Here is a 229,088-nt window from a genome sequence, read left to right as displayed (position 1 = left end):
GTAATCGCAGTGACGGCAATTAAAAAGCCGCCCCAAAAAAAAGCCCGGCGCGAGGCCGGGCTAACGGGGGTTCGGCGCATATCGGCAAAGGACCGGTTCACCATGCGCCAGAACGGAATTTAACAACCCGGTTTTACAAGCGCAATATATTAATTTCCAGGGTAATGTGATGCGACGCACGGATTTCGCACTATGTGAACCGAAAACATAGGCAATAACCGCCGGAGAAATTACACCCACCCGGCAGTCGGCAGCTTATTAGCCTCGCGATCAAAGCCTGTTAATACGCCAGCAAAGCCTTTCGCAGCAAGGCTCCGCCGCATTCTCCCGCAACAAGGCTGACGAAAAGGAGCCGTTGTTTTCAGCGCCAACGACTCACCTTATTCGCACGCCGCTGACGTCGAAAACGCTTGGTGCGCCACCGCACCAATTCAATTAAATAATCGAATTCTACGCGCCTTGCGCACGCCCAATATCCCTTGCGCGAGAATCCGCGAATGGCGAAACCGTAAAACGGCCTCAAATCCGCCGACAAATAAGCGGCTTAAAATCGATGTTCTCGCGCGTTGAATAAATCAGATGTTAGTCATTCGTGCGGTGCCGTACAAGTCGGCCGAAAGTCATAATCCGGCCGGCTTGCACGGCGGCGTTACATGACTCGCAATCCCAGCTCGGTGATGAGCACCGCAGCCTGCAGATGCGAAATCGTCGCGCCTTTGAAGAGTGCCGCGTCCACGAGCCTCACGCCGCTCAAGTCAGCCTCGCGCAGATCGGCGCCGTCGAACCGCGCGCCCTTCAGGTGTGCGTCTTTCAAACTGCCGCCGTCGAAAATCGCCTCGCGGAAATCGACGCCCGCAAGGTCGGCGTCGGAGAAATCGAGCTGATGCAGCGTGGCTTTGCGAAACGACAGGCCGCGCAAGTGCGCGCCGACCAGCAGGGTTTCGACGAAGCTCAGGCCCAGCGCCGTGCACGCCTCGAAGTTCGCGCCGGTCAGCTTGCAGCCGCGAAACGACGCGGACGCGAGCTTGGCGCGCCGCCAGGTCGTGTTGTTCAGGTCGCTCGACTGGAATGCCGCATCCACCAGATCCGCCGATGCAAAATCGGCCTGCCGGGCGCGGCAACGAACCCAGCGTGTCTGCGCGAGCGTTGCGCCGAAAAAAGAAGTCTCGGCAAGCGTGCAGCGGTGAAACTGCGCGCCACGCAAGTCGAGCCGCGACAGATCTGCGCCGTCGAAATCGCAATCGTTGAAGACGAGCGGCGCGCCGCTTGCGGGCTTGTTGGCGGTCGCGCTCGCCGCGATCAGGCGCTCGACGTCGGCGCGAGTGAGCGTGGCGCCGGCCACTTCGTAAGCTGGCGCGCCCGGAGCCGGCGCGGTTGAATCGAGTGACATGAAGGTTCAGAATCGGACGAATTGCGAAGGGCCTAAGCGTACCGGAATGCGTGCCGCGCCGGCTGCCTGACCGATGGTTTATAGTATCGACCCCCGCCAGAAACCGCTTACGATGACTTCCAACGACGCCGCCCATAGCCCCCTGTACGCCAAGCTCCTCGCCGAAACAGCGAAAATCGGCTGGCCGGAACTGGAACGCTTCTTCGCGCGGGGCATGCTGTTACGCGTCGCGAGCGACCTCGATCTCGTGAGCGTGGCCGAAGCCATTGCTAGCGACGACACCGCCCAGATCACCCAATGGCTGTCGGCGGGGCTCGTCGAGCGCGTGCAATCGGAAACCGCCGCGGACTTCGCCGCGCGCGATCCCGACCTGTGGGCCGTCGTCGTTTCTCCGTGGATTTGCGTGCAGGAACGCCATTGAGCAAAGCGGCGTCTGCGGCCGACCACACCGAGCACCCGGAGCACCCGGAGCCCGCGCTGCCGGTGCGCTGGCACCGCCGCGTGCTCGCGCTTGCATTTCCGATCGTTCTCGCCAATCTGACGCAGCCGATTCTCGGCGCCGTCGATACCGCCGTGGCCGGTCATCTGGATGGAGCGTCGTATCTCGGCGGCGTGGCGCTCGGCGGACTCTTCTTTAACTTCGTGTTCTGGGGCTTCGGCTTTTTGCGCATGGGCACGACGGGCCTCGTCGCGCAAGCGCACGGCGCCGGCGACCACGCGGCATTGCGCGATAACGTCGTGCGAGCACTATTGCTCGCGGCCGCGATCGGCGCCGCGGTACTCGCGCTGCAAGTACCGTTGATCGATTACGCCTTGCGCGCCATCGGCGGAAGCGACGCCGTGCAGCGCAACGCACGCCTCTACTGCCACGCGCGCATCTGGGCCGCGCCGCTCGCGCTCGGCAACTACGTGGTGCTCGGCTGGCTGCTCGGCACGCAGCGCGTGCGTCTGGCGCTGCTGTCGCAAGTGTTTATCAACGGCGTGAACATCGTCGCCGTGTTCCTGTATGTGTATGCATTCGATTGGGGCGTCGCGGGAATCGGCGCGGCCACTTCCACCGCCGACGCGCTCGGCTTCGTGCTCGGCGCGGCGCTGCTGTGGCACGGCAGGCCGCGCGGCCTGCCTGCCCTCGACCGCCGGGCGCTCTTCGACGCCGCGGCGCTGCGACGCCTGATCGTGCTCAATCGCGACATTTTCTTGCGCACGCTGTGCCTGCTGCTGTCGTTCGGCTGGTTTGCGCACCTCGGAGCGAAACAGGGCGACGCGACGCTCGCCGCGAACGCGCTGCTGCTGAACTTCCAGACCTTCATGGCTTACGGGCTCGACGGCTTTGCACACGCCGCGGAAGCGCTGGTCGGTGCGGCGATCGGCGCGCGAGACCGACACGCGTTCGTCCAGGCCATCAAGGTTACGGCGCTATGGTCGGCGCTCGGCGCGCTTGGCTTCGCGCTCGTGTACGCGGGCACGGGTTCGTGGATCGTCGAGCGCCTGACCGATCAGGCGGCCGTGCGTGCCACCGCCGAGCGCTATCTGCCCTGGGCGGCGCTTTCGCCGGTGGTATCTGTGGGCGGCTATGTACTCGACGGCGTGTTTATCGGCGCGACGCGCACGCGAGAATTGATGACGTCGATGGTCCTGTCGTTCGCGATCTTCGTCGGCGCCTCGTGGCCGCTGCTCATGCTGTACGGCAATCATGGTCTGTGGGCCGCGATGCTGGTCTTCATGGCCGTGCGCGGCTTGACGCTTGCGCGTCATCTGTCGAAAGTGGTCGGCAGCGTGGGGGCGTAGCGGCGTGGCGCGTCGGTTTTCCGCTCACACGCTCAACGTGCGGCCGGTGGGGGCACCATCGCGGGCGGGCGGGTGTCGGTGGGCACGCCGTGATAATCGGCGGGATCCTGCGGCGGGACCGCATGGTGGCCGGACGGTCCATTCGCACAGCCCGCGACACTGGCGGTCAGCAACAACGCAATCATCGAAACACGGAACATAGACGGTAGTCTCTTTAACGAAAAAGGAATGCAAGAAGGAGCAACGGAGCGCGGAAGTCTACCCGCAACGCTCGCTCCATGACGCGGCGCGCGCAGTCAGTCTGCGATTTCGCGATGCGTGACCTAATATAAAGGCACAGCAGAACGCCACAGGAGACTGCCATGGACGCTGAATCGGTCGCCGGTCTGGTCGGACTCGGAATAGGCCTCGCCGTGCTGCTCGCACTTTCGATTTTTGAATCGAAGACCTATCGACGGGAACATGGCGAAGGCATGCTGCATCACTGGCTGGCTCATCAGCACATGCACATGCCGCACTGGAAGCGCCGCCGGCACTGAAGGCTGTTGTCCCTGATTCATTGCAGGTTGTCCCGCGGTTGCGGGCCGGGCGCTGTTGTGTCGTTCGAAGCGCGGAGCCTGGTCGTGTCACGGCTGCCCTGCCGCGCCTGGCGCTGTCACGGCTGATCCTGTCACGCCCGATCGCGTCACGCCTGGTCTTGTCCCGTCCGCCTAGGCTCGTCTGGTCGTGTATCGCCTCCACCGGTCCTGCGTCGTCTATGCGCGCCCTCCTGCGCCTCGCCACGTCTGCCCACCTCCAACCGCAACGACTGCCTTTCTTACACCTCTAATGCGTCTGCGCCGACAGGCACGGCCTCCCACTAACCGCTCCGCGCAGGCAACAGGCACCACCCGCCCTTAGGCACGCGCATTGCTGCTTCCCTGGCTGCAATGAGCGCGCACGCTGCACGTCGCTAATCGCGGCAGGCAACCTGCGCCGGATCAACGAAATCATGCGGCCCAGCATCCTTCGGGGCCGGACAGGGAGAACTCAAATGACAATTGGAACCATCCTCCTCATCGTGCTTATCCTGCTGCTGATCGGTGCATTGCCGACCTGGCCGTACAGCAGCGGCTGGGGCTATCGCCCGACCGGCCTGCTCGGCGTCGTGCTGATCATCGTCATCGTTTTGCTTCTCATGGGACGCATATGACGCGGCTCTTTTCGCTTCGACGCAATTCGCGATTGACTCTGGCACCTAAAGCCACGTAGAATCTCGGATTCGTCGGAGCGTAGCGCAGCCTGGTAGCGCATCTGATTTGGGATCAGAGGGTCGAAGGTTCGAATCCTTTCGCTCCGACCACGAAAAAGCATGAACTGCATCATCAAAAACCCGCGTCGCCTCCGGCTTCGCGGGTTTTTGCTTTTTGCATGCAATGATCCGGGGATGAGCCCGAGACCAGGCTCGCGATCTGCTAAAACAATTGCAATGCGAAGCGCACTTCAGCCCGCCGTCAGGAATATGGGCGAAGCGACCGCCCGCTCGGCTATAAGTCCGCGCCCAAGCATTGCAACCGTGCAGCGGGAAGCACAAAGCACTGCAACGCCTCCCACCCGCACCCAGACTCGAGGAGCCACGCATGAATCTGATTCTCTGGCGTCACGCCGAAGCCGAGGACTACGCCGCCACGGATCTCGCCCGCGCGCTCACCACCCGCGGCCGCAAGCAGGCGCAAAACGTTGCCAAGTGGCTGCGCACGCGTCTGCCCGACGACGCCGTGATACTCGCCAGCCCCGCCGTGCGCACCATCCAGACCGCGGAGACGTTGAGCGACCAATACCGTGTCGTGCGCGAGCTCGCACCGAATGCAAGCGCTCATGACGTGCTCAATGCATCCGGCTGGCCGAAAGGCATTGCCGAAACGGTAGTGATCGTGGGTCATCAGCCGACGCTCGGGCACGTCGCCGCAAAGCTGCTTGCAAACAGCGACGCAAGCTGGCCGCTCAAGAAAGCGGGCCTATGGTGGATCGCCAGCCGCGAGCGCCACGGCGACGACCAGGCGGTCCTGCACGCAGCAATGACGCCCGAACTCGTCTAATCCGATCGGCGAACTGCGCGCGACCGACGTCCGCAAACCCCGGCGCGGCGCGTACCTCGCACACCGAGCGGCAGGAGAAGCGGCACACGCAGCTTTCATACAGTCATCCAATCGTCATGGCTTTGCCATGCGAGCGTCACCGGGCGTTACTACATTGGCGAAAAAAGACTCATCCTTTTTTCGACCAGGACGCCCCAATGCGAGAATTGCCGACGCCTACCCTGCCCCTCGCTTCGATCTTCGAGTCGCGTCGCCTGCCCCGCGCCGAAGAGACGGTCACCGCGCAGCACCGGCTGCGAGTCACATGGGCTCGCACCGACGAAGAGCTTCGCGAGGCGCAGCGTCTGCGTTACCGCGTGTTCGCCGACGAAATGGGCGCTCGCCTGAGCGGCCCTGCAGGCCTCGACGTCGATCCGTTCGATTCCTACTGCGATCACTTGCTGGTGCGTGACCTCGACACCCTGAAGGTGGTCGGCACCTATCGCGCGTTGCCGCCGCATCAGGCGGCCCGCATCGGGCGTCTGTACGCGGAAAGCGAGTTCGACGTCTCGCGTCTCACTCACCTGCGCGCGAAGATGGTCGAAGTCGGCCGCTCGTGTGTGCACGCCGACTATCGCAGCGGCTCGGTCATCATGTCGTTGTGGGCTGGACTCGCGGCTTATATGAAGCACAACGGCTACGAGACGATGCTCGGCTGCGCGAGCGTTGCGATGGTCGACGGCGGCCACTATGCAGCGAATCTCTATTGCTCGCTGCGCGATAGCGCGCTGACCGCGCCGGAGTATCGCGCGTTTCCGCACACGCCGCTGCCCGTCGACGAATTGCAGACCGGCGCGAATGTGGCGCCGCCGCCGCTCGTCAAAGGATATCTGCGCTTAGGTGCGAAAATTTGCGGCGCGCCCGCATGGGACCCCGACTTCAATACGGCCGATTTCCTGACGCTGTTCCGTCTGTCGGACATCAACGCACGCTATGCGCGCCACTTCCTCGGCGATGCATTACCGCGCTGACAACGCTTGTACAACCGCGCAAGCAGAAACGGAAAAGCCCGGTAAAAACCGGGCTTTTCTTCATGTGCCGCATGCTCTGCCGACGTGCTGACAGAACGAAACGTCGACACGTCACTCGTCCGTATAGACCACTCGATACGGAATGCCAACCTTTTCCCACTCCGCGGCTTCCTGGATCAGGCTGTAGTCAGTAAGCGGATTATTGGCGACCCACTCGTTAGGCAAACGCACCTCATAACCACCGTTGGCCTGCGCAACCGTGATGCCAGGCAGACCGACATCCGCACGCCGGCGACATAACAGTGCCGCGAGGCGCAAGCAGAACAGCAGCGGCCACTCCACTTCGCGCGTTTGCGACAGCTTGCCGAGCTTGCCCGCATGACCGAGCACCAGCGCCGCAAGCCGCGCCTGGTCGGTGCGCGAAAAGCCCGGCATGTCTGCGTTGCTCGCGATATAAGCCGAATGCTTGTGATAGGCGCTGTGCGAGATGGACAAGCCGATTTCATGCAGCGCCGCCGCCCAGCCTAGAAACATGCGGTTTTCCACGCGGCGCTCTTCGTCGGGCTCCACGAACTGATCGTAAAAGCGCACTGCAAGTTCGCCGATGCGTCCCGCCTGCGGACGATCCACGCCATAGCGGCGCATGAAGCCTTCCACTGTGACCGTGCGCATGTCTTCGTGCTGCGAACGGCCGAGCAGATCGTAGAGCACGCCGAGTCTCAATGCGCCATCTGTCGTATCGACATAATCGACGCCCAGTTCGTCGAACACCGCGATCATGATCGAGAGGCCGCCCGCCAGCACCGGAATCCGGTCGCTTTTCAACGCAACCAGCTTCAGACGATTGACGTTCTCTGCCTTGATCAACGCACGCTTCAAACGCTCCAGGCCTCCGCGCGAAATGCCGTGCGTGATGCCAGCATCGTTAAATCCGTTGGCCTCGACGAGTTCGGCAAGGGCACGCGCGGTGCCGGACGAACCGATTGCCTGCTCCCAGCCGGTCTTCTTGTATTCAGCCGAAATGATCTGGATTTCGCGGCCTGCAGCAAGCTCGGCCTGACGCATCGTGTATTCGTCGACGTTGCCTGACGGGAAAAACGTCCGGCTATGGCTCACGCAGCCGATATACAGGCTTTCCATCTTGATCGGCGTGTAATGCGAGCCGATGATGAACTCAGTCGAGCCTCCGCCGATGTCAACCACGAGCCTCTTGCCCGGGCTCGCGGGCACGGAGTGTGCTGCCCCGGCGTAAATGAGCCGCGCTTCCTCGCGACCGGCAATCACCTCGATTGGAAAGCCTAGCGCCGCTTGTGCTTCGCCGAGAAATTCGCCGGCATTCTTCGCGATACGCAATGTGTTGGTCGCGACCGCGCGAACGTGGTCGGGATGAAAGTCGCGCAGCCGCTCGCCAAAGCGCTTGAGCGCATCCCAACCGCGGACCTGCGACGCACGATCGAGCATCTTGTCGCGCGACAGACCGGCGGCGAGCCGCACCGGCTCACGCAACGCATCGACCTGATAAATCTGGCTGCCCGCGTCGGTTTCCTCGACCCGGCCGACGATCAGCCGGAAGCTGTTCGAACCAAGGTCGACGGCAGCAAGGAGTTGTGGGGTATTGACCATCGGGTATGCGGACTCCATGCGCGCGAGCGCGGCAGCGGTGGATGTGAGCAAAGCGGGACCTCCACGCGAGGTTCCTTGCGCCTTGCGACCGGCCGCGCTGTTCAAAGACGCCATTCTAAGCGTACCGGAGCTCACGATGTCACCTCGCGGAGATGGGGGTACCCCATGGTCCCATACGGACTGCGTCATATTGACGACAGGCGAGGAATACAGCGTAGAATTTAAAACATTGAGAATGTCATAACAACGTCATCATACTGTGAGAATTTCCGAGCGTCTTTGTGCCTCCATATCTGACATTCCATTCTCGCTGCCGATGTCCATCCGCTACCCCTTACTGAATCGCGAGCTGGGCATTCTGGGTTTCAACGAGCGTGTGTTGGCGCAAGCCGCCGACCCCGCCGTCCCTTTGCTCGAACGCCTGCGCTTCATCTGCATCACCAGTAGCAATCTCGACGAATTCTTCGAAGTCCGCATGGCGGGACTGCAGGAGCAGATGCGCGACAACCCCGGTGCGCTATCGCCCGACGGCATGTCGCTGCAGCATGTCTACGACCTCGTGGTCGAGCGTGCGCAAAAGCTCGTGCATCGGCAGTACACGATGCTGCACGACACCGTGTTCACCGCGCTCGAAGCAGAAGGCATCTACTTTCACGGCACCGAAGCCTGGAGCGAAGCGCAGACCGAATGGGCGCGCAACTACTTCTTCGACGAACTCCTGCCCGTGCTCACGCCGATCGGCCTCGATCCGGCGCATCCGTTTCCGCGCGTGCTGAACAAGAGCCTGAACTTCGTCGTCGAACTGGAGGGCAAGGACGCCTTCGGCCGTCAGGCGATGATGGGCATCGTGCAGGCGCCACGTGCGTTGCCGCGACTCGTGCGGATGCCGCAGGAACTGTCGGGCTATCCGCATGGTTTCGTGCTGTTGAGTTCGTTATTGCAGCGCTTTGTCGGCGAGCTGTTTCCGAACCTCGTCGTGCGCAGCTGCAATCAGTTTCGCATTACGCGCAACAGCGAACTGTTTGTCGACGAAGACGAAATCACCAATCTGCGCGTCGCGCTACAGGGTGAACTTCCAGCCCGGCATCTGGGCAACGCGGTGCGGCTCGAAGTATCCGCGGAGACACCCGCGCATGTCGTGCGGCGCCTGCTCGACGAAAGCGGCCTGTCGAACAAGGACTGCTATTACGCGAACGGCCCCGTCAATCTCGTGCGTCTGATGCAATTGCCGGAGATGGTCGATCGGCCCGATCTGAAGTTCGTGCCTCACATTCCCGCGATCCCTTCCACCATCGCCAACGCAGCGAGCATGTTCGACGTGATCGATCAGGGCGACGTGCTGCTGCATCACCCGTACGAAAGTTTTCAGCCGGTTCTCGAACTGCTGTTGCAGGCTGCGAAAGATCCAAACGTCGTCGCGATCAAGCAGACCATTTATCGCACCGGCACCGACTCGCCGCTGATGGACGCGCTCATGCAAGCCGCGCGCAACGGCAAGGAAGTGACGGTGGTGGTCGAACTGCTCGCGCGCTTCGACGAAGAGACGAACATCAACTGGGCCTCGCAGCTCGAAGCTGTCGGTGCGCATGTGGTGTACGGCGTGGTGGGCCACAAGTGCCACGCAAAGATGATGCTAATCGTGCGGCGCGCAACGGTGGGCGGCAAGATGACGCTCAAGCGTTATGTACACCTCGGCACCGGCAACTATCATCCGCGCACTGCACGCCTGTACACCGACTTCGGCCTGATGACCGCTGATCAGAAAATTTGCGAAGACGTGCACCATGTTTTTCAGCAACTGACCGGCATTGGCGGCGAACTGAAGCTGCACGAGTTATGGCAATCGCCGTTCACGCTGCATCCGAAACTGGTCGAGGCGATCCGCGCCGAAGCGGAGCATGCGCGCGCGGGCAAGAAAGCGCGCATCGTCGCGAAGATGAACGCGTTGCTCGAACCCACGGTGATAGCGGAGTTGTACGAAGCATCGCAGGCGGGCGTGAAGATCGACTTGATCGTGCGGGGTGTGTGTTCATTGCAGCCGGGCGTGCCGGGCCTGTCGGAAAACATCACGGTGCGCTCGATTGTCGGACGCTTTCTCGAACATCATCGCATCTACTATTTCTACGACGACGGCCGCGAGCAGGTGTATCTGTCGAGCGCGGACTGGATGGATCGCAACTTCTTCCGCCGCGTGGAAGTTGCGTTCCCCGTCAACAATCGGCGGCTCAAGCGGCGTGTGATTGCAGAGGGCCTGTCGGCGTTTCTCGGCGACAATCAGTCCGCGTGGCTGATGCAAAGCGATGGGCATTATCGTCGGCGGCGACCCGGCAAATCCTCGCGCAATGCGCAAATGAGTCTGTTGACGAAGTTCTGTCCGTGAGCGCCGGCGCTCTCTGCGCCGAGCGGGTCAAGGCTGTTACGTATATGAAAAAGCCCGCTTTCTAGCGGGCTTTTCTTTGCAGCAGTGCTTGTCACGCATGCGCCGGTTGCCGCCGCGCCGTGCGATACGGCGGAAATCTCACGGTGAAGGTGCTGCCGCGCCCTTCCTCGCTTTTCACGTCGAGTTGCGCATCGTGCCGTTGCAGCACATGCTTGACGATCGCGAGTCCGAGGCCGGTTCCGCCCGTGTCGCGCGAACGACTGCGGTCGACCCGATAAAAGCGCTCGGTCAGCCGCGGAATGTCGGCGGCCGGAATACCCAGGCCGCTATCCGTCACGGAGAAAACGGCAGTGCCGCCTTGCGCCTGCCAGCTGACTTTGATCGCGCCGCCGTCGGGTGTATAGCGAATGGCGTTGGTCACCAGATTGCCGAACGCGCTCAGAATCTCCGTTTCGACGCCTGTCACCGTCAAGCCTTCGTCGGCGTCGAACGTAATCTTATGGTGATCGCTCGACAGGCTTTGCGCGTCGTCGCGCAAATGCCGCAGTACCGCGCGCATGTCGATCATCTGATCGCTCGGCGGCTTGTTGTCGCCTTCGAGTTTGGCGAGCACGAGCAGATCGTTCACGATATGACGCATGCGAGACGCCTGCTGCTCCATCAGTTCCAGATAACGCGCGCGTTCGGTTTCGGCCAACGGCAACTCGCGCATCGTCTCGAGAAAACCGGAGAGCACAGTGAGCGGCGTCTTCAGTTCATGCGACACGTTGGCGACGAAGTCGCGCCGCATCGCGTCGGTGCGCTCCAGTTCGGTGATGTCTTGCGACAGCACGAGCTTGCGGTTCTCGCCATAAGGGAACACCTGCACGGAGAGCACGTTGTGCCGCTTTTCGCCCATGCCGCGCATGATCAGCATTTCTTCGTAGCGGTGCGAGTTCAGGTAACGCACGAAGTCCGGCTGACGCACCAGATGCGTGATGTGCTGACGCAAATCGCGCTTCGCGTCGAGCCCGAAATGCACTTCGGAAATGGCGTTGCACCACTCTATCTGATCGTGGTCGTCGAGCATCGCGACGCCGTTCGGCGAGGCCTGAATTGCCTGAATGAAGCGCGAATGCTGCTGCTCGACCTGGCGCACCTGTGCATGCCAGCGCTTCGCGAGCTTGTGCAAACGGTAATAGATTTCGCCCCAGATGCCAGGTGCGCTCGGCACTTCGCCGTACACCGGCGCGTCGAGCAAACGCCACAAGCGCTCTTTATGAAAGGTGCCGAAGAAGCTCTGCAGAAGCAGCATGACGACCGCGACGATCAATGCCGCCTTCACATTCACCAATGCGCCGACCACCACGCACAGTATGGCGAGCAGCACGATCGAAACGATGGAGCGCGCCCAGATGATGTTCATGGTCTAAACGTTCGAAGAGAGCGGCGTGCGCGCCGCTACCCAATGATCAAGCGCTTTTGGCCAGACGGTAGCCGCTGCCGCGGACCGTCTCGATCATAGCATCGCAGCCGGCCGGCTTGAGCGCCGCCCGCAGACGCTTGATGTGCACATCCACCGTGCGCTCTTCGACGAACACGTGGTCGCCCCACACCTGGTCGAGCAGTTGGGTGCGGCTGTGCACGCGCTCAGGATGTGTCATGAAGAAATGCAGCAAACGGAATTCGGTCGGGCCGAGATCGAGTTTGATCTCGCTGCCTTCGGCATGCGCCGCGACACGATGCGTTGCCGGGTCGAGCTTCAGCCCGTTGATCGCAACCACGTCTTCGGTCAACTGCGGCGCGCGGCGGCGCAGCACCGCCTTGATGCGCGCCATCAGTTCTTTCGGGGAAAACGGCTTCGTGACGTAGTCGTCGGCGCCGATTTCGAGGCCGAGCACCTTGTCCTGTTCATCGCCGCGCGCGGTCAGCATGATGATCGGAATGTGCTTCGTACGTTCGTTGTTGCGCAGGTCGCGTGCGAACGCAATACCCGACTTGCCAGGCAGCATCCAGTCGAGCAGGACGAGGTCGGGCAATACGTCGCTGATCAGGTTCTGCGCCTGCTCGGCGTTGTACGCGCGAATCGGGCAGTGTCCGGCGTGTTGAAGATTGACCGAAATCAGTTCGGAAATCGCGGGCTCATCTTCAATGACGAGAATGCTGCTGGGCATCGGCACCTCTGGTCCTTATCTCTGGATTAACTGAGTGCTTCGCGTTCGAGCGCGTCGCGCGACTTGTGCCGCACGTCCGTACCCTTCACGATGTAAATAATGAACTCGGCGATGTTCTTCGCATGGTCGCCGATCCGCTCGATGGCTTTCGCGATGAACAGAAAATCGAGGCCCACCGAAATGGAGCGCGGATCTTCGGTCATGTACGAAATCAGCTTACGCACGAACGCGCGGAATTCTTCGTCGATCGCTTTATCGTCGCGCACGATCTGCGCGGCGGCGACCGTGTCGAGACGCGCGAACGCGTCGAGCGCGCGGCGCAGAATCGACACCGCCATTTCGCCCGACAATTTGATCTCGGCGATATTGATGGTGCGCGATGCGCCGTCTTCCATCAGACGCTTGGTGCGTTTGGCGATCTTCTCGGCCTCGTCGCCGGCGCGCTCCAGATTCGTGATGGTCTTCGAGATTGCGATGAGCAAGCGCAAATCACGTGCGGCCGGCTGACGGCGCGCGATGATGTTGCTGCATTCCTCGTCGATCTCCACTTCCATCGTGTTCAGGCGGTCTTCCGCCGCGATCACTTCTTCGGCGACGTCGAGATCGAACTCGTTGAGCGCCTGCATCGCTTTGACGATCTGCGATTCGACGAGGCCGCCCATTTCGAGCACCTTCGAGGAAACCAGGTTCAGATCGGCGTCGAACTGGCTGGACAGATGTTTATCGGACATGTCGTACTCCGTTGTTTTTGCCCGGCGGATTAGCCGAAGCGGCCCGTAATGTAGTCTTCGGTTTCCTTGCGGACCGGCTTGATGAAGATCTTTTCGGTGTCGCCGAATTCGATCAGTTCGCCAAGGTACATATAGGCAGTGTAGTCCGAACAGCGGGCCGCCTGTTGCATGTTGTGCGTGACGATCACCACCGTGTAATCGCTCTTCAGTTCGGCGATCAGTTCTTCGATACGGCCCGTCGAAATCGGGTCCAGTGCCGAGCACGGTTCGTCGAGCAACAACACTTCCGGACGGATCGCGATGCCGCGCGCAATGCACAAACGCTGCTGCTGGCCGCCGGACAAACCGTAGCCGCTCTGGCCAAGCTTGTCCTTCACTTCGTTCCACAACGCGGCCTTCGTGAGCGCCCATTCGACGCGGTCGTCCATTTCCGAACGCGGCAGCGTTTCGAACATCTTCACGCCGAAGGCGATGTTGTCGTAGATCGACATGGGGAACGGCGTCGGCTTCTGGAACACCATGCCGATGCGCGCGCGCAGCAGCGAGATATCGCGCTTCGAGGTCAGCAGGTTTTCGCCGTCCATCAGGATCTCGCCTTCGGCGCGTTGCTCCGGATAGAGCGCGTACATCTTGTTGAAAGTGCGCAGCAACGTCGACTTGCCGCAACCCGACGGGCCGATGAACGCAGTCACCTTGCCTTCGGGAATTCGCAGGTTGATGTTCTTCAGCGCGTGATACTTGCCATAGAAGAAGTTCAGGTCGTTGACCTCGATCTTCGGACGCGACGACGACGGCTCCTGGCCGCCTTGTGCGGGATCGAAACCGGCGGGCGCAGTGGGACGCGAGATCGGATTGAGTTGAGTTTCTGCCATGTTCATCGGATTACACTCCGCCCTTACTTGTTCGTGAAGATCGCGCGCGCGAGGATGTTCAGTCCCAGCACCGCGAGCGTGATCAGGAAGACGCCGGCCCACGCGAGCGATTGCCACTGCGCGAACGGGCTCATCGCAAACTTGTAGATCGTGACCGGCAGGTTCGCGACCGGCTGGCTCATATCCGCCGAGAAGAACTGGTTCGACAACGCGGTGAAAAGCAGCGGTGCGGTTTCGCCTGCAATACGCGCGACGGCGAGCAGCACACCGGTGACAATGCCCGCGATGGACGCCTTCAGCGTAATGGACAACACCATCTTCCACTTCGGCGTGCCGAGTGCGAACGCCGCTTCACGCAGAGCGTTCGGCACGAGTTTGAGCATGTTTTCCGTGGTGCGGATCACGATCGGAATCTGCAGCAACGCGAGCGCGAATACGCCGGCCCAGCCGCTGAAGTGCCCCATCTTCGCGACGACGAGCGCGTAGACGAACAGACCGACGACGATCGACGGCGCCGACAACAGAATGTCGTTGATGAACCGCGTGACGCTCGCGAGCCAGCCCTTCTGCCCGTATTCGGCGAGATACACGCCTGCAAGAATGCCGATCGGCGTGCCGACGAACGTTGCGAGCGCAACCAGCATCAAGCTGCCGACGATCGCGTTGGCGAGACCGCCGCCATCGGTGTTCGGCGGCGGCGTGGACTGCGTGAACAGTTCGATCGACAACCCGCCGATACCGAGACGCAGCGTCGTGTACAGAATCCAGATCAGCCACAACAGACCGAAGGCCATCGCGGCGAGCGACAACGTCAGCGCCATCGCGTTCTTCATGCGGCGGCGTCCCTGCAGACGCACGCGCATTTTTTCGAGCGCGGCTGCGTCGTTCGAACCCGGCATGTTCAAGGTGGACTGGCTCATTTGGCGCCCTCCCCTTTCTCGAGACGAAGCAGCATGATCTTCGAAATGGCCAGCACGATGAATGTAATCACGAACAGAATGAGGCCGAGTTCCATCAGTGCCGACGTATGCAGGCCCGGATCCGCTTCGGCGAATTCATTGGCGAGCGCCGACGTGATGCTGTTGCCCGGCGAAAAGAGCGACACGTTATCGAGCAGATTCGTATTGCCGATCACGAAGGTCACGGCCATCGTCTCGCCGAGCGCGCGGCCGAGGCCGAGCATCACGCCGCCGATCACACCGCTCTTCGTGAAGGGCAGCACGATCTTCCACATCACTTCCCACGTCGTGCAGCCGATACCGTAAGCCGATTCCTTCAGCAGGACCGGCGTGACTTCGAACACGTCGCGCATCACCGAAGCGATGTACGGAATGATCATGATCGCGAGAATCACACCCGCGCACAGAATGCCAATGCCGATTGGCGCGCCCTGGAACAGCGCGCCGATCACCGGAATGCCGCCGAGCACCGCGCCGAGCGGCTTCTCGAACCACGTCGCGAAGATCGGCGCGAACACGAGCAGGCCCCACATGCCGTAGACGATCGACGGAATCGCGGCGAGCAGTTCGATCGCGATGCCGAGCGGCCGGCGCAGCCATGCGGGCGACAGCTCCGTCAGAAAAAGCGCGATGCCGAAGCTGACGGGCACCGCGATGATGAGTGCAATGATCGACGTGGCGATCGTGCCGTAGATCGGCACGAGTGCGCCGAACTGCTTGCTCGGCGGATCCCATTGCGCGCTCCACAGGAAGCCGAGGCCGAATTGCCTGATCGACGGCATGGACGCGACGATCAGCGAAACGATGATGCCGCCGAGCAGCAACAGCGTGACGATGGCGGCGAGGCGCGCGAGGCCGCCGAAGATCACGTCGCCGGCGCGGCTGGGCGCTTTCTGCTGCGACGCGCTGCCGGGCGGCGTCGCCCTCGGAGCGCCTGACGCGAGTTGGATATCGGACATAAGAGCCTGATGGACCTTTTCCAGTTGCCGTGCGACGTATGTCGCGCGGCCGGTAATGCGTGTGTACCAACTAATTAATGTTGCCTGGTGCCGGTACGTCGCCGGGACGTGCCGGTGAATGCCATTGGCCGTCCTCACACGAGGACGGCCAATGTGTTACCTACAGCCGTTGCCTGCTACCTCTTTCGAGGCAACGCTTACTCGGCGAGCGGCTTGCCCGCTGCGTCCTTGACCTTCGACTTCCACTGCGTGCGGATTTCCGACACGACCGATTCCGGCAGCGAGATGTAGTCGAGATCGTTCGCGGCTTGCGTGCCGTTCTTGAATGCCCAGTCGAAGAACTTCAGCGTCTCGGCGCCTTGCGGTGCCTTTTCCTGCGTCGTGTGCAACAGCACAAACGTCGCGCCGACGATCGGCCATGCGTTCTTGCCCGGCTCGTTCGTCAGGATCTGGTAGAACGACTTCGACCAGTCCGCGCCTGCTGCCGCTGCCTTGAACGTTTCCGTCTTCGGCTCGACCACCGTGCCCGTCGAATTCTTCAGCGCGACGTAGGTCATGTGGTTCTGCTTCGCGTATGCCCATTCAACGTAGCCGATTGCGCCCGGCAGACGTTGCACGAAAGCGGCGACGCCGTCGTTGCCCTTGCCGCCCGTACCCGTCGGCCAGTTGACCGTCGAACCTTCACCGACCTTCGACTTCCATTCCGTGTTGACCTTCGACAGATAGTTCGTCCAGATGAAGCTGGTGCCCGAACCGTCGGCGCGGCGAACCACGGCAATGTCCGTGTCCGGCAGCTTCGCCTTCGGGTTCAGTGCAACGATCGCGGGATCGTTCCACTTCTTGATCTTGCCCAGATAGATGTCGCCGAGCACTTCGCCCGACAGAACGAGCTCAGCCGGCTTCACGCCCGGCACATTCACAACCGGCACCACGCCGCCGACCACCGTCGGAAACTGGAACAGGCCGTCCTTGGCGAGTTCGTCGTCCTTCAGCGGAGCGTCCGAGCCCGCGAAATCGACGGTCTTCGCGACGATCTGCTTCACGCCGCCCGACGAACCGATGCCCTGGTAGTTAACCTTGCCGCCGCCGGACTTCTGATAGGCGTCGGCCCACTTCGTGTAGATCGGTGCTGCGAAGGTGCTGCCCGCGCCGGTGATGTCTGCGGCTTGCGCTGCGATCGCGAAGAGCGCGCCAGCGACGCCAGCGAACACGGTTTGCATCAATTTCATCGAAACCTCCAAGGTGTGAGCGGTGTGAGCGAGTAAGTCGAACACCGCGAAGCTTAGGGTCTCTTTGTGACAGTAACGTGACGTATCGTGAAACGTACGTGACAGTGCGATTACTAAGGTGAAAGGCGTCGTGGCGGCTGATCGCCTGTGGGGCGGCGTCGTTGCCGGTGCCTGTACAGATTAGGCGAAAAAGATGGGGGGTGAGGGTTTGCGTGGGGGGCGCTGGGGGCGCTGGGGGTGCCGGGGGTGCTGGGGGTGCTGGGGGTGCTGGGGGTGCTGGGGGTGCTGGGGGTGCTGGGGGTGCTGGGGGTGCTGGGGGGTGCTGGGGGTGCTGGGGGTGCTGGGGGTGCTGGGGGTGCTGGGGGTGCTGGGGGTGCTGGGGCTGGCGCGCGGGCGCGCGGCGTGGGGTATGAAGGGCCGGTTAGCTACGTGGGCGCGTCCGGCCAAGCTGGTCGGGCGGCTAGTTACACTGGGTTGGTACGCGCGGGTTAGGCGGTCGTTCGTCGCCGTCGCCGGATCGTCAGCGGAAAAACGCCGCGCCCCAATTCGAATGATGCGCGAGTGCAAATTCGCTCGCCGTAATCGAACTCAGCATGCGAAGGCGGGGCCCCTCGCTGGTCTGCCCCGCCCGCACATTTTTCAGATGCCCGCTTAAGCCGTCGCCTGCTTCACCGCAGCCGCAATCGATTCGGCGTGGCGAAGCGCATCGTCGGCATGTTCCGCCTCCACCATGACCCGCAGCACCGGCTCGGTGCCCGAAGCGCGAATCAGCACGCGTCCGCGGCCATTGAGCGCGTCTTCAGCGCTGGCGATAGCGCGCCGGATCGCGTCGCTGCTCTTCCAGTCGGCGTCCGGTTTCATCCGCACATTGATCAGCTTTTGCGGGAACAGCGTGACGCCGTCGAGCAGTTCGGCCAGCGTCTTGTCGCTGCGCTTCATGGCGGCGAGCACGAGTAGCGCCGACACGATGCCGTCGCCAGTGGAATGGCGGTCGAGCGACAGAATGTGGCCCGAACCCTCCGCGCCGAGCTGCCAGCCGTGCTCCCGCAATTGTTCGAGCACGTAGCGGTCGCCGACCGCGGCGCGCACGAACTTGACGCCGGCCGCCTGCAACGCGACTTCGACGGCCATATTGGTCATCAAGGTGCCGACCGCGCCTTCGACCTTGCCGTCGGTCGCGATACGATCCTTCACCAGCACGTACAGCAGTTCGTCACCGTTATACAGGCGCCCTGCCGCGTCGACGACCTGCAGACGGTCAGCGTCTCCGTCGAGCGCAATGCCCAGATCAGCGTGGTTGGCCCGTACCGCCCGCACGAGTGCATCCGGTGCGGTCGCCCCGACGCCGTCGTTGATGTTGAAACCGTTCGGCGCGACTCCGATCGGAATGATCTCTGCGCCGAGCTCGTGAAAGACGTGCGGCGCGACGTCATACGCGGCGCCATGCGCGCAATCGACCACCAGCTTGAGTCCCCGCAAATCGAACGCCGCAGGAAAGGTGCTTTTGCAGAATTCGATGTAGCGGCCGGCGGCGTCGTCGAGACGCCGCGCCTTGCCGAGCTGCTCGGACGCCGCACAGGCGAGCGGCAGCTCCAGGTGCTCTTCGATCTGCGACTCCACCTCGTCGGGCAACTTGTTGCCGTCGGCGGAGAAAAATTTGATGCCGTTGTCGTAATACGGATTGTGCGACGCGCTGATCACCACGCCGGCCGCGAGCCGCAACGCGCGCGTCAGATAGGCGATGCCCGGCGTGGGCATTGGACCGGCCAGCATGACGTCGACGCCCGCTGCGGAAAAACCCGCTTCGAGCGCAGCCTCGAGCATATAGCCCGACACCCGCGTGTCCTTACCGATCAGCACGGTTGGCCGCGTGCCCGTGCGTGCCCAACGGTCTGCACCGACCAGCACCTTGCCGGCCGCATAGCCGAGCCGCAATACAAATTCCGGCGTGATGGGCCCTTCACCGACCTTTCCCCGAATTCCGTCCGTGCCGAAATAACGACGTGCCATCTTTTATGTTCCTCCTTGGCTGTGGGTTCAACCGCGCGGGCCGGCGTGATTCGCCGCGTTGCGCAGGGCTACCCAGACTTTCAATGCGTCTACTGTTTGTGCGACGTCGTGCACGCGGAGAATCGCGGCGCCGCGCTCCGCCGCGCAAACGGCTGCAGCGATGCTGCCCGCGGCGCGCTCCGGCGCCGTCCGTCCGGTGACCGCGCCGATCATCGATTTGCGCGACATGCCCGCAAGAATCGGATACGGCGGGTCGGCGCGCGGCGCCGTATCCGGCAGACACGCGAGCAGCGCGTAATTGTGCTCGACCACAGCCTTGCCAAAGCCAAAACCGGGGTCAACGCTGATGCGATCACGTGCGATGCCCGCCTGTCTGAGCGCGCCCACCCGTTCTTCCAGAAACTGCCGGACTTCGCTCACGACGTCGCCGTAAGCCGGTTCGCCCAGTTGCATGCTCTGCGGCTCGCCGAGCATATGCATGACGCACAGACCGCAGTCGCTTTCGCGGACCGCATCGACGGCGCCGGGCATGCGAAAGCCCCAAATGTCGTTGATCAGGTCGGCGCCCGCGGCGAGCGCGTGCCGCATGACTTCGGGTTTATAGGTGTCGACGGAAAGCGGCACGTTGGCGCCGCGCAGTTGTTCGACGAGCGGGATGACACGCTCGAGCTCTTCGTCGAGCGGGACAGGCGGCGCGCCGGGGCGCGTCGATTCGCCGCCTATATCGATGATGTCCGCGCCTTCGAGCAGCATGCGTTCGGCCTGGCGCAACGCATCGCCGCGCATCGCAAATTGGCCGCCATCGGAAAAAGAATCCGGTGTGACGTTGAGGATTCCCATGATCAATGGGCGTTCAAAGCTCAGCTTGAACCGACCGCATTGCAACGGCTCCGGGATAGGGGCAAAAGGAAAAGCGACTGTGGCCACGTAGCGTTACATCACTTATGACAGATCAATGCAAAGCGGGCCGGTGTGAAACACACCGGCCCGCACTTTCAACTTATAGCCGATCAGGCCGGCGCGGTCGCGCTGCCCGGCTTGACTTCGGTGCCGGGGCTGCCGCCCGACGAGGCGTCGCTTGCCGATGGCGGCGAGCTCTTCGGCGAGCGCGGCGGACGGCCTGCCATGATGTCGTTGATCTGATCGGCGTCGATCGTTTCCCACTCCATCAGCGCGGCGGTCATTGCTTCGACCTTGTCGCGGTTTTCATCCAGCAGGCGCTTCGCGAGGTTGTACTGCTCGTCCAGCACGCGCCGGATTTCGGCGTCGACCTTTTGCTGCGTTGCTTCCGAAATGGTACGCGTGAAACCACGGCCAAACGGCGTTGCGTCGTTTTCGTCGTCTACGTAGACCATCGGTCCCAACGCGTCCGTCATGCCGAAACGAGCCACCATGGCGCGCGCGGTTTGCGTGGCCTTGTTGAAGTCGTCCGACGCGCCGGTGCTGATCAGGTTGAGGAACAACTCTTCCGCGACGCGGCCACCAAACAGGATCGCGAGACGATCCAGCAGGTAGTCTTTCGAGTACGTTTCGTTGTCATGCTCGGGCAACTGCCACGTGACGCCCAACGCACGGCCACGCGGAATGATCGTGACCTTGTGCACCGGATCGGCTTTCGGCAACAGCTTCGCAATGACTGCGTGGCCCGACTCGTGATACGCGGTGGCACGCTTCGATTCTTCGCGGATCACGGCCGACTTGCGCTCCGGACCCATGAAGATCTTGTCTTTCGCGTCTTCGAAGTCCGTCATTTCGACGATGCGCTTGCCGCGGCGCGCCGCGAACAGAGCCGCTTCGTTCACGAGGTTTGCCAGATCGGCGCCCGAGAAGCCCGGCGTGCCACGCGCGATGACCGCTGCGTCGACGTCGTTCGAAATCGGCACCTTGCGCAGGTGGACCTTCATGATGTGCTCGCGACCACGAATGTCCGGCAGACCGACATACACCTGGCGGTCGAAACGGCCCGGACGCAGCAGAGCCTTGTCGAGCACGTCCGAACGGTTGGTTGCGGCGATCACGATCACACCCGAATTCGCCTCGAAGCCGTCCATCTCGACCAGCATCTGGTTCAGCGTCTGCTCGCGCTCGTCGTTACCGCCGCCCATGCCCGCACCGCGATGACGGCCGACCGCGTCGATTTCGTCGATGAACACGATGCACGGTGCATGCTTCTTCGCCTGCTCGAACATGTCGCGCACACGCGCCGCGCCGACACCGACGAACATTTCGACGAAGTCCGAACCCGAGATGCTGAAGAACGGCACTTTCGCTTCGCCGGCAATGGCGCGCGCGAGCAGCGTCTTACCGGTTCCCGGCGGGCCCACCAGCAATACGCCACGCGGAATGCGGCCGCCCAGCTTCTGGAACTTCTGCGGGTCGCGCAGGAAATCGACCAGCTCGGAGACCTCTTCCTTCGCTTCGTCGCAACCGGCGACGTCGGTGAAATTGATTGCGTTGTTGTTTTCGTCGATCAGCCGCGCGCGCGACTTACCGAACGAGAAGGCGCCGCCTTTCCCGCCCCCCTGCATCTGTCGCATCATGTAGAACCAGAAACCGATGATCAGAATCGTCGGCCCGAGGTAATACAGCGCGGACACCAGCGCATTGGGTTCGTCGTCAGCCTTGCCGCTTACCTGAACGCCATACTTCATCAGATCGCCGACCATCCAGATGTCGCCGGGCGACACGATCTGGTACTTCTGGCCGTCTGCTGGAGTGACCGTGAGGTTCCGCCCCTGGACAATGACGTTCTTGACTTTGCCGTTCTTCGCGTCGTCCATGAACTGCGAATAGGAAACGCCTTCCTGGACACGGGGCTTGTCGAACTGCTTGAACACCGTAAATAGCACCAGTGCGATAACCAGCCACACTGCTGCTTTCGAAAACATATTGTTGTTCAAAGCACCACTCCTTCACTTAGACGGGCGCCTACATTTGCCTTGCGGCACCACGAAAGCATTCTAATCCAGTCCGCAGACCCCTGCCATAAGGTTTCGCTACCACAGAAATAGCATAGCGGGCTGTAACGGCGTCGATTTCCGCCGTCATCAGCGCATTTATAGACAAGACGCTGAACCAATCTGCACACCCTACGTGGGCCGCCCTACGCGGGCCGTTTCAATTGCTTACCCAAAATAAACGTCTCGGACGACTTGTCCCGCGAAGCCTTCGGCTTGCGGGCAGCCACCACCTTGAACTGGCGCTTGAACTTTTCGACAATCTGGCTGTAACCACTGCCGTGAAAGCATTTGACTAAAAGGGCTCCATCCGGTTTCAGGTGATTCTGCGAGAATTCCAGCGCGAGATCGCACAAATGCTCGATTCGCGCGGCATCCGCCAAGGCCACTCCCGACAGGTTGGGCGCCATATCCGAAATTACAAGGTCAACCTGGCGTTCTCCCACTAATTCTTCCAACTGGGCCAGCACCGAGTCTTCGCGAAAGTCGCCCTGAATGAAGTGGACGTCGGCGACCGGCTCCATCGGCAGCAAATCGAGCGCGATGATCGTGCCGTCTATCCCACCTTCACGCTCGGCGTCGCGCCGCGACCCTTTGGCGAGTTTGTTGCGCGCGTACTGGCTCCAGCTGCCCGGCGTCGAGCCCAGATCGACGATGACCTGACCCGGCCGGATCAGCTTGTCCTGCTCGTCGATTTCCTTCAGCTTGTAAGCGGCGCGGGCGCGATAGCCTTCCCGCTGTGCCATTTTTACGTAAGGATCGTTGATGTGGTCATGCAACCACGCCGTGTTGAACTTGTTTTTTGCCATTAAACGTTGAACTCTTGCTGCGTCATGTCACGCTTTAGCGGATAATACGCGGTTAATTCGCGCGGCGACCGCCAAAAACCGGCAGTTATCCGCGATTCTGTTGTTCTGACGCGCCGCCTGCCCTACTGTCCCATTCGTATCCCGATTGCGCCAAACCGAATCAATCGAAAGACGGGATAGGCCACGCAGGCGCTGCCATTTTAGTCGAGTCTCCCACTTCACATGCCCGCCCTCAAAGTCTCTTCCGACCAACGCGCCGAGTTGCGCTCCCAGGCACATGCGCTCAAACCGGTCGTGCTCGTCGGCGCCGAAGGTCTGACCGACGCCGTGCTCGCCGAGATCAAGGTTCACCTCGCCGCTCATCAGCTAATCAAGATTCGTGTGTTCGGCGACGAACGCGAAGAACGCATCGCCATTTACGAACAGATCTGCGACACGCTGAACGCCGCGCCGATCCAGCATATCGGCAAGCTGCTGGTTATCTGGAAGCCGGAGGCCGCGGCGCAGCCCGCGGTAAAGGGCATGCGCGGCGCATTGCCGAGCGCCCGTGAAGCCGCTGTCGAAGCCAAGCCCGGCAAGGGCCCCGCACCACGCGTGGTCAAAGTCGTGAAGCCTAGCGAAGTGCCCATGCGCAAACCCAAGGCGAAAGCCGTGCTGGTGCGCGGAAACGAACGCGTCACGCAAGGCGGCAACATCAAACGCGCGAAAAAGCGGCAAACCAGCGCCAAGCGCGCGCATCAATCGAAATAAGCAAACGTATGAAAGGTGCGGCGGGAGCCGCACCTCTTGCGCGCGGCCAGCTTTAACTTCACGGTTTGGCCGCGCTCGCTTCGCATGGCGCGCCGGCGGCGCAAGCGAGCACCACCAGCAACAGCCGCGACCCTCGGGGCTTTTAGCCAGTCACTTTCCCGGAAACATCGGGAGCGCCCTGCTGCACCGAGCCGGCTCCCGCGCCCACCGGCAACTTCCAGACGAGAAGCACGCCGAGCAGGCTTTCAATCAGATAGAACAGACTCGAAACACCGTGCAGCATGCCGAAGCGCGCCGCATACGCGGAATGCCCGACATCGGTACCCGCCTCGAGCGCGGCGATACGCATGGCATTCATGAACGGCTGCAGCGCGAAATAACCCACCAGCACGCACAGCAGCATTCCCGCGACAAGCCAGCGCAACCGTCGATACGCGTTGCCGCCGCGCCGGATCACCACGTTCGCCAGACCGAGCAGCAGAATGCCGCATACGGCGCCGAGCAGTCCTTCGATGCGAAACAGTTGTGCGGCCACCGCACCCGCCGTCGTCCGGTCGAGCGAAGTGAACAGCACAGGCGCGACGGCATAGCCGATAGTCAGCAGGCTACCGACCCAAACGACCGTCAGCAGACGGAAAATTCGATGCGGCATCAGGGACACCGTGGCCGCCCTCAAACGTAGCTAACCGCGATGATTTCGTACTCGCGCACGCCGCCGGGCGCCTGCACCGACGCCACGTCGCCTTCCGACTTGCCGATCAGCGCGCGCGCAATCGGCGAGCTGATGGAAATGAGGCCGTGGTCGATGTCCGCTTCGTCGTCGCCGACGATCTGATATTTGACCGATGCGCCCGAGCCCAGATCTTCGAGTTCGACCGTTGCGCCGAACACCACGCGGCCGTCCGCGTCCACCTTGGACGGATCGATCACCTGCGCGCCGGCCAGTTTCGATTCGATTTCCGCGATGCGGCCCTCGATAAAGCCCTGCTTTTCCTTCGCTGCGTCGTATTCTGCGTTTTCCGACAGGTCGCCCTGCGCGCGCGCTTCCGAGATCGAGTTGATCACGGCGGGACGTTCAACCGATTTCAGGCGCTGCAATTCGTCGCGCAACATGTCTGCGCCGCGCTTAGTCAATGGAATAGTGCTCATAAACAACTCTCGTGAAAACGCTGGGCCGCTTCAAATTCGCTCGACCCCGCGCGGCATCTGGCGCCAAAGAGACAGATGCGGGGGTGCTTTGGAACAAAAAACGGCCGTAAAAAAACACCGCGGTTAAGTGCATTCCGTGGGAGCCGGCGACCCGGGGAAAACCCGGATCACAGCACCTGCGGAACGCCGCTTAACCGCGGCACTTACATCTTGGACAGGTATTCGAAGCCTTAGTTTAGGCGAGCGTGCAAGCCTTGTAAATCATAGACTTCCAGGTCCTTCAGATAGCGCAAGCCTTCGACGGCCGCGCGCGCGCCCGACATGGTCGTGTAGTACGTGACCTTGTTCGCCTGCGCGCTCATGCGGATAGAGCGCGAATCGGCGATCGCGGCACGCGTTTCGTCGACGGTCGTGAAGACCAGCGCAATTTCGCCGTTCTTGATCATGTCGACGATGTGCGGACGACCGTCCTTCACCTTGTTCACGACCTTGACCGGCACGCCGGCCGCTTGGATCGCAGCAGCCGTGCCCTTGGTCGCGACAATCGGATAACCGAGTTCGTGCAGCATGCGCGCAACTTCGACGGCCTTCGGCTTGTCGGCGTCCATCACGGTCAACAGCACCGTGCCCGACTCCGGCAGACGCGAACCCGCTGCCAGCTGCGACTTGAAAAGCGCCTCGCCGAACGTTTGGCCGACGCCCATTACTTCGCCGGTCGAACGCATTTCCGGTCCGAGCACGGGGTCGACAGCCGGGAACTTGACGAACGGGAAGACAGCTTCCTTCACGCTGAAGTACGGCGGATCGATTTCCTTCGTCACGCCTTGCTCCGCGAGCTTCTGACCGACCATCGCGCGCGCTGCGATTTTCGCGAGCGGCAGGCTGGTCGCCTTCGACACGTACGGCACCGTGCGCGAAGCGCGCGGATTCACTTCCAGCACGTAAATGATGTCCTGCTTCGAGCCGTCGGCCTGCGGAACTTGCTGAATCGCGAACTGCACGTTCATCAGGCCGACCACGTTCAGCGCCTTTGCCATTGCGCCGGTTTGACGCTTGAGCTCAGCAACGGTTTCGCCCGACAGCGAGTACGGCGGCAGCGAGCAAGCCGAGTCGCCCGAATGCACGCCCGCCTGTTCGATATGCTCCATCACGCCGCCGATGAACACCGCTTCGCCGTCGGAGATGCAATCCACGTCGCATTCGATTGCGTCGTTCAGGAAGCGGTCGAGCAGCACCGGCGAGTCGTTTGACACCTTGACGGCCTCGCGCATGTAGCGCTCGAGGTCGCGCGGCTCGTGGACGATTTCCATTGCGCGGCCGCCCAGCACGTACGACGGACGCACCACCAGCGGGTAGCCGATTTCGTCGGCGAGCTTGAGCGCTTCGTCTTCAGCGCGCGCGGTACGGTTCGGCGGCTGGCGCAGGCCGAGGTCTTGCAGCAGCTTCTGGAAACGCTCGCGGTCTTCGGCCGCGTCGATCATGTCGGGCGACGTGCCGATGATCGGCACACCGTTCGCTTCGAGATCGAGCGCGAGCTTCAGCGGCGTCTGGCCGCCGTATTGCACGATCACGCCGACCGGCTTTTCCTTGTCGACGATTTCGAGCACGTCTTCGAGCGTCAGCGATTCGAAGTACAGACGATCGGACGTGTCGTAGTCGGTCGAAACGGTTTCAGGGTTGCAGTTGACCATGATCGTTTCGTAGCCGTCTTCGCGCATGGCGAGCGCGGCGTGCACGCAGCAGTAGTCGAACTCGATGCCCTGGCCGATCCGGTTCGGGCCGCCGCCCAGGACCATGATCTTCTTGTTGTTCGTCGGATTCGCCTCGCACTCGTCCTCGTAGGTCGAGTACATGTAGGCGGTTTTCGTGGCGAACTCGGCCGCGCACGTATCGACGCGCTTGTACACCGGGCGCACGTTCAGCTCGATGCGGCGAGCGCGCACTTCCGCGGGCTTCGCGCCGACGAGCTTCGCGAGACGCCGGTCCGAGAAACCGCTTTGTTTCAGATACTTCAGTTCTTCCTTCGAGAGGCTCGCGAGCGTACGGCCGGCCAGCGCCTTTTCCTTCAGGACGATCTGTTCGATCTGCGCGAGGAACCACGGGTCGATCGACGTCTCTTCGAAGATTTCCTGCGCCGTCATGCCGATACGGAACGCGTCGCCGACGTACCAGATACGGTCCGGACCGGCTTCGCCGATCTCGCGGATGATCTCGTCGCGGTTATCGGTCTTTTCGTCGAGACCGTCGACGCCGACTTCAAGACCGCGCAGCGCTTTCTGGAACGACTCCTGGAAAGTGCGGCCGATCGCCATGACTTCGCCGACCGACTTCATCTGCGTGGTCAGGCGCGAATCGGCTTCGCGGAATTTCTCGAACGCGAAACGCGGAATCTTGGTGACGACGTAGTCGATCGTCGGTTCGAACGATGCCGGCGTCTGGCCGCCGGTAATTTCGTTCTTCAGTTCGTCGAGCGTGTAGCCGACTGCGAGCTTGGCCGCGACCTTGGCGATCGGGAAGCCGGTCGCCTTCGACGCCAACGCCGACGAGCGCGACACGCGCGGGTTCATTTCGATCACGATCATCCGGCCGTCTTTCGGATTGATCGAGAACTGCACGTTCGAACCGCCGGTATCCACGCCGATCTCGCGCAGCACCGCGAGCGACGCGTTACGCAGAACCTGATATTCCTTGTCCGTGAGCGTTTGAGCCGGCGCGACGGTAATCGAGTCGCCGGTGTGGATGCCCATCGGGTCCAGGTTTTCAATCGAGCAAACGATGATGCAGTTGTCCTTCTTGTCGCGGACCACTTCCATCTCATACTCTTTCCAGCCGAGCAGCGATTCTTCGATCAGCAACTCGCGCGTGGGCGACAGGTCGAGACCGCGCTTGCAGATTTCCTCGAACTCTTCGCGGTTGTACGCGATGCCGCCGCCCGAGCCGCCGAGGGTGAACGAAGGACGGATCACGACCGGATAACCGCCGCTGCCGGTTTCCACGGCAATGCGTGCCTGGACCTGCAGCGCTTCTTCCATGGAATGCGCGGTGCCCGATTTGGCCGAACCGAGGCCGATCTTGGTCATCGCGTCTTTGAACTTCTGGCGGTCTTCCGCCTTGTCGATTGCTTCGGGCGACGCGCCGATCAACTCGACCTTGTACTTGTCCAGCACGCCGTGCGCGTGCAGATCGAGCGCGCAGTTCAGCGCGGTCTGGCCGCCCATCGTCGGCAGGATCGCGTCCGGGCGCTCCTTTGCGATGATGCGCTCGACCACTTCCCACGTGATCGGCTCGATGTAGGTCACGTCGGCCGTGTTCGGGTCGGTCATGATCGTCGCCGGATTGCTGTTGACGAGGATGACCTTGTAGCCTTCCTCACGCAGCGCCTTGCATGCCTGCGCGCCCGAGTAATCGAACTCGCACGCCTGGCCGATGATGATCGGACCCGCGCCGATAATGAGAATGCTCTTGATGTCTGTCCGCTTGGGCATAACGCTCTCGCTAATGTATTCCTGAATTCTTTCCGTCAGCGCGCGCCGCGTGGGCGTTGCGCGCGCTTTGCCTCTCGCCGCTTCTAGCCGTGCCTGTTATGCCGCCGCGGTCTTGCCGGCCTTCTTCGCGTCCATCAAGGCGGTGAAGCGGTCGAACAGATAGGCGATGTCGTGCGGGCCCGGCGACGCTTCCGGATGGCCCTGGAAGCAGAACGCCGGCTTGTCGCTCAAAGCGAAGCCTTGCAGCGTGCCGTCGAAGAGCGACACGTGCGTGACGCGCGCGTTGGCGGGCAGCGTGTCGGCGTCCACTGCGAAGCCGTGGTTTTGCGACGTAATGATCACGCGGCCGTCTTCCAGATCTTTCACCGGATGGTTGGCGCCGTGGTGGCCGGTTTTCATCTTCACGGTTTTGGCGCCGAGCGCGAGGCCCATGATCTGATGGCCAAGGCAGATGCCGAACGTAGGAATGCCACGCTCGATCAGTTCCTTCGTGGCCGCGATTGCGTAGTCGCACGGCTCAGGATCACCCGGGCCGTTCGACAGGAAGATGCCGTCCGGATTGAGCGCGAGCGCGTCGGCGGCGGAGGCTTCTGCCGGCAGCACAGTAACGTGACAGCCGCGCTCAGCGAGCATGCGCAGAATGTTGTACTTGACGCCGTAGTCGAACGCGACGACGCGATACTTCGGCGCATTCAGCTTGCCGTAGCCGCTTTCCAGACGCCATTCGGTCTGCGTCCATTCGTAAGTTTCTTTCGTCGACACGACTTTCGCGAGGTCCATGCCCGCGAGGCCGGGGAAAGAGCGTGCGAGTTCGATAGCGCGGGCTTCGTCGTCCGAACCGGCGAGGATCGCGCCGTTTTGCGCGCCCTTGTCACGCAGGACGCGGGTCAGCTTGCGGGTGTCGAGGCCGGCGATCGCGACCACGCCTTCGTCCTGCAGATATTGCGTGAGCGTGCGCTCCATGCGGAAGTTCGACGCGAGAACCGGCAGGTCGCGAATGATCAGCCCGGCGGCATGGACTTTCGTCGCTTCGACGTCTTCGGCGTTCACGCCGACGTTGCCGATATGCGGGTACGTGAGGGTCACGATCTGGCGCGCGTAGCTCGGGTCAGTCAGAATTTCCTGATAGCCGGTGATAGCGGTGTTGAACACCACTTCGCCGATGGTATGCCCGGGGGCGCCGATCGAATAACCACGAAAGACCGTGCCGTCGGCGAGCGCGAGCAGAGCGGGAGAAAATGACGGCAACACGGGAGACTCCTTGGGGGAACACCCTGTTGCCGACCTGCCTATCCGGTTTGCGAGCCGCAGCGGACGGCATCATGCGATGCGCGCGCAGACTCGCTCGCGTACTGCCGTTGACGTTGCAAGGCGCGCGAGGTGTCCGATGTGTCCATTTTGTGGACGGACCGGCTTGATGCGGGCTGCTTGCTACGCCAGTGGCGCGCGGCGGATGAACGGTATGGAAGAGGTAGGCGCTAGGGTGCGGGTTGATAAGCTCAAACCTCGGGATTATAGCCTGCGAGTGCCCTTCTCTCCAAATCCGAGATGGCGCGCCGATCCCTCGGCGACGCACGGAAAACGAGTCAAAGCCTTGCGGGGCGCGGCCCGCGCGGCAAGCCGGCAAGTTTTACGTCGCCGGATTCAGGATAGTGCGAGCGATAGTGCGTCCGCCCTGCGGTTCCCCGCAAATCGCTGGAGGAAGGCTCACGCATCCTGTTGAGCGTGGGCGGCGGCGTGCACCGGCTTCCGTCCCGGGAGCACGTACCAGACTGCGCTCAGCACCTGAAACGCGATGAGAACTCCCCACGCCGTCAGATGAGCGGCCGCCGGATAATGGCCGCCGCTCGCCGGCCAATGCGACAGGACTGCGCCCACGCCGATCTGAAAACCGAAGATCAGCAGAAAAATGATCAATGTCAGTGTGGTGTTCACACGGCCGATCATCTGCGCAGGAAAGCTGCGCGCCATTACCGCATACGTGAGAATGCCAGTACCGCCGAAGATGCCGTACGCCGCCCACAGCAAACTCGCCGGAAGCGGCGCATTGAACACGATTAGCAGCTGGGTCAGCACATACAGCGCCATGCCGATGCCGCAAAACGCATACAGCGATACGCCGCGCCGCTCGAGACTGCGGGCCGCTGCACCGAAGCCGACGCAACCAGCCATCATCGCGAAACCGAGAATCGACACTAGCGCAGCAGCTTCCCGCGGCTCGAAGCCCTGGACGTCGCGCAGCCATGCGCCGACCCATAACGATTGCATCGCATAGAAAACGCCCTGCGTGACGACCGAAAACGACGCGATTTTCCAGAACGCCGCGCTCCGTAGGATATGCAGCGTGCCCTGAAACTGCGCGCCGATACTCGCCTGATGACGGGTTTCATTCGTTTCTGGAACGAGCGCCCACTGGGCGAGCGCCACGACGACCGTCAACAGACCGAGCCCGACGCAGACCGAACGCCAGCTGCTAAAGGTGAGCACCCATGTGAGCGGAGAGCCGACCATGACTCCGCCGAAGCCGCCGAGCGCCATGACGAGGCCGTTCATCAGCGGCAGGCGCGCCGACGCGAAATGCTGCGCCAACGCCTTGAATGCGGCACCGAGGCACACGGATACGCCGACGCCGATGAGCAGCCGCCCCGCCATCATCATGCCGAGGCTGTGGGCCGCGCCGAACACCCAGATTCCCGCTGCGGCAAACAGCAAGGTGACAGCCGTCACGCGCCGGGGGCCGAAATAGTCGAGCAACACGCCGGCCGGAATCTGTGCGCCCGCGAAGCCGAGGAAGTACAAACTGGTCAGCACGCCGAGATCGGCCGCGGACAATCCGAGGTCGCGAGTGATAAACGGCGCAAAACCTAGATTGACGCCCCGGAACACATAGGACACGAAATAACCAGCAGAAAACAGCAGAAAGACGCGCAACTGGGTCGACGACATACGCTCTTATATTTGGTTGGCCGCAGGCTAGATGACGAACGATATCGGAATTCGGCGGTGTTCGCCGACGACCCCGCAAATGGAAAACGCCGTCACCACAGGATGACGGCGTCGAAAAAACGGGATGTGCGACTGCAGTGGGACAGTTGCGTGAGCCCCAAACGCAAGGGCCTCAATCGCCGTTGTCGTGCTTACTTGCTCTTCTTGGCCTTGCCCGACGTGGAAGCCGACACTTTGGTCACCTTGCCAGCAGGCGCGGCAGACGCTTTCGATTTGCCGGCCTTGGCGACCGGCTCGGACACCTTCACCACAGCCGAGTGGCCACGCCCCTTCTTCGTGTCGTTGTGCGATTCGCCTTTCGAACCGCCCACGTGCGTGCCAATCTTCTGGACCCCGCCACCCTGGACGTCGGTCGCGATGCGCTCAGGACCCGGTTCACTCGGGACAGCCCTGCCGACCGGCACATGCAGCACGATGACCTGGCCGCGCGACACGCTATCGCGATGTGTGCGGTTCCACGACTTCAACTGGCCGACGGACACACCATAACGCATTGCGATAGCCGCCATGGACTGATTGCGGCGCACGCGGATCAGCATCTTGCGGGTGTCGGGAACGTCGGGCTCCATAGCCAGCACAGCGCTTTCGGCGACGTCCGCACTGATGTCCTCGTCGTCATCCGAACCGCGCGGCACGACGATTGTGGAACCCGGCTTCAGACGCATGCCGACCGGAATCTTGTTCACTTCCATCAGCGTGTCGGCATCGACACCAATCTTTTGCGCGATTGCCGCCGGCGCCGAACGCTCGGTGACCGTGTATGTGGTCCAAGAAGACAGCGAACCCGAGTACGTTTTCAGATTGCGCTCGAACGCGCTCGCGTTGTCGAACGGCAGCAGGATTTGCGGCTGCGTCGCGCCAAGGATCACCGGCTTTCTGAACGACGGGTTCAACGAACGGAATTCGTCGAGCGAGAGGTTAGCCAGTTTAGCGGCCGTGTCCACGTCGATATCGTGCGACGTGGTGACGGTCACGAAATACGGGTGGTTCGGAATCGACGGCAACGCGAGCCCGTACATTTGCGGGTTCGTCACGATGTTCTTGACCGCCTGCAGCTTCGGCACGTAGTTGCGCGTTTCGTTGGGCATGCGCAGGCTCAGATAGTCTGTCGGCAAGCCCGCCGCTTCGTTGCGCGCAATCGCGCGCTGCACATTGCCCTCACCCCAGTTGTACGCAGCGAGTGCCAGTTGCCAGTCGCCGAACATGTCGTGCAGGCGTGACAGATAGTCGAGCGCGGCACTGGTCGACGCCAGCACGTCGCGGCGCTCGTCCTGCCACATGTTCTGCTTGAGGTTGTAGGTACGGCCGGTGCCCGGCATGAATTGCCACATGCCGGCCGCTTTCGCCACCGACAACGCCTGCGGGCTGTACGCCGATTCGATGAATGGCAGCAACGCGAGCTCGGTCGGCATATGGCGCGCCTCGAGCTCTTCGACGATGTGGTACAGGTATTTCTGCGAGCGCTCAGTCATGCGCTGCACGTAGTCCGGACGCTGCGCGTACCAGTTGACCTGCATGTCGACCAGGTCTGTTTGCAGATCCGGCATCTGGAAACCACGGCGAATGCGGCCCCACAAATCGGCGTCGGCGCTCGTCAACTGCGTGACTGAGCCCTTGTCGACGTTGATGGTTTCCTTGGCGGTGGCTGTCTTGCGAAGTGCGTCGGCTACGGCTTGCTGGCTGGCGGGATTTGTTGCGGTGGTGGCGCTGCTCGTCGTTGGTCCCTGGCTCGCGCAGGCGGCGAGCGTCAGGACCAGCAACGCACTAAAGATAAATCGCATGAACGTCTCGGCTTCCACAAGGGCTGGAATTTGCAGCCGATAGTACGAAACCGTAACGTCTACGTCAATCGGAAATTGACCAAATTATCAAGCAAATCTAGGGCTTGGCGAATTCTTCCGATTCTTCGCTTGAGGAAGCCCCCAGGACGAACCCGGTCACCGGAAGCGGTTTTTCCACTCGCGCATCAGTGTGAACGACGCCAGCCGGTCGGGTACGTCGGCATGCAATTGCTCCTGCAAGGTCGCCTGAATGGCAGGGTTGTCGGCGCGCAGGAACGGATTCACGGCGCGTTCGTGAGCGATCGTGGTCGGCAGCGTGGGCACGTTGCGAGCCCGCAAGTCGCTCGCCTTGTCGCGCCAGGCGAGCAGTTCGCCGTTGTTCGGATCACACGCGAGCGCGAAGCGGATGTTCGACAGCGTGTACTCGTGCGCGCAGTGGACCTCGGTCGCGCCGGGCAACGCAGCAAGCGAGTCGAGCGACGCGAGCATCTGGCTCGGGGTGCCTTCGAAGAGCCGCCCGCATCCGCAGGCGAACAGCGTGTCGCCGCAGAACACATGCGGCGTGCCGCCCGGGTCCGCCGCCTGAAAATAGGCGATGTGGCCACTCGTATGGCCCGGCACCTCGAGTACGCTCAAATCGAGCGCGGGAGCCGCGATCGTCACGCGATCGCCATGTTTCAGACGGTGTGTGAGATGCCCGATCGCTTCACCGGCGGGCCCGTAGACAGGAACGGCCTGGCCATTCAGCAGATCGGCTACTCCGCCGACATGGTCTTGATGATGGTGCGTGAGTAAAATAGCGCTCAGCCGCCACCCGCGCTTGGCCAGATAGGCGCGAACGGGAGCGGCTTCGCCCGGATCGACGACTACCGCATGGTGTCCGTCGGAAACGACCCAGATGTAATTGTCTTCAAACGCCGGGACCGGTACGTACTCGAGCGCATTCATAGGCGACGCATTCTTTGATATGACTGACCGAGCGATTATAGACTGGCCCGCCTGGACGGATTCGCCGCCCGGCCGCTACGTGCTGGAGTGGGAACAGACGCAACTCGACCGCGTGGTGTCGGACGTGTTCGGCTACCACGCGCTGCAGCTCGGCCTGCCGCAGCTCGACGCGTTGCGCGAAAACCGCATGCCCTGCCGCGGGCTCGTACTCGATGCCGCGAGCGGCGCGAGTGCGCCCTATGGTTACCCGCGCGCTCAGGCACTTGCCGGCAGTGGCTTGACAGGCGGCCCGGGCAACGGCCACGCGCGCGGCGGCCCAGCGCTGGCGCCGCTGCCCTCGCCCGCCGGACGCAGCGCGGTCTGGTGCGACCTGCTGGATTTGCCGTTCGAAGCCCAGAGCGTCGATCTGATCGTGATGCCGCACACGCTCGAATTCACGAGCGACCCGCACCGCCTGCTGCGGGAAGCGGAGCGCGTGCTGATGCCGGAGGGCCAGCTGATCATTCTCGGCTTCAACTCGCTTTCGTTATGGGGCGCGCGGCAATCGGTCGGCAAAATGACGGGCCGGCCGTTCGTGCCCGCCGCTGTCGATCTGATCGCGTTCACGCGTCTGAAAGACTGGATCAAGCTGCTCGGATTCGACCTTGAACGCGGGCGCTTCGGCTGCTATCGTCCGCCGCTCGACAGCGACCAGTGGCTCTCCCGCTACGGTTTCATGGAAGCCGCCGGCGACCGCTGGTGGCCGATCTTCGGCGCGACCTACATGATCAAGGCGATCAAGCGCGTGCGCGGCATGCGCCTCGTCGGGCCGCTCAAGGTGAAAAAGCCCGTCCTCGCCGCAGGCCTTGCGCCTGCCGCCACACCGAACACACGCAACCATACTCAATGACAGCAAACATCATCGACATATATACCGACGGCGCCTGCAAGGGCAACCCCGGCCCCGGTGGCTGGGGCGCGTTGCTGCGCTTCGGCGATCAGGAAAAAGAGTTGTTCGGCGGCGAAGCGAATACCACCAACAATCGCATGGAGCTGATGGGCGTGATATCCGCGCTCGAAGCGCTGAAGCGTCCGTGCAAAGCCGTCGTGCACACGGACTCGCAGTACGTGCAGAAAGGCATCAGCGAGTGGATTCACGGCTGGAAAAAGAAAGGCTGGGTCACTGCCGCAAAGCAGCCGGTGAAAAACGCCGATTTGTGGAAGCGGCTCGACGCGCTCGTCGCGCAACATGAGATCGAATGGCGCTGGGTGCGCGGGCATAACGGGCACCCCGAAAACGAACGCGCGGATCAGCTCGCAAATCGCGGCGTCGCATCGCTCGCGGAACTGTGACCGTTGGCCGCCCGCCGGCGCGCTTGGGCGCCTGCGTTTTTCCCGCTTGTTTTTCCGCTGCAATTTCTGAGGCAAAGCTAACTCAACATGCGTCAACTTATCCTCGATACTGAAACGACCGGCCTGAATGCCCGGACCGGCGACCGCATCCTCGAACTGGGTTGCGTCGAACTGGTGAACCGGCGCCTCACCGGCAACAATCTGCACTTCTATATCAACCCTGAGCGCGACAGCGATCCCGGCGCATTGGCGGTCCACGGGCTGACTACCGAGTTCCTCAGCGACAAGCCGAAGTTCGCCGAGATTGCCGACCAGTTTCGAGACTTCATTCAGGACGCGGACCTGATCATTCACAACGCGCCGTTCGACATCGGGTTCCTGGACGCCGAATTCGCGTTGCTCGGCCTGCCGCCCGTCAGCACCTATTGCGGCGAGATCATCGACACGCTTGCGCGCGCGAAGCAGATGTTCCCCGGCAAGCGCAATTCACTCGACGCTTTGTGCGACCGCTTCGGCATCAGCAATGCGCACCGTACGCTGCACGGCGCCCTGCTCGACTCGGAACTGCTCGCCGAGGTCTATCTGGCGATGACGCGCGGTCAGGAAAGCCTTGTTATTGACATGCTGGGCGAATCGCACGGCAGCGGCGAAGCGCATGCGCCGCGCGTGGCCATCGACTCGCTGGAACTCGTCGTGATTGCCGCGAGCGACGAAGAACTCGCCGCCCATCAGGCGGTTCTGGATGGCCTCGACAAGGCGATCAAAGGCACGAGCGTGTGGCGCCTTGAACCCGTGCCCATGTCGGATGAGCAAGCCGCTTAAAAAGTGCTGGACGAGCTCGCAAATCCCCGGCATAATTTCGATCTCTTCGGGTGGTTAGCTCAGCGGTAGAGCACTGCCTTCACACGGCAGGGGTCACTGGTTCGATCCCAGTACTACCCACCAGAATTTTGGTGTGTCGATCACCGAAGAAAAAAGGGCTTACGCAGCAATGCGTAAGCCCTTTTCCGTTTTGCCTTGTCGTTCTGTTTCGTTGATTGCATGTCGATATTCGTCGTCGGTATTCGTCGTCGCTACCGCGGTGTCCGAGCGAGTCAACAACGAAACCTCGTCGATTGCGGCGGCAAAACAGTGCTGATATAGTCGGTTCTCGGGCACTCGCCCCGTCTACTTTCTCCACCTCATTGACTACAGGGAGGCGTCACATGTTCGCAGTGCATATGGCCATCCCTGGCATGGTCCCACGACGTTGACTCGTCGACCGCGCGAGTCGGCCTGAAAAGGCACTCCGCGCAATCCCAGATAGTTCGCAGCCAACTCCGCAGGCTTATTGCCAGCAGTTTCATTGCCGTCACGCGGCGCGCTTCGACTGTCTCTCCATCTCGCTTTTGACTGGAACCCCGGTGCGCCGTGCGCGAACGGGTTGTCGCAAATGACCAGAAAAAAACTCGACTTTCGCGGGCAAGCTTTCAAGGATGTCCTCGGCTTCACCTTCCAGCACTGGGCGCAACAGCCGTGGCGCACCGTCGTCATCTCAGCGCTTGTCATGCTCTCCGCCGTGGCGGATGTGCTCACGCCAATGTTCGCCGGCCACCTCGTCGACGCCATTGCGTCCGGCCCGGCCGCGCGTGCGAGCGCGTGGCATGCAGCCATCACGGCCTTTTGCGTGCTGGCCGCGCTGGGACTGGGCGCGACTCTGCTTCGGCAAGCCATGTACTTCAACATCATCAAGCTGACGTTGAAGATGATGAGCGAGATCGCCGCCAACGCATTCCATCGCGTGCAACGCTTCTCGACCGACTGGCATGCCAACAGTTTCGCCGGCTCCACGGTGCGCAAGATCACGCGTGGCATGTGGGCGCTCGACTTGCTCAACGACACGCTGCTGATCGCGCTGTTCCCGTCGCTCGTCATGCTGGTGGGCGCGACGCTGCTGCTCGGCTGGCGTTGGCCGATGATGGGCGCGGTGGTCGGCATCGGCTCGGTGCTCTATATCGCGGTGACTGTCGCGCTGTCGCTCGGCTTCGTGGCGCCGGCCGCGCGCCTCGCCAACGCGTGGGACACGCGCATGGGCGGCGCGCTCGCGGACGCGGTCAGTTGCAACGGTGTGGTCAAGGCTTTCGGCGCCGAGGAGCGCGAGGAGTTGCTGCTTGCGCGCGTGATCGGCAAGTGGCGCAACCGCACGCGCCGCACGTGGATTCGCGGCACGATCAACGGCGGAGTACAAGGCGCGATGCTGGTGGCAATTCAGACCGCGATTCTCGGCGCCGCGCTGGTACTGTGGTTGCACGGTGAGGCGAGCGTCGGCGACATCACGTTCGCGTTGACGATGTTCTTCATGCTGCAAGGCTATCTGCGCGAAGTCGGCATGCACATCCGCAACTTGCAGCGCTCGGTCAACGACATGGAGGAACTCGTCTCGCTGGAGCGGCAGCCGCTCGGCATCGAAGATCGTCCCGGCGCCGGTCCTATTGCCATCGGCAAAGGCGAGATCCGCTTCGAGCATGTGACGTTTCATTATGGCGCGAACGCCACCCCGCTTTATCGCGACTTCTCCGTGCGCATTGCGCCCGGAGAACGCGTCGGGCTGGTCGGCCATTCGGGTTCCGGAAAGACGACTTTCATCAAGCTGATCCAGCGTCTTTACGACGTGTCGGAAGGACGCATCACGATCGATGGTCAGGACATCGCGCAAGTGAAGCAGGCGTCGTTGCGCAGTCAGATTGCTATCGTGCAACAGGAGCCGGTGCTGTTTCACCGTTCGCTAGCGGAGAACATCGCGTATGCGCGTCCGGGCGCGAGCCGCGCCGAGATCGAACACGCCGCCCGGCTCGCGAACGCGCACGACTTCATCAGCGCGCTGCCCAACGCTTACGACACGCTGGTCGGCGAGCGCGGCATCAAGCTCTCGGGAGGCGAACGTCAACGCGTTGCGATCGCGCGGGCCTTTTTGGCGGACGCACCCATCCTGATTCTTGACGAAGCCACTTCGAGCCTCGACAGCGAAAGCGAAGTGCTGATCCAGCAGGCAATGGAGCGGCTGATGCTAGGCCGCACGACGCTCGTCGTGGCGCACCGCCTTTCGACTGTGCGCGCGCTAGACCGCTTGCTCGTGCTCGACAAGGGCAAGGTAATCGAAGAAGGCAGTCACGAGACGCTGATCCGCCTCGAGAAGGGACTCTACCGGCGTCTGTTCGAACGTCAGGCGCTGGAGCTGATCAAGGGCTTGAATGAAGCGCCGGCATCGCATGAACGGCCCCGCGCGCGCAACCACGCGGTGGACGATTCGAGCCTGCTGATCGAGGACTGAAGAGGCAAAGACGCGGCGCGTCATGCGGAATATGCCTTCGTACAAGGCACTTTCCGCTGGCGCGCCGCTATCGTTACACCGCGCCCGAAGGCAAACCGATACCGCGCGCCATGCCGGTTGCCGCGAAGACCATCAATACGAGCAAGACGGTCTGAATCACACTCAAATGCGCATAGCGACGCGCATTTTGCAGCTCCGGCGCCGCGCCTTTTCGTATCGATGCGCGCCAACGCATCAATGCGAGCATCGACGGAACTTCCAGCACGATGATTATCACGAGCAGCGTCATCTTGACGTGAAAGAGCGGCTCGTGGAGATAGTAGTCGGCGCCCTTCTCATAGGTGCCGAAAACGCGCATCAAGCCGGTGACGATCAACACGAGTCCGGAGAGACCCCAGCGTGTATCCGCCCGGAACACGGAGCGGAGCGCCGCTGGCACCGCGGCACGGCGCAGCGCCCACGTGCGCCGCAGAATCGACGCAAGTGCGAAGCCATAAGCAAGCAGATGAAGAGCGGCAAGCAACCAGCGAACCAGCATAGCGACTCCTGCAAACGACACGGCACATCGATTGTTGTTTCACTCGCCGGCCGTCAGTACGGGCGGCATCGTTATTTCATTATCGACCACGGCTTACTTTACAACGCGCGCAACCGTCACGGCATGTGACCGACTGCACAAAACCTCTGACTCAGACTTGCCGCAACGTGCTGTCGAGCGCGCGCGCGGCGACGCGATCGCCTTCGGTCGTCAAGGCGGCGCGAAAGACGGTTTGCCGGTTGTGACCGGCCGCCGCGGGCGAATCCCACAGCAACTCGATTTTCGGACGTCGGCCGAACGCGGCCCGGGCAAGCGACGGAGCGCCGCTCGAGCCTGACGACGTAGCGCCAGGGCCAGTATCGCCGACGGCGTGGAGCGCGATGACCGGCGTGGGCGGCGTCGCAGAGCGCGTGCCCGCAACGTCCGCCCAACGCACGGAGAGTTCGCGCGCGTCGTACTGCCCCACCTTGCGACGCTCGGCCCACACACTGACCGTGCGTGTGAGCGGATCGAGCGAGACGGCATAGCGGCCAATCGCGAAGCGGCGCGCCGCAATGTTGGTCCGCCACAGTGCGCGCGGGCGGCAAATCCAGAGAACCACCGCATACAGCGCGGGCGCCGCCAACAGCCAGCCGTTGGTGGCCGCCACGGCTTGCGCGGCACGGCGCCAGCCGGCGCTGACCGCGAAGGCGCTGACCGACCAGACCGCGAATAGAAACCCCAGGAATGCGAAGAGTCGCAGCGCTTGCCGCAGCCATTGCGGCAGCGGATGAAAAGGACGCTCTGCGACCGCGCGTGCGCCAGGAAGAAAAATCAGCAGGAACAGGAAGACGAGGTTGATGCACGCCCACGGCGAGGACGCCATGGCCGACAGCGACGCGGTCAGGTCCATCTCCGACATGGAAAACAGCCAGCGGGCGAGAAGCACGAGACCGATGGCGCGTAACGCGAAAATCGTTCCGGCGCCGGGCGCGGCATTCGCACGCGTCTCTTTCGTTCTCGCCAAGGCATCCTCCTGTCGTCGGCGGCGCCGCGGCCAATTTCGCGGCACGGCCATTATAGGGATATTACGAAGACCGGCTCGTCGCGGCGTGCCTGAAACACTCACTTTGCATCGCGGAACGCGAAAAACGCGGCGCGCATGCAACAACGCCCCGCGAGCGGCTTGCGCGCGGGGCGTTGCCAGGACCCTCTGGCGAGGCGCCCAAAGGCGCTCCGCTCAGCAAGCCTGTTGTCTGGACCGGGACTATCCGGTCCGGCTCAATCAGTTCGCGTTGACTTCACGCAGCACGGTACGGTGCTTCCGACGCAGCAGCTCTTCGTACGTGGCGACGTAGTTCTGCGCCATCACCTTCGACGAGAAGCGCGCTTCGAACGCCTTGCGCACCGTTTCGCGCGGCAGCGTATGCAGACGCTTGACCGCCGCGACAGCGCTGATTTCGTCTTCGACGACGAAGCCCGACACGCCGTTTTCGATCACTTCCGGCACCGAACCGCGATTGAACGCGATCACCGGCGTACCGCAAGCCATTGCCTCGATCATCACCAGACCGAAGGGCTCCGGCCAGTCGATCGGGAACAGCAGCGCGTGCGCGTTGCCGAGGAACTCGGTCTTTTCCGCTTCGCTGATCTCGCCGATGTATTCGACGTGCGGCAGCGCCATGAGCGGCTTGATCACTTCGTCGTAGTAAGCGCGGTCAGCCTTATCGAGCTTGGCCGCGACCTTGATCGGCATGCCGACCTGTTCGGCGATGCGGATCGCACGGTCCAGACGCTTTTCCGGCGAGATGCGGCCGAGGAACGCGAGATAGCTCGGCTTCACGTCCTTGATCGGCGTGAGCAGGTTTTCCGGCAGGCCGTGATAAACGGTTTGCAGCCAGTGCGCCTGCGGCAGCGGAATGCGCTGGTTGTCCGAGATCGACACGACCGGCACGTCCTTGAACGTGTTGAAGATCGGCTGCAGTTCCGGCAGATCGAGACGGCCGTGCAGCGTGGTCACGAACGGCACCGGCTGGCGCGCGAACAGCGAAAACGGGTAATAGTCGATGTGAAAATGCAGCACGTCGAATTCGTCCGCGCGGCGGCGCACTTCTTCGAGCAGCAGCATGTGCGGCGCCATCACGTCGCGGATGGTGGGGTCGAGGCGCAGCGCTTGCGGCCAGAAGGCTTCCAGCTTTGCCGAGGTTTGCGAATCGCCGCTCGCAAAGAGCGTGACGTCGTGGCCCTGCTCGACCAGTGCTTCGGTCAGATAGGACACCACACGTTCCGTACCGCCGTACAGCTTGGGAGGAACCGCCTCGTGCAACGGAGCGATTTGTGCGATTCGCATAATGAAGAACTCCTCGTAAAAAACTGGCAAAAATACTGCGTTTGGTAAAAGCGACTCGCTTGCTCGCCAGGGCGGCCGGCTGGACATGCCGGCGCGGGCCTTATTCTTTCGAGAAATCGTGCGATAGATCGCTTCAGGTTAGAGAGCCCGAACGGTGATCGCCGTCCATGCCTGTGCGGTAAACGCACAAACAACACGGACGTTGACAATCTGTCAGAAAAATACCGTGGGGCACAGAACGCACGCATTATCGGTGCCGCGCTTCACGCTGCACCACAACATTTCAAAGTCTTTACGTTGTTACAAGGGAGATACACTTTGCAAGCCCTTGTTTTGCAAGACAGTTCTACAGTAACGACTGACCGGCACCTGCGGCTTGCCCCTGGCTTGCCCGGGCATCTTGTAAGTTCTCGCATCAACCTTGCCGGTACCCGTTGAAGAGAATGCCGCGTCCCGACTGAATGCAGTTTGTAATTATATCTCCAAAACATTCCGCGACCAGCGTGAACCACTGCCGCCGCAGTGAGTCGAGCAAGAGGTAGGTTGCGAACGTCATCGCGACATCTATCGCGCCAAAAGCCCGGTTACACAGGGCGCAATCGCTTTTGCATGTTTACAATGCGAAGCATTGGCTTCGCCGCGGATTCTTTTCGCGTGGCCCACGCTTTGCATGCACACCCCCGAACCACACGAACCTCACGATCAATTGGAACATTTGACCATCGCCCAGCGCAACGCCCAGAACGCCAAGCTCGCGAGCTATGCGCACCGGCCCCTTGCGTTCCTTTTCCGCTTTATCCGCCGCCACCCGCTCGCTCATGCGACCGTGCTGTGCAGCGTGATAGCGGCCGTGGGCTGTGCGCTCGCTTCGCAATACGCGATCAAGCATCTTATCGATGTGCTCGGCGCCGGCCGGCATCATCCGGGGCCGCTGTGGGGCGCTTTTGCGATCCTGGTCGGGCTGATCGCGGCAGATAACCTGCTCTGGCGCGTCGGCGGCTGGGTCGCCGCCCACACGTTCGTCGCCGTGACCGGCGACTTGCGGCGCGACCTCTTCCAGTATCTGAGCGGGCATTCGCCGACCTACTACTCCGAGAAGCAGCCCGGCATGCTGGCAAGCCGGATCACCGCCACGTCGAACGCGGTTTACACCGCCGAAAACACCACCGCCTGGAACGTGCTGCCGCCGTGCATCGCCGTGCTCGGCGCGATCTTCATGATCATCGCGGTGAACCCGCTGATGGCCGGCGGCCTGATGCTGTGCTCGGCCATTCTGTCGGTCGTGCTGTACAAGCTTGCCGGCCGCGGCTCCGCGCGCCACCACCATTTCGCGACCAGGGCGGCATCGGTGGACGGCGAACTCGTCGACGTCATCAGCAACATGGGTCTCGTGCGCGCCTTCGGCATGACGTTTCGCGAACAGCAGCGCTTCGGCGCGACGGTCAAGGCCGAGATGGACGCGCGTCAGCAAAGCCTGCTCTATCTGGAAAAGCTGCGTCTGCTGCACGCGGTGATCACCGCGCTGCTGTCGGCGGGCCTGCTTGGCTGGGCGCTCGTGCTGTGGGACCAAGGTAAAGCGACCTCGGGCGACATCGTGCTCGTCAGCTCGCTCGGCTTCACCATTCTGCACGGCACGCGCGATCTCGCAGTCGCGCTGGTGGATGTCACGCAGCACGTGGCCCGTCTTGCGGAAGCTGTGCGCACGTTGCTGGAGCCGCATGGCATGCCCGACCGCGACGGCGCGACCGAGCTCGTGCCGCAGGGCGGCCGCGTCGATTTCGAAAACGTGACGTTCGCGTATCCGCGCCGCCGGCCGATCCTCGATCATTTCGACCTGCATATCGAGCCGGGCCAACGGGTCGGTTTGATCGGCAAGTCGGGCGCGGGCAAGTCGACCGTGCTGGCCTTGCTGCAGCGTTTCTACGAAACGCAAGGCGGTTCGATCAAGATCGACGGTCAGGACATCGACACGATCACGCAGGACAGCCTCCGCCATGCGATCGCGCTCGTGCCGCAAGATATTTCGCTGTTCCATCGCACGGTGTACGAGAACATTGCGTATGGCCGCCCGGAAGCGAGCCGCGAAGAAGTGCTGGCCGCGGCGCGCGAGGCCCGCTGCACCGACTTCATCGAGGCCATGCCGGAAGGCTTCGACACGATCGTCGGCGACCGCGGCGTGAAGCTGTCAGGCGGACAGCGTCAGCGGATCGCCATTGCACGCGCGATCCTGAAGAACGCGCCGATCCTGTTGCTCGACGAAGCCACGTCGGCGCTCGACAGTGCATCGGAAGAAGCGATCCAGAAGGCACTCGACCGGCTGATGGTAGGCCGCACGGTGATCGCCATTGCGCACCGCCTGTCGACGTTGAACAACTTCGACCGCATCATCGTGATGAGCGCGGGCAAGGTGATCGACGACGGCAGTCCCGAAGAGTTGCGGCTGCGCCCCGGCCTGTATCGCGACCTGCTCTCGAAGCAATACGGCAAGGGCGCCACCCTGCATGTGGGCGGCAAGAAAGTCGACGAACAGCACGTGATCTGAGCCGCGCGCCCTAGACAGGAACGCGTTCAGTCAAAGGAAAAAAGCCGCTTTATCGAGCGGCTTTTTTTCGTTTTCCAGCTTGTCGCGATGAAGGCGAACGTCTACGCCAATTCAAACCCGGCTCACTGTGGCTACTAGCTAGCGAGAACCTCGCGCGCGGTTTTCTTCCCCGAAGCGGCACGTGCCCGCCCGCTCCTGGTGCGGGCTGCACCACCGGCGCTCTGCAGATCGCGCATGAAGTTGTCGCGCCAGACCGAAACATTGTTCTCCCGCAATTGCGCCATCATGTCCCGATGACGCGCCTGGCGCTCCGCGAGCGGCATGTCGAGCGCTCTGGCGAGCGCATCGGCCATGCCGTCGATATCCACCGGGTTGACGATCAGCGCGCCGTCCAGCTCCTGCGCCGCGCCCGCGAAACGCGATAACACGAGCACGCCCGGATTCTCAGGGTCCTGCGCCGACACGTATTCTTTGGCGACGAGGTTCATGCCGTCGCGCAGCGGCGTGACATAGCCGACATGCGCGGTACGAAAGAGCGCAGCGAGCACCGAGCGTTCGTATTGCTTGTGGATGTACAGAATCGGCGTCCAGTCCAGCTCCGCGAAGCGCCCGTTGATGCGGCCCGACTCCCCTTCCAGTTGCAGACGGATGTCCTGGTAGGCATGCATGTCGGCGCGGGTCGGCGGCGCGATCTGCAGGAACGACACCTTGTTGCGTTGCGCCGTGGCGTGTTCCAGCAGACGCTCGAACGCGCGAAAACGCTCGACCAGTCCCTTCGAATAATCGAGACGGTCCACGCTCATGATCAGCTTGCGCGAATGCAGCGTTGCTTTCATCGTGCGCACCGGCTTGCCGCGCTCACCCGCCTTGGCGAGTTCAGCGATCTCGTCCGGATAGACGCCGATCGGGTAAGCGCCTGCACGCAACGTGCGGCCAAACGCATGAACTGCGAGCGGCCCGGCGGGCGAGGCGTCGACTGTGCCGTTCGCCTCGTTGACGATGTAATCGCAGAAGGCGCGCAGATCAGGAGCCGTCTGGAAACCGAGCAGATCGAACGAACACAACGCTTGTACGAGATCGCGATGCGGCGGCACAGCCAGCAGCACCTGCGAAGCGGGAAACGGAATGTGCAGGAAAAAGCCGATGCGATTCTTCACGCCCGCCGCGCGCAGCGCCTCGGCGAACGGAATCAGGTGATAGTCGTGAACCCAGATCACATCGTCTTCACGTAGCAGCGGCACGAGTTGCTGCGCGAGCCACGCGTTCACGCGGCAATAACCCTCGAAGTCATGCCGGTCGTACTGCAGCAGGTCGGCGCGGTAGTGAAAAGCCGGCCATAGCGTCGCGTTCGAGAAGCCGCGGTAGTACTGGTCGTAATCGCGGCGCATCAGCGCGATGGTCGCGAAAGTCACGGGGCCGCGCTCTTCGACCTTGATCTGCGGCTGGCCGGAGCTCAGCACGTCGCCGCTCCAGCCGAACCACATGCCGCCGGTTTCCTTGAGCGCGTCGTACACACCCACCGCCAGACCGCCCGCCGCCGGACCGCCCTCCGAGATCGGCGCAACCCGGTTCGAAACGATAATCAGTCGGCTCATGAAACGCTGTCCCCGATGTAATGCCTTGTTGTCGCACTATCTTGTGTGCGTTGTGAACGTCGTGTGCCGGACACCGCGGCGGTCATCCCGCACGCGCCGCCGCAACCACTGTCTCGAGCCAGTCGAGCAGCGCGGTCACGGACTCGACGCGCGCGTGCGCTGTCGTCTCACCCGCGCCGACCTTGATCGACAGTCCGTCGCGCTCATTCACGACGGCGAAGCCCTTTTCGTCGGTCAGGTCGTCGCCGGCAAAAACCGGCTTGCGTCCGACGAACGGCGGCTCGTCGAGGAACGCGCGCATGGCGCGGCCTTTGTCGACGTCCTTCGGTTTGATTTCATAGACCATCTTGCCCGGCTGCAACACGTACGAGTTCGGATAATCGGCGACCAGTCGCTCGGTCGCCTCGCGCGCCACCGGCTCGCGATCCGGCGCATTGCGGTAGTGCAACGCGAGCGCAGCGCCCTTGATCTCGAGCAGCATGCCGGGGTTGGCGTTGACCACCTCGGCCAAAACCTGCTCCATGCGCAGAAGGCGTTCGTCGTGGAAGCCGATGCGTTGCGTGTCGCCGTTCGCGTCGCGCCGCTCGGCGCCATGCAGACCGGCAATCGGGAGATCGGGCATGCCGAGAAAAGCGTCGATGCTGTCGATGCCGCGCCCGGACACCACGGCGACCGCTCCATTGGTCAAGCGTCGCAGCTCGGCGAGTAGCTCGATGACGCGAGGTTGCACCTGCACGCCGTCCGGCGTGGGAGCGAGTTCGACGAGCGTGCCGTCGAAATCGAAGAAAAACGCGGTCTCGCCAGGAGACAGGAAAGCCGGAAGTGCTTGCATCGGGTAGTTTTGCCTTTCGGCCATTCGCAGCCGGAAAAGTGTGCGCATCTTACCGCGCATCCATCAATTTTTCGAGAAAGAGAGCTGGGCGCAAGCCGGATGGAGCAGCATGGCAGCGAGGTCGCGCCACGCTCACCGGGATTGCGTTCAAATCGGAAACGATCGGGCTTCAACCAGCTTTCAGTCATGTGCGTCATATTGCCTCGCAAACCGTGCGCCCGTGGGCCGTGAGCGACGCCTTCCGTCATTTTGCGATACAGTCGCAGCCAAACGAGACTTTGGCGTTACGACGATTTTTGTCCACTATCGCGAACCGCTCGCCGGCAGTTGGGGCGCGCGCACGCGAGAGCGGCGCAATGCCCCGCTCTTCAATCGAGTCATTGATACCTGCTTTGTTCCCGATCATCTCACTGCAACGCTTGCAAGCGGACCCGGGGTCGCCGCCTCGCGAGAGCCGCGCGCGCCGGTTCCGGTCGACGATCGCGGCCGGCGCGCTCTTTGCCATGATCGCGCTTGCCGGCTGCACGAATCGCGCTGAGCCGTGGCATCTGACGAACGTGACCGGCCATTTGCCTGACCTCGACTTCACGCTGACGGGCGACGACGGGCGTCCCGTCAGCGGCGATTCGTTCAAGGGGCGCGCCTCGCTCGTCTATTTCGGCTACACGCATTGCCCGGACGTCTGCCCCGAAACCATGGGACGGCTGATGCAGGTGCTGGAGAAGCTCGGCCCCGACGCGCAGAAGGTGCGCATCCTGTTCATCACGGTCGATCCGGCGCGCGACACGCCGAAGGCGTTGCACGATTACGTCGGCGCATTCGATTCGAAGCATGCCGAGGGACTGACCGGCACCGACTGGCAGATCGAATCGCTCGCAAAACGCTACCGGGTTGCGTATCAGATGGAAAAGCGCGACCCCAACGGCAATTACGAAGTCACCCATAGTTCCGCCGTCTACGTGTTCGACGCGCAAGGCCGCGCACGCCTGCTCGCCACCGACCACGACACGCCAGATGCGATCGCGCAGGACCTGCGCCGCATCGTCGATCAACGCTCCTGACCTCAAGCCATGACACAGATACCAATGTCCAGAACCCGTACGCTCTCCGCCGTGGCCGGCGCCCTTGCCCTTTCGTTTGCTTTCGCCGTGACTGCCCACGCCGCAGGCGCGCAGCCGATTACCGCGAAGAATGCATGGGTGCGCTGGCTGCCGAACAACCTGCCCGCGGCCGGTTACGTGACGCTCGTGAACTCAGGCGACAAACCCGTGGACCTCGTCGATATTTCGAGCCCCGACTACGGCGACGCGATGCTGCATCAGACAGTCTCGAATGGTTCGTCGCAGAAGATGGTGATGGTCGACAAGCTGACGGTGCCCGCGCACGGGCAGGTTGCAATCGCACCGGGGGGCTATCACGTGATGCTCGAAGACGCGAAACACAAGATCGCGCCGGGCGACACGGTACATCTGACGCTGAAGTTTTCGGACGGCGCAACGCTCGACACACCGTTCGCGGTGAAGTCGCCCGCGCAGACGAAGTAAGCACGGCAATTCACGGCAATCCGCGGCAATGAACCTGCTCTACTGGCTCGATCCCTGGGAATTCTCACCGACGGTCGTCATCGCCCTGCTGCTGCCCGCAATTCTGTTCGTGCGCGGCGCGCGCAAGGCAAAGGTGTCGGCGGCGCGGCGCGTTTCCTTCTGGTTCGGGCTGGTGGCGTTATACGTCGCGTTGCACACGCGGCTCGATTATTTCTTCGAGCACGAGTTTTTCATGCATCGCGCGCAGCACCTCGTGCTGCATCATCTCGGACCTTTCTTTATCGCGCTGTCGTATCCGGGCGCGGCATTGCGTGCGGGCATCCCGTTCGGTTGGCGCCAGCGCTTCGTGCGGCCCGCGCTCGCCCTGCCGTCGGTGCGCAAGCTGCTCGACGTCGTCATGCATCCGGTCGTCGCGGTGACATTGTTCGTTGGCCTGATTTACTTCTGGCTGATGTCGCCGGTCCATTTTGTCGCGATGCTCGACTGGCGGCTTTATCGCGTGATGAACTGGAGCATGGTGGTCGACGGCCTGCTGTTCTGGTGGCTCGTGCTCGACCCGCGTCCCGCGCCACCCGCGCGCTTGTCGCCAGGCAAGCGCGTGCTGGTGGTGATCGCCGCGATTCCGCCGCAGATCATCCTCGGGGCGTTCATCTTTTTTTCGCCGCGTGAGCTGTATCCGATCTATTCGATCTGCGGGCGCGCGTTCACCTGGCTGAGCCCTATGCGCGATCAACAGATCGGCGGCCTCCTTCTGTGGATCCCCGGTTCGATGATGAGCGTGATCGGCGCGCTCGTGGCGTTGCGTCACTGGATGCGCCTCTCCGCGCGCGGACGCGTGCGCGGCGAACGGCGCGCGATGGCGGCGAGCCCTGCGAAAGCTGATGTTGCGAATACGGCTTCGTCGACTGTCGGCATTCACCGCTGATGCGTCGCCGGTGTTCAGCTACCGTCTCGCTGGCCTTTGGCTGATCACCGGCTACACCCTTCAGGCACGCCCTTGCACGCTCAGGCCGAACGCATCCACACGTGCGGAATGCCGTCCTCTTCGTGAATCTCGGACACCGGCGCAAAACCAAACGCGCCGTAGAAGCGTTGCAGATGCGCCTGCGCGTGCAAGCGGATCGGCGTGCCCGGCCACTGCTTGCGGATATTCGCGATTGCCCGGTCAAGCATGGCATTGCCGAGACCGATGCCGCGAAATTCCGCGGTAGTCAGTACGCGGCCGATTCGAATATCGCCGTCGTCGGCGTCGGGTAGAAGCACACGTAAATAGCCGGCCAGCGGCGGCCGCGCTGCGCCCGTGATTGCATCTCCCGCTGCGCCCAATGCGAGCAGATGCCAGGCGTCGAGATCGAGACCGTCGATATCGCCATACAGACAGTTCTGCTCGATCACGAAGACAGCGCTACGCGCGGCGAGCATGGCGTAGACCTCGGCGCTCGTGAGCTCATCGAACGCCTTCCAGCGCCATTCGAGTTGCGCAAGCCTCGCGGCAGCGGTGTGTTGTGGTTCGGTCATGACAGGCTTTTAGAAAGAAGCGCGCCGTCACCGACGGCGGCGAATGCACGATTATGCCGCGCGTCGCGGCATCGGACCAATCAGCTTTATGCCTGCGGATAGGTTTCCCATCGCTACGCTGCTACTCGCCGGCAAACACCGGCTCGACGGATCGCGCGAGACATTCAACGAGGTCGCCCGGTCCGCACAGATGAAGTGCGCCGACCACGACAAGAGTTCGTTCAGGCCGCGCGAGCAACTCGCTTATGCGCACGGCCCACATGTGATTGCGCGCATCCAGGATCGCGCGTCGGATGTCGGGCAGATTGAACATCGGCGACTCGACGGCGATGCGGTGCACGGCTGACAGATCTCCGTCGAGCCACGCTGCATGCATGCGCTCGAGCGTGCGTTGCGGCTCGCCGATGTCGGCCATGAGCGCTGCGAGCGCGGCGGCGACTGTATCGAGCGGAATCGATTCGAGCGCGCGAGCGACTTCGTGCGCTGTCTCCAGATACTCATATGCTTTGCCCTCGCCTGTCGCCCACCGCAGCATGCGCGGCTCGACGCCTTCGACGAGCTGCTGGAACAACGTCGGCGCAACGATCAGCGCAGCCCACGGACGCAGGTCGGCGAGCGGCGCGAGCGGCCCCTCAGCGGGCCACGCCGCTTGCAGACGAGTCCAGGCGTCGACGGAAAGGAGAGGCGCGAGGCTTTGCGCACCGCACTGCGGATCGGCTTTGAGGAAAGGCAGAATCGTCGGCGGGTCGGATTCGAAGACCAGCGTCTCGGCCCAGTCATATGCCTGCTCGATCCACGGCGGCGTTCTGCGGCTCGATGCGGGAAAGAGATGCATGGAGCCAAGGAGGCGCACATTGGTGCCGGTGATGTGTAGGTACATGCACGTTGGGTGGCAAGGAACAAACACGCATTGTGCGCCATATTGCCCGCGCACCGGATGCGCAGCGGGGCGCGTCTTCAGTAATGCGTCCACACTGGATTGCGGACGCGCAAAAAGAAAAGCCCCGACATGGCGGGGCTTTTCTGTACTTCAACTACTGGAGGCGCGAGCCGGAGTCGAACCGGCCTAAACGGCTTTGCAGGCCGCTGCATAACCGCTTTGCTATCGCGCCGCAAGCGGATGGGAATCTAGCTGCAGATTCTCTGATTTGTCTCGTGGACAACCGTCAGTCCACCAAACAAAAAGGGAAGCGTTGCTTCCCCTGATGTGTGGAGCGGGAGACGAGGCTCGAACTCGCGACCTCAACCTTGGCAAGGTTGCGCTCTACCAACTGAGCTACTCCCGCATTGCACTGCTTCGCAACGCCTTGCACTTCACCAAACTACCGTACTGAACAACGCGCTGCTTCAAAAATCTGGAGCGGGAGACGAGGCTCGAACTCGCGACCTCAACCTTGGCAAGGTTGCGCTCTACCAACTGAGCTACTCCCGCGTATTACTGCTTTCGTGCTGCTTAAAAAGGCCTACTACGCCCTTCTTCCTTCTACTGCAACCGACGTTTCGAACTGCGTGCATCGGAGAAACGAGATTATGGAGAAACGACCGAAACGTGTCAACCCCTTTTGCCAATCTCTTTAACCGAACAGATTTCACTCATGACGTTCTCACGTATCGCCGCAATGCCGGCGCGTACGGCGCTCAGACCGCCCCGCCGCGCTCGCGAATTTGCGGCCATGCGAGCTTCATGTAATACAGCATGGACCAGATGGTCAGGAATGCCGCGAGATAGATGAGCCACAGGCCCCAGGTTCGTGTGTCGATCGTCACGCCGCCGCCGAACGACAGCGGACCGTTGAACAGCAGCATGGGAATCGCCACCATCTGGCAAACGGTCTTGAATTTACCGAGCGAATTAACGGCCACGCTCTTCGACGCGCCGATCTGCGCCATCCATTCGCGCAGCGCCGAGATCGCGATCTCGCGTCCGACGATTACGAGCGCAATAGCGGAGTCGATTCGCGCGAGTTGCACGAGCACGAGCAAGGCGGCGGTCACCATCAGTTTGTCCGCGACCGGATCGAGAAACGCGCCGAACGCCGACGTCTGATTCCACTTGCGGGCAAGGTAGCCGTCGAACCAGTCTGTCAGCGCAGCCAGCACGAAGATCGTCGCCGCCGCGAGATTACGGTGCGCGGGGCTCATCATCATGTCGGGCAAATAAAACACGCCGACGACCAGCGGGATCAGAACGATCCGCAGCCAGGTCAGGAAAATCGGGAAATTGAACGGCATGGGCAGGCGCAGCGTCTGACGGGAGAGATGCAATTGTGCCGTGTCGCAGTGCCTGCCACAAGCAAAGCGGCGCCGACTGCGAGACGCGCACCGCTTGCGCGACTCACCTCGCGCGAGGCCGGCGCATGAAGCGCGGCCAGGCGCGGATGCCGGCGAGCGCATCGGCTCGTCGTGCAAGGTGCTGCGGCACGGGGGTTTGCCGCCGCGTCCAGCTATGGGCGACGTGCCCCACCCACCGCGATTCAGTGCAATTGCCGGTAGATCTGCTCGGCGAGCGCCTGCGAAATCCCTTCGACGCTCGCGAGATCCTCGACACTCGCCGCGACTACGCCGCGCAGCCCGCCAAAGCGCGCCAGCAGCCGCTGACGCCGTTTCGCCCCCACGCCCTCCAGTTCCTCGAGCCGCGACGTCTGACGCGTCTTGCCGCGTTTTGCGCGCATGCCGGTGATCGCAAAACGGTGCGCCTCGTCGCGGATCTGCGCGACCAGCATCAGCGCGGCGCTTTCCTTGCCGAGTTCGAGCGGCGTGCGGCCGTCGGCGAAAATCAGCGTTTCGAGGCCGACCTTGCGCCCCTCACCTTTCGCGACGCCGACCAGCATGCCCGTGTCCAGTCCAAGCTCGGTGAACACCTGCCGCGCGATTTCGACCTGGCCCTTGCCGCCGTCGATCAACACGATGGAGGGCAAGATGCCGCCCGCCGCGACCGGTTCAGCGGCCTCGGGCGTGAGCGACGGGTCCACCGCCGCATCGCTTTGCAGATCGGCGGCCTGGTCGGCGGCATTCGCGGCGGCCTGCGCGACCATCTTCTCGTAGCGGCGCGTGAGCACCTGGCGCATCGCCGCGTAGTCGTCGCCGGGCGTGATGCCCGTAATGTTGTAGCGGCGATACTCCGACGACTGCATCTTGTGATGGTGATACACGACGCACGACGCCTGCGTCGCCTCGCCCATTGTGTGGCTGATGTCGAAACATTCGATGCGCACATGCGCGAGGTCGTCGCACTCCATGCCGAGCGTGTCGGTAAGCGCGCGGGTACGCGCCTGTTGCGAGCCTTGCTCCGACAACAGTCGTGCGAGCGCGAGCCGTGCGTTCTGCTCGGCCATCGCAAGCCACGCGCGCCGTTGCCCTTGCGGCTGACGCAGCACGGTGACCTTGTGGCCGGCCTGCTCGATCAGCACGTCGACGAGTTCTCGCGTGGCCGGCGCGTGGCTGACCACCAGCACGGGCGGTACGCGATTGCCGAGATAATGCTGCGCGATGAACGCCTCGAGCACTTCCGATTCGATGCTGCCCGACGCGCTGCCCTTGCGCGGCTTCGCCGGTTCGGAATCAGAATCGGGGTTGGTATCGAGCGCGCCTGAGTCGACTGCGTCGTCCGCGAAGTCGTCGTCATCTTCGGGCGGCAGTTCTTGTGCGATTGCAAGTGCATCTGCGGTGTCCGTAGATTGCGTTTCGCCGCTCATATCGCCGAGCGCGTCTTCCGCAGAGAGCGAGCCTCCATCCGACGCGACGTCGACCAATACGTCGTCGCCGCTTTCCTCTTCCAGACCGCCCTCTTCCACCGTCAACGCGCTTTCCACATGCGCGGGAAAATACGCCTTGTCGCCGAGATGCCGGCCGCCGCGCACCATCGCCAGATTCACGCAGACGCGGCCGCCCAGCGCGACCACCGCGAGAATATCGACATCGCTATCGCTACCGACTTCAATGGCCTGCTGATGCAGCACCGTCGACAGCGAACTCATCTGATTGCGCACGGCCGCAGCCTGCTCGAACTTCAGCTCGCTCGCGAACGCATGCATCTTCTGCTCGAGTTCCTTCATCACTTCGCCCTGGCGGCCGAGCAGAAAGCGCGACGCATTCGCGACGTCGCGTGCGTAATCCTCTTCGCCGATGTTCCCGACGCACGGCGCCGTGCAACGGCCGATCTGATGCAGCAGGCACGGCCGCGTGCGGTTGTTGAAAACGGAGTCTTCGCAGGTACGCAACTGGAATACGCGTTGCAGGATCTGAATGCTCTCGCGCACCGCCCACGCGCTCGGAAACGGACCGAAGTACTGGTTCTTGCGATCCACCGAGCCGCGGTAATACGCCATGCGCGGAAACTTGTGGCCGGTCAGCTTCAGATACGGATACGACTTGTCGTCCCGAAAGAGAATGTTGTAGCGCGGCGCGAGCGCCTTGATCAGATTGTTTTCCAGCAACAGCGCTTCTGCCTCGGAGCGCGTGACAGTCGTCTCGATGCGCGCAATGCGCGTCACCATCATCGCGATGCGCGGCGACAGTTGCGTCTTCGTGAAATAGCTGGACACGCGCTTCTTGAGGTCGCGCGCCTTGCCGACATACAACACCGCGCCGTGCGTGTCGTAATAGCGATAGACGCCGGGCAGATGCGGCAACTGGGCGAGCACTGTTTTCGGCTCGAAAGCGATGTTTGCTTCGGGTTCGGTCATGCAGGATCGGCTGGTGGAACTGTCTCGCGGGCGGTCGCCCCGTCTGGCCAGGTGTGGCCTCATCGGTTTCGCACTAAAAGAAGTCCAGCGCGAGGAGATCGAACGGGTGCTTTAGAATCGCCAGTTTAGAACATTCCGCGTCCGCCCGAGCCACGTCGATGCCCTCTACCGCGCCGCCCTCCAACCCAACCGCTGACCCAACGGCCGATCCAACGGCCGACCCAACGGCTGACCCAACCGCCGCGCCGCCTGGCGAACCGTCCGCAGCGATCGCGTGCGATATTTTCTGCGCGGTGATCGACAATTTCGGCGACATCGGCGTGTGCTGGCGCCTCGCGCGTCAGCTTGCGAGCGAGCATGGGTGGCAAGTGCGCGTCTTCGTCGACGATCTGCATGCGTTCCAGAAACTGTGTCCGTCGCTCGCGCTCGACCGTGCGCGGCAGACTATCGGCGGGATCGTCATCGAACACTGGCACGCGCCTGCGCATGCGGGCGACACGCTGGAAGTCGCCGACGTGGTGATCGAGGCGTTCGCCTGCGAACTGCCGCCCATTTACGTGGCTGCGATGGCGCAGCGCGAGCGCCCGCCTGTGTGGATCAACCTCGAATATCTGAGCGCCGAGGACTGGGTGGCGGACTTTCATCTGCGGCCGTCGCCGCATCCGCGCTATCCGCTCGTCAAGACGTTCTTCTTTCCGGGTCTCGGGCCGGGCACGGGCGGCGTGCTGAAGGAGCGGAATCTGGATGCTGCACGCGCGGCGTTCGAAGCGTCGCCCGCGGCACGAGAAGCGTGGTGGCTGCAAGCCGTGGGACGCGCGCCGCCTGTTGGCGCGACCGTCGTTTCACTCTTCGCCTATGAGAACCCGGCAGTCGACAGCGTGCTCGAGCAATGGCGCGATAGTGCCGAACCTGTCGTGCTGCTTGTGCCGGAGGGCCGCATCTCCGGCGCGGTTGCGCGCTTTTTCGGACTGCCGGCGTTCGCCGCCGGCACCCATGCCGAGCGCGGCGGCTTGAGCGCTCACGGCCTCGCGTTCACCGAGCAATCCGGCTACGACGCGCTGCTGTGGGCAAGCGACATCAACTTCGTACGCGGCGAGGATTCGTTCGTTCGCGCGCAGTGGGCCGCCAAGCCCTTCGTCTGGCACATCTACCCGCAAGCCGACGACGCCCATCTGCCGAAGCTCGACGCCGCGCTTGAGCACTACGGCCGCACGCTTCCCGTCGACGCCCGCGCCGCGCTCGCGCGCTTCTGGGACGCCTGGAATGGCGCCGGCGAGCCGGACTGGGCAGCGCTGCGCGACCACTACCCGGCGCTGCAGCGGCGCGCGGTCGAATGGGCCGGCGAACTCGCGCAAGTCGGAGACCTCGCTGGAAATCTGGCCTTGTTCACAAAAAGTCAGTTAAAATAAGCGGTTATCCAACGGCCGACGACGCAAGCGCGGCCCGATCGCAGCACAAAATCTTGGTTTTAGTTGTCTTTTATCTCCGCCTTTCAGCCCGTTTCCCCGGCATCGAAAGATGCAAATGCGATGCTGTACGCGAGCCGCACGGCAAATGGTGGAGAGGTGGAGAAAAAAGCACGACAGGACACACGCTGCCGACCGGCGCCACTCGTGTACACGCCCGCATCGGGTAAAAAGCAGGTAACGGATTTGCGGGAATTGCGGAACGCGTCGCATCGGCTACGCCACTGGAACCCTCGCAGCAAGCCAACCACGCTTCATGCACCGCTTATGGCCGGGCCGTTTCATCGCGGCGCGGCGCAAAGCGCAGGAAACGTCGAAGCCGCTTGCGCCGTATGCCGTTGAGCACAAGTTGAAGCTACTTATTTCGTACAGGACAGTTTTATGAAGACCGCACAGGAACTCCGCACCGGTAACGTCGTGATGATCGGCGCAGACGCAATGGTCGTGCAAAAGGCCGAATACAACAAATCGGGCCGCAACTCCGCCGTCGTCAAGATGAAGTTCAAGAACCTGCTGACCGGCGCAGGCATGGAAAGCGTGTACAAGGCAGACGACAAGTTCGACGTCGTCGTGCTCGAGCGCAAGGAAGTGACGTACTCGTACTTCGCCGACCCTATGTACGTGTTCATGGACGCCGACTACAACCAGTATGAAGTCGAAGCCGAAATGATGGGCGACGCGATGAACTACCTCGAAGACGGCATGACTTGCGAAGTCGTGTTCTACAACGAGAAAGCCATCTCCGTCGAACTGCCGACCACGCTGGTCCGCGAAATCATCTACACGGAACCGGCTGTCAAGGGCGACACGTCGTCGGGCAAGGTGCTGAAGAATGCCAAGCTGAACACCGGTTTCGAACTGCAAGTGCCGCTCTTCTGCAACATCGGCGACAAGATCGAAATCGACACGCGTACGCACGAGTACCGCAGCCGCGCATAAGCGCCGCCAAGCCGTTCCGCCAGCGCGACGCACGCGCGCTGGCAAAAAAATGAAAAGCGCCCAATTGGGCGCTTTTTCTTTTTTGTGCCGCCGAGTATCGTTGAGGAAAACTTTACCGGCAATTTTGTCCAAATTTCCGGGCGCGGCACCCGATGTTGCCGTCTTCGCCAAAGGTAAGCCCTTGATATGCCGAATCAAACAGCGTTGGCATAGGTCCTGCTAGACACCCCATACCTAATATATTTCGACTCCGGAGATGCGAGATGAATAACGACATCGCTGAAGGCAAGTGGAAGCAACTGGTTGGTAAAGCGAAGGCTGCGTGGGGCGAACTGACCGACGACGAACTCACCAAGGCCGAAGGTCGCGCCGACCGGCTCGCGGGCCTGATTCAGGAACGCTACGGCAAAACACGCGAGGACGCGGAGCGCGAAGTACGCCGCTTCTTCGACAGCAATCGGGATATCTGAGAGCTGAAGCGAAGTAACTGCCGGCGCCCTTGCAGCGTTGCATCGCGGCCGCAGGGATGCCGGTGATTAGAACCAGGCGGGCCGAGATGCTAACCAGCGCGCGGCGAATCGCCCGATCAGATACAGCAAAGGACCAGAACTACGTGAGTCGACTCGCCGCCCGCTTCGCCCGGTGTCATGAATGCCGGGTACCGCGGTCATGCCGACCGGGGCCGCTTTTGCACCACCCGGCTGATGCTGACTTGCGAGGCGACGCATCCGACCGACAGTACCGGCCAGCCATCGTGCCCGCTTCGCCGCGCCGCGGTTCCGGCGCAGCGAAGCGGCTATTTCATCCATTTAAAAAGTTGCGCTCGCCATGCCACACGCTCTGATTGTTGAAGACGACCCCAATAGCCTGTCGGGCCTATCCGCGATTCTTGCCGCGGACGGCTTTTCAGTCGACACCGCGACGACCATCGCCGAAGCGCGCGCCGCGCTGACGCGTTTCATCCCCGACGTCGTTCTGGTCGACCTGAATCTCCCCGACGGCAGCGGGCTCGATCTGTTGCAGCATCTGCCCGCGCAACCGCCAGGCGGCGCGCTGCCCGTCATCGTCATGACCGGCAACGCGACCGTGGAGAGCGCGATCGAGGGCTTGCGGCATGGCATCTGGGACTATCTGCTGAAGCCGGTCAACATTCCGCGCCTGCGCAGTCTGCTTGCGCGAATTCCGCGTCCGTACGAGTTGACTGAAGAAGTGCAGACGCTGCGCGCATCGTTGCGTCAACTTGGGCGCTTCGGCTCGGTGCTCGGTCGCAGCGGCGCAATGCAGCACGTCTACGACACGATCGAACATATCGCGCCGACCGAAGCAGCCGTGCTGATTTCAGGCGAAGCCGGCACCGGCAAGCAGGTGGCGGCTCGGACGATGCACGACATGAGCCGGCGCCGCAAAGGCCCGTTCGTCACGCTCGATTGCCGGAGCGCGGCCGCCACAACGCAGTTGCATTCGCTGGATAGCGTGCTGTTCGGCCACGAACGCGGCGCGTTCGGCGGCGCCGATCAGCGCGAGCCGGGCCTCTTCGAGCAGGCGAGCGGCGGGACGCTTTTCATCGACGAAATCGCTGAGTTGCCGCGCGCGCAGCAGGAAGCACTGCTGCGCGCGCTCGATTCGCAGACCTTCATGCGGGTCGGCGGCACGAGTCAGGTGGTGACCGACTTCCGGTTGATCGCGTCGACGCGCAAGGCGCCGCGCGCTGCGGTCGCGGACGGCAGTTTGCATGAAGACCTCGCGCTGCGTCTCGAAGCCGCAGCGGTGACGCTGCCGCCGTTGCGCGAGCGCGGCGAAGATCCGGCGCTGATCGCGCAGGCAATTGTCGACGAACTGAATCATGACGCCGCCGCGCGCGGCGCGTCCGATGTCGCCAAGCAGCTCGGGCCCAACTTCCTGCGCGAGTGTCTGACTTACGAATGGCCGGGCAACGTGCGCGAGTTGCAGGACCGCGTACGGCGCGCGTACCACGCGTCGGGCGATGTGCTGGAGTCGTTGCGCGCCGACGAAGCGGGCTCGGTCAACGGTCGCGATCTGAATGGCAGCCGCGTTCAGGTCACGGTCGGCACCCCGCTCGCCGATGTCGAAGAAATGCTGATTCGCGCGACGCTCGACGCGGTAGGCGGTACACGCCATCGGGCGGCGTCGCTGCTGGGCATCAGCCCGAAGACGCTGTACAACAAGCTGCAACGGATGCGGCTTAACTAAGCTCCCTCTTCCGCTTTGCGCGTCGAAGCGCTCGCAAAGCGGACCGGGGACGCGCGCGTGTGCGCGTGCGTGTGACCAATGAACAACGGCGCCTGAAGCGAGGCGCCGTTGTTTTATCTACTGTCTTCGCGTGCCGCTCAGGCAAACACGCTGCGCAGCAAAGCCTGCGCTTGCAGATATCGCGGCTCCGCCACCAGCTTGCTCCACTTCAGCGCCTTGTCGCGCGGGCGCATGCGCTTCACCCGCTGCCGCGATTCCTTCGATGGCGTGAAGCGCAGTTCGTCCAGCACCTTTTCGGCCTGTTCTGGCTGATTGCAGATCAGCACCATGTCGCAACCGGCCTGCAGCGCCGCAGTCGCGCCTTCGGTGAGCGTGCCGCCCTGGCGCGCCGCTTCCATCGACAGGTCATCGCTAAAAATAGCGCCCTCGAAGCGCAGCTTGCCGCGCAGAATTTCCTGTAGCCAGACGCGTGAAAAGCCCGCCGGCTTCGAGTCGACTTGCGGATAGACCACGTGTGCGGGAATCACCGAGCCCAGCGACAGCCCGAGCCAGTCATACGGCGCCACGTCGTCGCGCAGAATCTCGTCGAGCGAGCGTTCGTCGACGGGCATCGCGACGTGCGAATCGGCGTGCGCGAAACCATGCCCCGGAAAGTGTTTGCCGCAGTTGCTCATGCCGGCGAGCGCGAGACCGTGATTGAGGCTTTTCGCGAGCATCGTCACGACGCGCGGGTCGCTATGAAACGCGCGATCGCCGATTACCTGCGACTGGCCGTAGTTCAGATCGAGCACCGGCGTAAAGCTCATGTCGATGTCGCAGGCGCGCAACTCGGAAGCGAGGATATAGCCGACCGCGGTCGTGACCTTGGTGGCGTGCAGAACGTCGCTGTCCCATAGCGCGCCAAGCTTGCCCATTGCCGGAAGCACCGTGAAGCCGTCGGTCCGGAAGCGCTGCACGCGTCCGCCTTCGTGGTCGACCGCGATCAGCAAGTCCTCGCGAATCGCGCGGATCGAGTCGGTCAGCGCAATCAGTTGCGCCCGGCTCTCGTAGTGGCGTGCGAACAGAATCACGCCGCCGGTCATCGGATGGGCGAGGCGGCGCTTGTCGTCGTCGTTCAGCGTTTTGCCGACGACGTCGAGCATCACCGGTCCGGGATTGGTTTTCATTGAATTCCGCTTGAAGATTGCGTGGAGCAAGGAGACACGCGACCGCGCGGGCCGCATTCACGATTATTTCTATCGAGCCGCAGCTCACAGGTTGGAGCCGTTCGCCTCTTCTGCTTGCGCACTTTCGGCAATCACGAACGACACCGCGTAATCGCGCTCGTCGGTGATCGTGACGCGCGCCGTGATGCCGCGCGCCTCGAGCCACTCGGCCAACTCGCCGGAGGCGACCACCATGGGCTCGCCGCTCGGCTTGTTGAGCGTTTGCAGCGCGCGCCATGTCATGGGCCAGTGCATGCCGAGACCGATCGCCTTCGAAAAGGCCTCCTTCGCCGAGAATCTGGTGGCGAGGAACGCGAGCCCGCGCGCGGCCGAACGAGCGTTGCGTGCGTGATAGACACGCAGCTCGTCGGGACCGAGCACCTTCTCGGCAAAGCGGCCTTTGGTGCGCGTCATGACCGCCGCGACGCGACTCACCTGAACGATGTCTGTACCGATTCCGTAGATCGCCATATGGGGGCCGGTCAGTTACGCACGTGCGCCGAGACGCGCGGCGACCATGATCGCCTTCATCTCGCGCACCGCGTTGTCCCAGCCCGCGAAAATCGCATGCGCGACGATCGCGTGACCGATATTCAGCTCGACGATGCCGTCGATCGCCGCGATCTGCTGGACGTTCGTGTAGTGCAGGCCGTGGCCGGCGTTCACCTTGATACCGAGCGTCGCGCCAAATTCGACCGCGCGAACCACGCGCTCATATTCGCGCTGTTGTTCGGCTGGATCGTGCGCCTCGGCATAACGTCCGGTGTGCAGTTCGATTACCGGCGCGCCGGCTTCGTGTGCTGCACGGATCTGCGTCTCGTCCGGATCGATGAAGAGCGACACGCGCGAGTTCGCATCGGCCAGTTGCCGGCACGCGGCGCGCACGGCCTCGAACTGGCCGGCGACGTCCAGACCGCCTTCGGTGGTCAATTCCTGGCGCTTTTCTGGCACGAGGCAAACGTCATGCGGCTTTACTTCGCAGGCGATGTCGAGCATCTCCTGCGTGACCGCGCATTCGAGGTTCATCCGCGTCTTGAGCAGCGGACGCAGCGCGTGCACGTCGGCGTCCACGATATGGCGGCGATCTTCACGCAGATGCAACGTGATGACGTCGGCGCCTGCCTCCTCGGCCATCAACGCGGCGCGGATCGGGTCGGGGTACGAGGTGCCGCGCGCGTTGCGCAGCGTGGCGACGTGATCGATGTTCACGCCGAGATCAATCACATTCGGCGACGTTAGAAAGAAGCTCATAAGTTCTGCAAGTCGATCAGGATCTGGCGCGTCGCGAGCGGCGTGCCGCCAAGGTAAGTGTTGAGCAGAAAGCGCATCAGCGTTTTGCTTTGCGCCACGGTCTGCGCCCGATGGTAATCGTCCTTTTCCATATCAAGCAAGGTTTGACCCGCGATCACCGGCCATTGCGCGGGCAGATCGTCGGACGCTTCGCGCACGCCGCGCTCGGGATCGAACACATAACGGCTGCCGGCTTCCACCGCTTTGCGCGCGACCGTGCGATCGAGCGCCATCGCATAACCGGTTTCGCGCAGCAGCACGCGCTCGAACGAGCGCAGCACCTGGACCGGCGGCTCGTCGTGCGCGAGACGCGTCATGGTGACGACATAGTGATGGAACAGTTGCGGATGCGGATCTTCGCGCGCGCAGAACTTCACGAGGAGTTCATTCACGTAGAAGCCGCACAGCAGCGCGTCGCCCGTCAAAGGCAGCATGCCGCCGACCCATTCCGCACCGGTCAGCGTGCGCACCTCGCCCCTGCCGGACCACGACAACGCGAGCGGCTGGAACGTCTGCAACACGCCGCGCAACGCGGAGTGCGGACGCTTCGCGCCCTTGGCGACGAGCGCGAGGCGACCGTGATCGCGCGACAGCACGTCGATGATCAGACTCGTCTCGCGATATGGGTAGCTATGCAGAACGAAGGCGGGCTGCTCGGCGATCCGGTATTCGGAAGCCGAAGCGGAACTGCGCGAGGGCCGGCGAGCCGGCGCCTTGCGGGGCGCGTCACCGGGACCCGCGTCGGACGTGCTTTTAGTGGAAGATTTGCGGCTAACGCGAGCCTGTTTTGACGGCTCGCGCGACGGCGCGGCCGGCTCCGAGTCGTCCGGATCCGTGTCGGAATTCAGCGTGACCCACGCGTCATTCGTACCCATACGCACGAAGTCCCGCTTCGTTGTCGGCCCAACCGCTCTTCACCTTGATGAAGGTTTCCAGATATATGGGTCCGTCGAACAGCTTCTCCATGTCGAGGCGCGCCTCGGTGCTGATCTGCTTCAGCTTCGCACCCTTCTGGCCGATGATCATGGCCTTGTGCGTGTCGCGTTCGACGAGGATCGTCGCGAAGATGCGGCGCAGGCGTCCTTCGGTTTCGAATTTGTCGATCAGCACGGTGCTCGTGTACGGCAGTTCGTCGCCGGTCCAGCGGAAAACTTTCTCGCGCAGAATCTCGGCGGCGAGAAAGCGCTCGCTGCGATCGGTGAGATCGTCTTCGCCGTAGATCGGTGCGCCTTCCGGCAGATACGGCTTGATGGTGGCCATCAGACGCTTGATATCGTCCGGGTTCTTGGCCGACAGCGGCACGATCTCGCTGAACTGGCGCAGCGCGCTGACCTGCTGCATGAACGGAAACAGCGAGTCTTTATCCGACACACGATCGAGCTTGTTTGCGATCAGCAGCGTGGGCACAGAAGGCGGAATCAGGTCGAGCACTTTCTGGTCGTCCGGGCCGAAACGGCCGGCCTCGATTACGAACAGAATCGTATCGACTGAAGTCAGCGTGGAGGTCACCGCGCGGTTCAGCGAACGGTTCAGCGCGCCGCTGTGCTTGGTCTGAAAACCGGGCGTGTCGACAAAAATGTATTGGACGTCTTCGAGCGTATGAATGCCGGTGATGCGATGGCGCGTAGTCTGCGCCTTGCGCGACGTGATGCTGACTTTCTGGCCGACCAGCGCGTTCATCAGCGTGGATTTGCCGACGTTCGGGCGGCCGACGATCGCGACCATGCCGCAGCGGAAACCAGTGGGAGTGGGAGCGTTCATATTGGGCTACGGCAGGTTCGGATAGACGCGCTCGGGTGGCGCGCCGGGGCAATCAATGGCCCGCGTCGGCGACGCGCGTTTGTACCGCGTCGGCTACGCCGGGTTCGTTTTCGGTGGGAGCCGCAGTGCTCGTCGCGGGCGATACCGCGTCGGGCGCCGGTTCGCGACTGCGGTGCGGTTTGTCTACGCCGCGGACGGCGGCGGACTCTGCCTTCGGTTCGGCGGGCTTGGGCTCGGCGGGTTTTGCCTCGGCGGCTTTAGGTTCGGCTGCTTTCGGCTCGGCTGCTTTCGGTTCGCCGAATTTCGGTTCGGCCGCGCGGGCTTCGGCCGGCTTCGCGTCCGGCTTGTCCGCCGGCTTGTCCCCCGCCGATTTTTCCGCGGATTTGTCGCCGGGCTGTGCCGCGGCTTTGTCCGATTTCTCGAACTTTTCCGCCCTGTCGGCTTTCTCCAGCCTCTCGCCCTTATCGGCGCGTTCGACTCTTTCCGGTGCGCTGTACTCGACGTGCGCCGCGCGAATCACCGCCAACGGCGCAGCCGCAACCGCAACCGCCAACGCGCTGCGTTCCGCTGCGGGCTCTGTCGCGGACGTTACCCGCGGTTCTCCTCTAGCCGCGCCGCGCTCGCTCTTGCGATCCGGGCTGCGCAGGTCGAGCGCGGTTTGGACGCCGGTCACGCCGGGGACTATCTCGAGCTCGGCGTTTTTCGCTGCGCGGGCGCCTTTTGAGCGCTTCGACTTGCCGACCACTGCCGGCGCGGCGGCGAGAACCTCATCGAGCGCTTTTTTGGCTGCGGCCTGCTCAGCCGCCCGCCGACTGGCGCCAGAGCCAGAGACCTTCACGTCCAGCTTCGGCACCGTACATTCGACTTCGAATTGCTGATTGTGCGCTGCACCATGCGTGGCTACGACGGTGTACGTGGGCAACGCGATCTTGTGACCTTGCAGATATTCCTGCAAAAGCGTCTTGGCATCTTTGCCGAGCGTGCGCGGGTCGATGTGATCGAGGATTGGCACGTACAGGCGCTTGATGACCGTCTGGGCGGCTTCGAAGCCGCCGTCGAGGAACACTGCACCCAGCACCGCTTCAAGCGTGTCAGCAAGGATTGACGGCCTACGGAAGCCGCCGCTGCGCAGTTCGCCTTCCCCGAGCCGCAGCCCTTCGGAGATATTCAGGGCCTGAGCGATTTCGTAAAGCGATTGCTGTTTGACCAGATTCGCGCGGACTCGGGACAGGTCGCCTTCGTCCAGCTTTCCGAAACGTTGGAACAAAAGCGCAGCCACCGCGCAATTCAGAACGGAATCGCCTAGAAATTCGAGCCGTTCGTTGTGCGTGGAACTGTGACTGCGGTGTGTTAAAGCCTGGCGCAGCAATTCCGCATTGCGAAATTCGTAGCGCAGACGGCTTTCCAACGGAGATGAGGGCATGGGCAGAGTATAACGCGGGCGCCGGGCCGGGCGAAAACGCGGGCGGCCCGACGGAAAAAGCGTGGTGAAGCGACGTTAGCGGAGTTTTTTAATGCGGCGATAACGCGCTGCCGCCCGCAGGGTCGTTCATGTGATCGCTGATCTTCGATAAGCGATCACGTTCGCAGCGTGTCATGCAGTGGGCGCAAACTTACTGGAATGAGCCGATGCGCTTGAGATTGCTGAAGTTCATCCAGATGAAGAATGCGCGGCCGACGACATTCTTGTCCGGCGCAAAACCCCAGTAACGGCTGTCCGCACTGTTATCGCGATTGTCGCCCATCATGAAGTAGTTGCCCGGCGGCACTTTGCAAATCACGCCGCGCGCGTTGTAAGTGCAGTTGTCGCGATACGGATAATCTTCTGCGCCGACGATAAACGGCGGCACCGCGGGATTGTTCAAAATTGCGTTCTTGCGACCGTCCAGATTTTCCTCGAACTGTTTCGCATAGCCAAGACGCTCTTCGTCGAGATAATCGGGCAGTGGCGTTTCAGGCACCGGCTTGCCGTTGATGGTCAGTTGCTTGTCCTGATACGCAACCGTGTCGCCCGGCAAGCCGATCACGCGTTTGATGTAGTCGACCGACTCGTCTTTCGGATAGCGGAACACCACCACGTCGCCGCGCTGGAGCGGCCGGCCCTCTGTGATTTTCGTGTTGACGATCGGCAGACGGATACCGTAATCGAATTTATTGACGAGGATGAAGTCGCCCACCAGCAACGTTGGCACCATTGAGCCGGACGGAATCTTGAACGGCTCGACGACAAACGAGCGCACCACGAAAACCACCAGAATCACCGGGAAAAAGCTCGCGGAATACTCGAGCCACCACGGTTGACGCAGCTTGTCGTCACGCAGACGCGCGCGCGTTTGCGCGGCGTTTTCGTCGGCGAAACGCTCGCCGATGCGTGCCTGCTGACGGTCGAACTCAGCGACCGCGGCTTCCGCCGCGCGCCGCCGTTGCGGCATGAACACCAGTTTGTCTGCGACCCATGCGACGCCCGTCAAAACGACGAGCACAAAAAGAATCAGCGCAAAATTCATAGGGTTCCGTTGTTCGTCTTATTTGTCTTCGACACGCAGGATGGCGAGGAAAGCCTCTTGCGGAATCTCGACGGACCCCACTTGCTTCATTCGCTTCTTGCCTGCCTTCTGCTTTTCCAGCAGCTTTTTCTTACGTGAAATATCGCCGCCGTAGCATTTTGCCAGCACGTTCTTACGCAATGCTTTAATGTTTTCGCGCGCGATGATATTCGAGCCGATCGTGGCCTGAATCGCAACGTCGTACATCTGGCGCGGAATCAGTTCGCGCATTTTCGCCGCTACTTCGCGGCCGCGATACTGGCTCTGCGAACGGTGCACGATGACCGACAGCGCGTCCACCTTGTCGCCGTTGATCAGCATGTCGACCTTCACGACGTCGGACGCGCGATATTCCTTGAACTCGTAATCCATCGACGCGTAGCCGCGCGAGATCGATTTCAGACGATCGAAGAAATCGAGCACAACCTCGCCCATCGGGATCTCATAGGTCAACTGCACCTGACGGCCGTGATACTGCATGTTGATCTGGTTGCCGCGCTTTTGCGTACACAGCGTGATCACCGAGCCGACGTAATCTTGCGGCATGTAGAGGTTCACGGTGACGATCGGCTCGCGCACTTCTTCGATCTTCGAAGGCTCCGGCATCTTGGCCGGATTTTCGACCATGATGGTTGTGCCGTCGCGTTGCAGGACTTCGTACACGACGGTCGGCGCCGTGGTGATCAGGTCCATGTCGAACTCGCGTTCGAGACGTTCCTGCACGATCTCCATATGCAGCAGACCGAGGAAACCGCAACGGAAACCGAAACCGAGCGCCTGCGAAACTTCAGGCTCGTATTGCAGCGACGCGTCGTTCAGCTTGAGCTTTTCAAGCGAGTCGCGCAGCGCGTCGTACTGGTTCGCTTCAACCGGATAGAGGCCGGCAAACACCTGCGGCTTCACTTCCTTAAAACCCGGCAACGGTTCGGCAGCAGGACTGTTCACGAGCGTGACGGTGTCGCCCACCTTCGCCGCGGCCAATTCCTTGATGCCGGCAATGATGAAACCCACCTGCCCGGCCGACAACGATTCCAGATTCTTCGACTTCGGCGTGAACACGCCGATGTGCTCGACCGGATACTGCGCGCCGGTCGCCATCATGCGGATTTTGTCTTTCGGACGCAGCGTGCCGTTGACGATACGCACGAGCATCACGACGCCGACGTAGTTGTCGAACCACGAGTCGATGATGAGCGCCTGCAACGGCGCTTCAGGATCGCCCTGCGGCGGCGGCACTTTCGCGATCAACGCTTCGAGCACGTCTTCCACGCCTTGGCCCGTCTTGGCGCTGCAATGCGTGGCGTCGGTTGCGTCGATACCGATCACGTCTTCGATCTCGGCGATCGCGTTCTCGGGGTTCGCGGCCGGCAAATCGATCTTGTTGAGTACCGGAATCACGTCGACGCCGAGTTCGATTGCCGTGTAGCAGTTGGCGACTGTTTGCGCCTCCACGCCCTGGCTTGCGTCGACAACAAGCAGCGCGCCTTCGCACGCGGACAGCGAGCGGCTGACTTCATACGAGAAGTCGACGTGGCCCGGCGTGTCGATCATGTTCAGGTTGTAGACCTGGCCGTCGCGGGCGCGATACGTCAGGGCCGCAGTCTGTGCCTTGATAGTGATGCCGCGCTCGCGCTCGAGATCCATGGAGTCGAGCACCTGGGCTTCCATCTCGCGGTCGGACAAGCCACCGCAAATCTGGATGATGCGATCGGCAAGCGTCGACTTGCCATGGTCGATGTGCGCAATGATCGAGAAGTTACGAATATGATCCATTCAGTACCGATCAAGCAAAAAAGGCGCGCTCGGACAATAGCGGAGCACGCCTTGTAAGTAGGTGAAAAACTTATCTATTTTAGCCGAAAAGGCCGGCTCCCGGCGCATCTTGCAGGGCCTGGATCCTGAGACGGCCTGTGAAAGACCGGGACGCGGGGTTTGAGCCGACGTTGACCCGACGTTTGACTCCGGGTTTGACTTGCCGGTCGACTCCGCGTTTGACTCGAGCTTTAGGCTCGACCTTAGGGCTCGACCTTAGGGCTCGATCTTAAGGCTCGATCTTTGACCCCGCTTTCGACTCGCGCCAAAGCACGCGCACCGTTTTTCCGAAAAGCCGACCGGCTCAGGAAGCCGCAGCGGTGCGGGCAGCTAACGCGTCACGCACCCGCGATTCGTCGAGATGGTAGTGACAAAGCTCGATTCCGTCGCACAACAGGACGGGCACCAACTCGTTGTAGCGGGCTTCGAGCGAGGGATCGCTGTCGACGTCAACGACTTCTACTTGCGCGCCGAACTCGGCCAGCAATGGCTCGAGCGCGGCGCGCATGTCGTCGCACAAGTGGCACCACGCGCGCGCATAGAGCGTGAGCGGCGCCGCCGTTGTCATTTCTGCGCGCTGCGCGGGCGAATCGGCACGAACTGCGTGTTCTCGCCTCGACGCACCAGCAGCGCGACCATCTTCTGCGAGTCCAGATGCGAGGTCAGTTCGTCGAACTGCTTCGCGCTCGTGATGTCCGTGTCGCCCACACGCAGGACGATGTCGCCCTTTTGCAGGCCGACGCGTGCCGCCTGACCGTCCGCGGCGTCGATCTGCACACCGTTGCGCAGTTTCAGCGCCTTCAGCTGATCGGCCGGGATGTCGCTGACGGCCAGGCCGAGCGCGTTCGTGGCGCGTTGCTTCGGCGCCTGCGGCTTGCGCTGATCGGCCTTTGCAGTCTTGTCCGGCTGCATCTCTGCGATCGTGACCGGCAGCTCGCGCGTTTGGCCCTTGCGCCACACTGTAATGGTCGCCTTCGTGCCCGGCTTGGTATCGCCGACCATGCGCGGCAAGTCGGTCGCGGTATCGACCGAATGGCCGTTGAACTTCAGGATGATGTCGCCTGGCTGCACGCCTGCCTTGTCCGCAGGACCGCCCGGCTCGACGCTGCTGACGAGCGCGCCCTGCGACTTCGGCAGGCCGAGCGAATCAGCGACGTCTTTGGTCACTTCGCCGATCGCCACCGCGATCCGGCCGCGCACCACCTTGCCCGAAGTCTTCAACTGCTCGGCCACGCGCATTGCTTCGTCGATCGGAATCGCGAACGAAATGCCCATGAAGCCGCCGGTGCGGCTGTAGATCTGCGAGTTGATGCCGATTACTTCGCCCTGCATGTTGATGAGCGGTCCACCCGAATTGCCCGGATTGACGGCTACGTCGGTCTGGATGAACGGCAGATAGTCGCCCGTGTCACGCCCTTTAGCGCTGACGATGCCGGCCGTAACCGTGTTCTCGAGTCCGAACGGTGAGCCGATTGCGACCACCCACTCGCCCACGCGAACCTTGTTCGAGTCGCCGATGGTGATGGTCGGCAGATTCGCCGCGCTGATCTTCACGACCGCGACGTCAGTGCGATCGTCCACGCCGATGAGCTTCGCCTTAAATTCGCGCTTGTCCGTGAGCGTGACGTAAATGGTGTCCGCGTCGTCGATGACGTGCGCGTTGGTCATCACGTAGCCGTCCGCCGACAGGATGAAGCCCGAGCCGACGCCGCTGTTCTGTTCAGGATCGTTGCTGTCCGGGGTGTCCTGACTGCCGCCGCTTCCGCCATTGCCACCATTGTCGCCGCCGCGCGGCACGCCGGGCGATTGCGGCGACTGCGGCATGGGAATGCCAAAAAAGCGCCGGAAGAACTCCGACATGTCGCCGTCGTCCATGCCGGGCGGCAAGCCGCCGCGTGTGCCGCTGTTCGTCACGCGCGTGGTCGTGCGAATGTTAACGACCGCCGGACCGACTTTGTCGACGAGGTCGGTGAAGTCGGGCAGATTGGCTGCGGAGGCCGCTGACGCCGTATGCGGTGCGAACGGCAAACATGCCGCCACCACCGCGGCCGCGAGGAATTTGCGCACCGAGAAAGTCGTCATATCGTAGGAAGCCGAGGGATTCAGGATTCGGAGGATTACTTCGGAGCCTTGTATTCTATGGCAGACGCGAATTGCTGCAACGTGGTCTGGGGCACTTCTCCGAGCAGGGTAATCCAGAAGTCACCGCGGCGCTTGACTAGTACGTGCGTAGCGCCGCTACTGCCCGCGCCTTCCTTGCGCGTGTTGTTTTCGACTGGCTCGATGAACACGGAGATCGCGGCGAGACCGTCGGAGAATACGGCCTGATCCACGGGAATGGTCGGCTGGCCTGCTTCGCGTGCCGCCATTGGACGGCGCAGTTCACGGATCTTGCGAAAGCCCGGCACTGTCACACCGAACTGCCAGCCTTGCGCGGCCATATCGACCGGTTCGATCGGCGGATGCACCACCGTCCAGCCAGCGGTATTGCGAATACCGCTGACAATGCCCGCCTTGTCGACGGGCACGCCGATGCGGATCTGCGAGAACGACAGCTGCTCGAGCACCTGACCGTTCGGATCGAGCGTTTGTGCGCGCAGCAGCAGGCCGGTTTTCTTGTCGGCCCACAGTTTGTAAGCGAAGCGGTAGGCGTCTTTCGGATCGAGCTCGATCACCTGACTTTCGATGCCGGCCACGCGGTCGTCGCCGAGTAGTTTCGGCTCGTACACCGACAGCACCTGCTCGCCGCTTACGGCAAGCAGCGCGGGGAACGAGTCTTTGTTCTGGCGCTTTTCGACAACGCACAAATGCCGTTCCGGCACGAACGTATAAAGCTCGTCGTTATGACGAAGCATTTTGCGCGGCTTACCGTCGAGGCTTTCCAACTGCTCGAATTCGCCGTCTGCCTTGGTCGCATAGTGCGCGATCCGCGAGGTCTGGACGAAATTGCCCCGCTGATAGACGAACGCGCCTTCGTAGTTCTGTTGCTGCGCGGCCTGATGGATGCGATCCAGCAGATCGGCAGCGGTGCGGCGGGCGACGAGCGGATCGTCGGTTTGTGCAAAAACCCGCGGTGTAGCGGACAACAACACGGCTGCGCAGAACAGAAATGCCGGCAGCCGCCCCCAGATAGTCGTTATATTCAACCGCGGAGTCTGCATCAAACTATTGGCCTTGCGTAGAGACTGCAGCAGCGCGAATCAGCGGCATTGAGCCCGGCATGACGGGTTGCTGCGCGAACTGCTGATGAGCTTCGAGATACTGGTCGAGACCCGCGTCGCGAATGATATTCGCGTCTTGCGCGACCGGCATGACATTAGCGCCCGGCACGGACGCCATGGCAACCTTCTGCACCGCGTCGCCGTGCGAGGAAACCGAAGCGACCTGCGTCGCGCCCGGCCCGCCGGGTACGCCCTGCAGTTGCGGCACGACTATCCACGTTAGCGTGGCGGCCGCGGCAGCCACCGCGAAGGCCGGCATCACCCGGCGACGCAGCGCCAGCAGACGGCGCGTAACGGGTATGGCTGCGGGCGCGAGCAAATGCGGCTCGCTTTCCAGGCGCGCGGCAAATCCACTGAGGAATGCGCTGCTCGCCGCGGAACCGACTGCAAGATCGTCGGAACGCAATGCGTCGCCGATCAGGTGATAGCTGGACCACGCGGCGCGATCTTCGCCGTCCAGCTCGGACAGAAACCTGTCCAGATTCAGATGCTCTTCGCCGAACAGCTCACCGTCGACAAAAGCGGACAGACGCTCGCCGCGCGAGCTGGCTTGCGATTGCATCGAGACCGACCCCATGATGCTCCCCATCTTACAAAGACCCCGTAGTGACACCACTAATCCAGATATTGCACCCGCGCCCCGTTCAGCGCGCTAGTCACTTACCAGCGCTTGCCTTCAGGTGTGTCAAGCAACGGACGCAATTTTGCCGCAATGGCTTCGCGAGCGCGGAAAATTCGCGATCTGACGGTGCCGATTGGGCAGCCCATCATCTCAGCGATTTCCTCGTAGCTCAAACCTTCAATTTCACGAAGAGTAATGGCGGTACGCAGCTCTTCCGGTAAAACCGCCATTGCAGCATTGACCGTCTCAGCGATCTGCTTGCTCATCAACATCGACTCAGGCGTGTTGATATCCCTTAGTTGGTCGGCGTCCGAGAAAGTTTCAGCTTCTTCAGCATCTGCTTCGGTCGAAGTCGGCGCACGCCGACCCTGGGTCGCAAGGTAGTTCTTTGCCGTGTTGACCGCAATCCGGTACAACCACGTATAAAAAGCCGATTCCCCGCGAAATTGCGGCAACGCCCGATACGCCTTGATGAAAGCGTCTTGCGCAACGTCTTCCACTTCGGCGGGGTCGCGCACGAGGCGCGAGATCAGCCGGAGAATTTTGCGGTGGTATTTGGAGACCAGAAGCTCGAAGGCGGCCTTGTCGCCCTTCTGGACGCGCTCGACCAGCACCTGATCAATTTCTTTTTCGCTCACCTGATAAATCCGTTAACTATAGGGCGCATGACGGGGGCACCATTGTAGCGTTCCCGTCGACGAGGCACGTTACGGAGGTCATGGCGCCCGGTAACAGCGGTTACAGTCGTTACAGTCACGCGCCGGCGCGGCGCCGCCCGCGCACCGCCAATTCGCGGAAAACGGCTGGCGGCACAGTGTCGGCGGGAACAAGAAGCGTTTGCCGGCGGCCTTCGTCCGGGGTCACTGCGAGCACCAGCAAACGGTCGCTCCAGTGCGCGCAGCCGGCGATTCGACCGTGTACGAGCAGATTTCCGGCCCGGCCCCAGACAGAAATGCCCTCGCGTCCAATTTTCAGCGCCACCGGCTGCGCCCGATCGTGCCTCACCGCGCAAAGCGTGAGAAGCGCAAACACGGCAAGCGTCAACGGAACCGCCTGCCATGCGGTGAGCCACGACGCCATGCAGCTGTAAACCGCACACGACGCCGTCGCCACGAAAGCAGCCAACGCAACGCGCATCGCGAAGGAACGCCGCAGCACGATTTGCTGTGACGTTCCTTCGGAGATGGCCGTATTACGGAAAAGCGCCGGCAAAGCCGGCGCCGTTGGCTGGCGCGTCACCCGTTGCGAGGGATCAGGCGCGCTTGAAGACGAGCGTACCGTTCGTGCCGCCGAACCCGAACGAGTTCTTCAGCGCGACGTCGATCTTCATCTCCCGTGCAGTGTTGGCACAGTAGTCCAGATCGCACTCGGGATCCTGGTTGAAGATGTTGATCGTGGGCGGCGACACCTGATGGTGAACAGCCAGCACGGTGAACACCGACTCGAGACCGCCGGCGCCGCCGAGCAGGTGACCCGTCATCGACTTGGTCGAATTCACGACGATGTCTTTGGCATGGTCGCCGAACGCCCGTTTGATGCCGGTTGTCTCAGCCAGATCGCCGAGCGGCGTGGACGTGCCGTGCGCGTTCAGGTAGTTGACCTGATCGGCGTTGATGCCCGCGTTCTTCATGGCCGCAAGCATGCAACGGCGCGCGCCGTCGCCGTCTTCGAGCGGTGCGGTCATGTGATAGGCGTCGCCGCTCATTCCATAGCCGCCGACTTCGGCGTAAATCTTCGCGCCGCGAGCCTTCGCATGCTCGTACTCTTCGAGCACCATCACGCCCGCGCCTTCGCCGAGCACAAAACCGTCGCGATCCTTGTCCCACGGACGGCTTGCCGTCGCCGGGTCGTCATTGCGTTGCGACAGCGCGCGCGCCGCCGCAAAGCCGCCGATACCGAGCGGCGACACCGTCGATTCCGCTCCGCCCGCGATCATCACGTCTGCGTCGCCGTATTCGATCAGGCGCGAAGCCTCACCGATACAGTGCAAACCCGTTGTACATGCGGTGACGATGGCGAGATTCGGACCCTTGATGCCGAACTTGATCGACAGGTGCCCGGAGATCATGTTGATGATCGACGCCGGCACGAAGAACGGCGAAATGCGGCGCGGGCCGCGATTCAGCAGTTCGGTTTGCGTGACCTCGATCATCGGCAGACCGCCGATGCCCGAACCGACCACGACGCCGATACGCTCCGAATTCTCGTCGGTGACTTCCAGGCCGCTGTCCTGCATCGCCTGGATGCCGGCAGCCACGCCGTAATGGATGAACGTATCCATGTGGCGCGCTTCCTTACCGGGGATGTAGTCCTCGATATTGAAGCCCTTCACCTCGCCGGCGAAACGAGTCGAGAAGTTCGACGCATCGAACTTCGTAATATTGGCAATACCCGACTTGCCGGCGACCAGATTGGCCCAGCCGTCGGCAACATTATTGCCAACAGGCGAAATCAGCCCCAGGCCTGTAACAACAACACGACGGCGGCTCACGGTAACCCCTTTTTCATAGATGACAAAAGCAAAAGCCACAGCGGCCACAGGAATCTGCCCTGTGTACCCTGTGGCTGTTAAGTCGGCAATCGCGCTGAAAAATGCGCTGTCAACATCGCTGGCTCCTGCACGGCACACCTCGCAGCAAAAAATGGCAACCCCGCTGGCGTCGGCAACCGACACGGCAGGGCGTCATACGCCGCTAACGCACAAACGCAGGCGCGAATGACCTTAGGCCTTGACGTTCGCGCGAGCGTAGTCGATCGCTTGCTGAACGGTGGTGATCTTCTCGGCTTCTTCATCCGGAATTTCCATGCCGAATTCGTCTTCGAGGGCCATCACGAGTTCAACCGTGTCCAGCGAGTCGGCGCCGAGGTCGTTCACGAACGAAGCTTCGTTCTTGATTTCCGCTTCGGCCACGCCCAGTTGTTCTGCGACGATCTTCTTGACGCGCTGTTCGATATTGTCCATTACCCCTCCAAGGGAAAGAAGTTCAAAAATACAGGTGCGCGCATTTTATCAGGTTTGACCCGGCAAAAAAGCGGCGCATCAGGTTGCTGTCAAGGCATGCGCCTTACGCGTTTGCAAACGCATCAAGGCGCGGATAGTAACCGAATTTGGTTACGACATGTACATTCCGCCGTTCACATGCATCGTCGTGCCGGTGATGTAACCTGCTTGCGGCGACGCGAGGAATGCAACAGCGTGTGCGATATCTTCCGGGCTGCCGAGACGGCCCAGCGGAATCTGCGTTTTCAGCGCCGTTTGCTGCTCTTCCGGCAACGTGCGCGTCATGTCCGTATCGATAAAACCGGGCGCCACGCAATTCACCGTAATGCCGCGGCTGCCGATCTCGCGTGCAAGCGCGCGGGTCATGCCGGCCACGCCCGCTTTCGCCGCGGCGTAGTTGATCTGGCCAGGGTTGCCCGCCGAACCGACCACCGACGTGATGTTGATGATACGGCCGCCCTTCGCCTTCATCATGGGACGCAGCACCGCGCGCGACAGACGGAACACCGACTTCAGATTGGTGTCGATCACTGCGTCCCAGTCGTCGTCCTTCATACGCATGGCCAGCTGGTCCTGCGTGATGCCGGCATTGTTCACGAGCACATGCAGCGCGCCGAATTCCTTCACCGTGCTTTCGATCAGCGCTTCGGCAGCAGCCGCGTCGTTCACGTCGAGCACCGCACCGCGTCCGCTCACGCCGGCCGCGCTGAACGCTTCGCTGATCGCCGCCGCGCCGATTTCGCTGGTCGCCGTGCCGATCACCGTTGCGCCCTGGCGCGCGAGTTCCATGGCGATGGCGCGGCCAATGCCGCGCGAGGCGCCCGTTACGATTGCGATCTGCTTGTCGAGATTCTTTTCCATCTGTCGGTCCGAATGCCCTTCGGAGGGCTGATTGATTGCTGATGCCTGTTGCGGTCTTTGCGATGCAGCGCTCAGCCTGCCGTTACGAGCTTGAGCGTTTCTTCGAGAGAAGCGGGATCGAACACGGACGCGCCGACGAGATTGCCGTCGATACGCTTCGTGAGGCCCGCAAGGACCTTGCCCGGCCCGCATTCGACGACGTGCGTAACCCCTTGAGCCGCCATGGCCTGGACGCTTTCAACCCAGCGCACCGCGCCAGCCGCCTGACGCACCAGTGCGTCTTTGATCTGCGCCGGCTCGTTCACGATGGCGACGTCGACATTGTTGATGACCGGAATCGACGGCACTTGGACGTTCACGCTCGCCAGATACTCGCGCAATTGATCCGACGCCGGCTTCAGCAGCGACGAATGGAACGGCGCCGATACCGGCAGCGGCAACGCGCGCTTTGCGCCCTTCGCCTTCGCCAATTCACAGGCCTTTTCGACCGCTGCCTTGTGGCCTGCGATCACGACCTGAGCAGGCGCGTTGAAATTGACCGCTTCGACGACACCCGTGGCCGCCGCTTCGGCGCAAACAGCGCGCACGGTGTCGTCGTCAAGACCGAGAATCGCCGCCATGCCGCCTTCGCCGACGGGCACCGCCGTTTGCATCGCCTGGGCGCGGAAACGCACGAGCGGCACGGCATCGCGAAACGCGATCGCGCCAGCCGCGACGAGCGCCGTGTATTCACCGAGACTATGGCCCGCGACGATTGCCGGCGCGGGGCCGCCCGCCTGCTGCCACGCGCGATAGATCGCGTATGCCGCGGTCAACATCACCGGCTGTGTGTTCGTAGTGAGATTCAGATCTTCGGCCGGACCTTCGGCGATCAGCTTGCCGAGGTCCTGATTGAGCGCGTCGGACGCTTCCTGAACTGTCTCGCGCACAACCGCATGGTCGGCGAACGCGTTGAGCATGCCGACAGATTGCGAACCCTGTCCGGGAAAAACGAACGCAAATTTCATATCGTCCTCAAAATCGATTTAGTCAGATGTGAGGTGCGCGCGGCCGGAAAGCACGCGGCGCAAGGGCGCGTGAATGCGCCGCCTGAAGTCGGTCTGCTTAGTAGCGAATGACCGACGCGCCCCACGTAAAGCCGCCGCCGACGCCTTCGATCAGCACGTTCTGGCCGCGCTTGATGCGGCCGTCGCGGACCGCAACGTCGAGTGCGAGCGGAATGGACGCAGCCGACGTATTGCCGTGCTCGCCCACCGTGACGACCATGCGTTCCTGCGGCAAGCCGAGCTTGCGGCAAGTGCTCTGCATGATGCGAATGTTGGCCTGATGCGGAATCAGCCAGTCGATCTGGTCAGCGGAAAGATTCGCTTTTTCGAGTGCTTCGACCGCGACCTTCTCCAGCACGTTGACAGCCAGCTTGAACACCGCCTGCCCGTCCATATGCAGGAAAGCGCTGCCGGCGATCACGCCGCCGTTCACGTTGCCCGGCGTGCACAGAATGTTCGAGTGACTGCCGTCTGCGTGCAATGCGCTCGCAAGTACGCCCGGCTCTTCCGACGCCTGCAGGATCACCGCGCCGGCGCCGTCGCCAAACAGCACGCACGTGGTGCGGTCATTGAAATCGAGAATGCGCGAGAAGGTCTCCGCGCCGATGACGAGCGCCGTGCGATGCTGGCCGCCGCGAATCAGACTGTCCGCCATAGCCACCGCGTAAGCGAAGCCGGAGCAGACGGCCTGCACGTCGAAAGCCGCGCCGTGATTCTTGATACCGAGCTTGTTTTGCAACAGGCACGCCGTGCTCGGGAACACGAAGTCAGGCGTGGAAGTGGCAACAATGATCAGATCGATGGATTGCGGGTCGATGTCCGCCGCTTCGATCGCACGCAGCGACGCGAACTTCGCGAGGTCGCTGGTCGTGACATCGGGATCCGCGAAGTGACGTGCATGGATGCCCGTGCGGGCCACGATCCACTCGTCGCTCGTTTCGACGCCTTGCTTCGCCAGACGCTCGGCGAGGTCCTGATTGGTGACGCGCGCGGGCGGCAGATAGCTGCCGGTGCCGAGGACGCGGGAATAAATTGTCGATTGAGCCATTATGCCTTCGAGGATTGCGCAGCGTAGGGCTCGGCCGGCTGGCCTGCGATGGGGCTTGCGTGACCCGCACCGCTTGCGTCGCGCGCTGCCTGTTCAAGAGAACCCGCGTTCTCTTCCATCGCTTGCGCAAGGCGCTCCAGCACGCCGTTTTTGACGGCATCATACCCGCGTTTGATAGCCCACTCAAACGCGTAGGCATCCGCGGAGCCGTGGCTCTTGATCACCAGTCCGCGCAGGCCGAGCAGCGCTGCACCATTATATTGCCGATGATCGACACGCTTCTTGAAGCGCATCAACACGGGCAACGCGAGCACGGCCATCACTTTGGTGAGCCACGAACGCCCGAACTCTTCCTTGATGATGTTCGACAGCATTTGCGCGAGACCTTCAGAGGTCTTCAGCGCCACATTGCCCACGAAACCATCGCACACGATCACGTCGACCGTGCCCTTGAAGATGTCGTTGCCTTCCACGTTGCCGTGGAAATTGAGCGTGCTCGCACGCAGCAACTCCCCGGCGCGTTTAATCGTGTCATTGCCCTTGATGACTTCTTCGCCGATGTTCAGGAGCCCAATGGTGGGCCGCTCGCGGCCTTCGAGCGCCGACACGAGCGCGTGCCCCATCTCCGCGAATTGCAGCAAATGCTGCGGCTCGCAGTCGACGTTGGCGCCCAGGTCGAGCATCATGGTGTAGCCGTTGGGGTTCGGCAAGGCGGACGCAATTGCCGGGCGCTCGATTCCCGACAGCGTTTTCAGCACATAACGCGAAACCGCCATCAGTGCGCCGGTGTTGCCGGCGGAAACGCAGGCTTGCGCCTCGCCTTCCTTGACGCGATTCAGCGCAACGCGCATGGATGAATCTTTTTTCTTGCGCAGCGCGACTTCAACCGGGTCGTCCATCGCGACGATCTCGGAAGCGGAGACGACCGTCAGCGCCGGCAGGTCCTGAGCCTTCAACTTCTTCAGCTGCGCACGAATCGCACTTTCAATGCCGACGAGCAGCAACTGCGCGTCGGGATGCGAACGAACGAAGTTGACGGCAGCGGGAACGGTCACGGACGGGCCGTGGTCGCCTCCCATGCAATCTATCGTGAGCTTTACTGTCATGGAGTGCGGCGAATTTCAGGCGCTCTGCATGAGATCGCAGTAAGCGCTGAAGCTGCAACTGCGATCGACACAAAAAAGCGGCAAACGAATGCCGCCTTTTTGCCGAGCCGGGAAAATGTCAAGCGAGCTGATCGCCACGCGGAACGCCGGTTGGCGTAACGCTGTGAAACGATTAGTCGTTCTTCGTCTTGACGACTTTCTTGCCGCGATAGTAGCCGTTCGGGCTAACGTGGTGACGCAGATGCACTTCGCCCGTGCTCGGCTCGACGGCCAGCGGCGCTGCCGTCAGGAAATCGTGCGAACGGTGCATGCCGCGCTTCGACGGCGACTTCTTGTTTTGTTGAACTGCCATGACTAACTCCTAAAAATTTTCCGGATTCTAACACAGCCCGACCCGGTGTCCGCCATTGGCCGAATGGCCAATGCGCCCGCATCGCGCTCCTATGCAACTGTTCAATGCTTCTTGTCGCCCGGCTCACCGCGCTTGAGACTTTCGAGCGCCGCGAACGGATTCGGCCGCTCAGGCTCACCGCCCTCACCTGCTTCGTCCAACGGAGCTTCGTCGCCCTCGCCTTCGGCACCGGCCACACCCGAGACGAGACTCTCGTGCACCTCGGGACAAACCTCATGCTTGGGCACGAGCGGCAAGGAGAGCAGCAACTCTTCTTCGATCAAGTCGACGAGATCGAACTGGCGTGAGCCCACAATCACTTCGACTTCATCCTCGTCGAGCGGAAACTCTTCGGCTTCCGCCTCAGTGTTGACGATCCGATAGGTTGCGTCGACGTTGAACGGCTGCGAATACGGTGTCATGCACCGCTGACATTCGAGCCATGCAGCGCCGTGGATCGCCAACCTCAAATAAGGCTGAGGACCCTCGGTGCCGTCGTCCTGCAATTCCGGCTGCGTCGCCCCTTCGGCTTGCCACGTGAACGCGGTGTCGCGCTCTGGCGCTTCTGCCGGGACTTCGTTTAACATGCGCGGCAGTTGCGAGACGCGCACGACACCCGCGGCCTGCCGTCCACTCCGCGCAAATTCAAACAGATCGAGTTCATGCGGGTCAGGCAGACCTGCAGGCTTGCCAGGATGTTGAGTCATGTGCGCTCCTGCGTCGGCAATGATTTCGCCGGTTAAAACAACCGTAAAACACCCGTAAGTCACTGGGTAAATCAGTCTGCGAGAAGGCCCGCGAAACTTGAGCGATGCACGATTGTGTTGCCGCTAAACTGCGCGACCGCAGCAACCGCCTGCAGCCACACTTTCGGCCCTTCAGCGAGCGACGCCTGACGCAAGCATACCGATGAAAAGCCCAAAATGATATCCGCTTTGTCTTTTCGAGTCAAACACTTAAGCTCGTACCAGCGCGACCTGCGCACAACCTCGTACGTCCCGCCCTTTCAGCCGTTGATCGACCATGCCAGACTCCCCAAAAAGCCCGCCACGCCTCATTCTGGCGTCGAGTTCGCCGTATCGCCGCGAGTTGCTTGAACGCCTTCGCATTCCATTCGACGTTGCGGTGCCCGCGATCGACGAAACCGCTCACGCCGACGAATCGCCCGACGCCACCGCTCTGCGGCTCGCCGAAGCGAAGGCTCGAGCGGTGGCCAACGGGCTTTCCGCCGACGAAGCCGTCCTCGTAATCGGCTCCGACCAGGTTGCCACTTACGACGGCCTGCAAATCGGCAAGCCAGGCACTCACGACAAGGCGCTCGCACAATTGCAAGCGATGCGCGGCCGCGAGGTGCTGTTTCATAGTGCACTGTGTCTGTTCGACAGCCGCTCGCGAACCGCTCAGAGCGTCGACGTGATCACCCGCGTGCGATTCCGCGAACTGCCCGATGCAGCGCTCGAAGCCTACCTCCTCGCCGAAACGCCGTACGACGTCGCCGGCAGCGCCAAGTCCGAAGGGCTCGGCATTGCGCTGCTCGAAGCTATCCATTCCGACGATCCCACTGCGCTCGTCGGCCTGCCGCTGATAGCGCTCTCGGACATGCTGCTGACGGCGGGCTATCCGCTATTGGGGGCGCAATGAGCGGCACGCTTTATCTGATTCCAAACACGCTAGGCGAAGGCGACGCCGACGCGCTCGACGCCGTCCTGCCTGCCCCGGTGCGGGCCCGCGCCGCGGCGCTGCGGTACTACATCGGCGAGAACGCTAAGACCACGCGCGCATTTCTCAAGAAAGTCGGCACCGAGCAGCCCATCCAGGAAATCGAGATCCGCGAACTGAACGTCAACACGCCGGCCGGCGAGATCGACAAACTGCTTGCGCCGGTTCTGGCCGGCACGGACGCCGGCCTCGTATCGGAAGCGGGTTGCCCCGCGGTAGCCGATCCGGGCGCGCTGCTGGTGCGCCGGGCGCACGAACGCGGAGTCAAGGTCGTGCCGTTCGTAGGGCCGAGCTCGATCCTGCTCGCGCTGATGGCGTCCGGGCTCAACGGCCAGAGTTTTGCTTTTCACGGCTATTTGCCGGTCGACGCGGCCGAACGGGCCAAGCGTCTGCGCGATCTCGAACTGACGTCGCGCAAAAGCAAGCAGACGCAGATCTTCATTGAGACGCCGTATCGCAACCGCGCACTGCTGGACACCCTGCTGGCAACCTGCGCACCGTCGACACTCGTTTGTGTCGCTGTGGATCTGACGCTGCAAACCGAAACCATCCGCAGCCACACGGTGGCCGACTGGAAGAAGAAACCAGCATTGGATCTGCATAAGCGGCCAGCGATTTTTCTGATACTGGCGGCGTGAACGAGACGGGCTCCCAGCCAGTTCCGCGCAAAAAAGCCCCGCCCGGTCCGAACGACCGCGCGGGGCTTCTCGTATTGGCGGCCTTCGCTCCGATCAACGCAAATTAAGCTTCCCGCCCAGAGCCATCGCGTGCACGGCGCCGTTGCCGACGGCCGCGCCGAATTTGCGCGCGACGCGGTCGGTGATGCTTTCCTTCACCGTGTAGTCGACGATGTCCGGCGCCTTGATAATCTCGCGCGCCACATAGTTGGCATCGCCAAATCCGTCGGCGAGGCCCAGTTCGACGCTCTTCTGACCGGTCCAGAAGAGCCCGGAGAACATGTCGGGCGTCTCGTGCAGGCGCTTGCCGCGACCTTGTCGAACTGCGTCGATGAATTGCCCATGAATCTGGTCGAGCATTTCTTGCGCATGCTGGTCCATCTTCGGCGTTTCAGGCGAGAACGGGTCGTAAAAGCCCTTATTCTCGCCAGATGTATGCAGTCTGCGCTGGATGCCAAGCTTGTCCATGAGGCCGGTGAAACCGAAGCTATCCATCAGCACGCCAATGGAGCCCACGATGCTCGCCTTGTCGACATAAATCTTGTCGCCGGCGGCGGCAGCGTAGTAACCGCCCGACGCACACATGTCACCCACGACGACATATAGCGGAATTGACGGATGTTTTGCACGCAATCGACGGATTTCGTCGTAGATGATACCTGCTTGCACGGGGCTGCCACCTGGGCTGTTGCAGCGGAGAATTACCCCCGCAGTGCCTGCGTCGCCGAACGCACTTTCGAGCGCTGCACTGACATCTTCGGCGTTAGCGTTCGTATCGGCAGAGATCTCGCCATCAAGTGCGATCAACGCTGTATGGCGGCCCGTAGCCGCCAGCTTGTCGCCGGAAAATATGAACACCACCCAGATCACCAGCCCCAGCAAGGCAAGGAACAGCAGACGGAAGAAGATTTTCCAGCGGCGCGCGGCGCGCTGTTCGTTGATCGCAGCGAGCGCTATGCGCTCGAGTGCCGCGCGTTCCCAGCCGGGCTCGTCGGCGGAAACGCGGCTGCGGTCGCTCATGGCCGGTTCTTTCGTTTCAGGCGTCAAATTGTCGGACATGCGTGCAGTGGAATTTTTGAGGAAGACAGATCAAAACGCGGATCAGGACGCGGCGGGTTGCAACTCTCCGTCGGGAAGCCAGAACACAGCGCGGCCCTCGGGTGTATCGCGCTCGTCTACCTGCAGGGCCCGTAGTCTAGCGCCGCGGCACGGACCACCTACGCATTTGCCGGTATCCGGCGCGTAAATCGCCCCATGTGTGGCGCACATCAAGTATAAACCGGACGATTCGAAGAACTGGCCCTCTGCCCAATCCAGCTCCATTGGAACGTGAGCGCAACGGTTGAGATAGCCGTGAACACGGCCTTCGTACCGAACGAAAAACACCACGACTTCGTCGGCGCCGATTCTGGCAGCACGCCGCACGCCCGTGCCGCCGTCCACGAGTTCCCCGGATGCGCACACCCGCACCGCCTGCACGGTAGCCTCGCCCCCGCCCTCGCTCACGCCGGTGCTCATGCGTTTTCCCTCAACCAGCTCGACAGCGCGCTGACGCTAGATGCAACGTATTTCGGCGACAGCGCGCTCAACGACCCGGCCGGATGCGCGCCGTAGGTAACGCCAACACCGGCGACCCCCGCGTTGATCGCCATCTGCAGATCATGAGTCGTGTCACCGACCATCACCGTGCGCACCGGGTCCTGCCCCAGTTCGCGCGTCAATTCGTGCAGCATGGCCGGATGCGGCTTGGAGAATGTCTCGTCCGCGCAGCGGGTGCCGTCGAACAGGCTGGTCAGCCGCACCTGATCCAGCGCGCGGTTAAGTCCAACGCGGCTTTTGCCCGTCGCCACCGCCAGCAGATAGCCCTGATCGCGCAACTCCTGCAGCATTTCGCGCACGCCGACGAACAACTCGGTGGTCTGATCTTTCACCAGATAGTGAAACCGGTAGCGCTCGGCGAGCCGCGGATAGTCGCTCGGATCGAGCGTGGGCGCCGCGATTTGCAGCGCGTCGCGCAAGCCGAGGCCGATAACATAGCTCGCGGCCTCGTCCGCTGGAACCGGCAGACCGAGATCACGGCACGCCGCCTGGATGCTGCGCGTGATGTGCGCGGTCGAATCCATCAGCGTTCCGTCCCAGTCGAAGACGATCAGGTCAAATTGCTCTCTAGCCATGCGGTGCCGTCTCCGGGTGTGACCCATTTCGTAATTCGTTGAGCTGCGCGATGAAATTCCGGCACTCGGCCGGCAACGGCGCCTCCAGTTGCAGCGGCGCGCCGGTTGCCGGGTGCGTAAGCTTCAGCCGGTAAGCGTGCAGGAACATGCGCTTGAGCCCGGGTCTAGCATTCGCACGAGCGAGCGCCTTGTTCAGCGCGAAGTCGCCGTATTTGGCATCGCCGACGATCGGCAGTTCCAGATGCTGCAGATGAACGCGGATCTGATGCGTGCGGCCCGTCTTCAGCTCCGCTTCGAGCAACGCATACTCGGGCCAGCGGTCGATCAGATTGAATACCGTGTGCGACGCCAGACCGTCGGCCTGCACGCGCACGCGCCGCTCGCCGTCCGCGGTCAGGTATTTGTGCAGCGGCTCCTTGACGGCGCGGCGGCGCCCCCAGTCGCTCGCCCATTCGCCGTGGACGCACGCATAGTAGCGCTTATCCATCCTGTTCTCGCGGATCTGGTCGTGAAGATTCACGAGCGCCGAACGCTTCTTGGCGAGCATGAGGATGCCGGAGGTTTCGCGATCCAGCCGATGCACCAGCTCGAGGAATTTCGCCTGCGGCCGCGCCTCGCGCATCTGCTCGATCACGCCAAACGCGACGCCGCTGCCGCCGTGCACCGCGACACCCGCCGGTTTGTCGATGACGAGCAGGTGTTCGTCTTCGAAAATGGTCCGGAACTCCGCGCTGGGCACCGGCGCGTGGGCGGCCGCCTCGTTGGGCTGCGCGACGCGGATGGGCGGCACGCGCACGAGATCGCCGAGTTCGAGCCGGTACTGCGCGTCGATCCGGCCCTTGTTCACGCGCACTTCCCCGCTACGCAGGATGCGATAAATGTGGCTCTTGGGGACGCCTTTACAGACCCGCAAGAGAAAGTTGTCGATGCGCTGTCCGGCCGCGCTGTCGTCGATCTCGATCACCGAGACCTGATCGCTCGCGACCGCGCTTGTTACCGATTTCTGGGATATTTTGCCTAACTCTTTCATTCTGAATATAATTTGCCCAGCAGTCTGCGGCGGCCGGCGCAGTGTCCGGAATTCGGGCGGATTGCGCAGGTGCAAGCGTAAATCGTTATTTTACTTGCGCCGGGGTCTGGTTGCTCACCCTGAAAATGAGATGCAACAAGTTGCACGCACGAGGTCAGTACCCGGCAGGGACGGCGCCCACAGGCGCGTTCGGTCAAGGTCGGCTTCGACGGTAACGGAATTTTGGTAAAAAAGAATTTAACTTCCAGCTTCGGTATCGGGCGTCTTACGCCTGCTGTAGGAAGCTGCGAGTTGCGAAAATACGGCGTGCGCCCATGGCGTCTTGTAGAAAGTACAAGACTTGGCGACGTCAAAATGAGGCGAGACACCCCCAGCAGGAAAAGACGCGCCGCTTGCGCGAACTTCCCGTTGCGGCACGACCGCAGCCTTCGACCCTCCGGTCACGCGCCCAGTTGGCGCACCGGCGAGAGGGGACGAAAGGCTTATGAAGGTCTGCCGGCAGAACCCGCGGCGTGTCGGGTCGTTATTTGAAGCCGTGTTCGCATGTGCCCTGCGGCACCGCGCTCCTTCTTTATGGAGCCGGGCCCTCTCAGGCAATTCTCCCGCCATTTTTCCCGCTCCAGCGTGCTTGTGAAAACACAATAAGGCGCGGCATGCCGCTGCCCGCTTCGCGCTCGCGACTGACAACCGCGAAGGCGACGCGCGCCGGCCGAGCCGCTCTGGAGCCGTTCCATGAAACGCATGTTGTTCAATGCGACGCAGCAGGAAGAACTGCGCGTTGCCATCGTCGATGGGCAAAAACTCATCGACATCGACATCGAAACCGCCGGGCGCGAACAGCGCAAAGGCAATATTTACAAGGGCATCATTACCCGCATCGAGCCGTCGCTCGAAGCCTGTTTCGTCAACTACGGCGAAGACCGCCACGGCTTCCTGCCCTTCAAGGAAGTCGCCCGCCAGTATTTCCGCGACGGCGTCGACATGCGCTCCGCGCGCATTCAGGACGCGCTCAAGGAAGGTCAGGAACTGATCGTTCAGGTCGAGAAGGAAGAGCGCGGCAACAAGGGCGCCGCCCTGACCACGTTCATTTCGCTCGCCGGCCGCTATCTGGTCCTGATGCCGAACAACCCGCGCGGCGGCGGCGTGTCGCGCCGGATCGAAGGCGACGACCGTCAGGAATTGCGCGAAACCATGGCGCAGCTGCAATTGCCGGAAGGCATGAGCATCATCGCGCGCACGGCCGGCATTGGCCGCAGCGCCGAAGAGTTGCAGTGGGACCTGAACTACCTGATGCAGCTGTGGCGAGCAATCGAAGCCGCGTCGCAAAGCGGTTCGGCCGGCCAGCCGATGCTGATTTATCTCGAATCGAGCCTCGTGATCCGCGCGATTCGTGACTATTTCCAGCCGGACATCGGCGAAATTCTGATCGACACCACCGAAATTCATGACCAGGCGCGCGCCTTCATGGACATCGTGATGCCGGACAACGTCAGCAAGGTCAAGCGCTATCACGACGATGTGCCGCTTTTCTCGCGCTTCCAGATCGAACATCAGATTGAAACGGCGTACTCGCGCACTGTGCCGCTGCCCTCGGGCGGCGCCATCGTGATCGACCACACCGAAGCACTGGTCGCAATCGACGTGAACTCGGCCCGCGCCACCAAGGGCGCAGATATCGAGGAAACGGCCGCTCGCACCAACCTCGAAGCCGCCGACGAAGTCGCGCGCCAATTGCGCCTGCGCGACCTGGGCGGCCTGATCGTGATCGACTTCATCGACATGGAGTCGGCCAAGAGCCAGCGCGAAGTCGAACAACGCCTGAAAGACGCGCTCAAGCACGACCGTGCGCGCGTGCAGATGGGCAAAATTTCGCGCTTCGGCCTGATGGAACTGTCGCGTCAGCGTCTTCGTCCGGCTCTGTCGGAAGGCAGCCACGTGACCTGCCCGCGTTGCAACGGCACGGGCCACATCCGCGATACCGAATCGTCCGCGCTGCAAGTGCTGCGGATCATTCAGGAAGAAGCAATGAAGGAAAACACCGCGGCGATCCATTGCCAGGTGCCGGTCGAGGTGACCGCCTTCCTGCTGAACGAAAAGCGTTCGGAGATCAACAAGATCGAATCGCGCTTCAAGGTGAACGTCGTGCTGGTGCCGAACAAGCACCTGGATACGCCGCATTACAAGCTCGAACGCCTGCGTCATGACGATGCTCGCCTCGACGAACCGCGCGCTTCGTGGAAGATGGCCGAAGAAGCGGCTCGCGAGTTGGAGTCGGAAACCGGCTACAGCAAGCGCACCGAAGAAGTGAAGCCGAAGCAGGAAGCGGCGGTCAAGGGCATCACGCCCGAGAAGCCGGCGCCGAGCGCGCCGGTTCGCCCGGTCGCAGCGCCGGCGGCTCCGGTCGCAGTCACGCAGGCGAGCGGCGGCTTCATCGGCTGGCTGAAAAATCTGTTCGGCATGCAGCCGGCGGCGCCGGAGCCCGTTGCGCCTGCGGCTACCGAAAAGCAAGCGCGTCCGCAACAACGTGGCGAGCGTTCGGAGCGCGGTGAGCGCACCGGCGAACGCGGCGGCGACCGCAACCGCAATCGCCGTACTGGCGCGGGTGGCCGCGATGCGGCGCCCCGTGGCGAAGCTACGAACGGCGGCCGTCAGGGCCAGCAGCCTTCGCAGCGTCGCGAAGAACGTGAGCCGCGCGAAGGCCGCGAGGTGCGCGAAGCACGCGAAGGCCGTGAGCCGCGTGAACCGCGCGAGGCACGCGAACCGCGCGGCAACCGCGAAGCACGTGAAGGCCGCGAGCCGCGCGAAGCACGCGAACCGCGCGAAGGCCGTGAAAGCCGCGAGCGCGACAATCGCGGCGGCGAGCGGGCTGAAACGGTGGAAGGCGCACCGCGTGGCGAGCGCCAGGAACGCGGCGAGCGCCGCGAACGTGGCGAACGCGCTGAGCGTGGCGAGCGCCGCAAGCCGCAGACAGAAACCGCCGACGCGTTGACCCAGGCCGAGGCCCAAACCGCGGAAGAACTGGCTCTGGCGCAAAACCAGACCGCCGTTACTGACAACGCTGCGCCGGTCGATCAGGAAGCAGTGGCGCGTGAGGGCGAAGAGCGTCGTCGTCGCCGTCGCGGCCGTCGCGGTGGTCGTCGTGAGCGTGAGGAAGACGTGAACGGCAACCTGGCTGCGGACGTCGCGGAAGCGGAAGGCGACAACGTCAACGTCAGCGACGATGCACCGGTGCGCACCGCGCATCAGCCGGTGGAATCGAAGCCGGAAGTGAACGAAGTCCGGGAAGCGAAGGAAGTGGCGCCGGTGGAAGTCGTGGTTGCCGCCGTTGCAACCGAGACGGCAGTCGTCACGGAACTCCACGCTGCAACCGAAACGCCGGCTCTCGCCGCCGAAAAGGCAGCGAAGACGGAAACGGTCGTGCCGGTCGCCGAACTGCCGGCTGCTCCGGCTGCCGTTGAACCGGTCGCGCAAACGCCTGTTGCACAAGCCACGGCGCCGGTCGAACCGGCGCAGGCTGCACCTGCTGCAGCGGAGACGGTATCGCTGGTGGAACCGGTCGTTCGTGAAGAGGCAGCAGTCGTTGCGCCGGCAGCGGAAACAGCAGCGCAAGCGCAAGTCGCGCAGGCTCCCGTTGAACCTGTTGCCGCCGCTCCTGCGGAAGTGATTGCGGCGCCGGTTGCAGAGCCCGCACCGCAACCGGAGATCGTCGAGCCGAAACCAGTCGTCGCAGCAGTCGCGCCGGCTGTCGAACCGGCAGCGGTCGAGCCGGCGCCTGTCGCCGCCGCGCCGCAAGCCGCGGAAGCCGTGCAGGCATCGCAAGCGCCGTCGGCGTCGCGAGCATCGTTCAACGGCGGCGTCTCGGCTGAAGCTCTGAAGCCGGTGCTGGAGCAAGCCGGTCTCGTCTGGGTCAATACAGACGCCGACAAGCTGCGCGCAGCACAGGAAGCCGCCGCGCAGACGGTGAAACCGCCGCGCGTGGTGCGTGAACGCAAGCCGTTGCCGCCGCTCGACTCTGCGCCGATGCAGCAAGTGGAAACGGACAAGCACCCGCAGTAAGCTTGCGACCTCGCTTCGAAAAGCCCGCCCTCACCGGCGGGCTTTTTGTTTTTTTGCACGCGAAACGCATCCCCCTCGCGAACGCCCCACCCTCCCCGTAAACCCCGACAGGGGTCGGCATCGCCCAGCCGTTTAAGGCATTTCCGATAGAATGAAGAACTCGCCTCCCCCGTTTGGCACAACGCAAGCAACTCATGTCCCGACGCATCATCCCTGTTGCCGACCTCAGCGCGGCGCCGGTCATTTCCGGCCCGGTGCAGACGCCTAGCGGCGCGCTGCACGATACGCTCGCGCGTCCGTTGCGAGACTTGCGCATTTCGGTGACGGACCGTTGCAATTTCCGCTGCGTCTACTGCATGCCGCGCGCCGTGTTCGATAAGGACTATGCATTCCTGCCGCACAGCGCATTGTTGAGCTTCGAGGAAATCGAGCGGCTTGCGCGGCTCTTTGTCGCACATGGTGTCGAAAAAATTCGCCTGACGGGTGGCGAGCCGCTGTTGCGCAAGAACCTCGAATTTCTGATCGAACGCCTAGCGCGGCTCACTACGCCGGCCGGCCGCCCGCTCGATCTGACGCTCACCACGAACGGCTCGCTGCTCGCCCGCAAGGCGCGCAGCCTCAAGGACGCAGGCCTCACCCGGGTAACCGTCAGCCTCGACGCGCTCGACGACATGCTGTTTCGCCGCATGAACGACGCCGACTTCGCGGTGGCCGACGTGCTCGACGGAATCGCCGCCGCGCAAGCCGTAGGCCTCGCGCCAGTGAAGGTCAACATGGTGGTCAAGCGCGGCACGAACGACAGTGAAATCGTGCCGATGGCACGCCATTTCAAAGGCTCGGACGCCGTGCTGCGCTTCATCGAATACATGGACGTGGGCACGTCCAACGGTTGGAACATGACCGAAGTGCTGCCGTCCGCGGACGTCATCGCGCGCATCGCCGAGCATTTCCCGCTTGCGCCGCTCGAAGCGCACAGTGCAGCCGAAACAGCGCAGCGCTGGGGTTATGCCGACGGCAGCGGCGAAATCGGCGTTATTTCGAGCGTGACCCGCGCCTTTTGTGCGAGCTGTACGCGGGCGCGCCTTTCGACCGAGGGCAAGTTGTACCTGTGCCTGTTCGCATCGACGGGCCACGACCTCCGCGCGTTGTTGCGCAACGGGGCAAGCGACGCCGAAATCGCAACCGCCGTCGCCGAAATCTGGCAAGGCCGCGGCGACCGCTATTCGCAATTGCGCGGCAGCCATGCGGCCGACTCACGCGAGCAGGACGCGCGCCGCGTCGAAATGTCGTACATAGGCGGCTGATCGCTGGCATGGAGCAAGCCGCGGCACCGACGCGCGAACAGATCACCGGCCTGCTGCTCGCGGGCGGCCGCGGTATACGTATGGGCGGCGCCGACAAGGGTTTGCAAACATTGCACGGCGAACCGCTCGCCGCCCATGTGCTGAAGCGCCTTGCGCCGCAAACGGGCGCGCTGCTGATCAGCGCCAATCGCCACCCGGACATTTACGCGGCACTCGGTGCGCCGTTCGGCGCAGAGATTGTCGCCGACACGCTGCCCGAATTTCCGGGACCGTTGGCCGGCTTGCTGGCCGGTCTGCGCGCCACTCGCAACGAATACCTGCTGAGCGCGCCGTGTGACACGCCCTGGCTCCCCGCCGACCTCGCCGCCCGCCTTGCTCAAGCGCTTGCTGCAAATGCGGCCGACATCGCCACCGTTACAACCACTGAGGCCGACGGCACGGTATCGCTCCACCCGGTTTTCGCGCTGCTGCGCACCGGTCTCGCCGACGACCTCGCCGCCTATCTAGCCGCCGGCGAGCGCAAGGTTCGCGCGTGGTACGCGCGCCACAAGACCGTGGAAGTCGCCTTTACCGACGAGCGCGCGTTTTACAATATCAATTCGCTACAAGAACTCGCCGACCTCGAGCGTCATCGGGGCCCCGGCTGAATCCCGCTCCGCCGCACGGCAAGCGCCATCCTAGCCGCCAGCCGCGACGTCCCGCTCTTCATGACCACGCATAACGAATTTTCCCGCTGCGTCGCGCAGTACGATCCTCATGCGCTACCTGTTTCGGCTGCTCAGGCGATTACTCGCCAGTGGGCAAAGCCGGTTACGGCCGTCGAACGCGTGGCGTTGCGCGACGCACTCGACCGCGTGCTGGCCGCAGACATCGTTTCGCCGATCGACGTGCCGTCGCACGACAATTCCGCAATGGACGGCTATGCGTTCAACGGCGCCGCATTGCCGGGCGGCGCGCCGTTCGTCGAGCTGGCCGTCGTCGGCAAAGCTTTAGCGGGACATCCGTTTGCCGGTCCCGTCGGCGCAGCGCAATGCGTGCGTGTCATGACAGGCGCATGCGTTCCGGAAGGCTGCGACACCGTGGTGCCGCAGGAACTGGTCGAGCGCAGTGCCGACTCCGCTTCAATCAGGTTTGCAGCCGACGCGGTGCGAGCCGGCGCGAACCGGCGGCTGGCGGGCGAGGATCTCGCTCGCGGCCACGTTGCATTGCATGCGGGCCGTGTCATCCGCGCATCCGACCTTGGCCTGCTGGCTTCGCTCGGCATCGGCGAAATCAATGTTCGGCGGCGCTTGCGCGTCGCATTCTTTTCCACCGGCGACGAACTCCGCTCCTTGGGCGAGCCGCTCGACGCGGGCGCGGTCTACGACAGCAACCGCTACACGCTCTTTGCCATGTTGCGGCGCCTGAATGTGGAAGCGCTGGATCTCGGCGTGATCCGTGACGAGCCCGCCGCGCTCGAAGCCGCGCTGCGAAGCGCCGCGGAGAGTGCCGACGTGGTGCTGACCTCTGGCGGCGTCTCAGTCGGCGAGGCGGATTTCACAAGGCAGTTGTTGCGGACATTCGGCGACGTCGCATTCTGGAGCCTCGCCATGCGCCCGGGCCGCCCTCTCGCGTTCGGCCGCGTATGGTCGGGCGAGCGGCCGGGTCTTGGACTACCTGCGTTATTCTTCGGTCTGCCGGGCAATCCGGTTGCCGTGATGGTGACGTTCTATCAGATCGTGCGCGAGGTGCTGCTGCTCATGGCGGGCGCCGCGCCGCAGCCGCTGCCGCTGATTCACGCGGCGAGCCTGCAGCCAATCCGCAAACGCGCCGGGCGCACTGAGTTCCAGCGCGGCATAGCCTGCCAGGCCGCGAACGGCCAGTGGCAAGTCACGCCGACAGGCTCGCAAAGCTCCGGCGTATTGAGTTCGATGAGCGAGGCCAATTGTTTTATCGTGCTCGGCCATGAAGAAGGCGACATTGGCGAGGGCGAACGCGTAAGTATCATGCTGTTCCACGGCTTGATCTGACGCTTCTGCCTCGCGGCGCTTTCATCCACGGTCACATTCAGCTTTACCCATTACCACTACGACATGCGGGTTTGACTTACATGAAAAAACAGATCTCGTTCATTGCACCGGGACAGACGGCCAAAGCGCTTATCCTCGTCTATCTGACGTTCTCTGTGCCGATCGTGCTGCTCGGCGTGCTCGTCGCGTTCGTGCGCTACGGTTCCGTCGAACTGAGCACCGTGTTCAGTGCGCTGCTGTTGAATGCGATTCTTGGCTTCATCCTGCTGTGGATCGCATGCCACGCATACAACTGGGTTGCGTCGCGATTCGGCGGCATTGAAATCCAGCTGACCGACGCACCGGAAGAAGCCTGATGCCCGCCCCGCTCCGCGCCACTGCCGCCGCGCCCGCGGACACGGCAGGCGCGGACTGCTGACGCTCACGCGCGGCGCCAGCCTTACCGCCTTATTGCTCGTCGGGGTCGACGCCCGGCAACGCACCACCTATCAGACCATTCGCCTCCTCGCCGGGCAGCGCCTCGACATCGCGCAGCTTGCGATTCATCACGCGGGTGCGCGTCTCGGCCGCCTCGATGGAACGCGTGACCGTTTCGAGTTGCGCTTTGGTCTTTGCCAGCACGTCGCCGAACTTGCCGAACTCCGTCTTGACTGCGCCGAGCACCTGCCACACCTCACTCGAGCGCCGCTCGATGGCAAGCGTGCGAAAACCCATCTGCAAACTGTTGAGCAACGCGGTCAGCGTAGTGGGGCCTGCAATCGTCACGCGGTAATCGCGTTGCAGCAGATCCGACAAACCTGGCCGACGCAGCACTTCCGCGTAGAGACCCTCGGTGGGCAGATAGAGCAGCGCGAAATCGGTGGTGTGCGGCGGCGACACGTATTTTTCGGCGATCGCGCGTGCCTCCGCGCGAATCCTCGCTTCCAGCGCACGCGAAGCTTCTTCCACTGCGGCGGGGTCGGCCCGTTCCTGCGCGTCGATAAGGCGCTCGTAATCCTCGCGCGGAAATTTGGCGTCGATAGGCAGCCATACCGGCGCGGCTGCACCGCCCGCCTCGACCCGTCCAGGCAAGCGGATAGCGAACTCGACGCGATCCGCGCTCTTCGGCACGGTGGCCACGTTCTTCGCGTATTGGTCGGCGGTGAGCAGCTGCTCGAGCAACGCTTCAAGCTGCACTTCGCCCCAGGTGCCGCGCGTTTTCACGTTCGTCAGCACCTTCTTCAGATCGCCCACGCCGGCCGCGAGCGTCTGCATTTCGCCCAGGCCCCGATGTACCTGCTCGAGCCGGTCCGACACGAGCTTGAACGACTCGCCAAGGCGTTGTTCAAGCGTGGCGTGCAGTTTTTCGTCGACGGTACCGCGCATTTCATCCAGCTTGCTGGCATTGTTCGCCTCGATGTCCTTCAGCCGTTGTTCGATGGTCGCGCGAACCTCGGCGAAGCGGCGATCGTTGACCTCCGTGAGTTGCCCGAGCTGCAGGCTGAGGGTATCGCCGAACTGCTTGAGTGAGCGCCCCTGTTCGTCACGCGCCTGCTGCGCCTGCTGCTGAAGGCTGTGACGCACCGCGTCGAGTTGCTGCGCGAATCCGTCGATCTTGCCGCCCTGCACGGTCGTCATGCTGCTGAATTGCGCGGCCAGCGTTTGCTGGAAATGCGCGAAGCCGCTGCTCTGCTCGGTACGCGACACGCGCGCAGTCTCGGTGATGTCATTGCGCAATTGCCGCTCGAGGCGCTCATATGCGTGAGCCTGCGCGTCGGCTGCGGTATCGATGCGTTCGTTCAGCATTTCAAACTGCTCGTGCTCACTAGCGCGACCGTGGACTCGCATCAGCAAGACCATCGTAAGCACGAGCGCAACCGCCAGCACTGCGACGGCCGCGATAAGAATCATCGTCATGCACGCGCCCGGCCGATAACTTCGGCATTGATCGGGTTGGGCGGCTGACCGGCGCGCGGACCTTCGCCAAGGCCGGCAATCAGATTGTCCGCGGCGAGATTGGCCATTGCGCGGCGCGTCGCCTCGGTTGCGCTCGCAATATGCGGCGTCAACACGATGTTCGGCACGCTCAGCAGATCGGGATTCAGATTCGGCTCGCCCTCGAAGACGTCGAGGCCGGCCGCGGCGATCTGCCTGGAGCGCAGCGCCTCGACAAGCGCCGCGTCGTCGACGATGCCGCCGCGCGCGATGTTGGTCAGCGTCGCAGTCGGCTTCATCAGCGCGAGTTCGGCAGCGCCGATCGTGTGATGGTTCTCCTTCGTGTATGGCAGCACGAGCACCACGTGATCGGCGCGCCGCAACAGGTCCTGCTTCGACACATACTCGGCATTCAGTTCGGCTTCGATCTCGGGCGCGACCCGCGAGCGGTTGTGATAAATGACCTGCATATTGAAGCCTCGCGCGCGCCGTGCGAGCGCCTGGCCGATGCGGCCCATACCGATCACGCCCAACGTCGAGCCGTGGATATCTCCACCGAGAAAGCCGTCATACGCCCACTTCTGCCACTTGCCCGCGCGCAGCCAGTGCTCCGACTCCGAGATGCGCCGAGCCGCAGCCATCATCAGCGCCCAGCCGAAGTCCGCGGTCGACTCGTTCAACACGTCCGGCGTATTAGTGCCGAGCACGTTGGCTGCGTTGAACGCCGCCATGTCGAAGTTGTTGTAACCCACCGCCATATTCGACACCACGCGAAGGCGCGGCGCGGCCGCGAGAACCTCCGCCCCGATAGGGTCGCCCGCGGTCAGTGCGCCGTCCTTGTCAACGAGACGGCGCTTCAGTTCTTCCGCGGACAGCACGTCGCCCTGATTCCAGTCGACGTCGAAATACTGTTTGAGCCGTTCGATCACATCGGGAAAAATCGGACGGGCGACGAGTATCTTCTGCATTGCAATTCTCCGTATAGCGTGTCGAGTACGACGGCCTCGGCATCAAGCTGAGTGTCAGAAAAACAGCCAGCCGGTGACGAGAAAAAGCGGCAGCAACACCACACCGGACCAGCCCAGATAGGCGAAAAAGCTCGGCATGCGAACGCCGCGCGACTCCGCAATCGCCTTAACCATGAAGTTCGGCGCATTGCCGATATAACTGTTTGCGCCCATGAATACCGCGCCCGCCGAAATGGCCACGAGCGTGGTGGCGCCGGTTGTCATGAGCGACGAAGCGTCGCCGCCGGCCAGGTTGAAGAACACGAGGTAAGTCGGCGCGTTGTCCAGAAACGAAGATAGCAGGCCCGTCGCCCAGAAGTACATCGTGTCGTTCGGCTGTCCCGAGGAATCGTTGACGAGGTGAACCACGCCCGCAAACGCACCGGCTTCGCCCGCACGCAGTATCGTGATGACGGGTGCAATCGTCACGAAGATGCCCGCGAACAGCTTCGCCACCTCTTCGATCGGCGCCCAGTTGAAGTCGTTGCCCGCGCGAGCCGCACGCGGCGTGAATGCGAGCGAAAGCAACGTGACGCCGACGAGCGCGACATCGCGCACGGCGTTTTGCAAAGCCACATGGGTGCCGAGTACGTCGAAGCTCACGCCGGGCTTCCACAGCCCGCTCATCAGCACGAGCCCGACAACCGTGCCAAGCAACAGGAAATTAACCTTGCCGTCGGTGCCGAGCGGCGGCGAGTCGGGCGTGGGATCGAGAAAACGCGAGCGCTCTTCTTCACGCCGATGAAAATAATACGAGTCGAGGCAATAGAACGCTGTCAGCAGCACACCGCAAACGAACAACATGGGCAGCGCGAGATGCGTGGTCGTCCAGAAGAAGTTGACGCCCTGCAGGAAGCCCAGGAAGAGCGGCGGATCGCCCAGCGGCGACAGGGAGCCACCCGCATTCGCGACCAGAAAGATGAAGAACACGACTACGTGCACAACATGCTGGCGATTGTCATTCGCGCGCAGCAGCGGACGGATGAGCAGCATCGCTGCGCCGGTCGTGCCCATCACGCTCGCCAGCAACGTGCCGAGCGCGAGAATCGTTGTGTTCAGGCGCGGCGTGCCGTGCAGATTGCCGCGCACGCAGATGCCGCCCGCAACCGTGTACAGCGCGGTCAGCAACACGATGAACGGAATGTATTCTTCGAGCAATGCATGGACTAGCGTGCCGAACGCAGCGCCCCCGCCGAACGCAAACGCGAACGGCACGAGAAACACCAGCGCCCACACCGCCGTGACCTTGCCAAAATGGTGATGCCAGAAAGCCGGCGCGACGAGAGGAAACACGGCAATGGAGAGCAGCATGCCCGCGAACGGCAATCCCCAGAGCGCGGAAAGCGATGCGCCTTCGAGTGTGGCGGCGCAGGCGAGTTGGGGCCAGCTCGTCAGCGTCAGTGCAGCCACGAGCACCATGCTCATCGGCACGGCACGTCTAGTCATATGCTGGAGGTCCTTCTTATCTGGAATAACTTGAACACCGCGCAGTTACCCGCGCGTGAAGAGAAGCGTGGCTTTTGCTCAGGCGCCGAGTACGACGATCACATGCACGCGATACGGCCCATGCGCGCCGAGCACGATGGTCTGTTCGATATCGCCGGTGCGCGAAGGCCCCGAAATGAAGTTGACCGCACGCGGAAGCTCGCCCCGCTCACTGCGGATCAATGCGAATGCTTCTTCGTGTCCCGCCACGATGCGCGAAGCCGGCACGATTGCAATGTGCGTTTCCGGCAGCAGACCGGCTGATGCATAAGTGTCCGGCCCGGAGAGCAGCACGAGCGAGCCCGTTTCGGCAGTCGCACAGAAGCAGCCGGTCAGGCCCACTACGTCGCCGTCTTTCGGTTTGCGAAACTCGACAGTGAGGCCCGCGTCGCTCCAGCGCAGATCCTCCAGCGTGCGCCAGGCGATGGCCTGCAACGGCAACGCGTGTTCCGCGAGATAGCGATACGCCGCTGCCGGCACGTCGCTCAGCGACGCTACCGTGTCTACGGTGGTCGCCATTTTCTGCGCTTCTTCAATGAAGCGCCCGGTCAGGTCCGCAGGCATATCCGGGCGCGGGCCAGGCGGATGGCGCGCCAGATAGTCCGCCGCTGCCTCGCGCTCTGACGCGGACGGCTCGGGCTCCCGGCCTTGCGCCGCGCGGATGCGCGCCAGAATGTTGCGGCGGGCAATCGATGTGTCCATATGCGAAAGTCCTCGTGTCGACAGCCGTGCGATATGCCGGAGATTATACCGGCCACCCTCCGCGCGAACACCCTGGCCGAACGGCATAGGAACACATCGGACGCGCGAAAACACGCGTGAGAAAACCGTTACTTCGCGGACTCTTCCTCGGGCTGCGCGATGCCGAAGACCTGCCGCAGATAGGCGAGATATGCCTTGTCCTCGCACATGTTCTTGCCCGGCGAATCGGATAGCTTCGCGACGGGCTGCCCGTTGCAGCGAACCATCTTGATCACGATCTGGAGCGGGTTGTAGCCGAGGTCGTTGGTCAGATTCGTGCCCACCCCGAATGCGAGCTTGCAGCGGCCGCGGAAGCGCTCGTAGAGCTGCAGCACCTTCGGAATGTCGAGCGCGTCGGAGAACACCAGAATCTTCGTGCGCGGATCGCAACGGTTCGCCTCATAGTGCTTGAGCAGGCGCTCGCCCCAATCGAACGGGTCGCCCGAATCGTGGCGCGCGCCGTCGAACAGCTTGCAGAAGTACATGTCGAAGTCACGCAGGAACGCCTGCATGCCATAGACATCCGACAGCGCAATACCAAGGTCGCCGCGATATTCCTTCGCCCACATTTCAAAGCCGAAGATCTGCGAATCGCGCAGCCGCGGACCGAGCGCCTGGCACGCCTGCAGGTACTCGTGCGCCATAGTGCCGAGCGGCGTCAGGCTGTGCTTCATTGCGTAGAACACGTTGCTCGTGCCCGCGAACTGCTCGCCAAGGCCGTCTTTCAGCGTGAGGATCACTTCTTCATGCCACTGCTTGGAAAAGCGGCGACGCGTGCCGTAGTCGGCAATCTTGCAGTCGGCGAATTCCGGCCGCGCGCCCAGAAGTTTCATCTTGTCGACGAGACGCCCGCGGCCTTCGCTGTAGTCCGGTTCCTGCTGCGTATTACGGAAGTAGACCTCGTTGACGATTGCGAGCATCGGGATCTCGAACAGGATCGTGTGCAGCCACGGGCCTTTGATCTCAATGTCGATCTCGCCGTTGTTCTTCGGCGACGGCTCGATCGAAATGTACTTCTCGTTCAGATGAAAGAGCGCGAGGAACTCGATGAAGTCGCCCTTGATAAAGCGCATGCGCCGGAGGTAGTCGAGCTCCTCGTCGGTAAAGCGCAGCTGGCAGAGCTTGCGCACTTCATCACGTATTTCGCCGATGTACGGCACGAGGTCGACATTCGGCGTGCGGCAACGGAAGCCGTACTCGACGTTGGCCGCGGGGAAATGATGCAGAACCACCTGCATCATCGTGAACTTGTACAGATCGGTGTCGAGCAGCGAAGTAATAATCATGATGGTGCGAACTGGACCGCAGGAAGTACGGAAGGCCTGACTCAACCCATGCATAGGACGCGCCTCGTGCGCGCCGGCTTGACGCATGTTACCCGAATGCGCCGTCATTCAGGCTCGGGGCGCGCCGCCCGCCTCGCACCGCTGACCGCGAGCCCGTTACTCTTTGCGCAGGCAATAAACTAATCACGAAAACATATAAAAGGCGTTGTGCGATGCTGCATGCGCCTCTTGACGTTACGTTACAATACCGCTTTTGGCGTTTGCGCCTTCCCTGATTCCGCATGCAGGAGCTGCCTGAATGACTCACGTTGTGACCGAAAGCTGCATCAAGTGCCGCTATACCGACTGCGTCGATGTGTGCCCGGTGGACTGCTTTCGCGAAGGTCCCAACTTCCTCGCGATCGACCCCGATGAATGCATCGACTGCGCAGTGTGCGTGGCCGAATGCCCGGTGAACGCCATTTATGCCGAAGAAGACGTGCCGGGCGACCAGCAGAACTTCATCGAGCTGAATGCCGATCTCGCCAAGAACTGGCCGAGCATCACCAAGACCAAGGCGCCGTTGCCGGAAGCCGACGAGTTCAAGGACGTCAAGGAAAAGCTCGCCCTGCTCGCGCGCTGAGCGTTTTTGAGCCCGTCACACGTCCCCACAGTTCGGATCAAATTGAGATGAACGCAAGGTATTGACAGGCGCCAACGCTCCTCCTACAATTTCGTTTCTCTGCTGTTGTTTTTCTGTTCCTCGATAGCTCAGTCGGTAGAGCGCCGGACTGTTAATCCGTAGGTCCCTGGTTCGAGCCCAGGTCGAGGAGCCAAGAATTGCAAAAGCCCGTTAACCAAGACGGGCTTTTTTATGTAGATCAAGTTGTACTGCTGTTCCTCGATAGCTCAGTCGGTAGAGCGCCGGACTGTTAATCCGTAGGTCCCTGGTTCGAGCCCAGGTCGAGGAGCCAAAATTCAAAGGCCCGCATCCGTGCGGGCCTTTTTGTTTTGCTCTTCCTTCAAGACAAGCGCCTCATTCGCGGTCGGCGCGTCGTTCTCCACCAATCATTCACGGCGTTTTTTCCAAGGCTCATCTGGCGAGGTGTTGCCGATCGTCTCGCCAATCTTCCGGCGGTATACGATGACAGCTTCGCGGCGCACACCACGCCTCCAACGCTCCCTGCTCAATCCGGCCATCTCATGAAAATCACCACGTTGCGCATCGCGCTTGCAGTCGCCGCCGCCGTCGCTGTGCCTGTTGCGCACGGCGAAGAAGTCGGCAGCGTCAATACGAACTTTCACATCACCGGTTCCGACCGGGTTGTCGTCGAGGCCTATGACGATCCTCTCGTTCAAGGCGTGACCTGTTATGTGTCACGCGCGCGCACAGGTGGCGTGAAGGGCACGCTCGGCATCGCGGAAGATCCCACGGAGGCGTCGATCGCCTGCCGTCAGGTCGGTGCAATTCATTTCACTGGTCCGCTGAAGCAGCAAGCCGATGTGTTCTCTGTGAGCATGTCGTTGATCTTCAAGGCGTTGCATGTGGTACGCGTGGTCGACACGAAGCGCAACGCGCTCGTGTATCTGACTTACAGCGACCGGGTCGTGAGCGGCAGCGCGAAAAACAGCGTGAGCGCCGTGCCGATGCCGGCCGGCACCACAATCCCCTTGAAGTGACCAACCTCGCAGATCAGCACGAGCGACGTCCTACGAAAAAGCGCACGGTGCGCGCCGCCGAACGAGGCTCGCCGTTGCGCCCGCAGCCGCCTCTCCGCGCTAAACTGACTGGCCGTGCGAGAGCAATGCAATGACCGCCGTCCATCGTTTTCAGAATTCAGCCCGTTACTGGCGCACGCCGCTTCTGCCCGGCGCGGACCTGCTCACGGCTGAATATCACGACCACGAGTTCGCGCCGCACTGGCACGATGCGTACACGATTCCCGTCATCGTCGCGGGCGCCGAAGGCTATCGGTATCGCGGTTCAGACTATGTCGCCGAAGCCGGGGGCGTGCCGATCATCAATCCGGGCGAACTGCACACCGGCTCGAAAGCGGTCGAAGCAGGCTGGCGGTATCGCGTAATGTACGCGCCGGTGCAGTTCATTCACGAACTCGCCGAGCAGATCGCCGGCAAACCGCAGCCTTTGCCGTGGTTCGCGCCCGGCGTGATTCGCGATCCCGACCTTGCCGCGCGGCTCGCGAACGCGCACTGCATGCTGGAAGCGGGCAGCGACGCGCTGGCAGCCGAAACCGCGATGCTCGACGCGCTTTCCACGCTACTCGTGCGTTATTCGCAGACGCTGCCCGAGCCTTCGCGCGTGGCCGCCGACGACACCCGCGTCGCCGTCATGAAAGAACGCCTGGCAGGCGACCTGCTCGAACCGGTCACGCTTGCCGACGTGGCACAGGCGGCCGGACTCTCGCCGTTTCACGCGGCGCGCCTTTTCAACCGCGCGACCGGTTTGCCGCCTCACGCCTGGCGCAATCAGGTACGCCTGCAACGCGCGCTCGCGCCGTTGCGCGCAGGCGTCCCGGTAACAGACGTCGCGGCCGCCAGCGGCTTTACCGATCAAAGCCACTTCACGCGGCATTTCCGGCGCATGTTCGGCGTGCCGCCCGGACGCTGGCAGGGACAGTGATCGTCCGCAAGAACGTACAAGCCCGGCTCTGCCCCGCCCGTTATGCTTCCCGACTCAAAGGAGGCAAGTTTTGACCCACTCAGTCCGTTTAAAGGAAGTCACGGCGGGCGCGCGCGACATCATCCCGATGATGGTCGGCTCGGCGCCTTTCGGCGTCATTTTCGGCACGCTCGTCGCGTCCGGGCCGCTGCATCTTTGGCAGGGCCAGTTGATGTCGCTCGTGGTATTCGCGGGCTCGGCGCAATTCATCGCGCTTGGGCTGATCGCGGGCCACGCTAGTTTCGCGGTGATCTGGGCCACCACGTTCGTGGTCAATCTGCGTCATGTTCTGTACAGCGCGACACTCGCACCGCACGTCGCGCATCTTCCGGCGCGCTGGCGCTGGGCTCTTGGTGCGCTGCTCACGGACGAAGTATTCGCAGTTGCCTGGGAGCACTATCGGAACCGCGAGCCGGGCACCGTCGGCCCGCACTATTTCTTCGGCGCCGGTCTCGCGATGTATCTGAACTGGCAGCTCTGGACAATCGCCGGCCTGCTGTTCGGCGCGGCCTTCCCCGGGCTTCAGTCGCTCGGACTCGACTTCGCGATGGTCGCCACTTTCATCGCGATCGTCGTGCCGCAGCTCGTCGCGTTGCGCTATATCGCGGCCGCGGTGACCGCGGGCACGCTGTCCTTCTTCTGGCAAGCGTGGCCGTACAAGCTCGGCCTGCTCGCCGCCGTCTTCGCGGGCGTCGTGGTCGGCGTACTGCTTTCCACATCGGGCTTCGGCTTGCGGCGTGCGCGCCGATCGGCGGAGGGATCGCGATGAACTACGTCGTATTGATACTCGGCATGGCGCTCATCACGTGGGTGATCCGCGCCGCCGTCTTCGTGCTCGGCGACCGGCTGGTGTTTCCGCCTCTGGTGCGCACCGCGCTCGGCTTCGTGCCGGTCACCGTGCTGACGGCAATCATCGTGCCGATGGCTGTCTCGCCACATGGCGCCGACACCGGCGCCGAGCTGACGTGGCGCAATCCGCAACTGGTCGGGGCACTGGCCGCTATCCTCGTGAGCGCACTGACACGGCGGCCGCTCGTCACCATCGCCGTGGGCCTCACGGTGTTTTTCGTCTGGCAATGCGTGGTGCTGCGATAACGCGCACGGGGTCCAACACGTAAGGGCTCACTCACGCGGAAGCCGCCGGCGGTGGCGGCTTCCGCCTTCACCGCCGGCTTCGAACGAAAGCCGCAAAACCGCCCGGGCATCGCTACAGAGCCCGCCTCATATCCGACAAAACCCTTAAGTTTCCCGTAGATCCGCCGATATGCAGTCGAGGTCCGCTCGTCGGGATACGTCCCGCCAATGACGCGGCAACAGGCAGGAATCAAACGCGCAGCCATTGCACGTCCAGTCTTCCGGGTCCGCTTGCGACCGGAAGAACACGACGAGGCCGCGCGGCAGGACCAAACGGGATAGACACATGGGTCAAATTACCCTCACGCTCAAAGACGAGACCATTGCGACGCTGCGCAAGGATTTCGATGCATTTCTGCGCGTATCGCTGAAGCTCGATCCGCAGTTCGCGACGCCTTCGTTCGAGGACTTTTTGCGAGCCAAGCTGCTCGACAACATGGTGCCGCTCACCGAACACGCGGTTCAGCGGATGTTGCAAGGCGGCCAGTATGCATGGGCGAAACGCACGCTGGACAAGGAATTTCCGGACGTCGTCGCGATTCTGATGCGGCAGGCCGGCGAATTCGGTTTCGGCTTTGCAGCGCGCTCCGAGTGGACGCCGGAAGAGTTGGCCAAGCAATGTCGCGACTGGGCGGCGGCGATCGTCAAGGAAGCCGAAGGCGACGCCGTGCTGGTCGACCCGCTCTCGGCGCAGATCAAGGGCGCGGTGCAAGACATTCAGGCGCTCGAGGAAATCATGCAGACGCCGGCATGGCGGCTCGTGGAATCGCTGCGTCAGCGAGTGTATGAAGCGAAGGTGGCATGCGAAACGAGCGTGGGCAGCACCGCGCGCGAAAAGCTGGGCGAACTGCGCGGGCTGTTGCGGCTCGGCATTTCGCACGGCTCCTTCCAGAAGCAGGAAGCGCAACAGATCATGGAATATCTGCGCCTGCTGAAGCCGGAAATCTTCGTCGAGGAACCCTACGACGTGTTTTCGCGAATGGCGGCGTGGCTGCGCAACTTCTTCGTGCCGCCGCGTCCGGCACCGCAACAGCAGCAACGGCAGTCGCGCTAGCTCTGCCAAGCAGCAGCCAGCGTGCGGAGCTAGCTGGCTGCTACCGGGCGGCTACCGGGACGCTCCCCGCGCAGCTACAGCAGCCTGCCGGGCATCGACCCAACCGACCGCCCACGAGCGCACCGCTCAGTCCCACATCTTCCTGAGCCTTGCTCCGATTTCTATCTTCGCCTGCGCCGCCGCGGCGAGCCCCGCGGCCGTCGGTGCACTGGGCACCGGCACGCGCGGCCACGCGTAGGCGTCAAAAAAGGGCATCAGGTGCGCGGGGATAAAGCGCGTGCGCGACGCCCACACGTGACGATCGCCCATATGAGTCTGGTTGTGCACGTAAAAGCGCTGCGGCACGACGATATGCAGGTCTTCCTTTGCACGCGTCATCGCCACGTAGAGCAGGCGGCGCTCTTCGTCGATTTCTTCTTCGCTGCCGGTGCCCATATCGGACGGAATGCAACCGTCGACCCCGTTTAGCACGAACACGTTGCGCCACTCCTGTCCCTTTGCCGAATGGATGGTGGACAGGATCAGATAGTCTTCGTCGATGAGCGGCACGCCCGATTCGTCGCTCGTGGCATCGGGCGGATCGAGCGTCAACTCGGTCAGAAAGCGCTCGCGCGATGCATACGTGCCCGCAATGCTCTCCATTTGCAATACGTCGGCATGACGGATCGCGGCGTCTTCATGATTGCGCTCCAGATGCGGCTCGTACCAGCGCCGCACCATCTCGAACTCCGCAGGCCATGGCGTCTGCCGCCCATACACGGTCGACATCAGGTTGACGAATGGATGCCAGTCCTCCTGCGCGCGAGGCGGCGGCGCGAACGCGGCGAGCGTGCCGCCCGCGGTGTCGGCGGGGTTGCCCACGCCCGCACGCGCGACGATTTCGTCGAGCACTCTGGCGGCCGTGGCCGGCCCCACGCCGGGCAACAACTGCACGACGCGAAACCCGGCCACCCGGTCACGCGGATTCTCGGCCCAGCGCAGCACCGCGAGTACGTCCTTGACGTGCACGGAATCGAGAAACTTCAGGCCGCCGAACTTCACGAACGGAATGTTGCGCCGCGTGAGTTCGATCTCCAGCGCGGCGCTGTGATGCGCGGCGCGAAACAGCACCGCTTGCGACTTCAGTGTCATGCCCTGCTCGCGCGCCTCGAGCACCTGCTCGACGATATAGCGCGCCTGGTCGGCCTCGTCCGCAACAGTGACGAGCCGGGGGCGCTGCGCCGATGCCTTGTCCGTCCACAGGTTCTTCGTATAGCGCTCGCTCGCCAGTTCGATCACCGCATTCGAGGCGGCGAGAATCGGCTCGGTCGAGCGGTAATTGCGTTCGAGCGTGACCTGCGCCGCGGGTGGATCGAAATGCGCCGGGAAATCGAGAATGTTGCGCACGGTGGCGCCGCGAAACGAATAGATCGACTGTGCGTCGTCACCGACCACCGTCAGGCCGCGCCCGTCCGGCTTAAGCGCGAGCAGAATCGACGCCTGCAGGCGGTTGGTGTCCTGATATTCGTCGACCAGCACGTGATCGAAGCGCGCCGACAGATCCGCGGCAATCGCCGGCTCCGCGGCCATATGCGACCAGTAGAGCAGCAGGTCGTCGTAATCGAGCACGCTCTGCTTCTGCTTGGCGTCGACGTAGGCGGCGAACAGCATGCGTAGATCGGCTTCCCACTCGCGGCACCACGGGAACGCGCTGTCGAGCACCTGCCCGAGCGAAGCGCCGGTGTTCACGACGCGCGAGTAAATGACGAAGCAGGTTCCCTTGGCCGGGAACCGCCGTTCTTTCGCGGATAGGCCCAGTTCATGCCGCACCAGGTTCATCAGGTCGGCGGAATCCTCACGGTCGTTGATCGTGAAGGCCGGCGCGAGACCGATCAGTTCGGCATATTCGCGCAGAAGCCGCGCACCGACGCTATGGAAGGTGCCCGCCCATGTCAGCCCTTGCGCGAGCGCGGCGCGCGTACCGAGCGCCGTCGTGGCGATGCGTGTGACGCGGCGCGTCATTTCGAGCGCCGCGCGATGCGAAAACGTCAGCAGCAGGATTCTGCGCGGATCGGCACCCTTCACCATTAGATTCGCCACGCGGTGTGCAAGCGTGCTGGTCTTGCCGGAGCCCGCGCCCGCAATCACCAGCAAGGCGCCCGGCGGTGCATGAGGCGTATCCGTGCCGAATTCGACGGCCTCGCGCTGCGCGTCGTTGAGCTTGGCAAGCCAGGCGGCGGTATCGGACGGCGGCGGCGTTTCTGCGACGGAAAGCACGGTGTTTTTAAAGGCGTTGGATGGATGGGGAACGGCGACGCATACTGTATATCCATACAACCCGCGCGCGCAAGCGCCCTTTTTTCGCATGGCTGCTGGGCAGTCACGCGCGCCGCGTCGCGCCGCATGCACGCTCCCGCGCCGGCCAAAAACAACGGCCCGTCTGCTTCGCGCAGACGGGCCGTTTCGTCGAGCAAGAAGCGTCTGCTCATCCGGGAGCAGAAAGCCTACTGCTTTTTCGCGTCCTTCAGAGTGGCCTCGGCATGCGCCTTGTCGGCGTCGGCCTGAGCTTCGGTCTTTTCCTTGTCGGCCTTGGCTTGCGCGACAGCCGCCTTCTTGTCCGCCTTGGCCTGCTGCTTCGCCGCCTTCTGATCGGCGTGCGTGACGGGCGCTGCGGCCGGATCGCTTGCCTGCGCGAACGCGGCCGACGACAGGCAGCCCGCGATCAGCAGCGCGCAAAGCCGTCCCCTAGGGATTTTTGCGGACTTCGTAGATTGAGTGTTGCTCATGCGATACCTCCTTACCAGGCTCATCAGATGAACTACAGCGGCTTAAACCAGGTTCGACGCCGCGGACTTACTAAGCCCGCGGCTCGACCTGCGATTAGTGCTTAACCTCGCCGCCGTCAGGCTGCACGCCCGCCTGACTTTGCAGGTTCATCTTCATTTCGTTGTCGGCGGCCTGCTTGTCCGCTTTCTTGTTGATCTTCGCGTCGCGCACCTGCTCCTTGTATTCGGACTTGGCAGCCTTCTGCTGTTCCTTCAACTCGGCCTTCGACGCCTTCTTGGACGCGCGGTACTCCGCATTAGCCTTCGCATTCGCGTCGCGCTTTTGCACCAGCGGATCTGGGGAGCCCGAGGCCGTCAGGCGCGTCGGTGCCGGTGTCACCGGCTGGATGCCCTGAGCAGCGGGCGCGGCCGGCGCGACGTCGGCGCCTGGCGTCTGAACCTGTGCCTGCATATTCACGCCCGCGGCCGGTTGAACGGGCTGCGTGGTCTGCGCCACCGCTGCGGTAGCGGCGAAGGCAGTCATGGCGGTTCCGATCAGGAGCGTACGAATCTGGGTCATGGCAAATTCCTCTCTAGAGTTGTTGTGGCCGGGTCGAGCTATCCTGCATCGCGCTGGGCGCGCTGGACACCTTCCCGGTCTGCTCATAGCCGAACTAGATCCGGCAAGCTTTCCTGCTGAGATGCACTTTACGAGTGAAGTCCAATCGTGGCGACCGGTGTTACGCGACGTTTCACTTTCCGACAAGTGGATAACATCTGCTTGCATTTGCTTGCGATGCGTTCACGAAACACTGCACGAGACAACGCGACTTCTTCGGGGCAAGCTTGTGGCTTATGATGCGAACCCCTTGCCTGAAGGTGCAAAGCCCATGCCCAACCTCGATTTCACGCTCACCGGCGACTACGTCGAACTTCACAATCTGCTGAAGATCACGGGGCTCGCGGACAGCGGCGGCTCGGCAAAAATGATGGTGGCGGACGGAGCCGTGACTGTGGACGGCCGAGTCGAAACGCGTAAAACGTGCAAGATCCGCGCGGGTCAGGTGGTGCTGCTCGGCGACACGCGAATCGCGGTCCACGAAGCCTGACAGCTGCTGCCCGGTCGAGCCACGAGATTCCGCAGCAACCTTGCGCACCAAAAACGTGCTTCGTCCATCGACTTTGCAGCGGTCACGCAATAAGCTGTTGGTTTCGCTGGACGAGCCGCCCCGTTGACATCGCCGGCTGCCGGGCTCTCCGGGAAACCGCGTCGAGCCGCGCTGGCGGGCGTCATAGCGAGGCCCGTGAGCGGCCATGGGACCGTGGGCCCGCGCGTCTCTCGTGCATTGCGTGCCTCCGGTGCCGCGGGTGCTTCCGGTGCCGCTGCCGCCGGCGGTCACGGCGTCGTCATTCCGTCAAACTTTCACACGCTCCATGACTCAATCCGGCCTCACCCGGGTGGCCACCCGTCCGCCGACCCTTTCCCGCCACGCCGCCGACACGGCACGGCTCGCCGCGCCGCTCGCCATCGCGCAACTGTCGCAAATGGCCATGGGTGTGACCGACACGATTCTGCTCGGCTCTCTCGGGCCGGACGCGCTCGCGGCCGGCGGTCTGGGCGCCAATCTGTTCTTCGTCGTCGTGACGCTGCTGCAGGGCGTGCTGACGTCCGTCAGCGTAAGCGTTTCGCATGCGCGCGGCGCGCAGGACGAAAGCCGCGTGCCGCACATCTACTGGACCGGTTTTGTGTTGTCGGTGCTGCTGTCGGTGCCGGCGTTCGCGCTGCTGTCGTTCGCGACGCCCATCCTGCTTGCGTTCGGCGAACCGGCGCTGCTCGCGCACAACGTCGGCGAATATGCGGCGGTCCTGCGCTGGGGCGCGCTGGGCAGTCTGATCGGCGTCGGTCTGATGCGCTCTTTCCTGCCGGCGATCGGCGCGGCGCGGCGGCTCCTATGGGTGTCGCTGGTCAGCGTCGGCGTGAACGGCTTCCTCAACTACGGGCTGATTCACGGCGCCTACGGGCTACCGCGACTCGGCTTTCTCGGCTCGGCCGCTGCGACGTCCATCACCGTCTGGCTGACCGCGCTCGTGCTGATGGCGCTCTTGCACCTGCGGCCGCGCTATCGCCATTTCGTGGTCGCCACGCGCCCCAACGTCCCGCTGATGGGTGAGCTGTTCGGTATCGGCTGGCCCGTGGCGATCACCTACGGCGTCGAATCGACGCTCTTTCTCGCGACCGGTCTGATGGTCGGGCTGCTCGGCGAGTCGCAACTGGCCGCACATCAGATCGCGCTGAACGTCGCGTCGGTGGCGTTCATGGTGCCGCTCGCGATCGGCCAGGCGGCCAATGTGAGAGTCGGCTTCTGGTCCGGCGCCGGGCAGCCGCTCGCCGCGCGCCACGCGGGCTTCGTCGCGCTGGCACTCGGCGTCGGCTTCATGACGCTGTCGGGAATCGTGCTGATCGCCGCGCCGCACTGGATCGTCGGCCTCTATTTGCACCTGGACGACCCGGCCAATGCGGCGACCGTGACGCTCGCGAGTTCGCTCCTCGGCGTGGCAGCGATTTTTCAGATCGTCGACGGCATGCAAACCGTTGGGTCAGGTTGCCTGCGGGGTCTGAAAGACACTCGCATACCGATGATCGCCGCCGCGTTCGGCTACTGGGTGATCGGTTTTCCGACCGGCTATACGCTTGCGTTTCATGCCGGGCTGGGCGCTCGCGGTTTATGGTGGGGACTCGCGGCCGGCCTCGCGAGCGTCGCGCTGCTGATGACGCTGCGCTTTCACAAGCTAAGCTCGCGGCGCGTGCCGGTCGCGAAAGATGCGCCGCCTGCCGCATCGGTTTGAACGCGGGCAACGGACTCGTCGTTTGAAGCACGCCCGCCGTGCGTGGTAGAGCCGCGCGGCCATGGCGGCCGTGCGGTCTTGCCGCACAAGGGGACAACGGCACAGCAAGACAACGTCCCCGCGAACTCGTTGCACGCGCAACCACAGAGTCAGCAAGCTCGCGCCCGCAACGTTAAAATGCATGACTTCTTCGATGCCCGTCGCGAACCGCGTCCATCCACCGAAGCTCCGCTTGCGCGCCTCACAAAGGACCGCGCCGCCGGCAGGTCCACCATCCGCTGACAACCTGCCGTTCTCTCGCGACGTAACCGCAGCAACCCGCGACGTACGGCGCGACGTGCTCATAGGCACGCGCTGCAATCCGTGAGGCGCCGCCGCCCCGCAGACCGTCGCGGCCTTCAGCGCTGCGCTCGCTTGCGAACAAGCAACCCCCGCTTCTCGCCATAAAACATAACCAAGGACCTTGCCCCATGCTCGCCCGCATCACCCGCCTTTTTCCCGTTTGGGCCGTGCTCGTTTCGGTTGCCGCGTACTTCTCTCCGGCTTCGTTTGCCGGCATCGCTCCGCACGTCACCACGCTTCTGACCATCATCATGCTGGCGATGGGCGTCACGCTGTCCGTCGCCGACTTCCAGCGCGTCTTCACACGGCCGGCGCCGGTGATCGCAGGCATCGTGCTGCATTACCTCGTGATGCCGCTCGCCGCCTGGGTAATCGCGAAAGCCTTGCGCATGCCGCCCGATCTGACCGCCGGCATGGTGCTGGTGGGCAGCGTGGCGAGCGGCACGGCGTCCAACGTGATGATCTATCTGGCGCGCGGCGACGTCGCGCTGTCGGTGACGATCAGTGCGTTGTCCACGCTCGTCGGCGTCTTTGCGACGCCGCTTCTGACGCGCCTCTATGTGGATGCGTCGATCGCCGTGGACGTCCACGGCATGCTGATGAGCATCCTGCAAATCGTCGCGCTGCCGATCGTGGTCGGCCTCGTGGTGAATCATCTGTTCAGCAAGGCCGTTCGCAAGATCGAGCCGGTGCTGCCGCTGGTTTCGATGGTCGCGATTCTGCTGATCATCGGCGCGGTGGTGGGCGGCACGCAAAAGAGCATTGCGTCCGTCGGCCTCGTGGTGATGTTCGGCGTGGTGCTGCATAACGGCATCGGTCTTCTCGGCGGCTATTGGGGCGGCCGTCTGCTAGGTTTCGACGAAGCCGTTTGCCGCACGCTTGCAATCGAAGTCGGCATGCAGAACTCGGGCCTCGCCGCGACGCTCGGCAAGCTGTACTTCACGCCAATTGCCGCGTTGCCGGGCGCGTTGTTCTCGGTCTGGCACAACCTGTCGGGGTCGCTGCTCGCGGGTTTCTGGGCAGGGCGTCCGGCGAAGGGCTCGACGTATGCCGAAGGCGAGCGCGGGCTGAACACCGAACGCGTCTAACGGCTTCGGACCACCGCTCATAACGGTCCCACGCGCCGCCGGCGTGCCGCGATGCACAGTCCGGCGGCGCGATTCCCCTTAGAATGGATTTCTCGGCAGCGCGGCCGAAGCATCTGCGCTGCCGTCACGAAAAGCCTGAACAACAAGGGGAAAAAGCGTGCAGTGGCATATAGAACAAAAGCAGACCGCGACGCAACGCAAGCGCGCAATCGGCGCCGCCAGACATTTTTTCTTGCTGTGCTGCACGTCGGCATTTCTGACTGCGTGCGCGAGCAAACCTCCCGCCACCGCGTTCGACCGCCCGGTCACTCACGCGTTAGCCCCGACCGAAAACACGCCGCTTCGTGCGGCGCTAGAACCGCTCGAAGCTGCTCATCCGGGGGAATCGGGTTTTCGTGTGCTCTCGAGCGGCACCGACGCATTGCAGATGCGCATCGCGCTCGCCCGCGCGGCGACAAAAACGCTCGACATGCAGTACTACATCGCGAACGAGGACACCACCGGCAAGCTGCTGCTCGGCGCGGCGCTGTACGCGGCGGATCACGGCGTGCGCGTGCGCATGCTGGTCGACGACCTGAACTTCAAGGACATCGACCGCATCATGGCGGGCTTGAATTCGCACAACAACATTGAGATTCGCGTCTTCAATCCGTTCGGCAGCGCGCGTGAGGGCATGTTCGAGCGCACCACGAATGTCTTCACGCAGATCGGCCACTTCACGCGCCGCATGCACAACAAGGCGATGATCGCAGACAACCAGTTGGCGATTGTCGGCGGCCGCAATCTCGGCGACGAATACTTCAGCGCGAGCGAAGTCCTGCAGTTTCGCGACATCGACGTGCTCGCCGCCGGCCCGATCACCGCCGACGTCTCCGCGAGCTTCGACGACTACTGGAACAGCAGCATCGCGTATCCGCTGGGCGTGCTGAACAAGCAGAAATTCGATCGCGGGGAACTCGATCAGACGCGCGACGACCTTCGCCAGCACTGGCGCACCAACGCCGATCCGTACAACGCGAAGCCCTTGAACGCGACGCCGCTCTCCACTCAGATTTCGAACAAGCAACTCGGCCTGACCTGGGCGCACGCGGAGTTTCAGGTGGATCAACCGGAGAAGATCGAGAGCCCGTCGCCCGACTACGTCAGTCCACCGATGAAGCGGCTTGGCGAGCTGATGAAGGACGCGCGCAAGGATTTCCTCGTCGTGTCGCCCTACTTCGTTCCGCACGAAACCGGCGTGACGGCGCTCGGCGCACTCACGCACCGAGGCGTGCGTGTAGCGATCCTGACGAATTCGCTCGCCGCCACCGACGCGGTCGCCGTGCAAGCGGGCTACAGCCCGTTTCGCGTGCCGCTTCTGCAACAGGGCGTCGAGTTATACGAGTTCAAGCCACGCCAGGAAACGCCCACGGCGGGAATCGCCGGGTCGCGTTCGCGCGCGAGTCTGCATGCGAAGACTTATGTGATCGACCGCCGGATTCTGGTGATCGGCTCGATGAACCTCGATCCGCGCTCGGCGCATCTGAATACCGAACTCGCGCTCGTGATCCACAGCCCGCAACTGGCTGCGCAGGTCGCCGATATTTTCGACCGCGCCACGGCGCCCGAGCGAAGCTATCGCGTGACGCTCGCCGACGACGCGCAGCTCGCCTATCTTCGTTCGATCGGCGCGCCGCTGTCCCCGCTCGTGTGGACCGATGTCGAAGACGGCACGCGCCGCACCTATATTTTCGACCCGCAGGCAGGGTTATACCGGAACGCGCTAACGGGGCTATTCTCCCTATTGCCGGTCAACGCAGAACTTTAAAAGCGGAGCTCAACCATGACTGAAGACGTACGAATGGAGCGCGACACGTTCGGTGAAATCGCTGTGCCGAACGCTCGTCTGTGGGGCGCGCAAACGCAGCGCTCGCTGCAGAATTTCCGCATTTCCACCGAGAAGCAATCGCCCGAACTGATCACCGCGCTCGCCGTGATCAAGCGCGCCGCCGCCGAGGTGAACCTGGGCCTGGGCGTACTGGACGAGACGAAGGCGCACGCGATCATGCAGGCGGCCGACGAGATCATCGAAGGCAAGCATCCGGAAGAATTTCCGCTCGCGGTCTGGCAAACCGGCTCCGGTACGCAGACCAACATGAACCTGAACGAAGTGATCGCGAATCGCGCGAGCGAACTGCTCGGCGGCGAGCGCGGTGAAGCGCGCAAAGTGCATCCGAACGACGACGTGAATCGCGGCCAGTCGTCGAACGATGTGTTCCCCACGGCCATGCACGTGGCCGCCGCGCATGGCATCGTCAAGCATCTGCTGCCTGCGCTCAAGACGTTGCGCGACACGCTCGACGGCAAGGCGAAAGCGTTTGCCGGCATAGTAAAGATCGGCCGCACGCACTTGCAGGACGCGACGCCGCTCACGCTCGGCCAGGAGTTCTCGGGCTATGTCGCGCAGCTCGATCATGGCATCCGTCATGTCGAATCGACGTTGCCGCATCTGTATGAACTCGCGCAGGGCGGCACGGCTGTCGGCACCGGTTTGAATGCGCATCCGCAGTTCGCCGAAAAGGTCGCGGCTGCAATCGCGCGGCTCACCGGCGTGCCGTTCGTTTCGGCGCCCAATAAATTCGAGGTGATGGCCGCAGCCGATGCGCTCGTCTTCGCGCACGGCGCGCTGAAGACGGTGGCCGCGAGCCTGAACAAGATCGCCAACGACATCCGCTGGCTCGCGAGTGGTCCACGCTGCGGCTTGGGCGAACTGTCGATTCCGGAGAACGAACCGGGCAGCTCGATCATGCCGGGCAAGGTCAACCCCACTCAATCCGAAGCCTTGACGATGCTGTGCGCGCAAGTGTTCGGCAATGACGTCGCGGTGAACATCGGCGGCGCGAGCGGCAACTTCGAGTTGAACGTATTCCGGCCGATGATCGCGCACAACGTGTTGCAATCCATCCGCCTGCTCGCCGACGGCGCTCTCAGTTTCAACGATAACTGCGCGGTCGGCATCGAGCCGAATCGCGAGCGGATCGACGCGCTGCTCAACGAATCGCTGATGCTCGTGACGGCGCTCAATCCGCACATCGGCTACGACAAGGCCGCGCAGATCGCGAAGAAGGCGCACAAGGAGGGCACCACGCTGAAGGCCGCGGCGCTCGCGCTTGGCTATGTCACTGAGCAGCAGTTCGACGAATGGGTGCGGCCGGGCGATATGGTGGGCCAATCGGCGCCGTGATTGGCGCCTCGCCGCTCGCGCGCTTTACGCGCTGGGCGACTCGCGGTGAGTCGCCCGGTTTGATTCGGTGCTGGTTTGATCCAGATTAGCCGGGAGGACAACGGGTGCTTACGCGGCAAAGGCTCGCCGCCGGTGGCTCGCTCTGCCTGCAGTTTTGCCGGCGCCCAGGTCAACGCCGGCAAGCGTCGTTCAAACCTTACCCTGCGCCACTTCTTCCGGCTTCAGCTCGACGATCGCGTCGAGCGCTTCCTTCACGTCCATCGCGTACTTCGCGAGGCGCTTCTGCTCGTCGGTTTCCGGCACGAATGACGGCACCTGCACCGGGTGCCCGTTTTCATTGACCGCAACCATCACGACGAGACAATCCGTGGTTTGCAGCAACTCGCCGCCCTTCGGGTCGCCCGCCTGCACCGACACATGGATGTGCATGCTCGTGCGCCCTGTCGCCACCACGCGCGCGCGCAATTCGACGAGGTTGCCCACCAGAATCGGTCGACGGAAACGAATATTGCCGACACTGACCGTCACGCAGTAACGCCCGGACCACACCGCCGAGCACGCATACGCGGTTTCGTCGATCCACTTCATCAGCGCCCCGCCGTGCACCTTGCCGCCGAAGTTGACCGAGCTGGGTTCTGCGAGAAAGCGGAACGTGGTTTCGGAACGTTCCAACGGCGCTGAGAGATGGCTGCTCATCTTGACTCCGGTCAATCGGATGCATTGAAAGGAGGCGATTATACGAGCGCAAAATTGACTGCGTCGCCACTTATCGGGCCGAACGGCGCGCAATTGCCATTGCACGCAGCGTTTTGGCGCGCGCTGCGGTTCAGCCGGTTCACCGCTGTGGCCGCGCAAGTTCATCCAGTACCGCGGCGCTGGCCTGTTCTCCGGCTGCAACTGCGCTGCGCGCTGCCGTTCAGCGCGCCTCCTCGCCCGCGCGGGCGGCCGCCCCGCTATGGCCCGCGGACGAAGGCGCGGTCGCGGACATGAATCGTTCACGATACTCGAGCGGCAGCACGCCGAAGCGCCGCACGAACGCGCGCCGCAAGTTCTGCTCGCTGCCGAAACCGCAATCGAGCGCGATGCGCTTGAGCGGCCTGCGCGATTCGGCCAATGCCCGCGAAGCCGCTTCGAGGCGCAACGCGGAGACGGTTTTCGCCGGCGTGCGCCCGACTTCGTCGACGTAGCGGCGCGCGAAGGTCCGCGGCGTCATCCGCGCGTGTTCGGCGAGCCGCTCGACCGTGAGGTCTTCGCGCAAATGGCCGACCATCCAGCTATGCAAGGCCTCGAACGGCCCTCCCGCCGACGCCTGCGCCGCGAGTGCCGCACTGAATTGCGACTGCCCGCCGGGCCGTTTCATGAAAACGACGAGGCGCCGTGCGGCTTGCATCGCGACAGCGTGGCCGAGGTCTTCTTCGATCAACGCCAGCGCGAGATCGATGCCCGCCGTCACGCCCGCCGACGTCCAGACCACGCGCTCGCCGTCGCTTCGGGCTTCGTCAGGGCCCGCGTCGCGGATAAAGATCGGATCGGCATCGACATGAACATTGGGAAAACGGCGCGCGAGATGCGGTGCGTCCCGCCAGTGTGTGGTCGCGCGACGGCCGTCCAGCAGACCGGCCGCCGCCAGATAGAACGCGCCCGTGCATACCGAGCATACGCGTCGCGCGCGCGGCGCATTGCGCCTGATCCACGCGACCAGTTCCGGCTGCAGCGTGCAGTGCTGATCGACCGGGACGCCGGGGACGATCAACGTGTCGATCGGCTCGGCGTCGAGTGAATCGAGTCGCTCGGTCACGACCGGCAGGCCCGGAAATGTCTGCAAGACACCGCCGTCGATCGAGGCGACTGTCGTGCGATATGCGATTGGGCGTGCGCGCGGGTGCGGGTGCGGGTGCGTAGGCGCATGCGTGTGCGTGTGCATGGGCATGGGCGTGGGCGCATCCGTGGGCATGGGCGTGGGCGCATGCGTGGGCGGATGTGCGGCCGGGTGCGCATGTGCTGCCGAATGCGCATGCGCGCCCGGGTTCGTTGGCATCTGCGCCCGCCAACCGCCACCTCCCGCACCCTCCGCGGCGGCCATCGTCAGTTCGGCGCGCCAGAAGGCTTCCAGCGGGCCGCATGCGTCGAGCAACACCAGATCAGGTGCGACGGCAAACACGATATGACGCACGCTCATCACGCAATCCCTCCCGTCGCACGCCGCCTGGACGACCGCGCATAGGCGAGCGTGGCGAGCGCCGCTGCGGCAAGCAGCGGAAAGATCGCCGCATTGATCGTCGCCCAGCCGAAGCGCGCCAGCAACTGCCCCGCGAACAACGACCCGAGCGCGGAGCACGCGAACGTCGTAAATTCGCTGGTGGCCTGCGTCTTGGCCCGTTCCGACGGCCTGTACGACTGCGCGAGCAGCGTCGAGCCGCCGACGAACATGAAATTCCAGCCTACACCGAGACACGCGAGCGCCGCGTAGAAGTGCGGCAGATCGGTCGAACGCAATGCGAACACACCGCACAGTGCCGAGAGCGCAATGCCCGCGCCGATCACCGGCAGCACGCCGAAACGCTTGATGAGCCGCGCGGAAAACAGAGACGGCGCAAACATGCCGACCAGATGCCACTGGATGATCGCCGCGCCGTCGCCGATGCTGTGCCCGCACGCAACCGCCGCGATCGGCGTGGCGGTCATCACGAACATCATCACGGCATAGCCGAGCGCGTTGTTGGCGAGCGCCGCCGCGAAGATCGGCTGCCGCACGATCTCGCCGAGCGGCCGTGCGGCGTCATGCGTACCGGCCACGGCCGGCGCAGGTGCCATGTCGCGATAGAGCAGCATCAACAGGACAATCGACGCGAGTCCGAGTCCGGTGACAAGCGCGTAGGAGCCGGCAAACGTCACCGGCGCGAGCCAGTCTTTGCTCCAAGCGGCGAGAAGCGGGCCGCACACGGCCGCGACCACGCCGCCCGTGAGAACCGTCGAAATAGCGCGGCTCTTCGCCTCGAGGCCGACGGCGTCGGCGGCGGCGAGCCGGTAGTACTGTGCGAACGCCTGGAACACGCCGACCGTCGCGGTGCCCGCGCAAAAAGCCCAGAAGTCGTGATGAAAGATCGCCCACACGGAAACCGCGCCGCCCAGGGCGCCGACGCTCGCGCCCAGCACAAAGCCCGCGCGACGGCCGATGCGCGCCATCAGAAACGACGCGAAGATCGTCGTGAGCGCCGCAGCCACCGTGATCAGCGAGAAAGGCAGCGTGGCTAGCGCCTTGTCGTCGGCGAGCGTGTAGCCGACGAGGCCGGTTAGCGTGAGATCGATCGACACCGACGATGTGTACAACGCCTGGCATACGGCCAGCACACGCGCGGCGCGACGGCCATGCGGGCCGGAGCCGCGCAGGTCGGCGGAATCGTCAGGGAAAGCGGACGAAGCGGACGAAGCGGCTGAAGCAGAGGAACGAGCGGACGAAGCTGGTGCGGCAGGCGGCATAGGTCGGTCCCGGCGGCGAAAGTGGACGATGTGGCACGAGCGGCCCCGAGTCGCCTCGACGGCCTGAGTAGCCTGCCTGGCCTGACCGAGCTAAGCCGCCGAGTGGCGCACGTGGCGCACGTGGCGCAAGACACATCGTCACATAGCTGCGCGTGGCAGCAATGACAACGATGCATCAGTTTCTGCCAATTCGACTCTTACGGATAGGGGCGACCCGGCGGACGACACCTTTATTTGTGGAAGGTGATGCCTTCGTCGATGGTGCCGTACATGGTGACGCTGCCGGTCCCCGCGCCCGCTGCCGAACCGGAACCGCCTTGAGCGCAAGCGCCCAGCAAGGCAATGCAAACGAGAACGCCCAGAACTGTTTTCATGACTGCGCTTCCTGCGAAGACAGGCGTCGATTCTAGCCTGGCGTTTCAAGCGCATGCGCGAGCAAGGCGCCGCGTTCAGGCGCGGCCGACAGGGCTAGCACTGCGCTGCTGCACTCCACCGTTCACGCTAAGCTGAAACATCGAATGCATTGGCCAGGTAAAGTGGCTGTATCACACCTTGCGCGGCCCGCGCATCAGACCGACAGAATACGGAGACCCGTCATGCCCGCCATCCTCGCAGACGAACACAATCATTTTCCCGGCTTGAGCCGCATTGGCGCGCTGCTCGCCGATCCCGGCCGCGCAGCCATGTTGTGGGCGTTGATGGACGGCAGCGCCCGCCCCGCCGGCGAACTGACGATGATCGCGGGACTCTCGCCATCGGCGGCCAGCGCTCACCTCGCGCGCCTGACCGACGGCGGCCTGCTCGCGCTCGAAGTGCGCGGCCGGCATCGCTATTTCCGGATTGCGTCCGCCGACATCGCGGCGTCCATCGAAGCGCTCGCCAACGTCGCGCAAGTCAGCGCGCCGCAGCGTCCGGTGCCGCGCCCCGTGCGCACCGTGCCGACCGACATGCGCTACGCACGCACCTGCTACGACCATATGGCCGGCGAGTTGTCCGTACGCGTGTTCGAGCGGCTCATCGGACGCGGACTGCTGGCTTTGGACGGTGCGTCGCTCGAAGCCACTTCCGACGGCGCCGCCCGCTTCGCCGACTGGGGCATCGACCTGTCGGCGCAGCGCAGTCGCCGGCGCCGCTTTGCGTGCACCTGCCCCGACTGGAGCGAACGCCGCCCGCATCTCGGCGGCGCGCTCGGCGCGGCGTTGCTCGACTCGTGGGCCGCGCACGGCTGGGTCGAACGGACCGAACGGCCGCGAATACTGCGCATCACGCCGGCTGGGCACCAGCATTTCGACGCCTTTCTGGCCGAGTGAGCAACGGAGCGGGCCCAAGCCGGTATCCCACGGGATCGAGACCTTTTGTTACCAGTCGCCAGCAGGCCTTACAAAAGTGGGGGTCTTGAAACAATCGGCGCGGGTACAGTGGTTCACGGATGCTGCACGTGCATCGTCCGTCGGAGAACAATCATGAGAACCACGACCTCACCGCCACCGTCATTCCGTCGCACTGTCGGCTATTCGTTGATCGCCGCCGCCGCTTTCGTGTTTGCCGCGCAGGCTGCGCTCGCGCAGCAAGCCGCTCCGGCGCCGCAGGACATCGCTACGGAGAATAGCGATCCGCCGGGACGCGTTGCGCGGCTGAACTACATGGCCGGAACCGTGACCACCGAGCCCGCCGGGGCCGCCGACTGGTCGTACGCGCAGATCAACCGGCCGCTTACCACCGGCGACCAGTTATGGAACGATCAGAACGCGCGCTCGGAGCTGCATATCGGTTCGACGGCCGTGCGTCTCGGCCAGTCGACGAGCCTCGACCTCCTCGGTCTCGACGACAACAACGCGCAGCTGAAGGTTGCGCAAGGGACGTTGTCGGCGCATGTGCGGGAACTGCCGCCGGGGTCGTCGTATGAAATCGACACGCCGAATCTCGCGCTCGGCCTGAACGGTCCAGGCGACTACCGCGTCGACGTTGCGCCGGACGGCAGCAGCACCACCGTCACGGTCCGCAACGGCACTGCGACGGCTTATGGCGACGGCGCACAGGTGCCGATCGCGGCCGGGCAGCAAATCCGCTTTGCCGGCACTTCTTTGCAAACGCTCGCCGACGAGAGCGCGCCTGGCCCCGACGGCTTCGATCAATGGACCGCGAGCCGCGACGCCGCCGAGAACCGCTCAGTATCGGCGCGGTATGTGTCGCGTGAAATCCCCGGTTATCAGGACCTCGACGCCAACGGTACGTGGCGCAGCAGCCCGCAGTACGGCGAGGTATGGGTGCCGCGCGCGACGCCAGTCGGCTGGGCGCCGTACCGCGACGGTCATTGGGTATGGCAGGCGCCGTGGGGCTGGACCTGGGTCGACGACGCGCCGTGGGGCTTCGCGCCGTATCACTACGGCCGCTGGGCCTACGTCGACGACTCCTGGGCATGGGTGCCGGGCCCGGTCGTGGTCAGCGCGCCGCCGGTCTATGCGCCGGCGCTGGTGGCTTTCGTCGGCGGGGGCGGCGGCGGAGCCGACTGGGGCGTGAACCTGGCGATTGGCGGCGCGGTGGCCGCGGGCGTCGCGTGGTTCCCGCTCGGACCGGGCGAACGGTGGCATCCGCACTGGGGCGACCGCGATCACTGGAGCCCGCGCTACTACGAACGCGTCAATCAGACGACGGTCATCAACAACTACAACCGCAACATCACCAACGTCCACAACACGTACGTCAACTATCGGGCGCCGCGCGCCGTGACGGCAGTTCCGGCGACAGCTTTCGTGCATGGACAGCCAGTGGGACGCTTTGCGCAGAAGGTGGATCCCGCGCAGTGGCGCAATGCGCGGATCAACCCGGGCGCTCCGGGCATCGCGCCGGTGCGCGAGAGTTACGGGCCGGGTCAGCGCAACGCGAATTACCGGCCGCCGGCGGGGGTGATGACGCGTCCGGTCGTCGCGACGCGCAGTCCATCGATGCCGCCCGCTTACCGCGATGGCCTCGCACAGCGTTTCGCGCAAAGCGGTGGACGCGTGCCGGGCGCGGGGCAGCCGATCGTGCGGACGTCGGTCCCGGCGCGCATGGCGGGCGGGCCCGGTGCGTTGCCGGTGCAGAACGTGCGTGTCGTGCAGTCGCATCTTCCGGGACGAATGCCGGGCGCGGCGGCGGGAGCACCCATTCTTCAGACTGGGCCCGGTGGGCAGGCCGCGCCGGGCGCCGCAGGCGCCGCTCAGAACGGCGGGCGACAGGCTGGGCACCCGCCAGGCGACGTGCCTGTCGCCGGTCAACCGGGGCGCGCAGGCGCACAGCCGGAGCGGCCCGGCATGCCCTCGCGGTGGAACGGGCAGCAGACGGGCGCAGCAGGCGCCCCGCCGAACGGCGTGCCGCGGCCACCGCAGGCGAACGGCGGCAACCTGGGCTTAGCGCCACAGCGGGGGATGGCACAGCAACCCGCACAGCAACCGGCTCATCAGCAAGGCCAGCCAGTTGCCGCGGATGGGCGCCACGAGCCGTCATGGACGCAGCCGCATACGCCTATGGCCCAGCAAGCGCAGCAGGGCCGCCAACGAGGCGGTGAAGAGCCGCAGGCGCCAAGGCCGGGGTGGGCGCAGCAGCCAGGCGGTCAGCCGAACACAGCGATGCAGCCGCGCGAGGTGCCGCGCCCCGTGGAGAATCCGGCGATCGGGCAACAGCCGCGCGCGGTGCAAGACCAACGGCAGCACGCGCAGGGCGCCGAAACGATCGAGCGGCCGCTGGTTCAACAGCAGCCGCGTCAGGATGTGCATGCGCAGGTGGCACAGTCGGGACCTGCGCCGCGTCAGCAACCGCAGGCACCCCGTCAGGAGTTTCAGCCGCAACAGGCGCAGCAGCGTTCAGAACCGCGTCCGCAACCGCAAGCTCTGCAGGCGCCGCGTCAGGAGTTTCATCCACAGCAGGCGCAGCAGCGTCCTGAACCGCGTCCGCAACCGCAAGCTCAGCAGGCGCCGCGTCAGGAGTTCCATCCACAGCAGGCGCAGCCGCGTCCTGAGCCGCAAGTGCAGCAGCCCCGCCCTCAGCCGCAGCAACACGGTGAGCAGCGTTCGGCCGGTGGCCACGACGAGCATCACAAGGGCTAAGCGCCCTTTCCTCCGTAAGTAGCCTCTCGTCGGCACAAAATAAAAAGCCTCCGCGATTCGCATCGCGGAGGCTCTTTGGTTAGATCAGGCGTGTCAGACGGCCATGGGCGCCGTCAGCGGCTCGTGATGCCGGTAACCGACCAGCGAGAAATCCGACGGCTCGACCTTTTCCAGCCATTCCGGTTCGTACACGTGGGTCTTCGCGTAGTCCGGCACGCGGTCGGAAATCGCGAGCTTGGGACTTTCATAGGGCTCGCGCGTGAGCTGCTGCTTCAGCATGTCCAGCTGGTTCTCGTAGATGTGCGCATCGCCGATGAAGTAGGTGAACCACCGCGGCGTGTAGCCCGTCAAGCGTCCCACCAGATGCAGCAAGGCCGCGCCTTCGGTCAGATTGAACGGCGTGCCGAGCCCGACATCGTTGCTGCGGATGTACAAGCACAGCGAGATTTCGCGCCGCGCCACGTTCGGCAGGAACTGATAAAGCAGATGGCAAGCCGGCAACGCGATCTGATCCAGAACCGCAGGATTCCACGCATGAAAGAGAATTCGCCGGTCCGACGGGTTCTGCATGATGGTGTCGAGGCACTGCCGCAATTGGTCGATTGCCTTGTATAGCAACACCTTGCGGCTGCCGTTTTCGTCGAATTCAGTGATCACCTGGAAACCGCGCCCGGTCGCATCGGCAATCTGCGCGCTCGCACTGGCATCGAGCACCTTGTAGGCCGGCCACTGCCGCCACTGCACGCCGTACACGTCGCCCAGGTCGTCGGGGCCCGCGCGATACGGATTGGCGAGCCATTGCGGATTCTGGTTGGCGTTCGCGTCCCATACCTTGCAGCCGAGGTCGCGAAAATCCGCCGCGCTGCGCGACGCGCGCAGGAAACCGACCAGTTCGCCAACGGCCGACTTGAATGCCAGCTTTTTCGTCGTGACCGCCGGGAACCCCTGCTGGAGATCGAAGCGCAACATGGCGCCCGGCATGCTGATGGTACGGATGCCGGTGCGATTCTCCTGCCACGTGCCAGTGTCGAGAATCGTGCGGACGAGGTCCAGGTATTGTTTCATGCGGGTTCCTTCGACGCGGCGCGGCCCGGAAGCGGTGCACCGCGAGATTGAGCGGAAAACCCGATTTTACCAAGCGCGGCCGGCCGGCGCGACCGCTTGCGAGAGACGTATCGAAGGAAGGCGGGTTAATCAGACGCACACGGCACGGAACCACGCCCCGAGGCGGACGCGTCGCGCCCTGTCCGGTTTACAGGCCGCTGCGTGGCGGCCGGTTTACAACCATCGTGTGCGCCGCAACTCAGAGATGCGGCACCGATGCCGGCAACGTGCCGTGCGGCGAAGCAAGCGGCTCGCTTTCCATATGACGCATGCCGTGCGAGCACAGCAGCCGGTACAGCGTGACACGCGAAATACCGAGTTCCTGCGCTGCGTCGCCAAGACGCCCACGGTGACGCAACAGCGCAAGCTCGATTGCCTGGCGCTCGGCCGCTTCGCGCGCCTGCGCGAGCGACACCGGCACGATCTCGACGTACTCGGCGAGCTCGAGATCGCGCGCCGTGATAGCGCGTCCTTCGGACATCACGATCGCACGGCGCACGCGGTTGATGAGCTCACGCACGTTGCCCGGCCAGCCGTAGTTGTGCAAAGCCGCGATTGCGTCGGGTGCGAAGCCGCGCAGGCGCCGGCTCGCGTCTTTCTTGAAACGCTCCAGCATGTGGCGCGCGAGCAGTTCAATGTCCTTGCCGCGCGCGCGCAGCGGCGGTTCGTCGATTTGCAGCACGCACAGGCGGTGATACAGGTCCGAGCGGAAACGTCCTTCAATCATGGCAGCCGTCATATCCACGTGCGTTGCGGAAATGATCCGTACGTCGACGTCGATCGCGCTATGGCCGCCTAGCCGCTCGACCTTGCGCTCCTGAAGGAAGCGCAGCAGGCTCGCCTGGCTTTCGAGCGGCAGATCGCCGATTTCGTCGAGGAAAAGCGTGCCGCCATTGGCCGCTTCCACGCGGCCGATCTTGCGCTGATTAGCGCCGGTGAAGGCGCCGCGTTCGTAGCCGAACAGTTCGGACTGCAGCAGATGCGGCGGGATCGCGCCGCAGTTGATCGGCACGAACGGCGCGTTGCGTCGTGCCGAGCGTTCGTGAATCGCAACGGCCGTCAGTTCCTTGCCCGTGCCTGACTCGCCCGAGATAAACACCGGCGCGTCAGTCATTGCGACTTTGCGGATAGAGCGGAACAGCGCCAGCATCGCGTCGCACGACCCGACCATTTCGCCTTCGGCGCCCTGCGACGCATCGTTCGAAGCGGGTTCGCCGAGCGAGATCATGCCGTATGCGTGACCGACGGAATCGACGATCCGGTCGCCGGAGTAAGGCACGGTCACATAGTCGAAACAATAGTCGCGTACGAGGCGGCGCAGCGCCGCATCCTGGAGTTGCCCAGGCATGGTCGCGGCGACCCAGCCGACGTTCGGCATGGTCAGGCAGGATTCGAATGCAGCAATTTCATGCGGCTGGAAATGACTCGATAAATCGAGCAGACCACCCGCTGCCGAACCGGCGCGTACGGCCCGGCGCGCATCGCGCGCCGATCCCACCACTTCAACATGCCAGCCACGCTGGTGGAAGCGGGTGTTCAGTTCCGCGCTTGGCTCTCGCGAAACGTAAATCAGTTGCCGCGTTGCGGGTTCCATTATTCAGATCCTCTCGTCAACGAACGTTAAGGATGATGCACGCACCTGAACCGCAATTCAGACACGCTGGCACATTCGGGATTCGCAAATAGCAAAAACCGAACGGCCATTCCATTCCGTGCGGACAGCTGATCCCCAGAAAGCGGCGTGTGTGTTTGAGACGGCCCGTTAGCGGGCTTTTTTTAAAATTGAAGCTCTTTCCGAGAGCTTACTATACGCGCGCGGCTTGGAAAACAATTATGCGAATTTAATCCGCCCGCCCTTGCCCAGCAAGGCGTTCGCGCCGATAAATAAGTAATCAACTTACGAATTACGAATTGTGGAAGCGCTTTTCTCATACAAGGGGGCGCAGGTAGTTCGTACCGTTTGAATTAACACCTAATAGGTATTTTCTTCTCGCGGGTTCAACGCTGCGACGTTTCCTGCCGCACTACTTTATCTGATTGGCGACGGGCACGTTGTGACCATATGCACCAATGGATTGCGACTGGCGGTACATGTTCGCTAATCGCTATGCACCCGGGACTCATCACGCGATCGGGTTTATTGCGCGCGGAGTCGGCCGATGTTGCAGTGTGCGCGGCATTTTTTTCGGCCGGCGCCCTGTTCGCCACTTGCGGAAGGGCGCGGCGCACTTCATGTCGGTGAAACGACGCTTGCCCGTCACGCACACTCGCGCGGCGAGGCCGGGCCTCGTTCAGGCCGGTGCGATGGGGCGTTCCCGCTAAATGGACCACGCCGGAGCGGCGGCCGGAGCGTGTGCGTCAGGTAGAATCAGGCAGGTTACGTTCCCCCTTCCATTTGATGACGACGCTCACCCTGATCGTCGCTCGCGCCAATAATGGCGTGATCGGCCGCAACAACCAGTTGCCCTGGCGACTCCCCGAAGACCTCGCGTTTTTCAAGCGGACCACCATGGGCGCGCCCATCATCATGGGCCGCAAGACGCATGAGTCGATCGGCAGGCCGTTGCCGGGACGCCGCAACATTGTCGTGACACGCGATGTTGGGCGGCGCTTCCAGGGTTGCGACGCGGCCACCACGCTCCAGGAAGCGCTCAAGCTCGCCGCGCAGGACCAGGCGCCCGAAGCGTTTCTGATCGGCGGTGCGCAGTTGTATGTGGAAGGTCTGCGTCTCGCAGACAAGCTGATCGTCACGGAAATTTCCGCCGATTTCGACGGCGACGCGACATTCCCCGCAGTCGATCCGAACGAGTGGGAAGAAGTCGCACACGAAACGCATCGCGCTGACGCACCAAACGATTTCGACTATGCGTTCGTCACATACAAGCGCAAAAGCCGGTGATGTGAACCGCCGCAAGCGCAATGAAGCGCGCCGGCAAAAGCAGAACGCCACGCAAACTTGCGTGGCGTTTTCGTCTGTACCGCGACAACACTGGGAAATCGCTTATTGCCCCGCGATCGTCATCCGTTCAATGAGGACGGAGCCCGTCTGCTTGGTGCCTCGCGTGATCGTGTCCGCGCCGATCGCCACGACATGGCGGAACATCTCCTGCAAGGTGCTCGCGACGGTGATCTCCTCGACCGGATACTGAATCTTGCCGTTCTCGACCCAGAAGCCGGACGCGCCGCGCGAATAATCGCCCGTCACGTAGTTGACACCCTGGCCCATCAGTTCGGTGAGCAGCAGACCCGTACCGAGTTTCCTCAGCATTTCTTCGAAGTCGTCTTCCGCACGCGTGTTCGAGCTGAGCAGTGACAGGTTGTGCGAGCCGCCCGCGTTGCCGGTAGTCTGCATGCCGAGCTTGCGCGCCGAATAGGTCGAGAGGAAATAGCCTTCCACGACGCCGTCTTTCACGACCGAGCGCTGCCGCGTGCGCACGCCTTCTTCGTCGAACGGGGCGCTGCCCATCGCGCGCGGCACGTGCGGATCTTCGACGATCTGCACATGCGGCGCGAACACCGGCTTGCCGAGACTGTCGACGAGAAACGACGTCTTGCGGTACAGCGCGCCGCCACTCGTAGCCTGCACGAACGCACCGAGCAGACCCGCGGCGAGCGGTGCTTCGAACAGCACCGGCACCTTGCGCGTGTCGAGGCCGCGCGCGCCGATGCGCGCAAGCGCGCGCTGCGCCGCGTAACGACCGACTGCTTCAGGGTCGGCCAGTTGGTCCGCGCTACGCGTAGACGTGTACCAGTCGTCGCGCTGCATGTTGCGGCCGCTGCCGGCAATCGGCGCGCAGGCGATGTAGTGACGCGAGTACGGATAGCCCGCAAGGAATCCACGCGACGTGGCAAGCACGAACTGCGAGTGCTGCGCCGAGACGCTCGCGCCTTCGGAGTTCTTGATTTGCGGATCGGTGGCGAACGCGGCGTCTTCCGCGCGACGGGCGATTTCCACCGCTTCGTCGGCGGACAGATTCCACGGGTGGTAGAGATCGAGATCGCGCGGCTCGGTCTCGAGCAGCTCTGCTTCGGCGAGACCTGCACAATCGTCTTCCGCCGTGAAGCGGGCGATGTTGTACGCGGCCGCAACCGTGTCCTTCAGCGCTTGCGACGAGAAGTCGGAAGTACTCGCGTTGCCGCGCTTGTTGCCGATGAACACGGTCACGCCGACCATCTTGTCGCGGTTATGTTCGATCGTCTCGACTTCGCCGCGCCGCACGGAGACGGACAGGCCGTCGCCTTCGGAAATTTCGGTTGCCGCGTCGGTGCCGCCGAGCGACTTCGCGTGACGAAGGATGTCCGAGGCGATTTCCTTCAGTTCATCCTGGGTATGCGGAAAAAAGCGCTGCTTGACGTCCATGTCTGCTGCCATTGTGGTTGCCGTCCTGTTCGGGGCCGAGCGGCCCTTGGGTGTTCGCACATGCCGCGCCATTCCGTGCGCCGCATATGCGCTGCTCGTATGCGCGTCAGTCTGCGTTTGCCGTGCGTTCGAGCGCACTAACGCATCCCGCGATCATATCAAGCTAAGCGATGCCGTACCTGGCATTCGCTGCCCGCTTCGAGCGATGTCCGCTACCGTGCACGGCGGCGCAGCCGGTTCGCCGGGCCTGGCACGCTACAATATCGGCATGACACGCAAAACCCGCATTCAACCCATAGAATCCGCCGAGCCGGAAGTCGACGAAAACGGCTACGACCGTCCGAGCAAGTCGCAGCTCAAGCGCGAAATGCACGAGCTGCAGGAACTGGGCTCGGCGCTGATCGCGCTGCCCAAAGACGCGCTCAAGCGCATGCCGATGCCCGAAAAGCTCGACGACGCCGTGCGCGAGGCGCGCCGCATCACCGATCACGAAGGCAAGCGCCGCCAGGTGCAATACGTCGGACGCGTGATGCGCTCGTTGCTGGACGAGGAAACCGCCGCGCTGCGCACCGCGCTCGACACTTATAACGGTGTCAACAAGGCGGAAACGGCCAAGCTGCACTGGATCGAGCGCACTCGCGAAAAACTGCTCGCCGACGACGCCGCGCTGACCGATTTCATCCGCCAGCATCCGAATGTCGACCCGCAGCAAGGCCGCACGCTGATCCGCAACGCCCGCAAGGAAGCCGAGCAGAACAAGCCGCCGCGTTACTTCCGCGAGCTGTTCCAGTGGATCAAGAACGCGGACGGACCCGCAGCTGCGAGCGATTCCGATGCCGACGACGCTCTGGAAGACGACGATGACGACCGCGACGCCTGACACCAAGCTAAAGCGCAATCACCCCGACGAGATCGTGATCGGCCTCGTATCGGTCAGCGATCGCGCATCCACCGGCGTCTACGAGGACAAAGGCATTCCGGCGTTGCAGGAATGGCTCGGCGCCGCGTTGAGTTCGCCGTGGCAAGTGGTCACGCGCCTCATTCAGGACGACGCGCCCACCATCTCGGCAACGCTCACGGAACTCGTCGACGAAGTCGGCTGCGATCTCGTGCTGACGACTGGCGGCACGGGCCCGTCGCGGCGCGACGTGACGCCCGAAGCCACGCTCGCGGTGGCTACGAAGGAAATGCCGGGATTCGGCGAACAGATGCGGCAGATCAGCCTGAATTTCGTGCCGACCGCAATCCTGTCGCGCCAGGTCGCGGTGATCCGCGAGACGGCGGATCACGCAGCGCTGATCATCAATCTGCCGGGTCAGCCGAAGTCGATCAAGGAAACGCTGGAAGGCTTGCGCGATGCCGAAGCCGGCGGCGCGGTGAAGGTGCCCGGCATCTTTGCGGCGGTCCCCTACTGCATCGACCTGATCGGCGGGCCATACGTGGAGACCAACGCGGAAGTGGTGAAAGCGTTCCGGCCGAAGAGCGCAGTGCGCGCTCCGCGGCCGGCTTAGCTTATTCCGCGTTGAGGGAGGCGTCCGGCGCCGGCGGAATCAGGAAGTGCTCGCGGTAGTACTTCAGTTCGTCGATCGACTCATGAATGTCGGCAAGCGCCGTGTGCAGCGCGCGCTTCTGAAAACCCCTGTAAATTTCCGGCTGCCAGCGTCGGCACAGCTCCTTGAGCGTGCTGACGTCGAGATTGCGGTAATGGAAGAAGCTCTCCAGTTCCGGCATCCAGCGCGCCATGAAGCGGCGATCCTGGCAGATCGAGTTGCCGCACATCGGCGATTTGCCGGGCGGCACATGAGCGCTGAGAAAATTGCGAATCTGTTCGGTGGCATCGGCTTCGCTCACCGTGGATGCCTTCACGCGGTCGATCAGTCCCGACCGGCCGTGTGTGTTCTGATTCCACTGGTCCATCCTGGCGAGCGTCTCGTCGCTCTGATGAATCGCGAGAACCGGGCCCTCCACCATTCTGTCGAGCGTCGAATTCGTCACCACCACCGCGATTTCGATGATGCGGTCCGAATCCGGGTCGAGTCCGGTCATTTCCATGTCCAGCCAGATGAGATTCATGTCGCTGCGCACGAGAGGCAGCGGTTGCGCGGATTCGAGAATGTCAGTCATGAAGGAAGCCCTGATGGCCGGGCAGGAAGCTTGCGGGAAGCCCCGTTGCTGCGGCGGTTGATCGTTTGAGATGGTTCGAGCATGTCCCCGCTGCGAGGCGGGAAGAAACATATAATTCTCGCATAGATACCACGGAATCCACGGATGCCTACCCTGTACTTCACCGTTCTGTTCGTCGTCGCCGTCGTGGCGATGGTCGGCACCAAACTCTGGCTCGCGTCGCGGCAGATCCGCTTCGTCGCCGGCCATCGCGAGCAGGTGCCGAGCCAGTTTGCCGGCACCATCGCGCTGAGCGCGCACCAACGCGCCGCGGACTACACCGTCGAGCGCACGCGTCTCACGATGATCGAGATCGTCGTCGGCGCCGCCGTGCTGATCGGCCTGACACTGCTCGGCGGCGTGCAGGCGCTCGATCTCGCGATCACGGACTGGCTCGGCCGCGGCTACGTCGGGCAGATCGCACTCGTCGCGGCCGTGATCGCGATTACCAGCGCGATCGACCTGCCGTTCGATTACTTCCGGCAATTCGTGATCGAGCAACGCTTCGGCTTTAACCGGATGAGCAAGCGCATTTTCATCGTCGACCGGTTGAAGGGCGTGTTGCTCGGCGCCGCGTTCGGTCTGCCGTTGCTGTTCGTCGTACTCTGGTTGATGAACCAGGCCGGCAGCTTCTGGTGGTTGTGGACGTGGATCGTCTGGGTCGTCTTCCAGATGCTCGTGCTCGTGCTGTACCCGTCGTTTATCGCACCGCTTTTCAACAAGTTCGAACCGCTCAAGGACGAAGCGCTGAAAAGCCGCATCGAGGCGCTGATGAAGCGCTGCGGCTTCGCGGCCAAAGGCCTTTTCGTGATGGACGGCAGCCGCCGCTCGGCGCACGGCAACGCGTATTTCACCGGCTTCGGCGCGGCCAAGCGAATCGTGTTCTTCGACACGCTGCTGGCGCGCCTGTCGGGCAGCGAGATCGAAGCCGTGCTTGCGCACGAACTCGGCCACTTCAAGCGCCGTCACGTGATCAAGCGGATGCTGGTCACGTTCGCGATCAGCCTCGCCATGCTCGCGTTGCTCGGCTGGCTCACGCAGTGCGTGTGGTTCTACGAAGGGCTGGGCGTGCGGCCGTCGCTAGTCGGCGGTAATAGCGGTCTCGCGCTCGTGCTGTTCTTCCTCGCACTGCCGGTGTTCGTGTTCTTTGTGACGCCGCTCGGCAGTCTCACCTCGCGCAAGCACGAGTTCGAGGCCGATGCATTCGCCGCCACGCAAACCGACGCACAAGACCTCGTCAACGCCCTCGTCAAGCTGTATGAAGACAATGCGTCCACGCTAACGCCCGATCCGCTCTACACCGCGTTCTATTACTCGCATCCGCCGGCGTCGCAGCGGATCGACCGACTGTTGCGCCACGCATGAGCGGCCGCTCTCAGAAAGCGCCGCGCGCGCCGTCCAGCACGCGCGTAGGCGGCCTCGTAGTGGCCGCGCATGGCCGCCACTATCTGGTCGCGCCCGAAGACGGCGGCCCGATGCTCCAATGCTTCCCACGCGGCAAGCGCAGCGAAGTCGCAGTAGGCGACCGCGTGATCTACGAGCCCACTTCCGCCGACCAGGGCGTGATCGTCGAAATCGGCGAGCGGCGCAATCTGCTCTATCGTTCGGATCAGTACAAGTCGAAGCTGTTCGCCGCGAATCTCGACCAGTTGCTGATCGTGCTCGCGACCGAACCGCATTTCAGCGAAGACCTGCTCGGCCGCGCGCTCGTCGCAGCGGAAGCCAACGAGCTGAAACCGCTGATCGTGCTGAACAAGATCGACGTGACCGATGCACTCGAAGGCGCCCGCAAACGGCTGGAGCCCTATCGCGCGCTCGGCTACACGGTCGTGGAAGTGTCGATCAAGGCGCAACCCGAGGCCGCCCGCACCGCGCTCATCGAACACTTGCGCGGTCACTCGACGCTATTGCTCGGCCAGTCCGGCATGGGCAAGTCCACGCTCGTGAATCTGCTGATTCCCGACGCCGAAGTCGCCACGCGCGAGATTTCGACGGCGTTGAATAGCGGCCGCCATACGACGACGTTCACGCGTCTCTATCCGCTGCCGAATTTCGACCGCAATGACACCGCGGACACCGCGAGCGACACTCGCAGCGTGGCTGACGAAGGCGGCGCGCTGATCGACTCGCCGGGCTTCCAGGAGTTCGGCCTGCATCATTTGACCGAAGGCCGGCTCGAACGCGCGTTTCCGGAGTTCCGGCCGCTCTTGCCTAACTGCCGCTTTTACAACTGCCATCACTTGCAAGAGCCCGGCTGCGCGATTCTCGAGGCGGTTGCCGATGGCCGTATCCGCCGCGAGCGCCATGCGCTGTACGCGCAACTCGTGCACGAAGCCAGCCAGATCGTTCGCTGACATGAGGCTGATGCGCGCGCCGAACCTGATCATCGGACAGCATTGGGTCAATGTGCTGGCCGCGGCCGGCATCGCGTGCGAGCTGCACAACCGCTATCTGAACGGCGCGCTCGGCGATATTCCCGCCGATCAGTGCGCGCCTGAACTCTGGCTCGTGGACGACCGCGACGAAGCGGTGGCGCGGCGCTTGATCGATGCCGCGTCGCAAGGTCCGGCGGCCGGTTCGCCTGGCTGGCAGTGCCGCCAGTGCGGTGAGAGGCTGGAGGCGCAATTCACCGTGTGCTGGCAGTGCGGTACGGTGCGCGATCCGTTGGACGGGTGATGCGCGCCTCAGTCTCACGAACATGCGCTGATGCGCTTCATGCGATGCCGTTCAGACTGACGCGGCGTGGTTGATGTTCTGCCTCAGCGGACCAGATCTTTTAAAGCGCCTTAAGCCCGGAGAAGGACGTAAAAAAAGCCGGGGCAATCCCGGCTTTCTTGCGTTCGCATGCGCGTTAGATCAAGCGAGCCACACGGCGATCGTCAGCATGAGTAACAGGATCATCCACAGCACGACTGCGCGCCAAACCAGCCCCACCGCCGATTGCAGCGTGCGCGGCGTGCAGTCGTCGCCGACTTGCATGGGACCGCCGTCGCCGGTGGCGAGCGCATCGAGACTCGACGGCTCCGCGAGCGGCCCGCTCAGACGCGCGCCAAGCGCGCCGCTGCCGGCGGCCAGCAACACGCCGTCATTCGCATCCGGCCACTGACGCGCATGGTTACGCCATGCATAGATCGCGTCTTCAAAATTCCCGACAATCGCAAAGCCCAGCGACGTAAGCCGCGCCGGCACCCAGTCGATTACGAAAAATGCGCGCTGCGCGAAACTCGAAAACGCGATGGTACGGTCGTCGACCGGCCGCGCCCACGTACGCGACAGATATTCGGCGATGCGATACAGCACCGCGCCCGCCGGCCCGACCGGAATCAGAAACCAGAAGAACACGCCGAAAACGTGGCGATGCGACGCGACGACTGCGTGAATCAGAGTATGGCGCACGATCTCGCTCACCGGCATGTCGAGCGTGTCGAGGCCGGTCCATTCGTTCAGAATTTCACGGGCGCGCGGCACATCGTCGTTATTGAGCGCGAGGTGAATGTCCGTAAAGTAATGGCTGAACTGGCGGAAGCCCAGCGTGAAGTACAGCACCGCGACGTTCCACAGAAACGCCAGCGCGAAGTGAATGTTGTACAGAACGTAGTAGACGAGCGCGACGACGAGCGTCCACGGCACCACTACGACGAGCCACGCAAGAAGGCCGTGCTTGGGCTTGCCCGCATCGAATCCGTGCGCCGCCGACTCCCCGTGGTATTGAAGCAGCGCGGATACCGGATTATTCGGCGACAGCGCGCGCACCTGTTCAATGATCAGAGCCAGCAATACGGAAAAAAAAGTCATGCGATGCGCCGTGCTTTTCGAGTTTTACGATTGTTTCATAACGATAGCACAGGGTCGGATGCCGCTGAGCGAGGACGTTGCCAAACACCCCACGACCCCGAGCGACGCCTCGCCTCAAGCCGTCAGAAAGCGATAGAAATTGCGCAGCATGGCGGCAGTCGCGCCCCAGATGAAATAGTGGCTGCCCGTGCCGTCGTCTTTTTCAGCCGCCTCCAGTGACGCGCCGCGCGGGTACGGCATAGCGAAGAAACGCCGTTCGCCTCCTTCGTACCGGAACACGCGCTCTTCGTGATGCGCCGGGTTCATCAGAAATGCGAGCGGCACTTCGAATACTTCCGCGACCTCCAGCGCATCCGCTTTCAATGCGAACGGCGGATGCACAAGGCCGATTACCGGCGTGACGCGAAAACCAGTGCCGGTCAGATAATCGGGCAGCGCGCCCAGCACTTCCACGCGCGACGGCGCAAGGCCCACTTCTTCCTGCGCTTCGCGCAAAGCGGTTGCTGTGGCATCGGCATCGAACGGTTCCTGCCGGCCACCGGGGAAGCTCACTTGGCCCGCGTGGTCGTTAAGATGATCGGCGCGCTGCGTGAGCAGCACCGTCAAGCCATTCGCGCGGATCACGAGCGGCACCAAGACAGAGGCGACACGCGGATCGCCCTGTGTATTGCGCCACGGCGCCTCGACGATTGGCTCGGGTGTCCAGCAAAGATGCTGCTTGAAACGGCGGCGCAGACCATCGGGCGTAAGACGCTCCGCGGGTACTGGCGGCAAGTGGGCGCCGGTCGCTTCGACAGGCAGAGTTTCAGGTTCAAAGACGGGGCGGATCAACGGATCTCTCGAATGAGCGGTAGAGGCGATGCCGCTATTTTGACCTGGCAAACAAAAAAGCACCCGCGAGGGGTGCTTTTTCTTACAGCATTTACGCCTGGGAAGCAGCGCGGTCTTTCGAGACCAGCTTTTCCTTGATTCGAGCCGACTTGCCCGAACGGTCGCGCAGGTAGTACAGCTTCGCACGACGCACATCGCCACGACGCTTCACGACGATGCTTGCCAGCAGCGGCGAGTACGTCTGGAACGTACGCTCGACGCCTTCGCCCGACGAAATCTTACGGACGATGAACGACGAATTCAGACCACGGTTACGCTTGGCGATCACGACGCCTTCGTAAGCCTGAACACGCTTACGCGTACCTTCAACCACGTTCACGCTGACGATCACCGTATCGCCAGGAGCGAATTCGGGAATGGTCTTTTCGCCGAGGGCGCGCGCAATTTCTTCCTGCTCGAGTTTTGCAATCAGATTCATCACTGACTCCTAAGTCCATCTTGTCGGCGTTCGTACCTGCCTCGCATGAAAATGCCCGGCTACGGCCCCGATAGAGGATGGGTTCACATCAGGCGCCGTACACGCATGTGCGGCGCCGCCTGGTGTCCGCTTGAAAGACCGGGGCTTTACGCCTTCGGCTCTTCCTTCGCGAGACTTGCAAGCCATGCCTCGTCGGCACGGCTCAACATCTTGTTCTTTCTAGCCTTGACGATCAGGTCAGGCCGCTTGTGCAACGTGTTTCGCAACGCCTCGCGCCGACGCCACGCTTCGATCTCCGCGTGATGGCCGCCAAGCAGCACATCAGGCACGCGCACACCTTGATATTCCTCGGGACGCGTGTAGTGCGGACAATCGAGCAGCACGTCGACAAAACTGTCCTGCACCGCCGACTGCGAATCATTGAGCACGCCCGGCAGCTGGCGCACGACCGCATCCATCAAGGCCATGGCGGGTAACTCTCCGCCCGACAGCACGAAGTCGCCAAGACTGACTTCTTCGTCGACAACGCGGTCGAGCAAGCGCTGATCGATCGCTTCGTAGCGCCCGCACAGCAGAATGAGCCCCGGCTGCGCGGCGAATTTCATGACACGCTCGTGATTCAACGTGGCGCCTTGCGGCGACATCATGACCACGCGCGGCGCGCCGATGCCCTGCTCCGCCTGCGCCGCCTTTGCTGCACCAATCGCATCTTCCAGCGGCTTCGCCAGCATGACCATGCCGGGGCCGCCGCCGTATGGGCGATCGTCGATTGTGCGGTAGTTGTCGGTTGTGAAATCACGCGGATTCCACGTGCGCAACCCATAGCGCTCCTGCTTTGCTGCCCGGCTGGTAATGCCCCAGTCGGTCAGTGCACGAAACATTTCGGGAAAGAGCGTGACGACATCGAACTGCATCGCTCTCTCCGTTTTAGCGAACTCGATTTGCTGAACTGTCAATAATCAGCTTCCCAGTCGACGACGATCTGCTTTGCCGCCTGGTCGACCGTCTTGACGAACACACCGACGAACGGGATCAAACGCTCGGCAGTGACCGGCTTGCCGGTTTTGTCGGCTGCCGCATATTCGACGCGCAAAACCGAATGCGCACCGTTGTCGATCATGTCTGCCACCTTGCCCAAGTTGACGCCGGCAAGGTTCACCACATCCAGGCCGAGCAGGTCGACCCAGTAGAATTCGTCGGCTTCCAGCGCCGGAAATTCGCTGCGGCTGATATAGACGCGAGAGCCGCGCAGTGACAACGCCGCATCACGGTCAGTGACGCCGCCCAGATGGGCCACCACACTGTCGCTATGCGTTTTCGCCTGCAATGACGGCGCCGACTTCCGCTCGCGGCCTTTCATCAGCCACCAGCGCTTTGCACTGAGCAAAGCGTCGCCGCCATGGCCGGCATCCGCATGAGCCGCTACCTTGACCCAGCCTTTGAGACCGTATGCGTCGACGATTGCGCCGACCTCCACTGCGTCGACCGGCCAACTCTCCGCCGTTTCCGCGCGCATTGCTGCTGCCTCGGAACCGGCGTTTGCAACATTGACTTTCGCCTTGCCTTCGGCCCGTTCGACCGGCTTGCGGACGAATGCACCGAATGGCGCCTGACCAGACGTCTTTGCACGTGAGCTCGCACCTTTCGGCAGCTCTTGTGTCGGCTCTTTGGCCTTTACGCGACCTGAACTTCCGGAATCACGCTCGGACATGATTGAGCCTCACTACGAACTTCGACGCCTGCTTCGGCAAAACATCTTGCGTATCGGACTGCTCATGCAAGTTGCGCGAGCCGCCAGCCAAACCGACGACGATCCGCATGCGAGCTACCATTAAGCAGCCGGCTGCGCCTTTTGCGCTTCTTTCACGAGACGCTCGACGGTCGGCGACAGTTGTGCGCCAACGCCTTGCCAGTACGTCAGGCGGTCTTGAGCGATACGCAGGGCTTCGCCCTTCGTAGCGACCGGGTTGTAAAAGCCAACGCGCTCGATGAAGCGGCCGTCACGACGGTTACGCGAGTCGGTTGCGACGATGTTGTAGAACGGGCGCTTCTTGGAGCCGCCACGAGCCAAGCGGATGATGACCATACTAGAATCCTTGAAAACCGGGGTTCGGAACGACTGAAACACGCGATTATAGCGGGAAACTGACGCCATAACAAACACTTACCGGGATAAACTGAGCAGCGCGGCTGCGCCGCCCATACAGCGCGGGCGGCCAACGGCGCCCAGACGCCCGAAAAACCTGACGGAATGCCCTGTGGAATCACTGTCGCGAGCCGCTCTCGTAGTCCTCCTTTTCGCCCGTCGGATCGCGAACGCTCCGCTCTCTCGCGGTTTTCGCGCCGTAGCGGCAGGGCTCCTGGCTTGCTTCGCCTGCAATGGGTTCGCCGCACCGCCCGTCGAACGCATCAAGCTTCCGGCCGGCTTTCGCATAGAGGTTTTGTCGGACGCCGTGCCGAGTGCGCGCGCCATGACGTTGTCGCCAACTGGCGTTCTATATATAGGCAGTCTCGACGGCCACGTGTACGCGCTCCAGTTGCGGGACGGACACGCCGCCGGGCGCCATGTAGTGGCCTCGGGCCTGGAGGCTCCGGTCGGCGTGGCCTGGCACAACGGTGCGCTGTACGTCTCCGCGGTGTCGAAGATTTTACGCTTCGACTCGATAGACACGCGCCTCAATGCGCCGCCCAAGCCAGTCGTGGTGACGGACAAACTGCCGGGCGAGACTCATCATGGCGCAAAATTCATTGCTTTCGGACCGGACGGCAAGCTTTACGTGCCGCAAGGCGCGCCCTGCAACGTCTGCGCGAAAGACCGCGACCGCTACGCGATGATCGGCCGCATGGACCCTGACGGCAGCCACTACGAAGTCATGGCGCGCGGCGTGCGCAATACGGTCGGTTTTGCCTGGCATCCGGCGACGCACGAACTTTGGTTCACCGATAACGGCCGCGACCTGCTGGGCGACGACGCACCCGATGACGAACTCAACCGCGCCCCGCGCGTCGGCATGGACTTCGGCTTTCCGTACTGCCACGCCGGCGTCATACCCGACCCGGAATTCGGCGAGGGCCACCCATGCAGCGCGTTCACGCCGCCCGTCGCCAAGCTAGGTGCGCACGTCGCCGCGCTCGGCATGCGTTTCTATAGCGGTTCCATGTTCCCGCCCGACTACCGCGCCAACATTTTCGTCGCCGAGCACGGCTCCTGGAATCGAAGCAAGAAGTCCGGCTACCGTGTGGTGCGCGTCGTCACGGAGCCGGACGGCAGCCATGCGCGTCAGGAAGTGTTCGCCGAGGGATGGCTGCAGCCGGGAGAAACCGTCTGGGGTCGCCCGGCCGATGTGCTGCCGCTGCCCGACGGGTCACTGCTTATCAGCGACGACTACGCCGGCGCTATCTATCGCGTCACTTACTCTGCGCCTTGAACGCCCGTTCGGCCGCTGCGCATTTCAGGCCAGCAGTCGATCCGACCCGGCAGTGCCCCCAACATAGGAGCCAACAAGGCAGAGGGCAACGCGCCCGCGCTCCCTGAGGCCGTACGCCGCGTGACCGGTCGCATGCGAGCGGCGTAGAATGCGCGACGGTCCGCGGCAACGGTGCGCCGCGCCCTTGGCCACACTCTTCGGCCCGCGTTACTGACCGCCCGTTACTCTGCCCTCGCCTACATGTCCAAGCCTGTTTCGACCTCGACTTACTTTCGATCCAAAACCATCACTGCCGCACTGGCATTTTTCCTGGGCACCCTCGGCGCGCATCGCTTTTACCTGTACGGACCGCGCGACATTTACGGCTGGGCTCATGTGATCGGCACGCTGATCGGCATTCCTGGCGCGATGCTGCTGGTAGCCAGCGAACGCACTTCAATGCTCGGCTGGGTCCTGGCGTTTCCTGGCGCCGTTTCGCTTCTGGCTGCATTCCTTGCCGCGATCGTCTACGGCCTGCGCCCCGACGAAAAGTGGGACAGGCAGTTCAACGCGCACACGCAGCGCACCAGCCGCTCCGGCTGGACCGTAATCTTTGTGGTGATCTTTTCGCTGCTGATCGGGGCCTTCCTGTTGATGACCGGTCTCGCCATTTCCTTCCAGACCTACTTCGAGGGGCAAGTGCAGGCGGCCAAAGCGCTTTCGCAATAACTGCGGCGCGCCGCGCAATTTGCTAGAAAAGATCGAGTTGCGGATTGTCCGGAATCGCCGCCGGAACGCGCTGCGCCTCGTTTCGCCGGAAGTGCGACATATCCAGAATGCCCCGGTCGCGCTGGTTCAGCCCTAAACGGCGCACCGCTTTCTGGAAACGCTGCTTGAGCAGATCGGCCCATAAACCTTCGCCCTTCATGCGGGCAGAAAAAGACGAGTCGTAGTCTTTACCGCCGCGCATATCGCGCACGCGCGCCATGACCCGCTCAGCGCGGTCGGGAAAATGCGCGGCAAGCCAGTCTTTGAAAAGCGGCGCGACCTCCCACGGTAACCGGAGCACGATATAACTCGCATTGCAGGCGCCGGCTTCCGCGCACGCCTCGAGCACGCGCTCCATGTCGGGCTCGGTGACAAACGGAATGACGGGCGCAATGCTCACGCCGACCGGAATGCCGGCCTCGCTCAATGTGCGGATGGTGCGAAGCCGTCGCGACGGCGCAGCCGCGCGCGGCTCCAGCGTACGGGCAATATCGGCGTCTAGCGTAGTGATCGTGATGGCTGCCATGAACTGGCCACGAGCCGCCATGGGCGCCAGCAGATCCAGATCGCGCTCGATCAGCGACGACTTCGTGATGGCTGCAAACGGATGATTGCGCTCGCTGAGCACCTCGACCACGCGCCGCGTGAGCCGCCAATCGCGTTCCGCGGGTTGCCAGGCGTCGGTATTAACGCCGAGTGCGATGGGCTCGGGCTCATAGGATTTCGTTGAGAGTTCGCGCTCCAGCAATTCAGGCGCATTGACCTTCGCATAGATCCGGCTTTCGAAGTCGAGTCCTGGCGAGAGCCCCAGATAGCTATGCGTGGGCCGCGCGAAACAATAGATACACCCGTGCTCGCAACCACGGTACGGATTCAGCGACACGCCGAACGGAATATCCGGCGAGCTATTGCGCGTGAGGATGCTCTTCGCCCTTTCCTCGAAAACCTGCGTGCGCAGAACCTTCGGACCTCCCTCTTCGTCTGGGATTGCCAGCCAGCCGTCGTCTACCGCTTCGCGGTGGTCGACTTCATAGCGGCCCTGCAAATTCGTTACTGCACCGCGCCCTTTGCGAGGCGCTGGCGGTGCGATTGGAAACTCGCGGGCGGAAGGGTTATCAGGTTTGGTCACGGCTAGCGAGAGACGAACGAAAAACGGCGCAAAACACCTGTATAAATATACAGTGTTTACGCCGTTTGTCGAGCCCTGCGATCAACTAGCGCGCGCCTTCGTCTCCCACCGGAATCGTCAGCGTTTCCTTGATCTCTTCCATAACGACATAGCTTTTCGACTGCACCGCGCCGGGAAGCTGCAGCAAGATGTCGCCCAGCAGCTTGCGGTAGTCGGCCATTTCGCCGATACGCGCCTTGATCAGATAATCGAAGTCGCCCGACACGAGGTGACATTCGAGCACCTCGGGGATTTTCTGCACTTCGCGCCGAAACTGGTCGAACATGTTGCCGCTTTTGTGATCCAGCGTGATCTCTACGAACACGAGCAGTGCCGCGCCCAGTTCCGCCGGATTCACGCGCGCGTAGTAGCCGGTAATGACGCCGTCGCGCTCCATGCGCTTGACGCGCTCGATACACGGCGTGACCGACAGCCCGACCTGCTCCGCGAGGTCTTTCATGGCCATGCGGCCATCCTGCTGCAGCAGACGAAGAATCTTGTGATCGAGCTTGTCGAGAGCTCGGACGGGCTGGCGTTGCGTGCGCATAGTGTTTCTTCTAAAAATCGCAAAAATACAATAACAAAACCTACAAGTTCGACCATAGTATAGCGGTTAACACTGGGCGCACCGCGTTACACCTCGTTAATCGCACGAACTCACACGAATGAACGAGCGCACCGCCCGCGAATCTTGCAAATTTTCCGGAGCAGCTATGCGAGTCGTCGTTTTGGGCAGTGGCGTCGTCGGCGTGACGAGCGCGTATTACCTCGCGCGAGCGGGTCATGAAGTGACCGTTATCGATCGGGAAGCCGGCCCGGCGCTCGAAACAAGTTTTGCCAACGCCGGTCAGATCTCGCCGGGTTATGCGTCGCCGTGGGCCGCACCTGGCGTGCCGCTGAAAGCCGTCAAGTGGATGTTCCAGAAACACGCACCGCTCGCAATCCGCCTCGACGGCACGCAGTTCCAGCTGCAATGGATGTGGCAAATGCTGCAGAACTGCACCGAGTCACGCTATGCGGTCAACAAAGGCCGCATGGTCCGACTTGCCGAATACAGCCGCGATTGCCTGCAGGCGCTGCGGGCGGAGACCGGCATCCAGTATGAAGGCCGCACTGGCGGCACACTGCAGGTATTCCGCACGCAGCAGCAATTCGACGGCGCGGCCAAAGACATCGCGGTGCTGCGCGAAGCCAATGTAGCGTACGAGCTGCTGTCGGCAGCCGAACTGGCGCAGGCGGAACCGGCGCTTGCCGCCGTCTCCCATAAGCTGACCGGCGGTCTGCGCTTGCCCGGCGACGAAACCGGCGACTGTCAGATGTTCACCACGCGCCTTGCCGCGCTGGCCGAGCAACTGGGTGTCAAATTCCGCTACAACACGCCGATCGACGCACTCGCCATGGCCGGCGACCGCATTGCCGGAGTGCAATGCGGCAACGAACTGGTTCGCGCCGATTCATTCGTCGTCGCGCTGGGTTCCTATTCGACGAAATTTCTGTCCGGTCTCGTGAAGATTCCGGTGTATCCGCTGAAGGGCTACTCGATCACGGCGCCCATCGTCAACGAAGCCGCCGCGCCGGTTTCCACGGTGCTGGACGAAACGTACAAGATCGCGATCACCCGTTTCGACAACCGGATTCGCGTGGGCGGCATGGCTGAGATCGTCGGCTTCGACAAGTCGTTGCGCCAGGCGCGCCGTGAAACGCTGGAACTGTGCGTGAACGACCTGTTCCCGGGCGGCGGCGATACGTCGAAGGCGAGCTTCTGGACCGGGCTGCGGCCCATGACGCCGGACGGCACACCGATCGTCGGCCGCACGCCTGTGGCAAATCTGTTCCTGAACACAGGCCACGGCACGCTTGGCTGGACAATGTCGTGCGGTTCGGGCCAATTGCTCGCCGACGTCATCTCGGGCAAGCAGCCCGCCATCAAGGCAGACGATCTGTCGGTACATCGCTATCTCGGCGACACCGGCGGCGCGCATCGTCCGGCTTATGCGTGAAGCGCGACGGTGAGAGCATGCGAGACTTGACGCAGAGCGCGCCGCCAGTCGGTTCGTGATTGCACGAAGCGCTCGCCAAATACAAACGGCGCCTTGCTACAAGGCGCCGTTTGCATTTGCAGAGCAATGTCTAACGTCAGACCGCGTCAGAACTGGTCCGCCGACAAAGCCAGCACGCCCTCGCCACCCTTCGCGTTGACAATCGACGCTTCGAGCGCGGACGCGAGCGGCAACACATGCTCTGCATAGAATTGCGCGGTCGCGATTTTCGCGCCGTAGAACGCCGGATCTTCGTCGCGCTTCTGAGCGGCGGCGAGCAGTGCGCGCGCCATCTGCCAACCGCCGAGCACAATCCCGGCGAGCTTCAGATAAGGCACGCTGCCGGCAAACACGGCGTTCGGATCGTCTTTCGTGTTCGCGACGACGAAATCGACCGCGGCGTTCAACGAGCGCTGTCCCTGCCCGAGATACTTCTTCATCGAGTCGAACGCCGGGCCTTGCTGCGCACCGAGCGATTCGACGGTCTCCGCGACGCCCGCAAGCAGCGACTTCGCTAGCTTGCCGCCGTCGCGCACCGTCTTGCGGCCGATCAGATCGTTGGCCTGTATCGCGGTCGTACCTTCGTAGATCGGCAGGATGCGGGCATCGCGGTAATACTGCGCGGCGCCCGTTTCCTCGATGTAACCCATGCCGCCATGCACCTGCACGCCGAGGCTCGCTACGTCGATCGACAGCTCGGTGCTCCAGCCCTTTACGATCGGCACGAGGAATTCGTAGATCGCCTGGTGCCGCGCACGGGTCGCTTCGTCCGGATGACGATGCGCGATGTCGCAATGCCCTGCCGCGACGTAAGCGAGTGCGCGCGACGCTTCCGTGAGCGCGCGCATTGTCGACAGCATGCGGCGCACGTCCGGATGCTGAATGATCGCGACCGGCTGTTTTGCAGAGCCGTCGACGGGACGGCTTTGTACGCGGTCCTTCGCATACGCCACCGCCTTCTGATACGCGCGATCCGACACGCCGACGCCCTGCATGCCCACGGCAAAACGAGCCGCGTTCATCATGATGAACATGTACTCGAGGCCGCGATTTTCCTCGCCGATCAGATGCCCGGTCGCGCCGCCGTGATCGCCGAATTGCAGTACGGCGGTCGGGCTCGCCTTGATGCCGAGCTTGTGTTCGATCGATACGCAATGCACGTCGTTACGCTCGCCGAGCGAACCGTCTTCATTGACCAGAAACTTTGGAACGATAAAGAGCGAAATGCCCTTCACGCCTTCAGGCGCGTTCGGCGTGCGCGCCAGCACGAGATGCGCGATGTTCTTCGCCATGTCGTGCTCGCCCCACGTGATGAAAATTTTCGTGCCGAACAGCTTGAACGAACCGTCGCCTTGCGGCTCGGCGCGCGTGCGCACGAGCGAAAGATCCGAGCCGGCCTGCGGCTCGGTGAGGTTCATCGTGCCGGTCCATTCGCCGGAAACCAGCTTGGGCACATAGGTCTGTTTCTGCGCGTCGGTGCCGGCGGTCAGCAGCGCTTCGATCGCGCCGTCCGTCAGCAAAGGACAGAGCGCGAACGACAGATTCGACGCGTTCAGCATTTCGATGCACCCGGTCGCGATCAGCTTGGGCAGACCCTGACCTTCATAGTCGACGGGATGCTGCACGCCCTGCCAGCCGCCTTCGGCAAACTGGCGGAACGCTTCCTTGAAGCCCGGCGTCGCGGTGACTACGCCGTCTTTCCAACTGCTCGGATTGCGATCGCCTTCGACGTTCAGCGGAGCCAGCACTTCGCCGCACAGTTTCGCCGACTCTTCCAGCACGGCTTGGGCGGTGTCCAGATTCGCGTCCTCGAAGCCCGGCAGCGTCGCGATCTGTTCGAGATCCGCCAGTTCCTTCATCACGAACAGCATGTCCTTGATGGGCGCCGTATAGCTCATTTTGTTCTCCTCCTGCCTTGATGGAAAAAGGGCGCCGGACTTGTTGGTCCCGCGCCCTTCGTATGTCGCCAAACGCCTTTAAATGGCTTTTATATGGCGCTCGGACGCTTAGCCGAGTTCGCTGACGAGTTCGGGCACCAGCGTGAACAGATCACCCACTAGACCATAATCGGCGACGCTAAAAATCGGCGCCTCCGGATCCTTGTTGATGGCGACGATCACCTTGCTGTCCTTCATGCCGGCCAGATGCTGGATCGCGCCCGAGATACCTACTGCCACGTACAGTTGCGGCGCAACGATCTTGCCGGTCTGGCCGACCTGATAGTCGTTCGGCACGAAGCCCGCGTCCACTGCCGCACGCGATGCACCCAGCGCCGCGTTCAGCTTGTCGGCCAGCGGCTCGAGCACCTTCGTGTAGTTCTCGCCGTTGCCCAGGCCGCGCCCGCCCGAAACGATGATCTTCGCCGACGTCAGTTCAGGACGATCCAGCTTCGTCACTTCACGGCTGACGAACTGCGAGATGCCCGCGTCCGCGGCGGCTTCGATCTTCTCTACCGTCGCGCTGCCGCCTTCGGCTGCAACTGCGTCGAAGCCCGTCGTGCGTACGGTGATGACCTTGATCGGATCAGCCGACTGCACCGTGGCAATGGCGTTACCCGCGTAGATCGGGCGCTCGAACGTGTCGGCGGAGTCGACTGCGGTGATATCGCTGATCTGCGCGACGTCGAGCTTCGCTGCAATACGCGGCGCGATGTTCTTGCCGTAGGCGGTGGCCGGCGCGAAGATGTGCGAGTAGTCCTTCGCGATATTCAGCACCGTTGCTTCGATGTTTTCAGCGAGCCCTGCGGCCAGTTGCGGCGCGTCGGCCAGCAACACTTTGGAAACGCCGGCGATCTTCGCCGCCGCATCCGCTGCAGCCTGCGCATTCTGACCTGCGACCAGCACATGAATATCGCCGCCGACTTTCTGCGCGGCTGCAATCGTGTGCAGCGTCGCAGCCTTGATCGACGCGTTGTCGTGTTCTGCTATTACAAGATTCACAAGATTCGTCATTTCATTCGTCTCCGTGTGCTGCTCACAGCACCTTGGCTTCGGTCTTCAGCTTCGCGACCAGCGTCTTCACATCCGGCACCATCACGCCGGCGGAGCGCTTGGGCGGCTCGACAACCTTGAGCGTTTTCAGACGCGGCGTGACATCGACGCCGAGGTCTTCAGGCTTGATCGTTTCGAGCGGCTTTTTCTTGGCCTTCATGATGTTCGGCAGCGTCACGTAACGCGGCTCGTTCAGGCGCAGATCGGTGGTGACCACGGCGGGCAGCGTGAGCGACAGCGTTTCGGCACCGCCATCCACTTCGCGAGAAACCGTTGCCTTGCCGTCGGCTACGACAACCTTCGACGCGAACGTTGCCTGCGGCAGGCCAGCGAGTGCGGCAAGCATCTGACCGGTCTGGTTCGAATCGTCGTCGATGGCCTGCTTGCCGAGAATCACCAGTTGCGGCTGCTCCTTGTCGACCAGCGCCTTCAGCAGCTTGGCGACCGCCAGCGGCTGCAATTCTTCCGCCGACTCGATCAGGATCGCGCGGTCCGCGCCGATGGCGAGCGCCGTGCGCAGCGTTTCCTGCGATTGCGTGACGCCGGCCGACACCGCGATCACTTCGGTCGCCACGCCTGCTTCTTTGAGACGCACTGCTTCTTCAACCGCGATTTCGTCGAACGGATTCATCGACATCTTCACGTTCGCAATGTCGACGCCCGTGCCGTCCGACTTGACTCGGACCTTCACGTTGTAATCGACCACTCTCTTGACTGGCACCAGGATTTTCATGCACACGCTCCAAAGTTACGAATACGTCAACCCAACGAACATTATAGCGACTGCCTCACCGCAGCCTTGTCGCGGGCGCTCTAGCAGGAGGATATCGCTCCCCAGCGGCGTGACGGCAATATCGAACGGTCGTTCTATTTTAATCGCAAAAAAACCCGGGCGACAACCCCGGGTTCCCACTTACGACTCTAATTTTCATATCGCCGACGTGTCTTGCTGTATCTGAAGCTGACCAACTCACCAGGCCGTGATCACAGCGCCGCCGAACTTGGCCTCGACGAACTGCTTCACTTCCGGCGAATGGTAGGCGGCCACCAGCTTGGCGACCCATGGCTTATTCTTGTCGGCCTCGCGGATCGCGATGATGTTCACGTACGGACCCTTCGGGTCTTCAATCGCGATCGCGTCCTGCTTCGGCTTCAGGCCGGCCTCCATGGCGAAGTTGGTGTTGATCGCCGCAGCATCCACATCGTTGAGCGAGCGCGGAATCTGCGCGGCGTCGAGTTCGACGATCTTCAGCTTCCGGGGATTGTCGACGATGTCGAGCGGCGTAGCCTTCAGACCCGCCTCGGCGCGCAACTTCAGGAGCCCCTGCTTTTGCAGCAGCAGTAGCGCGCGGCCGCCGTTGGTCGGATCGTTCGGCACCGCGATCTTCGCGCCCGGCTGCAGCTCGGCCAGCGTCTTCACTTTCTTCGAATAGATACCCATCGGATACGTGACCGTATCGGCGACACGAATCAGCTTGTAGCCGCGGTCCTTCACCTGCGCCTGCAAATACGGGTCGTGCTGATAGCTGTTCGCGTCGAGGTCGCCGCCGGCCAACGCCGCGTTCGGCTGCACGTAGTCGGAGAATTCGACGATCTTGATGTTCAGACCGTTCTTCGCCGCGACAGTCTTTACGACTTCCATGATCTGCGCGTGCGGACCGCCGGTGACGCCGACCTTGATCGCGTCTTCGGCGTGAGCCGCGTTGGCGGCGAACATCGATACGGCACCGAGTGTCGCGGCGAGCTTGAGAATGAAACGACGTTGCATGATGGACCTTTTAATTATTTATGGCTCAGACGACGCACGAGCCAATCCCCGAACGACTGCACCAACTGCACGAAGACGATCAGAATCACGACGACCGTCAACATCACTTCCGGCAGGAAACGCTGATACCCGTAGCGAATGCCCAGGTCGCCGAGACCGCCGCCGCCGATCGCGCCCGCCATCGCCGAATACCCGACCAGCGAGACGAACGTGATCGTCAACCCGGCGACGACGCCCGGCAGCGATTCCGGCAACAACACCTTGAATACGATCTGGCTGGTGGTCGCGCCCATTGCTTGCGCCGCCTCGATCAGGCCGCGATCGACTTCGCGCAGCGCCGTCTCGACGAGACGCGCGATGAACGGCGCCGCGGCAATGGTCAGCGGCACGACGGCCGCAGCCGTGCCGATCGACGAGCCGACCACGAGGCGCGTGAACGGAATCACCGCCACGAGCAGGATGATGAATGGCGTGGAGCGCACGGCATTAACGACCACGCCCATCGCACGATTCACCGCGACGTTCTGCAATACGCCTTGACGGTCAGTCAGATAAAGCAGCACGCCGAGCGGCAACCCCACCAGCGCGCCGACCAGTCCGGAAATGCCCACCATGACGAGTGTTTCCCAGAATGACTGGACGAACATATCGAGCATTTCACTCAACATACGAGAGCTCCTCCACCACCACACCCTGTTCGCGCAGATACGTGAGCGCCTGCGCCACTTTCGCCGGCTCGCCGCCCGCGAGCACCGCGAGCGAGCCGAACGCCTGCCCCTGGATTTCGTCGATCTGGCCGTGCAGGATGTTGAAGTCGAGCTCGTAGCGGCGAATCGTCTCCGACAGAATCGGCTGATCGACGCCCGAACCCGTGAACGCGAGGCGCAGCAGATGACCGCTGCCGGTCTTCAGACGCTCAGCCACGCGCGCCTTCATCGCGGGCGGCAGTTCTTGCGCGATCACGTCGCCGATCAGCGCGCGCGTGACTTCGTGATGCGGTTGCAGGAACACGTCGATCACCTTGCCCTCTTCGACGACGCGGCCCGCGTCGAGCACCGCGACGCGGTCGCAAACCTGCTTGATCACGTCCATCTGATGCGTGATCAACACGATGGTCAGATTCAGTTCGCGATTGATCCGCTTGAGCAGTTCGAGGATCGCGCGGGTGGTTTCGGGATCGAGCGCGGACGTCGCTTCGTCGGAGAGCAGCACCTTCGGCTTGCTGGCGAGCGCTCGCGCGATGCCCACCCGTTGCTTCTGTCCGCCGCTGATTTGCGCCGGGTAGCGGTCCTTCTGCGCGGACAAGCCCACGAGTTCAAGCAGCGGCAGCACGTGCGCCTCGATCTCGTCGCGCTTCATGCCGGCGAGTTCGAGCGGAAGCGCGACGTTCTCGTAGACCGTGCGCGACGACAGCAGGTTGAAGTGCTGGAAGATCATGCCGATTTCGCGGCGTGCCTCGCGCAATTGCGAGGCGGGCAGCGTGGTCAGGTCGCGGCCGTCGACGACGATGTTGCCTTCCGACGGACGCGTCAGCAGGTTGATGGTGCGCACAAGCGTGCTCTTGCCCGCGCCGCTGCGGCCGATGATGCCGAACACTTCGCCCGCCGGAATCGACAGATTGACGTTGTGCAGTGCCTCGACCCAGCCCCGTGGTCCCGCGAACCGCTGAGAGATATTGCGTATTTCGATCATGGAAAAACGAAACGGCGGGTTTGTCGACGAGCGTCATGCGCTCCCCGACCAAGCGTCCGCCGTCACTTTTATTGGGATTTGAGCCCGCGATTCTACCGTAGGCGACGTCATTCCCTTTAATAATCAATTACGATTCTTTCATAACTAATTGACATTAGAGGAGCGCCAAAGCGGCGATTTCGCCGCGCGGCATGTCGGCGGTCTATGATCTCGCCGAACCAGAACCAACGGACGCGCCGTCATGGGGACTTCCCAAAACAGAATCGCTCCCGCCGACCCGAACGGCGCAGAAAGCGCCGAGCCATTACGCTCGTCAGTCACTACAGCCGACGAGGTGGAATTGCCGCTATACCGCTGGCCTGTCATAGGAATGCCGCGCGCAACGGTTGCACTGATCCACGGACTCGCCGAGCACGCGGGCCGCTATTCGGCGCTGGCAGCGAGCCTCAACGCGGTCGGCGTCGAACTGGTGGCAATCGACCTGCGCGGCCATGGCCGGGCACCCGGCAAGCGCGCATATGCCGAACGATTCGACGATTACCTGCTGGACGCAGAGGCTTTGCTCGATGCCGCGGCACACGCACAACCGCATGCGCCGCTTTTTCTGATGGGCCATAGCATGGGAGGCGCCGTGGCCGCGCTTTACGCGATCGAGCGCCCCGGCACCGCCCGCGACGACCTCGGCACACGCGTGAGCGGTCTGATCCTGTCGAGCCCCGCGCTCGCGCCAGGCCGCGATGTGCCCGGCTGGATGCTCAAACTGAGCCAGGTGATCAGCCGTGTCTGGCCGAACTTCCCGGCAATGAAAATCGACGCCGCCCTGCTCTCGCGCGTGCCTGCCGTGGTCGACGCGAACCGCAACGACCCGCTCGTGCATCACGGCCCGATTCCCGCGCGCACCGGTGCGGAATTGCTGCTGGCAATGGCGCGCATCGAAGCGGGCCGCGCGGCGCTGCGCTTGCCGCTCGTCGTCTATCACGGCACCGCCGACAAGCTCACCGAGCCCGAAGGGAGCCGCGACTTTAGCCACCACGCCGGATCGCCGGACAAGACGCTGCGGCTCTACGAAGGCAACTTTCACGAGACGATGAACGATCTGGACCGCGAGCGCGTTATCGGCGAACTGATCGAGTGGATCGATCAGCGAGTGGAGCGCATGCGCTAGCGCTTCCAGTCGGGCGGCCGTTTGTCGATGAACGCCTGCACGCCTTCGAGCGCGGAGCCGTCCATCATGTTGCAGGCCATGGTCTGGCCCGCAAGCTGATACGCGGCTTCGATGCCCATTTCGAGCTGCCGGTAGAACAGACCCTTGCCGGCAGTCACGGCTTCGACGGGCTTTGCGCAGATGCTGGTGGCAAGCCTTGTCACCTCCGCATCCAGGGAGTCCGCGGGCACCACGCGATTGACGAGGCCCTGCTGCTTCGCCTCTGCGGCGTCGATGAAATCGCCGGTCAACAACATTTCGAGCGCGGCCTTGCGCGAGAGGTTGCGCGACAGCGGCACCGACGGCGTCGCGCAAAACAGGCCGAGGTTCACGCCCGAGACGGCAAACCGCGCGGTATCCGAAGCCACGGCCAGATCGCACATCGCGACGAGCTGGCAGCCGGCCGCCGTCGCGACCCCGTGGACACGCGCGATCACCGGCTGAGGCAAGCGCTGGATCGTCATCATGAGTTTCGTGCAGCGTGCGAACAGCGCCTGGTAATAAGTAAGCGACGGCGCGGCGCGCATCTCTTTCAGGTCGTGTCCCGCGCAGAACGCGCGCCCCGCGCCGGCAATCACCACCACGCGCGCTTGCGACACAGCGAGTCCGTTCAACGCTTCCTGCAATGCGTCGAGCAATGACTCTGAGAGTGCGTTGAACGCGTCGGGCCGGTTCATCGTCAGTTGGACGACGCCCGGCACGCCGTACGCGTCGGTTTCCGTCTCGATCAGCGAAGCGCTCAGCGCATCGGCATTCATGGCTCGCTCCATTTCAGTGTCCAGCGACCGCAGCGTGTGCGGCGCGGCTCGTCAGATTCCGGCGAGCGCGCGCACGTGTGCGACCACGCTGCGCCCAAGCGCGGACAGGTTGTAGCCCCCTTCGAGGCAACTTACGATCCGTCCGCGCGCGTGGCGGTTCGCGATGTCGCGCATCTGCTCGGTGATCCACACGTAATCGTCTTCGACGAGACCCATGTTGCCGAGATCGTCCTCGCGATGCGCGTCGAAGCCCGCGGAAATGAACAGCATTTCAGGCTTGAATTCATTCAGACGAGGCAGCCACAGCATGTCCACCGCCTCGCGCACTGCCATGCCTTTCGAGCGCGCGGGCATCGGCACGTTGCACATATTGGGCGCCTGATTGTCGGCGCCGGTGAACGGATAGAACGGATGCTGGAAGATGCTGCACATCAGCACGCGCGAGTCGCCGGAAAACGCCGCCTCGGTGCCGTTGCCGTGGTGCACGTCGAAGTCGATGATCGCGACACGCTGCAAGCCATGCACCTCCAGCGCATGACGCGCGGCGATCGCGACATTGTTGAAGAAGCAGAAGCCCATCGCACGCGCGGGCTCCGCGTGATGACCGGGCGGGCGCACACTGCAGAAGGCGTTGTCGAAGCGGCCTTCGATGACCGCGTCGGTGGCGGCCACCGCGGCGCCGGCTGCGCGTAACGCTGCCTGCAAGGTATGTGGATTCATCGACGTGTCGGGGTCGATTTCAGCCATGCCCTCGGCGGGCGAACGGCTGCGGATGTAATCGACGTGCGCTTGCGTGTGCACGCGTAGCAGCGCCGCTTCGTCGGCGAGCGGCGGCGACTCGCGCTCGATCAACGCATCGATGCGGCTCGCGATCAATTGATCTTCGATTGCCTGCAGCCGTGCAGGGCACTCGGGATGCCATTGCCCCATGTCGTGCAGCAGACAGTCGGCGTGAGAATAGAAGCCTGTTGTCATGATTTTCTTCTGCGGCGCGTCGCCTTCGAGGCGTGCGCGGCGCGTCTCCATCCAGGGGCGCGCGCCCGCGGCGCGCCAACATCGTCAAGTTACCACACGACGTGGCTGTAACGCGTCCGGCACAGTTTCGCGAGAGGCCTCGGGTATACTGCCCCGATTCGTTTTCCTCCTGTCTTCGTCTTTTCGCACTGCGCCCCTAGCTCACTATGACCGTCAAGCTTGCTCTGTCTGCACGAAACCGGCTCAGCACCCGAACCATCGCCGCCGCACTCTCCATCGCATCGTGCATGTTCATGGCAACCACTCCGGCTCTTGCGCAGACCGCCGGCAAAAAACCACCGTCGCTGCTCGCTCAGGCACAACCGCAACCAGCGGTGCCGCAAGGGCAAACCTTCGAAGAAGAAATCATTCCGCAGCGCTACGCGAACAACGCGAATGTCGATGTGTTCATCAACGATATGGTGGCACGCTACGACTTCGACGAGTCGTCGCTGCATTCGCTTTTTGCCGGCGTGAGCTATTCGGCGACCGCGATCAAGCTGGTAACGCCGTCGCCCTCGCCTTCGGTGAAGAACTGGCGCGCATATCAGTCGCGCTTTCTCGATCAGATCCGCATCAACGCGGGCATCCGTTTCTGGCGCGCGAATCAGGCCACGCTGCAGCGTGCGTATGAGGAGTTTGGCGTGCCGCCGGAGGTGATCGTCGGCATTCTCGGCGTGGAAACGATCTACGGGCGTTTCATGGGCAACTTCCGCGTCCTCGATGCGCTGACCACGCTGAGTTTCGACTACCCGAACACGCCTAATCGCGCGGACCGTCAGGCGACGTTCCGCAAGAATCTCGAAGACTACCTGGTGTGGACGCGCGATTCGCAGATCGACCCGACCACGGTGCTCGGCTCGTACACGGGCGCGATCGGCATTCCGCAGTTCCTGCCGAGCAGCATCACGCAGTACGCGGTGAGCTACGACGGCAACAAGGAAATCGACCTGCGCACGAGCCAGGCGGATGCGATCGGCAGTGTGGCGAACTATCTGCGGCAGAACGGCTGGGAAAACGGCCGGCCGGTGGTATGGAAAATCGGTACGGACGCCGGCAGCCTGGGCGTCGCGCAAGCCGCCGCCGACGGTGCGCCGGAACCGCATTGGCCGCTCGACCAGTTGTTGCGCGCGGGGCTGCTGCTCAATGAGCCGAGCGTGAATATCGCGTCGGAAGCGGGAACGCCTGTCACGGTGGTCGACCTGCCGTCGCCGGGCCGCGGCACGGAATATATGCTGGGCCTGAAAAACTTCTACGTGCTCACGCGCTATAACCGCAGCTTCTTTTATGCGCTCGCGGTTTACCAGTTGGGCGAGCGCATCAAGTCGCAGATGCAGGCAAGCGACGCAGCGAATCCGGCCAATGCTCAAAACAACGCAGCCCCGCCAAGCGCGGCTTCGCAATAGTTCATAGTGCGGACCGCAGGCCGGTCTCTCTCGTGCCAGATATAAAAAAAGCGCCTGCTGGCGCTTTTTTTTCGACTGACGCTACTGCGTATTGTGTATTGCGCCTGAACGGCACGGCCCGCTTACGCGGGAAACACGCCGGTGGACAAGTAACGGTCGCCGCGGTCGCAGACGATGAACACGATGGTCGCATTTTCGACCTGACGTGCGACGCGCAACGCCACCTCGCACGCGCCGCCCGACGAAATGCCCGCGAAAATGCCTTCGACGGACGCCAAACGGCGCGCCATCGCTTCGGCGGCGGCCTGACTCACGTTCTCGACGCGGTCGACCCGGCTACGGTCGAAGATCTTCGGCATATAAGCCTCCGGCCATTTACGGATGCCGGGAATGCGCGAGCCTTCCTCCGGCTGCGCGCCGACAATTTCAATCGCCTGGTTCTGCTGCTTCAGATAAGTGGACACGCCCATGATCGTGCCCGTCGTGCCCATTGACGACACGAAGTGCGTAATGCGCCCTTCGGTATCGCGCCAGATTTCCGGGCCAGTGCCTTCGATATGCGACGCCGGATTGTCCGGATTCGCAAATTGATCGAGGATGATGCCCTTGCCGTCGCGCTGCATCTGCTCGGCCAGATCACGCGCGTATTCCATGCCGCCCGTTACCGGCGTGAGGATGATCTGCGCGCCGTATGCGGCCATGCTTTGACGGCGCTCCACCGACAGGTCCTCCGGCATGATCAGAACCATCTTGTAGCCGCGGATCGCCGCTGCCATGGCGAGCGCGATGCCGGTGTTGCCGCTTGTCGATTCGATCAACGTGTCGCCCGGTTTGATACGGCCGCGCGCTTCCGCTTTTTTGATCATCGACAACGCGGGGCGATCCTTCACCGAGCCGGCAGGGTTGTTACCCTCGAGCTTGGCGAGGACCACGTTGTTGCGGCTGCGGATCTCGTCGTCGGGGAGCCGGACGAGTTGCACGAGCGGCGTATTGCCAATCGTGTCTTCAATCGTTTTGTAAGCCATATGGGTTCAGGTGCTGTCGATGCGCGAAGTCTTCAATCCATTGATTCTAAACCACGGTGCCCACCGTTGCCGCGCGGCCCTTCTGCCCGCATGGATGCAAGCTCTCGCCACGCAAAAAGCCCGCGGCTGAGTACCGCGGGAGCCAGTCATGCGAATGACAGCTTAAGGAGCGCTGTTGCCGGCTCCGACCATGAAGGGAATACGATGGCGAATCGCGCGCGGCGCAAGCGGTGCCGCGCGCCCGACTCGCGTCAGACTATTTCTTCACCGCCACTGTGGCGCCGCCTTTGGGCGTATTGGCCGGAACGGTCGCGCCTTTGGTCTGTGAAGACGCCGCAATCTGCGAGCCAGCAGCCGCGCCAGCCGGACCGACAGCGAGACCCTCCGCCTGCAGGCGCTCGACGGTATGCCCGCCCATGCCCTTGACGCGCTTGCTGAGGTCGGTCGGGTCCTTGAACGGACCATGCGCTGAACGCTCTTCGAGAATGGCTTTCGCTTTGGCAGGACCGATGCCTTTGATGCCGCGCAGTGCGTCCTCGTTAGCCGTGTTGACGTCGACTGACGCATACGCGTGACCGAAAGCGGCGAGCATGGCCGCGGTAACCAGAATTTTTCGAAACATATGGAATCTCCCTCTTACAACCGGTTGGCGACATCACCAACCGGGAGATTCCAGTTTAAAGAGGTATCCGAATTATTTACACCTGGCCGAATAGCCAACGGACATAGCGATCGACACCTTCCTGCACGCTCAGGAACGGCGCGTCGTACCCGGCCGTCCGCAGCTTCGTCAGGTCCGCTTGTGTGAAGCACTGGTATTTGCCGCGCAATGCGTCAGGAAACGGAATGTACTCGATCAGCCCGCGTTGCACCTGATCGGCGAGCGAGAGCGGCGGCTCGTTGTTCAGCGAGCGCAGCGTGTTGACCACCGTGCTCGCAATGTCGTTGAACGGCTGTGCGCGCCCGCTGCCCAGATTGAAGATGCCCGACTTGTCGGGGTTGTCGAAGAAGAACAGGTTGACCTTCACCACGTCTTCGACGGAGACGAAATCGCGGGTCTGCTCGCCCGCGGCGTAGCCGTTGTATTCGCCGAACAGCTTGACCTTGCCCTCGGCGCGGAACTGGTTGAAGTTGTGGAACGCCACGGACGCCATGCGCGCCTTATGCGTTTCGCGCGGGCCGTAGACGTTGAAGTAGCGAAATCCGGCGATCTGGCTTCTGGCAGTCGGCAGCACGCGGCGAATGACCTGATCGAACAGGAACTTCGAATAGCCGTACACGTTTAACGGCTGCTCGACTTCGCGCTCTTCGACAAAACGGCTCGAGCCGCCATACGTTGCCGCCGAGGACGCGTACAGGAACTGGATGTTCTGCGCGAGGCAGACATCGAGCACGTCGCGGCTGTAGCGGAAGTTGTTGTCCATCATGTAGCGGCCGTCGGTTTCCATTGTGTCCGAACAGGCGCCTTCGTGGAAAATTGCGCGCACTTTGCCGAAGTCGCCACGCTTGAAGCGTTCGACGAATTCGGTCTTGTCCAGGTAGTCGTCGATTTCACAGTCGACGAGGTTCTTGAACTTGTCAGCGCGTGTCAGATTGTCCACGGCGATGATGCGTTGTTCGCCGCGCTCGTTGAGCGCTTTCACGAGGTTGCTGCCGATAAAACCGGCCGCGCCGGTGACGATGAGGGTCATGATGGTCCCGCGGTAATGAGCCTTGTAGGGATTGGCGTGAGCGCTCAGGCGCCAACGCCAGTCGACAGGTTCAGTCGACGTCCCGCCTATCCTTTCTGCGCGAAGCCCGAAGGCGTGCGGCGACGGATCCGGCGGGCCGCGTCATTGAAAGAGTTCGTCGTAGTCGACGGTGGCCGTGCCGAGTTTGCCCACCACGATGCCGGCCGCGCGATTGGCGAGACCAACCGCTTCGACCAGCGTAAGACCCGCGCCCAGCATGGCCGCGAGCGTGGCGATCACCGTGTCGCCCGCGCCAGAAACATCATACACTTCACGTGCGACAGCCGATGTGTGCAGGATGCCGTCGTTGGAGAAGAGCGTCATGCCTTCTTCCGAACGCGTGAGCAGCAAAGCCTCGAACTGAAGATCCGCGCGCAGTTTGCTCACGCGCTCGGTTAGGTCTTCTTCCGATTTCCACTGGCCGATCACCTCGCGCAACTCCGCGCGATTCGGCGTGATCAACGTGGCGCCGCGATAACGTTCCCAGTCGTCGCCCTTCGGATCGACCAGAACCGGCTTGCCCGCGGCATGCGCTCTCGCGATCATCTGCGTGACGTGCGTCAGGCCGCCCTTCGCGTAGTCGGACATCAGGATCACGTCGTGCGAAGGCAGCAATTCGTCGAAGCGCGCGAGACCCGCGAGCAGCACTTCATGCGCCGGCGAATTCTCAAAATCGACGCGCAGCAGCTGTTGCTGACGCGACAGCACACGCAACTTGATGGTCGTGAGAAGCGCGGGATCGCGTTCGAGATGCGGGTTCACGCCGCTCTCGCCGAGCAACTGCACGATGCGCTCGCCCGGTTCATCATGTCCGACGACGCACAGGAGGCCCGCTTGCGCCCCGAGCGCCGCCGCATTGCGCGCGACGTTCGCCGCGCCGCCAAGCCGGTCTTCCTGACGCTGCACGTGCACGACGGGCACGGGCGCTTCCGGCGAGATACGGTTGACGTCGCCGAACCAGTAGCGGTCGAGCATCACGTCGCCGACCACAAGGACGCGCGCGGCAGCGAGTTGCGCGCGCGGCACCACGGTAAGTGCGGCGGAGGGCGTGGACGTGGCGGATCCGGGCATGATCTCAGGCATCGGCCGCAAGTTTGGAGGGTTGGGCATAAGGACGTCCAATCGAGTGATAGTCGATGCCGAGTTCGTTCATGGCATCCGGCTCGTAGAGATTGCGGCCGTCGAAAATCACCGGCGACTTGAGCACGGATTTCAGATACGCGAAGTCGGGGCTCTTGAACTCCTTCCATTCGGTGACGATCACGAGCGCGTCGGCACCTGTGAGCGTTTCGTCCTGCGTGCTCGTGAAAGTAAGACGCGCGAGTTGTTCCGGCGAATCATGCAGATCCATCGCGATAACGCGCCGCGCTTCTGCCACGGCGACCGGATCATACGCGCGCACGTTAGCGCCGCGCGCCAGCAGTTCCGCGATGACGCGGCGGCTCGGCGCTTCGCGCATGTCGTCGGTGTTCGGCTTGAACGCGAGGCCCCATACGGCGAACGTGCGGCCGGTGAGGTCGTTGCCCCACTTGTGCGTGATCTTTCGCACGAGCACGTCTTTCTGCGAGTAGTTCACTTCCTCGACGGCCTCGAGAATGCGCAGGTTGTGGCCGCTTTCGCTGGCAGTGCGAATCAGCGCCTGCACGTCTTTCGGGAAGCACGAGCCGCCGTAGCCGCAACCGGCATACAGGAAGTGGTAGCCGATCCGCGGGTCCGAGCCGATGCCGCGGCGCACCGCCTCGATGTCGGCTCCGACACGATCCGCGAGATTGGACATCTCGTTCATGAACGAGATGCGCGTGGCGAGCATCGCGTTGGCTGCGTACTTGGTGAATTCCGCCGAGCGCACGTCCATGTACAACGTGCGTTCGTGATTGCGGTTGAACGGTGCGTACAAGCGCTTCATGAGTTCACGCGCGCGCAAGCCGGTTTCGTCTTCGTCGCTGCCGAGCACGATGCGGTCGGGCCGCATGAAGTCGTCTACTGCCGCGCCTTCCTTCAGAAATTCGGGATTCGACACCACCGAGAAGCGGTGCTGTCCGCTACCCGCGAGCCCGCGCTTCGCCAGTTCTTCTTCGATCACGGCGCGCACGCGCTGTGCAGTGCCGACCGGCACCGTCGACTTGTCGACGATTACCTTGAAGCCGTTCATCGTACGGCCAATGTTGCGCGCGGCTTCCAGCACGTATTGCAGGTCGGCCGAGCCGTCTTCGTCGGGCGGCGTGCCGACGGCGATGAATTGCACGTCGCCGTGAGCGACGCTCGCTTCGATGTCCGTCGAAAACGTGATGCGGCCGGCCGCGCGCGTACGGGCGATGATTTCCTGCAAACCCGGTTCGTGAATGGGCACGCCACCGTTGTTGAGGATTTCGATCTTGCGCGGATCGACGTCGAGACAGAACACGTCGTTGCCGATTTCAGCGAGGCACGCGCCAGTGACGAGGCCGACATAGCCGGTGCCGATAATGGTGATTTTCATACGCTTTCCGGTTGAAGGTTCCGGTGATGATTCCCGGCGGTGAAGAAGCCGGTCATCAACACGATGTCAAATCCGTCCGCGAACTCAGTTCGTCGCGGTGATCGGTTCGACCCGGCGCGGCGCGTAGGTTTCCCAACCGCTGCAACCCGGGCACTGCCAGTAGAAAAGCCGCGCCCTGAAGCCACAATTCTGGCACGTATAGCGCGGCAGATTTTTGGTGCGCTGGCGGATCAGCGTGCGCATCAGTTCGAGTTCGCTGCGCCGCGGCTCTTCTGCGACTGCCTGCTGCGCTTCGAGCAGCCGCGTCATACCCGCGAGGTTTGGCGACTTCTGCATCTGCGAGCGTGCGAGCGCATGCGCCGCATCCGGCCCGCGCAGCGACGCGACGTGTTGGTACGCGACGTCGAGCAAATCATTGCTCGGATAGCGGTCGACCCAGGTGGTGAGCAGATCGGCGCCTTCCTGCGCCCGGCCGAGCGCTTCGTACGCCTTCATCACCTTCTCGGCGACGAGCGGCAGATAGGCCGGGTTCTGTTCCTCGACACGCCGCCACTGCCCGATCGCCGCTTCTTGCGCGCCGCCGGCCGCGTCGACGTCGCCAAACAGAATCGTGGCGCGCACGTTGGTAGGGTTCGCTTTCAGCGCGAATCCCAGTTGCCGGCGAGCTTCGTCGGGCTTTTTCTGTTGCAGCGCTTCCTGCGCGAGTTCGCAGTGGAACTGCGCGATTTCCTTGTCGAGAGACTCGGCGCCCATTGTTTCCAGATGACGCGCGGTGTCGATCGATTTGATCCAGTCTTTCTCGATTTCGTAGATGGTAAGCAGCGCGCGCTGCGCGCCCAACGCGTAGTCGCCGGTTTCGAGCGAACGGAAGGTTTCTTCTGCGCGGTCCAGCAGGCCGGCTTTCAGGAAGTCCTGCCCGAGTTCGAAGAGCGCGTGATCGCGCTCGCTGACCGGTAGATCGGCGCGACTCAGGAGATTCTGATGCACGCGAATCGCGCGGTCCGTTTCTCCGCGGCGCCGGAAGAGGTTGCCTAGCGCAAAGTGAAGTTCGACAGTTTCAGGATCGAGCTTGACGACTTCGATGAACGCGTCGATCGCCTTGTCCGGCTGCTCGTTGAGCAGAAAGTTCAGCCCGCGGAAATAGGAGCGCGGAAGGTTGGCGCTTTCTGAGAGCAGCGTCTTGAGGTCGTAGCGTGCAGCCATCCAGCCGAACGCAAAAGCGACGGGTATGACAAGCAGCCACCAGAAGTCTAGATCCATGCGATGAATGCAAATGAGCCTGAAGGCGGAAATGGAATGCCGCGCCTCATGTGCGCGGCGAACGACAAAATCAGATCAGCGGCGGCATGGGCGGCTGTTCAACGACGACCGGCGCCTCGCGCGCCACACGCAGTTCTCGCTTGAGGCGGCCATTCTCCATGCGCAGGCGGACAACAGCCGGCATCGACGAAACGAGACCGGCGAGCAGCCCAACCCCGAAGAACGCGAGGCCAATCAGGATGAGCGGCGCCGACCACGCGTAGCCAGCGAGGAAATTCAGCGTAGCAGGTTGCGTATTGGAGAGTGCGAGCACCAGCAGCAGCACGAACACCAGTACACGGATCAGCCAGACGATAAATTTCATGAATAGATCTCTTGACGGCAGTTGCGGGGTGACGCCGGCCTGATGACGCGTCGCGCCACGGTGTTGCCCGCGCCGAAGTGACCCGTATTGTAATTGAAGCCCTCGCGGCTGGGCAGGAACTGGCGGATCCTGCGCTTACAGAAAAGCGCTGACGATGATGCGGACGGGAGTTCGACTGAAGCGCGACCGTTGCGACCTCAGTGCGGTTGAAAATGCGGCTGGAATTGCGGCTGAAAATGCGGCTGAGACCGCGGCTCAGAATCCGGCTCAGATCCAGCTCAGAGAGCGCGGCTGACAACGCGGCTCAGACTCCGCTGAGACCGCGGCTAAGACCGCGCCTGACACGCGGGCTTCCAACGCGGCTAAGAACCCGCTTGGCATCGCGGCTGACCACTCAGCCGGCATGGGCGCGATCGGCGTGGCCGCCGAGGCGGCCCAAAATGCGCGGGCGAAAAAAAAGCGCCCGGAGGCGCATTTCTTCTATTTGCCGACTGGCACTGGCCGCTGACGCCACCAAAGCCACGCTGCGAAGTGCACAGCGTAAAGCGGAGCATTTACAGATCGTCGTCCGGCTCTTCAGCCTTCAACGGCTCACCCGCGCGACGATCGACCCGCTCGCGCAATTCCTTGCCCGGCTTGAAGTGCGGCACGTACTTCTCGGGTACCAGCACTTTTTCGCCCGACTTCGGATTGCGCCCGACGCGGGAAGGACGGCGGTTCAGGCCGAAGCTGCCGAAACCTCGAATTTCGATGCGATGACCTTTGGCAAGCGCCTCCGACATCGCATCAAGCATCGTCTTCACCGCGAAATCCGCATCTTTTAGTACAAGCTGCGGAAACCGCGTAGCCAGTTGGGCGACCAATTCCGATTTGGTCATACTGCAGCAGACCTCTCAAGAAAACGCCGAGCCGCCCCCAGGTTTTCCCCGCAAAGGGATACCTGCCGCGTAAAAGTGGCAGGTTTGGGGGCGTTCCTCAATTACTGGTTCTGACCGTCGAGCTTGGCCTTCAGCAGTGCGCCGAGGTTGGTCGTGCCGGTAGCAGCCGCGCTGGAATCCGACGAAGCCAGGCCGCGGATCGCTTCCTGTTGCTCAGCCGAGTCCTTCGCCTTGATCGACAGGTTGATGCCACGCGACTTGCGATCGATGTTGATGATCATCGCGTTGACCTTGTCGCCTTCCTTCAGCACGTTGCGAGCATCTTCCACGCGGTCTTGTGCGATTTCGGAAGCGCGCAGGTAGCCTTCGACTTCAGCCGACAGCTGAACCACTGCACCCTTCGCGTCTACCGTCTTGACCACGCCGTCGACGATCGAACCCTTGTCGTTCATTGCAACGAAGTTGCTGAACGGGTCGCCTTCGAGCTGCTTGATACCCAGCGAAATGCGTTCCTTCTCGACGTCGATGCCGAGAACGATCGCTTCCACTTCGTCGCCCTTCTTGTACTTGCGAACAGCTTCTTCGCCCGTTTCCGACCACGACAGGTCCGACAGGTGAACCAGACCGTCGATGCCGCCCGGCAGACCGATGAAGACGCCGAAGTCGGTGATCGACTTGATTGCGCCTTGCAGCTTGTCGCCCTTCTTGAAGTTGCGGCTGAAGTCGTCCCACGGGTTCGGCTTGCACTGCTTCATGCCGAGGCTAATACGGCGGCGGTCTTCGTCGATTTCGAGAACCATGACTTCGACTTCGTCACCCAGTTGCACGACCTTCGACGGTGCAACGTTCTTGTTCGTCCAGTCCATTTCCGACACGTGGACGAGACCTTCGATGCCCGATTCCACTTCGACGAATGCGCCGTAGTCGGTGATGTTCGTGACCTTACCGAACAGACGCGTGCCCGACGGGTAACGGCGGGAAATGCCTTCCCACGGATCGTCGCCGAGTTGCTTGATGCCCAGCGAAACGCGGTTCTTCTCTTGGTCGAACTTGAGGATCTTCGCGGTGACTTCCTGGCCAACCGACAGCACTTCGCTCGGGTGACGCACACGACGCCATGCGATGTCGGTGATGTGCAGCAGGCCGTCGATACCGCCGAGGTCCACGAACGCGCCGTAGTCGGTGATGTTCTTGACCACGCCTTCCACGATCGCGCCTTCCTTCAGCGTTTCGAGCAGCTTTGCGCGCTCTTCGCCTTGGGTTGCTTCGATCACGGCACGGCGCGACAGCACGACGTTGTTACGCTTGCGGTCGAGCTTGATGACGCGGAATTCGAGCGTCTTGCCTTCGTACGGGGTCGTGTCCTTGACCGGACGCGTGTCGACCAGCGAACCCGGCAGGAACGCGCGGATGCCGTTGACCATCACGGTCATGCCGCCCTTGACCTTGCCCGTGATCGTGCCGGTCACGAGTTCGTTGTTGTCGAGAGCCTTTTCCAGCGACAGCCACGAAGCCAGACGCTTCGCCTTGTCGCGCGACAGGATCGTGTCGCCATAGCCGTTTTCCAGCGCGTCGATCGCGACGGAAACGAAGTCGCCCGCCTGCACTTCTACCTCGCCCGCGTCATTCAGGAACTCTTCGAGCGGGATGTAGGCTTCGGACTTGAGACCAGCGTTGACGACCACGAAGTTGTGGTCGACACGCACGACTTCGGCGGAAATCACTTCGCCGGCGCGCATGTCTTGCTTGGTCAGCGACTCTTCGAACAGAGCCGCAAAAGATTCGGTATTCGGGGTAGAGGTTTGCAGGTCGGACATAAAAATCGAAAGTTGCATGGTTCTCGCGCTGCCCGGCTGGCCGGACGGTCAGCAACTACGGCAAGAATGCGAATGCCACGCGGGGTTAAAGGGTTAATACAACGCTTCGCGACCACCGCGAAGCACCAACACACAATGGGACTACGACTGCGGCCGCGCATTCATGTGCGACCGATGCTCGATGCGCATTCCAGTCACGCCTGCGGAACCAGGGCTTCGTACCATTGCACTACCTGCTCGACCGCCTGATCGACCGATAAGGCGGACGTATCGAGCAGCTTTGCATCCGCTGCGGGCTTTAGCGGCGCGGCTGCGCGCTGACTGTCACGCTCGTCGCGCTCACGCAAATCCCGGAGCAAGTCATCTATATTAGCAGAAAAGCCTTTTTGTATCAATTGCTTATGCCGCCGCGCCGCGCGGGCTTCCACGCTGGCCGTCATGAACACCTTGAGGACGGCGTCCTGGAAGATGACCGTGCCCATGTCGCGACCGTCCGCGACGAGCCCCGGCTCCTTACGAAACGCCCGCTGGCGCGCCACTAGCGCGGTCCGCACGGGGGCATGCACGGCAATCGCCGAAGCGCGGCTGCCCACTTCCTCGGCGCGAATGTCCGCCGAAACGTCCACTCCGTCGAGTTGCGCGAGGCCTTCCCGAAACGTGATATGCAGATCGTCGATCAACTTTACAAGGGCGTCGACGTCGTCCGCTGCCACGTCGTAGCGAATGCTGGCGAGCGCGGCGAGCCGGTACAGCGCGCCGCTGTCGAGCAGGTGGAAGCCGAGGCTCGCGGCAACCAGCGCGGCCACGGTGCCTTTGCCGGAGGCACTCGGGCCGTCGATCGTAATGACGGGCGTCTGGTGAAAGGGACGGATCGGTTTCATCGAAAAAGTCGCACGTCAGGCGATTCGTACAGGAATCAGGGTTGGGCAAGCGCGGTGAAGCGCTCGAAATAATCGGGAAATGTCTTGCCGACGCACTTCGGGTCGTTGATCCGGACAGGCACGCCGCCGAGACTCACGAGCGAAAAACACATTGCCATGCGGTGATCGTCGTAGGTGTCGATCGACGCGTTTGGAATCAGCTTCTCAGGCGGCGTAACCACGAGGAAGTCTTCGCCCTCCTGCACCTTCGCGCCGACCTTGCGGAGTTCGGTGGCCATCGCCGCGATCCGGTCCGTCTCTTTCACGCGCCAGCTCGCAATGTTGCGCAGCGTCGTCGTGCCGTCGGCGAACAGCGCGGCAACCGCTATGGTCATCGCGGCGTCGGGGATCAGATTGAAGTCCATGTCAATCGGCTCGAGCTTGCCGCTGTCGTGACCGACGCCGCGCACTTCGATCCAGTCCTCGCCCATTTGCAGATTCGCGCCCATCTTGATGAGCGCATCCGCGAAGCCGACGTCGCCCTGAATGCTGGAACGGCCGACGCCCTCCACCTTCAGCGGCCCGCCGCCGAGCGCGCCCGCAGCGAGGAAATAGGACGCCGACGACGCGTCGCCCTCCACCATGATCGTGCCCGGCGATTGATAACGCTGCCCCGCCGGCACCACGAACTGATGCCAGCCATTGCGCTCGACGTCGATGCCGAAGCGCGCCATCAGCTTGATCGTGATATCGATATACGGCTTGGAGATGAGTTCGCCGTCGACCTGAACGGTGCTCACGCCGCTCTCCGTGCGCAAAAGCGGCAGTGTCATCAGCAGCGACGTGAGGAATTGGCTCGATACGTCGCCGCGCACGCGGATCGGCGCCTCGGCGGAAATTTGCGCAGGACGGATTCGCAGCGGCGGAAAGCCCTCGTTTTCCTCGTAATCGATTCTCGCGCCGATCTGCCGTAATCCATCGACCAGATCGCCGATCGGCCGCTCGTGCATACGCGGCACGCCGTGAATGCGATAGTCGCCGCCATTCACTGCAAGTGCCGCGGTCAGCGGACGGACCGCCGTACCGGCATTGCCGAGGAACAGATCGGCCGTGCGCGCCGTGAAAGCGCCGCGCGTGCCGGTCACGACGCAGGTGTCGCCGTCGCGCTTCAGACGCACGCCTAGCTTTTCGAGCGCATCGAGCATCACGCGGGTGTCATCGGAGTCGAGCAGGTTCGTGATCGTCGTTTCGCCTTCGGCGAGCGCCGCCAGCAACAGCACCCGATTCGAAATGCTCTTCGAGCCAGGCAAACGAACCGTGCCGGACGCACGAGAAAATGGTCCGAGATCGAGAAATTCCATGATTGAGTCCAGTTTCCGGTTATTTGGACGCGTCGCCCGGCGCGCCGCCGCCCGCGCGCTGCTCCTGCCATTCGGTGCGCGCCACGCGTGAGCGCGCGAACACGGCTTCGAGCGCGGCGCCGTCGGCGGCGTCAATGGCCGTGCGAAGGCGCGCTAGCACCGCAGAGTAGGCGTCGAGTTCGTCGAGCAGCGCAACGCGATTGGCGACGCAGACGTCGCGCCACATTTCCGGGCTCGACGCGGCAATCCGCGTGAAGTCGCGAAAGCCGCCCGCGGCGAAGGAAAATTTGAGTGCGGCATCGGGCGAATTCAGAATTTGCTCGACGAGCGCGAACGACAGTACGTGCGGCAAATGACTGACCGATGCGAACACGCGGTCGTGCTGATCGGGCGCCATGTCGCGCACCAGCGCGCCGGTCGCGCGCCACATCGCCGCAATGCGCTCGACGGTATGCGGCGCATTCTCCGGCAACGGGCACAGCACGACATTGCGGCCGACGTACAGGTCGGGCAACGCGGCCTCGACGCCGCTCGCCTCACGGCCGGCAATGGGATGCCCCGGCACGAACTGGCCGATGCGCGCGCCGAGCGCGGCACGGGCGGCGGCGACAACGTCGGATTTGGTGCTGCCCGCGTCGGTCACGATCGTATCTGCGCCGAGAAAAGGAGCAATGCGTTCAAGGAGCGGTTGTGTCTGCGCGACAGGCGCCGCGAGCAGCACGACGTCGGCGCCGGCGAGCGCTTCGCGCAAGGCAACGTCGTCGGTCAATGCCGCCGCACTATCGATTACGCCGAGTTCGACCGCGCGCTCGGTCGACGCAGCCGAGCGGCCCACGCCGATTACCGCGCGCGCCCCATCCGCTTCGCCGCGCTCGCGCAGTGCGCGCGCAAGCGATCCGCCGATCAGGCCGACACCAAAAATCACCAGCTTGTTAAAAGAGAACGCGGCCACGTCGGTCACACAAAAAGCGCGCCTTTCATATCGACGAGGCGCGTGGGTCAAGGTTCGCCGCCTAGACGGCGGCGAGGGTTTTTTCGAGCGCGGCGATGAACGCTTCATTTTCTTCCGGCAGCCCGATCGTGACGCGCAGCCACTGCGGTAATCCGTAGTTGCCGACTGGACGCACGATCACGCCCTGCTTCAGCAATTCGATGTTCACGCGATTGCCGGCCGCGTCATCATTGCCGACGCGCACCAGCACGAAGTTGCCGTCAGACGGCACGTATTCGAGGCCGAGCTTCTCGAACGCTTCGGTCAGGCGGCGATAACCCTGCGCGTTCAACGCCGCGCTTTTCTCCAGGAACGCCTGGTCGTTGAGCGCGGCGACGGCTGCGGCTTGCGCGAGCGTGTTCACATTGAACGGCTGACGCAGACGGTTCAGCAAGTCGGTCAACTCCGGTTGAGCGATCGCAAAGCCGACACGCAAGCCCGCGAGACCGAACGCCTTTGAAAACGTGCGCGACACGAGCAGGTTCGGATAACGGCGCACCCACTCTATGGAGTCGTAGCGCTTTTCCGCGGGCAGATATTCCGTGTACGCCTCGTCCAGGACCACTGCCACGTTGCGCGGCACCTTGTCGAGAAACGCTTCGAGCTTCAAACCTTCGATGAACGTACCGGTCGGGTTGTTGGGATTGGCGACGAAGATCAGCCGCGTGTCATCGGTAATCGCGGCCAGCATTGCGTCGAGATCGTGTCCGTACTTGACAGCCGGCACCACGATCGCACGCGCGCCGAGCCCTTGCGTGGCGAGCGCATAAACCGCGAACGAGTACTGCGCGTAAATGATCGACTGCCCTTTCTCGACGAACGCGTGCGCGGCTATCTCGAGAATGTCGTTGCTGCCATTGCCGAGCGTGATCCAGTCCGACGGCACGCCATAGCGCTCGCTCAGTGCGGCCTTCAGTTCGAACGCATTCGCATCGGGATAGCGGCCCAACTCGCTCGCGGCCTGCGCCATTGCACGTTTAGCCGATTCCGGCATGCCGAGCGGGTTCTCGTTCGACGCGAGCTTCACGATGTTCGCTTCGTCCAGCCCGAACTCGCGCGCCACTTCAGAAATGGGCTTACCGGCAATGTAGGGCGCTATAGCGCGCACATAAGAAGGACCGAAGGACGTTGTCATGAAATCTCCGAACGATTATTAGAAAAGTCGCGGCGAGGGCGCCGGCCTACTGTCTGATTGAGCTTACTCGCCGACTGACGGCCGTTAGCGCGCACGCGGATAAGAGCCGAGAATCTTCAGGAATGCTGCCTTCTCGCCCAGCTCGGTAAGCGCGGCGGCTACAGCCGGATCGTCGCGGTGGCCCTCGACGTCGATATAGAAGTAGTACTCCCACGTGCCCACGCGCGCGGGCCGCGATTCGAAGCGGGTCATCGAGACGCTATGGCGCGCGAGCGGCTCCAGCAGCTTGAACACGGCGCCCGGCTCATTAGCCACCGACACGATCAGCGACGTCTGATCGTGTCCGCTCACGCCCGTGCGCTCCTTGCCGATCATGACGAAGCGAGTGCGGTTGTGCGGGTCGTCCTGGATCAGCGCATATGCGACCTGCAAGCCGTAGTGGGTGGCAGCGCGGTCGCCGGCAATCGCCGCTACGGTCGGATCTTCGGCCGCCATGCGCGCGGCTTCGGCGTTGCTCGACACTGCCTGGCGCTCCAGATGCGGCGCATTTGTCGCGAGCCAGCGCTGACATTGCGCGAGCGCCTGAGCGTGCGCACAAACGCGCGTGACGCCGGCAAGGTCGCCATTCAGCGTCAACAGATTGTGATGAATCGGCAACGCAAGTTCGCCGCCAATGGCCAACTGCGTTTGCAGCAGCAGATCCAGCGTGCGCGATACCGCGCCTTCGGTTGAATTCTCGACCGGCACGACGCCGAATTCGGCGGCGCCTGCTTCAACCGAGCGGAATACTTCGTCGATCGACGGACACGGCAGCCCCTCGATAGATTGACCGAAGTACTCGTGCATGGCCTGCTCGCTGTAGGTGCCCACCGGCCCGAGATAAGCCGCCTTGATTGTCTTCTCGAGCGCCCGGCTGGCCGCCATGATCTCGCGCCAGATCGCGCTGATATGCTCGCTCGCCAGCGGCCCCTCGCTCATGTCCTGCAGACGCGCGATCACCTGCTGCTCGCGCTCCGGGCGAAACACCGGCGCGTTGAAATGCTTCTTGACCTCGCCTACTTCGAGGGCCACCGCGGCGCGCTGATTGAGAAGCGCGATCAACTGCGCGTCGAGCGCGTCGATGCGTTCGCGAAGAGGTTTGAGTCGGTTATTGAGTTCGTCGTCCATGCGTGAAAACGGTCCTGCCGATAGCTGCTGGAAAAAAGCGTGCTGGAAAGGATGCGCGCGCCGAATGCCGAAGCACTCAGGCGCTGCGCTGTTCAAATTCCTTCATGTATTCGACAAGCGCTTTGACGCCTTCGAGCGGAACGGCGTTGTAAATCGACGCCCGCATGCCGCCGACGGACTTGTGGCCCTTTAGCTGCACCATTCCCCGCGCTTTCGCGCCGGCGAGAAATTCTTCGTTGCGCGACTCGTCGGCGAGGAAGAACGGTACGTTCATCCGCGAACGCGAGCGACGCTCGACCTTGTTCAGATAGAAGCTGCTCGAATCGATCGTGTCGTACAACAGCTTCGATTTCTCGAGATTACGCGCTTCGATTACAGCGAGGCCGCCCTGCTTCTTCAACCACTTGAACACCAGTCCCGCGATGTAGATGGCATACGTGGGCGGTGTGTTGTACATGGAATTGTTCTCGGCGACGGTCTTCCATTCGAACGCCGACGGGCAAATAGCCTGCGCGCGATCCAGCATGTCCTCGCGCACGATCACCACCGTGACGCCGGCCATGCCGATATTCTTCTGCGCGCCGCCGAACAGCACGCCGTATTTAGCGATGTCCATGGGCCGCGACAGGATGTGAGACGACGCGTCCGCAACCAGCGGTATGTTGCCGAGATCGGGAATCTCGAATGTCTCGACGCCGTGGATCGTTTCGTTCGTGCACAAATGTACGTAGGCCGGATCGTCCGACATTTGCCATTCGGAAAATGCGGGCGAGCGCGTGAAACCGTCAGCCGTCTCGCCGCTTGCCGCAACGTGCACGGCGCCGTACTTCTGCGCTTCCTTCAGTGACTTTTGCGACCACGAACCCGTGACGACGAAATCGGCGCGCGGTTTCGCACCGAGCAGGTTCATCGGCACGATTGCGTTTTCGCCGAGACCGCCGCCTTGCAGAAACAGGATGCGATGGCTCGCCGGCACGGCCAGCAACTCCCGCAGATCGAGGAGCGCTTCCTCGTGGATCGACATGAACTCTTTCCCACGATGGCTCATTTCCATCACGCTCATGCCGCTGCCTTGCCAGTCGAGCATCTCGTCGGCTGCCTGACGCAGCACTTCTTCGGGCATGGCCGCTGGGCCGGCGGAGAAATTAAAGACGCGCATCGTGAGATCCTGAAAGCGGCGCGAAAACGAAAGATCGCGCACGAGTCGGCGAAGTGGCCGCCGCGAAAATAAGCTGCTGCAAACTGACTAAATCTATTGGCCGGCGAGAATCGCTGTGTTGATCAGCAACGGGGCGATCAGACCGCAGCAGGCTCCGCAATCTCGCGCCAAAAAATAATGGCCATTTGCGCACACGCGCAAACGGCCATTATCGCACTGTCCCCGCGAACCCGCCAAACCCGGCCGCCCTGCAAGGGCGGCCGCCACTGGCGCGCGAGCGCAGTCTTCGCCTGAGGCTTTACTTAGCCGGCTTGACCGAAGCGACTTCCTTGTCAGCCTGGTCGCGCGTTGCCTTGATCGATTGCGGCATGTACTTTTGCATCAAGCCGTTCACGACGTCGCGGCCAACCTGGTCTTGAACCTGGATGAACTTGCGGCCCGTCGGGCTCTTGTAGAACGTGGTCAGATCTTTGATTTCCGACGTGCTGTAGTACTTTGCGTACGCATCGTACTGAGCTTGCATTGCGTCCTGGCGGAAGCTGTCCGTCGCGAAGACCTGGCCTGCGCCGTCAACCAGCTTCGGCACTGCGTTCTTTTGCAGCGTCGGGACGGAAGCCTGCTTCTGCTTGTCCGTCATCGTCTTGTTCTCGCTCAGCGCGTCCGAGAGGATAGCCGGGACCAGTTGCTTCGCTTGCATTTGCGCGCTGTTGCCAATTGCGCCGACGAGCTTCTGCGCGTCGATTGCGTCCAGCAGGTCCTTGATTGCAGCCTGCTTGGCCGGATCAACCGGTGCTGCGGCAGCAGCCGGAGCCGACGGAGCCTGGCTCTGAAGCGCTTGAGCCATGGCAAACGTCGGCACGAGGGCAGCCAGCAACGCCAGTTGTTTAAATCGTTTCTGCATCATTACTCCCTAATAGAAATTGACTTGAACTGCTTGCCGCGCGGAAAGTATGTCGGCCCGACACACTATTGTTTCCTGCGCGGCTTTCAACCGGTTAACGAATGCACAAGCCGAATGCACAAGCCGAATGCGCAAGCCGAATGCGCAAGCCGCGACGCAGGTCAGGCCGCACCGCCGTCTTCTACGCCGTTGTTGCCGTCAGCGGGACCTTCGGCGTCGCCTTCCAGATCGACGTCTGCTTCTGCCTCCGCAACCTGTTGCAGACCTGAAAGCTTGGTCCCTTCGTCAAGGCTGATGAGTGTAACACCTTGGGTTGCACGGCCCATTTCTCGAATTTCCGACACGCGCGTACGAATCAGAACGCCCGTATTGGTGATCAACATGATCTGCGCTTCCTGATCGACCAGCGTGGCGGCAACGACCTTGCCGTTACGCTCCGACGTCTGGATCGCGATCATGCCCTTCGTGCCGCGGCCGTGACGGGTGTACTCGGTGATCGGCGTGCGTTTGCCGAAGCCGTTTTCCGTGGCGGTGAGCACTGATTGCTGCTCGTCGCCGGCCACCAGCAGCGCGATCACGTTCTGGCCGTCTTCGAGCTGCATGCCGCGCACGCCGCGCGCCTCGCGTCCCATCGGCCGCACGTCGTTTTCGTCGAAGCGAACTGCCTTGCCCGAATCGGAGAACAGCATCACGTCGTGCTGACCGTCTGTGATAGCGGCGCCGATCAGGTAATCGCCGTCATCGAGACCGACCGCAATAATACCCTTGCGCAACGGCCGGCTGAAGGCTTCGAGCGGCGTCTTCTTTACCGTTCCTAACGCGGTTGCCATGAACACGAACTTGTCCGCGGAAAATTCCTTGACCGGCAGCACAACCGTGATCTTCTCGCCTTCCAGCAGCGGGAACATGTTGACGATCGGACGACCCCGCGAGTTCCGCGAGCCTTGCGGCACTTCGTAGACCTTGACCCAATACACGCGGCCACGGTTGGAGAAGCACAGAATATGGTCGTGCGTGTTCGCAATGAACAGCGTGTCGATCCAGTCGTCTTCCTTCATGGAAGTCGCCTGCTTGCCGCGACCGCCACGCTTCTGGGCGCGATATTCGGACAACGGCTGCGATTTCACATAGCCGGCGTGCGACATGGTCACGACCATCTCTTGCGGCGTGATCAGGTCTTCGGTATTCAGTTCTGTTGCATTCAGCTCGATCTTCGAGCGGCGCGCGTCGCCGAATTCCGACTTGATCGACGTAAGTTCGTCGACGATGATCGCCGTAATCCGCTCCGGGCGCGCCAGGATGTCCAGCAGGTCGGCAATCTGCGCCATGACGTCGCGATACTCGCCAATGATCTTGTCCTGCTCCAGGCCGGTCAGGCGTTGCAGACGCATCTGCAGAATTTCCTGAGCCTGGGTGTCGGACAAGCGGTAGAGGCCGTCCGTCTGCATACCGAAGGACGGATTCAATCCGTCAGGACGATAGGCTTCACGGCCACCGGCCGACGCGTTTTCCGTCTCCGCGCGCGACAACATTTCCCGCACGAGGGAGGAATCCCACGGACGTGCCATCAATTCCTGCTTTGCGATGGGCGGAGTGGGCGCGGCTTTGATGATCGCGATGAACTCGTCGATATTGGCGAGCGCAACGGCCAGACCCTCGAGCACATGCCCACGCTCGCGAGCTTTGCGCAGTTCGTATACAGTGCGCCGCGTCAGCACTTCCCGGCGATGCGACAGGAAGCACGACAACATTTCCTTCAGATTCAGCAGCTTCGGCTGGCCGTCGACCAGCGCGACCATGTTCATGCCGAAAGTGTCCTGAAGCTGGGTCGCCTTATACAGATTGTTCAGGACGACTTCCGGCACTTCGCCGCGCTTCAACTCGATCACGACGCGCATACCGCTCTTGTCGGACTCGTCGCGGATGTCGGAAATGCCTTCCAGCTTCTTTTCGTTGACCAGTTCGGCAATACGCTCGAGAAGCGAGCGCTTGTTCACCTGATATGGCAATTCGTCGACGATGATCGACATGCGCTGGCCGCGATCGATCTCTTCGAAGTGCGTGAGCGCGCGCATCACCACGCGGCCACGGCCGGTGCGATAGCCGTCGCGCACGCCGGCCACGCCGTAGATGATACCGGCGGTCGGGAAATCGGGGGCCGGAACGATCTCGATCAACTCGTCGATCGTGGCTTCCGGATTCCTGAGCAAGTGCTGGCACGCGTCGACAACCTCGTTCAGGTTGTGCGGCGGGATGTTGGTCGCCATGCCGACCGCGATACCCGACGAGCCGTTGATCAGCAGATTGGGAATGCGCGCGGGCAGAATGGCCGGCTCGTTCTCGCTGCCGTCGTAGTTCGGCGTGAAGTCGACCGTTTCCTTGTCGATGTCCGCGAGCAGTTCGTGGCCGATCTTGGCCATGCGGATTTCGGTGTATCGCATGGCCGCGGCGTTGTCGCCGTCGACCGAACCGAAGTTGCCCTGGCCGTCCACCAGCATGTAGCGCAGCGAGAAGTCCTGCGCCATCCGGACGATGGTGTCGTAAACAGCCGTGTCGCCGTGCGGGTGGTACTTACCGATGACGTCGCCGACGATACGCGCCGACTTCTTGTACGCGCGGTTCCAGTCGTTGTTCAGTTCGTGCATCGCGTACAGCACGCGCCGGTGCACCGGCTTCAGGCCATCGCGAACGTCGGGAAGCGCACGCCCTACGATCACGCTCATCGCGTAATCGAGATACGAACGGCGCATTTCCTCCTCTAGGGAGATTGGCAGAGTCTCTTTGGCGAATTGATCCATTATCCGTATCTTTTACGTGCGAAGGCGACGGGAAGACGGCGCCTTCGCGTAAGCATTGCAGGCGCAACGCATCACGCGATTCTAACATGCCGGTCATCCGGGCCCGGCGGTCGCACGTATACCTATTAGCGGGTGCCAGGGAGAGGCGCCAGAGGGGCGCCCGCATGCCCCAGATCCGGGCCGATCAGGCTCGATTCATGCGTGGGGCAATTCGGCGCTCAGCCATGACTGGCGGGACGCTCCGGCCGATTGGTTCTGTTGCGCATGCACCACAATTGGAGGGTGATTTGATCGGGGGCGGATTTTTTTATCGTCGGAAGGGAACGATATGGCAAAATGCCAACGCACAAAGAGTCAGACACTGCTCGAAGTCTACACACAACGTTTTTTGTTTGGCACCAATGTTATACTTCGAGCAATGTATGACTTGTCTTCGTCAACAGGCTCGCAGTAAACCTGCGGTAATCTCAAATTCGAGAGGAGAAATATGAATAAACTTTCAAAGCTCGCGTTCATTGCAGCTACCGCAGTTATGGCTGCATCCGCAATGGCACAGTCGGTGCCGGCGTCGCGACAAGCTACCAATGACAACTGGGTGAATGGTACTGGCGAATACGTGTGGATGAACGGCACGAACGAGCTTTGCTGGCGCGATGCATTCTGGACGCCGGCAACGGCTAACGCAAAGTGCGACGGCGCACTGGTTGCCCAGGCTCCGACGCCGCCGGCTCCGGTCGCACCGGCACCGGCCATCACCAGCCAAAAGATCACGTATCAGGCTGACGCACTGTTCGACTTCGACAAGGCTATCCTGAAGCCGGCTGGCAAGGAAAAGCTGGACGATCTGGCATCGAAGATCCAGGGCCTGAACCTCGAAGTCGTCGTGGCAACGGGTTACACCGACCGCATCGGTTCGGACAAGTACAACGACCGTCTGTCGCTGCGTCGCGCTCAAGCTGTCAAGGCATACCTCGTCAGCAAGGGCATCGAATCCAACCGTATCTACACGGAAGGCAAGGGCAAGCGCAACCCGGTCACGACCGGCTGCAACCAGAAGAACCGCAAGCAACTCATCGCCTGCCTCGCACCGGATCGTCGCGTGGAAGTCGAAGTTGTCGGTACTTCGAAGCAGTAAGCTACAAACACCGCAGTACAAAAAGCCCCGCTTCGGCGGGGCTTTTTTTATGCGCAGACCGGCGGATTGCCGGCCGGGCCAGGCCAGCGCCGCCAAACCGCTTTGGCGAGCGGGCGGCATTTTGCCGCCCCGGCCCCTCGCCTATATACTCCGGGTTTATCCTCGAGCGCCCGCTCACCGCTCTCATCGAGGCAGCTTCGCCATGACCAACGCCGATCCCCACGAACTACAGAAATTCAGCGACCTTGCGCATCGTTGGTGGGACCCAAACGCGGAGTTCAAACCGCTGCATGAACTCAACCCCGTTCGCTTGAACTGGATAGACGCCCACGCACATCTGGCGGGCAAACATGTGCTGGACATCGGTTGCGGCGGCGGCATTTTGTCCGAGTCAATGGCTGGCTTGGGCGCGCACGTCAAAGGAATCGACCTGTCGAGCGAAGCTCTCGGCGTCGCCGATCTTCACAGCCTTGAAAGTGGTGTAACCGTTAATTACGAGGAGATCGCCGCCGAGGCGCTCGCCGCACGTGAGCCGGGCACCTACGACGTGGTCACCTGCATGGAAATGCTCGAACACGTGCCGCGGCCCGCTGCGATCGTCGAGGCGTGCAAGACGCTGGTCAAGCCGGGCGGCTGGGTGTTCTTTTCCACGCTCAACCGGAACGTGAAGTCATACCTGTTTGCGGTGATCGGCGCCGAATACATTGCGCGGATGCTGCCCAAAGGCACACACGACTATGCGCGTTTTATCCGTCCGTCGGAACTTGCGGGCTTCGTGCGAGCCGCCGGCCTGCGCACAGCGGACATCAAAGGTATCGTCTATCACCCGCTCAGCAAGCACTTCGCCCTTTCCGCAGACACGAGTGTGAACTACATGCTCGCCTGCCGCCGCGACTTCTGATCAGCCCGAACGCCGACCAAATCCAATCGATGAGCGATCCTACGCCCCTGCCCCAACGCGAAGACCACGAAGATGCACTTGGTCTTTGCCAAGCCGTGCTGTTCGACCTGGACGGCACGCTGGCCGACACGGCGCCAGACCTTGCCGCCGCCGTCAACAAAATGCGCCACGATCGTGGGCTGGATATGGTTCCGCTCGAAAGACTAAGGCCGCTCGCGTCGGCTGGCGCGCGAGGGCTAATCGGCGGGGCGTTCGGCATCGGGCCGGATAACCACGAGTTTGCGTCGATGCGCGAGGAGTTCCTCGCCAACTACGAAGCGGATCTTTGCATCGAAACCACGCTCTTTCCCGGCATCCCCGAATTGCTGGATGAACTCGACGCGCGAGGCGTGCGCTGGGGCATCGTCACGAACAAGGTCGCGCGGCTCACGGAACCCCTGGTCGCACAACTGGGTCTGGAAGAGCGGGCGGGCTGCGTGGTTAGCGGCGATACGACGCCACATTCGAAGCCACATCCGGCGCCGTTGCTGCACGCGGCTCGCGAACTCGACGTGGCGCCGGAGCGCATCGTCTACGTCGGCGACGATTTGCGCGACGTGCAGGCCGGCTTTGCTGCCGGCATGAAGACGGTAGCTGCGGCCTACGGCTACTGCGGCGACGACATTCCGCCGACGCAATGGCATGCGCAGCATGTCGTGCAGTCGCCGGCCGAATTGCAGCAGCTGCTTCGCGACATTAATTGACAGTGGGCCAGCACGCGCCCGAAACGAGCAGCTCGAGATGAGCCCGGAATGAGCCAGGACACGGCCGTCAATCTATTGTAAAATATACGTTGGCTCGAAGTTCCGAGCAACGAACCGCGGGGGCGACCTGGTTTCGACAGGGGTTGCGAAGCGGCTAGGGCATGTCGAGGACCCGTCACCTCGTTAATCAATGGGAAAAACGTAACTGCAAACGACGATACGTTCGCACTGGCAGCCTAAGGGCCGCCGTCCTCTGCCTAGTTCACTGACGGGCTAGAGTCGCAAGACCGGTAGCAATACCGACAGAGGTCATATACGTCAGTTAAGCCTTGACGGAGTCACGACGTCCGGGTCGAAAATCTAGTGAATCGCCGTAGTGCAGCGTGTTCGTCCGCGTCACTATGGTTAAATCAAATGACAGAACTAAACATGTAGAACTGGTCGTAGAGTGCTTCTGGACGCGGGTTCGATTCCCGCCGCCTCCACCAGACACCTTTCAGGCAAATGGCAATGCCTCAACGAATACCCCGACGGCGTTAGCCGCTCGGGGTTTTTTGTCTTTAGATCGCCGGTGCTTCGGCATGGCGCCCCCACCCGCCGCAACTTGTGCGGCGCAGATTTGCTTCCTCGCTTATTGCTGACGGATGGAAGCCAGCGCGCGCTGCACGGCCGCGTCAATCGCCACCGGCTGCAGATCCGTCAACGCTACCCCTTGTGGCGGCTCCGTCCCAACTATCGCCCGCGGCATCTCAGTACCCACCGTCGCCCGCTCCACCTTCGCCCCAACCACCGCCCGCTCGACCTTGGCATCAACCGCCGCGCGTTGCACATTCACGGGAGCAACCTCCTGACGGTCCCCAACGTTCAGCACCAGTTCATTTACACGCGCCACCTCGTCGAGATTCAGGCTTGCCGTTGCCGCCTTCAGCTGAAGAAGTCCGACGACAGTTGCATACCGTGCCCGAATGAGATCGCGGCGATTCGCGAAAAACGCGTCAGATGCCCGCAGCACATCCGTGCTACCGCGACTGCCCACGCGGTAGCCGACCTGCGTCGCGTTGAGCGCGGCGCGAGAACTCTGCACCACTCGCGACAGCGCTTCGATCCGCGCGACTCCGGCGAGAAAGCGCGACCAGTATTCCCGCGCACTCGCCCCCGCCAAACGGGTCGCCGCAACCAGTTCGTCCTGAGCCCTATCTTCGAGTGCCAGCTTTTCGTCGATATTCGCGCTCGTTGCACCGCCTTCGAAAATGGGAATGCTCACCGACAGCATCGCCGTCGTTGTCGTCGTCGGGCGGATGTAGCCGGACGCTGCGCCGGCTGGCGTATGGCTCGCAGTCAGATTCACGACCGGTAAGCGCGCTGCGCGAGCCTTCTCGACCTCGAGTTCGGCAATGCGCCGGTCGATCTGCTTCAGTTGCACCGTGTAGTCATGCGCCTCGGCTTGCGAGGCCCAGCCTTTCACGTCGTCCGGGTGCAATCCTGGCATGACCGCGGCGTCCGACAAGCGCGACAGCCCTGCAAACCGCTGCCCCGTGAGGTGTTCCAGCGCGAGCCGTTTCAACTGCAAGTCGTCGCGGGCATCCAGTTGTTGCGACCGCGCCTGTTCGCGCGCCGCCTCGGCTTCCTGCACATCGATCACCGTGGCCTCGCCGGCGCGCCGCCGACGTCGCAGTTCGTCCAGGTGCACATCCAGCGCCGCCGTGTAGTCGTCGGCGCGCGTCAGTTCGTCCTCGGCTGCAAGTTCGTCGAAGTACGTTTGCACGGCTCGCAAAATGGCCGATTGCTCGGCACGCGCGAGATCCACCGCGCCCCGCGCCTGAACGAAGTCGGCCTGCTTATAGGTGGTCCACCTGCTCCAGTCGAAAACCGGCTGCGTCAGCGCGACAGTCCACCCGTTCTGCCAGTAGTGAGTGTTCGGAAGGCCCTCCGTAATCGTGCTGTTGTACGCCCGCCCCCAACCGGCTGCCAGTTGCGGCAGCAGCGCCGCGCGGGCTTTCGGCACGGCCTCGCCCGCGGCTCTTGAGCCCGCGCGAAACGCCGCCAGATCCGCGTCGCGATCGGTGCTCTGCTCCACCACGGTGAGCAGATCGACCGCCGCTGCGGCACCCGCGTAAGCCATACCGGTGAACACGAGCAGTGCGCCCGCCATCGTGCGCTTATTCATCCACCATCACTCCCTCGCGAGCCTCGCATAGCAGTTCACCATCGACCAATCGATAGCGCGTGTCGAACGCCGAAGCGAGCGACATGTCATGCGTAATGACCACCACCGTGCGTTCCAGACGCAGCAACAAGTCGACGACATGCCGCACGGACGCTGGATCGAGATTTGAAGTCGGCTCATCGAGCAGCAGCAGTTCTCGTTGCTGATACAACGCTCGCGCGAGCAACAAACGTTGCCGCTGGCCCGCCGAAATATTCGCGATCGTGTCGCTAATCGCCGTTCGCGTGCGCATCGGCAGGCGCATGACATCGGGCAGCGAACCGACGTCATCCAGCAATGCGTGAATGCGCGCTTCGTCCGGATTGCCCGCGAAAAGTGAGATGTTGTCGGCAATCGAGCCATGCAGGATCAGGTCGCCCTGCCGCATATGAACAGCATGCCGGCGGATTTCATCGACGCTGAGATTTGGCCAGGCGATCCCGTTTAGCGTGATCTCGCCGTCCTGCAGCGGCTCGGCTGCCGCAAGCAGCTTGAAGAGCGTCGACTTGCCGCTTCCCGATGCACCTGTAATCACGACCTTGTCGCCCCGCCGGATGACGATGTTCGCGTTCTTGAGCACCGGTTGATCCGAAACGCCGTAGCGGAAGGTGACACCGCGCACATCGATGCGCTCGAAAGTTCGCACCTCGACGGCCTTATGCATCTCGCCGGGCGCCGTGTACCGTTCCGCTTCGCCGTCGACGATATCGCCCACGCGTGCAACCGGAACGCTCAGCATGAAATACTCGAAGGCTGCGTTGACGGCTCGCGCAAAGCGCTCGGACAGCAGCGACTTGTAGATCAGAAACGAATAGAACACGCCCACCGAAATCGTGCCGCTCAGCATCAGACGCGCGGCGAACCAGCTCACCGCGATCATGTCCGCGTAGTCGACAAGTTTGAGGATCGCGTCGCGTGCGCTCCCCAGGCGGCTATTGCGCACCAGCGCCGCGACATAGGCGCGATATTTCGCCATGAAGATCGCCGTGCGCCGCGCCTCGCCCTGCGATAGCTTGATCAACGAGGCCGCGCGGATCGTTTCGATCAGCGTGTCGTCGCAGCGCGCAGACTCTTCCAGCACCAGTGCATGCGTGTCGCGCATGCGCGAAAACAGCGCGAACGACACCGCCACGTAGACCGTGAAAATCAGCACGGCGATCACCGTCAGTTGCCTGCTTTGCACCAGCATCAATGCGAGCGCGAGCATGCCGACCGCCACGTCGATGCCCGCCGAGATCGTAGTCCGCGTGGTGAAGGCGCTGATTTCGTCTTGCGCCTTCAGGCGCGCAAACAGATCGCCGACGTGACGTTTCTCGAAGTACGGAATGGGGTTGCGCAACAGTTGCGCCATGATTCCCTCGGTCATGTTCATCTGCACTAAACCGTGCAAAAGCTCGACGAGGTATGTCTGAACGTACTGGCTCAACGCACCGACGATAAAAATGCCGGCGAACGTCAGCATCAGCACATTGAGCAGGTTCAGGTTGTCGGCGGCGACGACGTCGTCGAGCAACAGATTGCCGAGGTACGGCATGGCGAGAATCGCGAACTGGCTGCCGAGCGCGACGAACATCACCTTGGCGATCTGCGCGGTGAGTTGCGGATTGAGCGCACGCACGCGAGCCAGCGCCCCCGGCACCCGCGACTTGTTGCGCACGCGCGGCATGGCTGGCGTCGGCGCGCATTCGAGCAGGTAGCCGGACACATTCGCGACGAAGGTGTCCATGGAGATGCGCCGCCGGCCGCTCGCCGGGTCGATCACTTGCACATAACCGCGCCCGCAATTCTCGAAAACGACGAAATGCGCGCCGCCGAAGTGCAGGATCGAACCGCGCTTGATGCTCGGCAGGTCGCCGGCGTCGAAGCGGTATGCCTGGACGGCGAGACCGAATTCGACCGCCACGTCGTACAGGTCCATCAGCGTCAAACCGTTGGCCGAGATCGGTCTAAACGCCTGCAACTCGCGCACTTCGATGGCACGGCCGAAGTGCGACAGGACCATCGCCAGACACGCGTAGCCGCACTCGGCAACTTCATTTTGATAGATGGCGCGCATCGTCAGGCTCGAAGCATGCGAAAAAATGGCGCGAGCACCCATTCGGCGATGGTGCGGCGTTCGATCACAATGCTCGCCGTCGCTCCCATGCCGGGCAGAATGTCGAAGCGTTGCTGTTCGAACTTGAACTGGTTGTCGCTTAACGTGGCCCACGCCATGTAGTCGCCTTGCGTACTGCGCGGCTCCGAAGCGCCCGCCGGTGACATGCCCGATCGCACGGTGGTGCGGGAAATCGAATCGATGCGCGCCGCGTAGCTGCCGAATTTTGCATAGGGAAACGCGTCGAACTTGAGCCGCACAACTTGCCCTTCGCGGATAAACCCACGCCGGCGTGAAGGAATACGCAACGCAGCGCGCAACGGCCCTTTCTCGCCGGTCGATATTACGAGTGCCACGTCCTCCGCAGCGAGCGTGCGGCCGGGAACAAGACCGGAAAAGGTAACGACGCCTGCCTTCGGCGCGGAAATGGTCGCGTCCTGGCGGATCTGCTCGAACCGCATACGAATGTCCTGGAGTTCGCGTGCATGGCGCGCTTCCAGTTCGGTCAGCTGCGCGCCGAGGCCCGTTTGCGTGCCGAGTGCCGCGCCGAGTTCGGCGTTCAACTGCTGACGGCGCGCCGCGCTTTGCGCGACGGATACCTTCGCCTGATGCGTCACCGCCCTCGCCTGTTCGACGCGGTCCGCGGTGACGTAGTCCGACACCGATTCGAGCCGCGCCACCGTGCGTTGCGCTTCGTTCGCCAGTTGCTCGTTCTGGCTCAATTGCTCATCAAGCGCCTGAATTTCCGCCCGACGGCTTTGCGCGGCAAGACGCGCGGCGTCCAGTTGCGCGCTCAGGTCGGCCTTGCGCTGCGTGTATTGCGCTTCGCTCGTGCGGATCTGCTCGTCGCGGTCATGCGCGTCAAAAGCAGGGCGCTGCCGACCGTCGCTCGCAAGCGAAAGATCGCGCTCCAGCCTGAAGAGCGGTGCTCCCTGCCCGACGCGCGCCGAGGTGCTGACATAAATGTCCGAAACGAGGCCGCTCAGCCCCTGGATCTTGATTTCGGAGGGCGACACGATTTCCGCGCGCACGTCCTGTTTCAGCTCGACGTCGTGAACAAATGCGAAAACGACCGCGACGATGAAGAACGTGGACGCCGCATAGGCGAGCCAACGCCACGAGACGTCCCTGAATTGTGGGAGATAGATCGGTTCCATAGCCTGGTTGCTGCCGGATGCCAGCCGGTGCTGTGTCTGTGCGCATTTCTGTGCCTGCGCGCTTTTGGTACGAACGCGACGCCGCGACTCTCGTGCCGGGCGGGAAACCTGGGCGAAAACCTTTAGCGAATGGGCGCGAACGAGTACATCGACGGATGTCCGGCGACCAGCCAGTCCGAATAGTTATCCGCGGCGGCCGCTTCGATATACCTTGCGACTTGCTGAACAGCGCCTGTCCCGGCAAGCGGCAACGGTTCGAATGTTTCGGCGCCGAAGCGGCCGCGCTGAAAGCGCAGATAGAACGGCAACAATATCGCGTCGAACTGCGCGCCCAGCCGGAACACACCGTTATGAATGCGCGCGTTGCGCCCGAACATGGAGACGCTCACCTTCTCCATCGGATAACGGTGCAGCGCGAACGGAGGCACGTCGGCAAACAACACCGCGACGCCACTGCGCTTCAACGCCCGCGCGACACGCAGGCCGAGGCCGTTGCGATCGTCTTCCCCGTAGGTGTACAGCACGTTCACGCCCGGTATGAGCGAATGGTCATCGCCATACAGATCTCGCGGCACGCCGGACACCACGGCGATCGACTCGAGTCCGAGCAGCGCCCGCAGTTCGTCGATAACGTAAATATTCGCGTATTGCGACACATAGTGAAACGGCGACACGATGACCGGACGCCCGGGTTCATCTGCTTGCAATTGCGCGATTTGCCTGGCGAGCGCACTCGCGACCTGCTGCAGGTCGGACCATGCTTCGCTGCCCCGCGACAACCGGCCGAAATAAATCCGCTGGTCGATCAGGCGCTCCCGGAAGCGGCCGGCGGCGACGCGACCCGGGTTGCGCAGCGCCAGGTCAAGGACCTCACGGCCGATCTCACAACGGCAGACGCCTTCCCAACGCGTACGCGCATCGACAAGCCCGCAAATTCGCCATAAAACGGCAGCCAGAGGCTCGATTGCAGACCGCGGCATGCGCGCAATCAACACGACCTGTACGCCACGCTTCGCACTCGCGAACCTGTTGCGCAGGAAAGTCAGCAAACCCCACCCGACGACCCACGGCTTCATTTGGCTTTGGTTCGTGTCCCGGGACCGCGCCAGCGGGCGCGGTTCCGGCACGTTCGAACATTAGGTGCGCGGCTTGACCGGAGCAGCGCTCTTCAGCGTCGTCGGCGTCGTCTTTGCGCAGCTGCTCTTGCAGCAGCCGCCAGCAACGGCGGATTTGGCCAGTTCATTGCGATTGATCTTTTGCATTTTTATTTACCTCAGTTAACTTAATCGATGAATAGCTCGCGAGTGAATCTTTACTCATCGAGCAGCGCCGATTCTAGCACCCGATATTTTTCAAGATGGCATATTTTTTAATTGTCGTAATCCATCGAATTTTTCTTTTTTAATCCATGAAAATTCCGAATAACATTTGCCCGGCGAAGCACATGACCAGCCTGGCTGCGCTATTGGGGCGCGCAGCCGGCGTTATCGATTGGCTCCTGTTTGAGCGCCGGTATCTGCGCACATCCTTAAAAAAATACAATTCAACCGCTCGTTATGCACAAAGGGATTTATTTGCGAAACATCTACGCTGATAGTTTATCGATACTACCTGCAACGAGGAATATTCCGAAGGCAGAATGGGAATTAGGTCATTCGATAAAGCGGCAATTATTCACGCCCTCGCGTTTTGCTCCGTCAGGGCGGCTTGCTAAACGCGATGAGTCGCCTACTCTGACAGTGCAAGCGGCATGCGTAGTCTCAGTCTGCCGGGGCCCCAAGTGAATAGAAAACACATCCGACGAGTCTGGAATAAAACCACCGGCTCGTTCGTTGATACCTCACGCGCGGACGCGAGCCGCCTTGCGCGCTAACTCATACGATCACAAACAACAGGAGCCGACATCATGCGCAAAACCCTCTTCTGCCTCGCCCTGCTGACACTGCAACAGGCCGCTTTCGCCGAACCTCCGAAGGTAATGGACGGCCGCCTCGTTAACGCGGACGGCATGACGCTCTACACCTTCGACAAGGACACCACGCCAGGTGTCAGCGCCTGCACGGGCGGCTGCATGAGCTACTGGCCGGCTGCCGTGGCGGGCCCCTCCGACAAGCCGTCCGGGGACTGGACACTGATTCCGTCGGCGGACGGCAAGCAGCAATGGGCGTACAAAGGTCATCCGCTCTATCGCTACGCGGCGGACAAGCAAGCGGGAGACGCAAAAGGAGACGGCTTCAAGGACGTCTGGCACACGGCGAAGCCGTAACCGGCGCCGAAGCGCAAACCAACGAAAAACGCCGGCAGGGCGCCGGCGTCTCAATCAGAAAAAATGCACGAAGCAGCAGCCTACTCGTCTTTCGGACACCGCAAATTGCAGCCGTTCGGGTCGCCCAGGTCGCCGCGCTTGCGCATGGCCGACTTCTTGTCCGACTGATATTTGTCCGACGGCGCAGAAGCCGCGAACGGCATTTGCGGATGTTCAGCGAGCCGAAACTGCTCCTGCAGAATGCCGCCCGGCACGCCGGGCGAATTCTGCGCGAAAGCGACCGGAATAGTCGCGAGGAGCAAGCCGGCCGACGCTGCGGCGGCGCATGCATGTAGAAGAGCTTTCATATCGATTCGTGGCGCGGCCTGGCCGCGCGGTTGGGCAAAAGCGGAAGCTTAGAGAGTATCCCAAACGAAAGCCATACGCAGCGTCGAAGGCCCCACGATGTTTACGACCGCTTACGCGCCTGCTCCGCTCAATCCTGCTTCGAGGTCCACGAGTTTGCCGCACTCGCGCGGATCGTAGCCCTGCAGTTGATCGACGCTCTGATGAAACGCGCTGCCGCGCAACAGCTCGATCACCGTGGACAGCGGTTCGCGATCGAGCCGCGCGCGGTCGCATGCAAAGTAATAGTCCTCGTCGACGGCGGGAATGAAGTCGAGACCGAAATGATGCGCCGCCGGTTCTACGCCAAATCCCACGTCTGCCATGCCGCTTGCAACGAATGCGGCGATCGCCGAATGCGTAAGCTCGGCCGACGCATAGCCATTCACGCGATCCGGGTCGATGCCGAGCTTTGTAAGCGCCAGGTCCAGCAGCATGCGCGTGCCGGAGCCATGCTGACGATTGACGAAGCGAATGTCGTCGCGCGCGAGGTCGCTCAGGCCGCCGATGGTCTTGGGATTGCCCTTGCCGAGAAAAAGCCCCTGCTTGCGCCGCGTCAGATGCACGAGCACATGGCGTTGCGGATCGAGCCAGCGCCGGTACGTATCGGCGCAAGCCTCGCGGAACTCGCCGAGCGGCAAATGGAAGCCGGCCAGATCGCATTCGCCGCGCGCGAGCGCACTCACGGCGTCGGCACCGTCGCGATATTTGATTTCGACGGGCAACTCATTGGCGACCAGCGCGGTCACGAGAGCCGCCACGGCATAGCCATGCGATGCGTGAATGCGCACGTGATCGACGGGCGGCGCGAGCCAACGATTCAGATCGCTTGCCACCTCGCTCGCCAGCGCCTGCATATTGCCGTCGAGCCGCTCGCCGCATAAACGCTGCGCACGCAGCACCGCGTGCCCGAGTTCCGAGAGCACCGAACCCCGGCCGCGCTCCTTCGCGATCAGCGGACCACCCAGGCGCTCCTCGATTCCGCGCAACAAACCCCACGCGTGACGGTAGGACAAACCCTTAAGCGTCGCCGCCTGCGCAATGCTGCCCGACTCGTTCACGAGAGCGAGCAACGGCACGACGTCCGACAGGCTTGCCTCCCGACCGTCCGGGCCCTTCAACACCAGTTGCGCGTTGCACTCGATCCTGATCATATATGTACAGGTTTCTCCTATTGCATAGGCCGTTTCGCCCGCCTATCGTTCGGCTATCCCATATCGAATAAACGAAGCATAAGTGCACACATTATGAATAACAAGTGCATATATGACTTTGGAGGAGCCCCCACTTGGACGATCTCATCGCCTTCGCGCCGGAACAGCTCGTAGAGCGTCACGCGCAGCCCGGCATGTCGCTGATAGCGGTGCTGCACGCGATTCAGGACGAACTCGGGTACGTACCGCCCGCCACGGTCCCATCGCTCGCTCGCGTGATGAACCTGTCGCGCGCGGAAGTGCACGGCGTCATCACCTACTACCACCATTTCCGCACCCGGCCGGCGGCGCCCGTCACGGTGCAACTGTGCCGCGCGGAAGCCTGCCGCAGCATGGGCACCGAGGCGCTTGCGCAGCACATTGAGTCGCATACGGGCTGCCGCTTCGATGCCGCGCATGAAACCGGCGACGCGGTGGAACTCGAGTCGGTGTACTGCCTTGGCCAATGCGCGCTGTCGCCGGCGATGATGGTGAACGGCACGCTGCATGCCAAGGTTACGCCGCAAAAATTCGACGCGATTTTCGCGGCCGCCAGCAAATGCGTGGAGGTGACGGCATGACGCGCATCTATGTTCCCCGCGATTCGTCGGCGCTCGCACTCGGCGCCGATGCGCTGGCCGACGCGATCAAAGCCGAGGCCGCACGCCGCGGCATCGCGATAGAGTTGATCCGCAACGGCTCGCGCGGCTTGCTGTGGCTCGAACCGCTCGTCGAAGTGCAAACGGCCGAAGGCCGCGTCGGGTATGCGAACGTCGAGGAAAGTGACGTAGGCGCGCTCTTCGACGCAGGCTTCATCGACGGTGGCGAGCACGCTCGCCGTGTCGGCGTGGTCGACGAGATTCCGTATCTGAAGAAGCAACAGCGCCTGACGTTCGCGCGCATCGGCATCACCGACCCGCTTTCCACCGACGACTACATCGCGCACGGCGGTCTCGAAGGCTTGCGCCAGGCCTTGCAAACCGACGGCGACGCCGCATGCGAAGCGCTGATCGAATCGGGCTTGCGCGGACGCGGCGGCGCGGCGTTTCCCGCCGGCATCAAATGGCGCACCGTGCGCGCGGCGAAAGCCGCGCAGAAGTACATCGTCTGCAATGCGGACGAAGGCGACTCCGGCACGTTCTCCGATCGCCTCGTGATGGAAAGCGACCCCTATGTGCTGATCGAAGGCATGATCATCGCGGGCGTCGTGACCGGCGCGACGGCCGGCTATATCTACGTGCGCAGCGAATATCCGCATTCGATCGCGACGCTCGAAGCCGCAATCGCAAAGGCGCGCGCCGCCGGCTGGCTCGGCGACAGCGTGCTCGGCTCCGCGCATCGCTTCGAGCTGTTCGTCGCGAAGGGCGCCGGCTCGTACGTGTGCGGCGAAGAAACCGCGCTGCTCGAATCGCTCGAAGGCAAGCGCGGCATCGTCCGCGCGAAGCCGCCGGTGCCTGCGCTGGTCGGCCTGTACGGCCAGCCGACGGTGATCAACAACGTCATCACGCTGGCTACGGTGCCGATCATCTTCGCGCGCGGCGCGGCGTTCTACAAAGACTTCGGCATGGGCCGTTCGCGCGGCACGCTGCCGTTCCAGTTGGCAGGCAACGTCAAGCAAGGCGGCCTCGTGGAACTTGCATTCGGCGTGACACTGCGTGAACTGATCCACGACTACGGCGGAGGCACGGCAAGCGGCCGGCCCGCGCGCGCCGTGCAAGTAGGCGGCCCGCTCGGCACCTATCTGCCGGAAAGTCAGTGGGACATCCCGATGGATTACGAAGCGTATGCGGCGGTCGGCGCCGTGGTCGGTCACGGCGGTCTCGTCGTACACGACGACACGTCGAATCTGGCCGAACTCGCTCAATACGCGATGCACTTCTGCGCGCTCGAATCGTGCGGCAAGTGCACGCCGTGCCGCATCGGTTCCACACGCGGCGTCGAAGTGATCGCACGGATCCGTAACGGCGACACGTCCACTCGGCAAGTGCAGTTGCTGCGCGATCTTTGCGACACGATGGTGTCCGGCTCACTGTGTGCGATGGGCGGCATGACACCCTACCCCGTGCTGTCCGCACTCGACCATTTTCCTGAAGACTTCGGTCTCGCCGACGCTCGCGCCGACGCACCGAAAGCCGCGGCCTGAACGAGGAGCCCAACCATGTCAGACATGCTCAATACTCCTGCTGGCGGCTGCGGCTCCGGCAACTGCGCGTGCAAATCACAAGCGCAAGCACAATCGCGCGCCCCGCGCTCGTACTTCGACGACACGGATTACGGCACGCCCGAGCGTCACTCCGACGTCGACGTGACGCTGGAAATCGACGGCCAGGCGATAACGGTGCCGGCCGGCACATCGGTAATGCGCGCCGCTATCGAAGCCGGCGTGAATGTGCCGAAGCTCTGCGCGACTGATTCACTCGAACCGTTCGGCTCGTGCCGCTTGTGTCTCGTCGAGATCGAAGGCAAGCGCGGCTATCCGGCCTCGTGCACGACGCCGGTCGAAGCCGGCATGAAGGTGCGCACGCAAAGCGATCGTTTGCAATCGCTGCGCCGCAACGTGATGGAACTGTATATCTCCGATCACCCGCTCGATTGCCTGACCTGCCCCGCGAACGGCGACTGCGAGCTGCAGGACATGGCGGGCGTCACCGGACTGCGCGAAGTGCGCTACGGTATCGACGGCGCGAACCACCTGCAAGACAAGAAGGACGAATCGAATCCGTACTTCACGTACGATCCGGCGAAATGCATCGTCTGCAATCGCTGCGTGCGCGCATGCGAAGAAACCCAGGGTACGTTCGCGCTGACCATCGCGGGGCGCGGCTTCGAATCGCGCGTGGCAGCCAGCGAAAACCAGCCGTTCATGGAGTCCGAGTGCGTGTCGTGCGGCGCGTGCGTCTCCGCGTGCCCGACCGCGACGCTGCAGGAAAAGACCGTGGTCATGCTCGGCCAGGCCGAACATTCGGTCGTCACCACGTGCGCGTATTGCGGCGTCGGCTGCTCGTTCAAGGCCGAGATGAAGGGCAACCAGGTCGTACGCATGGTGCCGTTCAAGAACGGTCAGGCGAATGAAGGCCACGCATGCGTGAAGGGCCGCTTTGCATGGGGCTATGCGACGCACAAGGACCGCATTACCAAGCCGATGATCCGCGCGAAGATCACCGACCCGTGGCGCGAAGTGAGCTGGGAAGAAGCGATCAATTACGCAGCTTCCGAATTCCGCCGCATCCAGGCGAAGCACGGGCGCGATTCGATCGGCGGCATTACGTCGTCGCGTTGTACGAACGAAGAAACGTATCTGGTGCAGAAGCTCGTGCGCGCCGCGTTCGGCAACAACAACGTTGACACCTGCGCACGCGTCTGCCATTCGCCGACCGGCTATGGCCTGAAGACGACGCTCGGCGAATCGGCGGGCACGCAGACGTTCGCCTCGGTCGATAAGGCCGACGTGATCATGGTGATCGGCGCGAATCCGACCGACGGCCATCCGGTGTTCGGCTCGCGTCTGAAGCGCCGCGTGCGCGAAGGCGCGAAGCTGATCGTCGTCGATCCGCGTCGCATCGACATCGTCGATACGCCGCACGTGAGGGCGTCGCATCATCTGCAATTGCGCCCGGGCACCAATGTAGCGATAGTCAACGCGCTCGCTCACGTCATCGTGACCGAAGGGTTGCTGAACGAAGCGTTCATCGCGGAGCGCTGCGAGGGACGCGCGTTCGAGCAATGGCGCGATTTCGTCGCGCTGCCGGAAAATGCGCCGGAAGCAACGGAAGCTATGACCGGCGTGCCGGCCAAAGAAGTGCGCGAAGCCGCGCGCATCTATGCGACGGGCGGCAATGCCGCGATCTACTACGGTCTCGGCGTCACCGAACACGCGCAGGGCTCGACGATGGTGATGGGCATTGCGAACCTCGCGATGGCCACCGGCAACATCGGCCGTGAAGGCGTCGGCGTCAATCCGCTGCGCGGCCAGAATAACGTGCAGGGTTCGTGCGACATGGGCTCGTTCCCGCACGAACTGCCGGGCTATCGGCACATCAGCGATACGATCGTGCGCTCGCAGTTCGAGGACGCGTGGAATGTCACGCTGCAAACCGAGCCGGGTTTGCGCATTCCGAACATGTTCGAAGCAGCACTCGACGGCAGCTTCATGGGCCTGTATTGCCAGGGCGAAGACATCGTACAGTCGGACCCGAACACGCACCATGTGGCCGCCGCGTTGTCGTCGATGGAATGCATCGTCGTACAGGATATTTTCCTGAACGAGACCGCGAAGTATGCGCATGTGCTGCTGCCCGGCTCGACCTTCCTCGAAAAGGACGGCACCTTCACGAATGCGGAGCGCCGCATCTCGCGGGTGCGCAAGGTCATGCCGCCGGTGCCGGGCTACGCCGACTGGGAAGTCACGCTGCTGCTCTCGCGCGCACTCGGCTATGAAATGGACTACGCGCATCCGTCCGAGATCATGGACGAAATCGCGCGTCTCACGCCGACCTTCCACGGTGTGTCGTACAAAAAGATCGACGAACTCGGCAGTATCCAGTGGCCTTGCAACGAAGAGGCGCCCGATGGCACGCCGACCATGCACATCAATACGTTCGTGCGCGGCAAGGGCAAGTTCGTGATTACGAAGTTCATCGCGTCGCCGGAAAAAGTCACGCGCAAATTTCCGCTGCTGCTCACCACCGGGCGCATCCTGTCGCAGTACAACGTGGGCGCCCAAACGCGCCGTACGGAGAACTCGCGCTGGCACGACGAGGACCGCCTCGAACTGCATCCGCACGACGCGGAAGAACGCGGCATCGAGACAGGCGACTGGGTCGGCATCGAATCGCGCGCGGGACAGACGGTACTGCGTGCGAAGGTCACCGAGCGGATGCAGCCGGGCGTCGTCTATACGACGTTCCACTTCCCGGAGTCGGGCGCGAACGTGATCACGACCGATAGCTCGGACTGGGCGACCAACTGTCCGGAATACAAGGTGACCGCGGTGCAGGTGATGCCGGTCGAACAGCCGTCGCAATGGCAGAAAGAGTATTCGCGCTTCAACGCGGAGCAACTCGAACTGCTGAAGCAGCGCGAGCTGGCCAACTCGACCGCGGGTAAGTGAGGCGAGCCATGGACACACAGAATCTGATCGACATGGCAAACCGCATCGGCGACTTTTTCGATTCGATGCCGGATCGCGAAGAAGCGGTTACGGGCGTCGCCGACCATATCCGCCGTTTCTGGGAGCCGCGCATGCGGCGCGCGTTGCTCGCTTCGCTCGATGCGCCGGACGCGGGCGGCATCGCGATGTCGGCGATCGTCAGGGAAGCGCTCGTCAAACACCGCGAACGCCTGACGCCCGCGGAGCCTTCAATCGCCTGAAGCGGCATGTAACGGAACGGTTTGCGCCGGCCAGGCGGCGGCTCCAACTGCGAGCGCCGCCTGCCGCAGCTCTACACGGCCGTCTGCTCGGGTATCTGTCCGCCAACGGTGAACCACGCTTCGCAGTGCCGCAACAGGCCGTTCAGGTCCGAGCCGGTGCGCCCGCGCGCGCTGATGTAGCCGTCGGGCCGCAGCAGATAGAACGACGGCCGCGTTCGTCCGTACGACTCGGCTAGCGACGGGCCGCCGTCGCCGGTCGTATCCGTCACGCGCCAGATACGCACCGCGCCTGGCAACAATTTCTCCATGTCTGCTACGAGACGCTCGAACCCGGCGTCGCGAGGCGGCTCGTGCTTTGCATCGGGATCGAGCGGCTTTTCGTCGACGGGCAATGGCGGCACGAGCACAAACAGCGAAAAGAACGCGGGGTCGTGCAGATCGAAAATGCAGCCGATGCCGGGCGCGCGCCCGAGCGGACCGTCGACCACGTGCACCACCGCATCCGGCGCGCGCTCGCCCGCACGCGGGCCGCCGTCGAGCACGCGTTCGAGCGTGAGCGGACTGCGCCGGTACTGCACCGACAACTCGCTGATCGTGAGCCGCGCGGCGTCCCGCAGCGGACCGAGCGCGGCGAGAACCGGCATTACGCGTTCGCGCAGCAGCTTGAGCGGCCCATGATCCGCCTCGGCCATCTGCGTGATAAAGCCGGTTTGCCTCAGCACGTCGCGCTCAATGGGATGCCGCTCCAGATGGTAGGTGTCGAGCAGGCGATCGGGCGCCGCGCCCTTCAAAACGCGCGCGAGCTTCCAGCCGAGATTGAACGCTTCCTGGATGCCGGTGTTCATTCCCTGGGCGCCGGCCGGACTGTGCACGTGAGCGGCGTCGCCGGCAAGGAAGACGCGCCCCACGCGCAGCCGCTCGACCATCCGGCTATTCAGGTGAAAATACGAGGACCACGCAAGCTCCGAGACATCGACGCGTTCATGCACGCGCCTTGCGAGCAGCGCCTTGCATTCGTCGAGCGACGGCGCGGGCACGCGACTGAGCGGCGGTTCGCCGAGCACCACCGGCGACAGCGGCGCGGCTTCGGCGACCGGCTCGACTGCGTGATCCGCGATCAGCCGATGCCGGCCGTGACCCATTGGAAACAGCGCGACGAGCCCCTCGCCCGAAGCGAAGATGTGGAACTCGTCCTCGGCCCAATCCGTTTCGGCGTGCAGATCGGCTAGCAGGAACGTCTGCTCGAGTGTCTTGCCCTCGAAGCTCAGGCCGAGGCCATGGCGAATCATGCTGTGCGCGCCGTCCGCGGCGATCATGTACGACGGACGCAGAGTTTGCGTGTGACCGTCGGCGCGCCTCAGCGTCGCCTGAATGCCGGCCGAACCTTGCGTAAACATGGTGAGTTCGACGCCCCGCTCGACCGTGACGCCGAGCGTCGCCAGATGCTCGGTCAGCAGACGCTCGGTCACCGACTGATCGAGAAACAGCAGATACGGATAGCGCGTGTGCAGCGGGTCGAAGTCGAGTTGCGCGAGGCGCATGCCGTTCGAAAACAGATTGGCGACGCGGGCGCGATGTCCCAGTTCCAGAAACCGCTCGACGAGCCGATGCTGCTCCAGCAGTTCGAGTGTGCGCGCCTGAATGCCGATTGCCCGCGAATAAGGGTTTGGCTGCATCGCGCGGTCGATCAGACGCACCGGAATATGAGCGCGCGCGAGGCTCATGGCAGCGGCAAGCCCGGTCGGACCCGCTCCGACGATTAGAACCGGCGACGCATTATTTGCAGCAGCGTCCATGCGAAACTCCGCAGAGCACAGTGCGTTCTAGTGTACCCCCCGAGCCCCCGGGCTGAACGGCGCGGTGCATCAATTGCGAGGTGTATCGCGCACAGAGCCGGGCTTGGCGGAGGCCGGCTCTAAGGCGTTGCTGTGAGCGCGTGGTTGCGTCCGCCAATGCATCAGCGGGCTGTTGGGTCGGCAGGTGTCAGTGCGCTTTTGCCGGGTGATCCATCGCACAACGATGATCGGTCGTGCCGAGGTCGACTTGCAGCGTCGCGTGTTGCATCGAAAAGCGTTCGCGCAGCACGAGCACGATGCCGTCGAGCCGCTCGTCGCCAGGATGCCCGGCCGGCATCACGAGGTGCACGCTGAGCGCGTTGCCGGTGGTCGATAGTGCCCACACATGCAGATCGTGCACGCCCTCGACGCCGGGCTGATCCGCAAGATAGTCCTGGATGCTTTGCAGATCGACGCCTGACGGCACGGCATTGAGCGCGAGCCGCACCGAATCGCGCAGCAAACCCCAGGTCCCGTAAACGACGACCGCGACCACCAGCAGGCTCATTAGCGGATCAAGCCACGTCCAGTTGGTGTAGAGAATCACGAGGCCGCTTATGGCCACCGCAGCGGACACGCCGGCATCGGCTGCCATATGCAAAAAGGCGCCGCGGATGTTGAGGTCGTCCTTCTGGCCGCGCATGAAGAGCCACGCGGAAATCCCGTTGACGACCACGCCCACGGTCGCAACGACGAATACGGTGAGCCCTGCGACCGGCGCCGGATTCATCAGGCGGCCGATCGCCTCGGCGACGATCACGCCGCACGCGAACAGCAGGAGCGCCGCATTGGCCAGTGACGCGAGAATCGACGAGCTGCCGTAGCCGAACGTGTAGCGTCCGGAAGGACGGCGCGTCGTGAGCCAGGCGGCGCCCCAGGCGAGCAGCAGGCCGAGTACGTCGGACAGGTTATGGCCGGCGTCGGCGAGTAGAGCGGTCGAGTGCGCGAGCACGCCATACAGCGCCTGAATCACGACGATCGCGACGTTCAGCGCAACAGCCAACGCGAACGCGAAGCCGTGGCCCGCGACGGGCGCGTGATGGTGATGGTGGTGGCCTGCGTGACTGTGGTTGTGGGTGGGGTCGTGGTCGTGGTCGTGGCTGTGGTTGTGGCTGTGGTCGTGGGCGCGGTTGTCGCTGTGCTCGTGAGCGTCGCTGCCGCTGTGGCCGGAAGCATGGCTGTGATCGCCGCTGTCGCTGTGGCTGTGGCTGTCGCTGTCGCCGTGGCTGCGGCTATGGCCGCCGCCGTGGAGGTGGCCAGCGTGGCTATGGCCGCCATCGCGATCGTGGCCAGTGCAGCTGTGATCCACGTCATGGTGCTGACCTGCGTGGTCGTGGTCCAGGTTGTGGTCATGAAGCTGGGCTTGCCCATGGCCGCGGCCCTGGCTTTCGCGCTCGCCTTTCCCCCGCCCTTGGCTCACTCCGCCATCCAACTCCATGTCGCGACTGTCCCCACGGCCGCCCTGTTCAAGCTCACGAGCGGAACGCTCCCCCGCTTGACCCGCGCGATCACTGCCCTCATGAACATGCGCGCCGGCAAAGCGACTTTGCTCGTCCGCAAGGTCGTTGCTATCCGGCGCGTCGAGCCACACGGGCGCGTGTTCGTCTTCCCTTTCTTCGATTTTCTTCATGGCAGATCCAATGCGTCATCACGGGCGGGCTCGGCCACGTGTTCCAGCATGCCGGCCAGCATCGTGCTGATGTGGCGGTCGGCGGCGAGATAAAACACCTGCTTGCCCTGCCGCTGCGCCCGCACGATTCGCGCCGCCCGCAGCAGCCGCAAATGATGGCTCACGAGAGACGGCGACAGATTCAGTTCCTCGGCAATCGCACCCACCGCGCGGCGTTCGTCGACGCAAGCCAGGACGATGCGCAAGCGCGTCGGGTCGCCTAGCAGGCGAAACAGGTCGGCGAGCGGCGCGATCGTGTCCGCCGGGCGCGGTTCGAAACTCGTCGGCGATGGTGGCGATGGCGGCGAAGCCGTAGCGGGAATCATGGGCGGCACATATATGAACAGGTGTTCACATGTTAGCGAACCCGGCGCACCGGGTCAAACCGGGGTGCTGGTCGGCGAGTGTGGGAAAATGCGGCCTTTGCCTCACCCGACTACCATCCCCGTCATGCAACCTGTATTTGACCGCGCTTTCGCGGCGCATCGTGACGGCCGGCTCGACGACGCCGAACGCGGCTACCGCGCGACGCTCGACGGCAACCCCGTGCACGTCGACGCGCTGCACCTGCTGGGCGTGCTGCGCCACCAGCAGGGCCAGCACGCCGAAGCCGCCGAACTGGTGCGGCGCGCGGTAGACCTGCGCCCGCAAGACGCCGCGCTGCAACTGAACCTCGGCAACGCGCTGAAGGCGCTCGGCCAGATCGACGAAGCCATCGACCAGTTCCGCAACGCTCTTACGCTTGCGCCGTCGTTCCCAATGGCGCACTACAACCTCGGCAACGCGTACACCGCGGCAGGTCGTCACGAAGACGCCGCGGACGCTTTCCGCCGCTCGTTGCGCCTGCAGCCGGACGACGCCTCGTCGCATAACAATCTGGGCAATGCATTGCACGCGCTCGGGCGTCACGAGGACGCCATCGCCTCGTTCCGGCGCACGCTCGAGTTGCGCCCAGGCCACGCCGGGGCGCTCAACAACATGGGCATGTCGCTCAATGCGCTCGGCCGCGCCGACGAAGCGATCCCATGCTTTCAGGCCGCACTCGCCGCCGAGCCGCGCTTCGTCGCCGCGCATTTCAACCTCGCCAATACGTTCGACGCCACCGGCCGTCACGCGGAAGCCGTTGCCTCGTTCGAGGCGGCGCTCGCATTGCAGCCGAACCTGCCGCCCGTCATCTTCGGCATGGGCAACGCGCTGGCTGCGCTCGGGCGTCACGCTCAGGCCATACCGTATCTCGAACGCTCGGTCGGACTGGATCCGCAATTCGCGCTCGCGTGGCTGAGCCTTGGCACCGCGCACCAGGCGCTCGGCGCGCACGCCACCGCCGTGCGTGCATTCGATCAGGCGTTGCGCGTGCAGCCGGATCTCGCGTCCGCGCATATGAACCGCGCGCTCGCGTGGCTCGCGCTGGGCGACTTCGCGCGTGGACTGCCCGAATACGAATGGCGTCTGCAAACCGTCGCCGAGCCGGCCATCGAAACCTTGCCGCGCTGGCACGGCGAGCCGGTCCCACAGCGCACGCTGCTGATACACGCCGAACAGGGTTTCGGCGATACGCTGCAATTCGTGCGCTTCGTCCCGCTGGCCGCGCAGCGCGCGGCGCGTGTGCTGCTCGAAGTACAGCCGCAGTTGCTGCCGCTGCTCGAGCCGGCCGCGCAGGCGTGGCGTGTGACGCTCATCCCGAAAGGCGCATCGCGCCCCGCCGCCGATCTCCAATGTCCGTTGCTGAGCTTGCCGCTCGCGCTCGGCACGACGTTGGACACTATTCCGGAGCGCACGCCCTATCTGAGCGTGCCACCCGCTTACCGGCGAAAATGGCGCGGCTCGCTGGGCGGCCAGGCGAAGCGCAAGATCGGGCTTGCATGGTCGGGGCGCATCCATCAGAACGAAACGCGTTCCATGCCGCTCGCCGAGCTCGACCCGCTTTTCGCGATCGAAGGCATCGACTGGATCGTGTTGCAGCCCAACCTCAGCGCCGATGAATGCGCCGCGCTGGACGCGCATCCGCGAGCCGGGTCGATTCATCGGTTTGACAAGCGTATCGGCGACTTCGCGGATACGGCGGCGATCATCGAGCGGCTCGACGCGGTGGTGTCGATCGATACGTCGATCGCCCACCTCGCCGGCGCGTTGGGCAAACCGCTCTGGCTGATGCTGCCGTTCGCGCCCGATTGGCGCTGGTGTCCCGGTGACACGCGCAGCCCGTGGTACGCCAGCGCGACGCTGGTACGTCAGCCGCGGCCGGATGCATGGCACGAGGTCGTGCAGGCGGTCGCAAACGAATTGCGCCGAGGCTAGCTGCTCGGTTATGCCGGTGCTACGGCAACAAAAAACCCCGCGGTCTGCCGAGCGCGGGGTTTTTTTGTTGCACTGACCGCGCGAGCGGCGTCAGCACGCGCTGCCAGTCACGCGGCTTTGTATTGATCGCGCGATTCAGGCGTGCGGTACAACACCAGCGTCGCAATCAGCCCGCAGATCGCGGCCACGCCGAGGAAGAGACCCGGCGCCGCCTTGTTGCCCGTGGAATGAATCAGCAGCGTCGAGATGGCCGGCGTGAAACCGCCGATCGTCGTGGCAAGGCTGTATGCGAGTGAGAAGCCTGCCGTACGCACTTCGACCGGCATGACTTCGGTCAGCGCCACGACCATCGCGCCGTTATAGCTGCCGTACAGGAACGACAGCCACAACTCGACAGCGAGCAGGCGCGCGAACGACGGCTCGGCGACGAGCCATTGAAGCGCCGGATACGCGGTGACGATGGTGAGCGCGGTAAAAGCGAGCAGCACCGGACGACGGCCGATGCGGTCCGACAACGCACCCGCGAGCGGCAGCCAGATCAGGTTCGACAGACCGATGCAGACGGTGACGACAAGCGTATCGATCGACGACAGCTTCAGCACTTCCTTGCCGAAGGTCGGCGTGTAAGCCGTGATCATGTAGAAGGACACGGTGGTCATGATCACCATGCCCATGCCGCCCAGCACGGTGCCCCAGTTCGCGGCCATGGTCTTCATGATCTCGCCCATTCCCGGACGATGCTTGCGCGCCGAAAACTCCTCGGTTTCCTTCAACGAGCGGCGAATCATGAACAGAAACGGCACGATCAGGCAGCCGATCAGGAACGGCACGCGCCAGCCCCATGCGCTCATCTGGTCGGCGGGCAGCATCTTGTTGAGCATCACGCCGAGCAGCGCGGCGAACACCACGGCAACCTGCTGACTGCCTGACTGCCACGCGCAATAAAAGCCTTTGTGTCCCTTGGTGGCGATCTCCGACAGATACACCGACACGCCGCCCAATTCCACGCCTGCGGAAAAGCCTTGTAACAGGCGGCCCAGCAGCACGAGCACCGGCGCAAACAGGCCGATCGTCGCGTATCCGGGAATGGACGCCACGGTAAGTGTGCCGAGCGCCATCAGGCCCAAGGTGAGGATAAGGCCCTTGCGGCGGCCGTGATGGTCGATGTAGGCGCCGAGGACAATCGCGCCAAGCGGCCGCATCAGGAAGCCCGCGCCGAACACCGACAGCGAAAGCATCAGCGACGCAAACTCGCTGCCGCTCGGAAAATAGGTCTTGGCAATCGCGGACGCGTAGTAGCCGTAGACCATGAAGTCGTACATTTCAAGAAAGTTGCCGCTGACCACGCGGAACACGGTCTTGAATTTGGATTCTTGCGACGAGGAGATAGCGTGTGACGCTGTTGACATGACATTCTCTGATAGGCCCACGCCGCGCAAGCCGGCGGCGATCTGGCAGTTGAAACGATCCGCCCTCGGTGAGAACGCGGTAGGCCGCAAGGGAGAGCCGCGCCGGGGGCGCTGCATTCTGCAGCTGAATGCACCGACGCGGTATCAGGGTAAACGCTCGGGTCCGCCGGAAGCCGCGCCGCGTCATGTTACCGTTGATAGTGCTGTTGCGTATTTCCTACATTTTCATTACAACCGGCTGCACCGCTCGCGACCGCTAAAATTGCGACTCGCCATTCCCGTTGATGCCCCTCCCCATGCCAACCGCTTCTGCCCCTTCGCTGCGCCCCGCCACCATCGCCGACGCAGCGCTTATTGCGTCTATTCACAGCACGAGCTGGCGCGCCACGTATCGCGGTCTGTTGCCCGACGCTTTTCTGGACGGCGAAGTCACGCAGGAGCGCGCTGCCTATTGGGAAGCCCGCATGAGCACGCCCGGCGGCGAGCGTCGCATGGTGGCGATTGCGGAACTGGGCGGCGAGCCGATCGGCTTCGTATGCGTGGAGCGTCAGCCGGAATCCGCGTGGGGCGTGCTGCTGGATAACCTTCATGCACTGCCGGAGTTTCAGGGCATTGGCGTAGGCAAGCTGCTGATGCGCGCCGCCGAAGACTGGGCTCGCGCGCAGGGCGAGACGCAACTCTATCTGTACGCCCTGGAGGGCAATCTGCCGGCTATCGGTTTCTATGAACGCCAAGGCTGGCAGTATGTCGGCGCGGAACCGGATCACATGGGCGGCGTGGATATCACCGCGCTGCGCTATGTTTACCGGCTGGACAAGTCGGGCGCTTGATCTGCGTCCCGGCCGCTGCACTCCAGGACACATCTGCACCCACGTTGCGAAGCGTCTGAGCGTTGCAGCTTTCGTTCGGGCGCATCATGCCTTCTTCCCGACGATGGCTTTCCAGCTGAGGCGCTGACGCATTCATGGGCGCTCATACGCGCCCCTGCGCTTTTTGCGCCTGGATGCGCGTGAGGCGTTTTCCCGCGTACTGCTCCCCGGCCTTCGTCTCACCGACCCACGTGACGCCAGGCGGCGTCCGTCCTCGAGGCGCTGGAAGAGACCGATGTCCACCACACCTTTAACCATAGTTGACGGCGCGATGGCGTTGCCCCGCTCCCGCCCGTTCAATGATGTGCCGGCGCCCTTCGGCCGCGGGTGGGCATTGCTCGCGCCAAGCCACTGCCTGGATAATGAGCCGCATGGGCTTTATGGCGCGGTCCTCAAGACGTTCGACTTAAGCGACCAGCCTATTCGCTCGTTCTGTCGATGGGTGGCGCCGGACCATCGGGTTGCCGACGCAACCGCGGCGACGATCATGGGCTCGGCGACGGGCGCGAGGATGCCGCAAACAGCGGGCGAGCGTGAGGCGGAGACGTTGCAGCTTCAGCGCTGCTTGGCTTCGGCGGATTCCGCTTTGGCGGACGATCCGGCTGCAACTGAGGCTTCCGCTTTTCAGGAGGCCTTTGCGCCAGTAAAAGCGCATGTCGCCGGACCGATGCCCCGCGTGCTCCGCGTGCCCCTCGTGCCCCTCGTGCCGCGGTGGGCGCTGGCGGGCGGCGCCTGCGCGTTGAGCGGCGCCGCCCTGCTCGCATGGACGGCGTTCGGTCATGTCGACGTCCGTGGTCCGCGCAACGGCAACCCCACGAAGCGCGCTGATATCGCCGTCGCCGAGCGCGAGGCGCCGGCCGTGCAGAATCCGCAGCGCGATACCTTTGGTATGTCGAACAAGGTCGCCGAGACAACAAGCCTGAACCAGGCAAGCGCGGTATCTGCGCGGCAGCAGGCGCAAGCCGCGCCGGTGTCCGGCACTGCCCGGACCGTTGCTGTGGGCGGCTTAACGTTGCACCCGCCGATAATCGCGTCGATTGAACCGCACCGCTCAGCGGCCATCGTCCGCACACGCACGCCGCTTGCCGTGAGGAATAACGACGGTCACCGGACCATCTATGGACATTCCCCGAGGGCCTCGGCTCTGAACCATCGGCAGCATGCAGAGGACGGCGCGTCGACTATCGCAACGCCACCGCCTGTAACGCGAGGGGCCGTCAAACCGTCGGTCGCGGGCTCATACTCGCCGCCCGCGCCGACGCAGCCAGGCACCGGCGACTACACGTTTGTCGAGATGTCCGCGAGCACTCGCCAAGGCAGCGGGACGCGCCCGGCGCAGCAAACGCAGCAAACGCAGCAAACGCAGCCAGCATCATCCGCAAATCTGTCCGCGAGCGCCGGGCAGCATTGGAGTACCCGGCTGACACACCGGCGTGTGACGGAAGTCCCGGATCAATTCATCAGGTAGCCGCGCGAACAGCGGCATAAAAAAAGCCCGGCTACCAAAGCCGGGCTTCCTTCGTATTCCAAGCGCTTTTACTTCTGGCCTGGCAAGCCCATTTCGGTCTGCCGTTGCAACTGCATGACCTGACCTTGCACCTGCCGCAGTTGTGCCTGCGCCCGTTCCTTATCCTCGCGTAACGCGGCAGCTTCGTTTTGCGTTTGCCTCTGGTAGTCGTTGACCTTGGCCTGCTGGGTGCGGGCGACTTCCAGGTCGGCTTGCAGGCGCTTCGCACGGTCTTCGGACAACGCGATAATGTCCTCGATATACGCCTTCTGCGCCTGCAACTGCGTTCGGTGAATCTCCACCTCGGCCAGTTGCGCGGTTTGCTGCACGAAGCCCGCGTAGATCGCTTCAGCCCGGCCCGCGTCCGCCGACTTGATTACACGCCAGAAGTGCTTGTCCTGAAACAACGCGACGTAGTACGTCATCTCGCGCGGATAGAAGAAAAGGCTCGCGCCATAACTGCCGTTGTAAGTGGTGCGCAGTTCGTTGAGCTTCGTGTCCTGAATCATTTGCATCAACTCGGCCACGGTGCCTTGCGCTTCGCCAGCAGTGGGTGACTCGGACGACGAAGCTGACGGAGGTAACGAACCTAACGAAAGCGACGCAGGCGAGGGAGCGGACGACGCCGACGTCGCGTCGCGCAGCGCGGCGACGACAGGCTGTGGCGTGAGAGTATTCATGGCCGGCCGCGTGCCGACCATGGGTGCGGCTTCTTCGCCTTGCGCGGCCAGCACGAACCCGCCATGCTGCAACAGCGCACACGAAGTCGCGAGCAGCATGGCGTGCCGTACAAATAAGGGGTACTTCATACGTGCATGCTCCATGCGAATCCAGAAAACAGCCTTGGATTATCGCGCGGATTAGCGCTTAAGCGAAGCATTGAAGCGTCGCAAAAACGGACTTTAAATCGAGATAAAACTACGTTGTGCGAAATACACGACGTAGCCGCCTATCGCGAAATAAAACATATCTGGATAAGGCCGGAAACGCAGTAAGTCACATGGTGTCAATCGAAAAGACAATACCAGGACACCACGCGCAAGGAACAACGTCGCGCGCACAAAAAACAAGGCGCCACTTTCACAGTGGCGCCTCTAACGAATCGCTTTTTCTGGCCAGGCCGCGCCGTCAACGCGCAAGCCCGAACTGCCGCCACCCCATGCTAAAAGCGCGTTTCGCGCGCCACTCGCAGGAATGTATCGAGCAGCGGCGTGCAATCGAGCAACTCCGGACCGCCCGCGCGGTGGAACTCGGGATGCCATTGCACGCCCATCACGAAAGGCGCGCGCCGGTAGCGCACGGCTTCGATGATGCCGTCCGACGCCGACACCGCCTCGATATTCAGATCGCGGCCGAGCGTCTTGACCGCCTGATGGTGAATGGAGTTGACGATCGCATCGCGCCGGGCGGGGAACATGTTGGCGAGCGTAGAGCCGTCCGGGAAATGGATGGCGTGCCGGTGCTGATCGTAATCTTCGTTGACGTGCGCGCCGGCGGTCGGCACGTCGGTGGCGATATCCTGATACAAGGTGCCGCCGAACGCCACGTTGATCAGCTGGCAACCGCGGCACACGCCGAGCACCGGCTTACCGGACTCGATGAATTCATGCAGCAGCTCGAGCTCGTACATGTCGCGCACGCGGTCGCCGGGCCATTCGGGCCTCGTCGCCGCCTCCGCATACGATTGCGGCGAAACGTCCGCGCCGCCTTGCAGCAACAGGCCGTCGAGATGCTTCGCATAGTCGCGCAAACGGATGTTACTGGGATGCAGCATGCCCTGATGTCCGACCGTCGGAATCATGAAGACGAGCACGTCGCGCGACATCACCCAGTGCGCAATCGACTCCTCGAGATATTGCAGCGTCTTGCCGCGCAGCCCTTTCGCGCCCGGCTCCGGGTGGAAGATTCGCGCCGATACGCCGATGCGCAGCGTACGCTGCGTGATCCGCTGACCGGCACGATCGAATAGTTGGCGCGCGCGCGCCGCGACGATCCGGCCAAACACGGACCACGCCGAGTCCGTCTGCTTCAGATAGCGCGGTGGCGACGGCGGCAACGCATTCGGCGGCGGCGGGTTGGTCGCGGTGAAATCGGGCGCGGCGCCGAAGCCCGGCGGCGGCGAACCCGCAGGACGAGCGGTCGAGGCAGCGGCGTCTTCTGCGGCGAGAGCGTCGTCGGCAGAAGTGATGAGTTCGCCTTGAATCGGTTCACTCGTAAGCGGCGTTGCGCTATGGGTCTGTGAGGAGGACGCAGACGGTGCAGACGGGACTTCGCGCCCGCGAACCGAGCGCGCGTCGCGCTCATGGACCGCGGCCACCTGCTTCGCGGTGGAAGCCGCGGCGGAACTGCGCGCCTCGGCCGCGTCGCGTTGCTGGGTCGTGCGCTTGACGACTGGCGTAATGGTGGACGCGCTTTCGGGGTCGTCAGTCGACGACCTCGCAGCCGCCTCCGACGAAGCGGCCGGCGCCGAGACCGATGCCGTAACCGGCACGGACGACCCGGACGGAAGAGACGCTCCCGTCGCCGTTGATGCCCCGGACGACGGCGCCGCCGTCGACGTGACCGGATCCTTCACGGGCGACTGAATGGCATCTTCATGCGAGAGGGGTATCGATGCGCTCGGTTCGGCCGGGGCTTGGCCGGAAATTTCCGGCGATGCCGCAGGCGGCGTTGGACTGCCGGGTTGACCGGCGTTTTCGGGTTTGTTTTCGCTCATGACTGTTGGACAGGCGCCTTTCACGCGAACGAATGAATATGCCCTGATTATCCGCCAGCGTGCCTGACCCGGCAAACGCGCACACAATTGCTCACATTGTCGGGCCGCCCCGCGCAGTTCCGTCTAACTTAGGGATCCGGCTGTTCGTCAAAAGTTTCGCGCAGCGCAATCTGCATTGCCGCGTGGATCTTCACGCACCAGCGCCATACGAGCGCGAGCAGCAGCGCCGCGCAGATGAGGACCGCGGCGAGCAGGCCGGTCGGCGGCAGGATACCGCCCGATAGCGCCGCGACGAGCAGGAACACGCCGACCATGCAGACCACCGGCACGAGATCGGAGATCGCATAACGCAGCGCACTCGTGAAGCGCCCCGCCGTCGCCGGCTGCACGCTCACCTCGGCGAGCAGCAACGCGAGCGACTTGGTCTTGCGATAAACCGCCACCAGAAACGGCATCGACACGAGCAACGCTACGCTCCACAGCACCACGCGCTGCATCGGCTCGGAACTGACCCAGCGCATCAGCACCGTACTGATGTAAGGCGCGCCGTAGGACACGATCAGAAAGATCGCGGCGACCAACGCAAGATTCACCGCGATCTGCAGGACGATTCGCCGCGTCATGCTGAAAAGCGTGGGCTCGCCGCTGCCTGTGCTGAGGCTGCTCAGCCACTGGCTATACATGCCGAACACATTGACGAGCGTGCGCGGCATCGCGTCGGCGAAACGCCGCGTGAGCGGATCGGCGGCGCGGATCAGATAAGGGGTGAAGAGGGTCGTCAAAGCCGATACGGCCACCGCAATCGGATAAAGAAACGCGCTCGTCACCTTCAGCGTCAAACCGAGCGACGCGATGATGAACGAGAACTCGCCGATCTGCGAAACCGTCATACCGACGCGCATCGCCGTGCGGCCGTCCTTGCCTGCGAGAAAGGTGCCGAGTCCGCACGAGACGATCTTGCCGACGATTACCGCGACCGTGATTACCGCGATCGGCCATGCATAGTCGACGAGCACCGCGGGATTCAGCATCAAGCCGATGGTGACGAAAAAGATCGCCGAAAACGCGTCGCGCAGCGGTGCGATCAAATGCTCGATTCGATGCAGATGACGCGATTCGGCCATGATCGCGCCGATCAGGAACGCGCCGAGCGCAATGCTGTAGTCGAGCTTGACCACCAGCAGACAGAAGCCGAAACAGAATCCGAGCACGGCGACGAGCAACATCTCGTCGCTGCGCGCACGCGCCACGTAGTTCAGCGCGCGCGGCACGACCAGAATGCCGACCACCAGCGACACCGTCATGAACAGCAACAGCTTGCCCAGCGTGACAACCGCAACGCCCGCGCTCAACTGCCCTGTCTGCGCGATGCCGGAAAGCAGCACGAGCATCGCGATGGCGAGAATGTCTTCGACGATCAGAATGCCGAATACGAGTTGCGCGAAACTCTCGCGCTTCAGGCCAAGCTCGGACAACGCCTTGACGATGATAGTCGTCGACGAAATGGCGAGTATCGCGCCGAGGAATAACGAATCCATCGGGCTCCAGCCGAACGCGCTGCCGATCTCATAGCCTAGCCACAACATCAACACGATCTCGGAAAGCGCCGCGACGATCGCCGTCGCGCCGACCTTGAAAAGCTTTCGCAAACTGAATTCGAGACCGAGCGAAAACATCAGGAACACAACGCCCAGTTCGCCCAACGTCTTGATGGTCTGCTCGTCGTGGATCAGCTGAAACGGCGGCGTGTACGGCCCAATGATCACGCCCGCCGCAATATAGCCGAGTACCACCGGCTGCTTCAGGCGATGGAACAGCACGGTAACGACGCCGGCGAGCGCCATCACGACCGCCAGATCCTGAATGAAGCCGATGCCTTCGTGCATGCGCCCTTCCCTTACAAAAAGTAATGTCCCAAGAGGCGCAGTGTAACAAACCGCCCCGTCGCTGCGGCTGGGCGCGGGTCCCGCCTCTCGCAGGAATGTTTTTGACACGCTGGACGCCTGTGAAATATCACAATAATATTTGCTGCATATTTTCTCGGAGTCCACTGATGCAGCAGGTGTCTTTTCAGGTTGTAGACCGTTCCGGCGCCGCGCGCGCCATTTCAATCGATGTGAACCGCCTCACGATCGCCGGCTGGGCCGGCCGCGATCAGGCCGCGATCGAACACCACATTGCCGAACTTGCCGAACTCGGAGTGAAGCGCCCGTCCACTACGCCGTGCTTTTACCGTCTCGGCTCCGAACTGTTGACGCAAGCCGAACAGATCGACGTGGTCGGCACGAAGTCGAGCGGCGAAGCGGAATGCGTGCTAGTGCAATCCAATGCGGGGCTGCTCGTCACCGTGGGCTCCGATCACACCGACCGCGAAGTCGAGGCCTACGGCGTGACCGTCTCCAAGCAGGTGTGCCCGAAACCGGTCGCGCGCGCCGCGTGGCGATTCGAGGACGTCGCCGACCATTGGGATCAGCTCGAACTGCGCGCCTATGCGGTGACGAACGGCGAGCGGCGCGTGTATCAACAAGGCAGCGTCGCCTCGCTGCTACCCGCCGCCGACCTGCTCGCGCGCGCACCGCTCGCAGAAGGCGCGGCCATGTTCTGCGGCACGCTCCCGGTTCAAGGCGGCATTGCCGGCATGGACGACGGCGACGCGCTCGAACTCGAATTGCACGACCCTATCCTGAACCGCACGCTGCGCCACGCGTATCGCGTGCGCGCTTTACCTATTGTCGAATGAGCTACTGTCGAATGAGGCATTCATGAGCACCCAATCGCCATCCGCCGCCGGCGCGTCCTCGGACGCCTGGCTCGAAGCCGCCGCCATCCGCAAAATCACGTGGCGCATCATGCCGTTCCTGTTCCTCGTCTACGTGCTGTCGTATCTGGATCGCGTCAACATCGGTTATGCGAAGCTGCAGTTCACCGGCGACCTCGGCCTTTCCAACGCGGCGTACGGACTCGGCGCGGGGATCTTCTTCTTCGGCTATTTCGTGTTCGAGGTGCCGAGCAATCTGCTACTGAAGAAGTTCGGCGCGCGCGCCACCATCGCCCGCATCACGATGCTGTGGGGCCTGCTGTCGTGTCTGATGATGTTCGTGCGCAGCGAAACCATGTTCTATGTGCTGCGCTTTTTCCTCGGCGTCGCTGAAGCGGGACTGGTGCCGGGCGTCGTGCTGTATCTGACTTTCTGGTTCCCTTCCGACCGCCGCGCGCGCATGGTCGCCGTGTTCATGGCTGCGATTCCGGTAGCAGGCATCATCGGCGCGCCGTTATCGGGTTTCCTGATGTCGGCGCTGCACGAAGCGCACGGTTTGCGCGGCTGGCAGTGGATGTTCCTGATCGAAGGCATTCCGTCGATTCTCGCCGGGTTCTGGGCGCTCGCCGTGTTGCGCAACACGCCCGCCGAGGCCCCGTGGCTCAGCGACGACGAAAAACGCGTGATCCTCGCCCGCATCTCACGCGAGAATGCTGCGGCTGCGGCAGAAGGCGCCGAACATAGCCTCTCGGTCGCGTTGCGTTCGGGCCGCTTCTGGCTGCTCACGCTGATCTACTTCTGCCTCGTCACCGGCAATGCGGGTTTCTCGTTCTGGCTGCCGCAGATCGTCAAGGACCTCGGCGTGACGAATCTCGTGACCAATGGCTTCGTCACCGCGATTCCGTATCTGGCTGCCGGTATCGGCATGATTCTGATCGGCCGTTCGTCGGATGTGACCGGCGAGCGCCGCTGGCACTACGCCGTGTGCTGTTTCATCGGCGCGGCGGGCCTGCTCGGCAGCGCGTCGGTTACGAACTCGATTCCGCTTGCCGTCACCGGTTTGTCGATTGCGTATATCGGCATTCTCGCGGGCTTCGGCATCTTCTGGTCGATGTCGACGAGCTTCCTGCAAGGCACCGCTGCGGTCGCCGGCATTGCAGTGATCAATTCGATCGCCAACCTCGCCGGGTATGTCAGCCCGTATGTGCTTGGTATCGTCAAAGACGCGACGCATAGCGTGACGTTCGGGCTCGTGCTGATAGCGGGCGCGCTGATCGTGGGCGGGTTGGTCACGCTGATGATGCCGCGCGTCAAGGTCCAGCACGCCGCGACAGCGGTGGCGGGGAGTGCGTGAGGTATCAATAGTTGAGGTGGCCTGTCTGGCCTAAGCCTCGCCCGCGAAAACCTCGCTCGACCTTGCTCTACAATGCGCGGACGACATCGTCCGCTCCTTCTTCACATGACGCTTTTGCAGACCGCCCGCCCTCCACGGCCCACCCGAGCGACCGCCAACGCGAGTCTCGCCGAGCAGGCTTATGCGTTCGTCAAGCGCGAGATCATCACGATGCGTTTGCGGCCGAGCGAGGTGCTCAACGAAGCGGAGCTGATGGCGCTGACCGGCATCGGCAGGACGCCGGTGCATCAGGCGCTGCACCGGCTCGTGCACGAAGGGATGCTGACCATCATGCCGCGCAAGGGCATCATGGTGCGCCCGGTTTCGCTCGACGACGTGCTCGCGATCATCGACGTGCGCCTCGTCAACGAAAGCTACTGCGTCGAACTCGCCGCGCGTCACGCGCAGCAGCACGACTACGACGCGATGCAGGCGCTGCTGGAGCGCTCGGCCGTGTGCGTCGCCGCGCATGACATAGAAGGCATGATGGACATTGACCGCGAGTTCCATCTGGCCATTTCGGCCGCCTCGCGCAATGCGGTGCTCGCCGACATCCTGCGCGGACTGCATGAGCGCTCATTGCGCTTCTGGTTCATTTCACTCTCCGAGCCGCATCATCTCGAAGACGTGCACGAAGAACACCTCGAACTGTTCCGCCTGCTGCGCGAGCGCGACGCCGAAGGCGCGAAACGCTCGGTGCAGAAACATATCGAGGCATTCCGCGCGACGCTTTTCAACCGCATCTAAACCGTTACGTAAGCGGCTTCACGCAGACCAACCGGATCGAACGACATCATGGCCACTGAATTCACGCCCTTCCCGCCGCTTGCCCAACTCGCCGCCGACCTCGCCGCGGGGCGCACCACGAGCCGCGCGCTCGTCGAAACAGCGCTCGAACGGATCGCCGATCCTGCCGGCCAGGGCGCGGTCGCCTTCATGCACGTCGACGCAGACGGCGCACGCCAGGCCGCCGACGCGCACGACCGTTTGCGCGCCGCCGGCACGGTACTCTCGCCGCTCGCCGGCATTCCGGTCTCGGTGAAGGATCTGTTCGACATCGAAGGCCAGCCGACCCGCGCCGGTTCGACCGTGCTTGCCGACGCGCCCGCCGCCAGGGAAGACGCCGTCGCCGTCGCGCGCCTGAAGCGGGCGGGCGCGGTGATCGTCGGACGCACCAATATGAGCGAATTCGCGTTTTCCGGGCTCGGACTCAATCCGCACTACGGGAACCCGCTGTCGCCCTACCGGCGCGATGTAAAGGGCGACGAGCGGATCTCGGGTGGCTCGTCGTCGGGCGCTGCGGCTTCCGTCGCGGACGGCATGGCCGCCATCGCGCTCGGCACCGACACCGGCGGCTCGATTCGCATTCCTTCCGCGCTGTGCGGCCTGACCGGCTTCAAGCCGACCGCCGCGCGCATCCCGAAGCAAGGCGGCGTGCCGCTTTCGTCGACGCTCGATTCGTTCGGCCCCATCGGCGTCTCGGTGGCGTGCTGCGCGCTGGTGGACCGCATGCTCGCCGGGCTCGAACCGCGCGTGCCGGCCGCGCGCCCGCTCGAAGGCGTGCGCCTCGGCGTACTGACCAACTACGTTACCGACGGCGTCGAGCCCGAGGTCGCGGCGGCCGTCGACACCGCGCTCAAGCACCTCGAAGCGGCCGGAGCGATTGTCAGCGAAGTGCGCTTCGCACCGCTCGACCGTCTGCCGGACATCAACCGCTTCGGCTTTTCGCCGATCGAAGCGTATGCGTGGCATCGTCCTTTGCTGGAGAAACACCGCGAGCAATACGATCCGCGCGTGCTGGTGCGCATTCTCAAAGGCCAGCCGGCCAGCGCGGCCGACTATCTGGACCTGCTCGCCGAGCGCGACGCGATGCTCGCCGAAGCCGCCCGCACGCTGTGGCAGCGCTTCGACGTGGTAGTCGCGCCGACCGTGCCGATGCTGCCGCCGCGCGTCGCCGAACTCGTTTCCGACGATGACGTCTTCGGCCGCACCAACGCGCTGATGCTGCGCAACCCGGGCGTGTTCAACTTCCTCGACGCCTGCTCGCTGTCGCTGCCCTGCCATATGCGGGGAGACGCACCGGTCGGCCTGATGCTGGCAGGCGCGCCGCACGCCGACGATGCGCTTCTAGCAATCGGCCGGGGCGCCGAAGCCGTGCTCAACTCAATTCGCTGAGCGGCGTCACGGTTTGCGTGCGGGTGCGGCGTCGTGGGGGCGGGGGTTCGCGCTAAAATCGCGGGCACTCGCCCTTTCCGCTTATTGACGGCTACACAACAGCCACACAACCGCCACACGATCCATGAACAACGACAATGCGATGCTGCGCCGCGAGCGCTCCCTGCTGGTCCTGCTTGGCCTGATCTGCGTCGGCCTCGTGGCCGGCGCGCTGTACCTGCAGTACTTCAAGCACGAGGACCCGTGCCCGCTGTGCATCATCCAGCGCTATTTCTTCCTGTTGATCGCGATCTTCGCTTTCCTCGGCGCGCGGTTTCACAGCTGGCGCGGCGTGCGTCTGCTCGAAGCGATGGCGGCGTTGTCGGCACTGGCGGGCATCGTGACCGCGGTCCGGCACGTGTATGTGCAGGCGAATCCGGGCTTTAGCTGCGGCTTCGACGCGCTGCAGCCGATCGTCGACAGTTTGCCGCCCGCGCATTGGCTGCCGGGCGTGTTCAAGGTGGCCGGGCTATGCGAAACCGCCTATCCGCCGATTCTGGGACTGACGCTGCCGATGTGGGCGCTGGCCGGCTTCGTGCTGGCTTTTGTTCCGCTGGCGATTAGCCTCGTGCGCAATCGTAGACGTATTGCTTGAGGGATTTGCCGGTTCGAGACGGCGCTTGCATCTGCCCCGCGCTTAACGGCGCGGCTCGAAGGCGAAGACCGCCGCAGTGAGAGCGCCTGTGTGAATCGCGGCTGCATCTGCGCTGTGTCGGGTTTTGCCTTTCTCCTTTTTTTGCCGATCCGGTTGCTGCCTGCATTGCGCGCCCCGGTTTCCGGCGCTTCTGAACCGTAGGCACGGCGCTCCGCCTGGTTCGCATTCCGCCCCTTCCCGCTGCTCCCCACTGTCCCCCGCTGCTGCTGCCCGCGTAGTTCCGGCCTGCTCCCGCCTGTGTCTCGGCGGTGCGTCTCGCGCTCCTCCTCGCACGACGCAACTTCCCCGCGCGAAGCGAATCCGACTCAAATCGGACTTATCTCATTGCATGTCCCGAATAAGCTTCATGCGACATCGGAAATATTTTTGGGGCGCCGTAATGCTATCTTCGGATATGGATGGCGATCTACGTGCGCGAGGCCGGCTTTGGCGCGACCCCATGCGTAACGCGCGCCCGGTCCGCACTGTCTTCTGGATTCGCCATGACAACGCAAACCATCCGCTTTTATCGCCAGGGGTCCGTCCACGAGATCTCTGGCGTCCCCGCATCGCGCACCGTGCTCCAGCATCTGCGCGAAGATCTGCATTGCACCGGCACCAAGGAAGGCTGCGCTGAAGGCGACTGTGGTGCCTGCACGGTGGTGATCGGCGAACTCGACGCGCAAGGCGCGCTTGCGCTGAAAGCGGTCAACGCCTGCATCCAGTTCCTGCCCACGCTCGACGGCAAAGCCCTGTTCACGGTCGAAGACCTGCGCGCCGCGGACGGCACGCTGCATCCCGTGCAACAGGCGATGGTCGACTGTCACGGCTCGCAGTGCGGTTTCTGCACGCCGGGCTTCGTGATGTCGATGTGGGCGCTCTACGAAAACCAGCCGGCCGCTGCCGGCCTGCCGACGCGCGACGAAATCAACACCGCGCTCTCCGGCAACCTGTGCCGCTGCACCGGCTACCGGCCGATCGTGGACGCATCGCAGAAAATGTTCGACTACGCGCAATATCCGCGCGTGACGCTCGACCGCAAGGCTGTCGAGGAGGCGCTGCGCGAACTGCAACGCAGCGACACCTTCGAGTACCGTGCGCCCGACACGCGCGGCGCCGCCTTCGGTGCGCCAGCGTTTTACGCGCCGCTCGCGCTCGACGCATTTGCGCGGCTTCGCGCCGAACATCCGCAAGCCCGGATCGTGGCCGGCAGCACTGACGTCGGCCTGTGGGTCACCAAGCAGTTCCGCGATCTCGGCGACGTTCTGTACATCGGCAACGTGCGCGAATTGAAGACGATCGAGCGCGATGCGCAGACGCTCACCATCGGCGCGGCCGTCACGCTCGAAGACGCGTATGCGGCTCTCGCTGCCGACTATCCCGAACTCGCCGAGCTTTGGACGCGCTTCGCGTCGCTGCCGATCCGCAATGCCGGAACGCTCGGCGGCAATGTTGCAAACGGCTCGCCGATCGGCGATTCGATGCCCGCGCTGCTCGCGCTCGACGCCGAAGTCGTGCTACGTCACGGCACCAGAACGCGCACGCTGCCCCTCGACGGGTTTTATCTCGGCTATCAGAAAACCGCGCTCGCGGCGGGTGAATTCGTCGCCGCGCTGCGCGTGCCGCGGCCGGCGGGCAACCTGCGCTTTCGCACCTACAAAGTGTCCAAGCGCTACGATCAGGACATCTCCGCAGTCTGTGCAGCCTTCGCTTTGCATATCGGCGAAGGCGGCACGATCGTCGAGGCTCGCGTCGCATTCGGCGGCATGGCCGCAACGCCGAAGCGGGCCACGCAAACCGAAGCCGCACTGACCGGCTCGGCGTGGAACGAAAGCACCGCGCGGCAGGCCATGGACGCACTCGCCGCCGACTACCAGCCGCTCACCGACATGCGCGCATCGAGCGACTATCGGCTGAAAGTGGCAAGCAACCTGCTGTGGCGCTTCCATCTGGAAACGCGCGACGACGCGCCGCTCGCGCTCTTCGACGTGAATGCATTCGCGTTCGAAGCCGGCGCGGCGGACGCGATCGTGAAGGAGCCGTCGTGATGAACCGCACCGATGCTTTTGTCGAACGCGCAGCAAGGCAGGCGGAAAGCCCGTCTGAAAACCACGCCGCCCCGCAGCAACCCGAAGCCGCGATCGGTGTCGCGCTGCCGCATGAATCGGCCGCGCTGCACGTGAGCGGCGAGGCGACGTACACCGACGACATCGCCGAACTGCAAGGCACGCTGCACGCGGCGCTTGGCTTGTCGCGGCATGCGCACGCGCGCATCGTGTCGATGGATCTCGAAGCGGTGAAAAAAGCGCCCGGCGTCATTGCGGTGCTGACCGCCGAAGACATCCCCGGTGAGAACAATTGCGGCCCGGTGCTGCACGACGACCCGATTCTCGCCGTAAACGAAGTGCCGTACCTCGGTCAGCCCGTGTTCGCCGTGATAGCGGAGAGCCACGAGCTCGCGCGCCGCGCCGCGGCGCTCGCGAAAAGCGACGACGTGATCCGCTATGAGCCGCTCGACGCGATTCTCACGCCGGCGGACGCGAAGGCCGCCAAACAGTTCGTGCTGCCGCCGCTTCATCTGAAACGCGGCGATCCGGACGCGAAGATCGCCGCCGCGCCGAACAGAATTCGCGGCACGTTCGAAGTTGGCGGCCAGGAGCAGTTCTATCTCGAAGGCCAGGTCGCGTATGCGGTGCCGAAAGAGATGGACGGCATGCTCGTCTACAGCTCGACGCAGCATCCGAGCGAAATGCAGCAGGTCGTCGCGCATATGCTCGACTGGCCCGCGCATAACGTGGTTTGCGAGTGCCGCCGGATGGGCGGCGGCTTCGGCGGCAAGGAATCGCAATCGGCGCTCTTTGCCTGCGTGGCGTCGCTCGCGGCGAAGCTGCTGCGTCGCCCGGTCAAACTGCGGGCCGATCGCGACGACGACTTCATGATCACCGGCAAGCGGCACGACGCGATCTACGAATACGAAGCGGGCTTCGACGACAATGGCCGCATTCTCGGCGCGCGCGTGGAAATTGCGTTGCGCGCCGGCTATTCCGCTGACCTCTCCGGCGCCGTCGCGACGCGCGCAGTGTGTCATTTCGATAACGCGTACTACCTGTCCGACGTCGACATCGTCGCGCTGTGCTGCAAAACCAACACGCAGTCGAACACCGCGTTCCGCGGCTTTGGCGGCCCGCAAGGCGCCCTCGTGATGGAAGTGATGCTCGACAGCATTGCGCGTCAACTGAACCACGATCCGCTAGACGTACGCCTCGCCAACTACTACGGCATAGGCGAACGCGATACGACTCCGTATGGACAGCGCGTCGAAGACAACATCATCGCGCCGTTGACCGACGATCTGCTCGACTCGAGCGACTATCGCGCGCGCCGCGCAGCGATCGCCGAGTTCAATGCGAAGAGCCCGGTACTCAAGCGCGGCCTCGCGTTTTCGCCGGTCAAGTTCGGCATCTCGTTCAACGTGCCGTTTCTGAATCAGGCCGGCGCACTGGTGCATGTTTATAAGGACGGCTCGGTGCTCGTCAATCACGGCGGCACCGAGATGGGTCAGGGGCTCAACACGAAGGTCGCGCAAGTCGTCGCGAACGAGTTCGGCTTGCCGCTCTCGCGCGTGCGAGTGAGCGCAACCGATACGTCGAAGATCGCCAACACGTCGGCGACCGCGGCTTCCACCGGCAGCGATCTGAACGGCAAGGCTGCGGAAGCCGCCGCGCGAACCATTCGCGCGAGGCTCGCCGAACTCGTGGCGAAACAACTCGGCGGCAATGCGGACGACGTGAGCTTCGCGAACGGCGAGGTCATGGTGAACGGCGGTGCGATGCCCTTCGATCAAGTGGTCGGCGCCGCCTATCTCGCGCGCGTGCAGTTGTGGTCGGACGGTTTCTACGCGACGCCGAAAGTGCATTGGGACGCGAAGACGCTGACCGGTCATCCGTTTTATTACTTCGCGTATGGCGCGGCCGTGTCCGAAGTGGTGATCGACACGCTGACCGGCGAATGGAAACTGCTGCGCGCCGATGTACTGCACGACGCCGGTCAGTCGATCAATCCCGCGATCGATCTGGGTCAGGTCGAAGGCGGCTTTATTCAGGGCATGGGCTGGCTCACGACCGAAGAGTTATGGTGGAACCGCGATGGCCGTCTGATGACGCATGCACCGTCCACGTACAAGATTCCGGCTGTGAACGATACGCCCGCCGCGTTCCACGTGCGGCTTTATCAGAACCCGAACGCGGAGCCGACAGTGTTCCGCTCGAAGGCTGTCGGCGAGCCGCCGTTGCTGTTGCCGTTCTCCGTGTTCCTCGCGATTCGCGACGCGATTGCAGCCGCGGTGCCGTCCGCACAGCATGCGCCGATGTTGCGCGCGCCCGCGACGCCCGAAGCGATCCTCGATGCACTGGATGCGCTGCACGCACAAAGCGCGAGCGAGCGGGCATCCGCGCAAGGCACGAGCAAAGAAGCGACAACCAGCGACACGAATGCCTGACATGCGCGAAACAGACAACCGAGGCGCACATCCGGGCGAAGCGCAGCGAACGCAAGTGACTCACAGCCACGCCCGGCGCGACACGATCGCCTCGCGCCAAGCTCAACCGGCCGCATGGAAACCCCGAGCGGCACTGTACGGAGATTCGTCGGATGCAAGCATGGCTACCTGACCTGCAACAACTGCTCGCGCACGGCGACGCCGCCGTGCTGGTGACGGTCGCGCGCGTCGAAGGTTCGGCGCCCCGCGAGGCCGGCACCAAGATGATCGTCACGCGCGATTCGGCGAAACACACGATCGGCGGCGGACACCTCGAATGGAAAGCGATCGAGACCGCGCGCCAGGTGTTGCGCGACGGCATGCGCTCGCCGCATATGCGCCGGCTCGAGCGTTTCGCGCTCGGGCCCAGTCTCGGGCAATGCTGCGGCGGCGCGGTGATACTCGCGTTCGAACGGCTCGACATCGGCGATCTCGGCTGGATCACGTCGCTTGCGAAGCGCGTGGCGGCGGGTCAATCGACGGTGCGTAGCGTATCATTCGGCCCCGCACCGGATGCAGTGATGCTGTCCGACCCCGAGCCGGGCGTCGATGCCGCCGACTGCCTGCTGTGGGACGGCGCCGGTTTCGACGACAGCGGCGCGCTGCTCACCGAGACCATTGCGCCAGGCGACTTCCCAGTCGTGCTGTTCGGCGCGGGGCACGTGGGCGCCGCTCTGGTTCGCGTGCTCGCCACGCTACCTTGCACGGTACGCTGGGTCGACGAACGCGACGCGCAGTTTCCGCCCGTTGAATCGCTGCACGCGCACAACGTGAAGATCGACGCGAACGACGCGCCTGACGAAGCCGTCGACACGGCCGCGCCAAACACGTACTTCATCGTCATGACGCACAACCATACGCGCGACCTGGAACTGGCCGAGCGCATTCTGCGGCGCGGCGATTTTGCGTTCTTCGGCATGATCGGCTCGCACAGCAAGCGCAAGCAGTTCGAACACCGGCTCGCCGCGCGCGGCATCGATCCTTCGCGGATTGCGCGGATGAAGTGCCCGCTCGGCGTGGATGGCATCGTCGACAAGTCGCCGGAGATCATTGCGATTTCCGCGGCGGCGCAACTGCTGCAAGCTGTCGAAGCGAACGCGGGCCTGCATCGCGCGGCGCAGACGGTTTGACGAACGGCGAATCGACATTACGCTCACGCATCCGGCGCACAACGACACCAATGAACTCCTGACCGACCATGAATACAACAACCGCTACGTCCCTCATCGAAAAGGCCATGCTCGCACCGAAGGCCGAGCTGCATATTCACATCGAAGGCTCGCTCGAACCTGAACTGATTTTCGCGCTTGCCGAGCGCAACGGCGTGAAGCTCGCCTACGACTCGATCGAAGCACTGCGCGAAGCCTATGCATTCACCGATCTGCAATCGTTTCTCGACATCTATTACGCTGGCGCGAGCGTGCTGCTGCACGAGCAGGATTTCTACGACATGACGATGGCGTATGTCGAGCGCTGCCTCGCCGACAACGTGATTCATAGCGAGATCTTCTTCGATCCGCAGACGCACACCGAGCGCGGCGTGCCCATCGCGACGGTGGTGGCCGGCATCGAGCGCGCCCTCGCCGACGCGGAAAAGCGCGGCATGTCGAGCAAGCTGATTTTGTGTTTCCTGCGTCACCTGTCGGAAGAGGACGCGCTTGCAACGTTCGAAGAAGCGCGGCCCCTGTTCGAGCAGTACAAGCATCGCCTGATCGGCGTGGGGCTCGATTCGTCGGAGCGCGGCCATCCGCCGTCGAAGTTCGAACGTGTCTTCGCGAAAGCGCGTGCGCTCGGCCTGAAGCTCGTCGCGCATGCGGGCGAGGAAGGACCGCCGTCGTATATCTATGAAGCGCTCGATCTGCTCAAGGTGGACCGCGTCGATCACGGTGTGCGAAGCATCGAAGACCCGGCGCTCGTCGCGCGTCTTGCCGACACGCGCGTGGCGTTGACGGTGTGTCCGCTGTCGAACCTCAAGCTCTGCGTATTCGACGACATGACAAAACACACGCTGAAGGACCTGCTCGATCACGGCGTCGCCGTCACGGTGAATTCCGACGATCCGGCGTATTTCGGCGGCTATGTGAACACCAACTATGCGGCGACCATCGACGCATTGAAGCTCGACGATGCCGAGGTCTACACGATCATCCGCAACGGTTTGGAAGCGTCGTTCGTTACGCCGCAAGAACGCGCGGAATTGATCGCGAAGCTCGACGCGCATTGGAATCAAAGCGGCCCGCATTAAAGGGCCGACGTATTGCAGCGCGGGCATCGCAACACCGCCTTCCACGCTGCACAGCTTTTCACATTCGGAGACGGTTTTCTCATGACTCACCCGGCTACAACGGCTAACCCGGCCCAATCGGCATTCCGCGCGCAATTGCTGACATTCAACGGCGATCCGTCGCGCTCGCCCGATGCGGCGATCTTCAATGAGGACGGCCTGCTGATCGTCGAAGACGGCCATGTCGTCGCGGCGGGCGCGTACGCGGCGCTCGCGTCGCAACTCGCGCCGGGTACGCCGGTTCAGGACATGCGCGACAAGCTGATCGTGCCGGGCTTCATCGACACGCACATTCATTATCCGCAGACGGACATGATCGCGTCGCCTGCGCCTGGCCTGTTGCCGTGGCTCGACACGTACACGTTTCCGACCGAGCGCCGTTTCACCGATCAGGCTTATGCACGCGATACGGCAAGCTTCTTCCTCGAAGAACTGCTGTCTTGCGGCACGACCACCGCGCTTGTGTACTGCACGGTGCACAAGGAGTCGGCCGACGCGCTCTTTGCCGAAAGCGAAGCGCGCAATCTGCGCATGGTGGCAGGCAAGGTGCTGATGGACCGCAACTGTCCGGAGTTCCTGCGCGACACCGCGCAATCCGGTTATGACGACAGCGCGGAGCTGATCGGCCGCTGGCACAATCGCGGCCGTCAAATTTACGCGCTCACGCCGCGTTTCGCGCCGACCTCGACCGAAGCGCAACTGGAAGCTTGCGGCGTGCTGGCGGGAAAGCATGCGGATGTGTTCATCCAGAGCCACGTCGCCGAAAACACCGACGAAGTGAAATGGGTCAGCAGTCTCTTCCCCGGTCACCGCAGCTATCTGGATATCTACGACCACTACGGTCTGCTACGCCGCCGGGCGGTATATGGGCATTGCATTCATCTCGACGCGCAAGACCGGCGACGCATGGCTGAAACCGGCGCGGTCGCGTCGCATTGTCCGACCTCGAACCTGTTCCTCGGCAGCGGTCTGTTCGACTTCGACAAGGCCGATGAAGCCCGCATGCCGATTGCGCTCGCCACCGACGTCGGCGGCGGCACGTCGTTCTCGATGCTGCAAACAATGAATGAAGCGCACAAGGTCGCGCGTTTGACGGGCCATCATCTGACGGCTACGCGCATGTTCTATCTCGCGACAGCGGGCGCGGCCGAAGCGCTCGATCTCGCAGACAAGGTGGGCACGCTAAGGCCGAAATCGGAAGCGGACTTCGTCGTGCTCGATCCACGAGCAACGCCGCTGCTCGCGCGCCGCACCGCGCGCACGGAATCGCTCGAAGAGTTGCTGTTCGCCTTCGCGCTGCTCGGCGACGATCGCGCCGTGTATGAAACGTATGCGGCCGGCAAGCGCGTGCATCGCCGCGACGACGTGCGGCAGCACGCGCCGCGCGTCGCCCGGATCGCGGCCTGATCGCTGCTGGAACGTGGCCTGATGTATGTCGCTGCTTCTGAATGAAAACGGCGCTTCCTTGCATGACAAGGAAGCGCCGTTTCAGTTTCCGCATGCAGTGCATGCCCCGCGTGCGAGGACTCAGCGCTGCGTGCAGACCTCATGCAAAGCATTGAGCCTGCGCACAGGATCGGCGACATACGGGTTCGATTCGTCCCACGCGTAGCCCGCCAGCACCGCGCTGATCATGCGGCGGATAGACGGTGTCTGGTCGGGATAGAAAATGATGTCCTGCAATTCGCCCGTGTACCAGCGCTCGACAAACGCGCGGAATGTATCGATGCCCTTGCGCAAGGGGATGTCGTAATTCGCGGACCAGTCGACCTGCTCGCCGTCCAGTTGACGGTTCAAGGTCTGCACCGCCAGATGCGCCGAGCGTAGTGCGATCGTCACGCCCGACGAGAACACCGGGTCGAGAAACTCGCCGGCGTTGCCGAGCAGCGCATAACCCGGTCCGTGCAGACGCTCGACGTTCGCCGAATAGCCGCCAATATGCCGCACAGGCAACAGGAACGGCGCGTCGCCGATCAGCCGGTTAAACGTCGGCTCCTTCTGGATCAGCGCGCGCAATTTCGGCTCGCGCTCCGTTGCGGGTACGTCGAGGAAACTCGACTCGGCGACGCAACCCACCGACGACCGTCCGCCCGCAAGCGGAATCATCCAGAACCACACGTCGCGGCGCTCGGGATGCGTTGCCACGCAAATCTTGTTGCGGTCGTGGACGCCCGGCGGCAGGCCGTCATACACATGCGAAAAGAGCGCGGCGCGCGTGGGCATGCGCGTGGGCGCCTCCAGGTTCAGCAGGCGCGGCAGCACCCGGCCAAAGCCGCTTGCATCGAATATGAAACGCGCTTCGACCTGATACGCATGACCAGCCTCGTCGATCACCTCGACGCGCGGCGCAGCGCCCGTGCCCTCGCCCGTATGCACGGCCTGCACCGTATGCCCGAAGCGCACGTCCGCGCCCTGCTCCGCTGCGCAGCGAATCAGAATCTCGTCGAACACCGCGCGTTCGACCTGATACGTCGTGCCCCATCCCGCCGTGTGCTTGTCGCGGAAGTCGAACGACGACGACTGGCCGCGATACACGAACTGCGCACCGTTCTTGTACTGGAACCCGGCCTCGACCACCGCTTGCAGCATGCCGGCTTCTTCCAGATAAGCCATGCTTTGCGGCAACAGGCTTTCGCCAATCGAAAAACGCGGAAAGTGCTGGCGCTCCAACACGAGCACCGAGCGGCCCGCTTTGCGCAGCAACGCGGCCGCGACTGCACCGGCCGGACCGGCGCCGATGATCGCGACGTCGACGGCAGTGTGCTGCGCCGTGTGCTTCATGTCATGTGTACTCAAGTTCGCCTCAATCGTTTGCTTGCCCGATGCAGCATTACGCTGCATCCTTACGTCCTGTTACATTGCATCTCTAACAGCAATAAATATTTCACCGGGGAGTCCAGCGTGTCGCCGTCTCAACCCTCCAGCGTGCCTTTCGTGCCGGAAACGGCATTTGGAATCTGGTTCCTGCGTACTCACACATGGGAACACCATGTGTTGCGCGTCGCGATCAACGACCTCAAGCGCCTGATCGATACGCCGTTGCCCGCAGCGCCCGTCATCGTCGACGTAGGCTGCGGACAAGGCATTTCGTTTCGCCTGCTTGCCGATGCGTTCGAGCCGCGCCGCATCGTCGGCATCGACTATCACGAACCGTCGCTTGCGCTCGCCGCCAATGCGGCCAACGCCTGCCGCGACAAGGTCGCCGACATCGAGTTGCTGCACGGCGACTGTGCGGCGCTGCCGCTGCCCGATGCGAGCGCAGACATCGTGTTCTGTCATCAGACTTTCCATCATCTCGTCGAGCAGGACCGCGCGCTCGCCGAGTTCCGCCGCGTGTTGAAGCCTGGCGGCGTGCTGCTGTTCGCCGAATCCACCGACGCGTACATCAGGTCGTGGGTGATCCGGCTGCTGTTTCGCCATCCAATGCACGTGCAAAAAAGCGCGGACGGCTATCTCGACATGATTCGTCGCGGCGGCTTCAGCTTTACCGAACGCAACGTATCCCTGCCGTATCTCTGGTGGAGCCGCGCGAAAGACTTCGGTCTGCTCGAACGGCTCGGCCTTTACCGTCCGCAACCAGGCAAGCGCCGTGAGACGCTCGTCAATGTCGCGGCGGTGAAGACCGCCTGAGTCGGCTCAGGTTGCGTTACTTGCGCAGCGTGACCACATCGCCCTTCAACGCGACGCCCGCAATCACGGCACCCGCGCCGCAGGTGAACTCGGTCGCGCTTTCGCGCACTTCGTTCTTGTAGTTGCTCTTGATGTTGATCACCGCGTTGCCGCCTTCCTTGCGCGCGCGATCCTGCAACTCGATCACCGCCGACAGGAACACATGCTGGCATGCCGCCTCGTCGCTCTTGCCGAACGCGTTGGTCTTCTTGTTCGTCGCAAACTCGCCGATCGTTTTCGCGACGGCCGGATGCCGCTGACCCGCGAAATACAGCGGGATGTCGTCGCCGACCTTGCCCGGCTCGCTATGCAACGCTTCGTTGATCGGATAGGTACCCACCGAGTCCCGCGCAAAAGCCGGTGCGGCGCTCAGCATCGAAAATGAAGCGGCGAGTGTGACAAATATCAGATGACGTTTCATTGATACTCCTTCGTGGTTGTTGTGAGTTTTACGATTCCCGCATCCACTGCCCTACAGTTCAGTTCGCCTCGAGCACAGCGAGCCGGCCACTGATCGCGATCGCGGCGGCGCTCGGGCTCACGCCGCAAGTGAACTCGCTGGACGAATTGCTCTCACTGCTGTGAAAGCGCGTCGTCACATCGATCACCGCATTCGCATTGCGCTCGCGCGCCGCGGCGCGAAGCTTGCCGATCGCTTCGGCGAGCGCCTCGCGGCATGCGTCGTCGGGACCCGCGACCTTGCGCGCGATGCGCACCGAGTACGAGACGTCGCCCAGCCCGCGCTTCACGGCCGGATGGCTCTGCTCGCCGAAATACACGGGCACGCCGCCGCGCGATTCACCGCCTGCGGCCGCGAGCGGCAGCGACTTCACCTGCGTCGCACAACCCGTCAGTGTCGCCGCTGCAATCGTCAATGCGCCCAGCACCAATGTTCTTTTCATTTTTATCACCCTCGTTTTTAAAATCGCGGCCGTTTCAGCCGCCCTGCCATGCCTCGAACATCAAGCTCGCGCAACTTCCGCCGAAGCCGAATGACACCGACATCGCCGTGCCGATGCGCGCGCCTCGCGTCTCACGCACGAGCGGCATGCCGTCGATTTCCGGCTCTACTGAATCTATCCCCGTGGTGCCTGCGATAAACCCGTCGCGCATCATCAGCAACGTATAGATCGCCTCGTGTGCGCCGCATGCGCCAAGCGGATGCCCGGTCATGCCCTTGGTCGACGAAAACGCGGGCACGCCTCGCTCCGATGCGGCGCCAAACACCTGCCTCAACGCATGCAGTTCTTCGACGTCGCCAAGCGGCGTGGAAGGCGCATGTGTGTTGATGTAGTCCGGACGCTTGCCCGCTTCGTCCAGCGCGCCGCGCATGGCGCGTGCGATGCCTGCCGCGCGCGGAGTGACCATGCCTGCGTCCGTGCAGTCGCCGAACCCCGTGAGTTCCGCGTAGATGCGCGCGCCCCGCGCCAATGCGTGGTCAAGCGCTTCAAGCACGAGCACGCCGCCGCCCGACGCGATCACGAAACCGTCACGCGCCGTATCGTAAGGACGCGACGCGCGCTCGGGCGTGTCGTTGGAGCGGCGCGACAACGCGCCCATCGAATCGAACATCAGCGTCATGTTGTCGTGCAGCGACTCGCTACCGCCCGCGAGCACGATCTGCTGGCGGCCGGTCTGAATCAGTTGCATCGCCTGACCGATTGCGAGCGAGGAAGTCGTGCATGCCGACGACGGCGAATAGCTGACGCCTTCGAGCCCGAACACCTGCGCGACGTTCGCGGACGCAGTGCTGCTCATTGCATGCGGCACCGTGTAAGGCGGCACTTTATCGACGCCGCGCGTGTTCGCAATGTTCATCGCCGTGTCGTAGCTCGACATCGTGCCGACGCCCGAGCCGATCACGGTGCCGGCAAGCGGCGAGCGCAGCATGGCGGCGTCGAGCCCGGCATCGTCGATGGCCTTGCGCGCGGCATGGCAAGCAAAGCGCGCGGTATCGCCCATGAAGCGCTCAAGCTTGCGCTCGAAAGGCGCTTCCTTCGCGACCGACGCAACGCCTGCGACTTGCGACGCAAAGCCGCGCTCGCGCCATGCTTCGATTCGTTCGATGCGCGACTTACCCGCGCGCAATGCAGCCGACACTTCGTCGAGCGAATTGCCGAGGCACGACACGATGCCCATGCCGGTGACGACCACGCGTTGCAACGCCACGCTCATCGAACGCGCCTGAAAATAAGCGACGTGTTGATCCCGCCGAACGCGAAGTTGTTGCTCATCACCAGTTCCGCGTCGATCTCGCGTCCCGCGCCGACGATGTAATCGAGCGGCGCACAGGCCGGGTCCACGTCACGCAGATTCAGCGTGGGCGCGTACCAGTTGCGCTTCATCATCTCGATGGTCCACCAGGCTTCGAGCGCGCCGCACGCGCCCAGCGTGTGGCCCACATAGCTCTTGAGCGAACTGATCGGCATGCGCTCGCCGAATGTCTGCGCGGTCGCGTGGCTCTCCGCGATATCGCCGCGATCCGTCGACGTGCCATGCGCGTTCACATATTCGATCGCTTCAGGCGCAAGCGCTGCGTCTTTCAGCGCAAGCTGCATCGCAAGCGCCATGGTTTCGGCAGTGGGCTGCGTCATATGCGCGCCGTCCGAGTTGCAGCCGAAGCCCACAATCTCCGCGTGAATCCGCGCACCGCGCGCCACCGCATGCTCGTACTCCTCGAGCACGAGCGTGGCCGCGCCTTCGCCGACCACGAGGCCGTCGCGCGCGGCATCGAAGGGACGCGGCGTCAGATGAGGCTCGTCGTTGCGCGTGCTGGTTGCGTACAACGTATCGAATACGGCGACCGCCGGACCCGACAATTCTTCCGCGCCGCCCGCCAGCATCAGCGTCTGCTTGCCGGTCTGAATCGCTTCATACGCGTAGCCGATGGCCTGGCTGCCCGACGCGCATGCGCACGAGGTGGGAATGATCCGCCCTTTCAGATCCCAGAAGAGGCTGACGTTGACGGCCGTCGTGTGCGGCATCATCTGCACGTAACTGTTCGACGTGACGTCGCTCATCGAGCCGGTTTCGAGCATCGTGCCGAACGCGCGGATCGGCTGCACCGAACCGGACGACGAGCCGTACGCGACGCCCATGCGGCCGTCCTTGATGCTCGCGTCGTCGGCAAGGCCCGCATCCGCGAGCGCGAGTTCGCTTGCCCGCACCGAATACATCGACACGAGGCCCATCGAACGCGTCTTCTTGCGCGGATAGTGCGCGGGCGTGACGAACTGCGGCAACGGACATGCGAGCCGCGTATGCAACGATTCGAAGTAGTCCCACTCGGGCATGCGCCGCACCGCGTTCACGCCGCTTTTCAGACGCGCTTCGATTGCGTCCCAGCTATCGCCGAGCGCCGTGACGCCGCCCATGCCGGTAATGACGACTCGCTTCATCAGACCATCCCGCCGTTGACGCCGATCACCTGACGAGTCACGTACGAGGCCGCATCCGACATCAGGAAGCTGACCACGGACGCGACCTCGGCAGGCTGGCCGACGCGGTTCATCGGCACCGTCCTCAATGCGTGTTCGAGCGGCATCTCGTCGAGCATGCCGGTTTCGATAAGGCCGGGCGCCACGCAGTTGACGGTGATGTTGCGCGTCGCGAGTTCCACCGCGAGCGCTTTGGTCGCGCCGATCAGGCCCGCCTTTGCCGCGCTGTAGTTGACCTGGCCGCGGTTGCCCATCACGCCGGATACGGACGCGATAGTGACGATGCGCCCGCCGTTGCGGGCACGCACCATCGGCATGGTCAGCGGATGAACGACGTTATAGAACGAGTCGAGACCGGTTTCGATCACGACGTCCCAGTCTTCTTCGGTGAGCGCGGGGAACGCGGCGTCCCGCGTCACGCCGGCGCTGCACACGATGCCGTAGTACGGACCGTTCGCCGCGACATCGGTTTCAAGCACATCGCGGCACACCGCGCGCTCGCGCACGTCGAATTGCAGCACGCGCGCAGTGCCGCCCTGTGCGGCGATGCCCGTCGCCACTGCCTCGGCTTCAGCGCGCCCCGTGCGGCAGTGCACGGATACTGCGAAGCCGTCGGCGGCCAACTGGTACGCAATCGCGCGGCCAATGCCGCGGCTTGCGCCGGTAACGAGAACACGCCGGCTCATGAACTGAAACTCCCTTCAATGAATGACTGAAAATCGGACGGCTGGAATACCTTGATCACCGCCTCCGCGCAACACACGTCGTCATGATGAATCGTGCATTCGTATGCGCCGTGGCCTTCGTCGCTGCGCAGCAATTCCGTTGCGCGAATCAGCAATTGCGCGCCGCGCGCGAACGACGGTTGCAGCGCCTTGTAGCTGCGCGAACCGAGCAGCACGCCGGGCCGCGCGCGGCCGCCGCCACGCATGGCGAGCAACGCGACGTGCGCGGCGATCGACTGCGCCATCAATTCGATGCCGATCCACGCAGGCATCCCGCCTTGCGCGTCCGCATACCATGCATCGGCATGCACGCTTGCGCGCGCACTCAGTGTCTCTTCGTCGAACGCGGTGACGGCGTCGATCAGCAGCATGGTGCCGCGATGCGGGATGATCGCTTCGATAGGTTGCTGCAGCAGTTCGTCAATGCTTCGTGTCGAGTTCATCGCGCCTCACCGTGCAAGAATCAGACTGACGTTGCTGCCGCCGAACGCAAACGAGTTGCTCATCACGTATTGAGTGCCGTCACCGCGCGGCAAAAACTGTTCGCTTTCGACGAGATCGAGCGCGGGCAGCGCGGGGTCCGCTTCGCCGTCCCACATATGGCGTGGCAGAGCAACGTCGTCGCGTGCGAGCGTGAGCCAGGCGAAGCCGAGTTCGGTTGCGCCCGCCGCACCCAGTTGATGGCCGGTCAGCGGTTTCGTGCCGCTCGTCGCGACGCCGTCAGGGAACACGCGCGACATCAGGTTCGCTTCCATCTCGTCGTTCTTGCGCGTGGCCGTGGCGTGCAGATTCACATAACCGATAGACGACGGCACGATGTCCGCATCCGCGATTGCTTCGCGCAGCGCCATTTCTCCACCCACGCCTTGCGGATCGGGCGCTGAAATATGATGCGCGTCACTCGATTCGCCGACACCCGCCAGGCGCACCGCCGCTTCGTCGCGGCTCATCAGAAACACCGCAGCGCCTTCGCCCACATTGATGCCGCAACGGTTGCGGCTCATCGGATTGGTGCGCGCGCCGCTGGTCGATTCGAGCGACGCAAAGCCTTGCACCGTCAATTCGCACAATGAATCGACACCGCCCACCACCACCGCATCGCACAGTTGCAATTGCAGCAGACGCCGGGCCGACGCGAACGCTTTCGCGCTCGACGTGCAGGCCGTCGAGATCGTGAACGCGGGACCCTTCAGGCCGAGTGCCGCCGCCGCGAACGGCGCGGCCGTGCCGATTTCCATCTGCCGGTAGTTGAAGTTCGGCGGCAAGTCGCCCGCTTGCGCCTGATAGACGAACGCCGCTTCAGCCGCTTCGATACCGGATGTGCTGGTGCCGAGCACCACGCCGATCCGATGCGCGCCATAGCGCTCGCGCGCCGCGTCGACAGCAGGCGCGATCTGCGCGAGGGCGGCCAGCAGCAAGCGGTTATTGCGGCAGTCGTAGCGCGCGAGATCGGCCGGAGGAGCGAGATCGAGCGGCGCCAATACGCTGCCGACAAACGCGTCGCCGATGCCGGTATGCACGGCCGCCATGCCTCGCGCGTGGTTCGCGGCGAGTGCCGGCACGATGCTTTCGAGGTCGCCGCCGAGCGCGTTGATCATGCCGAGTGCGTGCAAATAAACTGGTGGCGCTTTCATGCGACTCTCCTGGATTCCGATGGCATGCCGATCGGCGCGAGCAGCACCGAGACCGCAATGCCGAGCGCGAGCGTCGCGCCGAAACTCTTCAGCGCGGGCATTGCGCTCATGCCGAGCATGCCGAACGACAACAGCGTGGTGGCGGCCGAAAGCAACACGCCCGTCCATACCGCGCCGAGATCCGCGTCCGCGCGCAGGCACCCTTCACGCAGAAATACGGCGTAGTTTGCGCCGACGCCGAGCACGAGCATGAGCGCCAGCCAGTTGAACAGATTGAGCGGCACACGTGCGTAGCCGAATACCGCCAGCGTGACGCCTACTGCAAGCAGCACGGGCAACGTTACGGCGATGCCGCCGCGCACGCGGTGTCCGAGCCGAGCTTCTTTTGCGGCGTGCGCCGCGTGAACTTCCTGTCGGGCGTAGCGCACGATCAGCAGAATCAGCACCAGTGTCAGCGCGCCGCCGAGCCACCAGCCGCTGTCCACGCGATACGCGCCGAACAGCTTCGACACGCTCGCGGCCTTGTCAACGAAAGCCACGCCTGGCACCGCGCGCGCGGCCGCGATCAAGGCGGTCTCGTTGCGCGGTGTCACGCCTTGCGGAATCACGACGGCGGCATAGGCTTTCGTCGCCGCATCGACCTGGCCGAGCCACAGATGCCGATATGGCTGCGACCACGGCGCGGCAAGCCACTGGTCGACGGTCAGAAGCGCGGGCGGTTTCGCTTGCGCTTTCGTTTCCGCTGCAATCCACGCGTCGGCGACTTCGTCCTTGAAGCCGGCTTGCAGCAGCGTGCTGCGCAACGCCGCCGTGTCGCGGAACACATTCTGTGCGAGCAACGCGCGGTCGCTGTTCTGCTGCTGCGCGGACGGCACGAACTGCGCGACTGATTGATAACCGCCCACCCCGTTCGGCGCGCCGTTAAGTGCGTCGAGTTTTGCGCCCAGCGCTTCGGCACGCTGCAACACGGCTTCAGGCGTCTCGCCGCGCACCACGAAAAACTGCGCGCTGTTATCGACGCCCACCGCGTCGCGCACCTTGTCCTCTTGCGCGACGAGCGACGGATCGCGCTGGATCAGCAGATGAACATCGTCGTCGCTCGTGAGACGCAACCAGCCGGGAATCGCGACGATCAGCAACAGCGCCGCGACGATCCACGCACGCTTGCCGCCGATCAAGCGATGCCATGCGCTCAACAAACGCGCCGAGCGCTCGAAAAGCCGCCGGGGGCTGCGCTTCGGCGCGTGCGGCAGCAACGCGGGCAACAGCCACATCACCGAGGCGAACGCCGTCACGATGCCCGCCATCGCAAAGCACGCGATCTGCTTGAGCGCGGGAAACGGCACCCAAGTGAGAATCGCGTAACCAAGCAGGCTCGTGGCAAGCGCCACGCTCAACGCGGGACGCACTGCACGTGCGCCCCGTCGTGCGTCCCAATCGCGCCCGGCGCCGAGATAGACGACGAAATACTGGATCGAATAGTCGACCGCTTCGCCGATCAGGCTCGCGCCGAACACGAGCGTCAGCAGATGCAGCTTGCCGAATACGAGCAGCGTCACCGCAAGCGCGCAGACAATGCCGAGCGCGGTCGAGACGAAGCCGAGCAGGAGCAGACGCGGCGAACGGAACACCCACATCATCAGCAACGCAATGCCGACGAGCGACGCGACGCCGATCAGATGCACTTCGCGTTCCGATGCGCTGCGCGCCGACTCGGCGTAGAACACGGCGCCGGTTCGTGCGACCGACACATCGGGGAATGCATGCTTCAACGCGCTTTCGCCTTGCGACAGCGCCGCGAGTACCGCGTGCTGTGTCCTGGTTTCGTATGCGGAGCCTGGCAGCGTCGCCACGATCAATACGCTCGTCGCATTGGCTCGATGCCCGTCTTGATGCGACACCAGCAATCCGTCTTCCAGTTCGAGATTCGATGTCGCAAGCGGCAGATTGCCGAGCCAATGTTCGAGCCAGCCGAATGGATCGTCGGCGAGCGACGTGGTGAGTCCGCCGCGCAACGGGCTATAGATGCGTTGGGCGAGCGCGTCGTGCAACGCGGTGTCCGGTGACTTACTGCCCGCGATCGCCGCGCGATCAGCAGGCGTCAGCAAGCCGAAACGATACGGCAGATACAGCGACGCGATCTGCGACAGATCGAATGGCGGCAACTCCGCCGTCACCGAAGCAAACGCCCCACTTTTTTGCAGCGACGCGCCGAGTTGCTTCGCCGCCGCTTTCGCATGGGCATCGTCGTGACTGGTTACGAGAAAAACCGTGCGGTCGCCAAGAGCGCTCGCGAGCGTATCAACTGCTTTCTCGGCGACCGGATCTGCTTCAGTCGCCGGCAGCAGCGCGAGCAGGTTCGTCTGCAACGGCGAGGGCCCGGCAAAACGCCAGCCGCAGTACAGCGCCGCGACGAGCGCGAGCACCAGCCACGCGGCGCGTATGCCCCACGCGTTTTTCGCGGACCCGTGATGCAGCACATCCATCAGGGCGCCCCGAGCAGACTGCGTTCGGCCGGGGCCGGTTCGCTCACCGCCTCGCTCTTGCTGAACTCGAGTTGCGTCGTATCGCCGCTGGCGAGCGAGATACGCAAGCTCTGCAGGAAATCGCCGCCGCTCATCTGCAAACCTTTGATCGACTGCGCGAGCTGCGGCTGGTTCGGCGTGAGCTGCATGCGCCAGTGCGCGGCGCTGCCCTCGGCCTGCACGTCGAATTGCGAATACAGCGCGGACAGATCGCCGCCGAGCATCGCGCGCATCATCTTCGAAACTTGTGCGACGCCGCGCGTGCCTTGCGCACTGTGCGCCGTGACGCGCTGACCGTTGGCGTTGATTTCGGCGACGCCTGCATCGGTAATGACATAAGTGGCTTTGTACGGCGTGTCGATATGCCAGATCACGCCTCGCTCGCGCAGAAACAGCAAGGAACCGGTACTGACGAGCGGCTGCTTCATTGCGGCCAGCGTCTGCGTTTGTGTGAATTGCGCGCGAACGCCTTTGGCCTCTGCGAGATGCGATGCGATCTGCGAGACCAGCGCGGGATTGCCGTCTGTGGACGCGGCACACACCGGCCATGCCGGCGCGCTCAACGCACTCGCCACCGCAAACGAAAACGCACATGCACGCAGCCCGTTCAACAGCCGCGCGCCGGAATTCGCTATCGCCATACCTGCTCCAGTTTCTCGAAGACCACCGGCGGCGACACGAACTGCAACTCTTGCGTGGCCGCATCGACGGCCACCTGGATCGTATAACCCTTGGTGAGCCTCGTGCCCGATGCGCAGTCGATAATTTCGTAGCCTATTTTCAGGCGGTTTTCGTGTTCGAGCAGTTGGGTGCGCACGTCGAGCTTCTGACCGTACGTAGCCGGGCGAACGTACTTGAGATGCGCTTCTACGATCGGCCACAGATAACCGGACGCCTGCATCTCGCGGTAGTCGTAATCGAATGCGCGCAACAGCGCCGCACGGCCGATCTCGAAGTACTTCAGATAGTGGCCGTGCCAGCACACGTTCATTGCATCCACGTCGTGGAACGGCACCTCGACTATTGCACTCGCGCTCAGTACCTTGCGGGTCGCGCTTTCCGTCGTGCTCATGCTTGCGGTCCTCCGCGATAGTCTTGCAACAACCCGCATGCGGCGATGCGCGCAGTCAGCGCGCGCAAGTCGTGTTCGAGCGCGCGATCTTCGTCGACGAAAGGCGATTGCGCGCCGACGCTTTCCATGAACGTTTGCAACGCTGCGGGAACCGGCGTCGCGCTGTCGATTCGCAAGCGCAGACGCGCGGCCTGAACCGTCGCAAGCGTATGCGCGGCGGCAACCTGCTCGGTCAACTCCAGCACGCGCAAACAGTCGCGCGAGGCGATGGTGCCCATGCTGACCTTGTCCTGATTGTGCGCCTCGGTCGAGCGCGAGAATACGCTTGCAGGCATCGTGTTCTTGAGCGCTTCGGCCGTCCACGCGGACGACGAAATCTGCACGGCCTTGAAGCCGTGATTGATCGCGGCGCGCGCGGGCGCTGCGCCGGTCAGGTTGCGCGGCAAGCCATTGTTGAAATTCACGTCGACGAGGAGCGCCAGTTGCCGGTCCATCAGATCGGCGAGATTGGCGACGGCGACCTTCAGCGAATCCATCGCGAATGCGATATGACCGCCGTAGAAATTGCCCCCGTGCAGTACACGCTCGTTGTCGGGGTCGATCAGCGGGTTGTCGTTCGCGCTGTTCAATTCGTTTTCGATGTCGCGTCGCACCCAGCTCAGCGCATCACGCGCGACGCCGATTACATGTGGCGCACAGCGGATCGA

The 229,088-nt window shown here is 63.0% G+C and carries 203 protein-coding genes, 7 tRNA genes and 1 other RNA gene (1 of these 211 cut by a window edge); 78 read left to right on the top strand and 133 right to left on the bottom strand.

Annotation, left to right across the window (positions count from 1 at the left end):
- Positions 1 to 649: 649 nt before the first annotated feature.
- The gene (locus JMY24_RS02665) at positions 650 to 1,390 is read right to left on the bottom strand and encodes a pentapeptide repeat-containing protein (protein ID WP_201701362.1); all 741 of its coding nucleotides are present in this window, start codon (positions 1,388 to 1,390) and stop codon (positions 650 to 652) included.
- A gap of 112 nt (positions 1,391 to 1,502) precedes the next feature.
- Between JMY24_RS02665 and JMY24_RS02660 the strand changes: the two genes are divergently transcribed.
- Entirely contained in the window at positions 1,503 to 1,811 is a 309-nt protein-coding gene (locus JMY24_RS02660) for a DUF2288 domain-containing protein (RefSeq protein WP_027804863.1), read from the top strand.
- On the top strand, positions 1,808 to 3,178 hold the full coding sequence (locus JMY24_RS02655) for an MATE family efflux transporter (protein ID WP_201701361.1): 1,371 nt from the start codon (positions 1,808 to 1,810) through the stop codon (positions 3,176 to 3,178). The genes JMY24_RS02660 and JMY24_RS02655 overlap by 4 nt, the downstream gene beginning before the upstream one ends.
- 32 nt (positions 3,179 to 3,210) lie before the next feature.
- On the opposite strand, the gene JMY24_RS02650 is transcribed toward JMY24_RS02655, so the two are convergent.
- A complete protein-coding gene (locus tag JMY24_RS02650; protein WP_201701360.1) occupies positions 3,211 to 3,378 on the bottom strand; it encodes a hypothetical protein in 168 nt (55 codons plus the stop codon).
- Positions 3,379 to 3,540: 162 nt separating this feature from the next.
- Here JMY24_RS02650 and JMY24_RS02645 point away from each other — a divergent pair, with 162 nt between their 5' ends.
- From JMY24_RS02645 to JMY24_RS02625, 5 genes are all read left to right on the top strand, one after another.
- Complete coding sequence (locus JMY24_RS02645) at positions 3,541 to 3,717, top strand: hypothetical protein (protein WP_164853565.1); 177 nt, start codon at positions 3,541 to 3,543, stop codon at positions 3,715 to 3,717.
- 494 nt (positions 3,718 to 4,211) lie between these two features.
- Complete coding sequence (locus JMY24_RS02640; RefSeq protein WP_020069447.1) at positions 4,212 to 4,370, top strand: DUF3309 family protein; 159 nt, start codon at positions 4,212 to 4,214, stop codon at positions 4,368 to 4,370.
- Between the two features lie 73 nt (positions 4,371 to 4,443).
- Positions 4,444 to 4,520, top strand: a tRNA-Pro gene (locus tag JMY24_RS02635).
- Positions 4,521 to 4,797: 277 nt separating this feature from the next.
- Entirely contained in the window at positions 4,798 to 5,256 is a 459-nt protein-coding gene (sixA, locus tag JMY24_RS02630; RefSeq protein WP_128586856.1) for a phosphohistidine phosphatase SixA, read from the top strand.
- Positions 5,257 to 5,453: 197 nt separating this feature from the next.
- The gene (locus JMY24_RS02625) at positions 5,454 to 6,266 is read left to right on the top strand and encodes a GNAT family N-acetyltransferase (RefSeq protein ID WP_020069445.1); all 813 of its coding nucleotides are present in this window, start codon (positions 5,454 to 5,456) and stop codon (positions 6,264 to 6,266) included.
- Positions 6,267 to 6,377: 111 nt separating this feature from the next.
- Here the strand turns inward: JMY24_RS02625 and ppx are convergent, their stop codons facing one another.
- Entirely contained in the window at positions 6,378 to 8,003 is a 1,626-nt protein-coding gene (gene ppx, locus JMY24_RS02620) for an exopolyphosphatase (protein WP_128595563.1), read from the bottom strand.
- A 202-nt stretch (positions 8,004 to 8,205) separates the two neighbouring features.
- On the opposite strand from ppx, the gene ppk1 reads away from it, so the two are divergent.
- A complete protein-coding gene (gene ppk1, locus JMY24_RS02615) occupies positions 8,206 to 10,269 on the top strand; it encodes a polyphosphate kinase 1 (protein ID WP_128595564.1) in 2,064 nt (687 codons plus the stop codon).
- A 91-nt stretch (positions 10,270 to 10,360) separates the two neighbouring features.
- On the opposite strand, the gene phoR is transcribed toward ppk1, so the two are convergent.
- The 11 genes from phoR to JMY24_RS02560 form a co-directional block, all read right to left on the bottom strand.
- Positions 10,361 to 11,674: a phosphate regulon sensor histidine kinase PhoR gene (gene phoR / locus JMY24_RS02610; RefSeq protein WP_128595565.1), complete on the bottom strand. Its 1,314-nt coding sequence runs from the start codon at positions 11,672 to 11,674 to the stop codon at positions 10,361 to 10,363.
- Between the two features lie 46 nt (positions 11,675 to 11,720).
- Complete coding sequence (gene phoB, locus JMY24_RS02605) at positions 11,721 to 12,422, bottom strand: phosphate regulon transcriptional regulator PhoB (RefSeq protein WP_006051991.1); 702 nt, start codon at positions 12,420 to 12,422, stop codon at positions 11,721 to 11,723.
- A 26-nt stretch (positions 12,423 to 12,448) separates the two neighbouring features.
- The gene (phoU, locus tag JMY24_RS02600) at positions 12,449 to 13,153 is read right to left on the bottom strand and encodes a phosphate signaling complex protein PhoU (RefSeq protein ID WP_128586864.1); all 705 of its coding nucleotides are present in this window, start codon (positions 13,151 to 13,153) and stop codon (positions 12,449 to 12,451) included.
- Positions 13,154 to 13,182: 29 nt separating this feature from the next.
- Complete coding sequence (gene pstB / locus JMY24_RS02595; RefSeq protein ID WP_128586866.1) at positions 13,183 to 14,031, bottom strand: phosphate ABC transporter ATP-binding protein PstB; 849 nt, start codon at positions 14,029 to 14,031, stop codon at positions 13,183 to 13,185.
- A gap of 17 nt (positions 14,032 to 14,048) precedes the next feature.
- Complete coding sequence (gene pstA / locus JMY24_RS02590; protein WP_128595566.1) at positions 14,049 to 14,945, bottom strand: phosphate ABC transporter permease PstA; 897 nt, start codon at positions 14,943 to 14,945, stop codon at positions 14,049 to 14,051.
- Entirely contained in the window at positions 14,942 to 15,943 is a 1,002-nt protein-coding gene (pstC, locus tag JMY24_RS02585; protein WP_128586871.1) for a phosphate ABC transporter permease PstC, read from the bottom strand. Before pstC ends, pstA begins: the two co-directional genes overlap by 4 nt.
- 197 nt (positions 15,944 to 16,140) lie before the next feature.
- On the bottom strand, positions 16,141 to 17,172 hold the full coding sequence (pstS, locus tag JMY24_RS02580; RefSeq protein WP_128586873.1) for a phosphate ABC transporter substrate-binding protein PstS: 1,032 nt from the start codon (positions 17,170 to 17,172) through the stop codon (positions 16,141 to 16,143).
- 651 nt (positions 17,173 to 17,823) lie between these two features.
- Entirely contained in the window at positions 17,824 to 19,182 is a 1,359-nt protein-coding gene (gene glmM / locus JMY24_RS02575; protein ID WP_128595567.1) for a phosphoglucosamine mutase, read from the bottom strand.
- Between the two features lie 27 nt (positions 19,183 to 19,209).
- Entirely contained in the window at positions 19,210 to 20,109 is a 900-nt protein-coding gene (folP, locus tag JMY24_RS02570) for a dihydropteroate synthase (RefSeq protein WP_201701359.1), read from the bottom strand.
- 83 nt (positions 20,110 to 20,192) lie between these two features.
- Positions 20,193 to 22,082: an ATP-dependent zinc metalloprotease FtsH gene (ftsH, locus tag JMY24_RS02565; RefSeq protein ID WP_006051983.1), complete on the bottom strand. Its 1,890-nt coding sequence runs from the start codon at positions 22,080 to 22,082 to the stop codon at positions 20,193 to 20,195.
- A 203-nt stretch (positions 22,083 to 22,285) separates the two neighbouring features.
- Positions 22,286 to 22,948: an RlmE family RNA methyltransferase gene (locus tag JMY24_RS02560; RefSeq protein WP_128586408.1), complete on the bottom strand. Its 663-nt coding sequence runs from the start codon at positions 22,946 to 22,948 to the stop codon at positions 22,286 to 22,288.
- 222 nt (positions 22,949 to 23,170) lie between these two features.
- Between JMY24_RS02560 and JMY24_RS02555 the strand changes: the two genes are divergently transcribed.
- Entirely contained in the window at positions 23,171 to 23,698 is a 528-nt protein-coding gene (locus tag JMY24_RS02555) for a YhbY family RNA-binding protein (RefSeq protein WP_128595570.1), read from the top strand.
- Positions 23,699 to 23,840: 142 nt separating this feature from the next.
- On the opposite strand, the gene JMY24_RS02550 is transcribed toward JMY24_RS02555, so the two are convergent.
- From JMY24_RS02550 to gloB, 7 genes are all read right to left on the bottom strand, one after another.
- On the bottom strand, positions 23,841 to 24,350 hold the full coding sequence (locus tag JMY24_RS02550) for a DUF4149 domain-containing protein (protein WP_128586407.1): 510 nt from the start codon (positions 24,348 to 24,350) through the stop codon (positions 23,841 to 23,843).
- Between the two features lie 20 nt (positions 24,351 to 24,370).
- The gene (gene greA / locus JMY24_RS02545) at positions 24,371 to 24,847 is read right to left on the bottom strand and encodes a transcription elongation factor GreA (RefSeq protein WP_027776519.1); all 477 of its coding nucleotides are present in this window, start codon (positions 24,845 to 24,847) and stop codon (positions 24,371 to 24,373) included.
- Positions 24,848 to 25,077: 230 nt separating this feature from the next.
- Positions 25,078 to 28,332: a carbamoyl-phosphate synthase large subunit gene (gene carB, locus JMY24_RS02540; protein WP_128586406.1), complete on the bottom strand. Its 3,255-nt coding sequence runs from the start codon at positions 28,330 to 28,332 to the stop codon at positions 25,078 to 25,080.
- Between the two features lie 96 nt (positions 28,333 to 28,428).
- Positions 28,429 to 29,583 carry a glutamine-hydrolyzing carbamoyl-phosphate synthase small subunit gene (gene carA / locus JMY24_RS02535; protein ID WP_128586405.1) on the bottom strand — a complete coding sequence of 385 codons (1,155 nt, stop codon included), beginning with the start codon at positions 29,581 to 29,583 and terminating at the stop codon, positions 28,429 to 28,431.
- A gap of 456 nt (positions 29,584 to 30,039) precedes the next feature.
- Positions 30,040 to 31,278: an MFS transporter gene (locus tag JMY24_RS02530; RefSeq protein ID WP_128595571.1), complete on the bottom strand. Its 1,239-nt coding sequence runs from the start codon at positions 31,276 to 31,278 to the stop codon at positions 30,040 to 30,042.
- Positions 31,279 to 31,469: 191 nt separating this feature from the next.
- Positions 31,470 to 33,119: a transglycosylase SLT domain-containing protein gene (locus JMY24_RS02525; protein ID WP_128595572.1), complete on the bottom strand. Its 1,650-nt coding sequence runs from the start codon at positions 33,117 to 33,119 to the stop codon at positions 31,470 to 31,472.
- A 156-nt stretch (positions 33,120 to 33,275) separates the two neighbouring features.
- The gene (gloB, locus tag JMY24_RS02520; protein ID WP_128595573.1) at positions 33,276 to 34,067 is read right to left on the bottom strand and encodes a hydroxyacylglutathione hydrolase; all 792 of its coding nucleotides are present in this window, start codon (positions 34,065 to 34,067) and stop codon (positions 33,276 to 33,278) included.
- 19 nt (positions 34,068 to 34,086) lie between these two features.
- On the opposite strand from gloB, the gene JMY24_RS02515 reads away from it, so the two are divergent.
- From JMY24_RS02515 to JMY24_RS02495, 5 genes are all read left to right on the top strand, one after another.
- Positions 34,087 to 34,956, top strand: a complete 870-nt coding sequence (locus JMY24_RS02515; RefSeq protein ID WP_201701358.1) for a class I SAM-dependent methyltransferase — start codon at positions 34,087 to 34,089, stop codon at positions 34,954 to 34,956.
- On the top strand, positions 34,953 to 35,399 hold the full coding sequence (gene rnhA, locus JMY24_RS02510) for a ribonuclease HI (protein WP_006051973.1): 447 nt from the start codon (positions 34,953 to 34,955) through the stop codon (positions 35,397 to 35,399). The genes JMY24_RS02515 and rnhA overlap by 4 nt, the downstream gene beginning before the upstream one ends.
- 87 nt (positions 35,400 to 35,486) lie before the next feature.
- A complete protein-coding gene (dnaQ, locus tag JMY24_RS02505) occupies positions 35,487 to 36,221 on the top strand; it encodes a DNA polymerase III subunit epsilon (RefSeq protein WP_128595574.1) in 735 nt (244 codons plus the stop codon).
- Between the two features lie 48 nt (positions 36,222 to 36,269).
- Positions 36,270 to 36,344, top strand: a tRNA-Val gene (locus JMY24_RS02500).
- 487 nt (positions 36,345 to 36,831) lie between these two features.
- The gene (locus tag JMY24_RS02495) at positions 36,832 to 38,709 is read left to right on the top strand and encodes an ABC transporter ATP-binding protein (protein ID WP_201701357.1); all 1,878 of its coding nucleotides are present in this window, start codon (positions 36,832 to 36,834) and stop codon (positions 38,707 to 38,709) included.
- A 73-nt stretch (positions 38,710 to 38,782) separates the two neighbouring features.
- Here the strand turns inward: JMY24_RS02495 and JMY24_RS02490 are convergent, their stop codons facing one another.
- The 3 genes from JMY24_RS02490 to JMY24_RS02480 all read right to left on the bottom strand — a co-directional run bounded on the left by JMY24_RS02490 (position 38,783) and on the right by JMY24_RS02480 (position 41,576).
- Complete coding sequence (locus JMY24_RS02490; RefSeq protein WP_128595575.1) at positions 38,783 to 39,247, bottom strand: DUF2214 family protein; 465 nt, start codon at positions 39,245 to 39,247, stop codon at positions 38,783 to 38,785.
- A 151-nt stretch (positions 39,248 to 39,398) separates the two neighbouring features.
- Positions 39,399 to 40,253, bottom strand: coding sequence for a hypothetical protein (locus JMY24_RS02485; RefSeq protein WP_201701356.1), 855 nt, complete (start codon positions 40,251 to 40,253; stop codon positions 39,399 to 39,401).
- Positions 40,254 to 40,511: 258 nt separating this feature from the next.
- A complete protein-coding gene (locus JMY24_RS02480; protein ID WP_020069419.1) occupies positions 40,512 to 41,576 on the bottom strand; it encodes a glycosyltransferase family 4 protein in 1,065 nt (354 codons plus the stop codon).
- Positions 41,577 to 42,246: 670 nt separating this feature from the next.
- On the opposite strand from JMY24_RS02480, the gene JMY24_RS02475 reads away from it, so the two are divergent.
- Positions 42,247 to 44,118, top strand: coding sequence for an ABC transporter ATP-binding protein (locus JMY24_RS02475; protein ID WP_193425141.1), 1,872 nt, complete (start codon positions 42,247 to 42,249; stop codon positions 44,116 to 44,118).
- A gap of 134 nt (positions 44,119 to 44,252) precedes the next feature.
- Here JMY24_RS02475 and otsA read toward each other — a convergent pair whose 3' ends face one another.
- Both otsA and otsB read right to left on the bottom strand, forming a co-directional pair.
- A complete protein-coding gene (otsA, locus tag JMY24_RS02470; RefSeq protein WP_128595578.1) occupies positions 44,253 to 45,713 on the bottom strand; it encodes an alpha,alpha-trehalose-phosphate synthase (UDP-forming) in 1,461 nt (486 codons plus the stop codon).
- Between the two features lie 82 nt (positions 45,714 to 45,795).
- Positions 45,796 to 46,545 (bottom strand): trehalose-phosphatase, encoded by a 750-nt coding sequence (otsB, locus tag JMY24_RS02465; protein WP_201701355.1) that lies wholly within the window; start codon positions 46,543 to 46,545, stop codon positions 45,796 to 45,798.
- A 356-nt stretch (positions 46,546 to 46,901) separates the two neighbouring features.
- Between otsB and JMY24_RS02460 the strand changes: the two genes are divergently transcribed.
- Genes JMY24_RS02460 through JMY24_RS02450 form a run of 3 tightly spaced genes read left to right on the top strand, consistent with a single transcriptional unit; the run spans position 46,902 to position 49,014 of the window.
- Positions 46,902 to 47,606 (top strand): SCO family protein, encoded by a 705-nt coding sequence (locus JMY24_RS02460; protein WP_413231215.1) that lies wholly within the window; start codon positions 46,902 to 46,904, stop codon positions 47,604 to 47,606.
- A 24-nt stretch (positions 47,607 to 47,630) separates the two neighbouring features.
- On the top strand, positions 47,631 to 48,089 hold the full coding sequence (locus JMY24_RS02455) for a copper chaperone PCu(A)C (protein ID WP_128592052.1): 459 nt from the start codon (positions 47,631 to 47,633) through the stop codon (positions 48,087 to 48,089).
- Positions 48,090 to 48,117: 28 nt separating this feature from the next.
- A complete protein-coding gene (locus JMY24_RS02450; protein WP_201701354.1) occupies positions 48,118 to 49,014 on the top strand; it encodes a cytochrome c oxidase assembly protein in 897 nt (298 codons plus the stop codon).
- A gap of 80 nt (positions 49,015 to 49,094) precedes the next feature.
- Here the strand turns inward: JMY24_RS02450 and JMY24_RS02445 are convergent, their stop codons facing one another.
- The 7 genes from JMY24_RS02445 to uvrC all read right to left on the bottom strand — a co-directional run bounded on the left by JMY24_RS02445 (position 49,095) and on the right by uvrC (position 54,292).
- Positions 49,095 to 49,607, bottom strand: a complete 513-nt coding sequence (locus tag JMY24_RS02445; RefSeq protein ID WP_128595580.1) for a GNAT family N-acetyltransferase — start codon at positions 49,605 to 49,607, stop codon at positions 49,095 to 49,097.
- 121 nt (positions 49,608 to 49,728) lie between these two features.
- Complete coding sequence (locus JMY24_RS02440) at positions 49,729 to 50,487, bottom strand: TraB/GumN family protein (protein WP_128595581.1); 759 nt, start codon at positions 50,485 to 50,487, stop codon at positions 49,729 to 49,731.
- 158 nt (positions 50,488 to 50,645) lie between these two features.
- Positions 50,646 to 50,719: transfer RNA gene (locus JMY24_RS02435), tRNA-Cys, on the bottom strand.
- A gap of 98 nt (positions 50,720 to 50,817) precedes the next feature.
- Positions 50,818 to 50,893: transfer RNA gene (locus JMY24_RS02430), tRNA-Gly, on the bottom strand.
- A gap of 70 nt (positions 50,894 to 50,963) precedes the next feature.
- A tRNA-Gly gene (locus tag JMY24_RS02425) sits at positions 50,964 to 51,039 on the bottom strand.
- A 206-nt stretch (positions 51,040 to 51,245) separates the two neighbouring features.
- Positions 51,246 to 51,839 carry a CDP-diacylglycerol--glycerol-3-phosphate 3-phosphatidyltransferase gene (pgsA, locus tag JMY24_RS02420; RefSeq protein WP_128592184.1) on the bottom strand — a complete coding sequence of 198 codons (594 nt, stop codon included), beginning with the start codon at positions 51,837 to 51,839 and terminating at the stop codon, positions 51,246 to 51,248.
- A 242-nt stretch (positions 51,840 to 52,081) separates the two neighbouring features.
- Positions 52,082 to 54,292 carry an excinuclease ABC subunit UvrC gene (gene uvrC / locus JMY24_RS02415; RefSeq protein WP_128595583.1) on the bottom strand — a complete coding sequence of 737 codons (2,211 nt, stop codon included), beginning with the start codon at positions 54,290 to 54,292 and terminating at the stop codon, positions 52,082 to 52,084.
- A gap of 158 nt (positions 54,293 to 54,450) precedes the next feature.
- On the opposite strand from uvrC, the gene earP reads away from it, so the two are divergent.
- From earP to JMY24_RS02395, 4 genes are all read left to right on the top strand, one after another.
- Positions 54,451 to 55,701, top strand: coding sequence for an elongation factor P maturation arginine rhamnosyltransferase EarP (gene earP / locus JMY24_RS02410; RefSeq protein ID WP_236597303.1), 1,251 nt, complete (start codon positions 54,451 to 54,453; stop codon positions 55,699 to 55,701).
- 438 nt (positions 55,702 to 56,139) lie between these two features.
- Entirely contained in the window at positions 56,140 to 56,697 is a 558-nt protein-coding gene (gene efp, locus JMY24_RS02405; protein WP_020069404.1) for an elongation factor P, read from the top strand.
- Positions 56,698 to 56,960: 263 nt separating this feature from the next.
- On the top strand, positions 56,961 to 57,167 hold the full coding sequence (locus JMY24_RS02400; protein WP_020069403.1) for a CsbD family protein: 207 nt from the start codon (positions 56,961 to 56,963) through the stop codon (positions 57,165 to 57,167).
- Positions 57,168 to 57,525: 358 nt separating this feature from the next.
- Positions 57,526 to 58,908, top strand: a complete 1,383-nt coding sequence (locus JMY24_RS02395; RefSeq protein ID WP_201701353.1) for a sigma-54-dependent transcriptional regulator — start codon at positions 57,526 to 57,528, stop codon at positions 58,906 to 58,908.
- 137 nt (positions 58,909 to 59,045) lie between these two features.
- On the opposite strand, the gene nagZ is transcribed toward JMY24_RS02395, so the two are convergent.
- The 22 genes from nagZ to JMY24_RS02285 form a co-directional block, all read right to left on the bottom strand.
- Positions 59,046 to 60,074 carry a beta-N-acetylhexosaminidase gene (nagZ, locus tag JMY24_RS02390; RefSeq protein WP_128595585.1) on the bottom strand — a complete coding sequence of 343 codons (1,029 nt, stop codon included), beginning with the start codon at positions 60,072 to 60,074 and terminating at the stop codon, positions 59,046 to 59,048.
- A gap of 84 nt (positions 60,075 to 60,158) precedes the next feature.
- Positions 60,159 to 60,584 (bottom strand): holo-ACP synthase, encoded by a 426-nt coding sequence (gene acpS, locus JMY24_RS02385; RefSeq protein WP_128588913.1) that lies wholly within the window; start codon positions 60,582 to 60,584, stop codon positions 60,159 to 60,161.
- 15 nt (positions 60,585 to 60,599) lie between these two features.
- Positions 60,600 to 61,364, bottom strand: a complete 765-nt coding sequence (gene pdxJ, locus JMY24_RS02380; protein WP_128595586.1) for a pyridoxine 5'-phosphate synthase — start codon at positions 61,362 to 61,364, stop codon at positions 60,600 to 60,602.
- Positions 61,361 to 62,278 carry a DNA repair protein RecO gene (gene recO / locus JMY24_RS02375; RefSeq protein ID WP_128588909.1) on the bottom strand — a complete coding sequence of 306 codons (918 nt, stop codon included), beginning with the start codon at positions 62,276 to 62,278 and terminating at the stop codon, positions 61,361 to 61,363. Before recO ends, pdxJ begins: the two co-directional genes overlap by 4 nt.
- Positions 62,265 to 63,164: a GTPase Era gene (gene era / locus JMY24_RS02370; protein WP_128595587.1), complete on the bottom strand. Its 900-nt coding sequence runs from the start codon at positions 63,162 to 63,164 to the stop codon at positions 62,265 to 62,267. Before era ends, recO begins: the two co-directional genes overlap by 14 nt.
- 52 nt (positions 63,165 to 63,216) lie before the next feature.
- Complete coding sequence (gene rnc / locus JMY24_RS02365; protein WP_128595588.1) at positions 63,217 to 64,587, bottom strand: ribonuclease III; 1,371 nt, start codon at positions 64,585 to 64,587, stop codon at positions 63,217 to 63,219.
- A 190-nt stretch (positions 64,588 to 64,777) separates the two neighbouring features.
- The gene (lepB, locus tag JMY24_RS02360; RefSeq protein ID WP_128588905.1) at positions 64,778 to 65,671 is read right to left on the bottom strand and encodes a signal peptidase I; all 894 of its coding nucleotides are present in this window, start codon (positions 65,669 to 65,671) and stop codon (positions 64,778 to 64,780) included.
- An 18-nt stretch (positions 65,672 to 65,689) separates the two neighbouring features.
- On the bottom strand, positions 65,690 to 67,483 hold the full coding sequence (gene lepA, locus JMY24_RS02355) for a translation elongation factor 4 (RefSeq protein WP_128595589.1): 1,794 nt from the start codon (positions 67,481 to 67,483) through the stop codon (positions 65,690 to 65,692).
- Positions 67,484 to 67,826: 343 nt separating this feature from the next.
- Positions 67,827 to 68,090, bottom strand: a complete 264-nt coding sequence (locus tag JMY24_RS02350) for a glutaredoxin family protein (RefSeq protein WP_128588903.1) — start codon at positions 68,088 to 68,090, stop codon at positions 67,827 to 67,829.
- On the bottom strand, positions 68,087 to 69,604 hold the full coding sequence (locus tag JMY24_RS02345; protein WP_128595590.1) for a DegQ family serine endoprotease: 1,518 nt from the start codon (positions 69,602 to 69,604) through the stop codon (positions 68,087 to 68,089). The genes JMY24_RS02350 and JMY24_RS02345 overlap by 4 nt, the downstream gene beginning before the upstream one ends.
- Before the next feature lie 35 nt (positions 69,605 to 69,639).
- Positions 69,640 to 70,683 (bottom strand): MucB/RseB C-terminal domain-containing protein, encoded by a 1,044-nt coding sequence (locus tag JMY24_RS02340; RefSeq protein WP_128588338.1) that lies wholly within the window; start codon positions 70,681 to 70,683, stop codon positions 69,640 to 69,642.
- 4 nt (positions 70,684 to 70,687) lie between these two features.
- On the bottom strand, positions 70,688 to 71,320 hold the full coding sequence (locus JMY24_RS02335; RefSeq protein ID WP_128595591.1) for a sigma-E factor negative regulatory protein: 633 nt from the start codon (positions 71,318 to 71,320) through the stop codon (positions 70,688 to 70,690).
- An 83-nt stretch (positions 71,321 to 71,403) separates the two neighbouring features.
- Positions 71,404 to 72,003: an RNA polymerase sigma factor RpoE gene (rpoE, locus tag JMY24_RS02330; protein WP_006051939.1), complete on the bottom strand. Its 600-nt coding sequence runs from the start codon at positions 72,001 to 72,003 to the stop codon at positions 71,404 to 71,406.
- Between the two features lie 115 nt (positions 72,004 to 72,118).
- Positions 72,119 to 72,502, bottom strand: coding sequence for a protein YgfX (locus JMY24_RS02325; RefSeq protein ID WP_128595602.1), 384 nt, complete (start codon positions 72,500 to 72,502; stop codon positions 72,119 to 72,121).
- Between the two features lie 115 nt (positions 72,503 to 72,617).
- Positions 72,618 to 73,856 carry a beta-ketoacyl-ACP synthase II gene (fabF, locus tag JMY24_RS02320; RefSeq protein ID WP_020069388.1) on the bottom strand — a complete coding sequence of 413 codons (1,239 nt, stop codon included), beginning with the start codon at positions 73,854 to 73,856 and terminating at the stop codon, positions 72,618 to 72,620.
- Positions 73,857 to 74,087: 231 nt separating this feature from the next.
- On the bottom strand, positions 74,088 to 74,327 hold the full coding sequence (gene acpP, locus JMY24_RS02315; RefSeq protein WP_004197638.1) for an acyl carrier protein: 240 nt from the start codon (positions 74,325 to 74,327) through the stop codon (positions 74,088 to 74,090).
- A 150-nt stretch (positions 74,328 to 74,477) separates the two neighbouring features.
- Complete coding sequence (fabG, locus tag JMY24_RS02310; protein WP_128595593.1) at positions 74,478 to 75,227, bottom strand: 3-oxoacyl-ACP reductase FabG; 750 nt, start codon at positions 75,225 to 75,227, stop codon at positions 74,478 to 74,480.
- Positions 75,228 to 75,298: 71 nt separating this feature from the next.
- Positions 75,299 to 76,234 (bottom strand): ACP S-malonyltransferase, encoded by a 936-nt coding sequence (gene fabD, locus JMY24_RS02305; protein ID WP_128595594.1) that lies wholly within the window; start codon positions 76,232 to 76,234, stop codon positions 75,299 to 75,301.
- 97 nt (positions 76,235 to 76,331) lie between these two features.
- Positions 76,332 to 77,321, bottom strand: coding sequence for a beta-ketoacyl-ACP synthase III (locus JMY24_RS02300; protein ID WP_128588343.1), 990 nt, complete (start codon positions 77,319 to 77,321; stop codon positions 76,332 to 76,334).
- Positions 77,321 to 78,427, bottom strand: coding sequence for a phosphate acyltransferase PlsX (gene plsX / locus JMY24_RS02295; RefSeq protein WP_128595595.1), 1,107 nt, complete (start codon positions 78,425 to 78,427; stop codon positions 77,321 to 77,323). Before plsX ends, JMY24_RS02300 begins: the two co-directional genes overlap by 1 nt.
- A 172-nt stretch (positions 78,428 to 78,599) precedes the next feature.
- Positions 78,600 to 78,779 (bottom strand): 50S ribosomal protein L32, encoded by a 180-nt coding sequence (rpmF, locus tag JMY24_RS02290; protein ID WP_006051932.1) that lies wholly within the window; start codon positions 78,777 to 78,779, stop codon positions 78,600 to 78,602.
- Between the two features lie 101 nt (positions 78,780 to 78,880).
- The gene (locus JMY24_RS02285; RefSeq protein WP_128595596.1) at positions 78,881 to 79,525 is read right to left on the bottom strand and encodes a DUF177 domain-containing protein; all 645 of its coding nucleotides are present in this window, start codon (positions 79,523 to 79,525) and stop codon (positions 78,881 to 78,883) included.
- A gap of 316 nt (positions 79,526 to 79,841) precedes the next feature.
- Here JMY24_RS02285 and JMY24_RS02280 point away from each other — a divergent pair, with 316 nt between their 5' ends.
- Positions 79,842 to 80,459, top strand: coding sequence for a Maf-like protein (locus JMY24_RS02280; protein WP_128595597.1), 618 nt, complete (start codon positions 79,842 to 79,844; stop codon positions 80,457 to 80,459).
- On the top strand, positions 80,456 to 81,175 hold the full coding sequence (locus tag JMY24_RS02275; protein WP_128595598.1) for an SAM-dependent methyltransferase: 720 nt from the start codon (positions 80,456 to 80,458) through the stop codon (positions 81,173 to 81,175). The genes JMY24_RS02280 and JMY24_RS02275 overlap by 4 nt, the downstream gene beginning before the upstream one ends.
- A gap of 93 nt (positions 81,176 to 81,268) precedes the next feature.
- Here the strand turns inward: JMY24_RS02275 and JMY24_RS02270 are convergent, their stop codons facing one another.
- Genes JMY24_RS02270 through JMY24_RS02255 form a run of 4 tightly spaced genes read right to left on the bottom strand, consistent with a single transcriptional unit; the run spans position 81,269 to position 84,418 of the window.
- Positions 81,269 to 82,273, bottom strand: a complete 1,005-nt coding sequence (locus tag JMY24_RS02270) for a S49 family peptidase (RefSeq protein WP_128595599.1) — start codon at positions 82,271 to 82,273, stop codon at positions 81,269 to 81,271.
- Between the two features lie 42 nt (positions 82,274 to 82,315).
- Positions 82,316 to 82,732, bottom strand: coding sequence for a Rieske (2Fe-2S) protein (locus tag JMY24_RS02265; protein ID WP_201701352.1), 417 nt, complete (start codon positions 82,730 to 82,732; stop codon positions 82,316 to 82,318).
- Positions 82,729 to 83,388 carry an HAD-IA family hydrolase gene (locus JMY24_RS02260; protein ID WP_128595600.1) on the bottom strand — a complete coding sequence of 220 codons (660 nt, stop codon included), beginning with the start codon at positions 83,386 to 83,388 and terminating at the stop codon, positions 82,729 to 82,731. The genes JMY24_RS02265 and JMY24_RS02260 overlap by 4 nt, the downstream gene beginning before the upstream one ends.
- Positions 83,381 to 84,418, bottom strand: a complete 1,038-nt coding sequence (locus JMY24_RS02255) for an RluA family pseudouridine synthase (RefSeq protein ID WP_128595601.1) — start codon at positions 84,416 to 84,418, stop codon at positions 83,381 to 83,383. Before JMY24_RS02255 ends, JMY24_RS02260 begins: the two co-directional genes overlap by 8 nt.
- Before the next feature lie 732 nt (positions 84,419 to 85,150).
- Here JMY24_RS02255 and JMY24_RS02250 point away from each other — a divergent pair.
- The 5 genes from JMY24_RS02250 (at position 85,151) to JMY24_RS02230 (ending at position 92,143) form a co-directional block, all read left to right on the top strand.
- On the top strand, positions 85,151 to 88,474 hold the full coding sequence (locus JMY24_RS02250) for an Rne/Rng family ribonuclease (protein ID WP_201701351.1): 3,324 nt from the start codon (positions 85,151 to 85,153) through the stop codon (positions 88,472 to 88,474).
- A 194-nt stretch (positions 88,475 to 88,668) separates the two neighbouring features.
- Positions 88,669 to 89,778: a GTP 3',8-cyclase MoaA gene (moaA, locus tag JMY24_RS02245; RefSeq protein WP_128595604.1), complete on the top strand. Its 1,110-nt coding sequence runs from the start codon at positions 88,669 to 88,671 to the stop codon at positions 89,776 to 89,778.
- Between the two features lie 8 nt (positions 89,779 to 89,786).
- On the top strand, positions 89,787 to 90,425 hold the full coding sequence (mobA, locus tag JMY24_RS02240; protein WP_128595605.1) for a molybdenum cofactor guanylyltransferase MobA: 639 nt from the start codon (positions 89,787 to 89,789) through the stop codon (positions 90,423 to 90,425).
- Between the two features lie 60 nt (positions 90,426 to 90,485).
- Positions 90,486 to 91,787, top strand: a complete 1,302-nt coding sequence (gene moeA, locus JMY24_RS02235; protein ID WP_128595606.1) for a molybdopterin molybdotransferase MoeA — start codon at positions 90,486 to 90,488, stop codon at positions 91,785 to 91,787.
- Between the two features lie 80 nt (positions 91,788 to 91,867).
- A complete protein-coding gene (locus tag JMY24_RS02230) occupies positions 91,868 to 92,143 on the top strand; it encodes a hypothetical protein (protein ID WP_006053283.1) in 276 nt (91 codons plus the stop codon).
- A 91-nt stretch (positions 92,144 to 92,234) separates the two neighbouring features.
- On the opposite strand, the gene JMY24_RS02225 is transcribed toward JMY24_RS02230, so the two are convergent.
- The 5 genes from JMY24_RS02225 to pncB all read right to left on the bottom strand — a co-directional run bounded on the left by JMY24_RS02225 (position 92,235) and on the right by pncB (position 98,220).
- Positions 92,235 to 93,683, bottom strand: a complete 1,449-nt coding sequence (locus JMY24_RS02225) for a DNA recombination protein RmuC (protein WP_128595607.1) — start codon at positions 93,681 to 93,683, stop codon at positions 92,235 to 92,237.
- Positions 93,680 to 94,669 (bottom strand): 2-hydroxyacid dehydrogenase, encoded by a 990-nt coding sequence (locus JMY24_RS02220; protein ID WP_201701350.1) that lies wholly within the window; start codon positions 94,667 to 94,669, stop codon positions 93,680 to 93,682. Before JMY24_RS02220 ends, JMY24_RS02225 begins: the two co-directional genes overlap by 4 nt.
- A gap of 54 nt (positions 94,670 to 94,723) precedes the next feature.
- Positions 94,724 to 96,127 (bottom strand): sodium:proton antiporter, encoded by a 1,404-nt coding sequence (locus JMY24_RS02215; RefSeq protein ID WP_236597332.1) that lies wholly within the window; start codon positions 96,125 to 96,127, stop codon positions 94,724 to 94,726.
- Positions 96,128 to 96,232: 105 nt separating this feature from the next.
- Positions 96,233 to 96,895 (bottom strand): LutC/YkgG family protein, encoded by a 663-nt coding sequence (locus JMY24_RS02210; RefSeq protein WP_128595609.1) that lies wholly within the window; start codon positions 96,893 to 96,895, stop codon positions 96,233 to 96,235.
- A 128-nt stretch (positions 96,896 to 97,023) separates the two neighbouring features.
- A complete protein-coding gene (pncB, locus tag JMY24_RS02205; protein ID WP_128585460.1) occupies positions 97,024 to 98,220 on the bottom strand; it encodes a nicotinate phosphoribosyltransferase in 1,197 nt (398 codons plus the stop codon).
- A gap of 298 nt (positions 98,221 to 98,518) precedes the next feature.
- Here pncB and fdxA point away from each other — a divergent pair, with 298 nt between their 5' ends.
- From fdxA to JMY24_RS02165, 8 genes are all read left to right on the top strand, one after another.
- Positions 98,519 to 98,842 (top strand): ferredoxin FdxA, encoded by a 324-nt coding sequence (fdxA, locus tag JMY24_RS02200; RefSeq protein WP_020069367.1) that lies wholly within the window; start codon positions 98,519 to 98,521, stop codon positions 98,840 to 98,842.
- A gap of 117 nt (positions 98,843 to 98,959) precedes the next feature.
- Positions 98,960 to 99,035, top strand: a tRNA-Asn gene (locus JMY24_RS02195).
- A gap of 62 nt (positions 99,036 to 99,097) precedes the next feature.
- Positions 99,098 to 99,173, top strand: a tRNA-Asn gene (locus tag JMY24_RS02190).
- Between the two features lie 229 nt (positions 99,174 to 99,402).
- Positions 99,403 to 99,879, top strand: a complete 477-nt coding sequence (locus JMY24_RS02185; protein WP_128585459.1) for a CreA family protein — start codon at positions 99,403 to 99,405, stop codon at positions 99,877 to 99,879.
- A gap of 130 nt (positions 99,880 to 100,009) precedes the next feature.
- Positions 100,010 to 100,840: a helix-turn-helix transcriptional regulator gene (locus JMY24_RS02180; RefSeq protein WP_128595610.1), complete on the top strand. Its 831-nt coding sequence runs from the start codon at positions 100,010 to 100,012 to the stop codon at positions 100,838 to 100,840.
- Between the two features lie 127 nt (positions 100,841 to 100,967).
- A complete protein-coding gene (locus JMY24_RS02175; protein WP_236597331.1) occupies positions 100,968 to 101,648 on the top strand; it encodes an AzlC family ABC transporter permease in 681 nt (226 codons plus the stop codon).
- Positions 101,645 to 101,974 carry an AzlD domain-containing protein gene (locus JMY24_RS02170; RefSeq protein WP_128595612.1) on the top strand — a complete coding sequence of 110 codons (330 nt, stop codon included), beginning with the start codon at positions 101,645 to 101,647 and terminating at the stop codon, positions 101,972 to 101,974. The genes JMY24_RS02175 and JMY24_RS02170 overlap by 4 nt, the downstream gene beginning before the upstream one ends.
- 325 nt (positions 101,975 to 102,299) lie before the next feature.
- Positions 102,300 to 103,067, top strand: coding sequence for a DUF4088 family protein (locus tag JMY24_RS02165; RefSeq protein ID WP_110404864.1), 768 nt, complete (start codon positions 102,300 to 102,302; stop codon positions 103,065 to 103,067).
- Between the two features lie 126 nt (positions 103,068 to 103,193).
- Here the strand turns inward: JMY24_RS02165 and JMY24_RS02160 are convergent, their stop codons facing one another.
- From JMY24_RS02160 to JMY24_RS02150, 3 genes are all read right to left on the bottom strand, one after another.
- Entirely contained in the window at positions 103,194 to 105,323 is a 2,130-nt protein-coding gene (locus JMY24_RS02160; protein WP_201701349.1) for an ATP-dependent helicase, read from the bottom strand.
- Between the two features lie 227 nt (positions 105,324 to 105,550).
- On the bottom strand, positions 105,551 to 105,832 hold the full coding sequence (locus tag JMY24_RS02155; RefSeq protein WP_128595613.1) for a hypothetical protein: 282 nt from the start codon (positions 105,830 to 105,832) through the stop codon (positions 105,551 to 105,553).
- 94 nt (positions 105,833 to 105,926) lie between these two features.
- The gene (locus JMY24_RS02150; RefSeq protein WP_128585453.1) at positions 105,927 to 106,391 is read right to left on the bottom strand and encodes a hypothetical protein; all 465 of its coding nucleotides are present in this window, start codon (positions 106,389 to 106,391) and stop codon (positions 105,927 to 105,929) included.
- 310 nt (positions 106,392 to 106,701) lie between these two features.
- Here JMY24_RS02150 and JMY24_RS02145 point away from each other — a divergent pair, with 310 nt between their 5' ends.
- The 5 genes from JMY24_RS02145 to fumC all read left to right on the top strand — a co-directional run bounded on the left by JMY24_RS02145 (position 106,702) and on the right by fumC (position 113,311).
- Positions 106,702 to 106,920: an RNA-binding S4 domain-containing protein gene (locus JMY24_RS02145; protein WP_011489423.1), complete on the top strand. Its 219-nt coding sequence runs from the start codon at positions 106,702 to 106,704 to the stop codon at positions 106,918 to 106,920.
- A gap of 325 nt (positions 106,921 to 107,245) precedes the next feature.
- A complete protein-coding gene (locus tag JMY24_RS02140; RefSeq protein WP_201701348.1) occupies positions 107,246 to 108,658 on the top strand; it encodes an MATE family efflux transporter in 1,413 nt (470 codons plus the stop codon).
- 470 nt (positions 108,659 to 109,128) lie between these two features.
- Positions 109,129 to 110,088, top strand: coding sequence for a ketopantoate/pantoate/pantothenate transporter PanS (panS, locus tag JMY24_RS02135; protein ID WP_128595615.1), 960 nt, complete (start codon positions 109,129 to 109,131; stop codon positions 110,086 to 110,088).
- A 157-nt stretch (positions 110,089 to 110,245) separates the two neighbouring features.
- Complete coding sequence (locus tag JMY24_RS02130; RefSeq protein ID WP_201701347.1) at positions 110,246 to 111,895, top strand: phospholipase D family protein; 1,650 nt, start codon at positions 110,246 to 110,248, stop codon at positions 111,893 to 111,895.
- A 15-nt stretch (positions 111,896 to 111,910) separates the two neighbouring features.
- A complete protein-coding gene (gene fumC, locus JMY24_RS02125) occupies positions 111,911 to 113,311 on the top strand; it encodes a class II fumarate hydratase (protein WP_128595617.1) in 1,401 nt (466 codons plus the stop codon).
- Between the two features lie 189 nt (positions 113,312 to 113,500).
- Here the strand turns inward: fumC and JMY24_RS02120 are convergent, their stop codons facing one another.
- From JMY24_RS02120 to JMY24_RS02105, 4 genes are all read right to left on the bottom strand, one after another.
- Positions 113,501 to 114,007 (bottom strand): acyl-CoA thioesterase, encoded by a 507-nt coding sequence (locus tag JMY24_RS02120; RefSeq protein WP_128585448.1) that lies wholly within the window; start codon positions 114,005 to 114,007, stop codon positions 113,501 to 113,503.
- Between the two features lie 220 nt (positions 114,008 to 114,227).
- The gene (locus JMY24_RS02115; RefSeq protein WP_201701346.1) at positions 114,228 to 115,490 is read right to left on the bottom strand and encodes a GlxA family transcriptional regulator; all 1,263 of its coding nucleotides are present in this window, start codon (positions 115,488 to 115,490) and stop codon (positions 114,228 to 114,230) included.
- Positions 115,490 to 116,791 carry an MFS transporter gene (locus JMY24_RS02110; protein ID WP_236597302.1) on the bottom strand — a complete coding sequence of 434 codons (1,302 nt, stop codon included), beginning with the start codon at positions 116,789 to 116,791 and terminating at the stop codon, positions 115,490 to 115,492. Before JMY24_RS02110 ends, JMY24_RS02115 begins: the two co-directional genes overlap by 1 nt.
- A gap of 230 nt (positions 116,792 to 117,021) precedes the next feature.
- The gene (locus JMY24_RS02105) at positions 117,022 to 117,165 is read right to left on the bottom strand and encodes a hypothetical protein (RefSeq protein ID WP_164853572.1); all 144 of its coding nucleotides are present in this window, start codon (positions 117,163 to 117,165) and stop codon (positions 117,022 to 117,024) included.
- 222 nt (positions 117,166 to 117,387) lie between these two features.
- Between JMY24_RS02105 and JMY24_RS02100 the strand changes: the two genes are divergently transcribed.
- Positions 117,388 to 118,101 (top strand): ArsR/SmtB family transcription factor, encoded by a 714-nt coding sequence (locus tag JMY24_RS02100; protein WP_201701345.1) that lies wholly within the window; start codon positions 117,388 to 117,390, stop codon positions 118,099 to 118,101.
- A 153-nt stretch (positions 118,102 to 118,254) separates the two neighbouring features.
- Positions 118,255 to 120,876 carry a DUF6600 domain-containing protein gene (locus JMY24_RS02095; RefSeq protein WP_201701344.1) on the top strand — a complete coding sequence of 874 codons (2,622 nt, stop codon included), beginning with the start codon at positions 118,255 to 118,257 and terminating at the stop codon, positions 120,874 to 120,876.
- Between the two features lie 93 nt (positions 120,877 to 120,969).
- Here the strand turns inward: JMY24_RS02095 and JMY24_RS02090 are convergent, their stop codons facing one another.
- Both JMY24_RS02090 and JMY24_RS02085 read right to left on the bottom strand, forming a co-directional pair.
- Entirely contained in the window at positions 120,970 to 121,941 is a 972-nt protein-coding gene (locus tag JMY24_RS02090; protein WP_128595619.1) for a thymidylate synthase, read from the bottom strand.
- 238 nt (positions 121,942 to 122,179) lie between these two features.
- Entirely contained in the window at positions 122,180 to 123,574 is a 1,395-nt protein-coding gene (locus tag JMY24_RS02085) for a sigma-54 dependent transcriptional regulator (RefSeq protein WP_027804039.1), read from the bottom strand.
- Between the two features lie 804 nt (positions 123,575 to 124,378).
- Here JMY24_RS02085 and JMY24_RS02080 point away from each other — a divergent pair.
- The gene (locus tag JMY24_RS02080; protein ID WP_128595620.1) at positions 124,379 to 124,879 is read left to right on the top strand and encodes a dihydrofolate reductase; all 501 of its coding nucleotides are present in this window, start codon (positions 124,379 to 124,381) and stop codon (positions 124,877 to 124,879) included.
- Positions 124,880 to 124,981: 102 nt separating this feature from the next.
- Here the strand turns inward: JMY24_RS02080 and pmbA are convergent, their stop codons facing one another.
- Entirely contained in the window at positions 124,982 to 126,352 is a 1,371-nt protein-coding gene (gene pmbA / locus JMY24_RS02075; RefSeq protein ID WP_128590197.1) for a metalloprotease PmbA, read from the bottom strand.
- A gap of 256 nt (positions 126,353 to 126,608) precedes the next feature.
- Between pmbA and yjgA the strand changes: the two genes are divergently transcribed.
- Positions 126,609 to 127,220 (top strand): ribosome biogenesis factor YjgA, encoded by a 612-nt coding sequence (gene yjgA / locus JMY24_RS02070; RefSeq protein ID WP_128595621.1) that lies wholly within the window; start codon positions 126,609 to 126,611, stop codon positions 127,218 to 127,220.
- Positions 127,201 to 127,851, top strand: a complete 651-nt coding sequence (gene mog / locus JMY24_RS02065) for a molybdopterin adenylyltransferase (RefSeq protein ID WP_128590194.1) — start codon at positions 127,201 to 127,203, stop codon at positions 127,849 to 127,851. Before yjgA ends, mog begins: the two co-directional genes overlap by 20 nt.
- Before the next feature lies 1 nt (position 127,852).
- On the opposite strand, the gene orn is transcribed toward mog, so the two are convergent.
- Complete coding sequence (gene orn / locus JMY24_RS02060) at positions 127,853 to 128,464, bottom strand: oligoribonuclease (RefSeq protein WP_128590191.1); 612 nt, start codon at positions 128,462 to 128,464, stop codon at positions 127,853 to 127,855.
- Between the two features lie 144 nt (positions 128,465 to 128,608).
- Between orn and JMY24_RS02055 the strand changes: the two genes are divergently transcribed.
- From JMY24_RS02055 to JMY24_RS02045, 3 genes are read left to right on the top strand one after another with little or no spacing between them, the layout of a single operon-like run.
- Complete coding sequence (locus tag JMY24_RS02055; protein ID WP_128595622.1) at positions 128,609 to 129,868, top strand: M48 family metallopeptidase; 1,260 nt, start codon at positions 128,609 to 128,611, stop codon at positions 129,866 to 129,868.
- Positions 129,865 to 130,857, top strand: a complete 993-nt coding sequence (rsgA, locus tag JMY24_RS02050; protein ID WP_128595623.1) for a ribosome small subunit-dependent GTPase A — start codon at positions 129,865 to 129,867, stop codon at positions 130,855 to 130,857. Before JMY24_RS02055 ends, rsgA begins: the two co-directional genes overlap by 4 nt.
- 1 nt (position 130,858) lies before the next feature.
- Positions 130,859 to 131,179, top strand: a complete 321-nt coding sequence (locus tag JMY24_RS02045) for a putative signal transducing protein (RefSeq protein WP_128592557.1) — start codon at positions 130,859 to 130,861, stop codon at positions 131,177 to 131,179.
- A gap of 180 nt (positions 131,180 to 131,359) precedes the next feature.
- On the opposite strand, the gene JMY24_RS02040 is transcribed toward JMY24_RS02045, so the two are convergent.
- The 6 genes from JMY24_RS02040 to rpsP form a co-directional block, all read right to left on the bottom strand.
- On the bottom strand, positions 131,360 to 132,298 hold the full coding sequence (locus JMY24_RS02040; RefSeq protein ID WP_201701343.1) for a CobD/CbiB family protein: 939 nt from the start codon (positions 132,296 to 132,298) through the stop codon (positions 131,360 to 131,362).
- A gap of 114 nt (positions 132,299 to 132,412) precedes the next feature.
- A complete protein-coding gene (locus JMY24_RS02035; RefSeq protein ID WP_128595624.1) occupies positions 132,413 to 133,129 on the bottom strand; it encodes a CoA pyrophosphatase in 717 nt (238 codons plus the stop codon).
- Positions 133,130 to 133,220: 91 nt separating this feature from the next.
- Positions 133,221 to 133,607, bottom strand: a complete 387-nt coding sequence (gene rplS, locus JMY24_RS02030) for a 50S ribosomal protein L19 (RefSeq protein ID WP_020069334.1) — start codon at positions 133,605 to 133,607, stop codon at positions 133,221 to 133,223.
- A gap of 146 nt (positions 133,608 to 133,753) precedes the next feature.
- On the bottom strand, positions 133,754 to 134,521 hold the full coding sequence (gene trmD, locus JMY24_RS02025) for a tRNA (guanosine(37)-N1)-methyltransferase TrmD (protein WP_128588439.1): 768 nt from the start codon (positions 134,519 to 134,521) through the stop codon (positions 133,754 to 133,756).
- Positions 134,522 to 134,559: 38 nt separating this feature from the next.
- Entirely contained in the window at positions 134,560 to 135,318 is a 759-nt protein-coding gene (rimM, locus tag JMY24_RS02020; protein WP_128588437.1) for a ribosome maturation factor RimM, read from the bottom strand.
- Between the two features lie 120 nt (positions 135,319 to 135,438).
- Positions 135,439 to 135,693, bottom strand: a complete 255-nt coding sequence (gene rpsP / locus JMY24_RS02015; RefSeq protein WP_025600315.1) for a 30S ribosomal protein S16 — start codon at positions 135,691 to 135,693, stop codon at positions 135,439 to 135,441.
- A gap of 223 nt (positions 135,694 to 135,916) precedes the next feature.
- Here rpsP and JMY24_RS02010 point away from each other — a divergent pair, with 223 nt between their 5' ends.
- Together JMY24_RS02010 and JMY24_RS02005 are read left to right on the top strand one after the other, a co-directional pair.
- On the top strand, positions 135,917 to 137,035 hold the full coding sequence (locus JMY24_RS02010; protein WP_413231223.1) for a PQQ-dependent sugar dehydrogenase: 1,119 nt from the start codon (positions 135,917 to 135,919) through the stop codon (positions 137,033 to 137,035).
- A 240-nt stretch (positions 137,036 to 137,275) separates the two neighbouring features.
- A complete protein-coding gene (locus tag JMY24_RS02005; protein ID WP_128588443.1) occupies positions 137,276 to 137,743 on the top strand; it encodes an NINE protein in 468 nt (155 codons plus the stop codon).
- A 22-nt stretch (positions 137,744 to 137,765) separates the two neighbouring features.
- Here JMY24_RS02005 and JMY24_RS02000 read toward each other — a convergent pair whose 3' ends face one another.
- A complete protein-coding gene (locus JMY24_RS02000; protein WP_128595626.1) occupies positions 137,766 to 138,911 on the bottom strand; it encodes a PA0069 family radical SAM protein in 1,146 nt (381 codons plus the stop codon).
- 85 nt (positions 138,912 to 138,996) lie between these two features.
- Positions 138,997 to 139,497, bottom strand: coding sequence for an Lrp/AsnC ligand binding domain-containing protein (locus JMY24_RS01995; protein ID WP_128588432.1), 501 nt, complete (start codon positions 139,495 to 139,497; stop codon positions 138,997 to 138,999).
- Between the two features lie 166 nt (positions 139,498 to 139,663).
- Between JMY24_RS01995 and JMY24_RS01990 the strand changes: the two genes are divergently transcribed.
- Entirely contained in the window at positions 139,664 to 140,950 is a 1,287-nt protein-coding gene (locus JMY24_RS01990; RefSeq protein WP_128588430.1) for a D-amino acid dehydrogenase, read from the top strand.
- 146 nt (positions 140,951 to 141,096) lie between these two features.
- Here the strand turns inward: JMY24_RS01990 and JMY24_RS01985 are convergent, their stop codons facing one another.
- From JMY24_RS01985 to JMY24_RS01960, 6 genes are all read right to left on the bottom strand, one after another.
- Positions 141,097 to 142,887 carry an acyl-CoA dehydrogenase gene (locus tag JMY24_RS01985; RefSeq protein WP_128595627.1) on the bottom strand — a complete coding sequence of 597 codons (1,791 nt, stop codon included), beginning with the start codon at positions 142,885 to 142,887 and terminating at the stop codon, positions 141,097 to 141,099.
- A 108-nt stretch (positions 142,888 to 142,995) separates the two neighbouring features.
- Entirely contained in the window at positions 142,996 to 143,940 is a 945-nt protein-coding gene (locus tag JMY24_RS01980) for an electron transfer flavoprotein subunit alpha/FixB family protein (protein WP_201701342.1), read from the bottom strand.
- Positions 143,941 to 143,962: 22 nt separating this feature from the next.
- On the bottom strand, positions 143,963 to 144,712 hold the full coding sequence (locus tag JMY24_RS01975) for an electron transfer flavoprotein subunit beta/FixA family protein (RefSeq protein WP_201701341.1): 750 nt from the start codon (positions 144,710 to 144,712) through the stop codon (positions 143,963 to 143,965).
- Between the two features lie 237 nt (positions 144,713 to 144,949).
- Positions 144,950 to 145,747, bottom strand: coding sequence for a MetQ/NlpA family ABC transporter substrate-binding protein (locus tag JMY24_RS01970; protein ID WP_128595628.1), 798 nt, complete (start codon positions 145,745 to 145,747; stop codon positions 144,950 to 144,952).
- 14 nt (positions 145,748 to 145,761) lie between these two features.
- On the bottom strand, positions 145,762 to 146,415 hold the full coding sequence (locus JMY24_RS01965) for a methionine ABC transporter permease (protein ID WP_073427182.1): 654 nt from the start codon (positions 146,413 to 146,415) through the stop codon (positions 145,762 to 145,764).
- Positions 146,405 to 147,439, bottom strand: coding sequence for a methionine ABC transporter ATP-binding protein (locus tag JMY24_RS01960; RefSeq protein ID WP_128595629.1), 1,035 nt, complete (start codon positions 147,437 to 147,439; stop codon positions 146,405 to 146,407). Before JMY24_RS01960 ends, JMY24_RS01965 begins: the two co-directional genes overlap by 11 nt.
- Before the next feature lie 241 nt (positions 147,440 to 147,680).
- Here JMY24_RS01960 and JMY24_RS01955 point away from each other — a divergent pair, with 241 nt between their 5' ends.
- A complete protein-coding gene (locus tag JMY24_RS01955) occupies positions 147,681 to 148,604 on the top strand; it encodes an alpha/beta hydrolase (protein ID WP_128595630.1) in 924 nt (307 codons plus the stop codon).
- Here the strand turns inward: JMY24_RS01955 and JMY24_RS01950 are convergent.
- A complete protein-coding gene (locus JMY24_RS01950) occupies positions 148,601 to 149,401 on the bottom strand; it encodes an enoyl-CoA hydratase (protein ID WP_128595631.1) in 801 nt (266 codons plus the stop codon). The genes JMY24_RS01955 and JMY24_RS01950 overlap by 4 nt on opposite strands.
- Positions 149,402 to 149,452: 51 nt before the next feature.
- Complete coding sequence (locus JMY24_RS01945; RefSeq protein ID WP_128595632.1) at positions 149,453 to 150,376, bottom strand: histone deacetylase family protein; 924 nt, start codon at positions 150,374 to 150,376, stop codon at positions 149,453 to 149,455.
- 287 nt (positions 150,377 to 150,663) lie between these two features.
- Here JMY24_RS01945 and mltB point away from each other — a divergent pair, with 287 nt between their 5' ends.
- Positions 150,664 to 151,821, top strand: a complete 1,158-nt coding sequence (mltB, locus tag JMY24_RS01940) for a lytic murein transglycosylase B (RefSeq protein WP_128595633.1) — start codon at positions 150,664 to 150,666, stop codon at positions 151,819 to 151,821.
- A 122-nt stretch (positions 151,822 to 151,943) separates the two neighbouring features.
- Here mltB and cysM read toward each other — a convergent pair whose 3' ends face one another.
- The 17 genes from cysM to gyrA form a co-directional block, all read right to left on the bottom strand.
- Entirely contained in the window at positions 151,944 to 152,846 is a 903-nt protein-coding gene (cysM, locus tag JMY24_RS01935; protein ID WP_128595634.1) for a cysteine synthase CysM, read from the bottom strand.
- A 256-nt stretch (positions 152,847 to 153,102) separates the two neighbouring features.
- Complete coding sequence (locus JMY24_RS01930) at positions 153,103 to 153,468, bottom strand: ComEA family DNA-binding protein (protein ID WP_128595635.1); 366 nt, start codon at positions 153,466 to 153,468, stop codon at positions 153,103 to 153,105.
- A gap of 76 nt (positions 153,469 to 153,544) precedes the next feature.
- Positions 153,545 to 154,537, bottom strand: coding sequence for an ADP-glyceromanno-heptose 6-epimerase (gene rfaD / locus JMY24_RS01925; RefSeq protein ID WP_128595636.1), 993 nt, complete (start codon positions 154,535 to 154,537; stop codon positions 153,545 to 153,547).
- A gap of 141 nt (positions 154,538 to 154,678) precedes the next feature.
- A complete protein-coding gene (gene rfaE1, locus JMY24_RS01920) occupies positions 154,679 to 155,686 on the bottom strand; it encodes a D-glycero-beta-D-manno-heptose-7-phosphate kinase (protein ID WP_128592158.1) in 1,008 nt (335 codons plus the stop codon).
- Positions 155,652 to 157,055 carry a UDP-glucose dehydrogenase family protein gene (locus JMY24_RS01915; RefSeq protein WP_128592160.1) on the bottom strand — a complete coding sequence of 468 codons (1,404 nt, stop codon included), beginning with the start codon at positions 157,053 to 157,055 and terminating at the stop codon, positions 155,652 to 155,654. The genes rfaE1 and JMY24_RS01915 overlap by 35 nt, the downstream gene beginning before the upstream one ends.
- An 84-nt stretch (positions 157,056 to 157,139) precedes the next feature.
- Complete coding sequence (lapB, locus tag JMY24_RS01910; protein WP_128595637.1) at positions 157,140 to 158,315, bottom strand: lipopolysaccharide assembly protein LapB; 1,176 nt, start codon at positions 158,313 to 158,315, stop codon at positions 157,140 to 157,142.
- Between the two features lie 70 nt (positions 158,316 to 158,385).
- Complete coding sequence (locus JMY24_RS01905) at positions 158,386 to 158,679, bottom strand: LapA family protein (protein ID WP_020068970.1); 294 nt, start codon at positions 158,677 to 158,679, stop codon at positions 158,386 to 158,388.
- Between the two features lie 554 nt (positions 158,680 to 159,233).
- Positions 159,234 to 159,557, bottom strand: a complete 324-nt coding sequence (locus JMY24_RS01900) for an integration host factor subunit beta (RefSeq protein ID WP_006050255.1) — start codon at positions 159,555 to 159,557, stop codon at positions 159,234 to 159,236.
- A gap of 101 nt (positions 159,558 to 159,658) precedes the next feature.
- Positions 159,659 to 161,392, bottom strand: coding sequence for a 30S ribosomal protein S1 (gene rpsA / locus JMY24_RS01895; protein ID WP_201701340.1), 1,734 nt, complete (start codon positions 161,390 to 161,392; stop codon positions 159,659 to 159,661).
- 176 nt (positions 161,393 to 161,568) lie between these two features.
- Complete coding sequence (gene cmk / locus JMY24_RS01890; RefSeq protein WP_128591078.1) at positions 161,569 to 162,255, bottom strand: (d)CMP kinase; 687 nt, start codon at positions 162,253 to 162,255, stop codon at positions 161,569 to 161,571.
- 35 nt (positions 162,256 to 162,290) lie between these two features.
- Entirely contained in the window at positions 162,291 to 163,595 is a 1,305-nt protein-coding gene (aroA, locus tag JMY24_RS01885; protein WP_201701339.1) for a 3-phosphoshikimate 1-carboxyvinyltransferase, read from the bottom strand.
- 19 nt (positions 163,596 to 163,614) lie between these two features.
- Complete coding sequence (locus JMY24_RS01880) at positions 163,615 to 164,556, bottom strand: prephenate dehydrogenase (RefSeq protein WP_201701338.1); 942 nt, start codon at positions 164,554 to 164,556, stop codon at positions 163,615 to 163,617.
- 52 nt (positions 164,557 to 164,608) lie between these two features.
- Positions 164,609 to 165,721, bottom strand: a complete 1,113-nt coding sequence (hisC, locus tag JMY24_RS01875) for a histidinol-phosphate transaminase (protein ID WP_201701337.1) — start codon at positions 165,719 to 165,721, stop codon at positions 164,609 to 164,611.
- An 84-nt stretch (positions 165,722 to 165,805) separates the two neighbouring features.
- Complete coding sequence (pheA, locus tag JMY24_RS01870) at positions 165,806 to 166,888, bottom strand: prephenate dehydratase (RefSeq protein WP_128595638.1); 1,083 nt, start codon at positions 166,886 to 166,888, stop codon at positions 165,806 to 165,808.
- 76 nt (positions 166,889 to 166,964) lie between these two features.
- On the bottom strand, positions 166,965 to 168,047 hold the full coding sequence (gene serC / locus JMY24_RS01865; protein WP_128595639.1) for a 3-phosphoserine/phosphohydroxythreonine transaminase: 1,083 nt from the start codon (positions 168,045 to 168,047) through the stop codon (positions 166,965 to 166,967).
- A 298-nt stretch (positions 168,048 to 168,345) separates the two neighbouring features.
- A complete protein-coding gene (locus JMY24_RS01860; protein ID WP_027776416.1) occupies positions 168,346 to 168,948 on the bottom strand; it encodes a DUF2059 domain-containing protein in 603 nt (200 codons plus the stop codon).
- A 161-nt stretch (positions 168,949 to 169,109) separates the two neighbouring features.
- A complete protein-coding gene (gyrA, locus tag JMY24_RS01855) occupies positions 169,110 to 171,746 on the bottom strand; it encodes a DNA gyrase subunit A (RefSeq protein ID WP_128585221.1) in 2,637 nt (878 codons plus the stop codon).
- A 487-nt stretch (positions 171,747 to 172,233) separates the two neighbouring features.
- Here gyrA and ompA point away from each other — a divergent pair, with 487 nt between their 5' ends.
- The 4 genes from ompA to ssrA all read left to right on the top strand — a co-directional run bounded on the left by ompA (position 172,234) and on the right by ssrA (position 175,013).
- On the top strand, positions 172,234 to 172,881 hold the full coding sequence (gene ompA / locus JMY24_RS01850) for an outer membrane protein OmpA (RefSeq protein WP_013340148.1): 648 nt from the start codon (positions 172,234 to 172,236) through the stop codon (positions 172,879 to 172,881).
- A 202-nt stretch (positions 172,882 to 173,083) separates the two neighbouring features.
- Positions 173,084 to 173,782, top strand: a complete 699-nt coding sequence (ubiG, locus tag JMY24_RS01845) for a bifunctional 2-polyprenyl-6-hydroxyphenol methylase/3-demethylubiquinol 3-O-methyltransferase UbiG (protein ID WP_128585220.1) — start codon at positions 173,084 to 173,086, stop codon at positions 173,780 to 173,782.
- 29 nt (positions 173,783 to 173,811) lie between these two features.
- Positions 173,812 to 174,525 (top strand): phosphoglycolate phosphatase, encoded by a 714-nt coding sequence (gph, locus tag JMY24_RS01840; protein ID WP_128595640.1) that lies wholly within the window; start codon positions 173,812 to 173,814, stop codon positions 174,523 to 174,525.
- Positions 174,526 to 174,643: 118 nt separating this feature from the next.
- Positions 174,644 to 175,013: a transfer-messenger RNA gene (ssrA, locus tag JMY24_RS01835) on the top strand.
- A gap of 143 nt (positions 175,014 to 175,156) precedes the next feature.
- Here ssrA and JMY24_RS01830 read toward each other — a convergent pair.
- From JMY24_RS01830 to JMY24_RS01815, 4 genes are all read right to left on the bottom strand, one after another.
- Positions 175,157 to 176,692, bottom strand: coding sequence for a TolC family outer membrane protein (locus tag JMY24_RS01830; protein ID WP_201701336.1), 1,536 nt, complete (start codon positions 176,690 to 176,692; stop codon positions 175,157 to 175,159).
- Positions 176,685 to 178,787, bottom strand: coding sequence for a peptidase domain-containing ABC transporter (locus tag JMY24_RS01825; protein ID WP_128595641.1), 2,103 nt, complete (start codon positions 178,785 to 178,787; stop codon positions 176,685 to 176,687). Before JMY24_RS01825 ends, JMY24_RS01830 begins: the two co-directional genes overlap by 8 nt.
- A 2-nt stretch (positions 178,788 to 178,789) precedes the next feature.
- Complete coding sequence (locus JMY24_RS01820; protein ID WP_201701335.1) at positions 178,790 to 179,983, bottom strand: HlyD family secretion protein; 1,194 nt, start codon at positions 179,981 to 179,983, stop codon at positions 178,790 to 178,792.
- 122 nt (positions 179,984 to 180,105) lie between these two features.
- On the bottom strand, positions 180,106 to 181,059 hold the full coding sequence (locus tag JMY24_RS01815; protein WP_128595643.1) for a lysophospholipid acyltransferase family protein: 954 nt from the start codon (positions 181,057 to 181,059) through the stop codon (positions 180,106 to 180,108).
- A gap of 830 nt (positions 181,060 to 181,889) precedes the next feature.
- Between JMY24_RS01815 and JMY24_RS01810 the strand changes: the two genes are divergently transcribed.
- Complete coding sequence (locus tag JMY24_RS01810; protein WP_128595644.1) at positions 181,890 to 182,249, top strand: COG4315 family predicted lipoprotein; 360 nt, start codon at positions 181,890 to 181,892, stop codon at positions 182,247 to 182,249.
- 80 nt (positions 182,250 to 182,329) lie between these two features.
- Here the strand turns inward: JMY24_RS01810 and JMY24_RS01805 are convergent, their stop codons facing one another.
- Positions 182,330 to 182,596 (bottom strand): hypothetical protein, encoded by a 267-nt coding sequence (locus JMY24_RS01805; protein ID WP_128585214.1) that lies wholly within the window; start codon positions 182,594 to 182,596, stop codon positions 182,330 to 182,332.
- 111 nt (positions 182,597 to 182,707) lie between these two features.
- The gene (locus tag JMY24_RS01800) at positions 182,708 to 183,787 is read right to left on the bottom strand and encodes a substrate-binding domain-containing protein (protein WP_128595645.1); all 1,080 of its coding nucleotides are present in this window, start codon (positions 183,785 to 183,787) and stop codon (positions 182,708 to 182,710) included.
- Between the two features lie 134 nt (positions 183,788 to 183,921).
- Here JMY24_RS01800 and JMY24_RS01795 point away from each other — a divergent pair, with 134 nt between their 5' ends.
- The 4 genes from JMY24_RS01795 to JMY24_RS01780 are packed head-to-tail and all read left to right on the top strand — an operon-like array spanning position 183,922 to position 189,196.
- A complete protein-coding gene (locus JMY24_RS01795) occupies positions 183,922 to 184,407 on the top strand; it encodes an NAD(P)H-dependent oxidoreductase subunit E (protein WP_128595646.1) in 486 nt (161 codons plus the stop codon).
- The gene (locus JMY24_RS01790) at positions 184,404 to 185,969 is read left to right on the top strand and encodes a formate dehydrogenase beta subunit (protein WP_128595647.1); all 1,566 of its coding nucleotides are present in this window, start codon (positions 184,404 to 184,406) and stop codon (positions 185,967 to 185,969) included. Before JMY24_RS01795 ends, JMY24_RS01790 begins: the two co-directional genes overlap by 4 nt.
- A gap of 15 nt (positions 185,970 to 185,984) precedes the next feature.
- The gene (fdhF, locus tag JMY24_RS01785; RefSeq protein ID WP_201701334.1) at positions 185,985 to 188,936 is read left to right on the top strand and encodes a formate dehydrogenase subunit alpha; all 2,952 of its coding nucleotides are present in this window, start codon (positions 185,985 to 185,987) and stop codon (positions 188,934 to 188,936) included.
- 8 nt (positions 188,937 to 188,944) lie between these two features.
- Positions 188,945 to 189,196: a formate dehydrogenase subunit delta gene (locus JMY24_RS01780; RefSeq protein WP_128595648.1), complete on the top strand. Its 252-nt coding sequence runs from the start codon at positions 188,945 to 188,947 to the stop codon at positions 189,194 to 189,196.
- A 71-nt stretch (positions 189,197 to 189,267) separates the two neighbouring features.
- Here the strand turns inward: JMY24_RS01780 and JMY24_RS01775 are convergent, their stop codons facing one another.
- From JMY24_RS01775 to JMY24_RS01765, 3 genes are all read right to left on the bottom strand, one after another.
- Positions 189,268 to 190,992, bottom strand: coding sequence for an FAD-dependent monooxygenase (locus JMY24_RS01775; protein WP_201701333.1), 1,725 nt, complete (start codon positions 190,990 to 190,992; stop codon positions 189,268 to 189,270).
- 187 nt (positions 190,993 to 191,179) lie between these two features.
- Positions 191,180 to 192,469: a cation diffusion facilitator family transporter gene (locus tag JMY24_RS01770; RefSeq protein ID WP_413231222.1), complete on the bottom strand. Its 1,290-nt coding sequence runs from the start codon at positions 192,467 to 192,469 to the stop codon at positions 191,180 to 191,182.
- Positions 192,470 to 192,657: 188 nt separating this feature from the next.
- Positions 192,658 to 193,026, bottom strand: a complete 369-nt coding sequence (locus tag JMY24_RS01765) for an ArsR/SmtB family transcription factor (protein WP_193425151.1) — start codon at positions 193,024 to 193,026, stop codon at positions 192,658 to 192,660.
- 124 nt (positions 193,027 to 193,150) lie between these two features.
- On the opposite strand from JMY24_RS01765, the gene JMY24_RS01760 reads away from it, so the two are divergent.
- Positions 193,151 to 194,998, top strand: a complete 1,848-nt coding sequence (locus tag JMY24_RS01760) for a tetratricopeptide repeat protein (protein ID WP_128595651.1) — start codon at positions 193,151 to 193,153, stop codon at positions 194,996 to 194,998.
- Positions 194,999 to 195,105: 107 nt separating this feature from the next.
- On the opposite strand, the gene tcuC is transcribed toward JMY24_RS01760, so the two are convergent.
- The gene (gene tcuC / locus JMY24_RS01755) at positions 195,106 to 196,407 is read right to left on the bottom strand and encodes an MFS transporter (RefSeq protein ID WP_128591158.1); all 1,302 of its coding nucleotides are present in this window, start codon (positions 196,405 to 196,407) and stop codon (positions 195,106 to 195,108) included.
- Positions 196,408 to 196,703: 296 nt separating this feature from the next.
- Here tcuC and JMY24_RS01750 point away from each other — a divergent pair, with 296 nt between their 5' ends.
- Positions 196,704 to 197,237, top strand: coding sequence for a GNAT family N-acetyltransferase (locus tag JMY24_RS01750; protein WP_128595652.1), 534 nt, complete (start codon positions 196,704 to 196,706; stop codon positions 197,235 to 197,237).
- A gap of 274 nt (positions 197,238 to 197,511) precedes the next feature.
- Positions 197,512 to 198,744: a hypothetical protein gene (locus JMY24_RS01745; protein WP_201701332.1), complete on the top strand. Its 1,233-nt coding sequence runs from the start codon at positions 197,512 to 197,514 to the stop codon at positions 198,742 to 198,744.
- 68 nt (positions 198,745 to 198,812) lie between these two features.
- Here JMY24_RS01745 and JMY24_RS01740 read toward each other — a convergent pair whose 3' ends face one another.
- The 3 genes from JMY24_RS01740 to JMY24_RS01730 all read right to left on the bottom strand — a co-directional run bounded on the left by JMY24_RS01740 (position 198,813) and on the right by JMY24_RS01730 (position 203,385).
- Positions 198,813 to 199,592, bottom strand: coding sequence for a DUF2968 domain-containing protein (locus tag JMY24_RS01740; protein WP_128595653.1), 780 nt, complete (start codon positions 199,590 to 199,592; stop codon positions 198,813 to 198,815).
- Between the two features lie 353 nt (positions 199,593 to 199,945).
- Complete coding sequence (locus tag JMY24_RS01735) at positions 199,946 to 201,499, bottom strand: gamma-glutamyl-gamma-aminobutyrate hydrolase family protein (protein ID WP_201701331.1); 1,554 nt, start codon at positions 201,497 to 201,499, stop codon at positions 199,946 to 199,948.
- A 128-nt stretch (positions 201,500 to 201,627) separates the two neighbouring features.
- The gene (locus tag JMY24_RS01730; RefSeq protein ID WP_128595654.1) at positions 201,628 to 203,385 is read right to left on the bottom strand and encodes a cation:proton antiporter; all 1,758 of its coding nucleotides are present in this window, start codon (positions 203,383 to 203,385) and stop codon (positions 201,628 to 201,630) included.
- Between the two features lie 167 nt (positions 203,386 to 203,552).
- On the opposite strand from JMY24_RS01730, the gene JMY24_RS01725 reads away from it, so the two are divergent.
- The 10 genes from JMY24_RS01725 to guaD all read left to right on the top strand — a co-directional run bounded on the left by JMY24_RS01725 (position 203,553) and on the right by guaD (position 216,726).
- Positions 203,553 to 204,239: a DUF2848 domain-containing protein gene (locus tag JMY24_RS01725; RefSeq protein ID WP_128595655.1), complete on the top strand. Its 687-nt coding sequence runs from the start codon at positions 203,553 to 203,555 to the stop codon at positions 204,237 to 204,239.
- 22 nt (positions 204,240 to 204,261) lie between these two features.
- Positions 204,262 to 205,611 (top strand): MFS transporter, encoded by a 1,350-nt coding sequence (locus JMY24_RS01720; protein ID WP_128595656.1) that lies wholly within the window; start codon positions 204,262 to 204,264, stop codon positions 205,609 to 205,611.
- A 105-nt stretch (positions 205,612 to 205,716) separates the two neighbouring features.
- On the top strand, positions 205,717 to 206,397 hold the full coding sequence (locus JMY24_RS01715) for a GntR family transcriptional regulator (RefSeq protein ID WP_128595657.1): 681 nt from the start codon (positions 205,717 to 205,719) through the stop codon (positions 206,395 to 206,397).
- 48 nt (positions 206,398 to 206,445) lie between these two features.
- Entirely contained in the window at positions 206,446 to 207,825 is a 1,380-nt protein-coding gene (locus JMY24_RS01710) for an amidase (protein ID WP_201701330.1), read from the top strand.
- 124 nt (positions 207,826 to 207,949) lie between these two features.
- Positions 207,950 to 208,459, top strand: a complete 510-nt coding sequence (locus JMY24_RS01705) for a disulfide bond formation protein B (RefSeq protein ID WP_128586537.1) — start codon at positions 207,950 to 207,952, stop codon at positions 208,457 to 208,459.
- Positions 208,460 to 209,001: 542 nt separating this feature from the next.
- Positions 209,002 to 210,546 (top strand): xanthine dehydrogenase small subunit, encoded by a 1,545-nt coding sequence (xdhA, locus tag JMY24_RS01700; protein WP_128595658.1) that lies wholly within the window; start codon positions 209,002 to 209,004, stop codon positions 210,544 to 210,546.
- Entirely contained in the window at positions 210,546 to 212,996 is a 2,451-nt protein-coding gene (gene xdhB, locus JMY24_RS01695; RefSeq protein ID WP_128595659.1) for a xanthine dehydrogenase molybdopterin binding subunit, read from the top strand. The genes xdhA and xdhB overlap by 1 nt, the downstream gene beginning before the upstream one ends.
- Positions 212,997 to 213,148: 152 nt before the next feature.
- Positions 213,149 to 214,165: a xanthine dehydrogenase accessory protein XdhC gene (gene xdhC, locus JMY24_RS01690; RefSeq protein WP_201701329.1), complete on the top strand. Its 1,017-nt coding sequence runs from the start codon at positions 213,149 to 213,151 to the stop codon at positions 214,163 to 214,165.
- Positions 214,166 to 214,233: 68 nt separating this feature from the next.
- Positions 214,234 to 215,280, top strand: coding sequence for an adenosine deaminase (locus tag JMY24_RS01685; protein WP_128586534.1), 1,047 nt, complete (start codon positions 214,234 to 214,236; stop codon positions 215,278 to 215,280).
- Positions 215,281 to 215,361: 81 nt separating this feature from the next.
- Positions 215,362 to 216,726, top strand: coding sequence for a guanine deaminase (guaD, locus tag JMY24_RS01680; RefSeq protein WP_128595660.1), 1,365 nt, complete (start codon positions 215,362 to 215,364; stop codon positions 216,724 to 216,726).
- 120 nt (positions 216,727 to 216,846) lie between these two features.
- Here the strand turns inward: guaD and JMY24_RS01675 are convergent, their stop codons facing one another.
- A complete protein-coding gene (locus JMY24_RS01675; protein WP_128595680.1) occupies positions 216,847 to 218,100 on the bottom strand; it encodes an NAD(P)/FAD-dependent oxidoreductase in 1,254 nt (417 codons plus the stop codon).
- Between the two features lie 120 nt (positions 218,101 to 218,220).
- Here JMY24_RS01675 and JMY24_RS01670 point away from each other — a divergent pair, with 120 nt between their 5' ends.
- Complete coding sequence (locus tag JMY24_RS01670; RefSeq protein ID WP_201701328.1) at positions 218,221 to 218,949, top strand: class I SAM-dependent methyltransferase; 729 nt, start codon at positions 218,221 to 218,223, stop codon at positions 218,947 to 218,949.
- Between the two features lie 16 nt (positions 218,950 to 218,965).
- On the opposite strand, the gene JMY24_RS01665 is transcribed toward JMY24_RS01670, so the two are convergent.
- The 11 genes in view from JMY24_RS01665 to JMY24_RS01615 are tightly spaced (at most 58 nt apart) and all read right to left on the bottom strand, a layout consistent with a single transcriptional unit that may run on beyond the window.
- The gene (locus JMY24_RS01665) at positions 218,966 to 219,409 is read right to left on the bottom strand and encodes an excinuclease ABC subunit A (protein WP_128590735.1); all 444 of its coding nucleotides are present in this window, start codon (positions 219,407 to 219,409) and stop codon (positions 218,966 to 218,968) included.
- Between the two features lie 58 nt (positions 219,410 to 219,467).
- The gene (locus tag JMY24_RS01660; RefSeq protein ID WP_027804797.1) at positions 219,468 to 219,890 is read right to left on the bottom strand and encodes a hypothetical protein; all 423 of its coding nucleotides are present in this window, start codon (positions 219,888 to 219,890) and stop codon (positions 219,468 to 219,470) included.
- Positions 219,891 to 219,924: 34 nt separating this feature from the next.
- Positions 219,925 to 221,163, bottom strand: a complete 1,239-nt coding sequence (locus tag JMY24_RS01655; protein ID WP_128595661.1) for a beta-ketoacyl-[acyl-carrier-protein] synthase family protein — start codon at positions 221,161 to 221,163, stop codon at positions 219,925 to 219,927.
- Positions 221,160 to 222,386 (bottom strand): beta-ketoacyl-ACP synthase, encoded by a 1,227-nt coding sequence (locus JMY24_RS01650; protein WP_128595662.1) that lies wholly within the window; start codon positions 222,384 to 222,386, stop codon positions 221,160 to 221,162. Before JMY24_RS01650 ends, JMY24_RS01655 begins: the two co-directional genes overlap by 4 nt.
- Positions 222,386 to 223,111 (bottom strand): 3-ketoacyl-ACP reductase FabG2, encoded by a 726-nt coding sequence (locus JMY24_RS01645; RefSeq protein WP_128590740.1) that lies wholly within the window; start codon positions 223,109 to 223,111, stop codon positions 222,386 to 222,388. The genes JMY24_RS01650 and JMY24_RS01645 overlap by 1 nt, the downstream gene beginning before the upstream one ends.
- Positions 223,108 to 223,593, bottom strand: coding sequence for a hotdog family protein (locus JMY24_RS01640; protein WP_128595663.1), 486 nt, complete (start codon positions 223,591 to 223,593; stop codon positions 223,108 to 223,110). The genes JMY24_RS01645 and JMY24_RS01640 overlap by 4 nt, the downstream gene beginning before the upstream one ends.
- Positions 223,594 to 223,599: 6 nt before the next feature.
- Positions 223,600 to 224,784 (bottom strand): beta-ketoacyl-[acyl-carrier-protein] synthase family protein, encoded by a 1,185-nt coding sequence (locus JMY24_RS01635; protein WP_128595664.1) that lies wholly within the window; start codon positions 224,782 to 224,784, stop codon positions 223,600 to 223,602.
- Entirely contained in the window at positions 224,781 to 227,270 is a 2,490-nt protein-coding gene (locus tag JMY24_RS01630; protein ID WP_201701327.1) for an MMPL family transporter, read from the bottom strand. Before JMY24_RS01630 ends, JMY24_RS01635 begins: the two co-directional genes overlap by 4 nt.
- On the bottom strand, positions 227,270 to 227,950 hold the full coding sequence (locus JMY24_RS01625) for a LolA family protein (RefSeq protein WP_128595665.1): 681 nt from the start codon (positions 227,948 to 227,950) through the stop codon (positions 227,270 to 227,272). The genes JMY24_RS01630 and JMY24_RS01625 overlap by 1 nt, the downstream gene beginning before the upstream one ends.
- A complete protein-coding gene (locus JMY24_RS01620; RefSeq protein WP_128595666.1) occupies positions 227,941 to 228,381 on the bottom strand; it encodes an acyl-CoA thioesterase in 441 nt (146 codons plus the stop codon). The genes JMY24_RS01625 and JMY24_RS01620 overlap by 10 nt, the downstream gene beginning before the upstream one ends.
- Positions 228,378 to 229,088, bottom strand: partial view of an HAL/PAL/TAL family ammonia-lyase gene (locus JMY24_RS01615; RefSeq protein ID WP_128595667.1) — the end only. The gene runs 903 nt beyond the window's last position; 711 of the gene's 1,614 nt are visible here — the last part of the coding sequence; its start codon lies beyond the right edge, outside the window; it ends in the stop codon at positions 228,378 to 228,380. Before JMY24_RS01615 ends, JMY24_RS01620 begins: the two co-directional genes overlap by 4 nt.

Origin of the sequence: Paraburkholderia kirstenboschensis (assembly GCF_904848585.1) — a bacterium.
GTDB lineage: Bacteria > Pseudomonadota > Gammaproteobacteria > Burkholderiales > Burkholderiaceae > Paraburkholderia > Paraburkholderia kirstenboschensis.
The sequence above is the reverse complement of the archived record's forward strand: the minus strand, read 5'-3'. Positions and strand labels throughout refer to the sequence as shown.

What these genes read in the sequence shown, in the direction of transcription:
- JMY24_RS02285 (WP_128595596.1), bottom strand. Translation starts at nt 79,525, where the DNA reads ATGACTCAACATCCTGGCAAGCCTGCAGGTCTGCCTGACCCGCATGAA.
- pheA (WP_128595638.1), bottom strand. Translation starts at nt 166,888, where the DNA reads ATGGACGACGAACTCAATAACCGACTCAAACCTCTTCGCGAACGCATC.
- JMY24_RS01685 (WP_128586534.1), top strand. Translation starts at nt 214,234, where the DNA reads ATGAATACAACAACCGCTACGTCCCTCATCGAAAAGGCCATGCTCGCA.
- xdhC (WP_201701329.1), top strand. Translation starts at nt 213,149, where the DNA reads ATGCAAGCATGGCTACCTGACCTGCAACAACTGCTCGCGCACGGCGAC.
- ppx (WP_128595563.1), bottom strand. Translation starts at nt 8,003, where the DNA reads ATGGCGTCTTTGAACAGCGCGGCCGGTCGCAAGGCGCAAGGAACCTCG.
- pstS (WP_128586873.1), bottom strand. Translation starts at nt 17,172, where the DNA reads ATGAAATTGATGCAAACCGTGTTCGCTGGCGTCGCTGGCGCGCTCTTC.
- JMY24_RS01815 (WP_128595643.1), bottom strand. Translation starts at nt 181,059, where the DNA reads ATGAAGCCGTGGGTCGTCGGGTGGGGTTTGCTGACTTTCCTGCGCAAC.
- ppk1 (WP_128595564.1), top strand. Translation starts at nt 8,206, where the DNA reads ATGTCCATCCGCTACCCCTTACTGAATCGCGAGCTGGGCATTCTGGGT.
- JMY24_RS02525 (WP_128595572.1), bottom strand. Translation starts at nt 33,119, where the DNA reads ATGCGATTTATCTTTAGTGCGTTGCTGGTCCTGACGCTCGCCGCCTGC.
- carB (WP_128586406.1), bottom strand. Translation starts at nt 28,332, where the DNA reads ATGCCCAAGCGGACAGACATCAAGAGCATTCTCATTATCGGCGCGGGT.
- fabD (WP_128595594.1), bottom strand. Translation starts at nt 76,234, where the DNA reads ATGAAATTTGCGTTCGTTTTTCCCGGACAGGGTTCGCAATCTGTCGGC.
- JMY24_RS02625 (WP_020069445.1), top strand. Translation starts at nt 5,454, where the DNA reads ATGCGAGAATTGCCGACGCCTACCCTGCCCCTCGCTTCGATCTTCGAG.
- JMY24_RS02280 (WP_128595597.1), top strand. Translation starts at nt 79,842, where the DNA reads ATGCCAGACTCCCCAAAAAGCCCGCCACGCCTCATTCTGGCGTCGAGT.
- JMY24_RS01965 (WP_073427182.1), bottom strand. Translation starts at nt 146,415, where the DNA reads ATGTTGAGTGAAATGCTCGATATGTTCGTCCAGTCATTCTGGGAAACA.
- JMY24_RS02145 (WP_011489423.1), top strand. Translation starts at nt 106,702, where the DNA reads ATGCCCAACCTCGATTTCACGCTCACCGGCGACTACGTCGAACTTCAC.
- tcuC (WP_128591158.1), bottom strand. Translation starts at nt 196,407, where the DNA reads ATGTCAACAGCGTCACACGCTATCTCCTCGTCGCAAGAATCCAAATTC.
- acpP (WP_004197638.1), bottom strand. Translation starts at nt 74,327, where the DNA reads ATGGACAATATCGAACAGCGCGTCAAGAAGATCGTCGCAGAACAACTG.
- JMY24_RS02300 (WP_128588343.1), bottom strand. Translation starts at nt 77,321, where the DNA reads ATGGCTCAATCGACAATTTATTCCCGCGTCCTCGGCACCGGCAGCTAT.
- ompA (WP_013340148.1), top strand. Translation starts at nt 172,234, where the DNA reads ATGAATAAACTTTCAAAGCTCGCGTTCATTGCAGCTACCGCAGTTATG.
- rsgA (WP_128595623.1), top strand. Translation starts at nt 129,865, where the DNA reads ATGAGCGGCCGCTCTCAGAAAGCGCCGCGCGCGCCGTCCAGCACGCGC.
- yjgA (WP_128595621.1), top strand. Translation starts at nt 126,609, where the DNA reads ATGACACGCAAAACCCGCATTCAACCCATAGAATCCGCCGAGCCGGAA.
- JMY24_RS02450 (WP_201701354.1), top strand. Translation starts at nt 48,118, where the DNA reads ATGAACCTGCTCTACTGGCTCGATCCCTGGGAATTCTCACCGACGGTC.
- pmbA (WP_128590197.1), bottom strand. Translation starts at nt 126,352, where the DNA reads ATGGCAGCAGACATGGACGTCAAGCAGCGCTTTTTTCCGCATACCCAG.
- rpsA (WP_201701340.1), bottom strand. Translation starts at nt 161,392, where the DNA reads ATGCAACTTTCGATTTTTATGTCCGACCTGCAAACCTCTACCCCGAAT.
- trmD (WP_128588439.1), bottom strand. Translation starts at nt 134,521, where the DNA reads ATGCAGTTCGATGTCGTCACGCTCTTTCCCGAAATGTTTCGTGCACTG.
- fumC (WP_128595617.1), top strand. Translation starts at nt 111,911, where the DNA reads ATGACTGAAGACGTACGAATGGAGCGCGACACGTTCGGTGAAATCGCT.
- JMY24_RS01675 (WP_128595680.1), bottom strand. Translation starts at nt 218,100, where the DNA reads ATGAAGCACACGGCGCAGCACACTGCCGTCGACGTCGCGATCATCGGC.
- JMY24_RS02650 (WP_201701360.1), bottom strand. Translation starts at nt 3,378, where the DNA reads ATGTTCCGTGTTTCGATGATTGCGTTGTTGCTGACCGCCAGTGTCGCG.
- otsB (WP_201701355.1), bottom strand. Translation starts at nt 46,545, where the DNA reads ATGCAAGCACTTCCGGCTTTCCTGTCTCCTGGCGAGACCGCGTTTTTC.
- serC (WP_128595639.1), bottom strand. Translation starts at nt 168,047, where the DNA reads ATGCGCGTCTTTAATTTCTCCGCCGGCCCAGCGGCCATGCCCGAAGAA.
- panS (WP_128595615.1), top strand. Translation starts at nt 109,129, where the DNA reads ATGCTCGCCCGCATCACCCGCCTTTTTCCCGTTTGGGCCGTGCTCGTT.
- xdhA (WP_128595658.1), top strand. Translation starts at nt 209,002, where the DNA reads ATGACAACGCAAACCATCCGCTTTTATCGCCAGGGGTCCGTCCACGAG.
- JMY24_RS01740 (WP_128595653.1), bottom strand. Translation starts at nt 199,592, where the DNA reads ATGAAGTACCCCTTATTTGTACGGCACGCCATGCTGCTCGCGACTTCG.
- JMY24_RS02530 (WP_128595571.1), bottom strand. Translation starts at nt 31,278, where the DNA reads ATGTCGTCGACCCAGTTGCGCGTCTTTCTGCTGTTTTCTGCTGGTTAT.
- JMY24_RS02175 (WP_236597331.1), top strand. Translation starts at nt 100,968, where the DNA reads ATGATGGTCGGCTCGGCGCCTTTCGGCGTCATTTTCGGCACGCTCGTC.
- gloB (WP_128595573.1), bottom strand. Translation starts at nt 34,067, where the DNA reads ATGAATGCGCTCGAGTACGTACCGGTCCCGGCGTTTGAAGACAATTAC.
- JMY24_RS02255 (WP_128595601.1), bottom strand. Translation starts at nt 84,418, where the DNA reads ATGAAAGAGTTAGGCAAAATATCCCAGAAATCGGTAACAAGCGCGGTC.
- greA (WP_027776519.1), bottom strand. Translation starts at nt 24,847, where the DNA reads ATGAGCACTATTCCATTGACTAAGCGCGGCGCAGACATGTTGCGCGAC.
- JMY24_RS01810 (WP_128595644.1), top strand. Translation starts at nt 181,890, where the DNA reads ATGCGCAAAACCCTCTTCTGCCTCGCCCTGCTGACACTGCAACAGGCC.
- JMY24_RS02005 (WP_128588443.1), top strand. Translation starts at nt 137,276, where the DNA reads ATGTCCAAGCCTGTTTCGACCTCGACTTACTTTCGATCCAAAACCATC.
- fdhF (WP_201701334.1), top strand. Translation starts at nt 185,985, where the DNA reads ATGTCAGACATGCTCAATACTCCTGCTGGCGGCTGCGGCTCCGGCAAC.
- JMY24_RS01985 (WP_128595627.1), bottom strand. Translation starts at nt 142,887, where the DNA reads ATGAGCTATACGGCGCCCATCAAGGACATGCTGTTCGTGATGAAGGAA.
- rimM (WP_128588437.1), bottom strand. Translation starts at nt 135,318, where the DNA reads ATGTCCGAGCGTGATTCCGGAAGTTCAGGTCGCGTAAAGGCCAAAGAG.
- xdhB (WP_128595659.1), top strand. Translation starts at nt 210,546, where the DNA reads ATGAACCGCACCGATGCTTTTGTCGAACGCGCAGCAAGGCAGGCGGAA.
- JMY24_RS02335 (WP_128595591.1), bottom strand. Translation starts at nt 71,320, where the DNA reads ATGGGGTCGGTCTCGATGCAATCGCAAGCCAGCTCGCGCGGCGAGCGT.
- dnaQ (WP_128595574.1), top strand. Translation starts at nt 35,487, where the DNA reads ATGCGTCAACTTATCCTCGATACTGAAACGACCGGCCTGAATGCCCGG.
- glmM (WP_128595567.1), bottom strand. Translation starts at nt 19,182, where the DNA reads ATGGCACGTCGTTATTTCGGCACGGACGGAATTCGGGGAAAGGTCGGT.
- uvrC (WP_128595583.1), bottom strand. Translation starts at nt 54,292, where the DNA reads ATGACCGAACCCGAAGCAAACATCGCTTTCGAGCCGAAAACAGTGCTC.
- JMY24_RS01775 (WP_201701333.1), bottom strand. Translation starts at nt 190,992, where the DNA reads ATGGACGCTGCTGCAAATAATGCGTCGCCGGTTCTAATCGTCGGAGCG.
- pdxJ (WP_128595586.1), bottom strand. Translation starts at nt 61,364, where the DNA reads ATGAGCTTCTTTCTAACGTCGCCGAATGTGATTGATCTCGGCGTGAAC.
- JMY24_RS02210 (WP_128595609.1), bottom strand. Translation starts at nt 96,895, where the DNA reads ATGGACACATCGATTGCCCGCCGCAACATTCTGGCGCGCATCCGCGCG.
- JMY24_RS02400 (WP_020069403.1), top strand. Translation starts at nt 56,961, where the DNA reads ATGAATAACGACATCGCTGAAGGCAAGTGGAAGCAACTGGTTGGTAAA.
- JMY24_RS02185 (WP_128585459.1), top strand. Translation starts at nt 99,403, where the DNA reads ATGAAAATCACCACGTTGCGCATCGCGCTTGCAGTCGCCGCCGCCGTC.
- JMY24_RS02275 (WP_128595598.1), top strand. Translation starts at nt 80,456, where the DNA reads ATGAGCGGCACGCTTTATCTGATTCCAAACACGCTAGGCGAAGGCGAC.
- JMY24_RS01635 (WP_128595664.1), bottom strand. Translation starts at nt 224,784, where the DNA reads ATGAAAGCGCCACCAGTTTATTTGCACGCACTCGGCATGATCAACGCG.
- JMY24_RS02120 (WP_128585448.1), bottom strand. Translation starts at nt 114,007, where the DNA reads ATGAGCAGCCATCTCTCAGCGCCGTTGGAACGTTCCGAAACCACGTTC.
- lepB (WP_128588905.1), bottom strand. Translation starts at nt 65,671, where the DNA reads ATGAATTTTGCGCTGATTCTTTTTGTGCTCGTCGTTTTGACGGGCGTC.
- JMY24_RS01735 (WP_201701331.1), bottom strand. Translation starts at nt 201,499, where the DNA reads ATGAGCGAAAACAAACCCGAAAACGCCGGTCAACCCGGCAGTCCAACG.
- JMY24_RS02040 (WP_201701343.1), bottom strand. Translation starts at nt 132,298, where the DNA reads ATGACTTTTTTTTCCGTATTGCTGGCTCTGATCATTGAACAGGTGCGC.
- JMY24_RS01655 (WP_128595661.1), bottom strand. Translation starts at nt 221,163, where the DNA reads ATGAGCGTGGCGTTGCAACGCGTGGTCGTCACCGGCATGGGCATCGTG.
- JMY24_RS01800 (WP_128595645.1), bottom strand. Translation starts at nt 183,787, where the DNA reads ATGATCAGGATCGAGTGCAACGCGCAACTGGTGTTGAAGGGCCCGGAC.
- JMY24_RS02095 (WP_201701344.1), top strand. Translation starts at nt 118,255, where the DNA reads ATGAGAACCACGACCTCACCGCCACCGTCATTCCGTCGCACTGTCGGC.
- JMY24_RS01905 (WP_020068970.1), bottom strand. Translation starts at nt 158,679, where the DNA reads ATGAAATTTATCGTCTGGCTGATCCGTGTACTGGTGTTCGTGCTGCTG.
- JMY24_RS01750 (WP_128595652.1), top strand. Translation starts at nt 196,704, where the DNA reads ATGCCAACCGCTTCTGCCCCTTCGCTGCGCCCCGCCACCATCGCCGAC.
- JMY24_RS02460 (WP_413231215.1), top strand. Translation starts at nt 46,902, where the DNA reads ATGCCCCGCTCTTCAATCGAGTCATTGATACCTGCTTTGTTCCCGATC.
- phoR (WP_128595565.1), bottom strand. Translation starts at nt 11,674, where the DNA reads ATGAACATCATCTGGGCGCGCTCCATCGTTTCGATCGTGCTGCTCGCC.
- JMY24_RS02345 (WP_128595590.1), bottom strand. Translation starts at nt 69,604, where the DNA reads ATGACGACTTTCTCGGTGCGCAAATTCCTCGCGGCCGCGGTGGTGGCG.
- fabG (WP_128595593.1), bottom strand. Translation starts at nt 75,227, where the DNA reads ATGGAAAAGAATCTCGACAAGCAGATCGCAATCGTAACGGGCGCCTCG.
- JMY24_RS01930 (WP_128595635.1), bottom strand. Translation starts at nt 153,468, where the DNA reads ATGTTTCGAAAAATTCTGGTTACCGCGGCCATGCTCGCCGCTTTCGGT.
- guaD (WP_128595660.1), top strand. Translation starts at nt 215,362, where the DNA reads ATGACTCACCCGGCTACAACGGCTAACCCGGCCCAATCGGCATTCCGC.
- ubiG (WP_128585220.1), top strand. Translation starts at nt 173,084, where the DNA reads ATGACCAACGCCGATCCCCACGAACTACAGAAATTCAGCGACCTTGCG.
- JMY24_RS01710 (WP_201701330.1), top strand. Translation starts at nt 206,446, where the DNA reads ATGGCCACTGAATTCACGCCCTTCCCGCCGCTTGCCCAACTCGCCGCC.
- lapB (WP_128595637.1), bottom strand. Translation starts at nt 158,315, where the DNA reads ATGGATCTAGACTTCTGGTGGCTGCTTGTCATACCCGTCGCTTTTGCG.
- JMY24_RS02260 (WP_128595600.1), bottom strand. Translation starts at nt 83,388, where the DNA reads ATGGCTAGAGAGCAATTTGACCTGATCGTCTTCGACTGGGACGGAACG.
- JMY24_RS02180 (WP_128595610.1), top strand. Translation starts at nt 100,010, where the DNA reads ATGACCGCCGTCCATCGTTTTCAGAATTCAGCCCGTTACTGGCGCACG.
- JMY24_RS02645 (WP_164853565.1), top strand. Translation starts at nt 3,541, where the DNA reads ATGGACGCTGAATCGGTCGCCGGTCTGGTCGGACTCGGAATAGGCCTC.
- sixA (WP_128586856.1), top strand. Translation starts at nt 4,798, where the DNA reads ATGAATCTGATTCTCTGGCGTCACGCCGAAGCCGAGGACTACGCCGCC.
- pstA (WP_128595566.1), bottom strand. Translation starts at nt 14,945, where the DNA reads ATGAGCCAGTCCACCTTGAACATGCCGGGTTCGAACGACGCAGCCGCG.
- efp (WP_020069404.1), top strand. Translation starts at nt 56,140, where the DNA reads ATGAAGACCGCACAGGAACTCCGCACCGGTAACGTCGTGATGATCGGC.
- JMY24_RS02350 (WP_128588903.1), bottom strand. Translation starts at nt 68,090, where the DNA reads ATGACAACGGCGGCGCCGCTCACGCTCTATGCGCGCGCGTGGTGCCAC.
- fdxA (WP_020069367.1), top strand. Translation starts at nt 98,519, where the DNA reads ATGACTCACGTTGTGACCGAAAGCTGCATCAAGTGCCGCTATACCGAC.
- JMY24_RS01970 (WP_128595628.1), bottom strand. Translation starts at nt 145,747, where the DNA reads ATGCAACGTCGTTTCATTCTCAAGCTCGCCGCGACACTCGGTGCCGTA.
- JMY24_RS02080 (WP_128595620.1), top strand. Translation starts at nt 124,379, where the DNA reads ATGACGACGCTCACCCTGATCGTCGCTCGCGCCAATAATGGCGTGATC.
- JMY24_RS01960 (WP_128595629.1), bottom strand. Translation starts at nt 147,439, where the DNA reads ATGATCGAAATACGCAATATCTCTCAGCGGTTCGCGGGACCACGGGGC.
- JMY24_RS01725 (WP_128595655.1), top strand. Translation starts at nt 203,553, where the DNA reads ATGCAGCAGGTGTCTTTTCAGGTTGTAGACCGTTCCGGCGCCGCGCGC.
- JMY24_RS01765 (WP_193425151.1), bottom strand. Translation starts at nt 193,026, where the DNA reads ATGATTCCCGCTACGGCTTCGCCGCCATCGCCACCATCGCCGACGAGT.
- JMY24_RS01770 (WP_413231222.1), bottom strand. Translation starts at nt 192,469, where the DNA reads ATGGAGTTGGATGGCGGAGTGAGCCAAGGGCGGGGGAAAGGCGAGCGC.
- JMY24_RS02045 (WP_128592557.1), top strand. Translation starts at nt 130,859, where the DNA reads ATGAGGCTGATGCGCGCGCCGAACCTGATCATCGGACAGCATTGGGTC.
- JMY24_RS01805 (WP_128585214.1), bottom strand. Translation starts at nt 182,596, where the DNA reads ATGAAAGCTCTTCTACATGCATGCGCCGCCGCAGCGTCGGCCGGCTTG.
- JMY24_RS01950 (WP_128595631.1), bottom strand. Translation starts at nt 149,401, where the DNA reads ATGAATGCCGATGCGCTGAGCGCTTCGCTGATCGAGACGGAAACCGAC.
- JMY24_RS01780 (WP_128595648.1), top strand. Translation starts at nt 188,945, where the DNA reads ATGGACACACAGAATCTGATCGACATGGCAAACCGCATCGGCGACTTT.
- JMY24_RS01860 (WP_027776416.1), bottom strand. Translation starts at nt 168,948, where the DNA reads ATGCAGAAACGATTTAAACAACTGGCGTTGCTGGCTGCCCTCGTGCCG.
- JMY24_RS02115 (WP_201701346.1), bottom strand. Translation starts at nt 115,490, where the DNA reads ATGAGCGTGCGTCATATCGTGTTTGCCGTCGCACCTGATCTGGTGTTG.
- JMY24_RS02265 (WP_201701352.1), bottom strand. Translation starts at nt 82,732, where the DNA reads ATGAGCACCGGCGTGAGCGAGGGCGGGGGCGAGGCTACCGTGCAGGCG.
- orn (WP_128590191.1), bottom strand. Translation starts at nt 128,464, where the DNA reads ATGACTGACATTCTCGAATCCGCGCAACCGCTGCCTCTCGTGCGCAGC.
- JMY24_RS01790 (WP_128595647.1), top strand. Translation starts at nt 184,404, where the DNA reads ATGACGCGCATCTATGTTCCCCGCGATTCGTCGGCGCTCGCACTCGGC.
- plsX (WP_128595595.1), bottom strand. Translation starts at nt 78,427, where the DNA reads ATGACAGTAAAGCTCACGATAGATTGCATGGGAGGCGACCACGGCCCG.
- otsA (WP_128595578.1), bottom strand. Translation starts at nt 45,713, where the DNA reads ATGAGCCGACTGATTATCGTTTCGAACCGGGTTGCGCCGATCTCGGAG.
- mobA (WP_128595605.1), top strand. Translation starts at nt 89,787, where the DNA reads ATGGAGCAAGCCGCGGCACCGACGCGCGAACAGATCACCGGCCTGCTG.
- JMY24_RS01705 (WP_128586537.1), top strand. Translation starts at nt 207,950, where the DNA reads ATGAACAACGACAATGCGATGCTGCGCCGCGAGCGCTCCCTGCTGGTC.
- JMY24_RS01645 (WP_128590740.1), bottom strand. Translation starts at nt 223,111, where the DNA reads ATGAGCCGGCGTGTTCTCGTTACCGGCGCAAGCCGCGGCATTGGCCGC.
- JMY24_RS02230 (WP_006053283.1), top strand. Translation starts at nt 91,868, where the DNA reads ATGAAAAAACAGATCTCGTTCATTGCACCGGGACAGACGGCCAAAGCG.
- JMY24_RS02085 (WP_027804039.1), bottom strand. Translation starts at nt 123,574, where the DNA reads ATGGAACCCGCAACGCGGCAACTGATTTACGTTTCGCGAGAGCCAAGC.
- JMY24_RS02055 (WP_128595622.1), top strand. Translation starts at nt 128,609, where the DNA reads ATGCCTACCCTGTACTTCACCGTTCTGTTCGTCGTCGCCGTCGTGGCG.
- phoU (WP_128586864.1), bottom strand. Translation starts at nt 13,153, where the DNA reads ATGTCCGATAAACATCTGTCCAGCCAGTTCGACGCCGATCTGAACCTG.
- JMY24_RS01720 (WP_128595656.1), top strand. Translation starts at nt 204,262, where the DNA reads ATGAGCACCCAATCGCCATCCGCCGCCGGCGCGTCCTCGGACGCCTGG.
- JMY24_RS01745 (WP_201701332.1), top strand. Translation starts at nt 197,512, where the DNA reads ATGTCCACCACACCTTTAACCATAGTTGACGGCGCGATGGCGTTGCCC.
- moeA (WP_128595606.1), top strand. Translation starts at nt 90,486, where the DNA reads ATGACCACGCATAACGAATTTTCCCGCTGCGTCGCGCAGTACGATCCT.
- JMY24_RS01955 (WP_128595630.1), top strand. Translation starts at nt 147,681, where the DNA reads ATGGGGACTTCCCAAAACAGAATCGCTCCCGCCGACCCGAACGGCGCA.
- pstC (WP_128586871.1), bottom strand. Translation starts at nt 15,943, where the DNA reads ATGTCCGATATCCAACTCGCGTCAGGCGCTCCGAGGGCGACGCCGCCC.
- JMY24_RS01820 (WP_201701335.1), bottom strand. Translation starts at nt 179,983, where the DNA reads ATGGAACCGATCTATCTCCCACAATTCAGGGACGTCTCGTGGCGTTGG.
- JMY24_RS02515 (WP_201701358.1), top strand. Translation starts at nt 34,087, where the DNA reads ATGACTGACCGAGCGATTATAGACTGGCCCGCCTGGACGGATTCGCCG.
- JMY24_RS02480 (WP_020069419.1), bottom strand. Translation starts at nt 41,576, where the DNA reads ATGCGAATCGCACAAATCGCTCCGTTGCACGAGGCGGTTCCTCCCAAG.
- era (WP_128595587.1), bottom strand. Translation starts at nt 63,164, where the DNA reads ATGAACGCTCCCACTCCCACTGGTTTCCGCTGCGGCATGGTCGCGATC.
- JMY24_RS02250 (WP_201701351.1), top strand. Translation starts at nt 85,151, where the DNA reads ATGAAACGCATGTTGTTCAATGCGACGCAGCAGGAAGAACTGCGCGTT.
- pstB (WP_128586866.1), bottom strand. Translation starts at nt 14,031, where the DNA reads ATGAACATGGCAGAAACTCAACTCAATCCGATCTCGCGTCCCACTGCG.
- rfaD (WP_128595636.1), bottom strand. Translation starts at nt 154,537, where the DNA reads ATGACCCTCATCGTCACCGGCGCGGCCGGTTTTATCGGCAGCAACCTC.
- lepA (WP_128595589.1), bottom strand. Translation starts at nt 67,483, where the DNA reads ATGGATCATATTCGTAACTTCTCGATCATTGCGCACATCGACCATGGC.
- JMY24_RS01640 (WP_128595663.1), bottom strand. Translation starts at nt 223,593, where the DNA reads ATGAACTCGACACGAAGCATTGACGAACTGCTGCAGCAACCTATCGAA.
- JMY24_RS01830 (WP_201701336.1), bottom strand. Translation starts at nt 176,692, where the DNA reads ATGAATAAGCGCACGATGGCGGGCGCACTGCTCGTGTTCACCGGTATG.
- JMY24_RS02495 (WP_201701357.1), top strand. Translation starts at nt 36,832, where the DNA reads ATGACCAGAAAAAAACTCGACTTTCGCGGGCAAGCTTTCAAGGATGTC.
- JMY24_RS01975 (WP_201701341.1), bottom strand. Translation starts at nt 144,712, where the DNA reads ATGAAAATCCTGGTGCCAGTCAAGAGAGTGGTCGATTACAACGTGAAG.
- mog (WP_128590194.1), top strand. Translation starts at nt 127,201, where the DNA reads ATGACGACCGCGACGCCTGACACCAAGCTAAAGCGCAATCACCCCGAC.
- JMY24_RS02215 (WP_236597332.1), bottom strand. Translation starts at nt 96,127, where the DNA reads ATGGTGCTCGTGGCTGCACTGACGCTGACGAGCTGGCCCCAACTCGCC.
- JMY24_RS02220 (WP_201701350.1), bottom strand. Translation starts at nt 94,669, where the DNA reads ATGCAGAAGATACTCGTCGCCCGTCCGATTTTTCCCGATGTGATCGAA.
- JMY24_RS02640 (WP_020069447.1), top strand. Translation starts at nt 4,212, where the DNA reads ATGACAATTGGAACCATCCTCCTCATCGTGCTTATCCTGCTGCTGATC.
- JMY24_RS02150 (WP_128585453.1), bottom strand. Translation starts at nt 106,391, where the DNA reads ATGACCCAGATTCGTACGCTCCTGATCGGAACCGCCATGACTGCCTTC.
- JMY24_RS02660 (WP_027804863.1), top strand. Translation starts at nt 1,503, where the DNA reads ATGACTTCCAACGACGCCGCCCATAGCCCCCTGTACGCCAAGCTCCTC.
- hisC (WP_201701337.1), bottom strand. Translation starts at nt 165,721, where the DNA reads ATGACAACGTCCTTCGGTCCTTCTTATGTGCGCGCTATAGCGCCCTAC.
- JMY24_RS01625 (WP_128595665.1), bottom strand. Translation starts at nt 227,950, where the DNA reads ATGGCGATAGCGAATTCCGGCGCGCGGCTGTTGAACGGGCTGCGTGCA.
- JMY24_RS02225 (WP_128595607.1), bottom strand. Translation starts at nt 93,683, where the DNA reads ATGACGATGATTCTTATCGCGGCCGTCGCAGTGCTGGCGGTTGCGCTC.
- JMY24_RS02340 (WP_128588338.1), bottom strand. Translation starts at nt 70,683, where the DNA reads ATGCAGACTCCGCGGTTGAATATAACGACTATCTGGGGGCGGCTGCCG.
- JMY24_RS01650 (WP_128595662.1), bottom strand. Translation starts at nt 222,386, where the DNA reads ATGAAGCGAGTCGTCATTACCGGCATGGGCGGCGTCACGGCGCTCGGC.
- JMY24_RS02395 (WP_201701353.1), top strand. Translation starts at nt 57,526, where the DNA reads ATGCCACACGCTCTGATTGTTGAAGACGACCCCAATAGCCTGTCGGGC.
- JMY24_RS02165 (WP_110404864.1), top strand. Translation starts at nt 102,300, where the DNA reads ATGGGTCAAATTACCCTCACGCTCAAAGACGAGACCATTGCGACGCTG.
- cysM (WP_128595634.1), bottom strand. Translation starts at nt 152,846, where the DNA reads ATGGCTTACAAAACGATTGAAGACACGATTGGCAATACGCCGCTCGTG.
- JMY24_RS02475 (WP_193425141.1), top strand. Translation starts at nt 42,247, where the DNA reads ATGCACACCCCCGAACCACACGAACCTCACGATCAATTGGAACATTTG.
- JMY24_RS02665 (WP_201701362.1), bottom strand. Translation starts at nt 1,390, where the DNA reads ATGTCACTCGATTCAACCGCGCCGGCTCCGGGCGCGCCAGCTTACGAA.
- acpS (WP_128588913.1), bottom strand. Translation starts at nt 60,584, where the DNA reads ATGGCGATCTACGGAATCGGTACAGACATCGTTCAGGTGAGTCGCGTC.
- pncB (WP_128585460.1), bottom strand. Translation starts at nt 98,220, where the DNA reads ATGATTATTACTTCGCTGCTCGACACCGATCTGTACAAGTTCACGATG.
- JMY24_RS01730 (WP_128595654.1), bottom strand. Translation starts at nt 203,385, where the DNA reads ATGCACGAAGGCATCGGCTTCATTCAGGATCTGGCGGTCGTGATGGCG.
- JMY24_RS01620 (WP_128595666.1), bottom strand. Translation starts at nt 228,381, where the DNA reads ATGAGCACGACGGAAAGCGCGACCCGCAAGGTACTGAGCGCGAGTGCA.
- JMY24_RS02490 (WP_128595575.1), bottom strand. Translation starts at nt 39,247, where the DNA reads ATGCTGGTTCGCTGGTTGCTTGCCGCTCTTCATCTGCTTGCTTATGGC.
- JMY24_RS02105 (WP_164853572.1), bottom strand. Translation starts at nt 117,165, where the DNA reads ATGAAAACAGTTCTGGGCGTTCTCGTTTGCATTGCCTTGCTGGGCGCT.
- gph (WP_128595640.1), top strand. Translation starts at nt 173,812, where the DNA reads ATGAGCGATCCTACGCCCCTGCCCCAACGCGAAGACCACGAAGATGCA.
- JMY24_RS02560 (WP_128586408.1), bottom strand. Translation starts at nt 22,948, where the DNA reads ATGGCAAAAAACAAGTTCAACACGGCGTGGTTGCATGACCACATCAAC.
- JMY24_RS02455 (WP_128592052.1), top strand. Translation starts at nt 47,631, where the DNA reads ATGTCCAGAACCCGTACGCTCTCCGCCGTGGCCGGCGCCCTTGCCCTT.
- JMY24_RS01630 (WP_201701327.1), bottom strand. Translation starts at nt 227,270, where the DNA reads ATGGATGTGCTGCATCACGGGTCCGCGAAAAACGCGTGGGGCATACGC.
- nagZ (WP_128595585.1), bottom strand. Translation starts at nt 60,074, where the DNA reads ATGAAAACCAATCCCGGACCGGTGATGCTCGACGTCGTCGGCAAAACG.
- cmk (WP_128591078.1), bottom strand. Translation starts at nt 162,255, where the DNA reads ATGAAACCGATCCGTCCCTTTCACCAGACGCCCGTCATTACGATCGAC.
- JMY24_RS01995 (WP_128588432.1), bottom strand. Translation starts at nt 139,497, where the DNA reads ATGCGCACGCAACGCCAGCCCGTCCGAGCTCTCGACAAGCTCGATCAC.
- JMY24_RS02090 (WP_128595619.1), bottom strand. Translation starts at nt 121,941, where the DNA reads ATGAAACAATACCTGGACCTCGTCCGCACGATTCTCGACACTGGCACG.
- mltB (WP_128595633.1), top strand. Translation starts at nt 150,664, where the DNA reads ATGTTCATGGCAACCACTCCGGCTCTTGCGCAGACCGCCGGCAAAAAA.
- aroA (WP_201701339.1), bottom strand. Translation starts at nt 163,595, where the DNA reads ATGGAATTTCTCGATCTCGGACCATTTTCTCGTGCGTCCGGCACGGTT.
- JMY24_RS01900 (WP_006050255.1), bottom strand. Translation starts at nt 159,557, where the DNA reads ATGACCAAATCGGAATTGGTCGCCCAACTGGCTACGCGGTTTCCGCAG.
- JMY24_RS01915 (WP_128592160.1), bottom strand. Translation starts at nt 157,055, where the DNA reads ATGAAAATCACCATTATCGGCACCGGCTATGTCGGCCTCGTCACTGGC.
- rfaE1 (WP_128592158.1), bottom strand. Translation starts at nt 155,686, where the DNA reads ATGCCCAACCCTCCAAACTTGCGGCCGATGCCTGAGATCATGCCCGGA.
- JMY24_RS01665 (WP_128590735.1), bottom strand. Translation starts at nt 219,409, where the DNA reads ATGAAACGTCATCTGATATTTGTCACACTCGCCGCTTCATTTTCGATG.
- JMY24_RS01760 (WP_128595651.1), top strand. Translation starts at nt 193,151, where the DNA reads ATGCAACCTGTATTTGACCGCGCTTTCGCGGCGCATCGTGACGGCCGG.
- JMY24_RS02155 (WP_128595613.1), bottom strand. Translation starts at nt 105,832, where the DNA reads ATGAGCAACACTCAATCTACGAAGTCCGCAAAAATCCCTAGGGGACGG.
- JMY24_RS02325 (WP_128595602.1), bottom strand. Translation starts at nt 72,502, where the DNA reads ATGCGCGTTGCGTTGGCTGCTTTCGTGGCGACGGCGTCGTGTGCGGTT.
- JMY24_RS02555 (WP_128595570.1), top strand. Translation starts at nt 23,171, where the DNA reads ATGCCCGCCCTCAAAGTCTCTTCCGACCAACGCGCCGAGTTGCGCTCC.
- JMY24_RS02550 (WP_128586407.1), bottom strand. Translation starts at nt 24,350, where the DNA reads ATGCCGCATCGAATTTTCCGTCTGCTGACGGTCGTTTGGGTCGGTAGC.
- rpmF (WP_006051932.1), bottom strand. Translation starts at nt 78,779, where the DNA reads ATGGCAGTTCAACAAAACAAGAAGTCGCCGTCGAAGCGCGGCATGCAC.
- JMY24_RS02445 (WP_128595580.1), bottom strand. Translation starts at nt 49,607, where the DNA reads ATGACCGAACCACAACACACCGCTGCCGCGAGGCTTGCGCAACTCGAA.
- earP (WP_236597303.1), top strand. Translation starts at nt 54,451, where the DNA reads ATGCCCTCTACCGCGCCGCCCTCCAACCCAACCGCTGACCCAACGGCC.
- recO (WP_128588909.1), bottom strand. Translation starts at nt 62,278, where the DNA reads ATGGGTACGAATGACGCGTGGGTCACGCTGAATTCCGACACGGATCCG.
- JMY24_RS01980 (WP_201701342.1), bottom strand. Translation starts at nt 143,940, where the DNA reads ATGACGAATCTTGTGAATCTTGTAATAGCAGAACACGACAACGCGTCG.
- JMY24_RS02170 (WP_128595612.1), top strand. Translation starts at nt 101,645, where the DNA reads ATGAACTACGTCGTATTGATACTCGGCATGGCGCTCATCACGTGGGTG.
- phoB (WP_006051991.1), bottom strand. Translation starts at nt 12,422, where the DNA reads ATGCCCAGCAGCATTCTCGTCATTGAAGATGAGCCCGCGATTTCCGAA.
- rplS (WP_020069334.1), bottom strand. Translation starts at nt 133,607, where the DNA reads ATGAATCTGATTGCAAAACTCGAGCAGGAAGAAATTGCGCGCGCCCTC.
- rnc (WP_128595588.1), bottom strand. Translation starts at nt 64,587, where the DNA reads ATGCCCTCATCTCCGTTGGAAAGCCGTCTGCGCTACGAATTTCGCAAT.
- rnhA (WP_006051973.1), top strand. Translation starts at nt 34,953, where the DNA reads ATGACAGCAAACATCATCGACATATATACCGACGGCGCCTGCAAGGGC.
- JMY24_RS02110 (WP_236597302.1), bottom strand. Translation starts at nt 116,791, where the DNA reads ATGCCGCCTGCCGCACCAGCTTCGTCCGCTCGTTCCTCTGCTTCAGCC.
- gyrA (WP_128585221.1), bottom strand. Translation starts at nt 171,746, where the DNA reads ATGGATCAATTCGCCAAAGAGACTCTGCCAATCTCCCTAGAGGAGGAA.
- JMY24_RS02100 (WP_201701345.1), top strand. Translation starts at nt 117,388, where the DNA reads ATGCCCGCCATCCTCGCAGACGAACACAATCATTTTCCCGGCTTGAGC.
- JMY24_RS01990 (WP_128588430.1), top strand. Translation starts at nt 139,664, where the DNA reads ATGCGAGTCGTCGTTTTGGGCAGTGGCGTCGTCGGCGTGACGAGCGCG.
- pgsA (WP_128592184.1), bottom strand. Translation starts at nt 51,839, where the DNA reads ATGCCGTTCAATTTCCCGATTTTCCTGACCTGGCTGCGGATCGTTCTG.
- JMY24_RS01825 (WP_128595641.1), bottom strand. Translation starts at nt 178,787, where the DNA reads ATGCGCGCCATCTATCAAAATGAAGTTGCCGAGTGCGGCTACGCGTGT.
- JMY24_RS02440 (WP_128595581.1), bottom strand. Translation starts at nt 50,487, where the DNA reads ATGTACCTACACATCACCGGCACCAATGTGCGCCTCCTTGGCTCCATG.
- JMY24_RS02140 (WP_201701348.1), top strand. Translation starts at nt 107,246, where the DNA reads ATGACTCAATCCGGCCTCACCCGGGTGGCCACCCGTCCGCCGACCCTT.
- JMY24_RS02270 (WP_128595599.1), bottom strand. Translation starts at nt 82,273, where the DNA reads ATGTCCGACAATTTGACGCCTGAAACGAAAGAACCGGCCATGAGCGAC.
- moaA (WP_128595604.1), top strand. Translation starts at nt 88,669, where the DNA reads ATGTCCCGACGCATCATCCCTGTTGCCGACCTCAGCGCGGCGCCGGTC.
- JMY24_RS01945 (WP_128595632.1), bottom strand. Translation starts at nt 150,376, where the DNA reads ATGACAACAGGCTTCTATTCTCACGCCGACTGTCTGCTGCACGACATG.
- rpsP (WP_025600315.1), bottom strand. Translation starts at nt 135,693, where the DNA reads ATGGTCATCATCCGCTTGGCTCGTGGCGGCTCCAAGAAGCGCCCGTTC.
- JMY24_RS01660 (WP_027804797.1), bottom strand. Translation starts at nt 219,890, where the DNA reads ATGAAAAGAACATTGGTGCTGGGCGCATTGACGATTGCAGCGGCGACA.
- JMY24_RS01715 (WP_128595657.1), top strand. Translation starts at nt 205,717, where the DNA reads ATGACGCTTTTGCAGACCGCCCGCCCTCCACGGCCCACCCGAGCGACC.